Source organism: Neorhizobium sp. PAMB6716 (assembly GCF_058242805.1).
Window position 1 is genome coordinate 3536883 of sequence record NZ_CM177835.1, and the last position, 226589, is coordinate 3763471.

Consider the following 226589-nt stretch of genomic DNA (forward strand, 5'->3'; position numbering starts at 1 on the left):
CCCAACCGGGCTGCCGCCAGAGAAAAGGCCGATGGGGCAGGATAGACGCGGAATTCCTCCGGCGTGAGATGCCGCGCAAGCGTGACGCCGACGCCGAAGAAGAACGGATCGCCAGAGGCCAGCACACAGGTTTTGACGCCACGAAGGGCCAGCACATCCACCATCTGCGCATCGAAAGGCTGCGGCCAGGGGCAGGCCTTGCCGGTGATGGCATCGCGCGCCAGTTCCAGATGCCGCCGCCCGCCGAATACGGTTTCGGCCACTGCAATAGCCTTGCAGGCCTCTTCGCCAAGTCCCACAAGGCCGTCTTCGCCGATTCCGACGATGGACAACCAGGGTGCTTGCGCTAAAAGGGTTTTTTCCTGTTCAGGAGCCATGGCCTTGCACTCCATTCTCATTCTTGGCGGCACCACGGAGGCGCGCCAGCTTGCTGGAAGATTGGCGGCGCTCAACCGTTTCCGGCTGGAACTGTCGCTGGCCGGGCGCACGAAAACGCCAGTCGAGCAGCCGGTTCCGGTACGCACCGGCGGTTTTGGCGGAGCGGAAGGGTTGGCGCACTATCTCGTTGAACACCGGTTCGACCTGATGATCGACGCCACCCATCCGTATGCCGCGCGCATCTCCGCCAATGCCGATATTGCTTCCCGCATGGCGAAAATTCCCCTGTTGGCGCTGCGTCGGCTCGGCTGGAACCGTGAGCCCGGTGATCGTTGGCAGGAGGTGGAGAGCGTTGAACAGGCGGTGGCAAGCCTTGGGAATGCGCCGCGTTCTGCATTTCTGGCGCTCGGCCGGCAGGAACTGCTGCCTTTCGAGGCCGCCCCCCAGCATCACTATCTCGTGCGCAGCGTCGATGCGGTCGAGCCGCCGCTGGACCTTCCCCATGTGCGCTACATCACCGCGCGTGGTCCGTTTGCCGAGGAGGATGAAATGGCGCTGCTGCGCGACAACGGTATCGAGGTGGTCGTCTCGAAGAATTCCGGTGGCGCGGCAAGTTATGGCAAGATCGTTGCAGCACGAAAGCTTGGCCTCGACGTCATCATGATCCGACGCCCGGTTCTGCCGGATGTCTTTTCTTTCCAGACCGTGGAGGCACTTGCCGACCATGTCGCTCAGGCCTTTCCTACAGACCAGCTGCGGGGCGAATAAACCAGCGGTGCCTGCTCGCCGCGGGCAATAACGCGGGTTTCCACGGAGCCGACAATGATGCAGGTCGCCATGTCGGCCATGTCGGCGCGGGCATCGGCCAAAAGTTCGATGCGTATCTTTTCGTCTGGTCTGCCGGCCGCGCGGCCAAAGATTACCGGTACGCTGCCGGGCAGGTGCGCGCGCAAAATGTCAAACGCCTCGCCCAGCTGGTGCGGCCGCGCCTTGCTGACGGGATTGTAGAAGGCCATGACGAAGCCGGCTTCTGCGGCAGCGATCAGCCGCTTTTCGATAACGCTCCACGGTTTCAGGTTGTCGGAGAGCGAGATGGCGCAGAAATCGTGGCCGAGCGGCGCGCCGGCCTTGGCCGCAACCGCCAGCATCGCTGTGACGCCGGGCACCACGGAAAACTCCACCTGCCGAAAGGCGGGCGGTCCGGCTTCGATGGCCTCGCAGACGGCCGCCGCCATGGCAAAAACACCGGGATCGCCGCCCGAGACGACGCAGACTTTTCCGCCGCTGGCGGCAAGTTCAAGCGCTGCTGCCGCGCGCGAAATTTCCTCGCGATTGTCGGAGGCGTGCCGGCGCTGGTGGGGGAGAAGCGTGAGACGCTCGACATAGGGGCCATAACCGAAGAAATCGGTGGCTTCTTCGCAGGCAGCAAGCGCTTCCGGGGTGACTTGAAGCGGGCTTCCCGGCCCAAGGCCAACGACGGTCAGCCGGCCGGTGGGGCTAAGAGGTTCGCTCATGGCCTGCCCTTCCAGCCGGGCACCAGCACCAGCGAAAAATAGGGGGCCGGCAGCAGTTCGTCGCGCTCAACAAGCGGCATCGCGGCACCATTAGCCATCGTGCCGCGCTCCACATAAACGGCGCCTTCCAGCTTGCCGACGCAAGACAGCGCGCGGCGGATTTTTGGCAGGTTGCGGCCAACCTTCATGATCACTGCGCCATCGGTGCCGGCCAGCCGCGCTGCCAGCACCTCTTCGGAAAGCGTGCCGGGCAGCACGCTCAAGATGTCGTCGCCCTGCACCAGCGGCAGGTTGGCCATCGACCAGCAGCCGGACATGGCGGTGACGCCGGGAATGACTTCGGCCGGAAAATGCGGTGCAAGCCGCAGGTGCAGATGCATATAGGAGCCGTAAAACAGCGGATCGCCTTCGCTCAGCACCGCAACGGTGCGCCCGGCCTGCAAATGGAGGGCGATCTGGGCGGCGGATTCGTCGAAAAATCCGTCGATGGCGTTCTTGTAGCTTTCGCTGTCCTTATGCTCTTCCACCGTCACCGGATAGATAAGCGGCAGTTCGATCACATCGGCGCGCATATGGCCATCAACGATGGTGCGTCCGTTGCCGCGCGCACCGCGCTTGGCAAAGAAGGCAACCACATCCGCCGCGTTGAGCGCCTTGACCGCCTTCAGCGTCAACAGGTCCGGGTCACCGGGACCGGTGCCGACGCCGATCAGTTTTCCGCTTGTAATCTCGCTCAAAGCCCGGCCCTCGCCAGCGCATTGACGGCGGCCGCCGTCATGGCCGAGCCACCCATGCGGCCCTTCACGATGGCATAGGGGATGCCGAGCTTATGTTCGGCAAGCGCGTCCTTGCTTTCGGCGGCGCCGACGAAGCCGACGGGCATGCCGATGATGGCGGCAGGACGCGGGCAGCCGCGATCCAGCATTTCCAAGAGGTAAAACAGCGCCGTCGGGGCATTGCCGATCGCAACGATCGCGCCCTCCAGCTGGTCTGCCCAAAGCTCAAGCGCTGCGGCCGAACGGGTGTTGCCGATGCGTTTGGCAATATCAGGCGTCTGCGGGTCACGGAGCGTGCAGATCACCTCGTTCTTGTTGGCAAGTCGCGCGCGTGTCACGCCGTGGGCCACCATCTGCGCATCGCAGAAGATCGGGCGCCCGGCAGAAAGCGCACCCCGTGCGGCCTCGACGAAGGTCGGCGAAAAGCGGAAATGCGCGGCAGCCTCCACCAGGCCACAGGCATGGATCATGCGGATCGCCACCTCAGCCTCATCGGGTGAAAAGGCCGAAAGATCGGCTTCCTCGCGGATGATGGCGAAGGATTTGGCATAGATCGCATCGCCATCGCGAATATAGTCGTAGTCGGTCATCATCTACTTTCAGAAAGCGCCGCCGCAATCACCTGCGGACCAAGGCGGGCCAGACAGTCGCGGCTCGTCTCGGTGGGCTGGCGCTGAAGGCACACCAGCCGGTCAAGTGCGGCAAGGGCTGCGGTTTCCGTGTGCGGGACAAGGGTTTTGAGCGGGGTATCGGCGGTTTTGCCCTCAAAGACAAGATGTGTGCCGGCCTCAGCGCCGACGAATGTCAGCGTGGCAGGGCCCGGATGCGCACAACCCTTGGCGCAGCCGGAAAGATGCAGGCGCACGGAGCCATCAAACAGTGTTGAAGCCTCCCGCGCGGCAAAGCGTCCCGTCTCATGCGTGGCGTAGCGGCCGGAGTTGCAGGACGGTGCGCCGGGGCAGGTGGAAATCTCGGCGAGCGGATCACCGGAGCCGGTGATGAAGCCTGATTTTTCCGCGTGATCGAGCACCTTGATGCAGGCCTGTTGCGGCCCGGTAAGCACCAGCGCATGATCAGGCGCAGGTTTCAGCCAGAGGATGCCGGCGTGCGCGGAAACCTCTGCCAAAGCCGCCAGCCGCGTGGCATCCATCTGCCCGAACGGCAGCGCGATGCGCAGCGCTGAGAGGGGGGGCGAAAGCGGAAAATGGCCGAAGGGTGAGGCATGCGCAGGGTCGGCAGATGCGGTTTCCGGGGTAAGCCCCGAAATCTCCAGCCCCTTAATGTCCGGATGCGTAGGATCGATGTCGCGCCCTCGGGCTTTTGGGCCAAGCCGCGCCAGATGCCGGAGAATGGCTTGCGTTACGTCGGCTGCGTCTTCATCCGCGATCAGCCCCAGCTTGCGGCCTATCTCGGCGGTTCCGCCAAGCGTCAGCAACCAGTGGAGCGCGCCGTTTTGGCGCATGGCCGTCAGCCTGATATCGGCGAGCAGATGGTCGAGCCGGATCGTGCCACCGCCCTCCACCACCACGGAAAGTTTTGGCGCAAGGCGCTCCGCCAGAGGCAGGCCGCGTGCGATGATCGCCTGTCCGAGCGGGCGCGGATCGGCAACTTCGAAAACATCTTCACCGGCAAGCGGCGACCATTCCACGGCAAGCCCTTCGCGCAGCGGCAGCGAAAGATCTCGCACCGCCTCTTCCAGCGCGATGGCCGAGCGGTCATCGAGCCCGCGAATCTGCAGGTTTCCGCGCGCGGTAATATCGAGAATGCCGTTGCCGTGGCGGCGCGAGAGATCGCAGAGGCGGGACAACTGGTCGGGCCGGATGGGCGCTGCCAGCGCCACCCTCGTCAACAGCCCGTCACCGGTCTGCATCGGGGCGGAAAGCGCCGGGCAGGCGCCACGGGCCAGGGGAGAGAGGGGCGCGAGGGAGGAAGGAAGTGTAAGGGAACTGGCCGGTGCCGTCGTCATCGGCGCTGCCTTTCCCGTGCAAAGTTGCGGAGAACATCCAGCTCGCGGTCCACCGAATTGCGGCGCGGCTGCCAGAGGCCGCGGCGGCGCGCCGAGATCAGTCGGTCCGCAATCGCACCTGCAGCTTCCGGGTTCTGGTCGAGCACGAAATCGCGCACCGTCTCGTCGGCCACATAAGCCTCATAGACGGCCTCGATCAGCCCTTGCGGAACCGCTTGCGTGGTTTCGGCAAAACCGACGAGCCGGTCCACGGTCTCGGCAAATTCGGCGGCCCCGCGCGGGCCATGGCGCATCTGGCCGGCGATGAAGCGTGGGTTAACGGCGCGGGCGCGAACTACATGGGTGATCGCTTCCGTGATCGAACGGGCGCGCGGACGCTGGGGGTCGGTGGTGTCGAGCGCGATCACATCGGCCTTGCCGCCGAGTGCTGCAACGGCCGCCGCAAAACCGCCGATGAAGGCGACATCACCGGAGCCATCGAGCAGGTCTCGGCCGGGGTCGTCACCGGTGTGGACGAGAAGGTCTGCGCTCCGCACGCGCTCTTCAAACAGCGCGCCGGCCGGCCGTTCCTCACCATCAGGTCCGCCAAAGGCATGACTGGTCATGGAAAGATAGGCGCGGCCGAGATCCTCGCGGCCGCCCCAGTTGCCTGCGGAGAGCTGTTCCTCGATGCCGGACCCATAGGTGCCGGGTGCAGAGCCGAAGATGCGGGCGGGCGCTGTCCCTTCGGAAGACGCTGTTTCTGCGAGCGGGTTGTCGCCGCCTGCCTCTTCAGTGCGGGCAGCAATCGCGCGCACTGCAGCATCGAGAAGCGCGATGAGGGCTGGAAACATATCGCGAAACAGGCCGGAAATGCGATAGGTCACGTCAACGCGCGGCCGCCCGAGATGCGCCGGCGGCAGAACCTCGATGGCGGTCACACGCCCCGTTGCCGGGTCCTGCACCGGGCGCGCGCCCATCAGCGCCAGCCCCTGCGCCACCTCTTCGCCGCCGCTTCGAAGCGTGGCACTGCCCCAGAGATCGATGACAAGGCTTTTTGGCCAGTCACCGTGGTCCTGCATGTAGCGGCGGATCACCTCGTCGGCGGCAAGTTTTCCAAGTTCGAAGGCCGTCGGCGTCGGCATGGTGCGCGGATCGGAGGCGTAGAGATTGCGTCCCGTCGGCAGCACGTCACGCCGGCCCCGCGCCGGTGCACCGGAAGGGCCGGGGCCGATATGGCGGCCATCCAGCGCATCCATCAGGCTCTGGCGCTCGCGCAAGACACTGGCGGTGCGCGCCGGATCTGTCTCGCGCGCGTCTTCCTGGCCAAAGACATGCTGGCCATCCTTGATGGCAAAATCTTTCAGGTCGCAGAGAAACGCATCGATGCGCGAGAGCGCCGTATCCGGATCGTCGGTGTGTGAAACGCCGGCCTCGCCGGCAAGCCCGGTTTCCTCTGCCGCCTCGATGATCAGTTTTGCCAGACGGTCGCGGCGGCGGCGATCCAGCCCGTCGGCCTGCGCATATTCATCGACCAGCAGTTCCAGCTTCTGCTGCGCTTCCGATAGCCCGGCCGTCGTCAGGATCGGCGGCAGATGGCCAAGGGTTAGCGCTGCGATCCGTCTTTTGGCAACCGCCGCCTCGCCGGGATTGGACACGATGAACGGATAGATCACCGGCAGATGCCCGGTGACGAGTTCGGGAAAGCAGCTTTTCGTCAGCGCCACCGTTTTGCCCGGCAGCCATTCCAGCGTGCCATGCGCGCCGACATGCACGATGGCATGGGCCTTCAGATCGCGCTGCGTCCAGGCTCCGAAGGCGATCAGCGCATGGCGCGGCGGGCGGGCCGGATCGTGATAATCGGTGCGCCTGTCGGCTTCCCGGCCACGATCCGGCGCAAGGGCGACCGTGATATTGCCGAAACGGGCAGCGCGGAAGGAAAATCCATCCGGGGCAAATGCTTCGTCCCCCTGCGGTTCGCCCCAGGTGGCGGTAACGGCATTTTTGGCGTCGTCCGGCAGGGTGGCGAAATAGCGCGCATAATCGTCGCGGGCGAGGTGCTGCGATCCGGTCAGGATCCGGTCCATCAGCGCTTTTGCCGTGTCGGGAATATCCGAAACGCCATATCCTTGCCCGGCTAACTGAATGAGAATTTGCCGCACGCTTTCCGGCACATCAAGGCCAACGGCATAACCGGTACGGCCGGCAGCCCCGGGATAATCCGGCATCAGGATAACGATGCGGCGCTCAGACCGTGGCGTCTGCTGAAGCGCCAGATGCCGGGTGATGCGGTCTGCCACGGCCTCCACGCGGTCCGGCTCCGGGCGATTGGCAAAGCCCGAAAAACCATAGGCCGTATCGCCTTCGCGCTCAGCCTTGAAGGAGAGCACGCCGGCGAGAATGCGGCCATCGAGTTCCGGCAGCACCACATGCATGGCAAGATCCGAGGGTCCGAGCCCGCGCTGGCCCTCGATCCAGGCCTCGCGTTTTGTGGTGGCAATCACCGCTTGGAAAACCGGAACGCCAAGCCGGTCGAACAGGGTTTTTCCGTCCGGCTCCGCGTGGCTGGCAAAAGCCGTCGCGGTGATGATCGCGGCAGGCTCAAGGCGCGACAGCGTCTCTTGGAGGAAAGTCAGCGTGCCCGCATCCTTCAGCCCCGGCACGAAGACGGGAAGCGGCGCAAAGCCGCGGTCGACAAGCGCTTGCGACAGCGCGTCGATGGGCGCGACGTCGCCGGCAAGCAGCATGGAACGGTAAAACAGGAGCGGCAGGATTTTTTTGCCCGCCAACCCCTCCAGCGCGTCTGCAAAGGAGACCACGCCGTGGCCGGGCCGGTAAAAGCCGAGTTTTGGCACAGCCTCAGCCACCGGCCGTACATCTTCTTGACCATCCGCCATGGCCTGAAGGCTCAACGCCAACCGGTCGAGATTGTCAGGCCCGCCCTCGCGGAAAAAGGCGAGGAGGCGGGTGATCTCGTCGGTGGATACGGTGGAGGCAGCCGTCAGGCGGTCGTCGGTTTCGCTGCATTCGCCGGGCAGAAGAATGAGCGGAAGCCCCTTTGCGCGCGCCAGATGCGACAGCTCTTCGACCCCGTAACGCCAGCGATCATAACCGCCGAGCACGCGCACCATCAGCACCCGTGCATGGCGGGCGACCTTGTCGATCCAGAGATCGACGGACATCGGGTGGCGCAGGTCCGAAAGCTGGGCAAGGCGCAGCGAAAGGTCGGCGCGCGAAAGCCTGTCCCAGGCCGAAGCCATGCCGTTCAGGTCGCTGTCGGTAAAGGACAGCACCACCACATCGCCCGGCGTCTGGTTGAGATCGACCGGTTCGATCAGATCGTCGAGCGACGAGGATGTGGTGGCAAGGATGTGCATCAGGCCGCCAATATTTGTCCGATGCGGGCGGCATCGATGCCCTTTTCGCCGATGACGACGAGACGCGAACGACGATCCTCGCCGTCACCCCAGGCGCGGTCGAAATAATGGTTCACGCGCGGGCCGACAGCCTGCACCAGAAGCCGCATCGGTTTGCCCTTTACTTCCACATACCCCTTGATGCGCAGCACCTTTTCGGCCGCCGTCACATCGGCAATGCGCCGGCTGAGGCTTTCGGGATCGGAGATTGCGGAGATATCGAGGACAAAGCTGTCGAAATCGTCGTGCTCGTGGTCCAGTTCATCGTCGTGATGCGTCTTGCGGTTCTCGATGTCGTCCTCGACGGCAAGCCCAAGGCCGATGAACACGGCGGGATCGACCGCGCCCTTTTCCGAATTGACGATGCGCACCGCACGCGGCAGGTGGGCGCTCACATGGGCGCGGGCCTTTTCCAGATCGGCAGGGGAGAGAAGGTCGGCCTTGGTGAGGATCACGAGGTCGGCGCAGGCGATCTGGTCTTCAAACACCTCCTCGACGGGGTCGTCATGGTCGAGCGCGTCGTCGTTCACCCGCTGGGCGGCCAGCGCCTCCATGTCATCGGCCACGCGGCCTTCGGCCAGCGCCAGCCCGTCCACCACGGCGATCACGCCATCCACTGTGACCCGGCTTTTGACGCTCGGCCACTGGAAGGCCTGGATCAGGGGCTTTGGCAGCGCAAGGCCGGAGGTTTCGATGAGGATATGATCCACCTTCGGTTCTATCGCCAGAATGCGGTCGATCGCCGGCACGAAATCGTCAGCCACCGTGCAGCAGATGCAGCCGTTTGCCAGTTCGATGATGTTGTCTTCGGGGCAGTTTTCGATGCCGCAGCTTTTCAGGATCTCGCCATCGATGCCGACATCACCGAACTCGTTGACGATGATGGCAAGCCGCTTGCCCTTGATGTTCTGCAGCGCTTGGGAAAGCAACGTGGTTTTGCCGGCGCCGAGAAAACCGGTGACAACCGTGCAGGGAATGCGGGCGAGGGAAGAGGTCATGGGATCGTCCTTCAAGGCTTCTGGTTCTGGGATTCAACGGAGGGAAACGGCGGAATGCGGGCAATCATGCCGCGTTTCAGGCTGTCCGGGCGGCCCTTCCAGGGCATCAGCCCATCGGCCGAGCCGGCAAGCAGGCGCGCGCCAATGAGAAGATCCTCGCCGCTCTCGGTGGTGAGATCACCGAAAATATAGCTCCAGCCGGTGCTGCTCTGGATGCTGGCGCTGAGACCACGCTTGCAATTGGCAAGGCAGGCGACGCTCTTCACCTCGATGCCGGGTTCGTTATGGTGAGCAAGGTTTTGTGCAAGCACGGCGCCCTCGCGGGGGGCAGCCGGGTCTTGCGTGGCGCTGCGGCAGGTTTCGCAGACATGCACGATAACCGCATGGACGGGGATATCCGCCGTCTCGGGACGCTCGTTTCGTGCTGATAAATCCACTGTCACCCCACCTTTTACCGATGTGCCTGAACGGCCTGCCAAACGATAGCGGGGTGCAGACACGGAAGGCCGCTATCGGCGCCCCATGTCTTTCGAAAACTATCCGTTCCGGAGCACCCCGCCCGGCTGGATCATCTGTCGTCAACGGCAGGTCTCCTGGCTCGCGGATCGTCGCCCGTGCGCCGCCTTCCCGAAGTTGCCTTCAGTGGCCTGATGCGCCGGACTACCCGCTTACAGTTGCGGGGGCAGCCGTGGTTTAGGTTTTTGAAAAACCGCACCACGTTCCCTCTTAGCTTTCCCCGTTGCCGGGAAAAGACCGTTGTCCCTGTCACTATGCGCTTAGCCGCTTGCGTGTCAATGGCGGGACACAAGGCATTGCCGCGGGAAAAGGTTCGACTATAGTCCCGCCTCCCGACGATGCGCCAGGAGAGCCCGATGAAGGAAATCGACGAACGCGAGGCCGAGCGCCACCGCCGCAAGATGGAAAACCGCAAGGCGGTGCAGGATGCGGAAGTGGCGGAAAAGACCCTCGAAAAGGGTCTGCTGATCGTCAATACCGGCCCCGGCAAGGGCAAATCGACGGCTGCCTTCGGACTTGCGTTGCGCATGCTCGGCCATGGTCGCAAGGTGGCGGTTGTCCAGTTCATCAAGGGCGCCTGGGATACGGGCGAGCGCGTGGCGCTGCAGGCGTTTGGCGACCGGATGATCTGGCACACGATGGGTGAGGGTTTTACCTGGGACACGCAGGACCTGAAACGCGACGTGGCGGCTGCCGAACGGGCCTGGGAGAAGGCGCTGGAAATGATGGCCGAGCCTGACGTCGGCCTCCTGATCCTCGACGAGTTGAACATCGCACTGCGTTACGATTACCTCGATCTCGAGCGGGTGATTGCTGATCTCTCAGCTCGCCGCCCCGACCTGCATGTGATCGTCACCGGACGCAATGCCAAGCCGGCGCTGATCGAAGCCGCCGACATGGTGACCGAGATGACGCTCGTAAAACATCACTTCAAGGCCGGCGTGAAGGCGCAAGCCGGGATCGAGTTCTGATGACGCAGCAAAGGCCCGCCAAGGCATTGATGTTCCAGGGCACCGGTTCGGATGTCGGCAAATCGCTCATCGTGGCGGGCCTTGCGCGCGCCTTTACGCTGCGCGGGCTTTGCGTTCTGCCGTTCAAGCCGCAGAACATGTCCAACAATGCGGCGGTGACGGCCGATGGCGGCGAGATCGGCCGGGCGCAGGCGCTGCAGGCGCGCGCGGCGCGCGCGGCGCTTTCAGTCCACATGAACCCGGTGCTTCTGAAACCCCAGAGCGAGGTTGGCGCACAGCTGGTGGTGCAGGGCCGCGTGGAAGGCAATGCCAAGGCTGCCGAATACCAGGAGATCAAGGCCGGCCTGATGCCGCGCGTGCTCGACAGTTTTTCCCGCTTGAAGGGGCAGGCCGATCTGGTGCTGGTGGAGGGGGCGGGCAGCGCATCGGAGGTGAACCTGCGGCGCAATGACATTGCCAATATGGGTTTTGCGCGGGCCGCCGACGTGCCGGTGGTGCTGATCGGTGATATCGACCGCGGCGGCGTGATCGCAAGCCTTGCCGGCACGAAACTGGTGCTGGAGCCGCAAGATGCCGCGATGATCCGCGCCTTTATCGTCAACCGCTTTCGCGGTGACCCGACGCTGTTTGCCGAGGGCATGACGATGATCGAAGGTTTTACCGGCTGGGCCCCCATCGGCCTCCTGCCGCATTTTGCCGAAGCCATCAGACTTCCGGCCGAGGATGCGCTGGCGCTTCAATCCAAGCCGCAAGCAAAGGCCGGCGCAAAAATCCGCATCGCCGTGCCGATCCTGCCGCATGTCTCCAATTTCGATGATCTCGATCCGTTGGATGCCGAACCGCAGGTGGAGCTTTTGCGGGTAAAGCCCGGCGAGGTCCTTCCGGCCGATGCCGATCTCGTGTTGCTTCTCGGCTCGAAAGCCACGATTGCCGACCTGCAGGTGCTGAAGCAGGCGGGCTTCGATATCGATATCGCCGCGCATCGCCGCCGTGGCAAGCCGGTGCTCGGCCTTTGCGGCGGGTATCAGATGCTCGGCAAAACGGTGGCCGATCCCGATGGCATCGAAGGTCCTGCCGGTGCCGTGGAACAGGGGCTTGGGCTTCTCGACGTGCAAACCCGGTTGACCGGGCAAAAACATCTCGTCGCAGTCTCCGGCGAAACGGCCGATGGAAACTCCTTTGCCGGCTATGAAATGCATGTCGGTGAAACGACCGGGCCAGACCGGACGCGATCCTTTGCCCATATCGGCGGCGAACCGGAGGGGGCGCGCTCAGCCGACGGGCTGGTCAGCGGCACCTATATCCACGGCCTGTTTGCCGATGATCGCCAGCGCTCGTCCTGGCTGACGCGGCTTGGCGGCGATGAAACGCGGCTTGATTACGAACAGGGCGTGGAGGACGTGCTCGACCGGCTCGCCGCCCATCTCGAACGGCATCTCGATCTGGATCTCTTGCTCAGCCTCGCACGGTAAAGAGGAGGGCGAGGAGCCCGAAGAGGATGATCAGCAACAGGTCTGCGATACGCGAAAGAGCAAGGGCGCGGCGAATGTCCGCGCTGGTTGCCTCGCGCCGTCCGCCGTCTCCCATCACGTGATCCTCGACCAGAACCCCGCCATAAACGCGGGGGCCTGCAAGACCGAGGCCCAGCGCACCGGCCATCGCCGCCTCCGGCCAGCCGGCATTGGGCGATTTGTGGTGGCGCGCATCACGCCGCACCGCAGCCCAGGCCGCTTTCGCCGACGCGCCCGGCAGAAGGGCGGCGGCTGCAATGAACAGCACCGCTGTCAGGCGCGAGGCCGGCAGGTTGATGAGGTCATCGAACCGGGCCGCCGCCCAGCCATAGGCGCTGTAGCGGGCATTCAGATGGCCGATCATGCTGTCGGCGGTGTTGGTTGCCTTGTAGGCGCATGCCCCAGGAAGCCCGCCGACGCCAAGCCAGAACGCGGGTGCGGTGACGCCATCGGAAAAGTTTTCGGCAAGGCTTTCTATTGCCGCGCGGCAGACGGCGGCCTCGTCCAGCTGGTCGGGATCGCGCCCGACAATCATCGACACGGCCTTGCGGCCCTTTTCGAGTCCGCCGGTTTCCAGCGCATCGGCCACGGCCCGCACATGCTCTTCCAGGCTTTTCTGGGCCAGCAGGCTGGAGGAGAGGAGGGCCGTGACGATGAGGCCGAGCGGCAGCCACGCCAGTGCGCTTTCGAGGAGAAGCGCTGGCAAAACAGCGGCGAAAAGCAGGATGAAAAAAGCAAAAAAGCCGTTGCGCTTGCGCTGCCCGAACGGCAGGTCGAGATCGTTGAACCGCTTTTCCAGCCGGCTGATCAGCGCGCCAATCCAGATGACGGGATGGCCGATGCGATCCACCAGCCATTGCGGATAACCGACAAGCCGTTCAATAAGCAAAGCGAGGAAGGCGAGAGAAAAAGCCATGAATGACAGACAGGATCGACAACAGGGGCGCGACGAGGCGCGGCAGGCAATCGATCACGGCGGCAATCTGGCGCGCGCGGCTCTCATGTTTCCGCAGGCGCCAAAACCGTGGATCGATCTCTCCACCGGCATCAACCCGCACCCTTATGCCTATTCGCCCATCCCCGCCACCGCTTTCTCCCGCCTGCCGGAGCCTGATGATCTGGCGCGGTTGAAGCAGCTTGCCTCGGAAACCTATGGTGCGCCCTCGCCGGATCATCTGGCCGCCGCACCCGGCACGCATATCCTGCTGCCGTTGATCGTGGAGGCCGTATTCGGCGCCCTGTCCGTTGCTGGACGACGGGCCGCGATCCTGTCGCCGACCTATGGCGAACATGCGCGGATGGCGAAGCTTTCCGGTTTTGACACCGCCGATGTGCCGGCGTTCGATGATCTTTTCGACGCGGATCTGGCCGTCGTGGTCAATCCGAACAATCCGGACGGGCGGCTTTTTGGCGCGGACGATCTTCTGGCCCTCGCCCGCCATATGAAGGCAAAGGGCGGGCTTCTGGTGGTGGACGAGGCCTTTATGGAAGTCGTCGAACCGGATGAAAGCGTGGCCGGTGCCGTGCATGAGGGGCTGGTCGTTCTGCGCTCCTTCGGCAAATTTTATGGTCTGGCCGGTGTGCGGCTGGGCTTTGCCGTCGCCCCGGTGGATATCGCGCAAAAACTGTCGGCCCGTCTCGGTCCCTGGGCCATTCCGGGGCCAACCTTGTGCATCGGGCTTCAGGCGCTCGCCGACAAAGACTGGCAACAGGCCATGCGGCAACGGTTACGCGAGGATGCAGCGCGTCTCGATGCGCTTCTGGCGGCGGCTGGCCTTCCCGTTTGCGGTGGCACGAAGCTGTTTCGCTATTTGAGGCATGCCGAAGCATCGGCCATCTTTGCGCATCTCGGTCGGTGCGGCATCCTCGTTCGCAGGTTTGCCGAACGGCCGGATTGCCTGCGGATCGGCCTGCCACAGGTCGGCGAGTGGAAACGACTGGAATCGGCCCTTGACGCGCAAATCTGGCGCGGTTGAAGCCTGTCGGAAAGGTTTGCATTCTGTCGGTACTGGGTTAGGTTTTCACATCATGATCGTCGCAGGCAGGTAATCTTATGTCCATGAACAGCAATCTCCCCCAGATCTTCGAGGCCATCGACAGGAAGAGGGAGGTGTTCACGGAGCTGAGCGACCGGGTCTGGGCAACGCCGGAAACCTGCTACATGGAAGTGCAGTCGGCCGCCGCCCACCGGGAAATGCTGGAGGCGCAGGGTTTTGCGATCACCGAAAACGTCGCCGATATTCCAACGGCGTTGATTGGCGAAGCAGGCGAGGGTGGTCCGGTGATTGCCTTTCTCGGCGAGTTTGATGCGCTGGCGGGCCTCAGCCAGAAGGCGGGCGTCACCCATCACGATCCGCTGACCGCCGGCGCCAACGGCCATGGCTGCGGCCATAATCTTTTAGGCTCCGCCTCGCTTCTGGCAGCAACGGCGCTCAAGGACTGGCTGGAAGCCACAGGCACGCCCGGCCGCGTGCGTTATTACGGTTGCCCGGCCGAAGAAGGTGGTGCTGCCAAGGCTTTCATGGTGCGCGCCGGGGCGTTTTCGGATGTCGATATCGCCATTTGCTGGCACCCTAGCAATTTTGCCGGCGTGCAGCGGGAAACCTCGCTTGCCAATTGCCGCATCGATTTCACCTTCACCGGTCGCGCTTCGCATGCCGCGGCAAGCCCGGAGCTTGGCCGCAGTGCGCTCGATGCTGTCGAACTGATGAGCGTCGGCGTCAATTACCTGCGTGAACACATGCAACAGGATTGCCGTATCCACTACGCCCTGCTGGATGCCGGCGGCATTTCGCCAAACGTCGTGCAGGCCCATGCCAAGGTGCGTTACGTGGTACGCGCGCCGGAACTGGCCGGCCTGTTCTCGTTGATCGAGCGGGTGAAGAAAGTGGCTGAGGGTGCAGCCCTCATGACCGAGACGAAGGTGGAAAGCGCCATTCTGTCGGGCGTCTCGAACCTCATCGTCAACACGCCACTGATGGATGCCATGCAGGATGTCTGGGACAGTGTTGGCGCGCCTGACTTCGATGACGAGGACCAGGCCTTTGCCGAAAAGATCCGCGCGACGCTGACGCCGGAGGATATTTCCTCAAGCTGGGCGCAGGAGCGGCTGGACGAGCGTGACGTGCCGCTCGCCGATTTCATCCTGCCCCGCCACAACGAGGTTCGCCAGATGGGTGGGTCCACGGATGTCGCCGATGTCAGCTGGGTGGTGCCGACCGTGCAGGCCTATGGTCCGTCGCTCGCCATTGGCACGCAGCTTCACACCTGGCAGGTGGTGGCGCAGGGAAAGAGCCCGCTCGCCCACAAGGCCATGGTGACCACAGCCAAGGTGATGGCCGCAACGGGCCTTGCCGCGCTCCAGTCCGAGCAGTTGCGCGATGCGGCGAAAGCCGATCTCAAGCGCCGGCTGAAGGGCCAGGCCTATCGCAGTCCCATTCCGCCGGAAGCCGAACCGCCGGTCGCTGCCATGGGCGGCCGCCGCTAAACCATTTCCGGCATTCGAGCGCCGTAGCTTTTAACGAAGGCATGACACAGGGGATTTTGGTTCTGTCGTGTGGGCTGCCGCTATCGCCTGGAAGACGGTGTCGATGGCACCGGCGCTTGCGACGCCCAAGATTTTTCGCCGGCCCGTTTGGCGGATAGGCGCGTTATCGGCGAAAGTTGTTTGATCAGACAGGGCGGCGTTCACGACCCAACGACCCTTCATGAAGAACAGCCATCGCGGGTGGATTGCACCCGCGATGGAGACGCCTATATCTGGGCGCATGCTTGATCTTCTATCGCCCTACTGGCCGCACATCGTTTTTACCCTGTCGGTCGTGATGGGGGCGACGGCTGCCATCCATGCGGCCATGACCAAGGAAGAGGTGCGCTCGGCCATCGGATGGGTCGGCGTCATCCTCCTGTCGCCGATCATTGGTGCGCTGCTGTATCTCATTGCCGGCATTAACCGCATTCGCCGCAGCGCCATCGGCAACCAGCGCTCCAAGCTGGGAGACGCCTTTCTCGATCACCTCGAATCCTATGACGCGACGGATACCATGGTGGCCTCGCAGTTCGGCCGGCGGTTTCTGGCGATGAAGACGCTGGGCGACCGGGTGACGCGTTATTTTCTCACCACCGGCAACAGCGTCGAGGTGCTGGAGGGCGGCGACGCAGCTTATGGCGCCATGCTGGAAGCCATCGAAAGCGCCCGCCGCAGCGTCATTCTGGAAACCTATATCTTTGATCGCGACCGCATCGGCCGCCGTTTTGCGCAAGCGCTCACCGATGCCGCAAAACGCGGCGTCAGCGTGCGGGTTCTGGTGGATGCCGTCGGCGCCCGTTATTCGGTGCCGAGCGTGCTTGGCCTGCTGCGCGATGGCGGCGTGACGGTCGATGTGTTCAACGGCAATGTGATTGTCGGCCTGCGGCTGCCCTATGCGAACCTGCGCACCCACCGTAAGATCATGGTGGTCGATGGTGCTATCGCCTTTACCGGCGGCATCAATATTCGCGAGGCCTTCTCGCAGGAAATCGCCGGAGACGATCATGCCATGGATACGCATTTCCGCATGACCGGCCCGATCGTTGCCGATCTCCTGTCGGTTGCAGCGGAAGACTGGCGTTTTTCCAATGGTGAAACGCTGTCTGGCCCCGCATGGCAGATCGAGCCGCCCGTGAGCGAGCCGGGAAGCGCCGTTTATGTGCGCGCCGTCGCCTCCGGCCCGGACCGCAGCCTTGAGACGAACCACAAGATGCTGATGGGGGCCTTTTCCGTCGCTCGCTCGTCGATCCGCATCGTCTCGCCCTATTTCCTGCCCGACCGCGAGCTGATTGCCTCGCTTGCCACGGCTGCCCGGCGCGGCGTGGCGGTCGATATCGTCGTGCCCGCTTCCAACAACCTGACGTTGGTCGACCGGGCGATGACCGCGCAGTTCGACCAGATCCTGAAAGGAAATTGCCGGCTCTGGCGCGCCAGCGGCCCGTTCAACCATTCCAAGCTGATGGTCGTGGATGGCCGCTGGGCTTATGTTGGCTCGTCCAACATGGATCCACGCTCGCTGCGCCTCAATTTCGAGGTCGATATGGAAATTTTCGATATCGAGCTGGCAGCCCGACTGGAAGAACGGATCGAACGGATGCTGACGAAAGCTGCACCGGTGACGATGGAAGACTGGCGGGCGCGGCCTTTTCTGGCACGTCTGTTCGACCGTATTCTCTGGCTCGGCTCTCCCTATCTTTGATACCGCCTCTGGAAGCTCCCCGTCCGGGCGCTATACTCGCCTCATGGTCCCCTTGATGAAATCGTCCGCCCGCGCATGAAAAATCCCGGCAATCCCAATCTGCGGGCCAATATTCTTGCCTCGCTTCGCAACCGCAAGCAGCGTGACCAGATGCTTGAGGAAGAGGCCGAGGCGGGCAATGGCGAAAGCCTGCTGGTTGCCTCCTACAATGTCCACAAATGCGTCGGCGTCGATGGCAAGTTCGATCCCGGCCGCATCGCCCATGTCATTCGCGAAATCGGTGCCGACGTGCTGGCCCTGCAGGAGGCCGATACGCGGTTCGGCGAGCGGCGCGGGCTTCTCGATCTCAACTGGATGGAGCGCGAGACGGGGCTGACGCCGGTGCCGCTCTCTGGCGTTTCCAAGGCGCATGGCTGGCACGGCAATGTGCTCTTTTTCCGCGAAGGTGTGGTTCGCGATGTGCATCAGGTGAAACTTCCGGGGCTCGAGCCACGCGGCGCGCTGATCACCGAGCTGGAGATGAAGGACGGCAACGTGCTTCGGGTTATTGCCGCGCATCTTGGCCTGCTCAACCGCTCGCGCCAGCAGCAGGCGCGTATGATCCTTGACGTGATTGGCGCCCGGGATGAACAACCGACCATCCTGATGGGCGATCTCAACGAATGGCGTCTGGGGGATCGTTCTTCGCTAAATTCGCTGTCGGACATCTTTCGCGGCATGCCGGCGGCGGTGCCGAGCTTTCCTTCGCGCCTGCCGGTTCTGGCGCTCGACCGCATCATGAGCAACCGTCCCGGTCTTATCGAGCGGGTGCGCGTGCATGATACGGCACTTGCCCGCATCGCTTCCGATCACCTGCCGATCAAGGCGCGGATCCGCCATCACGTGCCGGCCTGACGGCAGCGATCATTCGGCAGAACCGCGTTCGGCAAGCAGCCGGTCGGCGATTTCGCGTGCAATGGCCAGCGAGGCGGTCAGCCCCGGGCTTTCGATACCGAAAAGATTAACGAGGCCCGCGACCCCATGCGCCTCCGGCCCATCGATGCGGAAATCGGCGGCCGGATCCGCCGGCCCGCTGATCTTCGGGCGGATGCCGGCATAACCGGGCACCAGTTCCCCCGCTGGCATGTCCGGCCAGTAACGGCGTACGGCTGAATCAAAACTTGCCCCCCGCGCCGGATCGACCGCGTAATCGATGGTCTCGACCCATTCGACGTCAGGGCCGAAGCGCGCTTGTCCACCCAGATCCAGCGTCAGGTGAACGCCAAGTCCATGGGCGTGCGGAGCGGGGTAGATCAGGTGGCTGAAGGGTGCGCGTGTTGGCAGCATGAAATAATTGCCCTTGGCATAACGCGTCTCCGGCACAGCATCCGGGGAGAGCCCTTCGATCATCCTTGCAACCTCAGAGGCATGCAGCCCTGCGGCATTGACCAGCAGCGTGGCAGACACCTCCATCGGGTCCATGCCGCCAACGCTGACGATAAAGCCATCCGGCGTGACGCGGGCTGACCTGATCGGCGCGTGGAAGGCGATGAGGACGCCGGCATCCCGTGCGTCGCCCTCCAGCGCCAGCATGTAGCCGTGGCTATCGATGATGCCGGTCGAGGGCGAATGGAGGGCGGCAAGGCAGGAAAGCGCGGGCTCAAGGTTTTGCGCCGCATCGGCTGTCAGCATCTGCAGGTCGTCGCAGCCGTTTGCGGCGCCCTTTTCCGCGAGCGTCTGAAGCAGCGGAATTTCCGCCTCTTCGGTCGCGACGATCAGCTTGCCGCATCGGCGGTGCGCCACGCCGTGCGACTGGCAGAATGCATAAAGCTTGTGCCGGCCCTCGACGCAGAGCCGCGCCTTGAGGCTGTCTTTCGGGTAATAGAGGCCCGCATGGATCACCTCGCTGTTGCGCGACGAGGTGCCGGTGCCGATGGCGCCTTCGGCCTCCAGCAGCAGAACGGAACGGCCAGCCTGCGAAAGTGCGCGTGCCGCTGCAAGCCCGATGACGCCGGCTCCGACGATAATCGCATCCACATCCGCCACGAAACATCTCCTCCGCTTCCTGTCCTCGTTCGGCATATCCCAGGAGTTCGCGTGCTCCAACCGTTACCCGGTGCGGCTGGCGGGAAAGATTTTTCACACCAGCGCGCTCTGGCGCAAGATTATCTCTACCAATCGCGTAGAGTTAAGCTACATTAACGGAATGTGAACAACGATGTTCAAGGGAGAGACGCGCATGAGCCATGTCGATCATCCGGTGCCTTTCCGTCCCCGCATCGAACCTTCCGCCACGTCCGCACTATCTGCCAGCCGAAAGTACCTGATGCGGCATCTGCATGCGGCACTCGTTGCTGCCGCCTTCATTTTCGTTGCCGCCGGCATCCTTGGCCTGTTCAGCTAGGTCAATTCTCTTATCTCCTCTACGGCCCCTTGCGCGCATCCGTGACGTTTCACGGGCCGCAAGGGGCCGTTTTCGTTTGGGCATTCGGCGCCTGCTGCCGGCGACTGCAGCGGCTGCGGCCTCGGCGCTGTGTCGCCGCAAAGGCCGGCCGCGCAGGGTTTTTGGCCGCGCGGGCCCTTGCCCGTGGAATCGCCCTTGAAAGCATCAAAGCTTGATGTCATGGAACCAAATGCAGCGCTTTCGGCTTACATCCGTCAGCGTGCATCGCGTCTTGTCGCGTGGCCCCGCATCAGGCATCGATCTGGTCTTCCAACCGGCTGATTACGTTCAGGTTTCATTCAGACCTGGCGGGATAGAGGCGAGCGGTGATAGTTTTGGAGAAGCATGTGAACAGGTTGTGTCCTTTCGTTCGCGTTTTCGGCCGCCCCGCGCTCCTGCGCCCGGTGCCGTCCTCCCTTCCGTTATTTGCACTCATGAAGCCGAACCGGACCTGAGTTATCGGCGCCAGCCGACCCCGCTCTTTCGCTAAGACAGTGCCACTCAATTCTTAGAAGCCGCCACAATGTCATTTCATAATACGCCTGCCGCGACCCCGCGTGAAACCGAAGGTAAGCAGATCGACCACAACGAGGCGATCCGCGCGACCTATTTCAATGCAGAGGATCTGCGCGCCTGCGGCGAAGCGCTGGCGCGCGACGGAACCCAATCGCTGCCGGGCTTCATGTCCTTCGATTTCCGCGAGCGGCACAAGGAAAACGAAAAGGAAATCCTGCGGGTCTACCGCTCGACGGCCAGGGACGTGGAAGCCGGCGCCACCATTACGCCGGCGGCGGAATGGCTGCTCGACAACCACTACATCGTCGAGGAAGCGATCCAGGAAGTCCGCCGTGACTTTCCGCGCAAGTTCTACAAGCAGTTGCCGACGATGCGGGTGGGTTCCATCGAGATACCGCGTGTGCTGGCGCTCGCCTGGCTCTACGTTGCCCATACTCATAGCAGCCTGTCGCGCGATAACCTGACGGCGATGACCGAAGGGTTCCAGGTCCATCAGTCGCTTGAAATCGGCGAGCTTTGGGCGCTGCCGTCCTTCATGCGCTTTGTGCTGATCGAAAACCTGCGCCGCATCTCCATCCGCGTCGAGCGCTCGCGCCACATGCGCCAGAAGGCGAACGAAGCGGCCGACGAGGTGATCCGTCTCAACGACGAAGCCGCCTGCAGCGATCTTTTTTCCCGCATCCAGCCGCTGACCGGCGACAATACCTTTGCCACGCAGTTCGTCTATCGTCTTCGCAACGCCTCGCAATCGTCAGGTTTTGCCATTTCCTGGCTGGAAGCCCAGCTGGAAAAGGCCGGCACCGACACCGAAGAAGTGATGATGGCGGAACACAACCGCCTCTCCTCCGGCAACGTGACGATGGGCAACATCATCAAGAGCCTGCGCGAGATCGACGATACCGAATGGAGCGTCTGGTTCGAGGAAGTCTGCCTTGTCGACCAGGTTCTGCGCGCGCAGAGCGACTATAACGAGCTGGATTTCGGCTCGCGCAACTCCTACCGCAACCGCATCGAAAAGCTTGCGCGTTATTGCGGCAAGAGCGAAATCGAAGTGGCGCGTGCCGCCATCGCCCTGGCAGACGAAGCCCGCAGTGCGCCGGAGCCCGATCCGCACAAGGCCAATGTCGGCGCCTTCCTCACCGGCATGTACCGTCCGGAACTGGAAAAGGCGGTCGGTTACACGCCGACCATCGGGCAGCGCATCACCCGCACCATCCAGTCGATGAACTGGCTGTCGGTTGCCGTGCCTGTGTTGCTGCTGACCTTCCTTGCGCTTGCCATCGTCGGCGGTTTTCTCGCCCATGCCGGCATGTCCTGGCCGGTCATCGTGCTGTTCCTGCTGATGTTCTCGCTGCCGGCGTCGGAAGGCGCGACAGGCCTTTTCAACACGCTCGTCACCTATGTGGTGAAGCCCTCACGGCTTGTCGGCTACGAGTTCAAGAACGGTATTCCGGAAGACGCCCGCACGCTTGTGGCGGTGCCCTGCATCATCAACAACCGTGATACGGTGGATGAACTGGTGCGCAATCTCGAGGTTCATTACCTCGCGAACCCGCATGGCGAGATCTATTTCGCGCTTTTGAGCGACTGGAAAGACAGCGCCATCGAGCAGACCGATGCGGATCTCGAAGTGCTGGAATATGCCCGTCGCGAGATCACCTTGCTCAGCAACCGTTATGCCTTCGATGGCCGGACGCGGTTTTATCTTCTGCATCGCCGCCGCCTCTACAACCCTTCCGAAGGTGTCTGGATGGGCTGGGAGCGCAAGCGGGGCAAGCTGCACGAGCTGAACCTGTTGCTGCGCGGCGACAAGGATACGACCTATCTTCAGGGCGCCAACACCGTGCCCGAAAACGTACAGTATGTAATGACGCTGGACGCCGATACGCGCCTGATGCGCGATGCGGCCACCAAGCTTGTCGGCAAGCTGCATCACCCGATCAACCGTCCGGTCCACGATCCGAAGTCCGGCCGCGTCATTCACGGTTATGCACTGCTGCAGCCGCGTGTCACGCCGTCACTGACGACGGGCAAGGACGCTTCCGTCTTCCAGCGCGTCTATTCCGTCAGCCGGGGTATCGATCCTTACGTCTTTACCGTCTCCGACGTTTACCAGGATCTGACCGGCGAAGGCTCGTTCACCGGCAAGGGTCTTTATCACGTCGATGCGTTTGAGACCGCCTTGCGCGGCCGCGTCGAAGAAAACGCCGTGTTGAGCCATGACCTTCTGGAAGGCTCGTTTGCCCGCTGCGCCCTCATCACCGATGTGGAACTGGTCGAGGATTTCCCGACCCGCTACGAGGTGGAAGTGTCGCGCCAGCATCGCTGGGCGCGTGGCGACTGGCAGCTGCTGCCCTATATCCTTGATCCGCTGCGTGGCGTCACTGCCCTTGGCCGCTGGAAGATGGTCGACAACCTGCGCCGGTCGCTCACCCCGATCGCCTGGTTCCTCGCCTCCGTGCTCGGCTGGTATTTCATGGATCCGCTCGGCGCATTGATCTGGCAGATCCTGCTGATCTTCTCGCTGTTTGTCGCGCCGACGCTGTCGCTCATCACCGGTATCGTGCCGCGCTCGACCGATATCGTGCCCAGCGCGCATTTCTATTCCGTCTGGTCGGATATCCGCTCGGCCAATGCCCAGGTGGCGCTCCGCATCGTCTTTATCGCCGATTCCGCCTTCCGGATGATCGATGCCATCGTGCGCTCGATCTACCGCCTTTTCGTCAGCCGCAAGCAGATGCTGGAATGGCGCACTGCCGCCAGCATCCAGTCGTCGGCGCAGGGCACGCCGCAGGATTATTACCGCTCCATGTGGCATGCGCCGGTGGCCGCCGTCGTGGCGCTGATGATTGCCGCGCTGCCGGATGACAATGCCTTCCTCGTCGGCATCCCCTTCGTGCTTCTCTGGGTTTTTTCGCCGCTCGTTGCCTGGTATGTCAGTCAGTCGGCGGAAACCGAAGATCGCCTCTTCGTGCCGGAAGCCGTCTCTGTGGAACTGCGCAAGATCTCGCGCCGTACCTGGCGTTATTACGAGGCCTTCGTCACCGAAGACCAGCATTTCCTGCCGCCGGACAACTTTCAGGAAAAGCCCGAGCCGATCGTTGCCAAGCGCACCTCGCCCACCAATATCGGCGTCTACCTGCTCTCCGTCGTCTCGGCGCGTCATTTCGGCTGGATCAGCTTCCAGGATACGCTGGAGCGTATCGAGGACACGGTTGCGACCGTGGAAAAGATGGACAAGTTCCGCGGCCACCTGTTCAACTGGTATCATACCGATAGCCTGCTGACGCTCGGCCCCCGTTATGTCTCGACTGTTGATAGCGGCAACCTTGCCGGCCACCTGATTGCCGTCTCTTCCGCCTGCCGCGAATGGGCGGAAGCACCGTCCGCGCATCTGCAGGCCTCGCTCGATGGCATCGGCGACGTTGCCGGCATCCTGTCGGAAGTGCTGAAGGAACTGCCTGACGATCGCAAGACGGTCCGTCCGCTGCGCCGGCGTCTGGAAGAGCGGATCATCGGCTTTGCCAATGCCTTGGCAGCCGTCAAGCGCGAGCATGAGTTTGCCTCGATCCGCATCATCAACCTTGCGGTTCTCGCGCGTGACATCCAGAAGCTGGCCTCCAACCTCGATCATGAGGTGAGTTCCGCGCAGAGCACGGAAGTCACCCGCTGGGCGGAATCGTTGGTGGGTGCCTGCGAAGCGCATATCGCCGATACCACCTTCGACATGACCAATATCGAGCCGCTGCGCCAGCGCCTGACGCAGCTGCGTGACCGTGCCCGCACGCTCGCCTTCTCGATGGATTTCACCTTCCTTTACCGCAAGGACCGGCGTCTGCTGTCGATCGGTTACCGTGTCGAAAGCAACGACCTCGACGAGGCCTGCTACGACCTTCTGGCGTCTGAGTGCCGCCTGACCAGCCTGTTTGCGATTGCCAAGGGCGATCTGCCGACCGAACACTGGTATCGCCTCGGCCGCCAGGTCGTGCCGATCGGTGCGCGCGGCGCGCTGATCTCCTGGTCGGGCTCGATGTTCGAATACCTGATGCCGCCGCTCGTCATGCAGGAGCGTCAGGGCGGGATTCTGAACCAGACGAACAACCTGATCGTCGAGGAGCAGATGAACCACGGCCGCCGGCTGAACATCCCCTGGGGGATTTCGGAGGCCGCGTTTAATGCCCGCGACCATAACCTCAACTACCAGTACACGAACTTTGGTGTGCCGACGCTTGGCCTGAAGCGCGGTCTCGGCCAGAACGCCGTCATCGCGCCTTATGCCTCGATCCTGGCCAGCCAATACAACCCGCTGGCAGCGCTGGAAAACCTGCAAAAGCTGCGTGCCGTCGGGGCGCTCGGCAAATACGGCTTCCATGATGCCGTCGACTACACGCCGACGCGCGTGCCGGAAGGCAAGAAATGCGCCGTGGTGTTCAACTATTATGCCCACCACCATGGCATGTCGATTGCAGCCATTGCCAACGTCGTCAACAACGGCAAGCTGCGCGAGCTTTTCCACGCCGATCCGGTGGTGGAAGCCGCTGAACTTCTGCTGCAGGAAAAAGCGCCGCGCGAAGTGCCCGTCATGGGCTCCAAGTATGAGCCGGAAACGCCCGGCAAGGGCCAGGCCGATCTGCTGCGCTCGGAAATCCGCACCATTCAGGATCCGGCCAGCCGCGACCGCGAACTGGTCTTCCTGTCGAACGGTCATTATTCCACCATGCTGACGGCAACCGGCACCGGTTACTCGCGCTGGAACGGCATGGCGGTCACCCGCTGGAAGGCCGATCCGGTCGAGGATCGCTGGGGCAATTTCCTCTTCCTGCGCGATACGGCAAGCGGCCAGTGGTGGTCGACCACCGCCGAGCCGCGCCGGGCGGAAGGCGAAAAGGTCAAAACCGTGTTCGGCGATGAAAAGGCCGAATTCGTCAAGACTGTCGGCACGCTCACCAGCACCGTCGAATGCATCGTGGCAACCGAACACGATGCGGAAGGCCGTCGCCTGACGCTTCTGAACACCGGCACCGAAGACCGCTTCATCGAAGTGACGTCCTATCTGGAGCCGGTCATTGCCAACGAGGATGACGACAACGCTCATCCGGTGTTCTCTCGCATGTTCATTCGCACCGAGATCGGCCGTCGCGGCGATGTGATCCGTGCCTGGCGCAACAAGCGCAACCCGAACGAACCGTCCATGCACATCGCGCATCTGGCCGCCGACAATGCCGGCTCGTCGCGCCCGACCGAGTTCGAAACGGACCGTCGCCGCTTTATCGGCCGTGGCCGCACGCTTGCCGAAGCGGCCGCCTTCGATCAGGATGCGACGCTCTCCGGCACGGATGGCTTTACGCTTGATCCGATCCTGTCGTTGCGCCGCGTCGTGCGCGTGCCCGCCGGCAAGAAGGTCAGCGTCATCTTCTGGACGATTGCTGCCCCGAGCCGCGAGGAACTCGACGGTGCCATCGAGCGCTATCGTCACCCGGATGCCTTTGGTTCCGAACTGACGCAGGCCTGGACCCGCGTGCAGGTGCAGATGCGCCATATCGGCATCAGCTCCCAGCAGGCGGCCGCCTTCCAGCATCTCGGCCGTTATCTCGTCTATCCCGACATGTATCTGCGCGCCGATGCGGCAACGGTGGAAGCCGGTCTTGCCTCGCAGCGCCAGCTCTGGGGCCTGTCGATCTCCGGCGACCTGCCGATCTTCACACTGCGCATCAATGACGAAATCGACATGGATGTGGTGAAGGAGGCGCTGTCGGCGCAGGAATACCTGCGCTCGCGCGGTGTCATGGCCGATCTTGCTGTCGTCAATGAAAAGCCTGCCTCCTACGCGCAGGATATGCAGCACGCCATCGATCATATCAGCGAAAGCGTGCGCCGCCTTGGCCAGTCCGATGGGCGCCAGCAGGTGTTTGCGCTTCGCCGCGACCTGATGGACGAGGCAACCTGGGCCGCCCTGATTGCCGCCTCGCGTGTCGTTCTTCACGCTCGCAACGGCAAGATCGAGGATCAGGTGAACCGCGCCGTCTCGCTCTTCTCGTCGCCGCGCGGCGTCGAGGTGGAAACGGATCGCCGCGTGCTTCTGTCTGCCGACAATTTCGGTGCGCCGGTTGCAACGCCTGCCACCGATCTCGACTTCTGGAACGGTTACGGCGGTTTCTCTGGCGATGGCACGGAATATGTCGTGCGTCTTGCCGGTGGCGGCGCCACGCCGCAGCCGTGGATCAACGTGATCTCCAACGAGAATTTCGGCTTCCACATTTCTGCCGAAGGAGCCGGCTTCACCTGGAGCCAGAACTCGCGCGATTACCAGTTGACGCCGTGGTCGAACGATCCGGTCATCAACCGTCCGGGCGAAGCTTTCTATGTCGCCGATCTGGAAAGCCTGCAGGTCTCGACACCGTTTGCCGCGCTCTCACGCCGGCCATCGGTCGCCTTCGAAACCCGCCATGGCCTTGGTTATTCAACCTTTACCGCCAAGGAAGAGGGCCTTTCCCTCACCTTGACGCAAACGGTTGATCGCACGCGCCCGGTGAAGTTCTCGAAGATCACCATTGCCAACACCAGCGACGAGACCCGCCGCCTGCGCGTCTATGGTTATGCCGAATGGATCCTCGGCAACAATCCGCAGCGCACACAGTCCTTCATCTTGAGCGGTCATGACGAGGCAACGGGCGCGCTCTTTGCGACCAACCCCTATAGCATCGATCACCATCGCACGGCCTTCTTCGGTACCGATGTCACGGCGTCTGGCTTCACCACCAGCCGGCGCGAATTCATCGGCCGCTTCGGCTCGATTGCGGCGCCGACGGCGGTTATCACCGCTTCCGGTCTGAACGGTGCGCTGGAGCCGGATGGCGCGCCATGCGCCGCTCTTGCCTGCGATATCGAGCTGGCGCCCGGCGAGGAGAAGGTCGTGACCTTCTTCATGGGGGATTGCGGAACACGCGCAGAGGCAGCAGGGCTTGCCGCGGATGTGAAGGCTTCGTCCTTCGAAACCGTGCTCGAAACCACCAATGGTTTCTGGCAGGACTTTACCGGCCGCCTGAAGATCCAGACGCCGGACAAGGCGCTGGACAATATGGTCAACACCTGGCTGCCCTATCAGGCACTCGGTTGCCGTATCCTGTCGCGCACGGCCTTCTACCAGTCGTCGGGCGCCTTCGGCTTCCGCGACCAGCTGCAGGATACGCTGGCCTTCCTGCTGCACGAGCCGGATCTGGCCCGCCGCCAGATCGTCAATGCCGCAAGCCGCCAGTTCAAGGAAGGCGACGTGCAGCATTGGTGGCTTCCGGGCACGGGTGCCGGCGTGCGTACCACCATCTCCGATGACGTGGTGTGGCTTGCTTATGCCACGCACGAATATATCCACACGACCGGCGATGCCGCCGTGCTGGAAGAGCAACTACCCTTCCTGCAGGGTACGGCACTGACGCCCGGCCAGCACGACGCCTTCTACAAGCCGGAGATCTCCTCGGAGACGGCCTCGCTTTACGAGCATGCCGCCCGTGCGCTGGATCTGGCGATTGTCCGTACCGGCTCCAATGGTCTGCCGCTCATCCTCGGCGGCGACTGGAACGACGGCATGAACCGCGTCGGCGTGGGCGGACGCGGCACCAGCGTCTGGCTCGGCTGGTTCCTCGCCGCCGCACTGCGCCGCTTCCTGCCGTATGCAGAAGCGCGCAACGATGACGGTCGCGTCAGCCGCTGGACGGCGCATCTGGGATCGCTGAAGCAGGCGCTCGAAACCGCCGGCTGGGATGGCACCTACTATCGTCGCGGGTATTTTGACGATGGCGGTCCGCTCGGTGCCAATGGCAACCTCGAATGCGCCATCGATTCGCTTGGCCAGTCGTGGAGCGTGCTCTCCGGCGAAGGTGATCCGGCTCGTCAGGAACAGGCGATGAATGCCGTGATGGAAAAGCTGGTGGACGAGAAGGATGGCATCATCCGCCTCTTCACGCCGGCCTTTGCCAACACGCCGAAGGACCCGGGTTATATCAAGGCCTATCCGCCGGGCGTGCGCGAAAACGGTGGCCAGTATACCCACGCGGCCATCTGGGTCGTGCTGGCGCTCGCCGGCCTGAAGCGCGGTGACGATGCCTGGAAGGCGTTCCAGCTCCTCAACCCGGTCAACCACGCGCTGGATCAGGCTTCTGCCGAAACCTACCGCGTCGAGCCTTATGTGGTGGCCGCAGACGTTTATGGCGTCGGCGACCTCACCGGCCGTGGCGGCTGGACCTGGTATACGGGATCGGCCGGCTGGCTGTACCGCGCCGCCGTCGAAGGCATTCTCGGTATCCGCCGCGAAGGCAACCGCCTGTTCGTTCGCCCTGTTCTGCCAAGCGAATGGACCGGCTTTACCGCCGATCTTCTGCTGGCCGGCAAGAGCCGCCGGATCGTCGTGGAAAAGGCAGTCGGCGAGACGGAAGCCGTGGTCACGGTGGATGGAACGCCTGTTGTCGCAGACGAGGGCATCCTGCTCGCCTGATCCTTGCGGACCGTCAACGAATGCAAGAAGGCCCGGCTCGCTTTTGCAAGTCGGGCCTTCTTGCTTTGATCCTGCGCCGGACCGCAGCGGCGGCGGACTTGCATGGAGACGGAACGTCATTTCGTCGGACACATTTGACCGCATCCCAAGTCGTGTCGGCCGTCCGATGGTTCTGGAGGGCACTGTGCGTGGTGGCGGTGGCACGGTATGGCCGGCATCGGGGATGGCATGGAAGGCGCGCATCCTCTTATCGCCACAAAGCCCGCAGAGACGAATGGACTTCCTCCGCAGCAGGGATCAAAGGGGTTGCCGCGCAGCTATCCCGCTGAAATCCAAGGTATGAAGACCGCCACTTCTCACATGGTCATGAGGATGGACGTCCGTAATCAGTGTCGGCCGTATGGCCTGTTGACCCGCGCGGTGCCGCACAGGTCGGCACCGGACGCAAAAAGACCGGCTACACGTCATGTATAGCCGGTCTGCTGGTGGAATAAACGATGCTCTTGCAGGTGCTTGCGGAAAGGCTTCGGTCCGCGGGCAGGCTGTCAGGCCGGTTGCGGCAGGGCGAGGGTCTCTGCTGTCTTCGTATCATCGGCCAGAATGCCGCTGGTCTTCAGAAGCGAGGCAAAACGGCCGCCCATGGCGCTCAACTCGTCAAAGGTGCCCTTCTCGATGATCCGGCCATGATCGAGGAACAGCACCACATCCGCATCGCGCACGGTCGAAAGACGGTGGGCAATGATGAAGGTCGTGCGGTTCTGGCGCAGCCGGTCGATGGCCTCCTTGACGCGGGCCTCTGTCTCCACGTCGAGCGCGCTGGTGGCTTCGTCGAGCACGAGGATGGGCGCGTTCTTCAGGATGGCGCGGGCAATCGCAATGCGCTGGCGTTCGCCACCGGAAAGGCGGTTGCCGCGTTCGCCGACATGCGTGTCATAACCTGCAAGACGGCTTTCAATGAAGTCGGTCGCGGCGGCCGCTTCGGCAGCAGCCGTCACTTCCGCGTCAGACGCACCTTCGCGGCCAAGCCGGATATTGTCGCTGATCGAGCGGTTCAAGAGGCCGGCGTCCTGGAAGACGGTCGCGATGCAATGGCGCAGCGATTTGCGGGTGACCTTCGCGACATCGGTTCCGTCGATGAGGATTGCACCGGATTGTGGTTCGTAGACGCGCTGCAGAAGGTTGACGAGCGTTGTCTTGCCGGCCCCCGTCGGGCCGACGATCGCCACCGTCTGGCCAGCCTTTGCGGTAAAGGACACGTCGCGAACGCCTTGCGTCGTGCTGGCAAAATCGAAGGAAACGTTACGGAATTCCACTTCGCCACGCACGTCGTGGAGATCGATGGCGCCGGCCGGTTCCTCGCGTTCCTTGACGGAATCTTCCAGGTTGAAGAAATCCTCCAGCTTGGAACGGGCTTCAAAAATCTGCGTGGCGAACTGGCGCATCTGGTCAAGGCGGCCGATCAGAAGATTGGCAAAGCCGATAAAGGCAATCACGTCGCCGACCCGGATCTGTCCATCGCGCACCAGAATGACGCCGATGATGAGGATGATCAGCATCGAGATGGTGGAGGCCATGCGGTTGAGCGCGCTGGCCAGTGCCCACCAGTCCAGCACCGGATACTGAACCGACAGCAGGTTCTCGGTGTAGCTCTTCAGCGCGCGGGTTTCTGCCTCGATACGGTTGTAGCTGTGCAGCACGGTAACATTGCTGATGGAATCGCTCACATGCGAAAACACCGTGTGATAGTGGCCTTCCACGGAGGCCTGGCCTTCCTTGGTCCGGTTCATCACCGTGCGACCGACGATCCAGTAGACAATGCCGAGCACGATCAGCACGCAGCTCAGACGCCAGTCCATGGAAAGCGCTGTGGGCACCAGAAGCACCAGAGCAACGGCGGTTGCCAGGTGCGTGCGCATGAATTCCAGCCAGAGGCCGAACAGCGTTTCGCTGGCGCGCAACAGCGTGTGCAGCGCATTCGACGTGCCGCGCTGGTGATGCCAGGACAGCGGCATGGAAATGATGCGGCCGAAGGCTTCTGTCAGAAGCGTCGCGCGGCGTCCATGCGCCAACCGGTCCGCCTCGCGGGCGACAAGCACATAGGCCACCGTGTTGAACACACCGAAGCCACCCCAGAGGATGAGGATGGGCGTAACGTCGCCACCGCCGGAGATCGCATCGATAATGCGGCCGAACAGGATCGGTTCGGCAATCGTGATGATGGCCAGCACGATATTCGCCACAACGACGAGAGACACCCGGACCCTGCTGGATCCTAAGTATTTCAGCGCTCTCGCATAAACCTGAAACAAGCTCAAAGATATTACCTCGATACTGACTGCATCGATCCTGACATAGCGCATCGGACCTGTATGGAGGGTGAACGACGATGCCACCCTGCCTTGTGGAGCATTATGGCTATCGCCCCCGTGCCACAAGATCCCCCTTGCAATCGCCGCGAGAATAGAGCCCACTATGGAATATCGTCGCCTTACTTCAGTTCATGCTAACAGGAATGCAACAGGGCTGGTGCGGGTAATGGGGGTAAAGTAGTTTAAACAATAATTGACCATGGCTATCCGTGGCAGGGGGTATGAGTGAAGATTCACTCAATTCTGCAAGTTTTGATATTAATAAACGAAATCAAATCGCCTGAAGAACTTACGCGGGAACTTGAAAATCTCCTTTCCGCGTACGGTTTCGACTTTTATGGCGTGTGGTTGCACCACAAGCCGAATGCCGATCTTTCCGATTTCATGCTGGCGGGCCATTGGCCGGAAGGCTGGCGCAAGGCGTATGTCGCCAAGAAATACGGACTGGTCGATCCTGTTCGCCGCATGCTGATGGTGGCCCAGCGTCCTTACCGCTGGCGGGATGCGATCAACAGCTTCAAGAACGATCCCTATCGCAAGCGTATGTTGCGCCTGTTGCAGGATGCCGCGAAATACCGTCTCATAGATGGCTATACTTTCCCGGTCCATGGCCGCAACGGCCTGCTCGGCCACGTCGCGCTGGGGGGCGGGGCGGTCGATCTGTCGCCGGCGGAGGTTTCGCTGTTTGAATCGGCCATGCGCCGGCTGTTCTGGCGTTTTCTCGAACTGCGTGGCACGGCAAGCGAGCTTGAAAAGCTTGCGGTTCTCGACACCGAATTGACAAAACGCCAGATGGAGGTGCTGTCGCTTCTCTCCGATGGCATGACCTCCAACGAGATTGCCAAGGAGTTGCAGATCTCGAGCCATACGGTCGACTGGTATATCAATGTGATCCAGGAAAAATTTGGCGCCAAGAACCGCCAGCATGTTATTGCCACCGCCTTTCGTCTCGGTCTGGTAAGCTGACGGGAAGCTGACAGAATTTTGACCACGGGAAATTGAACTTCCGTGAAAAGGCGGTAATGATCTCTTCGCGGGTGCAGCATGCCCGCGAATGACATTGGGGAGACTGTCTTGAAGATTTCGAAGATTCTTGTTGCGAACCGGTCCGAAATTGCCATCCGCGTGTTTCGCGCCGCCAACGAACTCGGGATCAAGACCGTCGCCATATGGGCGGAGGAGGACAAACTTTCGCTGCATCGCTTCAAGGCGGATGAAAGTTATCAGGTCGGCCGCGGCCCGCATCTTGCCAAGGACATGGGGCCGATTGAAAGCTATCTGTCGATCTCCGAAATCATTCGGGTCGCAAAGCTCTCGGGCGCCGATGCCATCCATCCCGGTTACGGGCTTTTGTCGGAAAGCCCGGAATTCGTCGAGGCCTGCGATGCTGCCGGCCTGATCTTCATCGGCCCGCGCGCTGACACGATGCGCCGGCTGGGCAACAAGGTGGCCGCCCGCAATCTGGCCATTTCCGTCGGTGTTCCCGTCGTTCCCGCCACCGAACCGCTGCCGGACGATATGGCAGAAGTTGCCCGCATGGCCGAAGAAATCGGTTATCCGGTGATGCTGAAGGCCTCCTGGGGCGGCGGCGGGCGCGGCATGCGCGCCATCCGCGATCCGAAAGACCTCGCCAAGGAAGTCGTGGAAGCCAAACGCGAAGCGATGGCCGCCTTCGGCAAGGACGAGGTCTACCTCGAAAAGCTCGTCGAGCGCGCCCGTCACGTGGAAAGCCAGATCCTTGGCGATACCCATGGCAATGTCGTTCATCTCTTCGAGCGCGACTGCTCGATCCAGCGGCGAAACCAGAAGGTGGTCGAGCGCGCGCCGGCACCGTATTTGAGCGAAGCGCAGCGTCAGGAGCTTGCCGGCTATTCGCTGAAGATCGCAGCCGCCACCAGTTATGTCGGCGCCGGCACGGTGGAATACCTGATGGATTCCGACACCGGCAAATTTTACTTCATCGAGGTCAATCCGCGCATCCAGGTGGAGCATACGGTGACGGAAGTCGTCACCGGCATCGATATCGTCAAGGCGCAGATCCACGCACTCGAAGGTTTTGCCATCGGCACGCCGGAATCGGGCGTGCCGGCCCAGGAGAACATTCGCCTCAACGGTCATGCGCTCCAGTGCCGCATCACCACGGAAGATCCCGAGCAGAATTTTATCCCCGATTACGGACGTATCACCGCCTACCGCTCGGCTGCCGGCTTTGGCATCCGGCTCGATGGCGGCACCGCTTATACGGGCGCCATCATTACCCGCTTCTACGATCCGCTGCTGGTCAAGGTCACCGCCTCGGGCGGCACGCCGCAGGAGGCGATCAGCCGCATGGACCGGGCGCTACGCGAATTCCGTATCCGCGGTGTCGCGACCAACCTTACCTTCCTCGAAGCGATCATCGGCCACCCGAGTTTTCGCGATAACACCTATACGACGCGGTTTATCGATACGACGCCCGAGCTTTTCCAGCAGGTGAAGCGCCAAGACCGTGCAACCAAGCTTCTGACCTATCTCGCTGACGTTACGGTCAATGGCCACCCCGAAACCAAGGGCCGGCCGAAGCCGGCAGACAAGGCGCCCAAGCCTGTCGTGCCCTATATCGACGCGCCGATTTCTGACGGCACGAAGCAGAAACTTGATGCCTTGGGGCCGAAGGGTTTTGCCGAATGGATGCGCGCCGAAAAGCGCGTGCTGATGACCGACACCACCATGCGTGACGGCCACCAGTCGCTGCTTGCCACCCGCATGCGCACGCATGACATTGCGAGCATTGCCGGCGTTTATGCCCGCGCGCTGCCGGGCCTGCTGTCGCTCGAATGCTGGGGCGGCGCGACCTTTGACGTCTCCATGCGCTTCCTCACCGAAGATCCGTGGGAGCGGCTGGCGCTGGTGCGCGAAGGCGCGCCGAACCTTCTCCTGCAGATGCTGCTGCGCGGTGCAAACGGCGTCGGCTATACGAACTACCCTGACAACGTCGTCAAATATTTCGTCCGTCAGGCGGCAAAGGGCGGCGTCGATCTGTTCCGCGTCTTCGACTGCCTGAACTGGGTCGACAACATGCGCGTCTCGATGGACGCGGTGCAGGAAGAGAACAAGCTCTGCGAGGCAGCGATCTGCTACACGGGCGATCTCTTGAACAGCGCCCGGCCGAAATACGATCTCAAATATTATACTGATCTCGCCGTCGAACTGGAAAAGGCCGGCGCGCATATCATTGCACTGAAGGACATGGCGGGGCTTTTGAAGCCGGCTGCGGCGCGCGTGCTGTTCAAGGCGCTGCGCGAGGCAACCAGCCTGCCGATCCATTTCCACACGCATGATACGTCGGGCATTTCGGCCGCCACCGTGCTTGCCGCGATCGATGCCGGCGTCGATGCGGTGGATGCGGCGATGGATGCGTTTTCCGGCAACACGTCGCAGCCGTGCCTTGGCTCCATCGTCGAGGCGCTCTCCGGCACCGAGCGCTCATCCGGCCTCGATCCGGCCTGGATCCGCCGCATCTCGTTCTATTGGGAGGCGGTGCGCAACCAGTATGCGGCCTTCGAAAGCGATCTCAAGGGGCCGGCATCGGAAGTTTATCTGCATGAAATGCCGGGTGGCCAGTTCACCAATCTCAAGGAACAGGCCCGTTCGCTCGGGCTGGAGACCCGCTGGCATCAGGTGGCGCAGACCTATGCGGATGTGAACCAGATGTTCGGCGATATCGTCAAGGTGACGCCGTCCTCCAAGGTGGTGGGCGACATGGCGCTGATGATGGTCAGCCAGGACCTGACCGTCGCCGACGTCGAAAACCCCGAGCGCGACATCGCCTTCCCGGATTCGGTCGTCTCCATGCTGAAGGGCGATCTCGGCCAGCCGCCCGGCGGATGGCCGCAGGCGCTGCAGAAAAAGGCGCTGAAGGGCGATGCGCCCTATACCGTGCGCCCCGGCTCGCTGCTGGCCGATGCCGATCTCGATGCTGAACGTAAGGTGATCGAGGACAAGCTCGAACGCCCGGTCAGCGATTTCGAGTTCGCCTCCTACCTGATGTATCCGAAGGTGTTTACGGATTTCGCGCTAGCTTCGGATACCTATGGCCCGGTCTCGGTTCTGCCGACGCCTGCCTATTTCTACGGCATGGGTGATGGCGACGAACTGTTTGCCGATATCGAAAAGGGCAAGACGCTCGTCATCGTCAACCAGGCGGCCAGTGCGCCGGATGCGCAGGGCCTCGTCACGGTCTTCTTCGAGCTGAACGGCCAGCCGCGCCGCATCAAGGTGCCGGATCGGGCCTTTGGTGCCTCCGGTGCGCTTGTGCGCCGCAAGGCGGAAGCGGGTAATGCGGCCCAGCTCGGTGCGCCGATGCCGGGCGTCATTTCCCGCGTCTTCGTCTCTTCCGGCCAGACCGTGAAGGCCGGCGACGTGCTTCTCTCCATCGAGGCGATGAAGATGGAAACCGCGCTGCATGCGGAAAAAGACGGCACGATCACCGAAGTCTTGGTGAAGGCCGGAGACCAGATCGACGCCAAGGACCTTTTGATCGTTTACGCCGCCTGACGGCTGAACAAATGATGGCCGCTCAACCCTCTTGGGTCTGGGCGGCTGTCACGGTTGCGACGAACTGGCGGGTACGTTCCTCGCGCGGATGATCGAACACGTCGCGAGCCTTGCCCGTTTCGATCACCCGGCCGGCTTCGAGAAACACCACATGATCGGCAATACGTGAGGCAAGCCTGAGGTCATGGGTTGCCATCACCATGGTCGTGCCTTCGGCGGCAAGTTTTGCCAGCACCTCCACCACTTCGGCGGCAAGCTCCGGATCGAGTGCCGAGGTCGGTTCGTCGCAGAGAAGAACGCGCGGCGAGGGAGCGAGCGCCCGGGCAATGGCCACGCGCTGCTGCTGACCGCCGGAGAGCGTTGCCGGCCAAGCGTCGGCCTTATGCGCCATGCCGACCTTGGTCAGCAGTTCCATGGCGCGTGTACGGGCCTTTTCTTTCGGCCATTTCAGCACGGTCAACAGGCTTTCCATGACGTTTTCCAGCGCCGTGCGGTGCGGAAACAGCTGGAAATTCTGGAACACCATGCCGGTCTGGCGGCGGATGCGCTGGATATCAGGCCAGCCAACCTTCTTGTCCGGCGCAAACGCAAGCGTGTGCTCGCCCAGCGTCAGAGATCCCTTGCTTGGGATTTCCAGAAGATTGATGCAGCGCAGAAGCGTGCTTTTGCCGCCGCCGGAGGGGCCAACAAGCGCCGTCACACTGCCTTCTGCCATGGTGAGGCTGATATCCTTCAGGATGACGGCTTCGCCAAACCGCTTCTCGATGTGGGAAAGCTCGATCATGAATTGGCCTCCAGCATGCCGCCATAGCGGGCGAAGCGCTTTTCGAGATGTACCTGCAGCGTGGAAAGAACCGTGCTGAGGGCAAGATAGATGAGGGCGGCGAGGATATAGAGGATCAGCGGTTCATAGGTGGTGGCAACGATGCGCTGTGCGGCCTGAAAAAGTTCCGGCACGGTGATGGCAGCGGCAAGCGAAGTGTCCTTGACCAGCGAGATGAAGGTGTTGGAAAGCGGCGGCACGGCCACACGCGAGGCCTGCGGCAGGATCGTGCGGATCATCGCCTGACGCCAGGACATGCCGATGGAATAGGCCGCTTCCCACTGGCCCTTCGGCACCGAGGAGATGACGGCGCGGATGATTTCCGAACTGTAGGCGCCGATATTCAGCGTAAAGCCGATGAGGGCTGCCGGAAACGCATCGAGCAGGATGCCGACGCTCGGCAGGCCGTAGAAGATGACGAACAACTGCACCAGAAGCGGCGTTCCCCGGATCACCCAGACATAAAAGCGCGCCACGGCCACCAGCGGTTTTGCCGCAAAAAGCCGCGTCAGCGCGGTGAGGAGCCCGAGCGCCAGCCCGAAGGCGAAGGAGAGAAGGGTGAGCGGGATGGTGAAGATCAGCCCCGCCCAGAGGAGGGAGGGCAGGGCATCCGCCATCAGTTGCAGCCAGTGCGGCACGGTGGGTGGTCTCCGACAAGGTTCTGGAAAACGGTATAAAGCGAAAAAGGCGGCAGCTCAAAGCTCCGCCTTCTCAGTCATATGGGGCATCGGTTCCCGGTGGGAACGAAGCGGATGGTTATTTCGAGACGTCCTGGCCGAAATACTTGTCGGCAATCGTCTTGTAGGTGCCGTCAGCCTTGATGTCGGAGAGCGCCTTGTTGATGGCCGCCACCAGTTCCGGCTCGCCCTTGCGGATGATGATGCCGGAGAAATCAGCGTTGGCCTGTTCGGCAACCACCTTCACCGGCGCATCCGGCTTCTGCTTCTTGAAGTCCAGGAAGGAGAGGCTGTCGTTGACGGTGGCATCAGCCCGGCGCGTCAGCACCAGCTGGATCGACTGGTCAAAACCGTCGGTGCCGACAAGTTCTGCGCCGGCGCTCTGGGCGATCTTGCCAAAATTGCTCGACAGAGACTGGGCGGCCTTCTTGCCCTTCAGGTCCTCGAAGGATTTGATCTCGTCATTGCCGTCGCGCACGATCAGAACGGCCTTGGAGGCGATGTAGGGATCGGAGAAATCATATTTCTGCTTGCGCGCTTCGGTAATGCCGACCTGGTTGATCACCACGTCGTAACGCTTGGCATCGAGGCCGGCGATCAGGCCGTCCCACTTGCCTTCGATGAACTGCGGCTTGACGCCCAGCTTCTTGGCAACGGCCTCGCCGATTTCCACGTCGAAGCCGACGAGCTTGCCCGAGGGGTCATGGAAGGTGAAGGGCGCATAGGTGCCCTCCGTGCCGATCTTGATCGTGCCGGCAGAGGTGATGGCGGTGAGATTTTCGCCCGCAAGGGCCGGCAGAACGAGGGCTGCCTTAATAAGAGCGGCGGCGGCGAGAGATTTGAACAGCGACATCGGGTGTTTCCTTGGCGTTTTTTGTTGTTGAGGGATCCATCGCAGAAATGGGGCGGAAGGGCAGGAGAGAAAACTGCGTGGAAAGCCGAAAAAGGCGAAAATCTTTCCGCAGGTGGGCATTTCTCGTCGATCTCGCCAAACATGGGCTCTTGCGCAAGGGTCATTTGCCGGGTTATGCACGTTTTAGCGTAATTGTGCATGATTGACGGATGCCATGACCGAGTTGATGTTACCGGAAAGACAGAGCCGCATTCGCCAGCGTCTGGCGCAGGACGGTCGTGTGCTTGCGGCATCCTTGGCGCTCGAATTTTCCGTGTCGGAAGACACGATCCGCCGGGACCTCCGCGAGATGGCGGCTGCCGGATTGTGCGAGCGGGTTTATGGCGGCGCGCTGCCGGTGGGGCTTGCCAATACCAGCCTTCGGCAACGCATGAGTGTTGCCATGGAGCGCAAGCGGGCCTTGGCGGAGGTCGCCATCCGGCAGATTGTGCCCCGCTCCGTCGTGTTCTTTGATGCCGGCAGCACGCATCTGGCGATTGCCGAAGCGCTGCCGGATGATCTGGCGCTGACGGCCGTGACCAATGCCCCGGCGATTGCCATGGCGCTTGCCGAAAAGCCTGAGGTGGACACCATTCTGATCGGGGGGCTCATGGATCGCGTCGCCGGTGGCGCTGTCGGTGCAAGAGCCATCGAGGTCCTGTCCGGCATGCGGTTTGATCTTTGCCTCATCGGCACCTGCGGGATCGATGGAGAGGGTGGCCTTTCCGCCTTCGGTTACGAGGACGCCGCCCTCAAGCAGTTCGCCATCACACGCAGCAGCCGGGTTCTGGTGGCCGCGACCACCGAGAAATTTAGCATGTCTGCACCCTATGCGGTGGCAAGCGCTGCGCAATATCACTGTTTGGTCGTGGAAGAGGATGCCGATCCGGTCAGGCTTCAGATCATACGGGAAGAGGGCTGCGAGATTATCGTGGCCGGGAGAGGAGCGGCGTCAGCCGCTTGAGGAGAGCTTTGACATGAACGATACCCTTGGCGCCGGCACCCATCGCCGCAGCCCTGCCATCACGCGCGAACGGGCAGCCATTGCGCTGATGTTCCTGATGAACGGTTTTCTGGTCGGCGCCTGGGCGCCCAAAATTCCGGAATTTGCTTCTCGCCTGTCGCTCAGCGAAAGCACGCTTGGCCTGATGATCCTCGTCTTCGGCATAGGCTCCATCGTGATGATGCCGGTGGCGGGCATGCAGATCGCCCGGTTCGGTTCGGCTCGGGTTACCCGCATCACCGCCGTCCTCGTTCTGCCGACGTTGATTTTCCTAAGCCTTGTCGGAAGCATGTGGACCGGCGCCATCGCCATATTCCTGTTTGGCGGCCTGATCGGCGCGATGGATGTGGCGATGAACGCCAATGCGGTCGCCGTGGAAAAGAACATGCGCCGCTCCATCATGTCCTCCTGCCATGCCTTCTGGAGCCTGGGTGGCCTCTTCGGCTCGGCAAGCGGCGGCCTTGTCATGGCCTGGCTCGGTGTTCTCGGCCATGCGGGCCTGGTTACGGTCATTGCCGCTCTTTTGGTGTTTGCCGCCTGGCCGCTTCTTCTCGCAGACAAGCCGCATCCGGAAGAGGTGGGCGAGCGGGTGCGCCTGCCGCACTCGGCGCTTCCCTGGCTGATCGGCCTCATCGCGCTGTTTTCGATGATCCCGGAAGGGGCCATTCTGGATTGGGGCGCACTTTACCTGCGCAACGAGCAGGGAGCTTCGGTAGAGCTGTCGGGCCTTGCGTTTGGCGCGTTTTCTCTCACCATGGCGATCATGCGTTTTGGCGGCGATCTGGTGCGGGATCGGTTCGGTGCTGTGCGCACGCTGCGCTTTTGCACGCTGGCCTCCATCATCGGCCTGCTGACGGCAGGCTTTGCCGGAAACGCCACCGTGGTCATCATCGGCTTTGCCATTGCCGGCATCGGCATTTCCAACATGGTGCCGATTGCCTTTTCGGCGGCCGGCAACCTGCCGGGCATGGCGCAGGGCATCGGTCTCTCCGTCGTCACCACCATGGGCTATTCCGGAATTCTGGTGGCGCCGTCACTGATCGGCTTCATTGCCGAGCATGTCGGGCTTGCCGCCATCTTCGCCGGCCTGCCGCTTCTGCATCTGGTGGTGCTGGCGCTATCGCATCTGGCCCGCCATGCGGACAGGCCGGCAGGGGCTGCGGCTGAAAAGTGATGGTGCTTGGGTGTTGACAAGCCCTGTTGCTTGCGCCACCTGAAAGCCATTCCTCCAGAGATGTGAGACCGCGATGCCTGCCGATTATGATCCGAAACCGCGTCGTGCCTCGGTTGCCGTCGATGTCGGCGGTGTGATTGTCGGCGGTGGCGCGCCAGTCGTCGTCCAGTCGATGACCAATACCGATACGGCCGATATCGATGCGACCGTTGCCCAGGTCGCCGCCCTCTACAAGGCCGGCTCCGAGATCGTGCGCATCACCGTCGACCGCGACGAAAGTGCGGCCGCCGTGCCAAAGATCCGCGACCGCCTGCTGCGGCTTGGGCTGGATGTGCCGCTGGTCGGCGATTTCCATTATATCGGCCACCGGCTGCTCGCCGATCATCCGGATTGCGCAGAAGCGCTGGCGAAATATCGCATCAACCCTGGCAATGTCGGCTTCAAGGACAAGAAGGACAAGCAGTTCGCCGATATCGTCGAAATGGCGATCCGTTATGACAAGCCGGTGCGTATCGGCGTCAACTGGGGCTCGCTCGACCAGGACCTGCTGACGACCCTGATGGACCGCAATGCAGCGGCAGGCTCGCCTCTGTCGGCGCGGCAGGTGATGCATGAGGCGATCGTCCAGTCGGCGCTGATTTCGGCTGAACTGGCCGAAAACATCGGCCTGCCGCGCAACCGCATCATTCTCTCGGCCAAGGTCAGCCAGGTGCAGGACCTGATCGCCGTTTATTCCATGCTGTCGGAACGCTCCGACCATGCGCTGCATCTCGGCCTCACCGAAGCCGGCATGGGCTCCAAGGGCATCGTCGCCTCGTCGGCGGCCATGGGTTATGTGCTCCAGCACGGCATCGGCGACACGATCCGCGTCTCGCTGACGCCGGAGCCGAACGGTGACCGCACCCGTGAGGTGCAGGTGGCGCAGGAACTGTTGCAGGTCATGGGCTTTCGCCAGTTCGTTCCGGTCGTTGCGGCCTGTCCGGGCTGTGGGCGCACCACGTCCACCGTGTTCCAGGAACTGGCGCAGAACATCCAGGCTGACATCCGCAAGAACATGCCGGTCTGGCGTGAAAAGTATCCGGGTGTCGAGGCGCTGAATGTTGCCGTCATGGGCTGCATCGTCAACGGTCCCGGCGAAAGCAAACATGCCGATATCGGCATTTCGCTGCCCGGCACCGGTGAGACGCCGGCCGCTCCCGTCTTCATCGACGGCCAGAAGGCGCTGACGCTGCGTGGCCCCAATATTGCCGCCGATTTCGAGGCACTCGTGGCCGACTATATCGAAAAACGCTTCGGCCAGAAAACCGCTGCCGAATAGCAGCGCTTGCCGTCTGTTCCCGTCCTCGTTATTGCCGTAATTCAGGGTAAATGACGAGTGAGACGAGACGGGGTTTGATTCCATGATGAAGAAGCTTGCACTTGTCGCGCTCTGCGCGACATATCTTTCGGCCTGCACGACCACCGATCCCTATACCGGTCAGCAGAAGGTTTCCAATACGGCGGGTGGCGCGGCCATCGGGGCCGGCCTTGGCGCGCTGGCCGGTCTTGCAGTCGGCGGTTCGCCCGTCGGTCGCCGCAATGCCGCGCTGATCGGCGCCGGCGTCGGTGCTCTCGCCGGTGGCGCCATCGGCAATTACATGGACCAGCAGGAATCGGAACTGCGCGCCCAGCTGCAGGGCACCGGCATTTCGGTCACCCGCAACGGCGACCGCATCATTTTGAACATGCCTTCCAATATCACCTTCCCGACCGATCAGGATCAGGTGCTGCCGGGCTTCTATCCGACGCTTGATTCGGTGGCGATCGTTCTCAACAAGTTCAACCGCACCTTCATCGATATCAACGGCCACACGGATTCGACCGGCAGCCTTGCGCATAACCAGCAGCTGTCGGAACGCCGCGCTGCCTCCGTTGCCAATTATATCGGCGGCCGTGGCGTCGATCAGCGCCGCATCTCCACCATGGGCTTTGGCCCTTCGCAGCCGGTTGCTTCCAATGCCACGCCGGATGGACGCGCGCAGAACCGCCGCGTCGAAATCCAGATCGCCCCGATCACGCAAGGGTGATTTCTTCAAGTCGGATGAAATTTCAAAGGGCGTCGCACAAGCGGCGCCCTTTTTGCATTCAAAGACCGCTGGCCAACATCTTGATGCCGGCGGCGCCGAAGAGCAGCGCCATCACCCCTTCGATGCTGCGGCGGGCCTGACGATAGAGGCGGGCAGCGCGTGCTGTCGAAAACAGCATGGCATAGGCCATGAAAACGATGAAGCCGGTCGTCAGGCAGCCACCGACGATGATGGCCACGGCACTGGTCGAAGCCGACGGCGGCAGGCCGAGCGAAATGATCGCCACCCAGGCAAAGATGGCCTTCGGGTTGGTGAGGTGGATGGCATAGCCGGTGAGAAAGGTTCGCAGCACGCTTGCCGGGGCATCGGCTGCATGGACATCGGCCTGTGGCGCATCGCGGCGCAGCGCGCCTCTGGCGGCCTTGTAGGCGAGATAGAGAAGGTAACAGCCGCCCAGCACCTTCAGGACCTGTAGTGCCTCGCCATATTTGGACAGAAGGGCGGAGAGGCCAAGCGCTGCCGCCATGGCCCAGGTGAAGGAGCCGGCGAAAATACCAAGCGCAATCGTCATCCCGGATTTGCGGCCATGGTTGAGCGATGTCGAGATGATGGCAAGGATTGCCGGACCGGGGCTGATCACGGCCACCAGATAGAGCATATAGGCCGCAATCACCTGCGGCAGGTTCAGCATGAGATCCGACATAAAGCCTCCCGGTTGAGGACACCGTCTTACAGTCTGTCCTATAATTCCCCCAGGCGGGCTGCAAATGGCAATTTCTGCTTGTCCGGTGCTCACGTACGTTAAGTACGCTCCGCTCCGGTTCTCGAAATCACCATTTTCGCCGCGCCAGGAGGAATTCTTGAACAGACTTTTAGACCCGGCGTGGCGCCGGGTCATGTGACAAGTTTCGATGGGAAACCATCAGAAATGGTGATGAGACGGGTCGGTCAGTTCTGCCGGTCTGCGACAAAACGTGCGGTGGCACTGAGGATGCCGGCCTTTTCGCCATAGGGAGCGAGAAGCCCGACGGCCTCTTCCACCAGCGCATCCAGCCGCTGTTCGGCCCAGGCGATGCCGTGGCGGGCCACAAGCGTCGCCTTGCCGCGCCCGGCATCCTTGCCGGTGGCCTTGCCCATGGTCGTTGCGTCCGATGTCACATCCAGCACGTCATCGGCCAGCTGGAAGGCAAGGCCGATCACTTCGCCAAAACGGCGCAGGCGCTGGCGATCTTCCGATCCGGCGCCAGCAATCACAGGCCCTGCCTCGCAGGCAAAGCGTAAGAGCGCACCCGTCTTCATCGCCTGCAGCATCACGATGCCGTCTTCGTCCGGAACGGTGGTTTCAGCCTCCAGATCCAGTGCCTGTCCACCGGCCATGCCGCCAATGCCGGCAGCGCGTGACAGCGCCAGCACAAGCTGCACCTTGCGGTCGTCGGGAAGGTCGGTCTCGGGCGCAGCAATGAGATCGAAGGCATAGGTCAGCAGGCTGTCGCCGGCGAGAATGGCGGTGGCCTCGGTAAAGGCCTTGTGAACGGTCGGCTGGCCCCGGCGCAGGTCGTCATCGTCCATCGCCGGCAGGTCGTCGTGGATCAGCGAATAGCTGTGCAGGCATTCGAGAGCAGCGCCGACGCGGGCGGCGGCTTCGGCATTGCCGGAAAACAGCGCCGTTGTTTCCGAAATCAGGAAGGGACGCAACCGCTTGCCGCCGTTCAGCGTGCCGTGGCGCATGGCGGAAACGAGATTATGCGGGCGGGCGATCTCGTCCATCCTGATGTCTGCACCCAGAAGGTCGGACAACAGGCGTTCCGTCTCGGCGGCGCGCTGGCGCAGATAGGTGTCGAAGGCGGCGGGATCGAGCATCGTCATGGCGGTTCATTGGCATGACCGGAGACGGCTGGCAACGGAGTTTTGGTGAAAACCGCTCGGGATTGGCGGCTTGCAACTGGCCTTTGCCGCCGCCAGCCGCTATGTACGGCCTGGAGAGACGAAAACGAGTGGCAGATTTGGACCTCACACCCGAGCGGCAGTCCGAAGAGGAGCAGCCTTTGCCGAAATCGGGCCGCGGCCTTGTGACCCTCGAGCGGGCGAAGATGGTTTTGGTGGCGCTGGGTGCTCTGCTGGTCCTTCCCTACGCGCTGGTCGTCTTTTATGCCCTTCCCTTCATCCACCCCGTGTCCACGCTGATGGTCGCCGACCTGGTCACGTTTCAGGGTTATGACCGCCGCTGGGTGGCGTTCGATGAGATCGCGCCCGTGCTGGTGCAATCGGTGATGATGTCGGAGGACGGTCAGTTCTGCGCGCATGACGGCGTCGATTGGGTGCAGATGCGCGGCGTGGTGCAGGATGCGCTGGATGGCGAGGCAACCCGCGGTGCCAGCACCATTCCCATGCAGGCCGCCAAGAACCTCTTCCTGTGGAATGGCCGCAATGTCATCCGCAAGGTGCTGGAAGTGCCGCTGGCCATGTGGTCGGATCTCGTCTGGTCGAAACGGCGGATGATGGAAATCTATCTGAACGTCGCCGAATGGGGGCCGGGCATCTACGGCATCGAGGCCGCAGCCCGCCATCATTTCGGTGTTTCAGCGTCAAGGCTCAGCCAGCGGCAGGCCAGCCTTCTGGCCGTTGCCCTGCCCAATCCCATCACGCGGGTGGCTTCCAAGCCCGGGCGCGGCATGCAGCGGCTTGCTTCCGTGGTGGAGCGGCGGGCACGCGCCTCCGGCGGATACATCAAATGTCTTTATGACTGACAGCAGCAAATGTCGTTGGCCGCTGACCGTTGCGGCTCCTATGCTGGCGGCAAGATAACAGGCGGAGGCTGCACATGGACGGACTGGTTCTCTATATCGCCAACAAGAATTATTCCTCCTGGTCGTTCCGGCCGTGGATTGCTCTGAAAGCCGCAGGCGTCGCTTTCGAAGAAGTGCTGATCCCCTTCGACGATCATGGCGGCAATCCGGAGTTTCGAAAGTTTTCGCCGACCGGCAAGGTGCCTGTGCTGAAGCACGGCGATCTGCATGTCTGGGAATCGCTTGCCATCATCGAATATGTCGCCGAGCTTTATCCTGATGCCGGCCTCTGGCCACAGGATCCCGCCGACCGGGCCGTGGCGCGGTCGATCTCGATGGAAATGCTGTCGGGCTTCCGGGCGCTACGCGGTGCCTGCCCGATGAATATCCGCCGCCCGAAGCGGGCCATCGCGCTGCCAGAGGGTGTGGCGGATGATGTGGCGCGCATCACCGAGATCTGGAAGACCCTGCGCACGCGCTCCGGCGGCCCCTTCCTGTTCGGCGCGTTTTCTGCCGCCGACGCCATGTTTGCGCCCGTCATCAACCGGCTGGATGTCTATGACATTGCGGTGGACGCGGACACGCAAGCCTATATGGCGGCGATGAAGGCGCATCCGGCGTGGATCGAGTGGCAGCAGGCAGCCCTTGCCGAAACCTGGATCGTTCCGGCAGACGAGGCCTGATCTATCTCAGTATCACGTGCCGTTTCGCCGGTGCCGATTGAGCGGGACTCGGGCGTATTGCCTGTGGTATCAGCCGTGCTGCTGGCGATCATCCGGCGCGGCGTCAAGCTTCTTCGCAAATTTTGCCCGCAGGGACTGGTCAAGGTGGGGATTGCCATGTATAAGCCCGGCAAATTTCCGAGATCAAGACATGTGGAGTTCGGCCTCCTTCGGGCCGCCGAGCATGTTTTGCCTGACAATTTGGAGTAACGAAAATGGCTGTACCGAAGAGAAAAACGAGCCCGTCGAAGCGCGGTATGCGCCGCTCCGCTGACGCGCTCCAGACCCCCACCTACGTCGAAGACAAGAACTCCGGCGAACTGCGTCGTCCGCACCACATCGACCTGAAGACGGGCATGTACCGTGGTCGCCAGGTTCTGACGCCGAAGGAAAGCGCATAATCTCTTCTTGAGATTTTGCTGCAGGAAGGCCGGTTTTCGCCGGCCTTTTTTGTTGCCGAAAATTGGCCGATAATATCCCCTGAATGCAAAAGGGCCGCGGTTTCCCGCAGCCCTTCTGTCGTCTAGCGGCTCAGGATCCCATGCTGTCCAGGCGCGTCTGCAGGGTCCGCAACTGATCCTTCAGCTCATCGAGATCCTTGGCGTCAGGCGCCTTTTTCGGCTCGCGTTCGGCGGTCGCACCCTGCGCGCCGAAGGGCGAAAACATCTGCATGGCCTGGCGGAACAGGTCGGTGTTGCGCCGCACCTGTTCTTCCATCATCTGGATCGGCATCTGCAGGTTCTTGGTGATCGGCGTTTCGCCGAAGGCGCGTGTCATTTGCTCGCGCATCTGTGCCTGCTGGTCGGCAAAGTTCTTCATCGAATGCTCGAGGAAGGTCGGCACCACCATCTGCATCTGGTCGCCGTAATAGGAAATCAGCTGGCGCAGGAAGGAGATCGGCAGCAGCGTATTGCCCGTCTTGGATTCCTGCTCGAAGATGATCTGGGTCAGCACGGAATGCGTGATGTCGTCGCCGCTCTTGGCGTCCTGTACCTGAAAATCCTCGCCCTTCTTCACCATGGTCGCCAGGTCTTCCAGCGTCACATAGGTGCTGGTGCCCGTGTTGTAGAGGCGTCTATTGGCATATTTTTTTATGACAATTTCACCATCAGTCTTCGCCATCATTGCCTCCTGAACCCGTCAATATAGTTTTGTCGGTGTTTCTCTCCCAGGCCAACCTTACGCTCAAACAAAGCCGACTGACAATCGAATTGTGCGATGCGGCAGCCAACCCCGCGTTGCAGAATTTTTGGCGACTACTTAACAAAGCGCATCAAATTGATGATGTCCACCCTTTGACTTATGCGGGAAGCTTTGCCAGTCTCAGGCCAACAACAAGGGAAATCGAGGAGACACCCGCATGAGCCAGCCGTCGATCGTGATTGCATCCGCCGCTCGAACGGCCGTTGGCTCGTTCAACGGCGCCTTTGCCAATGTGGCCGCCCATGAACTCGGCGCTGCCGCGATCAAGGGCGCGCTGGAACGGGCAGGCGTCGATGCGAAGGAAGTGGACGAGGTGATCCTCGGCCAGGTCCTGCCGGCCGGCGAAGGGCAGAACCCGGCCCGTCAGGCTGCCATGAAAGCCGGCACGCCGCAGGAAACCACAGCCTGGGGCATCAACCAGCTTTGCGGCTCGGGTCTGCGTGCGGTTGCCATCGGCATGCAGCAGATCGCGCTGGGTGATGCCAAGATCATCGTCGCCGGCGGTCAGGAATCCATGTCCATGGCACCGCATTGCGCGCATCTGCGCGGCGGCACCAAGATGGGCGACATGAAGATGATCGACACCATGATCAAGGATGGCCTCACGGACGCCTTCTACGGCTATCACATGGGAACGACTGCCGAAAACGTCGCCCGCCAGTGGCAGTTGACGCGCGACGAGCAGGACCAGTTTGCCGTTGCCTCGCAAAACAAGGCGGAAGCCGCGCAGAAGGCCGGCCGTTTTGCCGATGAGATCATTCCCTTCATCATCAAGGGTCGCAAGGGCGATGTAACCGTCGATGCCGACGAATATATCCGTGCCGGCGCCACGCTCGAAAGCATGACCAAACTGCGCCCCGCCTTCGACAAGGAAGGCACCGTGACGGCCGGCAATGCATCCGGCATCAACGACGGTGCGGCTGCAACCGTTCTGATGACGGAGGCCGAAGCGTCTCGTCGCGGCATCACGCCGCTGGTGCGCATCGTCTCCTGGGCAACGGCGGGCGTCGATCCGCAGATCATGGGCACCGGCCCGATCCCGGCCTCGCGCAAGGCGCTGGAAAAAGCCGGCTGGTCAGTTGGTGATCTGGATCTGGTTGAAGCAAACGAGGCCTTTGCCGCGCAGGCCTGCGCCGTCAACAAGGACATGGGCTGGGACCCGTCGATCGTCAACGTGAATGGCGGCGCCATCGCGATCGGTCATCCGATCGGCGCCTCCGGCGCACGCGTTCTGAACACGCTGGTGTTCGAGATGAAGCGTCGCGGCGCAAAGAAGGGTCTCGCCACGCTCTGCATCGGCGGCGGCATGGGCGTTGCGATGTGCGTCGAAGCCATGTGACGGGTCTGGTCATTCCGACCACGAAGAAGGGCCGGATATTTTTAATGAGGGGGGAATTTGCATGACGAGAGTCGCATTGGTGTCCGGTGGCACGCGTGGTATCGGCGCGGCCATCGCCGCGGCCCTGAAGGCTGCAGGTTATGCGGTTGCCGCAAATTATGCCGGCAATGACGAACGTGCCAAAGCCTTCGAGGCGGAGACGGGCATTCCCGTTTTCAAATGGGATGTTTCATCCTACGAGGCCTGCGCCGAGGGGATTGCGCAGGTCGAGGCGTCGCTTGGCCCTATCGACGTGCTGGTCAACAATGCCGGCATTACGCGCGATGCCATGTTCCACAAGATGACGCCCGGCCAGTGGAGCGAGGTGATCAACACCAACCTCACCGGCCTCTTCAACATGACGCATCCGGTGTGGAGCGGCATGCGCGACCGTGGTTTTGGTCGCGTCATCAACATCTCCTCGATCAACGGCCAGAAGGGCCAGATGGGGCAGGCCAATTATTCGGCGGCCAAGGCTGGCGATATCGGCTTTACCAAAGCGCTGGCGCAGGAGGGGGCCGCCAAGAACGTCACCGTCAACGCCATCTGCCCGGGTTATATCGGCACAGAGATGGTTCTGGCTGTTCCCGAGCGTGTGATGAATGAGCGCATCCTGCCGCAGATCCCGGTCGGACGGCTGGGCCAGCCGGAGGAAATTGCGCGTTGCGTGGTGTTCCTCGCGTCCGACGATGCCGGTTTCATCACCGGGGCAACGCTCAGCGCCAATGGTGGGCAATATCTCGCCTGACACGTTTTTGCATGGCGGACTGGTTTGCGTGGGGGACTGGCTCCACGGAGGCAAAACGACAGACAAAACAAAACCGGCGCGGATCTCCGCGCCGGTTTTGCATATGATGGATTGGCAGCCTTTAGCGGCAGCGGGCTTCGTAGTTGCGGCCATAGCGGTCGCGATAGACGCAGTAACCCTGGCGCTTCTGCGATTCGCCGATGGCAGCGCCCACAAGGCCGCCGCCGACGGCACCCACGGCTGCACCACCCCAGCTATTGGTAACGAGGCCGCCGATGACGGCACCGGAGCCGGCGCCAATGGCTGTGCCTCTCTCGGTCGATGTGCAGGATGCGAGCATGCCCATAACGGCTGCGACGGCCAAAATCTTCTTCATGGTGTGGTTCCTTCCCTTATTCGGTTCGACGGTTCTTGAAACTTAGATTCTGCCCATCAGGAGCAGGATGAGCAAAATCACCACGACGAGGCCAAGACCGCCGGATGGCCCATAGCCCCAGCTCCGGCTGTAGCCCCAGTTGGGAAGCGCGCCGAGAAGAAGAAGGACGAGGATAACGAGCAGGATTGTCCCGAGCATGTGGTGGTCTCCGATGCACAAAAGCATTTGATTGTGCGACGAAAACGCGGATCTTCATTTTTTGTTCCATGCGCTGCAAAGCGATCGGACAAACAGAAATCCCGATCCCCGATCCGAAAGGGGAAAACTGCCGCATGCTACGGCGACAGGCGCATGGCCCGGAATGTTAGCGGATGAAACGGCGCGCAGCCCAGACAAGGACGAGGCCCGCAACGGCCAGCAGGCCACCACGCAGGATCCAGGGTGTCTGGTTGATCATGAAGCTTTCAGCCGGATAGGGGAAGAGGCCTGTCCCCTGCGCCATCCACAGGACCCCCATGAGGATCGCGAGAACACCAATCACGGTGAGGAGAAGTCTAAGGACGGCCATCATGGCGAAACTCCGTCTGGTCCTCGCAAAATGGCAGGACTTGCAGCACGCGGCGAACTTTTTGGCGCTGGCTTCAGCCTCAAGCGAATGCCAGCGCTCGACCATCCGTCCGATATGGGCCGCTGTCAAGCAAAGCGACAGGCGGCCACTCAATCCTGGGGTTCGCAATGTCATCCAGACGAACAAAGGATGAATCGGCGCCAGTCGCGATTCGTCGCCGATTCGTTCGCAGCGTGTTCCTGCCCTGAACAACGTCATGGCGCACAAATTGGCGTTTCGCCAAGAATTTCGACCCAAAACGAAGAGTGCGGCGTCTTGTGGCTTGCCTTATCCGCGTGGGATCGCCATGTGTTCGCTGGATGCGCTCCGCCGAGCTGCATCCGGACACGATGCGCGGATAATGCTTTGAATTCCCAGCCCATGATCTTGAGCGGTCGCGGTGTTACCGCGGTCCTCGGCCCGACCAATACCGGCAAGACCCATTACGCCATCGAGCGGATGGTGGCGCATGGTTCCGGTGTGATCGGCCTGCCGCTTCGCCTTCTGGCGCGCGAGGTCTATACGCGCGTGGTGGAAAAGGTCGGTGCAAAACATGTGGCCCTCGTCACCGGCGAGGAAAAGATCTCTCCTCCCAATGCCCGCTTTTCCGTCTGCACCGTGGAAGCCATGCCGCGCGAGACGAAGGCCGCCTTTGTCGCAATCGACGAGGTGCAACTGGCTGGCGATCTGGAACGCGGACATATTTTCACCGACCGCATTCTGCATTTGCGTGGCCGCGAGGAAACGCTGCTTCTTGGCGCCGGCACGATGCGCCCCATCCTCGAAAAGCTGCTGCCCGGCATCACGGTTGTCGAGCGTCCGCGCCTGTCGACATTGTTTTATGCCGGCCAGAAGAAGATCACCCGCCTGCCGCAGCGCACGGCTATCGTCGCCTTTTCGGCAGACGAGGTTTATGCGATCGCGGAACTGATCCGGCGTCAGCGTGGTGGTGCAGCCGTTGTGCTGGGCGCGCTTAGCCCCCGCACCCGCAATGCGCAGGTTGGCCTCTATCAGGCCGGCGATGTGGAATATCTGGTCGCGACCGATGCCATCGGCATGGGCCTCAACCTCGATGTCGATCACGTTGCCTTTGCGCAGGATCGCAAGTTCGACGGTTATCAATTCCGCAATCTGAATGCCGGAGAGATGGGCCAGATCGCCGGCCGCGCCGGCCGTCACCTGAAGGATGGCACGTTTGGCGTGACGGGCCAGGTGCAACCGTTCGACGACGAACTGGTGGAGCGCATCGAGGGCCATCACTTCGACCAGGTAAAGGTGCTGCAGTGGCGCTCCAAGCAGCTGGATTTTTCCTCGCTGCGCGACTTGCGCGCGAGTCTCGATATAGCGCCGGTCATTGCGGGGCTGACCCGCGCACTGCCGGCAACCGATAGTCAGGCGCTGGATTATCTTGCCCGCTACCCGGAAATCCGGGATGCTGCTACAACGCCTGAGCGAGTGGAAAAACTGTGGGAGGCCTGCGCGCTTCCCGATTATCGCCGCATTACACCGGCTCAGCATGCCGATCTGATCTCCACGCTGTTTTCAGATCTGGTGCGCCATGGCACGGTAAACGAAGATTTTATGGCCGAGCAGGTGCAACGCGCCGATCGGACCGATGGGGAAATCGATACGCTTTCTGCGCGTATCGCCCAGATCAGAACTTGGACCTATGTATCCAACCGTCCGGGTTGGCTGGCGCATCCGACACACTGGCAAGAAAAGACGCGAGAAATCGAGGACAGGTTGTCGGACGCGCTACATGAAAGGTTGACGAAACGCTTTGTTGATCGCAGGACATCTGTGCTCATGAAGCGCCTGAGAGAGAATGCGATGCTGGAAGCTGAAATCAGTGTGAATGGGGATGTCTTCGTTGAGGGACACCACGTCGGTCAATTAGCCGGTTTCCGGTTTACGCCCGTCTCCGGGACCGAAGGTCCGGATGCGAAGGCGGTGCAGGGGGCAGCGCAGAAGGCGCTGGCGCTGGAATTCGAGGCGCGCGCTGCGCGTCTTTATGCCTGCGGCAACAGCGACCTCGTCGTCGGGTCCGATGGTACGGTGCGTTGGCTGGGTGACCCCGTCGCTCGTCTCGCCGCGGCCGATCACATCATGCATCCGCGCCTCATTATGCTTGCCGATGAACAGTTGACCGGCAATGCACGTGACCATGTGGCCGCGCGCCTGGAACGCTACGTCAATCATCATATTGCAACGGTGCTGAAGCCGCTCGACGATCTGTCGCGGGCCGAAGACCTGCAGGGGCTTGCCAAGGGCCTTGCTTTCCAGCTGGTCGAAAACCTCGGCGTATTGTTCCGTCGTGATGTGGCAGACGACGTCAAGACGCTCGATCAGGATGCGCGCGCTTCGATGCGCCGTTACGGCATCCGCTTCGGCGCCTATCACATCTTCATGCCGGCACTTCTGAAGCCGGCGCCGGCCGAACTGATCACGCTCCTCTGGGCGTTGAAGAACGATGGCCTCGACAAGCCCGGTTATGGTGACCTCATTCCGGCGCTGGCCGCCGGCCGCACGTCTGTCGTTACCGATCCGACCTTCGAGCGCAATTTCTACAAGCTGGCCGGCTTCCGCTTCCTCGGCAAGCGCGCCGTGCGCGTCGATATTCTCGAGCGCCTCGCCGATCTCATCCGTCCGCTCCTGCAGTGGAAGCCGGGTTCGACCGCGCGTCCCGAAGGCGCTTATGACGGCCGCCGTTTCACCACGACAACCGCCATGCTCTCCATTCTCGGCGCAACGCCTGATGATATGGAAGAAATCCTGAAGGGCCTCGGCTACCGCGCCGATGCCGTGAAGCCGGAAGAGGCGCAGGCCTATCTGGCAAGCCGGCAGCCGGCGACGTCCGCTGCCCCTGAACAGGCTGGCGCCGAACAGACCGGCGCTGACGGAGCCTCCGAAGGCGACGACGCCGATGCCTCAACGGAAGAGGCTGCAGCACCTGCCGAGGCATCCGGGGAGAGCGTCGCTGCCGACCCGGCTGAAACACCCGCTGTTGCCGAAGCTGCTTCCGCAGAAGAGACCGCATCCGCTGACGAAACCGTGACCGCAACCGCCGATGAGGCGCCTGCCGCAGCGGTGGAGACCGCAGCCGAGACTGCCGGTGAACCTGCGGCCGTTGAAGAGGCAAAGCCTGTTCTTCTGTGGCGTCCCGGTGGTGGCCGCAGCGAAAACCAGCGCACCGGCCGTCCGCAGGGTGATCGCCGCCAGGGCAATCGCAACAATGCCAATGCCGGTGAAGCACGCACGGGTGAAGCACGCACCGGCGAAGGTCGTCGCGACAACCGTCGTGGCGGCGGCGAGCGTCCGGAACAGGGCGCACAGCCGAACCGCGACGGTGCGCAGCCGAACCGGGGTGGCGCAAACCGTGGCGACCGCCGTCCGGACGGCAAGGGTGGGGATCGTCCGCCGCGCGGCGACCGTCCCGACCGTCAGGACCGGGGTGATCGCAATGACCGCGGCAAATCGGCGCAGCCCGCCCGGTTTGAGGCGAAGCCACCGCGCAAGGAGAAACCGATCGATCCGGATTCGCCCTTCGCCAAGCTTGCTGCTCTCAAGGAGCAGATGAAGAAGTAGCCATGCCGGAAAAGCCACTTGAAGAGCAGCGTCAGCGCATCGACAAGTGGCTTTTTTTCGCACGACTGACGAAATCCCGCAGCCTTGCGCAGGATCTTGTCGAGGCGGGGCTGGTCGGGGTCAACGGCCATGCCGTTACCCAGCCGGGACGGCCGGTGAAGGCCGGAGACCGCATCGAGATCCGTCTGGAGCGGGGTGACGTGGTGCTGATCGTGCGCGATTTTGCAGAGCGTCGCGGACCTGCCAGTGCCGCCCGTCTGCTTTACGAGGACATCACGCCGCCACAGGCGCCGCTCACCGCATTTGAGCGGGCGCTTCGAAAGCCGCCCGGCGGGAGGTGAGGCAGCAAGCGCCTGGGTCTTGCCCTGCCATTTTCTGCGGCTCTGTCCTATCTGGTCTCGGATGCCTGAGCGATGCTTGCCGAGATTGGATAAACCATCTCTTTTGCCGGCATTTGCGAGATTGTTTATTCTTGCTAAGCCGCATCAAAGCCATTAGTCACAGGAGAAAAGCTGGGGCCGCATGCGAGGGAACGCCACGCGTTTTCGTATGCTTGGCCATGATCCGGCTCCGCCCGGTCGGCAGGCGTCTCCCACCGCTGATGTCGACGAACCGTGATATCACTGGAGTGCCTCATGACGTATGTCGTGACCGACAATTGTATCCGTTGCAAATACACCGACTGCGTCGAAGTGTGCCCGGTCGACTGTTTCTACGAGGGTGAGAACTTCCTGGTCATCCACCCCGACGAATGCATCGACTGCGGCGTCTGTGAGCCGGAATGTCCCGCAGAAGCCATCAAGCCGGATACCGAGCCGGGTCTCGACAAGTGGTTGAAGGTCAATGCCGAATATGCGCAGGTCTGGCCCAACATCACCGTCAAGCGGGACGCGATGGACGAGGCCAAGGAAATGGACGGCGTCGAGAACAAGTTCGAGCAGTATTTCTCGCCGGAACCGGGCAAGGGCGATTGAACTCCGGGCCGCCATTTTTGCGATTGCTTAACGATTAGGCATGGGCGCGACCGTTGCGTCTGTGCATCTGCGAAAGCAAATCATTGATTTCCTCCCATATTTGTGGTAGACATCAAGAACTGTTCCACAAAGTGGCACTCGCGTGCCCAAAAACATCACGAAAGCAACAGAGCACCCGCCGCGGTTCCCGTGACATAACCAGCTTTGGATTTGTCGTCGCCGTCCGCGATCAGGTGTTGTTTTTGTGCGCGTTCGTTGGACCAGTATGGAGTCACCGACGGTTCCCCCGTCTCATCCGGGCCTGACTGACCCGGCCCCGGTCCCGGAAGACCGGGTGCGTAACAGGGAGTTTGTTAAACGAATGACGACCCAGCAGAAAAAATCTTCAGCGCGCCATGGTTTCAAGACCGGTGAAGCGATCGTTTACCCGGCGCATGGAGTGGGCACTATCACGGCCATCGAAGAACAGGAAGTCGCTGGTATGAAGCTCGAACTGTTCGTGATCGATTTCGAGAAGGACAAGATGCGCCTCAAGGTGCCGGTCGCCAAGGCCGTCAGCATCGGCATGCGCAAGCTGTCCGAAACCGACTTCGTCGAGCGTGCCTTGAAGGTTGTCCAGGGCAAGGCCCGCGTCAAGCGTACCATGTGGTCGCGTCGCGCACAGGAATATGATGCCAAGATCAATTCCGGCGACCTGATCTCCATCGCTGAAGTCGTGCGCGATCTTTACCGTGCCGAAAATCAGCCGGAGCAATCCTATTCCGAGCGCCAGCTTTATGAGGCTGCCCTTGATCGCATGGCGCGCGAAATCGCAGCCGTCAACAAGATGTCGGATACGGAATCGGTTCGCCTGATCGAAGCCAACCTCGCCAAGGGGCCGAAGCGCAGCAAGGTTCTCGACGAGGAAGATTCGCACGAAGAAGAAGCCGCCTGAGCGGTTTCATCCTGCACTCACCTGAAAAAGCCCGGCGAAAGCCGGGTTTTTTGTTGGAACTTTTTGACCGTGCACGCGTTCACCCGCCGGTACGGCGAAAAATGCGGCCTCTTGAAGCTGCCTTTGCCGTGTCGAGACAGGGGAAGGGCTGCGCCCTCTCCACCTGAGTTGAACGAGGGGAGCAAAGAGGCATGCCGCTGATGCTGTCCGCCCGACCGGCCTTTTGGCCGCAAGAGGTGGAAGGTTCTGGGGTCCATGCGCCTTTGTCTGGTCAAACAGTTTCATGGAGAGCGCAATGAATGCCATGTCCGCAGACCGCAATATGATCAAGATCGCCATGGCTGCGCCTTATCTGGCGCGCGAGGAAGAGCGCAATCTCGCCGTGCGCTGGAAAGACGGTCAGGACCGGGATGCCCGCAACCAGATCGCGCTTGCCCATATGCGTCTCGTTATCGCCATGGCCTCCAAGTTCCGCGGATTCGGCCTGCCGATGAGTGACCTTGTACAAGAAGGTTATGTAGGGCTGCTGGAAGCGGCGGCAAGGTTTGAACCGTCACGCGATGTGCGATTTTCGACCTATGCCAGCTGGTGGATCCGCGCCTCCATGCAGGACTATATCCTGCGCAACTGGTCGATTGTCCGGGGCGGCACCAGTTCTGCCCAGAAGGCGTTGTTCTTTAACCTGCGCCGGCTGCGCGCCAAGCTTGCGCGCGGCGGCAATACCAAGACTGCCCAGGATATCCATGAGGAGATCGCAACCGCCCTTGGCGTCAGCCTCGCCGACGTGCAGACCATGGATGCCCGCCTGTCCGGCAATGATGCCTCGCTGCAGGCGCCCTCGATTGCCGGCGACAATGACAGTGGCGAAAGGCTCGACATGCTGGAAAGTGCAGAACCGCTGCCGGATGAGCAGGTCTCGTTCATGATTGATGGCGAACGCCGCCTGAAATGGCTGCAGGGGGCCCTCACCAAGCTCAACGACCGCGAAAAGAAGATTATTCGCGCCCGCCGCCTGACCGATGACGGGGCAACGCTGGAAGCGCTCGGTGCCGAACTTGGAATTTCCAAGGAACGCGTGCGCCAGATCGAAAGCCGGGCGATCGAAAAACTGAAATCGGCTTTGGTTACCAACAATCCGCAAATGGCGGAGGCCTGCTGAGGCAGGCCCGTCTCGAACCCTATTCGGAAATGATCTTGACCCGCTGGCCGGGCAGGATCGACGCGCCTGTTGGCAGCGCATTGATCATCTTGAACATATCGAGCTTGCGATCGGTGCCCATCATGCGGGCAGCCATGGTGGTGATATTGTCGCCCGGCTGCACGGTGACGACCCGCACGCGAAGCGGCCGCAATTCGGCAGCCTCCTGCGGCGTCATGCGCCGGAAGGTGCGCCGCATGGTATCGGCGGTTGCCTCAAGCGAGGTGCTGCCCTTCGGCACGGCCGTGAGGAAACGGAACAGCTGCTTGTCGAGCCTGATAACGGTAACGTCGAAATCCCACCGTTCCGCAGAGGCCTTGGCGGTTGCCGCCGGCAGACCGTTGATCGTGGTTTCCCGCACGGTTTCCGGCTGAAGCCCAGCCACCCAGCCACTCGTCAGGTAGTTCGAAAGGCTCTGGTTCGCATCGGTCGCCTGCACGCCATCAAAGCGGATGGCGGTCTCGTCAGGCCCGGTCGCAAGAACCGCTTCCACCTTGTTGTCGATGCGAAAACCTTCCGGCACGTCGAAACGGATGCCAAGGCCCGCATGGAGGAAGGTTTCGTTGCGCACATAGCCCTCTTCCGGGCTGTCACCATAAAGAAGACCGTCTATACCGGTCAGGTAATAGTCGCGGCCCTTGTCGCCCACCGTGCCTTCCTGGCCGAAGGCACGGGCGTGCTGGCGGGCAAGCTCCACGCGCTGCGGAGCGTTTGGATGGCTGGAGAGAAAGTCGAGGCTCTGGTCTGTATCCGGGTCAGCGGATGAATAACGCGCATAGGCAGACATGGAATCGAGAAAACGGGCGGCAGCATAGGGATCATAACCGGCTTCGCCGAGCATGCGCACGCCGATCACGTCTGCCTGTAGTTCCTGCTGGCGGGAGAAGGCGGCAAGCCGCAGTTTGCCGCGTGCCAGCGCCTGTTTGCCGGCCAGATCGCTTGAGAGAACCTCGGCCACCACGCGGCTGGCAATCACTTCGGCTTCCTCGCGCTTCTGGCGCTCGATGCCGTGATTGGCCGTGACATGCGCCATTTCGTGGCTGAGAACGGCGGCCACTTCCGAAGCATCATTGGCAAGCGCCAGCAGGCCGCGCGTCACGTAGAGATAACCGCCGGGCAGCGCAAAGGCGTTGATGGCGGGCGAATTCAGGATGGTGATGCGATAGGACTGGTTGGGATTTTCCGAGACGGCGGTGAGAGCGCCGGCAATACGTGCGACCAGCCGTTCCGTCTTGGCATCGTGATACTGGCCGCCATAACTTGCGACGATGCGCGGATGCTCGCGGGCACCCATCTGGGCGCGCGGATCGTTCTTCTGCACCTCATCGACGATCTGCGGATTGGCCGAGGGTTTGACATTGGCCTGATAGGTCTGGTCGATCACCGACTGGCAGCCCGAGAGAAGCGTTGCTGCGGCAAACAGTGCGGCAAGGGCGCGTATCCCACGCGCCCCCTGGCCTGCACGTTTCCTGCAAGCCGGGTCCAGCGCTGTCATCGTCGTCCGTTCAGTTGGAACCGTCATTCGTCCAAGCCCGCCATCCGGCGCATCGTGCGGCCTTTGCCCCTGCCGCTCTGGTCTGCGTTCGCTGCGGGTGGGGCAATTGCGCGTGATTCTCGTTTTGTCCTCTCTTCAGATAGAACACAAGCGCTCACAGACAATCATTCCAGCCCTCTTTCGCATTGCGGCATCGCACTGCCGCACGTCTAAAATGTGGCGAATTGATTGACGCTTTATGACGGGCTGTCAAATTTGCTGATACGATTGCCGCGTGTATGCCGGACATTCCCGGGGCCGGCCTACGGATGAATAGTGCCGTTTTCCACCGAGAGCACGCAGTCGGCCAACCGCGCCACCTCGTCCCGGTCATGGGTAACGATCAGGATCGTGTTGCGGCTTTCGCGATGCAGGTCCAGCAGCAGGTCTGCCATGGAAAGCCGAAGGGCGGGATCGAGAGCGGCAAACGGCTCATCAAGGAGAAGGAGCGGGCGTTTGCGCACCAGTGCCCGCGCAAAGGCTGCCCTTTGCCGCTCGCCGCCCGAGAGCGTGCCGGGCTTTCGCGTCTCGTATCCGGCAAGGCCTACCCGTTGCAGCGCATCCGACACCGCGCGCCGATCGCCCGGCGAAAGCTTCAGCGCCGGATGAATGCCAAGACCGATATTGGTGAAGAGATCGAGATGGGCAAACAGGTTGTTGTCCTGAAAGACCAGCGATAACGGCCGCTGCCCCGGATGCACCCCAGACATGTCCTTGCCCGACAAAAGCACCCGACCGCTGTCCGGCGTCTCGAAGCCGGCCACGAGATTGAGCAGCGTCGATTTGCCGGATCCAGACGGTCCGGTCACGGCGGTGATGCGTCCCTTTTCGATCCGGCAGTCGAAATGAAAACGGGCCGTTCCGAGCGACAGCCTGACATCGCGAAATTCCACGGCCGCGGAAGATATGTCGCTCGGCGTCATGTCTGCCTCCGGTGGCCGGCGGTGCCAAGGGCAGTGAGGGCCAGGCAGATCACGCCCAGAATCAGCGCCAGACCATCGGCGTCATTCGTCCGGTAGCTGCCAAGCCGGCTATAGACGAGGTAGGGCAGTGTGGTGAGATCCTGCGAGCCGAAGAGGGCGACCGCTCCCAGATCCCCGAGCGACAGCGCCATGGCAAAGGACAACGCCATCATGAGCGGGCGGGCAAGCACCGGCCAGTCGACCAACCGGAAGCGTGAAAAGCCTGAGAGGCCAAGGCTTGCGCCAAGCCGGCCGGTGCTGGCGGCATGGGTCTCAAACGCCGGCGCCAGAACCCGCATGACGAAGGGCAGCGCCATCAGCATGTTGATGGCGGCAATCAGCAGCGGCGCGGCGCGGGTGACATCGGCATGCGGCCGGATCAACAGGAACCAGCCGGTGCCCAGCACCACCGGCGGCACCAGAAGCACCAGCGAAGACATGCCCGAAAGTGCTGCGGAAAAGGCCTTGAGGGGGCGGGGCGGGCGTCTCATATCGGCAATGGCGGCACGCGCGGCGATAATGCCGAGCGATACGAGGATGGAGAGCAGACCGGCCGAGATCGCAATGGCAAGGCTGGTAAATGCCGCCTGCCGGAAGGCCGGCATGGTGACCAGTTTCAACAGGTCGGCCTTCAGCCCCGCAACGACGACGGCACCGAGCGGCAGCACGAGAAACAGCGTCGCCGCGGCAATGATGCCGGCATCGTAAAACCTTGCCAGAAGGCTGCGTCCGTCAAAACGGCGGCTGGCGCGTCCTTCGCCGACGCCTGCGATGTCTGCGGGCGGAAGCCGGCTGATGATGAAGAGCACCACGGCCGTCAGGCCGATCTGCAGGAGCGAAAGGGCAACGGCGCGCGCCGGATTGAAGTCGAAGCGCAGCGACTGATAGATCGCCACTTCCAGCGTGGTCGCCGCCGGCCCGCCGCCCAGCATCAGAACCAGCGTGAAACTGGTGGCGCAGAGCATGAAAACGAGGCCGGCAGCGCCTGGAATGACGCGGGCGAGCGCCGGTCCCTCAATGAAGCGGAAGATGGAGAACGGGCGCATGCCAAGGCTTGCCGAGAGCCGCCAATATTCGCCGGGCAGCCGCTCCAGTCCTGAAAGCATCAGCCGGCAGGCCAGCGGCAGGTTGAAGAATACATGCGCAATCAGGATGCCCGAGAGACCGTAGATGCTGACCGGCTGTTCCACGCCGGCCAATGCCAGCAACCGGTTGAACAGGCCCTGGCGGCCAAAAATGCCGATGAGGCCGAGCGCACCGATCAGAACCGGCAGGCCCATGGGCACGGCCATCAGCCTGACAATCCAGATGCGCAGGAAAAAGGCCGGCCGCCGTGCAAGAGCCAGCGCCACCGGCACGGCGAGAAGAATGGAGAGAAACGTTGACAGACCGGCCTGTAGAAGCGTGAAGCGCAGAAGGCTTGCCGTATAGCCGTCAAAAAACCCGTCTTGCGACGAGGAGGCGGGCGCGGTCGACAGCAAGGCCGTCACCGGCAGCACGACAAAAAGCGCCACGCCGGCAAGGCTTGTCGCGCCTGCCGCCAATGCCTGCCGCCGTTGCGCGTGGCTCAGCATGGATCAGTTCATGCTCATGGCGCCAAGCCATTCGCGGATCCAGGCATCGCGGTTCTTTGCCACGTCCTCAGGGCTCATCAGGAAGGTCTTTGCCGGCTGCACCAGCTTGGAAAACACTGGAGGTGGCGGCTCTGCGGGCTTGGCGGCGGGCATCATCCAGTTGGTGGTTGGAATGATCGCCTGAAAGTCCGGCGACAGGGTGAAAGAGAGGAATTTCTGCGCAAGCTCGGGGTTTTTGGAGGCCTTCAGACGACCGGACACTTCGATCTGGATGTAATGGCCTTCGGAAAACACCGCTGCCTGATAACGCTCCGTCTTTTCCTCCATCATGTGGTAGGCAGGCGAGGTGACATAGGAAAACACCATCGGTGCCTCGCCCTTGGTAAAGAGGCCATAGGCCTCCGACCAGCCCGGTGTGACGGTCAGAATGCGGTTTTTCAGCTTCGCCCAGGCCTCTGGCGCCTGATCGCCATAGACCGACTTGACCCAGAGCAGCAGCCCAAGCCCCGGCGTGGACGTGCGCGGATCCTCGATGGCGATCTTCTGCGACGGATCGCCTTCGACCAGGTCCTTCAGGCTCTTCGGCGGGTTCTTGATCGTGTCAGTGTCATAGACCACGGCGAAATGTCCGTAATCATAGGGCACGAACACATCATCGCAAAAGCCGCCGGGAATGGACGCGGCGCTCGTGTCGATGCCGTGGGCGTCGAACAGGCCGGTGTCCTTGGTTTCCTGGATGAGATTGGTATCGAGACCCAGCGCCACATCCGCCTCGGAAGAGGCGCCCTCAAGCTTGAGGCGCGTCAAAAGCGCCACGCCATCGGCCACGGCGACAAAGTTTACCGTGCAATCGCAGGTCTTTTCGAAGGCGGCCTTGACCTTGGGGCCGGGGCCCCAGTCGGACATGAAGCTTTCATAGGTATAGACGGTCAGCGTCTTTTTCTCCGCAGCCGAAGCGGGCAGCGAAAATCCGAGCGCGGCAATCACCGCAAATGTGGTGGACAGCAATATGCGCATCGGCGCCTCCTTCGTTTGATCAACACAGGGAGAACAGGCGCTGGATGCGAGCCGTCTAATCCCTCCGCCGGTGTTAGCCGGATCAGGTTCCGCGGGTTGACGTTTCCGTCTCTCAGCTATGGCCTTGCAGCCGTTGCACCCCGTTAGAGCAGGCGAAGATTTAGCGGTACGAAAGAGGCTTGGCAAGTCGTGCGCACATCACGACGCATATCGATCAGGCGGCGGCCTGCGGAAACACCTGCAACTCGCGCGGCACCGCTGCAATGCCACCAAGGCGGTTGGCGATGGCATAATCCACCGATTGCTCGACCACATGTGGCATGACGGGTTTGGTCAGCACACCAAGCGCGCGGCCGATGTCGCACCGCAACTGCTCGGGATTGGCCGTCATGAAGATCACGGTCACTCCGTAGCGCTCCGACAGCTCACGGCCGATGGACGGACCGGTCGCGCCATCCGACAAATTGACGTCGACGAGCGCGATATCGATATAGGGTGCATGGGCAAGGGCATGAGCGCGCCCGCTTGCAAATCCGCTGACGGTCAGCCCCATGCCTTCGATTGTATCTGCCATGTCGAGGGCAATCAGAAACTCGTCCTCGACGATCAATACTCTTTGTTTCATGGCTGCATTTGCCAGCCGACGACGCACTACAGATGCCGACATGGGATTTCCCTTTGTTGATCGGTACGCAGGGCTCTCGAACAGTCATGAAAGCCTTGTGATCGATCGAACGTGCCGTTTTGGGAATTGTTCCGGGATCTGACGATATTTCTTGGCGCTAAGACTTTGTTAAACTTAAGAATAGATTAAGCTCAGCCTTCAAGCTCCTCGCGCAGCATTTCAAGTTCCAGCCATTCCTCTTCCATTTTCGCAAGCCTTTCCCGCAGCTTCTCCAATTCCGCGGCGATGCGGTTGAAGGCGGCGGCGTCCTTGGAAAACAGGTTCGGGTCGGCCATGGTCTTTTCGCGGGCGGCAATATCGGTTTCGATCTTCGCCATTTCCTTGGGCAGGTTTTCCAGCGCGAATTTCTGCTTGAAGGACAGTTTTGCCTTGTTCTTCGGCGCATCCGTCGAGGTTTGCGAAGGACCGGCTGCTTCCGTGCGGGCCTTTTCCGCCCGGCGCTTCTCGTCCAGCACGCCCTTGCGCTGCGCCATCATGTCCGTATAGCCGCCGGCATATTCGATCCAGCGTCCATCCGGCGCCTCGGGCGTTGCGGGCGCGATGGTGGAGGTGACCGTGCGGTCGAGGAAGTCACGGTCATGGCTCACAAGAATGACGGTGCCGTTATAGCCGGCAACGATTTCCTGCAGGAGATCCAGCGTCTCGATATCGAGGTCGTTGGTGGGTTCGTCGAGGATCAGAAGGTTCGAGGGCTTTGCCATCATGCGGGCCAGCATCAGGCGCGCGCGCTCGCCGCCGGAGAGGTTCTTGATCGGCGTGCGCATCTGCTCCGGCTGGAACAGGAAATCCTTCATGTAGCCGGCCACGTGGCGCTGTTCGCCGTTCACCAGCAGGCTCTCGCCGCGCCCGTCGGTGAGGTAGTGGCTGAGCGTATCCTCGAGGTTCAGGTCCTCGCGCTTCTGGTCGAGCGTTGCAATCTCCAGATTGGTGCCGAGCTTGATCGTGCCCTCATCCTGCTCCAGTTGGCCGGTCAGCATCTTCAGAAGCGTCGTCTTGCCAGCACCATTGGGGCCGACAAGGCCGATCCGGTCGCCGCGATGGACGCGGATCGAAAACGGCGCCACGATCTGTCGGTCGCCATAACGCTTGGTAATACCTTCGGCCTCGATGACCAGCTTGCCGCTTTCTTTGCCCTCGGTGGCCGATGCCTGAATACTGCCCTGCGGCCCCTTGTGGCCACGGTAATCGGCGCGCAGGCTCTGCAGGTTGCCGAGGCGGCGCATGTTGCGCTTGCGCCTTGCCGTCACGCCATAACGCAGCCAGTGTTCCTCGCGCTCGATCTGCTTGCCGAGCTTGTGCTGCTCAAGCTCTTCCTCTTCCAGCACCTTGTCGCGCCATTCTTCAAAGAAGGCAAAACCGCGCGCAAGGCGCCGCGACAGGCCGCGATCGAGCCAGACGGTGGCGGTGGAGACCTTTTCGAGAAAACGTCGGTCATGCGAGATCACCACAAGCGCGCTTCGCGTTTTCTGCAACTCGCCTTCCAGCCATTCGATGGTGGGAAGATCGAGATGGTTGGTCGGCTCGTCCAGCATCAGGATATCCGGCTCCGGCGCCATCACGCGCGCAAGGGCTGCGCGGCGGGCTTCGCCACCGGAGAGCCGCGCGGGATCCTCCTGGCCGGAAAGGCCAAGATGCTCGAGAAGATAGGTCACCCGGTAGGGATCGTCACCGGGGCCAAGCCCCGCTTCGGCATAGGCTTGAACGGTGGTGTGGCTGCCGAAATCCGGCGCCTGTTCAAGATAGCGGATGGTCGAGGACGGATGGCGAAAAACCTCGCCGGATTGCGCCTCGACAAGGCCTGCGGCAATCTTCATCAGCGTCGACTTGCCCGAGCCGTTGCGCCCGACAAGGCAGATGCGGTCGCCCGGTTCCACCTGAAAATTGGCGCCATTGAGCAGCGGCGCGCCGCCAAAACTCAGATAAATGTCGTCGAGCTTGAGAATCGGGGGTGCCATCTGGTTCCTTAGGCTCCGGTCAGGTCATAGGGGCGGGCCATCAGCAGCGCGCGCCCTTGTCCGAGCGAGATCGAGATCGGGCCCTGCGCAACATTGGATATGGTGCGCGACGAGCCGAATGTCAGGGAAAAATCGGTGAGCGGGTAACGGACGTTGGAAAGGGTCAGTCCCTCGAGGTCGCTGAAGCCGAGCACGGAAAACAGCGAGCCCCTGGGCAGTTCCAGTTCCATCTGGTCACCGCTGATCAGTGGATAGGCTTCTTCCTCGCCGGAGGTCAGCATCACCTCCAGCCCGGCTTCGGCAAGAGACAGACCGTGCAGGGTATGTTGCAACGCATGGTCGGAGCGTTCGCCGCCAAGGGCGCCGACGAGAATTAGTCGCTCAGCACCGCGCGCCAAAGCTTCGGCAACGGCAATTTCGCCATCGGTTGCAGCCTTGGTCGCGGGATAGGAATGGCGCTCCACCTGGCGATAGCTTTCCCGCAGCGCGGCATCGGCGGAATCAAAATCGCCCACCCAAAGCTCCGGCGTGAGGTTCAGCGATTTTGCATGGCGCATGCCGCTATCGGCGGCAATCACGCGGCTGCCGGCGATCAGCGCGCTTAAACGCTCCGTCGCGGTCAGGCTGCCGCCAAGCAGAAGGGTAAAGGTGGATGGGCTCATGGGTCATGCCCTTAGCGCATCTTCCGCCAAAAGCAAAAGCCCTATGATGCACGGACCGCCGCCACGTCATCTGCGCGCGCGTCCTTTAAGGGCTGAAGGCGGGAGGCAAGGCGATGGGGTTTTGCGGTCTTGGGGCCAAGAGGGCGGGGGCAGGCGTGCGTCCACCAAGGCTTGGCGTGCGGGGCGGGCACGCTCGATGCGCTGGCCCGCCGCCGCCCAGTGTCAACGCTTCTTCGGGCTTGCGGCAGCCGCACCCTTCAACTGTGTGGTGAAGGTGGATGTCGGCGCTGCCGAAGGCTTTTCCTTGTCCTTCTTCGGCTTTCTGACTTCGCGGTTCGAACGGACCTGACCTTTGGCCATGGGATGCTTCCTTGTTGCGCAGGCTCATGCGCTGCGGCGGTGGTGATGCGGATGAAAACAGATCATGCAAGAACGCTCGTCCCGGGGTGGGAGGCCTTTTGAAACGGGCCACGGCATCGGGGCGGTCGGGTGACCAGGCAAGCCCGGTCGGGAAGCAGAAGATATAAAATGCTGTCTTTGCCGGTCGCCTCTCCTGTCTCGGTCGGAAAGGCGAAGCATCAAAACTTTGCGCCTGTTAGCGTGTCAGAACTGTGGCTGAACACAAGCACATTTTTTAAACGGCGATCGCGATCTTTGGCCTTTCTTTCTTGCGAAGGCGGCGCCCGCTCTTTACCTCTTGGCGCCAAAGCCGACCTTGGCCGCTAAAGGCTGGCCGAACCGGGAATGAGGTCCATGCAGTTTACCGGAACCGACGACTATATCGCCGACAAGGACCTGATGGTCGCCGTCAATGCTGCCATCCGGCTGGAGCGCCCGCTTCTGGTGAAGGGCGAACCCGGCACCGGCAAGACGGAACTTGCCCGCCAGATCGCGCTTTCGCTTGGCCTGCCGATCATCGAATGGAACGTAAAATCCACCACACGCGCCCAGCAGGGGCTTTACGAATATGACGCCGTCTCGCGCCTGCGCGACAGCCAGCTTGGCGATCCCCGCGTCAACGACATCGCCCATTATATCCGGCGCGGAAAACTGTGGCAGGCTTTTGCCGCCGGCGAAAAGCAGGTGCTGCTGATCGACGAGATCGACAAGGCCGATATCGAGTTTCCAAACGATCTTCTGCAGGAACTCGACCGCATGGAGTTTCATGTCTACGAGACCGGCGAGACGGTGAAAGCAGAGGTTCGCCCCATCGTCATCATCACCTCCAACAACGAGAAGGAACTGCCGGATGCGTTTTTGCGCCGCTGTTTCTTCCACTATATCCGCTTTCCCGATGCCGATACGCTCGCTCGCATCGTTGAGGTGCATTATCCCGGTATCAAACCGTCGCTGCTGCGCGCAGCGCTCACCCGTTTCTATGAAATCCGCGAAATGCCGGGCCTGAAGAAAAAGCCGTCGACATCGGAGGCACTCGACTGGATACGGCTTCTCGTCTCCGACGATATCGATGCCGAGGATCTCGGTGCCGATGTGAAGACGGCATTGCCCAGACTGCATGGTGCGCTGTTGAAGAACGAGCAGGACGTCCATCTTTTCGAGCGCATGGCCTTCATGGCGCGGCGGGAGCGGTAGGACGTTAGAAAGCATGAAATTCCCCGCTGATTGACGGGCAGAGAAGAAACGCCTATTTAAAGTGCCTCTCGTGGTGATTTGGCCGGCCGGCTTGCAGCCACGTTAAATAAGTCGCTAAAGGGCCGTGAGAAGCGTTCAAAGACTTCCCCCGGACCGGTTGCGATTTTCGCCGCCGGTTTTTTTGTTTTGGACGAGTGAAGACCATGCCGATCAAGATCCCCGATACGCTGCCCGCTTTCGAAGCACTGACGCACGAAGGTGTGCGGGTGATGACCGAGACGGCCGCGGTGCGTCAGGATATCCGCCCGCTGCAGATCGGTCTGTTGAACCTCATGCCGAACAAGATCCGCACCGAAGTGCAGATGGCCCGCCTTGTCGGCGCCTCGCCGCTGCAGGTGGAGTTTTCACTGGTGCGTGTGGGTGGCCATAAGGCGAAAAACACCTCGGAAGAACACCTCCTTTCCTTCTACCAGACCTGGGACGAGGTGAAGGACCGCAAGTTTGACGGGTTCATCATCACCGGCGCGCCGGTGGAAATGCTGCCGTATGAGCAGGTGACCTATTGGGACGAGATGCGCCAGATCTTCGACTGGACGGAAACGAATGTTCATTCGACGCTGAATGTCTGCTGGGGTGCGATGGCCGCGATCTATCATTTCCATGGCGTGCCCAAACACGAGCTGAAGGAAAAGGCGTTTGGCGTGTACCGCCACCGCAATCTTTCGCCGTCTTCCGTTTATTTGAGCGGCTTTTCCGATGATTTCCAGGTGCCGGTGTCGCGCTGGACGGAAGTGCGCCGCGCCGACATCCAGACCGTGCCGGGGCTGGAACTGCTGATGGAATCCGACGAGATGGGCGTCTGCCTGGTGCATGAGAAAAAGGGCAACCGGCTCTACATGTTCAACCATGTCGAATATGATTCCACCTCGCTGGCAGAAGAGTATTTTCGCGATGTGAATGCCGGCGTTCCGATCAAAATGCCCTATAACTATTTTCCGCATAACGATGTGGCGCTGACGCCGCTCAACCGCTGGCGCAGCCATGCCCACCTGTTGTTCGGCAACTGGATCAACGAGATGTACCAGACCACGCCTTATGATCTGGAGAATATCGGCAAGCGATAGGGCGGAGACCCGCGGTGTTCATTCCCTTCTTTCTGGCGCTGAAGCAGGCAAGGATTCCCGTGACGCTTCGGGAGTTCCTGGCGCTTCTGGAAGGAATGCAGGCGGGGCTTGCCGAGTTCGATGTCGAGGCCTTCTATTATCTCGCCCGCGCCACGCTGGTGAAAGATGAGCGTTATATCGATCGCTTTGATCAGGTGTTTTCAACCCATTTCAAGGGTGTCGAGGCTGTGTCCGGCCCGGATGCGGTGAAGGCTGAACACCTGCCGGAAGACTGGCTGCGCAAGCTTGCTGAGAAACACCTGACGGCGGAGGAAAAGGCGCTGGTCGAGGCGCTCGGCGGCTTTGATGCTCTGATGAACACGCTAAAAAAGCGTCTGGAAGAACAGGAGGGCCGCCATCAGGGCGGCTCCAAATGGATCGGCACGGCCGGCACCTCACCCTTCGGCGCCTATGGCTATAACCCGGAAGGCGTGCGGATCGGGCAGGAAACCTCGCGCCACCGTAAGGCGGTGAAGGTCTGGGACGCCAGAGAATTTCGCGATTTCGACGATGCCCGCGAGATCGGCACGCGCAACATCAAGGTGGCGTTGAAACGCCTGCGTCGCTGGGTGCGCGAAGGCGCCGACGAGGAGCTGGATCTGGCGAGCACCATCCGCTCCACCGCCGAACACGGCTATCTCGACGTCAAGACCCGGCCGGAGCGGCGCAATGCCGTCAAGCTCCTGATGTTCTTCGATGTCGGCGGGTCGATGGACGATCATGTGCGGGTGGTCGAGGAGCTGTTTTCTGCCGCCCGTGCCGAGTTTCGCCATCTCGAGCATTTCTATTTCCACAATTGCCTTTACGAAAGCGTGTGGCGCGACAACCGCCGTCGCGCAGAGCGCCTGCCCGTCGAGGATGTCCTGCGCAGCTATGGCCCTGACTACAAGGTGATCTTCGTCGGCGATGCCACCATGAGCCCCTATGAGATCAGCCATACGGGCGGCTCTGTCGAGCACTGGAACAAGGAGCCGGGTTCCGTCTGGATGCGCCGGCTGACCGACCATTTTGCCCATGTCGCCTGGATCAATCCGGTGCCGGAGGCCCATTGGGAGCATGTCCAGTCGCTTGTGATGATGCGCTCCATTCTGGAAAACCGCATGTTTCCGCTCACCCTGCAAGGGCTGGAGCAGGCAACGCGCCTGCTGTCGCGCTAAGGTATTTCGAGCATTGCGAAGCTGCCGGAAATGGCGCAGTTTGCGCCCGCACGAGAATGAGGAGCAGGACGGATACCATGACGACACAGGGCGAAATCTTCGGCACCACCCCCAAGGGCGAAACCGTCTACCGGGTCAAGATTTCCGGCGGCGGGCTGACGGCCCATGTGATGACCTGGGGCGCCGTCATCCAGGATCTGCGCCTTGATGGCCATGCAGAACCGCTGGTGCTGGGCTTTGACAATTTTGCCGATTATCCGCTGCATTCCTCCTATTTTGGCGCAACGCCCGGGCGTGTGGCAAACCGCATCGGCCATGGCCACTTCACGCTGGATGGCAAGGAGTACCAGCTGGACCTGAACCAGCAGGGCACCACCCATCTGCATGGCGGCAGCGATGGCCTTGGCAAGACCAACTGGACGATTGTGGCGCACGCAGAAAACAAGGTTATCCTGCAGGTCACCGATCCCGATGGTCGCGGCGGTTATCCCGGCAACTGCACCGTGACCGCCACCTATGAGCTGAAGGACGAGGGTGTTCTGAGCGTTATCTACGAGACGGCGACGGACGCCCCGACGCTTGCCAATCTCTGCCAGCACACCTATTTCAACCTCGATGGCCGCGAAGATATTCTCGGCCATGACATCATGATTGCCGCCGACCATTATCTGGAGCTTGACGAGCAGCAGGTGCCGACCGGCGTTCTGGTGCCGGTCGAGGAAACTGCGATGGACCTGCGCCAGCTCGGGCCGCTTGCCCGCACCGGTGCCGATGGCGCACAGGTGGATTTCGACCACAATTATTGCCTGTCCAGCGAGCGGGTGGAAAAGCGCTCCGTGGCGCTGGTGCGCAGCGTCAATTCCGGTGTGTCGCTCGAAGTGCGCACCACCGAACCCGGCGTGCAGCTTTATTGCGCCTTCAAGCTGGTGCCCTCGGTGCCGGGCCTCTCCGGCAAGCCTTACCAGCCCTATGGGGGCCTCTGCCTGGAAACGCAGATCTGGCCGGATGCCATCAACCACCAGGGTTTCCCGAACGCCGTGCTGCGTCCGGGCGAACTGCTTCGCCAGGAAACCGACTACGTGTTTTCCAAGAGCTGATGGTGTCACCACCGCCCTTTCAAAAAAGGGCGGTGGTGGAATACCGCGGCTCAGGCCTTTGACAGCGCCGGGCTGAACACCATCAGGCTCAAAAGCTCAAACAGAACCTGCGCACCGGCATGAGCCGTATTGGCAGTCGCATCATATTGCGGCGCCACTTCCACCACGTCGGCACCGACGAGATTGATGCCTTTGAGGCCGCGGATCAGTTCCAGCACCTCGCGGGTCGTCAGGCCGCCCACTTCCGGTGTGCCGGTTCCCGGCGCAAACGACGGGTCGAGGCTGTCGATGTCGAAGGACAGATAGGTCGGGCCATCGCCGACGATCGCCTTTGCCTTCTCGATGATGGCGGGCATGCCGAGACCGGTCACCTCCTCGGCGTGGATCACCGTCATGCCGCTCTCATAGGAAAACTCCCAGAGATATTCGGCAGAGCCGCGAATGCCGATCTGGATCGTGCGCGTCGGGTCGAGAACGCCATCCAGAACCGCGTTGCGGAACGGGCCGCCATGGTGGAATTTCGTCTGGTCGAAGGCGCCGCTGGTGTCGCAATGGGCGTCGATATGGATCAGGCCGACCGGCCGGCTCTTGCCCACCGCCTTCAAGATCGGATGGGTGATCGAATGATCGCCGCCGACGGCCAGCGGAAGGACACCCGCCTCAACGATCTGGCCAAAGCGCTTTTCGATGTCGTCATGGCTCATTTCCAGCCGGTAGCGGCTGCGAAACGGCACATCGCCGATATCGGCAACCTTGAGGTCAAACACCGGTGCGCAGCCGAGCACGTGGTTGTAAGGACCGATGCGGTCGATGGTGCGCAGCGCGCGCGGTCCGAAACGGGAGCCCGGCCGGTTGGTCACGCCAAGATCCATCGGCACGCCGGTGATTGCCACCTGCAGATCGCCAAAATCCGGATTGTCTGCCTCGACCGGCTGGTAGGGGGCCGACAGGAACGTCGGCACGCCCGCATAAGGGGCGGCACGCGTGCCATTGCGAAAGATCTTCTCGCCCACCTTGGCAAAGGCCGAATCAAAGATCTCGCCGCTTTCGCTTTCTGCGTATTTGGCGCGCAGGGCGTCCAGTTTGTCCGGGGTCCAAGTCATGGTCTGTCTCTTTCATCAATTGCCGGCATCCACTGCCGGCATCCATTGCCGGAAAGCCTGCGCAAGAATTAAGCGCCGCTTCTGTCTGCCTTCGATTTTGGCATTATCTTCGAAATTGAGCCGCAAAATCAATTGACATTCGTTCCTCGACCACCGTTATTCCGGCAAGTTCACGATAAGGCTACCGCTCCATGTCCCTGCCCGCATTCAATCCGCTTGTGAAATCCATCCAGCCGCCGCCGGTGCCCTCCGTGCAGGCGTGGGCCCGTGCCTATGACGGTTCGCGGGGACCGCTGATCGACCTGTCGCAGGCAGTGCCCGGTTATCCGGCGCATCCCAAAATGCTGGAGCTTCTCGGGCAGACCGCCTCCTCGCTTGCCTATACGGGCTATGGCCCGATCGAGGGGGATGCCGGGCTGCGCGACGCTTATGCCGTCCATTCGGCAGAGGTTTATGGAGCCGGCATTGCGGCCAGCAATGTTCATGTCACATCCGGCTGCAATCAGGCCTTTCTCTGCGCGGTCATGGCGATTGCGGGCGCCGGCGACACGGTGCTGATGACCGAGCCCTATTACTTCAACCACGAGACGACGCTTGCTATGCTCGGCATTCGCAGCCGTTTCGTGGCCTGCCGGGCTGAAGACGGGTTCCTGCCGCAGATTGCTGCGATCGAGGCTGAGCTTCAGCCGGGCGTCAAGGCGCTGGCGCTGGTCTCGCCCAACAACCCCACAGGCGCCGTCTATCCGCCGGCCCTCCTCAAGGCGATATTTGCGCTTTGCCGCAGCCGTGGTGTCTGGCTGATCCTCGATGAAACCTACCGCGATTTCCTGCCGGTCGCCGGTCTTGCGCCGCACGGGCTTTTTGCCGAAGAGGGCTGGCAGGACGGGTTCGTCTCGCTCTACAGTTTTTCAAAGAGCTTTTGCATTCCCGGCCACCGTCTTGGCGCCATCACGGCCAGTCCCGTCTTTATTGCTCAGGTGGCCAAGATCATGGACAACCTGCAGATCTGTGCGCCGCGCGCGGCCCAGGCCGCGGTCGCCGATGCCCTGCCGCTGCTTGCCGACTGGCGCGAGGAAAACCGGCTGGAGATCTTGCGCCGTGCCGATGCCCTGAGGGCGGTGATGGCAAAGCTTCCAGCCTGGCGGCTTGCCGCCGTCGGTGCCTATTTCGCTTTCGTGAAACATCCGTTTTCCGGTGTGCCGTCGGCGCAGGTTGCCGAGGCCCTGGCGCGGCAGGTTGGCGTCTCCTGCATTCCCGGCGGATATTTTGGCGCCGCCCAGGAAAATTACCTGCGCTTTGCCTTTGCCAATGCAGATGCCGCCACCATCGGCCGGCTGGAAGAGCGGCTCGTGGGCTTTAGCCTCTAAGGTCAGGCAAAGACGGCTGCAATCAGGAAGAAGGCACTCTTGATGATGGCGTAGATGACGCCGGCCACCAGGAACAGCGAGACGACGCCAAGGATGGCGCCGCTCGCAATCCACACGCCGTCCTTTTCGAGAATCCCGAAGGCCATCATGCAGAGCGCCACGGCCGGCAGCATGTTGCCAAGCGGAATGGGAAGCGCCAGCACCACGGCAAGGATGAGGCCGAAGCAGCCGATGACCCGTTCGGCACCCGGCGAGGAAAGGCTTCGCCAGCGCGGCTTCAGCATACGCTCGGCCTTGGCGATCCACGGGCTTGCCTTGTCGACCATGCCGGCAAAGTCGGTGCGCAGCATCGAGCGGCTGGCGATGAATTTCGGCAGCCATGGCGCTTTTCCAAGTGCCATCTGGGCGGCAAGGAAAACCAGGGGAATGCCGAGGATGGCGGACGTGCCGGGTGGCGTTGGAATGGTGTTCGGCATGGCAAAGATGAAGATCAGTGCTCCGAAGGCACGGTCCTGCATCAGTGACAGAAGGTCGGCGACGGACACACGCTCGCGTCTCTCGTCATCGGCCATGGTTTTCAAAATGGTGGAAAAGCTTGGCGGTTCTGCGCCATGTCCATGATCAGCGCCTGGGTTATCCTGCGCGTCATGTGGTGGGTCTTGGGGAAGGGCCATCACACGCTCGACAGGCACTGGAGGACGGGAAGTTTCGGAAGCGAGATTGTCATGGAAATGGCCATGCCACAAGAACATGGCCATTTCGTTACGCAAGCAGCTTAAAGCCACGTGAAACCGGGCGGAAAGCCCGAAAGGCTTATTCTTCGCGCTGGCCGGTGAGGCTCAGCAGCAGCTGGAAGATGTTGACGAAGTTGAGATAAAGCGACAGCGCGCCAAACACGGCAAGTTTCTGCTGGCTCTCCTGGTCAAAGTTCTCCGCATACTGCTCCTTGATGTTCTGCGTGTCCCAGGCGGTGAGGCCGATGAACACGACGATGCCGATGAGCGAGATGGCAAACTGCAGCGCGCTGGAGCCGAGGAAGATGTTGACCACAGACGCGATCACCACGCCGATCAGGCCCATCATCAGGAACGAGCCGAACTTCGACAGGTCACGCTTCGTCACGTAGCCATAAAGGCTGGTGGCGCCGAACATGGTGGCCGTGATGAAGAAGGTGCGGGCGATGCTGGCGCCGGTGAAGACGAGGAATACCGAGGCAAGCGACAGGCCCATGACGGCGCAGAAGGCCCAGAAGGTCATCTGTGCCGTGGAGGCCGACATGGTCTGGATCTTGAACGAGAAGAAGAACACGAAGGCGAGCGGGGCAAGCATCACCACCCATTTGAGCGGGCTCGAGAAGATCGGCACATAAAGCGCCGGCGTCGAAGACACGACGAAAGCGACAATGCCGGTGATGACGAGGCCAAGGCCCATGTAATTGTAGACGCGCAGCATGTGCTTGCGCAGCGCCTCATCGAAGACGGCCTGGGATTGGACGGCCGGATTATATCCGAAACGGGGGTTCATCGGGGTCTCCTTTGGGTTGATCAATAAAGGGATTTCGCAAGGCTTTCCGCCTCGCGGCGAAGGTTGGCGGCATTTTCGCCATGCGCCACCAGGGCATAGGCGACATCGCCGATCTGCCAGTAGGAGGCCTTGACGGCATCCTGCGTCAGTTCGGAAACCTGCTGCACGGCAAAACTGCCGGGCCGGACGGCAAACAGCGACAGACGCGTTTTATCGGTGTCGGTCAGTGCCATTTCCACGCTCGGTCCGAAGGCGGAAGGAAAGATCTGCACGTCTTCCACCTGCCAGCCCTTGGGTATCTCGGGCATGACGATGGCGGTTGCCGAGCGGATTTCTGTCGGGTCGTAACGCGGGGCTTCCGGCTGCGAGCGCATGGTGTGGCGCAGCGCAGACGTGCCATGCGCCCGGATGGCTTCCTCCACGAAGGCCGGCGGCGGTACCGAGGCCACCACTTCCGACACGGTGAAGGGGCCGAAATGGCTGCTGAGGCCCCAGCCGGCAGCAACCAGTGTCACAGTGGCAGCAAGCCGCTGGAGGGAATGAAAAATGCGACCGCGCGACAGGGCACCCTGCAGACGGCGCGCCGCCTCGCGGGTTTCCGGCCGGCTGTGGCGATGGCCTTCGGCAAGTGCCAGACGCAACTCGCCCTTGATGGCGAGATCGGCCATCACACGCGCGGCGATGTCAGGGTTTTCGGACAGATAGGCTTCCACCTCGATGCGACGGCCGGCATCCAGCTGGTCGTCCACATAGGCTTCCACATCGGCGGACTGGACCGGGTCAACGGGTTTCATCGCGTCCCCCTTCAATGAGTTTGAGATGGTTGGTGCCGTCTGCCGGACGGCGGCCGTTTTCCTCGAAGGCGCGAAGAGCTGCGCGCGCACGGGAGACGCGTGACATCAGCGTTCCCACGGGAATGCCAAGGGCGTCTGCGGCGTCCTGATAGGAAAGCCCTTCGATCGCCACCAGATGCAGCGCATCGCGCTGTTCCGGCGAGAGCGCAAAGAACGCCTCACGCAACTGCTTCAGCCGGATCGACTGGTCCGGATCGGCGTGATGCACGGTCTCCGACACATCGGCGGCTGCCTTGTGGCGGGTGTCGCTGGAGCGGCGGGCGCGGATGCGGTCGATATGGGTGTTGTGGACGATCGACAGCAGCCAGTTGCGCAGGTTTCCACTCTCGCGGAACGTTGCCTTGCGCTCATAGGCCTTGACCAGCGCATCATGCACCAGATCCTCGGCATCGTCGGGATTGCGCACGAGCGAGCGCGCATAGCGGCGAAGCGTTGCCAGCTGGTTCAGGACATCGAATGGGTGTCTCTTGTCGCTCATGCCCCAGTATACGGAGGCGCCTTGCGATTTATTCCCCGGCGGTACGATTTTTTTTGAACAGGAGGCTGCCGGTTCAGCCGATGGCCGGTCCCGTATAGCGCGCGCGCGGCCGGATCAGCTTGTCGTCCAGCACCTGCTCCAGCGCATGGGCAATCCAGCCGGCGGTGCGGCCGATGGCAAACAGCGCCAGCGCCGATCCTTGCGGCAGGCCAAGGGCACGGCGCACGGCAACCAGGGCGAAGTCGCAGTTCGGCAGCTTGCCGTCCATGTCGCTCATCACTGCCATCAGGTCTGCCTGTGGGGCATTTTCCGGCAGGTGGGGAAGCAGGCCGCGCGCACGCGGATCGCCGTCCGGATAAAGCGGATGGTCAAAGCCTGGCACGCTGTCGCCGCGCCGCAAGCGGCTCTCAATCACGGTGGCGGCATCACCGACACGCTCCACCTCGTCAAACAGCAGTTCCACAAGGCTTGTTGTGCCGCCATGCATCGGGCCGCTCAGCGCCGAAAGGCCGGCATTGAGGCAGGCGCCGAGCGACGCGCCGGTGGAGGCAACGACGCGCACGGCAAAGGCCGATGCGTTCAGTTCGTGATCGGCAAGCAGAACGAGCGCGCGCCGCACGATACCGCGGCCCTTGTCATCCAGCCCCCAAGCATCGGCCAGAAATGCGTCGATCGGGCGGCTGTCCGGCTGCCGGCTGACAGAGGCGCCGGCCACGGTGCGCAGCAGCGCGCAGGCGCCCGGCCAGAGCCGTGCGGGATTGCGCTTCCAGGCCGTTGCCCGCCCGACGGCAACGAAAGGCAGAAGTGACTGGCAGCGCTCCGTCAGGGGTAGGCGCCCTGTCTTTGCCAGAAGCTCGGCGTCGAAGGTCTCGGGGGCGGCTTTTGCTTCGGAAAACGGGTCGTGTTCGCCGCAGTCCCAGAGCAGGCGGGCAACCTCTTCCAGGCTCCCGGTGTCGGCCAGATGAAGCGCATTTCGGCCGCGATAATAAAGCCCGCCATTCTCGATCAGCGTGATGGCCGACGACAGAACCGGCAGCCCCCAGTCGAGCGTCGTCGCCGCCACCTCGCGCGGACGCCGGCCAACCGCCTTGCGCTTCTTCAGCTCGTCCACGTCATGCACGCTGTAAAGCCTGCGGCGCGGATCGTCTCCCGTGCCGCTTGTCTGGATCAGGCCACGGCTGACATAGGCGTAAAGCGTTGGCCGGCTGATCTCGAGTTCGGCAGCGGCCGCTTCGGCGGTGATGAATTTTTCGCGCAGGCTCATCGGCAAGGTTCACATTGATTGGATGAATCAAGATTGACGATATATATGCACTGCAACATCCTCAAGCGGAAATCGACAATAACAATCCGACAAAGAGGAAATGCCATGAGCCACCCCAGCACTCCTGTTCTCGCCGCCGCATCTTCGGCACCCGGTCTTGATGATGTGATTGCCGCTGAAACCCGCCTCAGCCATGTGGATGGTGCCGCCGGCGAATTGATCCTGCGCGGTTATCATCTGCAGGAGATGGCCGACTGGACATTCGAGGCAGCGCTTGAGCTGCTGTGGCGGGATCTGACGCCGGAGATCTGGAGCGCGGCGGATATCAAAAGCGCGCTCGGTGCTGCGCGCGGCCGCGCCTTTGCCCTGATGCAGCCTTTGCTGCCGGCGATCTCCGGCCTTTCGCCGGTGGAGGCGCTGCGGCTTTTTCTCTCTGCGCTGCCCGATGCCGAAGCCATGCCGCATCCGGTTCTGGCTGTTGCTGCCGTTCCGGTCTTTGCCGCGGCTATCGCGCGCGTAGGGCAGGGTCTGCCGCCGGTGGAGCCGGATGCGACGCTTTCCCAGGCGGAAGATTTCCTGCGCATGCTCAAGGGCGCGCCGGCCGAGCCGGATAAGGTGAAAGCGCTCGATACCTATCTGGTGACGGTTGCCGATCATGGCCTGAACGCCTCCACCTTTACCGCGCGCGTCATCGCCTCCACCAAGGCGGGGCTTTTTTCGTCTGTGGTCGGGGCGCTGTGTGCCTTGAAAGGCCCGCTGCATGGCGGCGCGCCGGGGCCGGTTCTCGATATGCTGGATGAGATCGGCGACGCCTCCCGCATCGAAGACTGGCTTGCGGACGCCTTGGCACGCGGCGATCGGCTGATGGGCTTTGGTCACCGCATCTACCGGGTGCGTGATCCGCGGGCCGATGTGCTGAAGGGGGCCGTTTCCAGCTTAAAGGATGGCAATGGCCGTATTCGTTTTGCCGAACAGGTGGAGGCGGCAGCGCTTGCCCTGCTGCAGGAGAAAAAGCCGTTGCGGCCGCTGCAGACCAATGTCGAGTTTTATACAGCGCTCGTTCTGGAGGCGGTCGGTTTTCCGCGCGACAGCTTTACCAATGTCTTTGCCGCCGGCCGCATGGCGGGCTGGACGGCGCATGTGCTGGAACAGGAGCAGACCGGCCGGTTGATTCGCCCGCAGTCGCGTTATGTCGGACCGATGCCCAGGGCGAGTGCCTGATCTCGATGTCTTCCTGATATCTTGTCCGGAACGCGGATGCCAAAACGCATCCGCGACCGGAAGAAATGTTTTGGGATTTTTTGAAACGACCTGCGGTCGAAGAGCGAGGATATATCCTCGATCTGATCATCAATTTTCCTGTGAAAGAAAATTGGAGCGGGCGAAGGGATTCGAACCCTCGACCCCAACCTTGGCAAGGTTGTGCTCTACCCCTGAGCTACGCCCGCTCATCAACCGCTCGACCCGGGGTAGTTCGCTGGGCCGGCGTGTCGCTCGCTTGCGGCGACGGGGGCTATATGGCCCAAGTGATTTTTGAATGCAACAGGGAAATGACGGGAAACGCAAAATTTTTGAATTTTACGTCTAAGTGTCTGATTATAATTGTTTTTTGAAAAATGCGTTTGGTGCGCCCGCTTGGCGGCGACGCAAAAGGCTTGCAGCAGGCGGCTTGAACCGCACAGGAATTGCAGCCACCCGTCTTGTGAGGACAAGCCTCAGCCTCCTATAGTCCAGCCGGCGGCTGAAGACGTCCACCCGCCGCCGCTTGTCCCCCTTCAGAAAGACCGCAGACCCACGCCATGACAGACAGTGCGACTTCCCCGGTGCCGAAGACGGCCGAAGACCTTTTCCGCTTTCTCGATGATCTCGGCATTGCGCACACCACAAAATCGCATGCGCCGGTGTTTACCGTGGCCGAATCGGAAAGCCTGCGAGACGCAATTCCAGGCGGGCATACCAAGAACCTCTTCGTGAAGGACAAGAAGGATCAGTTCTTCGTGCTGACCGTCGAGGAAAATGCAGTGGTCGACCTGAAAAGCGTTCACAAGCTGATCGGGGCATCGAGCCGGGTTTCCTTCGGCAGCCCGGAAAAAATGCTCGAATATCTCGGCGTCATTCCAGGCTCCGTCACCGTGTTCGGCGCCATCAACGATACGGGCGCAAATGTGACCTTCGTGCTGGACGAAGACCTGATGGCGCACGATATCATCAATTGCCATCCGCTTTCCAACGATGCGACGACCTCGATCGGCAGCCGCGATCTCGTTCGCTTTCTTGAGGCGACAGGCCATCAGCCGCTTGTCTTGAAAGTGACCGGCTGACATACGATCTTAGCGGCAAAGCGGCAAAGCGGCACACCAAGGCGCACAGGCAGTTCCGGGAGACATATCCATGAGCACGAACAATCCTTACGGCGGCTCCTACGGGAACCAGATGAGCGGCACGATGAGTTTTGGCGGCCAGCCCTCTGCCGCGGCAGCACCCGCCGGCGGTTTGGTCAAGGATACGACGACGGCGGCCTTTACCAAGGACGTTCTGGAAGAATCCCGCCTGCAGCCGGTTCTCGTGGATTTCTGGGCGCCCTGGTGCGGACCGTGCAAGCAGCTTGCGCCGGCGCTTGAAAAGGTCGTCAACGAAGGGCAGGGCCGGGTCAAGCTCGTCAAGCTCAACATCGATGACCATCCCTCCATTCCCGGCCAGCTCGGCATCCAGTCGATCCCTGCCGTCATCGCCTTCGTCAACGGTCGCCCTGTCGATGGCTTCATGGGCGCCGTGCCCGAAAGTCAGATCCGCCAGTTCATCGACAAGGTTGCCGGTCCTCCCGGCGCCGATCAGGCAGCCGAGCTTGAGGCGGCGCTGGAAGAAGCGCAGGGCCTGTTCGAAGGCGGCGATATCGATGGCGCAGCGCAGCTCTTTGCCGCTGTCCTGCAGGCCGATCCGGAAAATGCCAAGGCCGCGGCCGGCATGATGGAATGCCTGCTGTCGCTCGGCGAAGTGGCCCGCGTCAGCCAGATGCTGGCGTCGCTGCCGGAAGAGCTTTCCTCGCAGGCGCCGGTGCAGGCGGTGGCGCTGAAGCTTGCCCAGATCGAGGAGGCCCGCAAGCTTGGCGATCCCGTGGCGCTCGAGCACGAACTGTCGCTCAACCCGGATCACCACGAAGCGCGCGTAAAACTTGCCAAGATCCGCAATGTCGAGGGAAAACGCGACGAGGCGGCCGAACATCTGCTGCTGATCATGAAGAAGGATCGGACCTTCGATGATGATGGCGCCCGCCGCCAGCTGCTGCAGTTCTTCGAGGCCTGGGGTCCGAAGGATCCGGCAACCATTGCCGCCCGCCGCCGCATGTCGTCCATCCTGTTTTCGTGATCTCTAGGAGCGGTTGAGGCGGATCTGTCGCCCGTCTGAGCCCGTGCGCCTCAACTGGCGCGCCTTGTGAAACCGGTTGCAAGACCACATATGAAACCTTGCACTGCCTTTCGGCAGTGCCGCAGGTGGAGGATGCCCATGCATGTCGGCAATGCGAGATATGTCAAACGTGAGGACTTGCCGCAGACCGTGCCGGTTTTTCCGTTGACAGGTGCGCTGCTCCTGCCGGGTGGCCAGCTGCCGCTCAATGTCTTCGAGCCGCGTTACCTTGCCATGTTCGATGCCGCGATAGCCAGCAATCGGCTGATTGCGATGGTGCAGCCTGCCATGGGCGAGGCGGCAGACAGCCTGCGCCCGGCGCTCGCCACCGTTGGTTGTCTCGGTCGCATCACGTCTTTTGCCGAGACGGGCGATGGGCGCTATGTCGTGTCGCTGAGCGGCGTCTGCCGCGTGCGCCTGGCAGAGGAAGTGGGCGAGGGGCATCCCTTTAGAACGTTTAATGTCATGCCCTTCATGAGCGACCTGTCGGAAGAGGATGACGAGGCGACCGTCAACCGCGAGGAATTGCTGCGCGTCTTTCGCGCCTATCTCGATGCAAACCAGCTTGAAGCGGACTGGGAAAGCGTCGAGCGCGCCGGCAACCGCATGCTGGTCAACTCGCTCTCGATGATGTCGCCGTTCGGGGCGCCGGAAAAGCAGGCACTGCTCGAGGCGCCGGATCTGAAGACGCGGGCCGAGACGCTGGTGGCGATCACCGAAATCCTGCTGGCGCGCGATTTTGGCGATAGCGACACGGTTCTCCAGTAGGGTTTTTTAATGGACGAGAAGCTCGCCAAGGTCGATCCGAAACTGCTGGAACTGCTGGTCTGTCCGCTTGGCAAGACAAGGCTGTCGCTGAACCGCGAGACCAACGAACTGATCTCGGAAAAGGCGCGTCTCGCCTATCCGATCCGTGACGGCATTCCGATTATGCTGATCTCAGAGGCCCGCAAGATCGAGGACTGATGCCCCGATCCTGTGCAGGCTTGGTGGGGGATCTCAGATCGTGTGGCCTTCCAGCAGGCGCGGGCTGTTTTTCGCCTTCGTGCCGGCCGCTTCCCCGATGAAGAAGGATTTCAGTTTCGGCAGGCGTTCTACCACGCCGAGCCCGAAATCGCGGGCAATGCGGATCGGTGCAATGTCGTTGGAAAACAGCCGGTTCAGCACGTCCGTCGTGACGCCCATGCGGAACGTGTCAAAACGCCGCCAGGCCTGATAACGCTCAAGAATGTTGAGGGCGCCGATATCGAGCCCCAGCCGATCGGCCTCGACCACGGTTTCGGCAAGCGCTGCCACATCCTTGAAGCCGAGGTTGAGGCCTTGGCCCGAAATCGGGTGGATTCCGTGGGCGGCATCGCCCGCAAGCGCCAGGCGCGGTGCGACAAAGGCGCGCGACAGGGTGAGCCCCAGCGGAAACGCCTTTTTGCTGCCCACGACCCGGAGCGCTCCGAGCTTGTAGCCGAAGCGACGCTGCAACTCCTCTTCGAAGATCAGGTCGTCGCTGGCCACCAGCCGGTCGGCATCGGCGGTGCGCTCGGTCCAGACGAGCGAGGAGCGGTTGCCCTTCAGCGGCAGGATGGCAAACGGGCCGGAGGGCAGAAAATGTTCTTCCGCGCAGCCCTCATGCGGGCGCTCGTGTTCCACCGTGGTGACGATGCCGGACTGGTCGTAGTCCCAGCGCACCGTCTTGATGCCGGCCATGTCGCGCAGCTTGGAGCGCACCCCGTCGCAGGCGACGACGAGGCGGCTTTCCAGCGTTTCGCCGTTCGACAGGGTGAGCGTTGCCGCGTGCGGGCCGGCGGTAAATCCGGTCGCCGAAACGCCATGGCGGATCGGGATGCCAAGCCGTTCGCAGGCGCCGCGCAGCGCCCGCACCATCGCCACATTGGGCACCATATGGGCAAACGGCTGGCCTTCCTCCACGTCGCCATCGAAGGTGAGGAATACCGGGCGCACCGGATCGGCGGTGCGCGAATCCGTCACGATCATGCGGGTGATGGCTTGAGCATCGACGGCAATTTCATCCCACAGGCCGAGCACGCCGAGCATGCGGCTCGCCGCCGCAATGATGGCCGAGGCCCGCTCATCCTTTTCCCAGACATGGCCGGGCGCCGCCTCGATCACCTCGACGGACAGATGCGGTGCTGCCTGTTTGGTGGCCACTGCCACGGAAAGGCCGACATATCCGCCGCCAACGATCAGCATATCCAGCATCGCTTTGCTCCTGCCGTACTTGAGAATGCACTGCCTGACATATAGATCATCACACCACCGCTTCCTACCGCTGGAGACCGTTAAAAATGCCGCAGGCCCCGGAACACCTCTCCGCCATGGATCAGCTTCTGGAAACGCTGGATCTGGAACGGCTGGAAGAAAACCTGTTTCGCGGCAAAAGCCCGCAGATCGGCTGGCAGCGCGTGTTCGGCGGGCAGGTGATTGCCCAGGCGCTGATGGCCGCGCAGCGCACCACACCGGATGACCGCTTCGTCCACTCCCTGCATGGCTATTTCCTGCTGCCGGGCGATCCCAAGGTGCCGATCGTCTATCAGGTGGAGCGCCTGCGGGACGGGTCCAGTTTCACCACGCGTCGCGTGACCGGCATCCAGCACGGCCGCGCCATCTTCGCCATGTCCGTCTCCTCGCAGATCGAAGAGAGCGGCTACGATCATCAGGCGCAGATGCCGGCGATCAAGCAGCCGGAAGAGCTGATGTCGGAGGCGGAATTCCAAAAGGTGTTTCTGGCCAAGGCGCCCGATATGATCAAGCGTTACTGGGGGCGCAAGCGACCGGTGGAAATCCGTCCGGTCTCGCTCGTGCATTATGTTTCCAACGAAAAGCTGAAGCCGGAGCAGCATATGTGGGTGCGCGCCACCGGCGCGGTGCCGGTTGACCGGCATTACCGGGCCGCGATCCTTGCCTATCTCTCCGACATGACCCTGCTCGACACGTCGCTCTACGCCCATGGCACGACAATCTTCGATCCGGCGATCCAGGCAGCAAGCCTTGACCACGCCATGTGGTTTCATCGCCCGTCAGCACTCGATGACTGGCTGCTCTACACCCAGGACAGTCCGAGTGCATCCGGTGCCCGCGGAATGACCCGTGGCAGCCTTTATACCCGCTCCGGTACGCTGGTGGCCTCGGTTGCCCAGGAAGGTTTGATTCGCAAACGGGCAAGTGCTTAATTATTGAGCATTTTGAATAATTTGCTGCGTAATTGAGCGCCTATTTGGCGTTCAATTGCATCCGGCGTGGGGAATTTATTAATAATCATTTGAAATCAGATACTTAACTTTGTGGCCAGAATCTGGCACGGCGATTGAATGTAGAGGAGCAGTCGCTGTTCACAGATCTGTCAGCGGCCAGGAGAACCGGCTCCGCGCCGAGACAACAAAGGATGGGAAACCACATGAAAATCGTGATGGCCATTATCAAGCCATTCAAGCTGGATGAGGTGCGCGAAGCCCTCACGGCTGTCGGCATTCAGGGCCTGACCGTGACCGAGGTCAAGGGTTACGGGCGCCAGAAGGGGCACACCGAAATCTATCGTGGCACGGAATATGCTGTCAGCTTCCTGCCCAAACTGAAGATCGAAATCGCGGTTGCCTCTGACCTGGTCGAAAAGGCCGTCGAGGCCATCGCCTCTGCCGCAAAGACCGGTCAAATCGGCGACGGCAAGATCTTTGTTTATTCCATCGAGCAGGCCGTGCGCATCCGTACGGGCGAAACCAACACTGAAGCGCTCTAAGACGGCTGATCAGGGGAGTCATCTGCAATGTCATTTTCCAAGTTTTCGTCCATTTCCGGACGCCTGGGTGCCTTGATGGCCGCCCTTCTGGCGCCGGCTGTCGCCTTTGCCCAGGACGCTGCGCCTGTGGTCGCGGCAGCACCGGTGCCGGAAAAGGGCGACACCACCTTCATGTTCATCTGCACGATCCTCGTGCTGTTCATGCTGATGCCAGGTCTTGGCCTGTTTTACGGCGGCCTGGTGCGCGCCAAGAACATGCTCTCCGTTCTGATGCAGTGCACGATCATCGGCGCTGCCGTCATGCTCGTCTGGGTCATCTACGGTTATTCCTTCGCCTTCGGCGGCTCCACCAATGCCTTCTTCGGCGGCACCGCCAAGATGTTCCTGGCCGGCGTCGATACGACCACGACGGCTGCCACCTTCTCCAAGGGCGTCGTCATCCCGGAATATATCTTCGTGATGTTCCAGATGACCTTTGCCGCCATCACGCCGGCGCTCATCGTCGGTGCCTTTGCCGAACGCATCAAGTTCTCGGCAGCGATCCTTTTCTGCGTGCTCTGGGTTACCTTCGTCTATTTCCCGATCGCTCACATGGTCTGGGATGCCAACGGCCTGCTGTTCGGCTGGGGCGCGCTTGATTTTGCCGGCGGCACCGTCGTTCACATCAATGCCGGCGTTGCCGGCCTGATCGGCGCCTACATGCTCGGTAAGCGGACCGGCTACGGCAAGGACATGATGGCTCCGCACTCCATGACCCTCACCCTCGTCGGTGCGGCCATGCTGTGGGTCGGTTGGTTCGGCTTCAATGCCGGTTCCAACCTGGAAGCCTCGGGCGGCGCAATGCTTGCCACCGTCAACACCTTCATCGCCACGGCGGCTGCAATCGTCTCCTGGTCGATCGTTGAAACCTTCACCCGCGGCAAGGCGTCCATGCTGGGCGCTGCTTCCGGCATGGTCGCCGGCCTCGTCGCCATCACGCCTGCTGCCGGCATTGCCGGCCCGATGGGCGCGATTGTCATGGGTCTCCTCGTTTCGCCGCTCTGCTACTTCTTCGTCTCCGTGGTGAAGAACAAGTTCGGCTATGACGATACCGCTGACGTCTTTGGTGTCCACGGCATCGGCGGCCTGTTCGGCGCGATCGCCACGGGCGTCTTCGCCTCTGCCTCGCTCGGTGGCGTCGGTTATGTCGAAGGCGTCACCATGGGGCATCAGGTCATGACGCAGGTCTATGCCGTTCTGGTCACGCTCGCTTGGTGCGGCGTTGGTTCGTTCATCCTCTACAAGCTGGTGGACATCATCGTCGGCCTGCGTGTGACCGTTGAAGCCGAACGCGAAGGTCTCGATCTGGCCTCGCACGGCGAAGCGGCCTACCACTCATAAGGCTGGTGCTCCGGCCTCAGTGCCGAAATGAAATATCGGGGCCCGGAGAAATCCGGGCCTTTTTGTTGCCAAACTGTAATAATACATGTTTCTTAATTCGAATTTCATAATAGATCTGAAGCTATATTTTTACATTGCACTGTAATGTTGCCAGGTGTATTGAGGGTTCGGGAGGCTGCATTGTTGATGTGTTGCTGAATTGGAGACTGCGGGTGACGACGACTGTTCAGTTGATGCACGCAAGAAGTGGTTTAGCGCGTACCGGCTTTTATGGCTTCAGCGGGACCAGTTTATTCCTTGGCGGCCTGCCTGCCATTGCAAGAGGCGATGTGGTCATCGGCATTGGTATCTGCCTGATCGGCGGCGTGTTCGCCTTTTTGGTCGCCCTTGGCCTTGGCCCCCTCGGTCTGCCTCTTGGCTGGCTCGTCGTTGGTGGCGTGTGGGGCAGCGTCTACAACCGGATCTATACGACAAGACTGATTGCAAGGGGATACAGGCTCGCCGATTCCGACGAGCGTAATGCCCGCGCGCAACGCGCCCTTGGCCTGCAGGATACCGTGGCCGTGCAGCGCGCCGGATAGGGCCGTCCTTTACCGGTCTCTCGCAAACCCCTCTTTTTGATGTTTTGGGCCGTATCGCTCGCGGCAATGCCGCTGCGATTTCGAAAGCGGCGTCCTCCACACTCTCAGCGAATTTTCGGTTGATGTGGCTGGACGAAGTGGGCGTGCGTTTCCGTCTGCCTCTGCCTCTGCCTCTGCCTTTGCCTCTCCCTTTCCGGGGCGGGCGGTGGATCTGCGTCCTGCTGCGTGTGGGTGGGACCGGAGTGTGCGGTGTGTCGCTTCGGCAGTCGCGACGCGTCTGGTTAAAGCCACGTTAACCAACTTTGTCTAATCTGCCCTTGCAAGGGAATGTGTGCCGGGTGGCAACGCATGGCGTATGCGCTCTTGCGTCAACGGGAAGTTCGGGCTGAATGAACATGGGCAGAAGCACTTCGACAGCGATGGCGCAGAATTCCACCCGCCATGCGCTGACAGCCTTCGTGGTCAGGCAGGTGCTGGCACTGTCCGGTTTCGCGCTGTTTTTCACGCTGGCGCTCGCCGTGGCATCACTTGCCACATGGAATGTTGCCGATCCGAGCTTTTCCTACGCGACGGACAGTCCGCCGAGCAATATTCTCGGGTTTCCGGGTGCGGTTTTCGCCGACCTGATGCTGCAATTTCTGGGCCTTGCCAGCGTTCCTGCACTTCTGCCGGTCCTTGCCTGGGCGCTTGCGCTGATCTCCGGACGCACGTTGCGCCGCATCCCCGCCCGCTTTGGTGCCTGGCTTGCCGGTACGGTCCTCGCCTCTGCCGCTCTCGGCTGCTTTCCGGCCCCTGAAACCTGGCCAATCCCCAATGGCATCGGCGGCGTCATCGGAGATATGATCCTCAGATTTCCGGCGCTTTTCGTGGGCGCCTATCCGACAGGCATGGCCGCCACCATTCTGGGGGTCGTCTTTGCCCTGCCGACGACCGGTTTCCTGTTGTTTGCCGCGGGCCTTGTCGGCCGCAACGAGCTTGACGAGGATGATGAGGACGAGGCTCCCGCAGCCCCGCGCCGCAAGGCCGCAGACGTTGATGACGAGGATGATGACGGTGGCTTTGCCGGCCTTCTGGCCTTCGGCGCGCTTGCCCATACCTGGTACATCACCCAGGCGCGCCTGCGCCGTCTGCTGCACATCAAGCCTCGCGCCCGCCATGGCGCTTCGGGCTTTGATGAACCTTATGACTTCAACGAGGACGAGTTCGGCAAGTTGAACGAACCGGTGCGCGCCAAGGCTTCGCCTTCCGGCCGCCTCGAACCTTCGCTTGAAAGCCCGATGTCGGACCTGATGGCTGCCCGCCGCCGCATCTCGCCGCCACCGATGTCGGTTGAAGACGAGGAAGACGAGGACGAGGACATGGCCCGCCCCGCCGGCATCCTGCCGGATGATGACGATGAGCCGATGTTCAATTCCCCTCGACGGCCCTCGCATCCGACAGGTGCCCGCGTGGCCGGGCGCGTCGTGCCGGCCGCGGCACCTCCACGCCCCGGCGCTCGCGTCGCCCGCGAAGCGCAGGCCTCGTTCATCGACGACGGCGGCTTCCAGCTGCCCTCCGTGCATCTATTGACCGAACCGCGCCATGCCGTGCGCGACAGCACGCTGTCTGCCGATGCGCTGGAACAGAACGCCCGCATGCTGGAAGGCGTGCTGGAGGACTTTGGCGTGAAGGGCGAGATCATTCATGTGCGCCCCGGCCCGGTCGTGACGCTTTACGAACTGGAGCCGGCGCCGGGCATCAAGTCGTCGCGCGTCATCGGTCTGGCCGATGATATCGCCCGTTCGATGAGCGCCATTGCCGCCCGTGTCGCTGTGGTTCCCGGCCGCAATGCCATCGGCATCGAACTGCCGAACCAGACGCGTGAAACCGTGTTCCTGCGCGAAATGATCGGCAGCACCGATTTCGAAAGCAGCAAGGCAAAACTTGCCATGGCGCTTGGCAAGACCATCGGCGGCGAGCCTGTCATTGCCGATCTTGCAAAGATGCCGCATCTTCTGGTCGCCGGCACCACCGGCTCCGGCAAGTCGGTTGCCATCAACACGATGATCCTGTCGCTGCTTTACCGGCTGTCGCCGGAAAAGTGCCGCCTCATCATGATCGATCCGAAAATGCTGGAACTTTCCGTCTATGACGGCATTCCGCATCTCCTGTCCCCCGTCGTCACCGACCCCAAGAAGGCGGTCGTGGCGTTGAAGTGGACCGTGCGCGAGATGGAGGAACGCTACAAGAAGATGTCGAAGATCGGCGTTCGCAACATCGATGGCTTCAACAGCCGCGTCGAGCAGGCCATCGCCAAGGGCGAGGTGCTGACGCGCACGGTCCAGACCGGCTTTGACCGCCAGACCGGCGAAGCCATGTATGAGACCGAAGAATTCGACCTGAAGCCCATCCCCTATATCGTCGTCATCATCGACGAGATGGCCGACCTGATGATGGTGGCCGGCAAGGATATCGAAGGCGCGGTGCAGCGCCTGGCACAGATGGCGCGTGCGGCCGGCATCCATGTCATCATGGCAACCCAGCGTCCGTCCGTCGATGTCATCACCGGCACGATCAAGGCGAACTTCCCGACCCGCATTTCCTTCCAGGTGACGTCGAAGATCGACAGCCGCACCATTTTAGGCGAGCAGGGTGCCGAACAGCTGCTCGGCATGGGCGATATGCTCTATATGGCCGGCGGCGGGCGTATCCAGCGCGTCCATGGTCCGTTCGTTTCCGATACCGAGGTGGAGGAAATCGTCGCTTACCTGAAGACGCAAGGCGCGCCGCAATATCTCGATGCGATCACCGCCGATGACGACGAAGATGGCGATGGTGGCGGCCCGGCCGGCACGGGCAACCTGTCGGACTCGGACGACCCCTACGATCAGGCGGTGGCGATCGTTCTGCGGGACGGAAAGGCCTCCACCTCCTATATCCAGCGCAGGCTCGGCATCGGCTACAACCGTGCCGCCTCACTCATCGAGCGCATGGAGCAGGAGGGGGTGATCAGCCCCGCTAACCATGCCGGCAAGCGTGAAATCCTTGTACCGACCGAGGCCGATATCATCGAGCGGTAGCGGCAAGGCCACGAAGCCGCCGCGTTTTTCCGCCATGACTGGCCTGAAGGAGATTTGAACCCATGACGACCCGTATGACCGCTTCCGCTGCCCTCAGCCGCCGCCACATGATGCTGGGCCTTGGTGCGCTGGCGGCTGGTGGCCTGGTGGGCGTGCCTGCCTTTGCGCAAGGCTCGGCCACGTCCGATGCTGCCCAGAAGATTGCCGACCACTTTTCCTCGGTCAAGACGATGATGGGCGAGTTCGTGCAGTTTGGCCCGCGCGGCGAACAGACCGGCGGCAAATTCTTCATCGAGCGTCCCGGCAAGCTGCGCTTCAATTTCGAGGATCCCTCGCCGATCCGCGTTATTGCCGATGGCAACAATGTCGTGATCGGCAATCTGAAGCTGAAGACCTGGGATCTTTATCCGCTCTCCAAGACGCCGCTCAGCCTGCTTCTCGCCGACCGCATCGATCTGTCGAACCAGATGGTGCGCGATGTGAAACAGGAATCCGATCTCACCACCATCGTGCTCGGCAACAAGACGGTGTTCGGCGACAGCACGATTACGATGATGTTCGACCCGAAAACCTATGACCTGCGCCAGTGGACGATCACCGACCTGCAGAACAAGGATACGTCGGTGATGATCTACAACGTGCAGAACGGCGTGCGCTTCGACGACAAGGTTTTCACCATCCCCTATAACGAAGTCCATAAGCTGTAAGGCAGGCTTCGGGCGCTGAAGCCCTTGCCCATCCATTGCAAAAAAGCCTAAACCTCGGCGTATCACGTCGAGGTTTTTTCATGCGCTTTTCCATCACCACCTGGAACATCAATTCGGTGCGCCTGCGCCTGCCCATCGTCCAGCAGTTTCTTGCGCGCGAAAAACCCGACATTCTCTGCCTGCAGGAGATCAAGTGCCGGGTGGAAGAGTTTCCGCTCGAGCCGCTGCAGGCCATGGGATACGAGCATATCGTCCTGCATGGCCAGAAGGGCTATCATGGCGTGGCGATCATCTCCAAGGTGCCGCTCGCGGAAGATCACCGGCAGGATTATTGCAAGGTGGGCGATGCCCGCCATATCTCCGCGATTTTCGAGCGCGGCGGTCGCCGCATCCGCCTGCACAATTTCTACGTTCCCGCGGGCGGCGACGAACCGGACCGTGCGATCAACCCGAAATTCGGCCACAAGCTGGATTTCATCGAGGAAATGAAGGTGCTGAAGGCAGATAGCCCTGGCGTCTCCTCCATCCTCGTCGGGGACCTGAACATCGCGCCGCTGGAGCATGATGTCTGGTCGCACAAGCAGATGCTGAAGATCGTCAGCCACACGCCTGTGGAGACCGAAGGTCTGACCGAGGTGATGGAAAAAGGCGGCTGGCTGGACCTGATGCGCCAGCACGTACCCGCCTCCGAAAAACTCTACACCTGGTGGAGTTACCGTGCCAAAGACTGGGAAGCCGCCAACAAGGGCCGCCGCCTCGACCACATCTGGTCCTCGCCCGAGCTTGGGCCGCTGCTCGAAAACATCGAGGTGCTGAAGGAAGCCCGCGGCTGGAACCGCCCATCGGACCATGTCCCGGTGACGGCGACGTTTCGGATGTGAGGGGAAATCGCCGGTCTGCTGCCCGAAGCCTCATGCCAGTGGCGGCCCCACCAGTGCGTTGATGAAGGGAGCTTTGCGGGCAAGATACTCGCTCATCCCGTCGCGGTTTGTTGCCTCCAGATCCAGCTTTAGCTGTTGATATTCTTGCCTTAGAACCGGATCAGATCTGAGGAGGTCGCGGAAACGCAGCAGCCGCCCGATCTCCGAGTGACCCCGATGGCAGACATGCAACTTATGGGTCCGCACGCCATCGACGTCTCGACGATAGAAATGATGCTGGTCGGAAAGATTTGTTCTGCGAACATACCCCAGCGCCTGCAGCCGAGTGTCGCGCAAGATTTCGTCTTGAAGCTTCGATACTTCGACCATGATATCGATTTCAGGCTTTGCAGCCAGGCCAGGCACCGCTGTGCTGCCGACGTGGTAGATTTCGATCAGCTGAGAGTTGAAGCAGGGGGCGATGCGATTCCTCTCGGACAGGAACATCGAGGGCCAACGCGCATCATAATCGGTAATCTTGCTGGTCAGTGCCATGGGCATCTCGGGGAGGTATCGAAACGCATAAACCGGGATCTATTGTAGTGCTCCGCGGCCGGAGACGAAAGCGCATTTTACCGAGAGGCTGGGGAACATCCCTACTCCCGTCGAGTTCCCGAACAGCAGTTGCTTTCGAGGGGAGTATCGATGGATCTGGTTGGCATGTTGTTTCAGGGGTGGTCCGGCATCGCCCGAACACTGATTGTGGGCACGCTGGCCTATGTGGTTCTGGTTCTTTTCCTGCGGATTTCGGGAAAGCGCACGCTTGCCAAGTTGAACGCCTTCGATCTGGTCGTCACAGTCGCGCTCGGCTCCACCCTGTCTGCCATCCTGCTCCAGGAATCGATTGCGCTTGCCGAAGGCGTGACCGCCCTGGCATTGCTGATCGGGTTACAGTACCTGGTCACGGCTCTTTCCGTGCGTGTTCCCGCAGCGGCAAAGGCTGTCCGCTCGGAGCCGACGCTTCTGGTGCGCCAGGGGGCATTCTGCGATCAGGCGATGCATCGGCAGCGAATAACGCAAGATGAGGTTTTGAGCGCCGTGCGGTCGAACGGCCATGGCGATCTGAGCAATGTGCAGGCAGTGGTGTTGGAAAGTGACGGGTCGTTGAGCGTGATCTAAACCGTGCTCGTCACGCAAACCGCTCCTGCATGGCCGCCGCAGCCTTTGCCAGGCCGACCAGATTATCCCTGATCCGCTGCTCCAGAATGCGCGCAACTGCCGGATATTCCTCCAGCAGGCGGTGAAAGAGCGTGCGCGGAATGCGCAGAACTTCGCCATCTTCGGCGGCAATGGCGGTGAACTTGCGCTCTACCATCGTCACCAGCGCCAGTTCCGACAGCATGGTGCCGGGGCCGACGGAGCGGGCGAGATCGGCAATGCCGTCCCGGCCGAGCGTATAGAGATCGAGCCGGCCACGCGCTACCACATAGGCGCATTCGGCCGGTGATTGTTCGCGAAAAAGCTCCTGACCCTTGGCGACGCTGCGGCGTTCCGCCCCGAAGGCGACCAGCCGCAGCTGGTCGTCATCGAGCCCCTGGAACAGGGGAACGCCGGAGAGAAGACGAATATCGTCGCTAAGGGCCATGGTCGCTTTCTTCTGCGAGATTCGTTCAGGGAACGATCTTGTAGCCGCCGTTTTCAGTAACCAGAATTTCGGCGCTGGAGGGATCGCGCTCGATCTTCTGACGAAGACGGTAGACGTGGGTTTCCAGCGTATGGGTGGTCACGCCGGAATTATAGCCCCACACCTCTTCCAGAAGCACGTCGCGCGTCACCACCTTCTGGCCGGCGCGGTAGAGGTAGCGGATGATCGCTGCTTCCTTTTCCGTGAGCCGGATTTTTTTGCCGTCATCAGTGGTGAGCAGCTTTTGGCTGGGCTTGAAGATATAGGGGCCAACGGTGAACGTGGCGTCCTCGCTCTGCTCGTACTGGCGGAGCTGGGCGCGGATGCGGGCCAGAAGCACGGCAAAACGGAACGGCTTGGTGATATAATCATTGGCGCCGGCTTCCAGGCCAAGGATGGTGTCGCTATCGGTGTCATGCCCGGTCAGCATGATGATCGGCGCCTTGAACCCGCCCTTGCGCAGCAGTTTCACCGCCTCGCGCCCGTCCATGTCAGGCAGGCCCACATCCATGATCAACAGGTCGATCTGGCGCGATTTTGCGGTCGCCATTGCCTTGGTGGCGTTGTTTTCCTGCAGCAGTGAAAATTCCTCGTAAAGAGAAAGCTGCTCGACCAGCGTCTCGCGCAGGTCTTCATCGTCATCCACCAGCAGTACGGTGCGGGCTGCCATGCCGTCTTTGCCTTTCATTTGCCCGTCGCGCATCGGCGGCGAGGCTCTTCGAACTAAGGGACATTGTGCTATGAATTTCAAACGAAATCATATCCAAAGCAACATTGTGTGAGACAAATGGGTGGGAAAAAGGCCGGCGGCAAGGGCAATATGATCACGGTTCGCCCCGCACCATCAAATCCTGCTCGCGCTTTCGTGAGTTTTGGCGGCATCACCGTGCCCGCCGCCATCGGTCGCTCCGGGCGAACGGCATTCAAGCGCGAAGGCGATGGTGCAACGCCAATTGCCGCCATGAAGCTGCTTTACGGTTTTGTGCGCGCAGAACACGTAGGCGCCCTGCCGACGGCACTTCCCTTGCGGCGGATCGAGAAAGACATGCTCTGGTGTGATGCGCCCGAACATGCCGCCTATAACCGGCTGGTGCGTGCCCCCTTCAAGCCAAGCCATGAGCGTATGCAGCGCACCGACGGGCTCTATGACGTCTGCCTCGTACTCGACTGGAATATCACCGCGCGACGCCGCCATCGCGGCTCGGCGATCTTCTTCCACCTCATCCGCCCCGGTTACCAGCCAACCGAAGGCTGCATCGCCATCAGCGCCACCGCCATGCGTCGGCTCATCCGGTTCATGCGGCCGGGCATGATGGTGCGCGTCATCTAACATTGTCTCGGGTTTGTCGTACAACCGCAACATGCGGCCTGTAGATTAGAACGGCTCTTAAAAGCACTGTGTTTCTATACTGGAGGTCGTTTGATGAACGAGCAGCTCACCCACAAGCCTTTCCCGACCACGCTTCTGGAAGAGGCAGATGGCGAAGGCCATAATGCCAGCGCCAACCCGACGATGGGCGAAATCATCTCGAAGCGGTTTTCACGGCGCAATTTCCTGCAGGGGTCGCTGGCCGTATCGGCGATTGCGGCGACCGTCAGCCCCGTCGCTCTGATGAGCGCCGATGAGGCGCGCGCCGCCGGCAAATCCGGTTCTGCGTTTAATTTCAACGAAGTGGAAGCCGGCGTCGATGCCACGCACCATGTCGCCGAAGGTTATGACGCCGATGTGCTGCTGCGCTGGGGCGATGCGGTGCTTCCCGGCGCGCCGCAGTTTGATCCGACAAAACAGACGGCAGACGCGCAGTCAAAGCAGTTCGGCTATAACAATGACTATGTCGGTTTCATTCCGCTTGACGGCGCTGCCGATCACGGCCTGCTCGTCGTCAACCACGAATACACCAACCCGCACCTGATGTTCCCCGGCCTCGTGACTGTCGTCGATGGCAAGGTCAAGCAGGGCGCGCTCTCCAAGGAGCAGGTGGACGTGGAGATGATGGCGCATGGCGGCACCATCGTTGAAATCCGCAAGGTTTCCGGCAAATGGCAGGTGGTGGCCGATGGCAAATATAACCGCCGCATCACCTCCAACACGCCGATGCAGATCACCGGTCCGGCCGCCGGTCACGATCGCCTGAAGACGGCTGCCGATCAGACCGGCACAAAGGTGTTCGGCACGCTCAACAACTGTGCCGGCGGCGTGACCCCCTGGGGCACCTATGTGATGGCGGAGGAAAACTTCCACGGCTATTTCCAGGGCAAGCTGCCTGAGGGCCATGCGGAAGCTGCCAATTACAAGCGTTACGGCGTACCGGAAGGCTCCTATGAATGGGGCAATTTCTACGACCGCTTCGATCTTTCCAAGGAGCAGCACGAGCCGAACCGTTTTGGCTGGGTCGTCGAAGTGGATGTCATGGATCCGACCTCCATGCCGAAGAAGCGCACCGCCCTCGGTCGTTTCAAGCATGAAGGCGCCGAATCGATCGTGGCGAAGAGCGGCAAGGTCGTCTTTTATCTCGGTGACGACGAGCGTTTCGATTATGTCTACAAGTTCGTGACGGAAGCCGCCTTCAACCCGAATGACCGCGCTGCCAACATGGACCTGCTGGACAAGGGCACGCTCCATGTGGCGAAGTTCGGCGAAGACGGCACCATGCAGTGGCTTCCGATGGTCTTCGGCCAGGGCCCGCTCACGGCAGAAAATGGCTTCCACACCCAGGCCGACGTGCTGATCGAGACCCGCCGCGCCGGCGATCTCCTCGGCGCCACCAAGATGGACCGCCCGGAAGACATCCAGCCGAACAGTGTCAACGGCAAAGTCTACGTGATGTTGACCAACAACACCAAGCGCAAGGCAGACCAGGTGAATGCCGCCAATCCGCGCGCCGAAAATGCCTTCGGCCACATCATTGAAATCTCCGAAAACGACGGCGATTTCTCGGCAACCGCTGGCAAGTGGGAAGTGCTCCTGAAGTGTGGCGATCCCTCGGTTGCGGCCGTCGGCTCCACCTTCTCGACGGAAACGACGAAGAACGGCTGGTTCGGCATGCCCGATAACTGTGCGGTGGATACTGCCGGCCGTCTCTGGGTCGCAACCGATGGCAACAACAACAAGCAGACCGGCCGCACCGATGGCCTCTGGGCCGTCGATACGGAAGGTGCAGCACGTGCCACGTCGAAGCTGTTCTTCCGCGTGCCTGTTGGCGCTGAAATGTGCGGCCCGTTGTTTGCTCCCGATGACGAAACGGCCTTCGTTGCCGTCCAGCATCCGGGCGATGGCGGCGAGGATTGGTCCGGCCACGGCCGTGCGTCCTATTACGAGGATCTCTCCACCCGCTGGCCCGATTTCAAGCCGGACCTGCCCTGTCGTCCGTCAGTCGTTGCCATCACCAAGAAGGGTGGCGGCAAGATCGCGGTCTGAGATTTCCTGACGCTTTGAAGAGGTGCTCCGCGATCACCCGGTCGCGGAGCCTTTTTCGTTGCGGGGTCAGCGACCGATGGCAATGGTCCCTGCTGCCACGATCAGGCAGGCGACGATGCGCTTGGCGGTGAGCCTCTCGCCCAGAAACAGCCAGCCGATCAGCATGGCAAAGACCACGCTCGTTTCGCGGATGGCGGTGATCGGGCCAGCAGGTCCCAGCGAATAGGCAACAATGATGACGCCATAGGCAAGAAGCACGAAAATGCCGGCCCCTAGCGCCTTCCAGCTTTCCCGCTCCCGGATGTGGATGCGCAGGCGGCCACGCATCGCGGTGTAGGCGATGATGAGGAGAACGCCATAGGTAAACAGCACCCAGGCGGCATAGGCGCGCGGATCGGACACGTGGCGCACGCCGGTGGAATCCACTGTCGCGTAACTTGCGATGATGAGGCCGGTCAGCAGTGCCCAGAGGATGGAGGAGGTAGGCGCCCGCTGGCGACCCAGCGACAGGCTCATGATGCCCACGGCCACCAGTGCAATGCCGATAAGCTGGCTCGTCCCCACGGTCTGCCCCGTCAGCAGAAAACCACCGAGCGTGACCAGCAGCGGCACGGAGCCGCGCACCACCGGATAGACTTGGCCGAGATCGCCGAGCCGATAGGCAAAGACGAGGAACACGCTGTAGGCCACCTGTAAAAGCGAGGAGGCAAGGATATAGGCAAAACCGGTGGGTGTCGGCAGCGGCAGCCAGAGCATGACAGGCAGTGCAAAAACGATGCCGGTGACCCCCATCACCGTGATCGACCACAGCCGGTCGCTGCCCGAGCGCAGGAAGGCGTTCCAGCTGGCATGGAGAATGGCGGCCGACAGGGCAAGCACAATGACGGTGGGGTTCAAGGGTTGGCCACCATCAAGGGTCTGATGGCAATGCGGTGGGGAATGAGGCGCATGGGGAAACCGGTTGGAAAGCTGCAAGGGTAATGACCCCGCGCCCGCAGTCAATCGCGCTTTTCTGTTGGCTGCATCAACGGGATTGATCCGATGAAAAAGCCGCCGGAAGGGTATCCGGCGGCTCGCTGTCAAAAGTTTCGGGCAAAAAGGATTACTTCCACTCGCGGATATCGACGAAGTGGCCGGTCACGGCGGCAGCCGCGGCCATGGCAGGCGACACGAGATGCGTGCGACCCTTGAAACCCTGGCGTCCTTCGAAGTTGCGGTTGGAGGTGGATGCGCAACGCTCGCCCGGCTTCAGGCGGTCGTCGTTCATCGCAAGGCACATCGAGCAGCCCGGCTCGCGCCATTCGAAACCGGCTTCCAGAAAAATCTTGTCGAGGCCCTCGGCTTCCGCCTGTTCCTTGACGATGCCGGAGCCCGGCACGATCATGGCAGACACTGTTGACGCCACCTTGCGGCCTTCGACAACCTTGGCGGCTGCGCGCAGGTCTTCGATGCGGCCATTGGTACAGGAACCGATGAACACGCGATCGACGGCGATGTCGGTGATCTTCGTGCCCGGCTTCAGGCCCATATAGTCCAGCGCACGCCATTTGGAGACGCGCTTGGTTTCTTCGGGAATATCATCCGGGTTGGGCACGACGCCCTGAACGGAGATGACGTCTTCCGGCGAGGAACCCCAGGAGACGATGGGCGGCAGGGCGGCGGCATCGAGCACCACCACGCGGTCGTAATGGGCGCCTTCGTCGGACTGCAGCGTCTTCCAGTATTCAAGTGCCATGTCCCAGGCAGCGCCCTTTGGCGCGCGGGGCTTGTCCTTGATGTATTCGAAGGTCGTCTCATCCGGCGCGATGAGGCCGGCGCGGGCGCCACCTTCGATCGTCATGTTGCAGACGGTCATGCGGCCTTCCATCGAAAGCGCGCGAATGGCTTCGCCGGCAAATTCGATGACATGGCCGGTGCCGCCGGCCGTGCCGATTTCGCCGATGATGGCAAGGATGATGTCCTTGGCGGTGACGCCCGGCGGCAGTTGGCCGTCGACACGCACCAGCATGTTCTTGGCCTTCTTCTGCACCAGCGTCTGGGTGGCAAGCACATGCTCGACTTCCGACGTGCCGATGCCATGCGCCAGCGCGCCGAAAGCGCCATGCGTGGAGGTGTGGCTGTCACCGCAGACGATGGTCATGCCCGGCAGGGTAAAGCCCTGTTCCGGCCCGACAATGTGGACGATGCCCTGGCGCTTGTCCTTTTCGGAATAATATTCGACGCCGAAATCGGCGGCATTCTGCGCCAGTGCCTCGACCTGAACGCGGCTTTCCTCGTTCTTGATGCCGATATGGCGGTCGGGCGTCGTCGGCACGTTATGGTCGACCACGGCCAGCGTCTTTTCCGGCGCGCGGACCTTGCGGCCGGCAAGCCGCAGACCTTCAAAGGCCTGCGGGCTCGTCACCTCATGCACGAGGTGACGATCGATGTAGAGAAGACAGGTGCCGGTTTCGCCGGTGGAAACGACGTGGTCGTCCCAGATCTTGTCATAGAGAGTACGAGGTGCGCTCATGGCTGCCATCCATTTGATGTGGAGAATGCGGGGATTTGAAATCGGCAGCAGGCTGCCGGTTCGACGCGATCAGAGCGTGCGAAGTCGGCCGAAAAGAGCGCCGGAAATGCGCGCGAAAAAACGTGCCGGCAGACGCTTATGGTCCTGCAGCACAAAAACATTCGTCGCGAGGCATCCGAATTTTGATCCCATGAATGAGGATTTATCAGTTTTCCCTTTCCTCGGCAATATCTGCCTCACCGCGGTCGTGCCTCAGTTGGTGGCCCGCAGGCGCCGTTCCACCCGCCGCAGGATCAGTGACAGGCCGATGGTGAGGCCGAGATAGATGTAGGCCAGGATCGAATAGGTCTCGAAGAACCGGAAGGAGCCGGAGGCATAAACCTTGGCCATCTGGGTGATGTCGGCCACGCCTAGCACTGACACCAACGAGGAATCCTTCACCATCGAGACGAAATCGTTCGAAAGCGGTGGAAAGATCACTTTTAGCGCCTGCGGCATCACCACCAGCCGGAAGCGTTGAAAGCGCGACAGGCCAAGCGCCTTGGCCGCCTCGATCTGCCCCGTATCGACGGACTGGATGCCGGCGCGAAAGATTTCCGCGATAAACGAACTGTAGCCGATGGTGAGCGCAATCACGGCCCGGGACAGAAGCGAGAGGTCACGCGTGAGAAGGCTTGGCAGCATGCCTCTTTCGATCAAAGGCGAGGCCAGAAAATTATAGGCCGTCACCAATGCCGGTGCGCCGACAAAAGCCACGTAGAACAAAAGCACCAGGATCGGGATGCCGCGGATTACTTCTACGTAAAAACGCGCGGACTGGCGCAGCAACCGGCTGCTGGAAAGCCCCGCCAGTGCCACGCCGAGACCGAGGGCTGCGGCAAGTGCAAAGCTTAGGAGGGCAACGGCAACGGTTATTCCGATACCCTTGGCGACAATCAGAAAAACCTGCCCGTAGAGGTCGCTGGTGGCAATGACCACGGCAACAGCCGCCATCATCAACCCGAAGACCACCATCCACCAGGGAAAATCCTCCGGTTCTTGCCCGCGTCGTGCGGTGGCCATCCGGGGCTATTGCCCCATCTTGTAGTCGAGGAACCACTTTTTGTTGAGCGCGTCGAATGTGCCGTCAGCCTTCAACGCATCGATGGCAGCATTGACGGGCGCAACCAGATCCGAGCCCTTCTTGAAAATGAATCCAAAATCTTCCGAACCAAGCGGCCCGCCAACGAGCTTCAGCGCGCCGCCGGAGGCATCGACATAACCTTTGCCGGCGGTGCCGTCGGTCAGCACCATGTCGACATCGCCGGTGCGCAGGGCCTGCAAGGTTGCGCCAAAGGTTTCAAACAGCTTTATGCGGGAATTCTGCTCGTTGCCGTCGAGCACCTCGTAGACGGCCGTATAAAAAGGCGTCGTGCCCGGCTGCGCGCCGATCAGCGCGTCTTCCGTTGCACCAAAGCTCTTGGCGTCGGAAAAGCGGGTCTCGTCGGCGCGCACCAGCATGAATTGCTGCGAGCGCATGTAGGGCTCGGAAAAATCGACTTTTTGCCTGCGGTCGTCCTTGATGGTGATGCCGGTCATGCCGATGTCGTATTGCCCGTCGGAAACGGCCTGGATCATCGCATCCCAGGAGGTGTTCTGGTACTCGACCTTGGCGTTCAGCCGTTTGGCGATCTCGTTCATCGCATCATATTCCCAGCCGATGGCCGTTCCCGTCTTCGGATCGACGAACTGCAGCGGCGGATAGGCATTTTCCGTTACCACCACGATGGCGCGGCCCTTGAGGTCCGGCAAATCGGCAGCCGTGGCGGGGGCTGAGAAAAGCGGCAGGAAAGAAAGAGCGCAGAAGGCGGCAAGCGTGGTGCGGCGGGAAATCATCATCGGCTCCTTCAACATGTGGCACAACCGATTGTCACGGAAACGCCGGCAATGGCAAGAGGAATGGCAGGCGGCCTGACCGGGTGCGTGGGCCGGAGAAGACGGGCGGCACTCACAACCTCACTCGATCGTGTTCAGAGCCTTACCAAGCGACAAAACCAAGGAAAAGCTGGCTTTTGGGCGGGTTCTTGCGCCATTTTCAGCCTTTGGTTCCCTTCATGATACCATGGGCGGCAAAACTGCCTCCTTTTGCCGGTGCCGGCCCCTGCCTATCCTTGTTGAACGTTCCCCATCCCTCATGCTGGAAGGTCATTCTTCATGTTCAAGGCAAGCCGTGCGCTGTTTGCACTCCTCCTCGCCGTCGGTCTGTCATGCGCCGCAGTGGCTCGCGCCCAGGAAGCGGTGACCGCCGCGCCGGATGTGGAAGCGCTGTTCACCAGTCCCGATCCAGTGCTTCATGCCAACAAGCAGGTGGCTTTGCACATCATGCGGGATCTTCTGGAGGCCAACCATTGGGACAAGGCTGACCAGTGGCTGACCGAACGTTATATCCAGCACAATCCGAACGTCGTGTCCGGCCGCGCCCCGGTCGTTGAGTTTTTCACGAAGGTCCTAGGCCGCAAGCCATCGCCGCTCCCGGAGAAGATGAAGACGCCGGTGGTGTTCGTCAGCGCCGAAGGCGATCTGGTGACGGTTGCGACGGTGCGCACGGAAAAGGACCCGAAAGATCCGTCAAAAACCTATACCACCACCTGGTATGACACCTGGCGGATCGTGGACGGCAAGGCCGACGAACACTGGGATTCGGCCGTGAAAATGTAATAGCGCCGCCCCACAAGCCTGCCCACCATCAAGGCCGCCTCTGCCGCATCAGGCTCGGGCGGCCTTGTCGCGCCATCTTCACGTCATGATGCTGGGCTTCAACGCCACCTTTGCGCGAGAGGAGGATCATGCCATGCGTCTATTTCTATCCATTTTTGGCCTTGCAGCCGCATCCGTTGCTGCCATGCCGGCCACCGCCGCCGATATCTGCACCATCGTTGCCGATGCCAAGACCGCCGATGTGGTCTTGCGCGAGGGCGATTGTACGGCCCGTGTCACGCCGGCCTCCACCTTCAAGCTGCCGCTCAGTCTGATGGCCTTCGATGCCGGTATCCTGAAGGACGAGCACACGCCGTCGTTTTCCTACCAGAAGGGCGACCCTGATTGGGGTGGCGAAGAATGGAAACAGCCGACGGATGCTGAACGCTGGCTCAAATATTCGGTCGTCTGGTTTTCACAGCGTATCACGCACCGCCTGGGCGCGGAAAAGCTCCACCGCTATGCGGACAGTTTTGGTTACGGCAATGCCGATTTTTCCGGAGACAAGGGTAAGAACAACGGCCTTGAACGCGCCTGGATCGCCTCGTCGCTGAAAATTTCGCCGGACGAGCAGGTGGCGTTCCTCAAAAAATTCGTCAACCGCACGCTTCCCGTCAGCCGCGAGGCCATGGAGATGACGGTAAAGGCGATGGAGCGCTTTGACCTCAAGCACGGCTGGACGGCGCAGGGCAAGACCGGCATGGCCTATCCCCGCCTGGCCGATGGCAGCTTTGACCGGGCGCATCCCTGGGGGTGGTTCGTCGGCTGGGCGCAAAAGGGCGAGCGGACGGTGGTGTTTGCAAAGCTCGTACAGGACGAGCGAAAGCTTGGCGGTTCGGCAAGCGCGCGTGCCCGCGATGCGCTCTTCGAAGCACTGCCGGCTCTTCTTGCCCGCAACTGAGCGCCGTTCAAATTGCCTCAAACAAAAAAGGCGACCCGCGAGGGCCGCCTTTTCGAAAGTCTCAGGCGAGAAGCCTTATTCTGCGGAAGCTTCCGCAGCCTTTGCAGCTTCTGCTGCTTCGGCCTCAGCCTTGGCGGCTGCTTCTGCTGCTGCCTTTTCGGCGGCGAGTGCCTGTGCTGCTGCTACCTTTTCAGCTTCCAGACGTGCCTTTTCCTCGGCAGCGGCGGAGCGCTCGGATTCGTTCAGCTTGCGGGTACGCGTGTTGGTGTTTTCAACGATACGAGCCGACTTGCCGCGACGATCGCGCAGGTAATAAAGCTTGGCGCGACGGACCTTACCGCGGCGAACGACTTCGACGCTGTCGACCATCGGCGAATAAACCGGGAATACGCGCTCGACGCCTTCGCCGTAGGAGATCTTGCGAACGGTGAAGCTCTCGTTGATGCCGCCACCCGAACGGGCGATGCACACGCCTTCATAGGCCTGTACGCGGGTACGGTTGCCTTCGCGAACGGTGACGTTGACGCGCAGCGTGTCGCCCGGGGAAAATTCCGGAAGCTTGCGCTTGGCTTCGATCTTGGCAGCCTGTTCGGCTTCCAGCTGCTGAATGATGTTCATTGGTCAAACCTTCTCTTTTTCTCAAACAGCCAGAGCGCTCGACATCGGTTCCATTGGAGCTTGCCTCCGGATCCGGCCCTTTGGGCGGAGCGTATTCGCCATTCTTTGCTTGCTGGTCGACGGGATGAAAATCCCATGTCCGCGTGCGCCAATATACCAAACTGCAGCGCTTGTCACCCCGGCAGGTGCCGCAAACGCCGGAAAAGATCAGGCCGGGCGCTCTTGATGGCAGGGTTTTCAGGCGCTACTGCACGGTAAACGGGTTTGGGAGGACGCCGGAATGACCCCTATCATGATCGGCCTGCTGTTTGTCGCGGGTTTTCTATCCGGTGCCGTCAACGCCATTGCCGGCGGTGGCACCTTCCTCACATTCGGCGCGCTGACGCTGGCCGGCCTGCCGCCGATTTCGGCCAATGCCACCTCGTCCATCGTGCAGTTTCCAGGTTACGTGACGTCAACGCTTGCCTATCGCCGGGAAATCGCCCGCAACTGGCGCGGGGCGCTTGTGCTGTGCGTCGTTTCCATCATCGGCGGTGCAGCCGGCGCGATCATTCTTCTGGCGCTTGATAACCCGTCGTTTCGCGCATTGGTGCCGTGGCTTCTGGCGAGCGCCACCATCATGTTTGCGGCCGGTCCCTGGCTAAAGCCGAAAACCTCCTCCGAACATCCGATCAACACGCCGGCAAGCTTTTTGGGGCAGTTTGTCACTGCGATTTACGGCGGCTTTTTCGGGGCTGGCATGGGCATCATGATGCTGGCCGTGCTGGGCCTGACGGCCGGCGGCAGCTATCATCATCTGAATGCGCTCAAAAACCTGCTGGCCATGGTCATTGCCGCCGTTGCAATCATCGTTTTTGTCGGCGGGGGCGTCGTCGGCTGGCCGCAGGCGCTGGTCATGCTGCCGGCGGGCGCTGCCGGTGGTTATACCGGCGTATGGCTGGCGCGTCGCGTGCCGCAGATGGTGATGCGGCTCATCGTGGTGGCGGTCGGTGCGGCCCTGACGGTCTATTACTTCGTCAGCGGCTGAGACGGCTTTTCAAGAAGATCCGGTCGGCGCTCCTTCGTCAGGGAAAGCGCCTGTTGATGGCGCCATTTTTCGATGGCGGCGTGATTGCCTGACGTCAGCACATCCGGGATCGGCTGGCCCTCGAACACCTGCGGGCGGGTGTAATGCGGATGCTCGAGCAGGCTCGTCTCGAAGCTCTCATGCGTGCCGGAGGCGGCATTGCCCATGACGCCCGGCAGGATGCGCACTACGGCATCGAGCAGCGTCAGTGCCGCGGGTTCGCCACCGGACAGGATATAGTCGCCGATCGAAACTTCCTCGAGATCGCGCGCCTCGATGACCCGCTGGTCGACCCCTTCGAACCGACCGCAGACGATGACGACGCCATCACCATCGGCGAGTTCCCGCACGCGCGCCTGGGTGAGCGGCCGTCCGCGCGGGCTCATCAGCAGACGCGGGCGCGTATCAGCGGCCACCGAATCAATGGCACGTGCCAGAATATCCGGCTTCAACACCATGCCCGCGCCGCCGCCGGCCGGCGTGTCGTCGACGGTGCGATGTTTGTCCTCGGCAAAATCGCGGATCTGTACCGTGTCGAGCGTCCACTGGCCGCGTTCCATGGCCTTGCCGGACAGTGAATGGCCGAGATGGCCCGGAAACATGTCCGGATAAAGCGTGAGAATGGTGGCGCGAAACGACATGGGGGCGCTTATTCCGGATCGCGGTTCTTGCCCGCGCCCTTTTTGCCGCCGCTTTTCTTGCCACCGGCCGCCTTAGGCGGTTCATCGCCACCCTCGGGATCACCCTCGGCGGCGCGGCGCATCGCCTCGTCTTCGTCCGGTGTGTCGATCAGCCCGGCCGCCATCGGGTCGATGATGATGCGGCCCTTGTCGAGGTCGATTTCCAGAACGGCGGCTTCGGAAAACGGAATGAGCGTCGGGCGTCGGCCGGGGCCCTTCAGTTCCAGCAGGTCGCCAGCGCCGAAATCGAAGACGCCGCTGACCTTGCCATAGCTTTTGCCTTCGCCATCCTCGACGTCGAGACCTTCAAGGTCGGCGTAATAAAATTCGTCGTCGTCCAGTTCATCGTCCGGCAGGTTGTCGCGGTCGATGAACAGTTCAAGACCGTTCAGTTTCTCGGCAGTGTCACGGTCGTTGATGCCGCGGAACCGCACGATGACGACGGTTTTTGCCTCGCGAAGGTCAAGGATCTCGAACACCCGGCCGTCCATGCTGTGCAGGTGGCCGTAATCGCCAAGCGCCAAAGGATCGGCCGTGAAGGTGCGCACACGCACTTCGCCGCGCAAGCCTTGCGGCGCGCCGATGGTCGCCATGAGGATGGGGTTTTCCAGCTTGGCCATGGGGGCTCTCCCTTTGCGGTTCTGGCGTCCTTTTAGAGGGACTTTGCCGCTTTGGAAACAGAGGATGGGGAACAGAGGGTGAGAGAAGCAAAGGATGCAGAAACGGAAGACGGGCGGCATGTCGCCATGCCGCCCGTCCACCAACGCCAGAAGCGTTTCTTATTCTGCAGCGCCTTCGGCAGCAGCAGCTGCTGCGGCATCAGCCTTCTGCTTGCGCTCGGCTGCACGCTCGACAGCGCGCTTGCCCGGCTTTGCCTTTTCCGGGTTGCTGCGGGCAGCGCGTTCGGCCAGGCCTGCTTCTGCCATGAAACGCAGAACGCGATCGGTCGGCTGTGCGCCGTTGTCGATCCAATGCTGCAGGCGCTCGGCGTTCAGCTCGATGCGCTTTTCGTTGTCCTTGGCCAGCATCGGGTTCCACGAACCGACCTTTTCCAGGAAACGGCCATCGCGCGGTGCGCGGGCGTCAGCGATAACGATCTGGTAATAAGGGCGCTTCTTGGAGCCACCACGGGCGAGACGGATCTTCAGGGACATTTCTTTACTCCTTGGGTCTTGGGTTGGCCGTCGTCAGACGGTCTTTTTGGGGTCGCCGTGTTGAGCGGCAATGGCTTCATGGTGCCGGATGACTTCCGTGATGACGAAGTTTAAAAACTTCTCGGCGAAATCCGGGTCCAGATGAGCATCCTTGGCAAGCCTGCGCAGGCGTTCGATCTGGTATTCCTCGCGCGCCGGGTCTGCCGGCGGCAAATCGTAGAGGGCTTTGAGGATGCCCACTTCCTTGGTGCAGCGGAACCGTTCCGCCAGCATGTGGATGAGCGCCGCGTCGATATTGTCGATCGACTGGCGGTATTGGCCGAGCTGTTCCTTCACCTTCGGATCAATCATGGCGTTCCGTCTCACTTCTTCTTCGGAAAACCGGGAAGGCCCGGCATGCCGCCGAGGCCCGGAAGTTTCGGTCCGCCAAGGCCGGGAAGCCCGCCGCCGGGAAGGCCCGGCATGGAACCCGGCTTGATGCCGGCCGCCTGGGCCTGCTTGGCCAGCGCTTCGAGCTGCTGCGGGTCAAGCTTGGAAAGATCAGGCATGCCGCCCATTCCGCCCATGCCGCCACCCATTCCACCGAGGCCCATCTTGCCGGCAAGGCCACCCATCATCTGCTTCATCATGCCGCCTTTGCCTTTGCCGCCCATGGCTTTCATCATGTCGGCCATCTGACGGTGCATCTTCAGCAGCTTGTTGATTTCGGCAGCATCCGTGCCGGAGCCTGCGGCAATGCGCTTCTTGCGGCTGTGCTTCAGCATATCCGGGTTGGCGCGCTCGGCCTTGGTCATCGAGGAGATGATGGCGATCTGGCGGGCAAACATCTTATCGTTCATGCCGGCGGCTGCCAGCTTGTCCTTCATGCCGCCCATGCCGGGCATCAGGCCCATGATGCCGCCCATGCCGCCCATGTTCTGCATCTGGCGCAGCTGGTCGGCAAGGTCGTTCAGGTCGAACTTGCCCTTGGCCATCTTTTCGGCCATGGCGCGCGCCTTGTCGGCGTCGATGTTTTCAGCCGCCTTCTCGACGAGCGAGACGATGTCGCCCATGCCCAGAATGCGGTCGGCGATACGGCGGGGATGAAACTCCTCCAGTTCCGACATCTTTTCGCCGACGCCGATCAGCTTGATCGGCTTGCCGGTGACGGCACGCATCGAAAGGGCAGCACCGCCACGGCCATCGCCGTCCATGCGGGTGAGAACCAGGCCGGTAATGCCAACGCGCTCATCAAAATTGCGCGCGAGATTGACGGCGTCCTGGCCGGTCAGGCTGTCGGCGACCAGCAGGATTTCATGCGGATTGGCGCGGCGCTTGATTTCGGCCATTTCGGCCATCAGCGGTTCGTCGATATGCGTGCGGCCGGCGGTGTCGAGAATGACGACATCATGGCCGCCAAGCTTTGCGGCCTGCACGGCGCGCGCGGCAATTTCCGTCGGCGACTGGCCGGCAATGATCGGCAGTGTATCGATGCCGGTCTGGACGCCAAGCTGGCGCAACTGCTCCTGCGCTGCCGGACGGCGCGTGTCGAGTGAGGCCATCAGGACCTTCTTGCGGTCCCGTTCGGTGAGGCGCTTGGCAATCTTGCCCGATGTGGTGGTCTTGCCCGAGCCCTGAAGGCCGACCATCATGATGACGACGGGGGCCGGCGCATGCAGATCGATCGACACGCCTTCGGCGCCGAGCATCTCGACCAGCTCGTCATGGACGATCTTGACGACCATCTGGCCGGGCTTGATGGATTTCAGAACTTCCGCGCCCACAGCCTTTTCGCGAACGCGATCGACAAAGGCGCGCACGACTTCCAGCGCCACGTCTGCTTCGAGCAGCGCACGGCGAACCTCGCGCAGAGCGGCGGACACATCCGCTTCGCTCAATGCGCCACGGCCGGTCAGTCCACTCAAGATGGAGCCAAGACGGTCCTGGAGGCTTTCGAACATCGTTTCATCCTTCTAGACGTTAACCGGTCACAGACCGGAAACGTCGGGTCTCTTCCACCGAAAAACAAGACGCAAAGCCAAATAGCACCCGAGGGCGCAACGCGCTGTCGGGTGTTGGCCTCCGGGATCTGTTTACACCTGTGTAGGGTCCCGGTCGGCGGCTAAAGTTCTTGAACTTTCAGCAGATCGGGCGGCAATAGCAGCATCGGCCCCGCAAAGTCAAGGCGTTGCGCCATTTCTCAAGGCCTTTGCCGGCCTGGCAAGATCAGAACGTGTGGAGAGGTCTTTCGCGAACGCTCTCGAACGTTCGGTCTGCAATCTTGCCGAATGACGAATATCAAGCCTGCGTGAGCGCGTCTGACGTATGAGCAATAATCAACGGCCCGTTCTTGCCCGGCTTCCGGGGCATGCCTATACATTGCTGATGAAAAGACGCAATTTCCTGAAATGGACAGGTATCGGTGTTCTCTCCCTTCTGGGGGGAGGTCTTGCCGCGGGGAGAGCCATGGCCAACAACCGCTATTATTCCGGTCCACTCTCGGATCATTTCGATGGGACGCGTTTTTTCAATCCGGGCGGTGAGCAGCCAAAAGGGTTTGCCAACCTGCTGCGCTGGAAATTCAACGGCAAGAATATCGCCTGGCCGCCGGCCTATCCGAGCGCCTTTGCGCCGACGGTGCCGGAAAAGCGGTTGTCGGGAAACCGCATGGCCGTCACCATGGTCGGCCATGCCTCCATGCTGATCCAGGTCGCCGGCCTCAATATTCTGACCGATCCGGTCTGGGCAGAGCGGACGAGCCCGGTGAGTTTTGCCGGACCAAAGCGCGTCAACGAACCGGGCATCCGGCTGGAAGACCTGCCGCCGATCGACGTCGTGATCGTCACCCACAACCATTACGACCATCTCGACATCGAAACGCTGAAACGCCTCCATGAAAAGCATCGGCCGCATTTCGTCACGCCGCTCGGCAATGATGCGATTTTTGCCTCGGCGCTGGATGAGCCGCGCATTACTGTGATGGACTGGGGCCATAACGCTTATCTCGGCAAGAATGTCACGCTGCATTGCGAGCCCTGCCACCATTGGTCGGCGCGGGGTGTGGGCGATCGCAGCATGGCGCTGTGGGGCGCGTTCGTCATCGAAACGCTCGCTGGCAAGATCTATCACATCGGCGATACCGGCTTTCATCAGGGTATCAACTATCAGGCGGCTGCCGAAAAACACGGCGGCTTTCGCCTGGCGATCCTGCCCATCGGCGCCTATGAGCCGCGCTGGTTCATGAAGGGCCAGCACCAGAACCCGGCAGAGGCCGTTGCCGGCATGCAGCTTGCCGGTGCCACCCATGCCGTCGGCCACCACTGGGGCACGTTCAAGCTGACCGATGAGGGGATCGAGGAGCCGCTGGCTGCCCTTCGCGATGCGCTGATGGCGGCAAAGATCGAGCCGGAGCGTTTTCGCGCCTTGCGGCCCGGCGAGGTTTTCGAGGTGCCCGAGGCGTAAACACGCGTTCAGCTGGATCGAGGTCCGGCCGAGGTGAAGGATTATGGCGCGGCCTAGTTGTTGCGCTTGCGCCCGGCCATCACGACGGCAGCACCCAAAATGGCGGAAGGTTCGCCCTTGGCTGTCGAGGACTGGATGAGGATTGCGCAGCCATCCTTCTTGGAACGGCCCATGGCCTTGGCTGGCAGCGTGATCTTCAGCGCATTACCGTCCCACATGCCAACCGTCTGCACATCATAGACGCTGTGCCAGTATTCGATCTGGCGACCGCTGTTTTCCCCGCGCATCACCTCGATCTGCTCCTGCTTGGTGAAATAGGCCACCACCACATCGGCGCGACCCTGGCCGGCGCCGATCTCGATTTCGATTTCGTCATTGTTCATGCGGGCGGAAACGGGCACGGAAAGTCCCTGGCCTGCGGAACTGAGGCTGCCGATCTTGCCGTTGATGGCGTCAAGATCCATTCCCTTGACATGCTCGCGCCCATTGATGATGGCCTGTGGCGTGTAGACGCCGCTGCGGCCCATCGAATGAGCATAGCCATATTGCCGCTCGGTATTTTCCTTGGAACTCAGCGTGTCCGTCCAGCCGAGATAATTCCAGTAATCGACGTGGTAGGACAGGGCCACGACATCGCCCTGTTCCACCAGCTTCTTCAGCGCGGCATCGGCGGGGGGGCAGGAGGCGCAGCCCTGCGAGGTGAACAGTTCCACCACACCCTTGGGCGCAACCTGCGCGTCTCCTGCCATGGCAGAACCGCAGGACAAGCCGCCGGCCAGACCACTTGCCAGAAGCACGGCGGCGCGTTTGATCAGCAGCATGATTGGGGCCTTCTCAAGGAGCATTTTGGTGTCTTCGTCGCGCAGCGGGGGTGTGAGCGTTCGGGCAAACCTACTCGCGACACCCATCAACCGGAAGTCACAAGCGGGTGAGACGCCGGGATGCGTGAAACATGCTCATGAAAATGCCGCCGGACAAGGTCCGGCGGCATCTTGGATATCAAAAATTTCAATCAGGCCGCGAGGTCGCGCAGAACCGTCTGCAGAATGCCGCCATTGTTCATGTAGATCACTTCATCGAGCGTATCGATGCGGCAAAGGATCTTGATTTCCTTCACCGAACCGTCCGCATAGGTGATCTTGGCAGTCTTCCACTCGCGCGGCTTGATCTCGCCGTCGAGGCCCTCGATGGTGACGGTTTCGTCGCCCTTGAGGTCCAGGCTCTGCCAGTTCATGCCCTCTTCGAAGACGAAGGGCACGACGCCCATGCCGACGAGGTTGGAGCGGTGGATACGCTCAAACGACTGGGCGATGACGGCGCGAACGCCGAGCAGATTGGTGCCCTTGGCAGCCCAGTCACGCGAGGAACCGTTGCCGTATTCGACGCCGGCGAAGATGACCAGCGGCGTGCCTTCAGCCTTGTACTGCATCGCAGCGTCGTAGATCGACATCTCTTCCTTGGACGGATAATGGACGGTGTAGCCCCCTTCCTTGCCGTTCGGTCCGAGCATGAAGTTGCGGATGCGGATATTGGCAAACGTGCCGCGCATCATCACTTCATGGTTGCCGCGGCGCGTGCCGTACTGGTTGAAGTCGGCAACGCCAACGCCATTTTCCATGAGGTAGGCACCGGCCGGCGATGCCGCCTTGATGGAGCCTGCCGGGGAAATGTGGTCGGTGGTGATCTTGTCGCCGAAGAGACCGAGAACGCGAGCGCCCTCGATGTTCTTGACGCCGGAACCGGACTTGCCCATGCCCACGAAGTAGGGCGGGTTCTGCACATAGGTCGACTTGTCGTCCCAGGCATAAGTCTGGCCGTCGGGGATCTGAACCGCCTGCCAGTTGACATCGCCCTTGAACACGTCGGCGTATTTGCTCTCGTACAGTTCGCGGGTGACGTATTTCAGGATGAATTCCTGGATCTCGTGCGAGGTCGGCCAGATATCCTTGAGGAAGACAGGGTTGCCGTCCTGGTCTTCGCCGAGCGGTTCGGTCGTCAGGTCCTTCTGTACCGTGCCGGCCAGCGCGTAAGCGACGACGAGCGGCGGGGAAGCAAGGTAGTTTGCCTGGACGTCCGGCGAGATGCGGCCTTCGAAATTGCGGTTGCCCGAGAGCACGCCGGCCGTGATCAGGCCCTTGTCGTTGATCGTCTTGGAGATCGGTGCCGGCAGCGGGCCGGAATTGCCGATGCAGGTGGTGCAACCGAAACCGACAAGGTTGAAGCCGAGTGCATCGAGCGAGGTCTGCAGGCCGGATTTTTCCAGATATTCGCCAACGACCTGCGATCCCGGTGCAAGCGAGGTTTTAACCCAGGGGGCAGATTTCAGGCCCTTGGCAACGGCGTTGCGGGCGAGAAGGCCGGCAGCGATCAGCACGCTCGGGTTCGACGTGTTGGTGCAGGACGTAATGGCGGCAATCGCCACATCGCCATGGCCGAGATCGAAATCCGTGCCTTCGACCGCATAACGGCTGTTGAGCTGGCCGGGCTTCTTGTAGTCGTTTTCCAGAGCCGTTGCGAAGTTCGGTGCAATGGTTTCCAGCGGCAGACGGCCTTCCGGACGCTTCGGGCCGGCCATGGACGGTACAACGTCGCCGAGATCCAGTTCCAGCGTGTCGGTGAAGACGAGGTTTTCGCCGTCGCCTTCGCGCCACATGCCCTGCACCTTCGAATAGGCTTCAACGAGCGCGATCCGGTCCGTGGTGCGGCCGGACATGGTGAGGTAGTTGATGGTTTCGCCATCGACCGGGAAGAAGCCGCAGGTCGCGCCGTATTCCGGGCCCATGTTGCCGATGGTGGCGCGGTCGGCAAGCGACATCGAATCAAGGCCGGGGCCGAAGAATTCGACGAACTTGGAAACGACGCCCTTCTTGCGCAGCATCTGCACGACTGTCAGCACGAGGTCGGTCGCGGTGACGCCTTCCTTCACCTTGCCGGTCAGCTTGAAGCCGATGACTTCAGGCAGAAGCATGGAAACCGGCTGGCCGAGCATGGCCGCTTCCGCTTCGATGCCGCCAACGCCCCAGCCGAGAACGCCCAGACCATTGATCATGGTCGTGTGGCTGTCGGTGCCGACGCAGGTATCCGGATAAGCAGTGGTTTCCCCGTCTTCTTCCTTGGTCCAGACGGTCTGGCCGAGGTATTCCAGATTGACCTGGTGACAGATGCCGGTGCCGGGCGGCACAACGCGGAAGTTCTTGAACGCCTGCTGGCCCCACTTCAGGAAGCGGTAACGCTCGCCGTTGCGCTCGTATTCCAGCTCGACGTTCTTCGCAAACGCGGTCGGCGTGCCGAATTCATCAACGATAACTGAGTGGTCGATGACGAGATCGACGGGCACGAGCGGGTTGATCTTTTCCGGATCACCGCCGAGCGCCACCATGGCATCACGCATGGCGGCAAGGTCCACCACGGCGGGAACGCCGGTGAAGTCCTGCATCAGCACGCGGGCCGGGCGATAGGCGATTTCGTTTTCGACCTTGCCCTTGTTGCTGAGCCATGCGGAGACAGCAAGGATATGCTCCTTGGTGACCGTCTGGCCGTCTTCGAAACGCAGCAGGTTTTCCAGCAGAACCTTCATGGAGAAGGGAAGGTTCGATACGCCCGGCAGACCATTGGCTTCCGCCTTCGGCAGGCTGTAATACACATAGTCCTTGCCGTCGACGGTCAGAACCGACCGGCAATTGAAGCTGTCGAGAGACTTTGACACGGATTTAATCCCCGCTGATACTAGAGCCAACACGCGCGTGCGGACGCCTATGCACTTCATGCACATCAGGATGCGGGTGCGACCATTTCCGCTGTCCGCACGAGAAGATTTTGTCTTCAGGTCCGGCGCAAGATGAAAATCACGCCGGTCGCTGGCGTGGTTGCGAAGCTTATAGATACTTTCTAAGAAAGGTTCCAGACGGTGATCGGTCAGATTGCCAGATTTTTTTCATCCCCCGGCCTCAACTGAAGTGAAGGCAGACCTCATGCGGCTCACCGCCGAAAACCTCTCGGCGCATCGCGGCGAGGATCTGATATTCTCGAATATTTCCTTCAACTTAACGAGAGGCGAGGCGCTGGTGCTGACCGGCCGCAACGGGTCTGGAAAATCCACGCTTCTCAGGGTCGTGGCAGGCCTCATCCGCCCGGCTGCGGGACATGTGGAATGGCGTGGCGCAGACGGCCAAAAAGCCGTCAACGCCGCCGAAGCCTGCCATTATCTCGGACATCGCAACGCGATGAAACCGGAACTCACGGTTGCGGAAAATCTTGGCTTCTGGCGTGATTTTTTGCGCGACATGGAGGGAGGCGCCGGCGTCACGATTGCAGAGGCGGCGGACATGGTCGAACTCGGCGCCATCCTGCACCTGCCCTTCGGTTACCTCTCGGCCGGCCAGCAGCGGCGCATGGCCTTTGCCAAGCTTCTTGTCGCATACCGCCCCGTCTGGATCCTCGACGAACCAACGGCTGCCCTCGACACTTCTGCCGAGGCGCTGTTTGCCCGCCTCATCCGCGCCCATCTGGATGGCGGTGGCATCGTGCTCGCGGCGACGCATCAGCCGCTCGATTTCGAAGCGACGCAGCGTCTGGAGATGAAGGGTTTTCAGTATGCGGAGATGGAGGAGGGGATATGATCACTTGGCCTTCGATGGCACCTGGGAGCCCCCCTCTGCGCTGCCGGGCATCTCGCCCACGGGTGGGGAGATTGGCCAGCCAATTGCCCCCCCGATCCGGATCTGCCTCCAGCGTCGTCTTTGCAATACCGGTGGAGCGAGAGATTGCCGCTTGTGATCTCCCCACTTGTGGGGGAGATGCCCGGCAGGGCAGAGGGGGGCTGGCGTTCTCCACCGGTGCGCCATCATGACCGCCCTCCTTCTGCGAGACCTCAAACTGTCCATTCGCGCCGGGGGAGGCGCCCTGATCGGCGTACTGTTCTTCATGACGGTGGTGGCCGTCATTCCCTTCGGCGTCGGGCCGGATCTCAATCTTCTGTCGCGCATCGGCCCGGCCATCGTCTGGATCGGCGCGCTTCTTGCCGCACTTCTCGGGCTTGACCGTCTGTTCCAGACCGAGCGTGAGGATGGTTCGCTGGACCTCCTGTTGATGCAGGAACATCCGCTGGTACTCACCGTGCTGGTCAAGTGCCTGGCGCACTGGCTGGCCAATGTTTTGCCGCTGGTGATTGCCTCGCCGCTGCTCGGCCTGTTCATGAACATGGACGAGGTGGCGATCGGCGCTGTGATGCTGACGCTGCTGGTGGGATCGCCGGCGCTCACCTTCATCGGAGCTGTCGGGGCTGCCGTTGCGGTTACGCTGCCGCGCGGCGGGCTGCTCGTCTCCATCCTGGTGCTGCCGCTCTGCGTGCCGGTGCTGATTTTTGGCGTTTCGGCCTCTTATGCGGCGGTGGAAGATCCCGCACCCTTCCTGCCGCCTTTCATGATCCTTGCCGCCATCACGATGTTTTTTGCGGTTCTCGGGCCGGTCGGCGCCGCACTGGCGTTGCGCAATGCCGGGGATTGACTAGAATCAAATCGGCCCGTTGTGCCCGGCCTTAGAAGAGACCCATGACCGAGAGCCTTGCCATCACCAAATTCAGCGATCTTGCCAACCCGACGCGGTTTCTGGCGCTTGCAGCGCGCATTCTGCCGTGGTTGTCGGCGCTGACGGCGCTGCTCTTTGCCGTCGGGCTCTATCTCGCCTTTTCCACCGAAGGCGATTACCAGCAGGGCGATACGGTGCGCATCATGTATGTGCATGTGCCGGCCGCCTGGCTGTCGATGATGTGTTATTCGGTGATGGCGCTGTCGGCCATCGGCACGCTTGTCTGGCGCCATCCGCTGGCCGATGTCAGCCACAAGGCGGCAGCCCCGCTCGGCGCGGCCTTCACGCTGATCGCGCTGGTGACCGGCTCGCTCTGGGGCAAGCCCATGTGGGGGACGTGGTGGGTGTGGGATGCGCGGCTCACCTCGGTCTTCGTTCTCTTCCTCATGTATCTCGGCATCATCGCGCTCAACCGTGCCATGGACGATCCCTCTCGCGCGGCCCGCGTCAGCGCCGTGCTGATCCTCGTCGGTTTCGTCAATATTCCGATCATCAAGTTTTCCGTCGACTGGTGGAACACGCTGCACCAGCCGGCAAGCGTCATCCGGCTCGGCGGCCCGACCATCGATGGCGAATTCCTGCGCCCGCTGCTGGTGATGGCGGTGGCGTTCACGCTTCTGTTCTTCACGCTGCACATCATGGCGATCCGCAACGAGATCTGGCGCCGGCGCGTTTCGACGCAGCGCCGCATGGCCGCACGCCTTGCCGGCCGGGAGGGCTGATCCATGGGCCACGCATTTTATGTCTACACATCCTACGGGATTTCCGGCTTCGTGACGCTTGCACTTGTGCTCTGGACGGTGATCGACGGGCGCGCGCGCCGACGTGAACTTGCCGAACTGGAGGCATCGGGCCTTCGCCGCCGCTCTGCCGCCCCGTTGGCCGAGACACCCAGATCATGAGCACGGCCACTGAGGACAAGAAGCCGGAAGGCCGCCGCAGTGCCTCCCGTTATCTGCTGGCGCTGATCCCGCTGCTGGTGTTTGCCGGCTTTGCCGCGGTGGCCGGCAAGATGCTCTATGACCAGGATGTCAACGGGCTCGACGTGTCAGCCATCCCGTCAGCACTCATCGGCAAGCAGGCTCCGACGCTTTCGCTGCCGCCGCTCGAGGGCTCGCAGACACCGGCCCTCACGGACGCGGCCATGAAGGGCAAACTCACCCTCGTCAACGTCTTTGCCTCCTGGTGCGTGCCTTGCCGGCAGGAGCATCCGATGCTGAAAGAGCTTGCGGCCGATAGCCGGCTCACCATCGTCGGCATCAACTACAAGGACCGCAATGACAACGCCCTGCGGTTTCTGGGCGAACTCGGCAATCCCTACGATGCAATCGGTGTCGATCCGAACGGCAAGGCCGCCATCGACTGGGGTGTGTATGGCATTCCGGAAAGCTATCTTGTCGGTCCGGATGGCACCATTCTTTACAAGAAGGTTGGCCCCTTCGATGACCGCAGTGTGACCGACGGCCTGATGCCGGCGATTGAAAAGGCGATGGCGGCGTCTCGCTAACGTATCGGATTTTGATACGTTGCCTTGACTACGGAAACGTATCAATTTACGATACTAAAACTCGGTAAAAAATGATCCGCTCGTTCCGGGACAAACTGACGGCATCGATTGATGACGGTTCCGTGCGCAAAGGTTTTCCCTCAGAGCTGGTGCGCAGGACACAGCAGATGCTGGTTCTTCTGGATGCAGCCGTTGCCCTTGACGATCTCAGATCACCGCCGGGGAATCGCCTGGAGAAGCTGTCCGGCGACCGCGAAGGTCAATATTCTCTGCGCATCAACGGCAAGTGGCGGCTCTGCTTCACCTGGGACAATGGCGGCGCTGAAAATGTCGAGGTCGTGGACTATCATTGAAGGCCAGATGGCGATTGGAGTTAGGGTATGTCAGCAAGCAAGGCTCCAGCAATTCACCCGGGGGAGATCCTGCGCGACCTCTATCTGGAGCCGCTGGAAATGACGCCTTATGCGCTGGCGAAAAAGCTGCACGTGCCGCGCACGCGCATCGAAAGGCTGGTGTTGGGCAAGGTTGGCGTCACCGCAGACACAGCACTTCGGCTCGCCAAGTTCTTCCGCACGACGCCGGAACTGTGGCTGAACCTTCAGGCGTCGTATGACATCAAGAAGGAGCGGGCAAACCTTGCAGCCGAACTCGAGCAGATTGTCGAGATCAACGAGGCCGCCTGAGCAGGACGCCTAAAGCGCCCCCTGCCAGGCCCTGATCGCATCGACCGGCCAGACCAGCATCAGCACGTTGAGGGTGAGGTTGTCGCGGATGAGGAAGCCGGTCAGGAGTTCGAAGCTGATGGCAAGCGCGACCGTCAGCCAGATCGGCGCGCGGGAGGCAAACAAGAAGCCGAGTGCCATGAACACGGTGTCCATCGCCGAATTCAAAATGCTGTCACCCTCGTAACCGACCGCCATGGTGGCGGAGCGGTAACGATCGATGATGATCGGTGAGTTTTCCAGCAGCTCCCACGCCGCCTCGATCAGGGTGGCAAGTGCCAGACGCTTGCCAAACGATCCCTTGCGCAGCACGGCCCATCCGAGCAGATAAAACAGGAATCCGTGGATGATGTGGGAGGGCGTATACCAGTCCGACAGGTGCTGGGAATTGCCCGGCGAATTCACGCCCGGTTCGAACAGCTTGATGGTGCCGCAGGAGCAGATCCAGAGCCGCCCCATGAGATGTTCAGAGAGAACCTGCACAAGGAGAATAACAAGGGCGACGATGAACCAGAAATGTTGCGAGCGTGCCGAAGGGGCAGCCGTCGTCGCGCTCATTTGCCGTCCTCGGTCTTCGGCTGCAGCGAATGTTTCATGATCAGCGGCATCTGGGCGAGTGTGAAGATGATGGTGATCGGCATCGTGCCCCAGACCTTGAAATTGACCCAGACGACATCGGAAAAATTGCGCCAGACCACTTCATTGAGCACCGCAAGAAACAGGAAAAAAATGCCCCAGCGCAGCGAAAGCTTGCGCCAGCCTTCATCCGTCAGCTGGAAGGCGGCGTTAAAGACGTAGCCGAGCAGCGATTTTCCGAAAAACAGGCCAACGAGCAGCACCACACCGAACAGCGTGTTGACGATGGTCGGTTTCATCTTGATGAAGGTCTCGTCCTGCAGCCAGATCGACAGGCCGCCGAACACCATGACGACCACGCCCGAGACGAAGGGCATGACCGGCAGGTGCTTGAAGACGATCTTGGAAACGATGAGCGACAGTACGGTGGCCGCCATGAAGAGGCCGGTTGCCACCAGAAGCGGCCCGCCGAGCGCCGACAGTGCCGGGAATTTTCCGATCAGCCATTCGCCGCGCAGATTGGCGAAGAAAAACACCAGCAGCGGCCCGATCTCCAGGATCAGCTTGAGCGTCGGATGCTCCTTTTCCTGGCGGGTCGGCGTCGTATCGCTTTCAAGGCTCTGCATGGGGCTGGGCTTCATCTCTTGTTGGACCTGTCGATGCAAATCCGGTTTCTGTGTCATCAATGCGTCAGGCCGGCAATGGCGCTGGCGAAATCCTCGGCCTCAAAAGGCTCCAGATCCTCTACACCCTCGCCGACGCCGATGAAATAGACCGGCAGCTTGTGCTTGGCGGCGATGGCCACAAGAATGCCGCCGCGCGCGGTGCCATCAAGCTTGGTCATGATCAGGCCGCTGACGCCGGCGACATTGCGAAAGATTTCCACCTGGTTCATGGCGTTCTGGCCGGTGGTGGCGTCCAGCGTTTGCAAGACGGTGTGCGGCGCATCGGGATCAAGCTTGCCGAGCACGCGCACGATCTTTTCCAGTTCCGCCATCAGCTCCGCCTTGTTCTGCAGGCGTCCGGCGGTATCGATGATCAGCACGTCGCATTTCTTTTGGCGCGCCTGCTCGAAAGCGTCATAGGCAAGACCTGCCGCGTCGGCGCCGAGCTTGGTGCCGATGAATTCGGATTTCGTGCGGTCGGCCCAGATCTTCAGCTGCTCGATGGCGGCGGCACGAAACGTGTCGCCAGCCGCCAGCATCACCTTCAGGCCGGAGCCGGAAAGTTTTGCGGCAAGCTTGCCGATCGTCGTCGTCTTGCCGGTGCCGTTGACGCCGACGACCAGAATGACATGCGGCTTGTGGCTGAGATCGAGCGCCAGTGGCTTTGCCACCGGCTTTAAAACCTTGGTGATCTCGGTTGCCATGATGCGCGAGACATCCTCGCCGCTCACATCCTTGCCATAACGTTCCGACGACAGCGTATCGGCAATGCGCATGGCGGTCTCGACGCCGAGATCGGCCTGGATCAGCAGGTCTTCCAGCTCCTCCAGCGTCGCCTCATCCAGCTTGCGCTTGGTGAAGAGCGCGGTGATCTGGCCCGTCAGTTGGGACGAGGTGCGGGAAAGGCCTTCGCGCAGGCGCTGGAACCAGGTGAGTTTTGGACGGGCGACGATTTCCGCCGGGGCTTCCTCGACGCGGGTGGCAAAGCCCTTGGGCAGGATGATTTCAGCGGGCGGCACATCATTGGTGGACGCGTCTGCCGTGGTGCCATCCCCCTCCGCCCTGCCGGGCATCTCCCCCACAAGGGGGGAGATCACGGAGGCATCGTCGAGGCCTGTATTTAATTCCGAATCGATGGCAGGAGTTTCAGCGTCTGACAGGGGACGCGGCGCTAGCCCCAAATCGATCTCCCCCCTTGTGGGGGAGATGCCCGGCAGGGCAGAGGGGGTAGTGTCGCCACCCTCCAGGCCCTCCGCCTCGGCTTCCGCCTGCAGCAGAGACAGCGGCACCATGCCCATGTCGCCCGGAAGCAAATCGGCGCCCGGCAAAAGCGGGGCTTCTTCCTCTTCACCAAGGTCATCACCGGCCGGGCCGCCGGCGGTTTCCATCTCAAGGCCTGCCACCGGATCGACCGGGGAGACGGAAAGGTCTTCGGCGCGGGAATGCGGTTCGGTTTCGGTCTGAAGGGCGGCCTGCTCCTCGGGCGTCAAAGTCTCATTGGCTAAGCCATCGGCCGCCTTGTCTTGCGCCGGCGCCTTGTCCTTGCCGAAGGTAAAAACCTTTTTGATGAAGCCGAGCGCCATGAAAAATCCGTTTCGTCACGCCGCGCGGGCGGCGGCAAGCTGCATGTTCAAGTGTTTGCCGTTATGGCCTGTCAACTCCACCTCTACCAGATCCCGTGGGCGAAGGTTTGGCGCGGCAACAACGGAGAAGTTCTCGGTATGGGCGAAACCGTTCATCTCCACAAGGATGCTCTGGCGGGTTCCAACCATCCGGTCGAGATGCGCAAGGTGAAGCGCGTCTCCGGTAACGCGAAGCCGGGCGGCCCGTTCCTTCACCAGCGCCCGGTCCAACTGCGGCATGCGGGCAGCGGGTGTGCCGGGGCGCGGGCTATAGGGGAAGACGTGGAGGAAGGACAGGCCGCATTCTCTCGCATGGCGAACGGCATTCTCGAACATGTCCTCCGTTTCCGTCGGGAAACCGGCGATCATGTCGGCACCGAATGTCATCTGCGGACGCAGCGCCCGCACTTTTTCGACGAAAGCCAGCGCATCGGCGCTGGAATGCCGGCGCTTCATGCGCTTCAGGATCATGTCATCGCCATGCTGCAGCGACAGATGCAGATGCGGCATGAAACGCGGCTCATCCGCAATCAGGTCGAGCAGATGATCGTCAGCCTCGATACTGTCGATGGAGGACAGCCGCAGGCGCAAAATCTCCGGCACCTGCTTCAACAGGGTTTTGGCCAGAAGCCCGAGCGTCGGCGTGCCCGGAAGGTCGGCGCCAAAACTTGTGGCATCGACGCCGGTGAGAACGATTTCCCGGTAACCGGCTTCCACCAGTTTTCGGGCCTGATCGACGACTGCGCCCATCGGCACCGAGCGGGAATTGCCACGACCATAGGGAATGATGCAGAACGTGCAGCGGTGATCGCAGCCGTTCTGCACCTGGATGAAGGCCCGCACATGGCCATCGATGTGCTTGACCATCTGCGGCGCGGTGGCCTTCACGCTCATGATATCGTTGACGCGCAGCTTTTCTTCCGCTGAAACGCCAAAATCCGGCAGCCCTCGATAGGAAGCGCTTTTCAGCTTTTCCTCGTTGCCGAGAACCGCATCCACTTCCGGCATGGCGCTGAATGTCGCGGCCTCCGTCTGCGCAGCACAGCCGGTGACGATGATGCGGGCATGCGGATTTTCGCGCCGTGCACGTCGAATGGCCTGGCGCGCCTGGCGCACGGCCTCTCCGGTCACGGCGCAGGTATTGACCAATACGGCATTGTTCAACCCCGCCTTTTCAGCCTCGGCGCGCATGACCTCGGATTCGTATGTGTTCAGCCGACAGCCGAAGGTGATGACCTCGACGCCGCTCAACGGATGCCAGCCTCAGGCTCCGCATCGCGCGTGAAACGGCCGGTGACAGGGTCGAGATGGCCAGACCATTCCCATTCGGCAGGCCCGGTCATCACCACATGGTCGTCGCCCCGCCAGTCAATGGTCAGCGTGCCGCGATTGGGGCTGGAGGCAACGGTGATCGACACTGTGCGATCCGTCCGCCCGGTGCGCGCGCCGGATACGCCGGCGGCGCAAGCGGCCGATCCGCAGGCGAGCGTCAGCCCTGCGCCGCGCTCCCAGGTGCGGGTCACCATCTGCGTTGGCGAAAGGACCTGCGCCAGCGTGATATTGGCCTTTTCCGGAAACATCGGATGGTTTTCAAGCAGCGGCCCGAACCGATCGAGATCAAACGTCATCGGGTCCCGATCGACCCAGAATACCGCATGCGGATTGCCCATCGACATCGCCGCGGGCGAATGAAGAACCGGTGCATCGATCGGCCCGATCTGCAATTCAATCCGGCTGGTATCGAAAAACTCTTCCGACAGCGGGATCTTGTCCCATTCAAAGACCGGCTTTCCCATGTCGACGGAAATCGTGCCATCGACATGTTCCTGCGCATTCAGGATGCCGGCAACCGTCTGGAAGGTAAAAGCCTTGCGCCCGCTTTCGGCCGACAGCGCCTGCACCACGCAGCGCGTGCCATTGCCGCAGGCCTGCGCCTTCGTGCCATCGCAATTGAGGATATCGATATAGGCATCCGTGTCCGAAAGTTTCGGATCATGGATTGCCATGATCTGGTCAAAACCCGTTTCTGCCTCAGCGGCAAGCGCGATGGCCGCCTGCGGGGTGACGTGATCTTTGCGGCCGCGCATATCCACAACGAGGATCTTGTTGCCAAGCCCGTTCATCTTTGCAAATTCGACCGTGTTATCCATGACGTCACCCATCCGGCGCATCTTTGCGCCGCTTTCGGCCTATATGGCGGAAAAACGCCCTGATTTAAAGAGGCGGGCGCGATCCGCTAGCCGCCGCGCCGACGCTCAACGCAGGGCGCCATCACGCAGAGCAGTTCAAACAGGATGTTTGCCCCGGCAAGCGCCGTCATGCCGGCCAGATCGAATGGCGGTGCAACCTCCACCACATCGGCGCCCACGATATCGACGCCGGCCAGCAAACGCACCAGCGCCTGCGCCTCGCGGGTGGAAAAACCGCCGATCTCAGGCGTGCCGGTTCCGGGCGCCATCGAGGGGTCGATGCTGTCGATGTCGAAGGTGACATAGGTCGGACCGGTGCCGGCAATGGCACGCGCTTCTTCCATCACGGAGACCGCGCCACGCTCGACGAATTCCTCCATATAGATGATGCGGATGCCCTGGCTTTTGGCCCAGTCATGGTCGGTCGTATCGTAGATCGAGCCGCGAATGCCGATCTGCACCATGCGCTTGGGATCCAGCAGGCCTTCCTCGATGGCGCGGCGGAAGGGCGTGCCGTGGGTGTACCGATTGCCGCCGAAATAGCTGTCATTGGTATCGGTATGGGCATCGAAATGAATGAGGCCGACCGGGCGGGTTTTGGCGACCGCCCGCAGCACCGGCAGCGTCGTCAGGTGATCGCCACCGACGGCAAGCGGTAGCGCGCCGGCTGCCACAATGGCGGCAATGCCGGCTTCGATGCGGGTAAGACCATCCATGAGGTCGATGGGGTTGACCGAGACATCACCGACATCGGCGACATTGGCGATGGAAAACGGCTCGACGCCGGAGACGTGATGCACGCGGCGAATGAGGCTTGACTGGTTGCGCACCTCGCGCGGCCCATGGCGGGCGCCGGCCCGGTTCGTCGTGCCGCCATCCCAGGGAATACCGACCAGCGCAATATCGAGACCATCCGCAGAAGTCACCGCCGGCAGGCGCATGAAGGTGGAGTGGCCGGCAAAACGCGGCACTTCGGCGGCATCGACAGGTTGGTGGAATTGCGCACTCACGGGGGACGGCTCCAATGCAATCAGGATGAAGGCGGGCGAAAGATTGCCCGCCTTCAATGGAGCAGAGGCGGAGGCGGCTGTAAATGCTGCAACGCGACATATGCTGTCTACCGTGTCGAAGCACAGGCGCCGCCCCGCCCGGGCAGCGGGCCGCTAGTCGGCAACAACAGGCATGTAGAGATCGCCGCCTTCGCGATATTTCGCGGCCATCGCCTCCAGCCCCTCCTTCTGCGCCTCGGCCCGGATATCGTGGGAAATGCGCATGGAGCAGAATTTCGGGCCGCACATGGAGCAGAAATGCGCCACCTTGTGCGCCTCCTTCGGCAAGGTCTCGTCATGCATGGAGCGCGCCGTTTCCGGATCGAGCGAGAGGTTGAACTGGTCCTCCCAGCGAAACTCGAAGCGCGCGCGCGACAGCGCATCATCGCGCAATTGCGCTGCCGGATGTCCCTTGGCGAGATCAGCGGCATGGGCTGCGATCTTGTAGGTGATAACGCCGACCTTCACGTCATTGCGGTCGGGAAGGCCCAGATGCTCTTTTGGCGTGACGTAACACAGCATGGCGGTGCCGAACCAGCCGATCATCGCGGCCCCGATGGCAGACGTGATGTGATCGTAACCCGGCGCGATATCGGTGGTCAGCGGTCCCAGCGTATAGAAGGGCGCCTCGCCGCAGGTTTTCAGCTGCTTGTCCATGTTTTCCTTGATCTTGTGCATCGGCACATGGCCCGGGCCTTCGATCATCACCTGGCAGTCCTTTTTCCAGGCGATCTGGGTTAGTTCGCCGAGCGTTTCAAGTTCGGCAAATTGTGCGGCATCATTGGCATCGGCAATCGATCCCGGGCGCAGGCCGTCGCCCAGCGAAAACGACACGTCATAGGCGCGGGCGATGTCGCAGATCTCGTCAAAATGCTCGTAGAGAAAACTCTCCTTGTGATGGTGCAGGCACCACTTGGCCATGATCGAGCCGCCGCGCGAGACGATGCCGGTGACGCGGTTGACGGTTAGATGGATATAGGAAAGCCGCACGCCGGCATGGATGGTGAAATAATCGACGCCCTGTTCGGCCTGTTCGATCAGCGTGTCGCGATAGACCTCCCAGCTCAGGTCCTCGGCAATGCCGCCGACCTTTTCCAGCGCCTGATAGAGCGGCACGGTGCCGATCGGCACGGGCGCATTGCGGATGATCCAGTCGCGGATATTGTGGATGTTGCGCCCGGTCGACAGGTCCATCACCGTATCGGCGCCCCAGCGGATGGCCCAGACCATCTTTTCCACCTCCTCCGCCATGGACGAGGTGACCGCGGAATTGCCGATATTGGCGTTGATCTTGACGAGGAAATTGCGGCCGATCACCATCGGCTCCAGTTCCGGGTGGTTGATATTGGCGGGAATGATCGCGCGACCCGCTGCCACTTCGGCACGCACGAATTCCGGCGTGACATGGTCTGGAATATGGGCGCCATAGCTTTCGCCATCGCGGACCAGCGCTTCCTGTGCTGCCTTGCGGCCAAGGTTTTCCCGGATGGCAACAAATTCCATTTCCGGCGTGATGATGCCGGCGCGGGCATAGGCAAGCTGGGTGACAGCCTTGCCGTCGCGCGCCCGCAGGGGAGCGTGGCGCACGGGAAATTCCGGCGTCAGCCTGTCGCCGCTCACAAAACCGTTGTCGGCTGCACTCACCGGGCGGCCCTCGTAAGCTTCCACATCGCCGCGCGCCAAAAGCCAGTCGTGTCGCGGGCGCGTGAGACCGGCATCGATGGCGATGGTGGCCGATGGATCAGTGTAAGGCCCGGAGGCATCATAGACATGGACCGGCGGTTCCCCGGCTGTCGGGTGTAGTGCGATCTGGCGCAGCGGCACGCGCAGATCGGGATAGAGGTCTCCGGCAAGGTGGATCTTGGTCGAAGCCGGCAGCGGGCCGGTGGTGACTTCGGGGGTGGGAAAAGGTCGGGCAATGTTCATCGTGAGGCTCCAAGGGTTGGAGACCCAGTCATGTCAGCCGGAAAGATGGAGAAACGCCTGCCGCGATCCTGCAAGACAGGATTTGTGGCATCTGCAGCGCGCACCGTCCCTACGCCAGTATGAACTGGATCAGGTTCAACGGGTCACTGCGCTGCTTTTTTAAAAGCCCAGCAGTATCTCAGCCCCTTGGCGGGACCCCCCTGGTGAATGCGAGGGAGTGTCGGCAAAGATCGTCGGCATGTCAACACACAGCCGTAAGGCCTCTATGCCTTCGGGTGCGTGCGGCTCGATCGTTCTTGGGGGAGGAGGGGAGGCCCGGCCGAAGATGTTGGGGGGCTGGGGGTAAGGTCAACACGTCCAGCCGGGCCAAATGGCGCACCGCGCCAACTGTCGAGTGTGAACTTGCGCACCAATTTCGGCAGGGTTTTGTCCGAAATCGGGCAGAAAAGGAGAATTGTCGGGGCAGCGGCAGCGCGAGGTGCTTCTGCCATTTGCGCGCAGTCGGGTTGATTTTTTCGCCGGCTGAGGCACACTGTCATTCCAGTGTTACATGGCGTTGGGAGCATTGATGACCGATCAGCCAGATGTTTACGGACGCGACCGCACCCCTGAAGGGGCCGTGGTCGTTGAACTTAACCAGTACCGCCAGAACAGCGATCCGATCCCCATCACCTTCCACCGGCGTGAGCTGGATGCGATCCTGCGTATCTACGGCCGCATGGTCGGAGAGGGTGAGTGGAAGGATTATGCGATCGATCACCTCAAGGACAAGGCGGTGTTTTCGATCTTCAAGCGTTCGGGCGAAATGCCGCTTTACCGCATCGAGAAGAACCCGAAGCTTGCCGGAAAACAGGGTGCGTTCAGCGTCCTCAACACCCATGGCATGATCCTGAAGCGCGGCCATGAGCTGCCGCAGGTGCTGAAAGTGTTCGACAAGGTGCTGAAGCTCGTCGATTGATTTTTTTCGCGTAGGCAGGGCAGGGTACTGCCCGATGGGAGACTGGTGCTGATCAGCCCTTGAACAGCGTGCCGGGATAAGTCTCGGCGTCCGGATCGCTTGTGTTGCCCTCGCCGAGATCCCGCTGCATGAAGATCGTGTCCAGCCATGCGCCGTGCTTGTAACCGGTGCCTTTCATCGTGCCAACCATGGCAAAACCCAGCGCTGTGTGAAGTGCAACGGATGCCGGGCTTGCGCCGCCGATGACGGCTGCCATCTGGCGAAAGCCGAGCGCTGTCGAGCGCGTGATCAGCTCGGCCAGCAGCGCCTTGCCGACGCCGCGGCCTCGGGCCTCCGGTGCCAGATAGATCGAATCCTCCACCAGCCAGCGATAAGCAGGGCGGGTGCGGAAGGCGGAGGCATAGGCATAACCGAGCAATCTGCCGGCCTCGTCTTCGGCGGCGATATAGGGATAACCCTTTTCGGTCACCGCCTCGAAACGCGCGCGCATTTCAGCCTCGTCGGGAGCCACCAGTTCATAACTTGCCGTGCCGTGCAGCACGCTGTCGCGGTAGATGGAGGTGATGGCGGAAATGTCGGAGAGGGTAACGTCGCGCAGGCGCAAGGACATGAAAACACTGCCGGTTCTGGTAAGACTGAGCGACAGTAAGATGCCGGCTATCGCGTTGCAAGATGCTGGTCTTTCCCCTGCCGGGCAACAAAAAAGGCGGCCCGTGAGAGCCGCCTTCCGATTGTCTGTTGCTGACTGCTTAGTTGTTCCGGTTGCCCAGGAACTGCAGCATGAACATGAACAGGTTGATAAAGTCGAGATAGAGCGTCAGCGCGCCCATGATCGCCTTGCGGCCCATGACGGCTGCATCGTCGCCATCGAAATACATTTCCTTGATCTTCTGCGTGTCATAGGCGGTGAGGCCAGCAAAGATCAGCACGCCGAGCACCGAAACCGCAAAGGACAGGGCCGACGAAGCAAGGAAGATGTTAACGACAGAGGCGATGATCAGGCCGAAGAGACCCATGATCAGGAACGAGCCCATGGCCGTCAGGTCACGCTTCGTGGTGTAGCCGTACAGCGACAGGGCGCCGAAGGAGGCAGCCGTCACGAAGAAGGTCTGCACGATGCTCTGGCCGGTATAGACCAGGAAGATCGAGGACAGCGACAGGCCCATCAGGCCGGCATAGACCCAGAAGGCGGTCTGGGCTGCGGCAACGCTCATCTTGTTGATGCGGTAGCTCAGGAAAAAGACCATTCCGAGCGGCGCCAGCATCACCACCCAGCGCAGGGGGCTGGCATAAAGCGCGGTACCAAGAGCCGTCAGCTGGCCGTTATCGACAGCAAGCTGCCAGGTGCCGAACGAGGCAAGGCCGGTGATCAGAAGACCAAGCGCCATCAGGTTGTAGACCTTCAGCATATAGGTGCGAAGGCCCTGGTCGATCATTTCGGCAGAACCCGCACGTGCCTGGGCAGCGCGGTTCTGGAAGTTATAGTCAGACATATTCGTCCTCTCAAAGCTTCGGTGTTGCTACGGTGTCCGGATGGTATCCATCTCTGGCGCCGCTGCGAAGCTCAGCAAGCCTGTTGTAAATATGCGGACATATGGCTTTTCGTTCAAGTACCCGCCGCCCGATTCGGCAAGGTGACGAAAATTTAATCCGCCCGGCGACGTGCAAGGGCTGTGCCCTTAAAGTTCGCGCAGCACCGGTGCCGCCTTCTGGCCAAGAATCCGCCATGTGCCGGCAAGGCCGATGCCAACCGTCAGCACCAGCGCTGCGATCAGTGTAAAAATGGCAACGTCAGGCAGGAAGGTTGCCGGCAGCTTCATGATGCGGGCCACAACGAACCAGGCCGCACCGCTTCCGGCACACAGCGCAAAGACGGCCGTGGCAAAACCCAGGATCATGTATTCATAAGCAAAGGCGCGCATCAGCATGCGCCGTGTGCCGCCGAGCGTCTTCAGGATCACCGCATCATGGGTTCGCGCCCGGTTGCCGGAAGCAAGTGCCCCCGCCAGCACCAGCACCGAGGCGATAAGGGCAACGGCTGCGGCCGCACGAATGGCGGTTGCGAGCTGTCCCATCAACTGCTCGGCAATGTCGAGTGCATCCTTCACCCGCACGCTGGTAATGGTCGGATAGGCATTGGTGACCGTGCGCAGGATCGCACCCTCTTGCGCCGGCGTGGCGCTGGGGTCGGTCAGCGTCGCAAGCCAGGCATGCGGCGCACCCCGGAACGTATTGGGCGAAAACACCATGACGAAATTGATCGACAGCGAGCGCCACTCGATCTGGCGGAAATTGGCGATGCGCGCTGTAATGTTGCGGCCAAGCACGTTGACCGTCACCGTGTCGCCGATCTTCAGGCCAAGTTCGCCGGCCTCTTCTGCGGAAAAGGACACGAGCGGTTCGCCGCTATAGTTTTCCGGCCACCATTCTCCTTGGGTAATCGTCGCATTGGCCGGCAGTTTTTCGTCATAGGTAATGCCACGGTCGCCGCGCAGCACCCAGCGTCCGCCTGGCGGCACGTTCATCTGGCTGACATCCTGTCCGTTGAAGGAGAGGATGCGTCCACGCAGCATCGGCACCTGGGTGATCTCGCCCTGCGGCGCCTGCTGTTTCAGGATGTTGACGAAACCATCGCGCTCGCTGCCCTGGATGTCGACGAAAAAGAAGTTCGGCGCCTGCTCCATCATCGTGCCCGACAGTTGCCGGCGCAGGTTTCCGTCGATCAGCGCCAGCGTCACGAGAAGTGCAAGACCCAGGCCGAGCGATAGCACCACGGAGGGCGTCAGCGCACCTGGACGGTGGATATTGCCGATGGCAAGCCGGAGCGCCGGCGAATTGACGCGCGGGCTACGGCGGGCAAGGGCGGCAATGCCGGCTGCCACGAAGCGCAGGAGCACGAAGGCGACGGCGACAGCCCCGAGGAAGACCACCGCGATATAACGTTCTTCGGAGGAGAAGATGGCAAGGGCGGCAAGCGCTGCAAGCGCCCCGCCACCGGCCAGCAGATACGGCCAGGAAGGCAGGCCCGTCTGGTCGAAGCTCTGTTCGCGAAAGAGGGCCGTTGCCGGCACGTCGCGGGCATGGCCGAGCGGCAACACGGCAAAGGCAAAGGTTGTGAGGAAGCCGAAAAGTGCTGCAAGGCCCAGCGCTGACGGATAAAACGCCGTTTCCGCCGGCACCGGCAGCACGTCGCGCAGGAAACCCAGCGCCACGAATGGCGCAATCGCCCCGATCACCAGGCCGATCGCGATGCCGACAGCGCCGATCAGCAGGATCTGGAACAGGTAGATGAGCGTGACGACAAAGGCCGGCGCGCCAAGGCATTTGAAGGTGGCGATGGTGGTGCGCTTGGCATCGAGAAAGGCGCGCACCGCATTGGCAACGCCGACACCGCCGACGATGAGGGCGGTCAGCCCGACAAGCGTCAGGAACTGTGAGAAGCGGTCGACATTTTCGGTGAGCGACGGGGCGGCGCGGTCTGCCGTGCGGATGGACCAACCGGCAGAGGGAAACTGTTTGTTGGCAATCGCTGCGAGCCCGGAGCGCGTCGAGGGGCGCTCCAGCTTGATCTTGTAAGCATGTTCGACAAGGCTTCCGGTCTGCACGAGGCCGGAAGCGGCAAGGGCATCGCGGCTCAGCATCAGCCGCGGCGCAAAACCAAATCCTTCCGAAAGCGCGTCCGGCTCTGTCACCAGCGTTGCCGTGATGCGGATGCGGGCCGTGCCCAGCAGCATCTCGTCACCGACTTTTACGCCCAGGCGTTCCAGAAGCAGCGGTGCGGCGATGGCGCCATAGACATTCGCCTCTTCGCTGAGAAGGTCCGGCAGCGGCCGGGCGGGTTCGGTCACCAGCGTACCGTAGAGAGGGTAGGCGCCATCGACGGCCTTGGCCTCGACCAGCGCCTGCTGCGAGCCATCAGGCAGGCGGGCCATGGACCGCAGGCCGGTCGATACGGCAACCTGGCCCAAGCCGTCCAAGAAGGCCCGTTCGTCCGGCGTCGCCTCGCGGTTGTTGAGTTCAAAGCGGACATCGCCGGCCAGCAGCGCCTGTCCTTGCGTTGCAATGGCGCCGGTGATGGCGCGCGAGACGGAATTGACGGCGGCAATGGCGCCGGTGCCAAGCGCGATGCAGGCGAGGAAAATGTAGAAGCCGGAAAGGCCGCCGCGCAGTTCGCGCAGGGCAAGTTTAAGCGCAATCGAGAGGCGGGAAAACGTCACGGCCATCATGCAAAGGCCGCCGCAGGTGAGGCCGACATTGCGCTGTCGGTTGCGATCTCACCGGAGCGGACGCGGATCTGGCGGGTGCAGCGGGCGGCAAGCGCATTGTCATGCGTCACCAGCAGCAGCGTCATGCCGCGCTCGGCCTGTTTGGCAAACAGAAGATCGGCGATCTGGCGTCCGGTCTCGGTGTCGAGATTGCCGGTGGGTTCATCGGCAATCAGCACGGCGGGCGATGGGGCAAGCGCCCGGGCAATCGCCACACGCTGCTGTTCTCCGCCCGACAGCTGGCCGGGGTAATGGGAGAGCCTTTCGCCAAGGCCGACGGCTGTCAGTTCAGCGCGGGCAATGTCAAAGGCGTTTTTCACATTGGCCAGTTCCAGCGGCACGGCCACGTTTTCAAGCGCGGTCATGTTGGCGATGAGGTGGAAGGACTGGAAGACGATGCCGATGTTCTTGCCGCGAAAATCGGCCAGCGCATCTTCGCTCAGCGCATGAAGCGGCGTGTCACGAATGGTGATTTCGCCGCTGTCGAGCCGTTCAAGCCCGGCCAGAACCATCAGCAGCGTCGACTTGCCGGAGCCGGACGGGCCGACGATGCCGACCGCCTCGCCCCTGCGGATATCGAGATCGATGCCCTTCAGCACATGCACGGAGGCGGCCGCATTCCCAAGGGTCAGATCCGCCTTCTTCAATGCGATGATGGTTTCAGTCACGGCAAAGCACCCTATATTGGCGGAAATGAACAGTTACAGATACGTTTGCCGCAGTGCGGCGGACCAGCACAATCTAGGGATGGCCCCATGAAATTCAAAGCGGCACTGCTTCACGTGATTGTCATCGCCGGCCTTGCCCTTGCCGGCTCAGTACAGGCAAAAACCCTCCAGCTCGTCGGCTTCGGTGACAGCCTGATGGCCGGCTACCAGTTGCCGCCGTCGGAAAGCTACACGGCGCAGCTGGAAAAGGCGCTGAAGGCCAAGGGGCATGACGTCGCAATCGCCAATGCCGGGGTTTCCGGCGACACGACGGCGGCCGGCCTGTCGCGCGTCGACTGGTCGGTTCCCGATGGCACCGATGGCGTCATCCTCGAACTAGGTGCCAATGATGCCCTGCGCGGTATTGCGCCGGCCGAGACGGAAAAGAATCTTGATGCGATCATCACCCGCCTGAAAGCACGCAACATTCCCGTGCTGCTGGCCGGCATGATTGCCCCGCCGAACATGGGCGGCGCTTATGGCGATCGCTATAACGGCATCTATACAAGGCTGGCGTCAAAGCACGGAATTCCGCTTTATCCGTTCTTCCTCGACGGTGTTGTGACGCAGCAGGGCTTGCAACTGGAAGACGGTATGCACCCGAATGCCAAGGGCGTTCAGGTGATGGTGGAGCGCTCGCTGCCTGCAGTGGAAAGTTTCCTTTCAGCAATCAAGCCTGTGAATTGATTGCTGCATAGCGAAAAACAATGCTTGCGCCGAGCGGCTTTGCATGTTCCGCTACCGGTATTCGCTATGAGATTCGAGGAGGTTCGCTATGCCGAGACTTTTCACCGCCCTCGAAATCCCGCGTAATGCTGCCATGAGCCTGTCTTTGCTGCGTGGTGGTCTGCCTGGTGCACGCTGGATCGATGTCGAGAATTATCACATCACGTTGCGCTTTATCGGCGACGTCGACGGGCGAACCGCCGACGAGATCGTCAACCGTCTCGATCGTATCGACCGGGAAGAATTCCAGATCAGCCTCAGCGGCATCGGCGCCTTCGGGTCAAAGAAGCCGCATTCGGTCTGGGCCGGCGTGTCTGCCTCGCCGGAACTGAATGCGCTGCAGGGCGAAATAGAGCGCATCTGCCAGCGCATCGGCCTGCCACCGGATCCTCGCAAGTTCACACCGCATGTCACGCTTGCCCGCCTGCGCTCGGCGCGGGTGGAGGATGTGGTGCATTACCTTTCCGGACGCGGCAATTTTCACACGCTTCCCTTCATGGTCGGGCGCTTCGTGCTGATGTCCTCGAAGGAATCGGTCGGCGGTGGCCCCTATCTGACCGAAGAGATCTTTCCGCTGCAGGAAAGCCGCTCTTCCTATGCCGCCCATGATTATCAGTCGGAAAAGACGCTCTACTGAGGGTTTGCGATGCGCGACGGAAAGCTGGATCCGGCCGCGATTGCCGCGAGCCTCTCGACATTGGAGGGATGGGTGCTTGCGCCCGGCGGAGACGCCATTCTTCGGGATTTCACCTTCCGCAATTTCCGCGAGGCTTTTGGATTCATGACAGAATGCGCGTTGTGTGCGGAAAAACTCGATCATCATCCGGAATGGAAAAATGTCTACGCGACCGTATCGGTGCGGCTGACGACCCATGACTGCGGCGGGCTGAGTGAGCGCGATTTCAAGCTGGCACGCATGTTCGACAAGGCCGCTGCGCACCGCAATTGACGCGACCGTGATTGAACTCGACTGGCTGCAGGCCCATATGGTCTTGGTTCGCAACCGAGAGGGAGGCCGCCATGGACGACGTCAAGATCGGAGAAATCCTTGCGCCGGGCGATGAAGAAACCCAGGCAAAGCAGGAAAAGCGTATCCGTGCCAAATTCTGGCCGACGTTGAAGCGTGCCGTCCGTTATGTGCCGTTCAGCCGAGATCTGGTGGCGGCCTATTATTGCGCGATGGACCCGAAGACGCCGCTTCGGGTGCGCGGCGTGCTGCTGGCGGCGCTTGGCTATTTTGTTCTGCCGATCGATCTGGTGCCCGACATGTTCCTGATGGTCGGCTTTACCGACGATGTGGCGGTTCTGGCGGCCGCTTTCCGGATGGTTCAGGCCTATATCAACGACAGCCATTACGAGGCGGCCGACCGCGCGCTTTCCCATGAGGATCTCGGCAGCACCGGAGCAGAACCTGCCGCCGGCTGACGGCCAGGTGGTTCTTGTTTGGAGCCGGCCCAACTCTTGCCCGAATTCTCGGTTCATTGACTTTTCAGACTGAAGAACCGCAGGCCTATATCCTGCCGCCTTGACAGGGCGCAGCCTGCGTTTCGCCGTCAGCAAGCCTCTTCAGATACACTATCCATCCCCGTTGACGATTTGGTAACCGAAATTAAGTCAAAGTCGAACGGATCTCGACCATATCAGGCCTTTCGCCGCCCGGTCGGCCGTTGAATGAGAAAACTGGCAGGACACAATGTTTGTAAGACAGATCGCCATCGCGTCGACCCTTCTGCTCGCCAGCGCAGCGTTTGCGTCCGCGCAGGCACCCGCTCCGACCCGTATCGAGCAGTTCAAGAACTGGGGCGCCTATTCCTACAAGTCCGGCAACAGCACTGTTTGCTACGTGCTGTCAGTGCCCACCACGAAGGAGCCCGCCAGCGTCGATCACGGCGATGTCTTCTTCATCATCTCCCAGCGCCCCGGCCAGAACATTTCCTACGAGCCGCAGGCGATGATGGGTTATACGCTGAAGGCGGACTCGAAGGTCAACGTGACCATCGACAAGAAGAATTTCGTCATGTTCGTCAAGGACAAGGCCGCCTGGGTGGAAAATGCCGCCGAAGAGCCGGCGCTTGTGGCGGCCATGAAGACGGGTTCCAGCATGACGGTCAAGGCAACATCGCTGCGCGGCACCGCCACCAACTATTCCTATTCGCTGGCCGGCATCTCGCAGGCGCTGAAGAAGATCGAAACCTGCAAGTAAGCCTTTCCGGCTGCAAGAAACGAACGAAGGCTGGCCGCAGGGCCGGCCTTTTTGCGTCAGGTGGTGACGCGCGCCGCTTTTGATGATACATGGCCCGCCAAGATGTGGCCGATGCCTTGCGCATGGCGGGCCGCATACGCATTTCACACGAAGAGATCATGGATCTGCCCCCGGTGCCGACGCGCCGCGATGCGCAGCCGTTCGAATGGGATCATGAGCATGTCTGTTTCCGAAGCCATCGTCATGGCAGACAGCGTAAAGCAGCCTTTGGTGGCGCGTCCGGAGCTGATGTCTGAAAAGCCGTCGCTGATCGGCCTCACGCGCGAGGAGATGGCCAAGGCGTTGATGGAAAAAGGCGTCACCGCAAAGCAGGTGCGCATGCGCGTCAGTCAGCTTTGGCACTGGCTTTATATTCGCGGTGTCTCCGATTTCGATGCCATGACCAATGTGGCGAAAGACATGCGCGAGATGCTGAAAAAGCATTTCACCATCGCCCGGCCCGAGATCGTCGAGGAGCAGGTGTCCAATGATGGCACCCGCAAATGGCTGTTGCGTTTTCCGCCGCGCGGCGCCGGCCGCCCCGTCGAGATCGAAACCGTCTATATTCCGGAAGAAGGTCGCGGCACGCTGTGCATCTCAAGCCAGGTCGGCTGTTCGCTCACCTGTTCCTTCTGCCACACCGGCACGCAGCGGCTGGTGCGCAACCTGACGGCGGAAGAAATTCTGGCGCAGCTTCTTCTGGCGCGGGATCGGCTGGGCGATTTCCCCGGTGCCGATACGCCGCCCGGCGCTTTCGTGCCGACGGGGGACCGCAAGGTCACCAATGTCGTGATGATGGGCATGGGCGAGCCGCTCTACAATTTCGAAAGCGTCAAGACCGCGCTGCTGATCGCAACCGACGGCGATGGCCTGTCCTTGTCCAGGCGTCGCGTTACGCTTTCCACCTCCGGCGTCGTGCCGGAAATCTTCCGCACCGGTGATGAGATCGGCGTGATGCTGGCGATTTCGCTGCATGCGGTGCGCGATGAGTTGCGCGACATGCTGGTGCCGATCAACAAAAAATATCCGCTGAAGGACCTGATCGAAGCCTGCCGGAATTATCCGGGGCTTTCCAATGCACGCCGCATCACCTTCGAATATGTGATGCTGAAGGATGTGAACGACAGCCTGGAAGACGCCAAGGAACTGATCAAGCTGTTGAAGGGCGTGCCGGCCAAGATCAACCTCATACCCTTCAACCCGTGGCCGGGCACCAATTACCAGTGCTCCGACTGGGCAACGATCGAGAAATTCGCCGATTTCATCAATCAGGCAGGCTATGCCTCGCCGATCCGTACGCCGCGCGGACGCGACATTCTGGCGGCCTGCGGCCAGCTGAAATCGGAATCGGAACGCATGCGCAAGACGGAACGTCTGGCCTTCGAGGCGATGATGATCGCCGGCCATGGCGAAGACGACGATTGATTGTTGATGACGGCGTGGCGGGTATGACGGCCCGCGGCCGTCACTTCGCCTGCGTCATCAGGATCTTGACGGCAAAGATCGAAAAGATGCCGGCAAAGCTGTAGTCGATGCCGCGCAGCACCTTTCTGTTGTTCTGCAGCCAGCCTGACAGAAAGGCTGCGCCGTAGATGATGCCGATGCCAATCGGCAGCGACAGAATGATCGACCATATTCCCAGAAACATCAGCTTGCCCGTGACATGCGGATCGTCTGCCGTGACGAACTGCGGCAGGAAAGTCATGAAGAAGATGATGACCTTCGGGTTGAGGAGGTTCACCCAAAGCCCGTTGACGAACGCGCCGGTGCGCGACGCCTGTGCGGCACCATCGGCCTTCACCACGAAATTGGAGCCATGTCGGATCGCCTGCACGGCGAGCCACAGGAGATAGGCCGCGCCGCCCGTCTTCAGCATGGTGAAGGCGGCGGGGGAGGCAATGATCAGTGCGGAAATGCCAAACGCCACCAGGATCGTGTGGATGGCGATGCCGAAGCTGGTGCCGGCAAGCACCATCAGGGCGGTTGCGCGCCCGTCGCGCAGCGAGCGGCTGATCCACAGCGTCATGTCAGGACCGGGTGTCAGCGCCAGCGCAAGGATCGCCACGCTGAAGGCGAGGATGATGGCAAGGCTTGGGATGAAGTCCATGACGGGCACCGAGGATGGAGAAAGCCGGACGAGGCGGATCACTCCTCCTTATCCGGCTTCGTGGTGCTTGCCAATCAGTGGCCCTGTTCGAGATGCGCCTTGAAGGCGTCCGCATAATCCTTGTGCCAGCGTGACAGCGGCGGGCGGTTTTCGATGATGTCGCCGGCGGCCCAGGCAATGCGCTTTTCGTCGAGCGCCCGGTCCACGTCATTGTCGGGGCAGAGGATGTAGAAATCGCCTCGCCCAAGGCTTTCCAGCATGAAATCCACCGTCTGCTCCGGTGTCCAGGCAGCATCCGGCTTTTCGGTGCGGCCATTGGCGGTGAGCCCGGTATAGACAAAACCGGGAATCAGCAGGTGTGCTGTCACATTGGCGCCTTCGGTGTTGCGCAGATCATGCTGCAGCGCCTCGGTGAAGGCTTTCACGCCAGCCTTTGCGACATTATAGGCGGGATCGCCGGGCGGCGTGGTGATGCCCTGCTTGGAGCCGGTGTTGATGATGAGGGCCGGATCACGATGGGCGACCATGCCGGGGCCAAAGGTGCGCGTGCCGTTGATCACGCCCATCAGGTTGACGGCAAGCACGCTCTCCCAGTTCACCTGCGGGCCAAACAGCGCGCTACCCGGCTGGATGCCGGCATTGTTCATCAGCACATGGACGCGTCCGAACCGCTGGATGACGGCGCGCTCCAGCGCTTCCAGCTCATCGAGGCGGGAGACATCTGCGCCAATTGCCACTACATCAGCCTCGCCGTTTTCGGAAAGGGCTGCCACATCGATGGCCGCCTGCGCCAGCCGGTCACCTTCGAGATCGACAAGAACCACGCAAAGACCTTGGCGGGCAAAAGCCTTTGCCGCTGCAAGGCCGATGCCGGAGGCGGCGCCGGTAACGACGGCTACATGGCCCTTTGCCAGTGCCGGGTGCTGAAGGATCATGGCCGAACTCCTCGATGCGTTTCTTCTAACGACGTGCGGCATATGGTATCGTGGCCCTATGTCGTCAACACGACGCGGCAATATGAGGACAAGGCATGGGCAGGGTTGCAACGATCACCGTCGATGAGGAACTGGCGCAGTTCATCAGCCACAAGGTCAGCGCCGGCGACTACGCCTCGGAATCCGATGTGGTTGCCGCAGCGCTTGAGCTGTTGCGCGAGCAGGAGGAGGAAGGCCTTGCTGCCATCCGCGCCGCAATAGACGAAGGGGAGGCGTCGGGCGAACCGCAGCCTTTTGATCCGGAACGGTTTCTCGAGCGAATGCATCGCAAATATGGCGCCTGACCCGCCCACCTATCGTCTCTCGCCCAAGGCCGAGAGAGACTTGGAAGACATCTGGCGTTTCAGCTTTCAAAAATGGTCCCGAGCGCAAGCCGATGCCTACTACGGAAATCTGATCGAGGCTTTCGAGAGCCTGGCAAAAGGCGATCGCAAAGGTCGACCTATCAATGGCATAAAGCTTGGGTATCTGAGCCTTGCCTGCGGTTCCCATTTCATCATTCATGTTGAGCGTGGGCGCAGGATCGAAATCATCCGCATCCTCCACCGCCGCATGAATATCGGCCGCCATCTCTGACATTTTGGCGCCGGCCCCGCCCTTGCGTCGCGCGGTAAACTCGCTAAAAGTGCCGCCATTCAAGATCTCAGGCGGGTTTTCGGCCCGCCCTTCCAGACGGAACTCATTGCCATGGCTCTCCCCAAAGACGTGAAGAAAGTCGTTCTCGCCTATTCCGGCGGTCTCGACACCTCGATCATCCTGAAATGGCTTCAGACCGAACTCGGCGCCGAAGTCGTCACCTTCACCGCCGATCTCGGCCAGGGCGAAGAGCTGGAGCCGGCGCGCAAGAAGGCCGAAATGCTCGGCATCAAGGAAATCTTCATCGAGGACGTGCGCGAGGAATTCGTGCGCGATTTCGTCTTCCCGATGTTCCGCGCCAACGCTGTCTATGAAGGCGTCTACCTGCTCGGCACGTCGATTGCCCGTCCGCTGATCTCCAAGCACCTGATCGATATCGCCAAGAAGACCGGCGCCGATGCGATTGCTCATGGCGCGACCGGCAAGGGCAATGACCAGGTTCGTTTCGAACTCTCGGCCTATGCGCTGAACCCGGATATCAAGATCATCGCGCCGTGGCGCGACTGGGCCTTCAAGAGCCGCACCGACCTTCTGGCCTTTGCCGAAGAAAACCAGATCCCCGTCGCCAAGGACAAGAAGGGCGAGGCGCCGTTCTCCGTTGACGCCAACCTTCTGCATTCCTCGTCTGAGGGCAAGGTTCTCGAAGATCCGTCCGTCGAGGCACCGGAATATGTGCATATGCGCACGATTTCCCCGGAAGCTGCTCCGGACAAGGCGACCATCATCAAGGTCGGTTTTGAAAAAGGCGATGCCGTCTCCATCAACGGCGTGCGCATGAGCCCGGCAACGCTGCTGGCCGAGCTGAACACCTATGGCCGCGACAACGGCATCGGCCGTCTCGATCTCGTCGAAAACCGTTTTGTCGGCATGAAGTCGCGCGGCGTCTATGAGACCCCCGGCGGCACCATTCTGCTCACCGCCCACCGCGCCATTGAATCGATCACGCTCGACCGGGGTGCCGCCCACCTGAAGGATGAGCTGATGCCGCGTTATGCGGAGCTTATCTATTATGGCTTCTGGTTCTCGCCGGAGCGCGAAATGCTGCAGGCGATGATCGACAAGAGCCAGGAGCATGTGGAAGGCGAAGTGACGCTGAAGCTCTACAAGGGCAATGTCATGGTCATCGGCCGCGAATCCTCGAAGTCGCTCTATTCCGACCAGCTCGTCACCTTTGAAGACGATCAGGGCGCCTATGACCAGAAGGATGCGGCCGGCTTCATCAAGCTCAATGCCCTTCGCCTGCGCACGCTCGCCAAGCGCAATCTCGGCAAGTAATCCTATCTTCTGACGACATCAGACCCGTCTGCTTCGGCAGGCGGGTTTTTTCGTGGCCGTTTCAGGCGCGCCGCGCCAGCCAATGCAGCCAGATGAAGCCTGCCACGGCCGACAGCTCCATGATCGGGATGATCGTGCCGAAGGCGGTCAGCGGATCGCCGATGCCAGCGGCTGCAATGCCACCAATAAAACCCGCCGTCATCTGGATGAAGCCGGTCATGGCCGAGGCTGAGCCTGCGATATGCGGGAAGGGCGCCATGCTGACGGTGATCACATGCGGTGTTAGGAAGGCAAGGCCGAAGGTGCAGATGGCAACCGGGCCCATGATCGACAGGAAGAACGGTGGCACGAAAGCGACCGAAAGCGCCATGATAATTCCGCCGATGCCGCACAGACTGATGCCGGTCAGTGCCGCCCGCGGACCGCCAAGGCGCTTGACGACAAGTTTCAGGGTGAGCGAGCCGAGCAGGTAAAAGCCGGATTGCATCAGCATGCCCACACCAAACTGCGTCGGCGAAAGGCCCACCTTGTTGATCAGCACGAAGGGCAGCATGGTCGCCTGCGCATAAAGCGCGCCGACGGTGCCGGCGAGAACCACGCAGGCGGCGAGGAACTGCAGGTTGCCGGCCACCTCGCCATAGGCGCTGAGAAGCCGGGCCGGCTGCAGCCGGGCAAGATCCGGCTTCACGGTTTCACGCAGGAAGATGAGGGTGCAAAGCCCGGCAAGGATGCCGAAGCCAACCATCAGCAGAAAGACCGCATGCCAGTTGAAGGCGGCAAGCGTCAGCCCGCCAAGCGTCGGCCCCATGGCGGGGCCAACCGCCAGGAATATGCCGATCGTGTTGAGGATGCGGGCCGCCTCCGGACCGACGAAGAGATCGCGCACGATGGCCCGTCCGACCACGACACCGACGGAGGCCCCGATGCCCTGGATGAGGCGCGCCGCCAGAATGAATTCCACCGAGGGCGCAAGCACGGCAAGCGTCGAGCCTGCCAGATAGATGGCGAGGAAAATCAGCGTTGCGGCCTTGCGGCCCAGCGCATCTGACAGCGGCCCCGCCACCAGCTGCGCCAGTGCAAAACCGGCAAAGAACATCGACAGGCTGAGCTTGATGGCCGCTTCCGTCGTGCCAAACGCGCGCACAAGCTCCGGCATGGCTGGTGTATAGATCGCCATCGAGATCGGCCCGAGCGTCGTCAGGAGAGCGCCGAGAAAGGTGGTGCGGCGCTCGCTCATGCGGTGGGCGGCGGCGGGCTTCGGATGCATTACAGACACTCGGGAGCCTCTGGGAGAGGGGTGGCGTCCGCCTGCAGGTTGGCGTTAATGCGATCAAGTGTCCGGCAGAGCGCAGCTGCTTCTTCTGGCGCCATGCCGGCAGTTGCCATGTCGATCACGGCGTCCAGTTCCGTGCGGATGGCGAGGATCAACGGGCCGGAGGCCGGTGTCAGCGTCACGCGCTTGGCGCGCCGGTCACTCGGGTCCGGCTGGCGTTCGATCAGGCCAAGGCCCTGCAGCTTATCGAGAAAGGTGCAGACCGTCATCGGCTCGATCCCCATGCGGGCGGCGATGTCCAGCTGGCGGCAATCTTTCAGGGCATGGATGTTGAGAAGGGTGCGGGCTTCGGCGGGCGTCACGCCCAGCCCTGCTTCGGCAATGCGGCGTTCGAACGCGCCGCGCAGAAGGCGCGCGCCATCGGTCAAAAGAAAACCTAATCTGTGAATGTCCGCGTCTGGAGCCATGATGCCTTGACCGTTGCTAAGGCACCCTTACTATCTTTCCCGGGCGAGGCAACCGGAAACGGATCAGGCGTCGATGAAATCGAGCACCGATGAGAAGGTCAGCGCCTTGTCTTCGTCGCCGAGGACCTGCGCCAACTCGTGCTGGTGGCGGAAATAATCCTGGAAGTCGAACTCCGTATCGTCGGTCACGCCGGAGAGATCGAGAACGCGGCCGGCGGAATCGACGGCCTCGATTGGCAATTCCTGGGCAAGAGCGATGTAGACGTCTTGTTCTATGGTGCCGGAAATATATCTCTGCAAGGCAAGTTCACGCAGAAGACGTGGAGAGATGGCGGAGAAGTCTATGTCACGCGAGGCAGCACCGGGCCGTTCGAATACGCGCTGCGTTTCCGGCCTCGGGATAAACTGCTGTTTGTCTTGTCTGGTATTGAAACCCTGCTCTTGTTGAAGCAAGCTTCCGGACCAGTTGTAGGAAGTGATTTCCACGGACACTATCCACGCTCATCGGATATGGTTGCAGAAAATAACGAATGGTTGCAGGGCGTCAATTATTAATAATCAGCTAATACTTCTTGTAGTTGAGCGATGGGCACCTTCATAGACCCGCCATCTTCCCCTGCTGGAATGGTGCTTTCTGAAAAATGATCGAGGATAATGAGATGACAGTGCATATGACGATCAATCCGGCGCTCGTGACGTGGAACGGGGTTCACAACCTGCCGCTGTTCGAAGCGGTGCGGGACGAGGATTTTGCGGCCGGCTTCGATGCGGCGCTTGCACTGCATGATACTGAAATCAAAGAGATTTCTGAAAACTCGCAAGCACCTGATTTTGACAACACCATCGTGGCGCTGGAAATCGCCGGCGATGAACTGTCGCGTATTTCCGCATTGTTCTGGAACAAGGCCGGCGCCCACACCAATGACGTGATCCAGTCCCTGGAACGCGACATCGCGCCAAAGATGTCTCGTCATTACTCGCGCATCGCGATGAATGTGGCGCTCTTTGCTCGCGTTGATGCCCTGTGGCAGGCGCGCGATACGCTGGGGCTCACGGTTGAGCAGACGCGCGTGCTGGAACGGCACTGGAAGGGTTTTGTGCGCGCTGGCGCAAAACTTTCCACGGATCAGCAGGAACGACTGGCCAAGATCAACGAGACGCTGGCAAGCCTTGGCGCCCAGTTCGGCCAGAATGTGCTGTCGGATGAAAAGGCCTGGTCGCTGATCCTGACGGCTGACGAAGACCTCGAAGGCCTGCCGGCTTTCCTGCGGGACGCGATGGCTTCTGCCGCGCGCGACCGGGGCGAGGCCGAAGGCGCCTATGCCGTCACCCTGTCACGCTCGATCATCGAACCGTTCCTGACCTTTTCCAGCCGTCGCGACCTGCGCGAGCAGGCGTTCCAGGCCTGGGTGAAGCGCGGTGACAATGGCGGCGCGACCGATAACATCGCCATCGTGCGCGAAACGCTGTCGCTGCGCGCCGAAAAGGCAAAGCTTCTCGGTTATGACAGCTTTGCGGCCTACAAGCTCGATGACACGATGGCAAAGACACCGTCGGCGGTGAACGATCTGCTGATGAGAGTGTGGACGAAGGCCCGCGCCAAGGCTTTGGAAGAGGAAGGAAGCCTTGCCGGCCTGATTGCCGAAGAAGGCGCCAATCATTCGGTCGCCCCCTGGGACTGGCGTTATTATGCCGAAAAGCTGCGCGAGCGGATGTTCGACTTCTCCGAATCCGAACTGAAGCCTTATCTCCAGCTCGAAAAGATCATCGAGGCCTGCTTTGATGTGGCAAACCGCCTGTTCGGCGTCACGATTGCCGAATTGAAGGGTGTCGCCGCCTATCATCCGGATGTGCGCGTGTTCGAAGTGCGCGATGGCGATGGCACGCTGAAAGCGATGTTCCTCGGCGATTATTTTGCGCGCTCCTCCAAGCGCTCCGGCGCCTGGATGAGTTCGTTCCAGAGCCAGCACAAGCTGACGCTGAAGAACGGCGCGGAAGGCGAGCTGCCAATCATCTACAATGTCTGCAACTTTGCAAAACCTGCTGCTGGCAAACCGGCGCTCCTGTCGCTCGATGATGCCCGTACGCTGTTTCACGAATTCGGCCACGGGCTGCATGGCATGCTGTCGGATGTGACCTACCCCTCGGTTGCCGGCACCGGCGTCTCGCGCGATTTCGTCGAACTGCCCTCGCAGCTTTACGAACACTGGCTGACGGTGCCGGAAATCCTGACGAAATACGCGGTGCATTATCAGACCGGCGAACCCATGCCGAAGGCGCTGCTCGACAAGGTTCTGGCCGCCCGCACCTTCAATGCCGGGTTCAATACGGTGGAATTCACCTCGTCGGCGCTGGTCGACATGGCGTTTCACACCCGCGCTGAACCGGTGGACGATCCGATGGCGGTGCAGGCCGATGTGCTCGCGGGCATCGGCATGCCGTCCTCCATCGTCATGCGTCACGCCACGCCGCATTTCCAGCACGTGTTTTCAGGTGATGGTTATTCGGCCGGCTATTATTCCTACATGTGGTCAGAGGTGCTCGATGCCGACGCCTTTGCCGCCTTCGAGGAAAGCGGCAATGCGTTCGATCCGGTCATGGCCCGCAAGCTGAAGAACAACATCTATTCGGTCGGCGGCTCCATCGATCCGGGGCAAGCCTATACCGCCTTCCGCGGCAAGCTGCCCGATCCGGCGGCCATGCTGAAGAAAAAGGGTCTTGGCATGGTAACCGAGCTTTCCGGCGGGGATGCGTAAGGCTCTCTCCATCTGACTGTGTGCCAGCCATTCCGTTCCGGCATGGCTGGCATCAAAACAACTGTCGTGTCGACCATGGTTCTGTCGCATAAGCTTCATGCGACTCTCCTACGGGGAGATCTTCTCCCGCGGAGGTTCCCATGGCTGCCATCATCAGCGCTGAAGGCGTCGGCAAGGTCTTTCAACAGCGCGTGTCGCAGCCGGGTATTCTCGGCGTCATCCGCAGCTTTGTGGCGCCGGTGACACGGCCCGTGCATGCGGTCGCCGATATCACCTTCTCCATCGCAGCCGGTGAAGCCGTCGGTTATCTCGGGCCGAACGGTGCCGGCAAATCCACAATGATCAAGATGCTGACGGGCATCCTGACGCCGAGCGCCGGCGAGGTCACCGTGCTCGGGCGAAAGCCGCAGCAGGAGCGCGTTGCCAACGCGCGCGATATCGGGGTGGTCTTCGGCCAGCGCACGCAGCTCTGGTGGGACCTGCCGCTCTCAGATAGTTTCGAGCTGCACCGTAGGCTTTACCGGGTGCCGGATGCGTTGTTTTCCAAGAACCGTGCGGCGCTCAGCGACATGATGGAGCTTTCCTCCTTCATCGAGCGGCCTGTGCGTCACTTAAGCCTTGGCCAGCGCATGCGCGCCGAAATCGCCATGGCGCTGATGCATGATCCGAAAATCCTGTTTCTCGACGAGCCCACAATTGGGCTCGATGTGGTCGCCAAGGACGTGGTGCGAAAATTTCTGTCGCGCATCAACCGCGAGCGCGGCACCACGATCATTCTCACCACCCATGACCTGCAGGATATCGAGGAAATCTGCCCGCGGCTGATCATGGTGGATGAGGGCAGGCTGCTGTTTGATGGCACGCTTCCGGCTTTGCGAAAATCCTTTGGCGCAAGGCGACGGTTGACGCTGGAATTTTCAGGCGATCCGGGTGAGGTGCGGCTTGTCGGTGCAAAGCCATCCGGCGGCGAAGGGTTGCTGCGCGAATTTCTGCTCGAAGACGATGGCCGCTCGCTGGTGCAATTGCTCGCAGCGCTCGAGGCATCCAGCGATGTGCGCGATGTGCGCCTGCATGAGCCGAGCATCGAGGAGGTCATCCGCACGCATTATCAGGCAAAGGCGTCGGCCCCGGCGCCGGTGACTGGCAGACCAGCGGTGCCGGCATGAGCGCCTTCCTTGCCCTGGTTTCCGCGTCCTTTCGCCGGGAAGCCCATCATCGATCGCAAATGATGATGCGCATCGTCGGTACGCTCATCGAGATCCTCGCCCGCATTTCCATCTGGCATGCGGTCTATGCCGGACGCGGCGCGGTGGACGGCATCTCCATCGGCCAGATGATTGCCTATGCGCTGATCGGCGGCACGCTGTTGTCGAGTTGGGATGCCACGATGATCGTGCGCGATATCGGCACCACGATCCGCACAGGTGCCATCGGCTCGTCGCTGCTGCGCCCGGCAAGCTACCCGATGATGCTGATGGCGGAACAGCTGGGCACGCGCCTGTTTGACTGGCTGTTCATATCCGTGCCGGTGATTGTCATCATGGGACTGGTCTACGGCCTGCAGCCGCCGGCAAGCCTGCCGCATGCCCTGCTTTTTGTCGGCTATCTCGCCGTCTCCGTCGTCATCGTCATGCTGACGGCCATGCTTGTCGGGCTTTTTTCCTTCTGGGTGTTTGATGCCCATTCGCTGGAATGGTTCATGCGCGGCATTCTGGCGGTGCTCTCTGGCGGGCTGGTGCCAATCTGGTTTTTTCCCGGCGGCCTTGCGGAGGTTGCCCGGGCACTGCCGTTTTCCTGGATCACCTATCATCCGATGGCGGTCTATCTCGGGCAGCACGATCTTTTCTGGTCGGTACAGCATCTGCTGATCGGGCTTGGCTGGGTGGCCGCGCTGGCGCTGGCTGTCACGGTCGTCTGGTTGCGGGCCTGCCGTCAGGTCGTGGTACAGGGAGGCTGAACCATGCGCGAGACCCTGTCCCTTCTGTTCTATCTCGTTCGTCTCAGGGTGCGCACGCGCCTGGAATTTCGTGCGAGCCTTGTCATTGCCTGGACGGCGCAGGGCTTTGGTTATGCCGGCGTCTTCACCTCCATCTGGATCATTCTCACCCGGTTTGAGAATATCGGCGGCTGGAGCTGGCCGCAGATGGCGCTGTTCCTCGGCTTCCATACGCTTGGTTATGCGCTGGGTGCCTGCTTTACCCTGGTGCAACTGCGCGGCATGGAGGAGATCGTGCGCGGCGGCGAGTTCGACATGCTGCTGGTGCGGCCGATCAACCCCTGGGCCTATCTCGTTTTCTCCGGCTTCAACATCGAATATGGCGGGCATATCCTGCTCGGTCTCGGCCTCATCGTCTGGGCCTTGCCACAGGTGGGCATCGTCTGGAGCCTGCCGTCCGCACTCATGCTGTTTGGCGGGCTGGTGAGTTCCGCCCTCATCACGGCATCCTGCATCACCGTGGTCAGCGCCTGTGCGCTGGTTCTGCAGCGGGCGCGTTATTTGTTCGGCCTCTATTTCGATTTCTGGGAACTGTCGCGGTATCCGGCGAGCATCTTTGCACCCGTGTTCCAGCTGGCGCTGCTTACCGTCATTCCGCTCGGCTACATGGCCTATGTGCCGGTGTCGGTGCTGCTCGGGCGGCCGGTGCCGTATCTGGGAGCACTCGCCCCCTTCGCCTCGCTTGGCGCCGGCCCGCTTGCGGTTCTCGCAGCCGCCGCGTTCTGGCGCTTCTGCCTCAGGCGTTACCAGGGCGGTGGCGGTTGAACAGCTGCGTCTTCTGCATCATGTCCGTTGGCAGTTGCTGCTTTATTCTCTCAGGCTGTTTCGGTAGCGTATGCGTGTTCGATTCGCGAAAAGGCTGCAGCGCATGAAGAGACTGAACATTGGGGCTGGTTCCAAGCGGCGTGACGGTTTTCTCAGCGTCGATGTTCGCGGCGTACCCGAGGTCGATATCGTCTCTACCGCGTGGGATCTGGAGGAGGTCGAAGCATCTTCGATTGCCGAAATCTACACCCGCCATATGCTCGAGCATCTCGATCCCAATGATGGGCGCAAGTCGATCCGGCGCTGGTTTGAAATCCTGGCGCCCGGCGGGCGTGTCAACATCGTCGTGCCGGATCTGGAATTTCATGCACGCCAGCTGCTTGGCGCTGCCAAAAGCCATTTCGATGATCAGATGGCCCATGCCTATGCCGGCTTCTTCGGCTGGCGTGACGAGGGGCGCGGCGGCAACCGCGAGGATGCCCACCGCTGGGGCTATACCGAACATACGCTGGCAGCGCTTCTTTCGGAATACGGTTTCACCAGCGTTGCGCGACAGCTTTCCGGTCCTGACAGCGAGCCCTGGCACCTGAACATGGTGGCGCTGAAGCCGGGGCAAATGCCCGAATTGATGCCTGAAGTGGCACATCCATTGGTCTGATGCGCGTGTCTTGACGCCGTCCCCCTTTCGCATCTGCGAAAAACAGGGTATGGGGGCGCCAACGAAAATTGGCGCGGTCTGTTGGATCATGTGCGCCACAGCCCAGAGAACCCAATATGAAGATTCGCAATATCGCGATCATCGCGCACGTTGACCATGGGAAAACGACCCTTGTTGACGAACTCCTGAAGCAGTCCGGCTCGTTCCGTGAAAACCAGCGCGTTGCAGAACGCGTGATGGACAGTAACGACCTCGAAAAGGAACGCGGCATTACCATTCTTGCCAAGGCAACTTCGGTGGAATGGAAGGGCGTTCGCGTCAACATCGTCGACACCCCCGGCCACGCCGACTTCGGCGGCGAAGTCGAACGTATTCTGTCGATGGTGGATGGCGCCATCGTTCTCGTCGACAGCTCCGAAGGCCCGATGCCGCAGACCAAGTTCGTGGTCGGCAAGGCGCTGAAGGTTGGTCTTCGCCCGATCGTCGCGATCAACAAGATCGACCGTCCCGATGGCCGGCATGAAGAAGTCATCAACGAAGTGTTCGACCTCTTCGCAAGCCTTGACGCAACCGACGAACAGCTCGACTTCCCGATCCTCTACGGTTCGGGTCGCGATGGCTGGATGAACATTGCGCCTGAAGGCCCGAAGGATCAGGGTCTCGCCCCGCTCCTCGATCTCGTTCTGCAGCATGTTCCGGAGCCGAGCGTCGGCGACGAAGACGGCGCCTTCCGCATGATCGGCACGCTTCTGGAAGCCAACCCCTTCCTCGGCCGCGTCATCACCGGCCGTATCCATTCCGGCTCGATCAAGCCGAACCAGCCCGTCAAGGTTCTGGGCCAGGATGGCAAGCTGATCGAAAACGGCCGTATCTCCAAGATCCTCGCTTTCCGCGGCATCGAGCGTACCGCCATCGATGAAGCCCATGCCGGCGACATCGTGGCGATTGCCGGTCTCTCCAAGGGCACCGTTGCTGACACGTTCTGCGATCCGTCCGTGACCGAAGCGCTGGAAGCCCAGCCGATCGATCCGCCGACGGTGACCATGTCCTTCCTCGTCAACGACTCACCGCTTGCCGGCACCGAAGGCGACAAGGTCACGAGCCGCGTCATCCGCGACCGCCTGTTCAAGGAAGCCGAAGGCAACGTTGCGCTGAAGATCGAAGAAGCCGAAGGCAAGGATTCGTTCTTCGTTTCCGGTCGTGGCGAATTGCAGCTGGCCGTTCTCATCGAGACGATGCGTCGCGAAGGGTTCGAGCTTGCCGTTTCGCGTCCGCGCGTCGTCATGCACAAGGACGAAAACGGCACCCTGATGGAGCCGATCGAAGAAGTCGTCATCGACGTTGATGAAGAACATTCCGGCGTCGTCGTGCAGAAGATGTCCGAGCGCAAGGCTGAAATGACCGAACTGCGCCCCTCCGGCGGCAACCGCGTTCGTCTGGTGTTCTTCGCACCGACCCGCGGCCTGATCGGTTACCAGTCGGAACTTCTGACCGACACGCGCGGCACGGCGATCATGAACCGCCTGTTCCACGATTATCAGCCCTTCAAGGGCGAAATCGGCGGCCGTTCCAACGGCGTGCTTCTGTCCAACCAGTCCGGTGAAGCCGTGGCCTACGCCATGTTCAACCTGGAAGATCGCGGCCCGATGATCATCGAGCCCGGCGAAAAGGTCTATATGGGCATGATCGTCGGCATCCACACGCGTGACAACGATCTGGAAGTCAACGTTCTGAAGGGCAAGCAGCTGACGAACATCCGTTCGGCCGGCAAGGACGAAGCCGTTCGCCTGACCCCGCCGATCCGCATGACGCTCGACCGCGCTCTCTCCTGGATCCAGGACGACGAGCTGATGGAAGTCACGCCGAAGTCGATCCGTCTTCGCAAGATGTATCTCGACCCGAATGATCGCAAGCGTTTCGGCAAAGCCCGCGTCGCCTGATTTCAAAGGCCGTTTTATCGTTTCAAAAGCCCCGGCAAAACCGGGGCTTTTTTGTGTGCGTCTGTTGCCCCGCGGGCTTGTTCAGAAGTTTAAAAAAGCGTTAACTTGGGCATGACCGGTCGCCACGCAGACGGTGCGCGCCGGGCATACCGCTCCACGAGCGGTTCATCGGCGGCGAGACCAGAGTGTTGTCATGAAGACAGTGTCCATCGACGTGCGGCGTGCCACGGCAGAAGATGCCCGCGAGGTTTCCGAAGTTCATCGTCTCGCCTGGCGTCAGGCCTATGCAGGGCTCATCCCGCACAAGCCGCTGACCGAAATGCTGGAGCGGCGGGGAGAGGCCTGGTGGCGCCGGGCAGCCAAGGGGCCGGCCACGTTGCTGGTGCTGGATGTGGAGGGCACGATCGCCGGTTATGCCACGATGGGGCTCAACCGGGCACGGGCGCTGCCGCAGGAGGGTGAAATCTATGAAATCTACCTACGCCCGGAATTCCAGGGCATCGGTCTTGGCCGGCGGCTGTTTAACGAAACGCGCCGCCTTTTGAAATCGCTCGGCTGCAGCGGCCTTGTGGTCTGGTGCCTCGAAGACAGCGAACATGCCACGCGTTTTTTCCGCCGTCATGGCGGTTTGGATCTGGCTGAGGGCATGGAGGATTTTGCCGGCGCGCAACTGCGCAAGATCGGCTTTGTCTGGCCCTGATCACATCGATCGACAGGTGCCTGCCGCAGAGTGATCGTGCAGGTGAAGATGCTGATGTTCCCGCCCTCAGGTATGTTGCAATGCACCGGTTTTCCCAGTATCGAGACGGGTACAAACAACGCTCTTGGGGAGAAACATGCGTATCGATGCGATCAAGATCGGCAAGAACCCGCCGGACGACGTAAACGTTATCGTTGAAGTTCCGGTCGGCGGTCATCCGATCAAGTACGAGATGGACAAGGATGCCGGCGCGCTGATCGTCGACCGTTTCCTCTATACGCCGATGACCTACCCCGGCAATTACGGCTTTGTGCCGCACACGCTGTCGGAAGATGGCGATCCGGTCGACGTCCTCATCTGCAACACCCGTCCGCTGGTTCCCGGCTGCGTGATCAACGTGCGCCCGATCGGCGTGATGATCATGGAAGACGATGGCGGCAAGGACGAGAAGATCCTCGCGGTGCCGGCGCCGAAGCTGACCCAGCGTTACGACAAGATCAACAATTTCACCGATCTGCCTGATATCACGCTGAAGCAGATCGAGCACTTCTTCACCCATTACAAGGATCTGGAGCCCGGCAAGTGGGTGAAGATCGAGGGTTGGCAGGATGTGACCGTGGCCAAGCGCCTGATCGTCGAGGCCATTGAGCGTTACAACGCCCAGAAATAAAAAGCTTTGCGCTGCATGCCCTCAGGCGGGCGTCAGCGCATCCAGCTTCTTCATCAGATCCTCCGGTTCGCCCTCGAGCCGGAGGATTTTTTTGCGCGCCGTGTCGCCGGAAATGAGTGAGATCGAGGATTTTGGCACGCGCAGTTTGCCAGCCAGAAGTTTGACCAGCGCCTTGTTGGCCTTGCCGTCTTCAGGAACGGCAGTGACGCGGGCCTTCAGCCAGCATTCGCCGTCCGCCGCCATCTCGATGCCTTCGAGCGCATCACGCGATGCGTTCGGTGTCAGGCGAACGGCAAGCCGCACATGGTCGGGAAAGGGCGTATAGGCCCGGATCAAACCAGTGCCGGAACGATCGTGGTCCACATCAGCGAGCGGATAAAGAAGATGATCAGCAGGAGGATGATCGGGGAAATGTCGATGCCGCCGAGATTGGGCATGACGCGGCGGATCGGGCGAAGCGCCGGCTCCGTCAGGTTGTACAGCATCGTGCCGATCGAATTGACGAAGCTGTTGCTCGAATTGATGACGTTGAAGGCGTACAGCCAGGAGAAGATGGCGCTGGCAATGAGCACCCAGGTATAAAGGTTCAAAGCCAGATCGATGGTCTGAAACAGCGCGATCATCCATAACTCCATATCTTTGGTTGACAGACATGTAGACATTGGCGACTTAGGCGACAAGTGCCGTTTCAAGGCCTATGGCGAATCATGTTTAACGAGCGGCCGCCTGCCACGGGCGGCACGTCGAAAGCGTTTCCGATGTCCCTGCCTGCCGCTGATGACCGTTTTGCCGCATTCCGGCACTCCTCCTACAGGCGCTTTTTCTTCTCACGGTTTCTTGCAGCCTTTGCCACGCAGATCGTCAGCGTCTCCGTGGGATGGCAGATGTATGATGTCACCGGCAATGCGCTTTATCTCGGACTGATCGGCCTTTTCCAGTTCCTGCCGTCGCTGTTGCTGATCCTGGTCACCGGTTCGGTTGCCGACCGTTATAATCGCCGCGCCATCGTGGCGGCCTGCCTGCTTCTAGGTGGCCTTTGCACGGCAGCGCTTCTTTTCCTCACGCTGACGCACAGTTTTTCGCCCTGGCCGGTGTTCGGTATCCTCGTCGTCTTCGGCATCGAGCGCGCCTTCATGGGGCCGGCGGTGCAGTCGCTTGCTCCGAACCTTGTGCCGGAAAAGGACCTGCCGAACGCCATTGCCTGGAATTCCTCCTCCTGGCAGACGGCTTCGATCCTTGGCCCGGTGGCCGGTGGCCTGCTTTATGGCGCAAGTGCGGTTGCGGCCTATTCCACGGCCCTGGTGTTCATGCTGGGCGCCATGGTGCTGATCATCAGCATCCCCAAGCCCGCCCAGCGCACAGCCGCCTCCAAGGCCGTCAGCTGGACCACGATCCTTGCCGGCTTCCGTTTCATCTCCACCGAAAAAGTGGTGCTGGGTGCCATCTCGCTGGACCTGTTTGCAGTCCTGCTCGGCGGCGCTGTTGCGCTGATGCCGATCTTTGCCCGTGACGTGCTGGACCTTGGCCCCTGGGGGCTCGGCCTCCTGCGTTCGGCACCGGGCGTTGGCGCTATCGTGGTGGCCGTGCTGCTGGCGGCCTACCCGATCCGCAAGCATGCGGGCCTTGCCATGTTCGGTGGCGTTGCCCTTTTCGGCGTCGCAACGGTCGTCTTCGGAATGTCGCAGACGGTGTGGTTATCGATTGCTGCGCTGATGCTGATGGGCGCATCCGATATGATCTCGGTCTATGTCCGCGAAAGCCTGATCATGTTGTGGACGCCAGATGAAGTGCGCGGACGCGTCAACGCCGTCAACATGGTCTTTGTCGGCGCGTCCAACGAGCTTGGCGAATTCCGCGCCGGCACCATGGCGCATGTGGTGGGGGCCGTGCCGGCCGTCGTCATTGGCGGTATTGGAACACTTGCCGTTTCCGTCATCTGGGCGCTCAGCTTTCCAAAATTGCGCAAGATCGACAATCTCGACGCACCGTCCAATCCCTGATCTCAACCGGTTGCGGTTGCATCCAGCTTCGGGCGCGTGGTGGCGCGCGCGGCTTGTTTGACGCTGTCATGCTGGAACACCATGTCGAGAAAATCGGACAGCCAGGCCTTCAGCGGCGCATCGAAAATCATCCGTCCCTCCAGATGCTCACGTCCCTGCTGGGCGTTGGGCATGACGAAACGCGAGGCGCCGCGCACCACCCAGCTGTGCATCATGGCGCGCGTCAGTTCCGCATGAAACTGCACACCCCAGGCATTGTCGCCGTAGCGGATGGCCTGATGCGGATAGGCATCGCCTTCCGCCAGAAGCTGCACGCCGCGCGGCACGTCAAAACCTTCGCGATGAAAATGGTAGACCATTTTTGGCCAGTGCATCAGAAGCCGGCCGTGTTCGGTGGCGCGCAGCGGATACCAGCCGATTTCGGTAAGGCCATTGCCTTCGGCTGCAACCTTGCCGCCAAGGTTTTTGACCATCATCTGGGCGCCGAGACAGATGCCGAGGTAAGGTTTGTTTTCCCGGAGCGGCACCGAAATCCAGTCGATCTCGGCCTTCACGAAGGCTTCCGGATCGTTGGCGCTCATCGGTCCACCGAAAATCACGGCACCGGCATGATGCGCCAGCGTATCCGGCAACGGGTCACCGAGTACGGGGCGGCGGATATCGAGAGCATAACCCTTATCCAGCAGCATCTGGCCCACGCGTCCGGGTGAGGAGCGTTCCTGATGCAGCACGATCAGGATCGGCTGCCGGTCGTTGGACGTCTTGGCGGTTGATCCATTTAGGCGGGTCTGTCTTGCGTCTTGGCTCGGAGGTATCATCAGCATCCGGTCTTCCTCAGTCTCCTCCCTGATCCCCTCCACCGTCAACGCCAACCGTGCGCGCCGCAACCTTCTGGCGCTCCAGCACCCTGTCCCTTGCCGAGACGCCGAGAAGATCCGCTATCCTCCAGATCACGTGATCTTCCATCTCGCTGCGTTCGCCATCGGCATAAACGAGGTCCCAGAGGACCCCGACCAGGTTGACGCAGTCCTCGGGACTGAGATGACGCTTAAGATCGGAGGTAAAACGATAATAGTCAACTGCTTCCGAGCCTGCCGTGCGGCCAGCCTCGATCAGGCTTGCCAGATGAGTGCTGTCGAGCTGATAGCGGTCACGCAACAGCACTTTCAGCTTCGACTTTTCCGCCTCCGACACTCGCCCGTCCGCTTCCATCACCTGGAAGCATAGGGCAGCAAAGGCAACGCGCGGATCATCGGGCGCAAATTCGTCATTGATCCGGTCGTCGGTCAGCGACTGGAAGAAATCCTGGATTCGATCAAACATAAGCATACTCAAAAAATGCGCAGACGCGTGGGTGGTTCCGGCTGCGCATTCTGATCCTTCACGCCCGGATCATCTGGCGGGCGCCCGTTGAACGGATCAGGTGTCTGTTCCGCGGCAATAACCTTACCGTCGCCTTCCGGTTTTGGCGTGACGGAAGATGCCGGCGCAGGTTTTGGTTTTTCAGGCATGTTCACCACGGTAAGCGGCGGCGGTTCCGCCGTTGCCGGGGTGTCCGCGACGATATCGGCGGGCTTTGCTGCGGCAACCGGCGCGGCTTTCGGCGAAGGCGTGATGTCGCGCACCGGCGGCAGGCTGGCAATCGCGGTTTCGGCGGCAAGCGTGCCTTCCTCCACAGGGCCTTCCAACTGGCCGAAGGGCTGCTTCCATTCGAAAGCATCCAGACGACCGGTAACCGGTGACATCGGCAGCCAGCGTTCGGACACGAAACCGTCGGCCACCCAGGCGGCATTCCTTGGCGCGCGCAACGCCTGCGCCATCCAGTGGCGGATGCGGCCCTGATCGCCGGTCTCGTTTTCCTCGATATCCGCCAACAGCAGATAGGCGCTCTCGCGTGGACCCATGCGCAGCGCTGCTTCCGCCTTGTCGCGTGCCTTCCTGAAATCCTTCGTGTCGAGGGCGGCCTCGGCGACAGCCAGAAGCGATTCCGGATTGTTGGGTTTCAGCGCCTCCAGCTTTTCGGCGCGCTTCAGGCGGTCGCTGGCGCTATCGCCGCTTCGAGCACGCACATAGGCTTCCGCCACCTGCGGGTGCGGCGTGATCTTCCAGAGGCTTTCCAGCACAGAAGCGGCCTTGCGCAGGTTGTCCTCGCGCATATGGGCCTTGGCCGCGATGATACCGGCGGGAACGAGATCCTTGGCAAGCTTGAGGGCCGCCGTCGCATCATCGCGGGCGCCTTTCGGATCGCCTTCCAGACGCTCGGTGGCACGCGCGGTCAAGAGCACAGCCTTCCAGCGGTCAGCCTGTTTTTTATCGATGACATTGGCGATCTTCTGCTGGTCGAGAAGCCGGATGGCGTCTTCCCAGCGGCCCTCCTGACAGCGATATTCCAGCGTTGCCTCGGCAGCCCAGGGCAGGTAGGGCGCGTGCTCCACCGCCGTTTCGGCATATTGGCGGGCCGCCTCGTTGGCGCCGAGCCGGCGGGCTTCCATATAAAGGCCGCGCAGGCCGAGTTCCCGGGTTTCCGGATCCTCTGCCATCTTTTCGAATTTTTCGCGGGCTTCCTCGTAACGGCCTTCGATCAGTGCGGTCTGCGCTTCCAGAAGCTGGATCAGCGGTTCCTGATCAGCGCGCAGAAGGCCACGGGCACGCGCGCTCATCTTGCGGGCGAGCAGCGCATTGCCGGAGCCGGCAGCGATCATGCCGGTCGACAGCGCCTGATAACCGCGATCCCGCTTGCGGGCACGAAAATAACGGCGCATCGAATGCGGTGAGGTCCAGATGGTCTGGATCAGCCACCAGACGAACATCACGGCAAAGATAAGCGCAACGATGGCTGTTGCCGCCACCATGATGCTGGTTTCGATCAGCTGGTTCTGCCAGGTGATGGAGATGAGGCCGGGACGTTCGGCAAGCCAGGAAAAGCTCCAGCCAAGACCCAGCGTGACGACGGCGAAGATGAACAGACGGATCATGCAGGGGTTCTCCTCAACCAGCCGTGCCGGTGCTTGTCATGGCGCGGGTCAGGGTGCCGCTTGCAAGTTCGTCGACCTTGATGCGTGCATCAAGGGCGCGCTTGAAATCCTGCGAGGCCTGCTTGGCGGTTTCCGGAAGCGCATTCCATTCAGAAACGGCCGCCTGCAGATTACCGGTCTTCACCCGCTCCTCCATCCGCGCCACCACGGCCTCCGGCGTATCACCGGCGACATCGCCCACCGGGCGCACCTTGACGACGCGCATGGCGCTGGACAGGAGCCGGCTTGCAATGCCTTCGCCTTCTGCCGGCTGATGCAGGGCATCCATCATGGCGTCGGTTGCAGCAGGCAGGCGGCGCGCCAGATCGGCCCGCGTCGGCACACCATCACCGGCATAGGCACGCAGGCCCTCGACCGCGGGATCATCGGAGGCAACATCGGCAAAGGTCTGGAGTTCAGCGGCAAAGGAACCGCCGCGCTCGGTTGCGGCTTTCAGCGCGGCCGCTGCAAGGGCACGCGCGATCGCCTGTTCGGGGCCGGGTCTGTTCAGCCGTGTTTCGATGCCGGAAAGGCGCTGGCCAAGATCGGCGGCGGCGGCATCGTCGTTCTTTGTCGAGGAGCGCAAGGCTTCGATGTCCGATTGCAGCGACGAAAGACGCTCGGTCACCTCCGGTGCGGTGCCATTGTTGCCGATCGAGGTTTCGAGCGCGCTCACACGGGCGGCAAGATCACCATCGCTGCTCGCAGCCGGCGTATTGCGCAAGCTTGCCACCTGCTGGCGCAGATCGGCAATCTCGGCCGAGACATCGCCGCTGCCGTTCGATCGGGCAGGGCCGGGCAGATAACCGGCATATTGCATGCTGCCGGCAAGCAGCAGGGCGACAAGACCGCCTATGATGCCGGAAGCGGCAAGGCTTGCCCCTGAGGCGCCGCGCGCCGAAGGCGTCACGGCTGTCGAAGCGCCTGAGGCAGGACGCGAAGACGAAGCGCCGGGCGTTGTGCCGGAAGAAGATGAGGGTGCGCTGGAGAAAGCCGAAGCGGCCGGCTTGCCGCTGGGTGGCACCGCAGTTGCGCCGGCCGCGCTGGCGGATTTGTGCGACGACAGTTCAGGCTTTGCGTCCGCCGCACTGGTCTTAAAAGCGTCGGTCTTAAAAGCCTCTGCCTTGGCTGTATCAGCCTTGGCCGCATCCGGTGTGCTGGTATCCGGCTTCCCGGTCGGATCGGCTTTTTCCGCAGCAAGCGGCGCGCTTGCACTGGCAGCGGCAGGCGGCGTGTCCTTTGCCGTGCGTGGCGCAAGGTTTTCGGGAGACGCTGAGGCGGCGACATTGCCATCGGCCGGCGCACTCTGGGCCGGCGCGTCCTGGGTGACAGGCGTTGCGGGCTTTTCACCGAATGGAGTGCCGGACATGCCGGTGTCATCGCTGCGCACAGGCTCGGCCATGGCAGAAGGATCCGCCCGATCGACAGCCTTGTCGGCCGAAAGATCCAGGGTGACCGGGGTCTTTCCCGAACGGGAGCGGCGTGGCGGCTTGTCGGAAACCATGGCAACCTCATTTTGCGACTGTCTCTGTTGAAACTAGTCAGCCGGAAGGAGGATGGAAAGAGGCGTGGGCTATTTTGGTTCCAAGCTTCGACCAAAGAAAAACCGCGTCAGCCGAGAAGCGCCAGGAGATCCGCCTCGGAAGGGGTCGGCGAAACCACCGTTTGCACGGCAAAATCATCCGGAATGGCAGCGGCGATTGCCGCGCTCAGGCAAAAGACGCGCATGCCGTAAAACGCCTGCCTGCGTTCCCGCACCGCCGGATGCGCAAAGAAAAGTTGCGCCGCCTCGCGCGAGTAAAGCAGAAGGCAATCCGGCATGGGGGAGAGAAGCGCGACCTCTTGCCTGCTCCACTGTCGCGCCACCATGGCATAACATTCCGCAACGTCGCAGCCGATCCCTTGCCGCTGCAGCCCGTCTTCAAAACCGGGTGAGCGCGGCGTGCCCGCCAGATAAAGCAGGGACTTCAGGTCGGCAGTGCCGATCAGCCCGGCCAGGTCCGCCCCGGTTCCGCCACCGGCTGTCACATGGCGAAAACCTGCGATGCGGGCCGCTTCGGCACTTGCTTCGCCCACGGTGAAAACCGGCGTGTCGAGATGCGGTGCAAGATCAATGCCTTTCAGCGCGCGAATGGCTTCGGCGCTGGTGAAGACGATGGCCTGGTGTGGCCGGGCCAGCGCATTCTGCGCGACTTCGGCCCGGTGTTCGGCGCGCGTGAGCGGCAGCAGCAGTACATCGTGACCGAGCGCAGCAAGTCTTGTCGCCGTGCGGCGGGCGCTGTCTGCTGGCCGGGTCACGATCACCCGCATGGCATCAGGTCCAGTCGGCGAAGAAATCGGGGCCGGCGGCGGTGCGCACCAGTGTGCCCGCCTGAGCGCCAAGCTTGCCCGCCTCGCTGCGCAGACCCTCCATCTCCACCGCATGTTCGCGGCTTCCGTCGGGCGTCAGGATGAGGCCGGAAAATTTCAGATGCTCGCCCTCGCAGATCGCATAACCGGCAATCGGGGTGCGGCATGAGCCATCGAGCGCTGCCAGAAACGCCCGCTCGCAGGAGACGGCATCCCATGTCGGCCGGTCGTTGATCGCCTCCAGCAGATCGAGCACGCGCTGGTCGCCGATGCGGCTTTCGATGCAGATCGCCCCTTGCGCCGGTGCCGGGGGAAAATCTGCCGGGTCCATCAGTTCGGTTGCCACATCGGGCATGGAAAGGCGGTTGAGGCCGGCAAGCGCCAGAAGGGTTGCATCCACCTGGCCCTCTTCCAGCTTGCGCAGCCGCGTTTCCACAAGGCCGCGGAAGGTGATGACGGAAATATCCGGCCGGCGACGGCGGATGAGCGCCTGCCGTCGAAGCGACGAGGAGCCGACGACGGCGCCATCCGGTAGTGCCATCAGGCTGGGCGCCGTGCGGCCGATAAAGGCATCGCGAAAATCCTCGCGCGGGAGATAGGCGGAAAGTTCAAGGCCTGCCGGCAGCGCCGTTGGCATGTCCTTGGAGGAATGCACGGCAAAATCCAGCTCGCCGATCAAAAGCTGCGCCTCCAGTTCCTCGGTGAACAGGCCCTTGCCGCCGACTTCCGACAGCGCCCTATCGGTAATGCGGTCACCCTTGGTGGAGAGCACGACGATCTCGAACATTTCTTCCGGCAGGCCATGCGCCGCCATCAGCCGGGCGCGTGTTTCGGAGGCCTGGGCCAGCGCCAGCGGGCTGCCGCGCGTGCCGATCCGGAAAGGTTTTGTTTGCATCTCATGTCATCCATTGTTACGCGATAGCTTCGTAACCGGCTTTGACCGGCATCGCAATTCGCCCGCATTGTTTCAGTCACCATGACACCCATCCTGCGCATCCTCGGCATCGAAACCAGCTGCGACGAAACCGCCGCATCCATCGTGGTTCGCCATGCCGATGGACGTGGCGAGATCGTCTCCGACGTCGTTTTGTCGCAGCTCGAAGAACACAGCGCCTTTGGCGGCGTCGTGCCGGAAATCGCCGCCCGTGCCCATGTGGAAGCGCTTGACGGCCTGATCGAGGAAGCCTTGTCGCGCGCAGGCGTGGGTTTGCGGGATATCGATGCGGTGGCAGCCACCGCCGGCCCCGGCCTCATCGGCGGCCTTCTGGTCGGCCTGATGACCGGCAAGGCGATTGCGCGCGCGGCGGATAAGCCGCTTTATGCCATCAATCATCTGGAAGGCCATGCGCTGACGGCACGACTGACCGATGGGCTGTCTTTTCCCTACCTGATGCTGCTCGTCTCCGGTGGCCACACCCAGCTGGTGCTGGTGAAGGGTGTCGGCGATTACGAGCGTTTCGGCACCACCATTGATGATGCGCTGGGCGAGGCCTTCGACAAGACGGCAAAGCTGCTCGGCCTGCCTTATCCCGGCGGCCCGGCGGTCGAAAAGGCAGCCAAGGCCGGTGATCCCAACCGCTTTTCCCTGCCGCGTCCGCTGGTTGGCGAAGCGCGTCTCGACTTTTCCTTTTCCGGGCTGAAGACGGCGGTACGCCAGGCGGCAACTGCCATCCAGCCGCTCACCGATCAGGATATCGCCGATATCTGCGCGTCTTTCCAGCACGCCATTTCGCGCACGCTGAAAGACCGCATCGGCCGTGGCCTTGCCCGTTTCAAGGAGCGTTATCCCACGCTTGCCGAACCGGCGCTGGTGGTGGCCGGTGGTGTTGCGGCCAATCAGGTGATCCGCGCTACGCTTCAGGAACTTTGTGACGCCAACCGGTTTCGTTTCATCGCGCCGCCACTTCAGCTCTGTACGGATAATGCCGCCATGATTGCCTGGGCAGGGCTGGAGCGCATGGCAGCCGGCCTGCCGGATGACCCCATTTCCACCGCGCCGCGCTCCCGCTGGCCGCTGGATGCGGGGGCGGCAGCGCTGATCGGATCAGGAAAACGCGGAGCAAAAGCATGAGCGAACGGGAAAATATCGTCGTTATCGGCGCCGGCGCCTTCGGCACGGCGCTTGCCACCGTCATGGCGCTGGAAGGCAAGGCGAACGTCACCCTTATCGGGCGCGATACCGCGCTGATGGCGGATCTGCGCAATGACCGGGTGCATGATGCAGCCCTTCCCGGCGTGCCGCTTCCCGATGCTTTGCAGTTTTCGGCAGAACCCGATGCGCTGGGAGAGGCCGGCATCGTGCTGTTTGCCATGCCCTCGCAGGCCCATGCCGATGCCGCGCGCCATTACGGCCCCTATCTCGGTTCTGAAGCCGTTGTCGTCACCTGCGCCAAGGGCATCGAGCGCTCGTCCGGCCGGTTGCTGAGCGATGTGCTGGAGCAGGAACTGCCGCATCATCCGGTGGCGGTGCTCTCCGGCCCCGGTTTTGCCGCCGATATCGCCCGCGGGCTTCCGACAGCCATGTCGCTTGCGGCAGACGATATGGAGCTTGCCGAGCGGCTGGCGCATGCGATCTCCGGCCGCACCTTTCGCCTTTATGCCTCAAGCGACCGCATCGGCGTGCAGCTGGGCGGAGCGCTGAAGAATGTGCTGGCGATTGCCTGCGGTGTGGTGGAGGGAGCAGGTCTGGGCGAATCCGCCCGCGCTGCGCTGATCGCCCGCGGTCTTGCCGAAATGTCGCGGCTGGTCTCTGCCATGGGCGGCGAGGCCGACACGGTGCGCGGCCTGTCCGGTCTTGGTGATCTGGTGCTGACGGCCACCAGCCATCAGTCCCGTAATCTGCGTTTCGGCATTTCGCTCGGCCAAGGCGCTGCGGCGGATATGTCGGGCGGCGCGCTGGTCGAAGGCGCCTTTACCGCCGGCATCGCCGCAAGCCTGTCGTCGCGTCACTCCGTCGAACTGCCGATCACCCAGGCCGTTGCTGCCATCATGGAAGGGCGGCTTGATGTCCGCACCGCCATGGAACAGCTGATGAGCCGGCCCATCACCACCGAATAACCCTCAGACAGGAGACTGATGTCATGGCTCTTTTTGCCTTCGTCTGCGCCGACAAGCCCGGCCACCTGAACGTTCGCATGGACACCCGCCCGGAACACGTCGAGCATCTCAATGCCCTGAACGAAAAGGGCATCCTGAAAATGGCCGGTCCCTTCCTGGATGGCGACGGCAAGCCGAACGGCAGCCTTGTCATCGTCGAGACCGACACGATTGAAGAAGCCCGCGCGCTTGCCGATGCCGATCCTTATGCCAAGGCCGGCCTCTTCCAGTCCGTCGAGGTAAAACCCTTCAACTGGGTCTTCAACAAGCCGGAGGCTTGAGGCGCAATGGCCTACTGGCTTTATAAATCCGAGCCGTTCAAATGGTCCTGGGAGATGCAGAAGGCCAAGGGGGCGGTCGGTGAGGAATGGACCGGCGTGCGCAATTATCTGGCGCGCAACAACATGCGGGCCATGAAGATCGGCGACAAGGGCTTCTTCTACCACTCCAACGAGGGGCTGGAAGTGGTCGGCATCGCGGAGGTTTGCGCGCTGTCGCATCCGGATTCGACGGCGGAAGGCGATCTTCGCTGGGATTGCGTTGATATCCGCGCCGTCTGCGACATGCCGAAACCGGTGTCGCTGAAGGACGTGAAGGCCAATCCGAAGCTGGAAAAGATGGCGCTCGTCACTTCCATGCGGTTGTCCGTGCAGCCGGTGACGGAAGAGGAATATTTCGAGGTCTGCCGCATGGGCGGGCTTAAAAATCCTCCGCTCTCGCCGTCCGAATAGGGGCCTCTCCTGAAAACCGATCCGCGCGCCTTCATTCTTGCCAATACGCGGGTCACAGCGCCGCCGCATGTGCCGGAAATCCGTCTGCATCTGGCCGACGAGGCGCATGATCTCTGGCTGAAGACGGAAGAGGAACTGGAGGCCATCGGCCTGCCGCCGCCCTTCTGGGCTTTTGCCTGGGCGGGCGGGCAGGGCGTTGCCCGCCATGTGCTCGATCATCCGCATCTGGTGGCCGGCAAATCTGTTCTGGATTTTGCGACTGGCTCCGGCCTCGTGGCAATCGCGGCAAAGCTTGCCGGCGCAGACACTGTGCTGGCCACCGATATCGATCCGTGGGCGGCAGCGGCCGTGGCGCTGAATGCTGCGGAAAACGAGGTGGCGCTCGCCTTCACTGGAGAGAACCTGGTGGGCGGGCCTGTCGACGCGGAGATAATCCTGGCCGGCGACGTGTTTTATGACCGCGATTTTGCAGCAGTCCTCATTCCCTGGTTCAGCCGTCTGGCAGACGCGGGCAAACAGGTGATCGTCGGTGATCCCGGCCGCAGCTATCTTCCCAAGGACCGGCTTTTCCCGCTTGCCACCTATCAGGTGCCGGTGACGCGGGCGCTGGAGGATAGCGACGTGAAGAAAACCACTGTCTGGCGTTTTACCTGAAAACGCCTTGTCACCGACCGCCGCGGATCACGCAGACGCCGGCTTCATAGGCGCAGGCGTTTCGGGCATCTTCCGGCATGCCGACAGAGATGATCCTTGCCCGCGGCGCAACATGCTTTTCGCGCGCACGATCTTTTGCATCGACAGTGCTTGCGAAATAGATGCCGTTTTCCCTGACCCGCAAAGCCGACACGGAACCGGCAAACGTACCGAGGCCGGCAATGACCGACGGAAGTCCATTGCCGCCCACTTGATCGCGATCATGGCGGCGATCAGGTTTGTGCAAGCTGTGCTTACGGTGAAAATCCTTGCGGTGCGATTCGTGACACATAGGACCACCGTTTTCGCTCCAGGCGACGGTCTGCGTGGAAAGAAGGACGGCTGCGGCGACCATGCCGGCCTTGAACACATGCGCCATCATGGCGGGCTCCCGATTTCGAGACTTCACCGGACGTTAACACATTCCGTATCCAATGGATCCTAACATCGTGAAAAGCTGATATAAATTCACGTGTGTGGACGAATCCGGGTCATGATGGACCCGGCCATCGCGCGGCTCGACCGGCCCCAATCGATTAAATTTAAAATCCTTCTTGATTTGGCTTGTGGTCTTGTCGCCCGACGATTAAATCACCCCATGATGCAATGCACATTTCTTCGGCATCGTGCATTGCCGGACGCGCTCCCGCGTGAATGCGCACCGAACGCCGCGAGGATATGATGGCGAATGTGACAAAGAATCGGCCCTTGTCGCCGCATCTGCAAATTTATCGTTTCATCCCCACCATGGCCATGTCGATCGTGCACCGCATTACCGGCGCTGCACTGTATTTCGGCACGGTTCTGGTGGCGGCCTGGTTGATTGCAGCAGCGTCCGGCGAAGAATACTTCAACCAGGTGAACTGGTTCTTCGGCTCCATCGTAGGACAGATTATCCTGTTCGGTTACACATGGGCCATGCTGCACCACCTGATCGGCGGTCTGCGTCATATCATGTGGGACCTTGGATACGGCTTCGAGAAGGAATTCTCCACGATGCTTGCCAAGGCCAATCTGGTTGCGTCCATCGTGCTGACCGTCCTTCTCTGGGCCGTCGTGCTGATCATTCGCTGAGGAGATTGTTGATGGATATGCGCACTCCCCTCGGCAAGGTCCGGGGCCTCGGTTCCGCCAAGAGCGGCACGGAGCACTTCTGGAAGGTCCGCACCACGTCTGTGGCGCTGGTTCCGCTCCTGCTGTTTTATCTCGGCTTCCTGGTCATGTATGCCGGCCGGCCGTATGCGGATGTGGTTTCGGCCCTGTCGAACCCGTTCATCGCCACGATCAATGCCCTGACCATCATCGCCAGCATCGTCCACATGCGGCTTGGCATGGAAGAGATCATTCAGGACTACATTCATTCGGAAAAGATGAAGGTGCTGGTCCTGATCCTCAACTCGTTTTTCTCGCTTCTTGTGGGTGGCCTCTGTCTTTTCGCCGCCTTGAAGATCGCATTCTGAGGTTAAATCCGTCATGGCATCGATCACTCCCATCGCGCAGACCGGCAAGGCCTATACCTATGTCGACCACTCCTATGACGTCATCGTCGTGGGAGCTGGCGGCGCTGGTCTCCGCGCCACGCTTGGCATGGCCGAGCAGGGCTTCAAGACGGCCTGCATTACCAAGGTTTTCCCCACCCGCAGCCACACGGTTGCGGCCCAGGGCGGCATTGCCGCATCGCTGAAGAACATGACGCCGGATAGCTGGCAGTGGCACCTTTACGATACCGTGAAGGGTTCTGACTGGCTGGGCGACGTGGATGCCATGCAATACATGGTCATGGAAGCGCCGAAGGCCGTCTATGAGCTTGAACATTACGGCGTGCCCTTCTCCCGTAATGAAGAAGGCAAGATCTACCAGCGCCCGTTCGGCGGCCACATGCAGAATTTTGGCGCCGGCCCGCCGGTTCAGCGCACCTGCGCTGCCGCAGACCGCACAGGCCACGCTATCCTGCACACGCTGTATGGCCAGTCGTTGAAGCACAACGCTGAATTCTTTATCGAATATTTCGCGCTCGACCTCATCATGTCCGATGACGGCCGCTGCACCGGCGTTGTCGCCTGGAACCTTGATGACGGCACGATCCATCGCTTTGCAGCGAAAATGGTGGTGCTGGCAACGGGCGGTTACGGCCGCGCCTACTTCTCGGCAACGTCCGCCCACACCTGCACCGGCGACGGTGGCGGCATGGTGGCACGCGCAGGGCTTCCGCTGCAGGACATGGAATTCGTCCAGTTCCACCCGACCGGCATCTACGGCTCTGGCTGTCTGATTACCGAAGGTGCGCGCGGCGAAGGCGGTTACCTCGTCAATTCCGAAGGCGAGCGTTTCATGGAGCGTTATGCGCCCTCGGCCAAGGATCTGGCCTCGCGTGACGTCGTGTCGCGCTGCATGACGATGGAAATCCGTGAAGGCCGCGGCGTCGGCAAGAACAAGGACCACATCTTCCTGCATCTCGACCATCTTGATCCGGCCGTGCTGCATGAGCGTCTTCCGGGCATTTCGGAAAGCGCCAAGATCTTTGCCGGTGTCGACGTGACGCGCGAACCGATCCCGGTCCTGCCGACGGTTCACTACAACATGGGCGGCATTCCCACCAACTACTGGGGCGAAGTGCTGAACGCAGACGCCAACAACCCTGAACGCCTGCTGCCCGGCCTGATGGCCGTTGGCGAAGCCGGCTGCGCATCGGTTCATGGTGCAAACCGCCTCGGCTCCAACTCGCTGATCGACCTCGTGGTCTTCGGCCGTGCTGCCGCCATCCGCGCCGGTCAGGTCATCGACCGCGTTTCGCCGGTGCCGGCGCTCAACACGGCTGCCTGCGACAAGATCATGGACCGTTTCGACGGTCTGCGCCATGCGGCCGGAGGCACTCCGACGGCTGTGCTGCGCGACAAGATGCAGCGCGCCATGCAGGAAGATGCCGCCGTGTTCCGCACGCAGGAATCGCTGGAAAGCGGTTGCCAGCGCCTGTCGGCCATCTGGAGTGAAATGAAGGATCTGAAGGTCACCGACCGTTCGATGATCTGGAATTCCGATCTCGTGGAAACGCTGGAACTGCAGAACCTGATGGCCAATGCCATCACCACGGTCTACAGCGCCGAGGCCCGCAAGGAGAGCCGCGGCAGCCATGCACGTGAGGATTACACCGATGGCGCATTTGCCGGCCGTGACGATGTGACCTGGCGCAAGCATTCGCTGGCCTGGGTTGGCGAGAACGGCGACGTGAAGCTGGATTACCGTCCTGTTCACACCGACCTCATCGCAGAAGGCATCGATCCGGTTAAGATCGAGCCCAAGGCACGCGTGTACTGACCGATGATCCTGGCGGCTTCCCTTCCCAGCACGGTGAAAAACCTCCCAGAGGGGAAGCCTCTTGGTATTTTTGCGATCAATCTCGATCGTTCGCCGGATCGTTGGCAACAGATCGAGGCAGGTTTTGGGGCATTGCCCTGGCCGCTTCATCGCGTTGCCGGCGTCGATGCCCGAAAGGATCCGCAGGCGGTGCTTGCAGTGCGCGGCACCGCGCTGAAATTTCCGCCGGATGCCGTGGGCTGGAATGCCCATCGCAACCGATTGTTCATGCTGACGGAAGAGGCCTGCCTTGCCGGTCACGTCATGGCCTGGCGGCAGTTTCTGGCGACCGACTTTGCCCATGCGCTGGTATTGGAGGACGATGCGGCACCGCAGCCGGGGTTCCAGACGGTGGTGAACGATCTGCTGGCACTGGGCTTCGATGCCGATATCGTCAAGCTGGAAGGAATTCCGCGGCCCGGAGGGCGCAAGGTCTTGTCCGTGGCGATGGTTGGAACACACCGGCTCGTGCGGTCGCTGCGCCCCTGCTCGGGTGCTGCCGCCTATATCGTGACGCGCCGTGCCGCGGAACGGCTGCTGGCGCGGATCGGGACTTCGTGCATTCCGGCGGATGATTTTCTCTGGGCGCCGTCCTGGCACGGGCTGAAGATTGCAGATCTTGCACCCTGGCCTGTGATGCAGTCGGGCGCTGCAAGCGTGATTGCGACGGCTAGGGCGCAAAAGCAGTCAAAGTGGCCGGCGCCGTTCGGCCGCGGTATGGCGGTATCCGTGCGACGGGTGGCCGAGCGTATGTCTCTTCTGTGGGCGGCGACGGATGGCCGTCCTCACGCACTTTTGACTGCAACCGTGGCGCAATGGGCGCCGGATGTTTATAACCTGGTTAACAGAACGGCGGCTGACGCCGAGGATCAAAGGTCCAGCAATGGTTGAACTCGCTCTCCCGAAGAACTCCACGATGACCGAAGGCAAGGTCTGGCCGAAGCCGGCCGGTGCCGCCAATGTCCGGGAATTCCGCATCTACCGCTGGAACCCGGATGACGGTCAGAACCCGCGCATCGATACCTATTACATCGATATCGACAATTGCGGGCCGATGGTTCTCGATGGCCTGCTCTACATCAAGAACAATATCGACCCGACGCTGACGCTGCGCCGCTCCTGTCGCGAGGGCATCTGTGGCTCCTGCGCCATGAACATCGATGGCTCCAACACGCTTGCCTGCACCAAGGGCATGGACGACGTGAAGGGCACCGTGAAGGTTTATCCGCTGCCGCATATGCCTGTCGTGAAGGACCTGGTGCCTGATCTCACCAACTTTTATGCCCAGCACCGCTCCATCGAGCCCTGGCTGAAGACGGTTTCTCCGCCGCCCGCCACCGAATGGAAGCAGAGCCACGAAGACCGCATGAAGCTCGACGGTCTCTACGAGTGCATTCTGTGCGCCTGCTGCTCCACCTCCTGTCCCAGCTACTGGTGGAACGGTGACCGTTATCTCGGTCCGGCCGTTCTGCTGCAGGCCTATCGCTGGCTGATCGACAGCCGCGACGAGTCCAAGGGCGAGCGCCTCGACAACCTGGAAGATCCCTTCCGGCTCTATCGCTGCCACACGATCATGAACTGCGCCCAGACCTGCCCCAAGGGCCTCAATCCCGCCAAGGCGATTGCCGAAATCAAGAAGATGATGGTCGAGCGCCGCGTCTGATACGGCTTTTTGCGGTCTTGACCTCGCGCAGATGTGTTCCATCTGCGTGGGCTCAAGGCTGAATAGGCATGGTTAACGGGCGGGGCGGCTTGATTTGACCTGTCCTTTGGCGATAATTCAGCCCTCCAGTCCAATAGCGGGATGGGCGTTGAGCGGTTTTAGGAGCTTTGTGATGCAGTTCAGATATGTGGTGACCGGTGCTGTGGTTGCTCTTGCCTTGGCCGGCTGCCAGCGTACTTCCTATAATCCCTATAGCTCTCTGCCTGCTCCCACCAATCCAGCGCCCTTGCAGGCCCAGCCGGTGCCCTCCGTGCAATCGGGCTCGCTCGATGCCCCCGGCGGCTCGCAGTTTCCGGCAGCCCCGCAGGACAACATGGCCTCGCTGCCGCCGGGTGGTGCAGCCGGTGGTGCAGCACCGGCAACGGCGCTCGACGTCACCAAGGAATCGATGGTCGGCAACTGGCGCGTCAACGCATCCGGTGCAACCTGCGACATGTTCCTGACGCTCACCAACCTTGGCAGCGGCGCGCGCGGCGGCACACGTGGCTGCACCGGCGAACTGACGACGATGGGGTCCTGGGAAGTCAGCGGCAAGAACGTTCTCTTCAAGAACCGCAATGGCGACGTGATCGCCCGCGCCTACAAGAGTGCCGACAACCGTTTTGATGGCACGACCAATTCCGGCCAGCCGCTTAGCCTCAGCCGTTAAGCCGACACGCCGGGAGCGCCGTCTCCCGGCACACAGGGCGCTTCATGGAATCTTTTCCCGATTACAATCACAGCGTTGGCGAAACGCTGAAGTCCATGGCCGCCGCCGGCACCCTGCAGCTTGATCCGGCCCAGATGGCGGTCGCTGCCCGTCTCGACCGCATTCTTTCGGCGCTGCGTGACAAGGCGCCCGCCAAAAAATCGAGTGCGCTCGGCTGGCTGTTTGGCCGCAAAAGCAAACGCACGGAGGCCGATATCCGCGGCCTCTACGTGCATGGCTCCGTCGGGCGCGGCAAGACCATGCTGATGGACATGTTTTTCGAAAAAGTGCCGGTTGCCGCCAAGCGCCGCTGCCATTTTCACGAATTCATGGCGGATGTTCATGCCCGCATCCATGCCCATCGCCAGAAGCTGAAGGCAGGCGAAACCCGCCAGGCCGACCCCGTGCCGCCGGTCGCCGCCGCCCTTTTTGCCGAAGCGGAACTGTTGTGCTTCGACGAATTTTCCGTCACCGACATCACCGATGCAATGATCCTCGGGCGCCTGTTTACCGAGTTGTTTTCTTTGGGCTGCGTGCTGATCGCCACCTCCAACGTCGCGCCGGATGATCTTTATCGCGAAGGCCTCAACCGCAGCCTGTTCCTGCCGTTCATCGACCTGCTGAAAACCAATGTCGACGTGGTGACGCTCGATTCCCCGACCGATTACCGCATGGAAAAGCTCGCCAGCCTGCCCGTCTACCTGTCGCCGCTCGATGGGCGCAACAAGGCGGCGATGGAAGCGACGTGGCGCCAGGTGATCGATGGCGGCAAGGCGGAACCGGCGGAGGTCGCAAGACCGGGTCGCAGCATCCATATCCCTTGCGCCCATGGGCGCGCAGCGCGGTTCACCTTTGCCGATCTGTGCGACGCGCCGCTGGGGGCTGCCGATTATCTTGCCATTACCGAGCACTATGACATGATCTTTGTCGAGGACGTGCCGGTTCTGGGGCCAGAAAAGCGCAACCAGACGAAACGCTTCATCAATCTTGTTGATGCACTCTATGATCGCAGCATCCGCCTGTTCATCACGGCGGCCGCGATGCCTGACGCACTTCTGACAGAAAAGCGTGGTACCGAAGGTTTTGAGTTCGATCGGACGATTTCGCGCCTGTTTGAGATGCGCAGCCCGGATTATCTGGCGCTGCACCATGAAAAGCATGGCAAAGCTTAACACTTTTGCGACACATTGTATTACGTTTACGTAAGAATTTTATCTTCTAACCGATTGAAATTATTCGGTCCAAAAGAATCGATTGCCATTTTTTTCCATAAGAGCTATGCGAAAGGCCGATATCGGTCGACAGCTTTCATGCCGGCCGTGCATCCGAATGGAGAGGAAGCTTTCGATGGCTCGCAAGAAGATCGCACTTATTGGTTCCGGCATGATCGGTGGCACGCTGGCGCACTTGGCCAGCCTGAAGGAGCTGGGCGACATCGTCCTCTTCGACATTGCTGACGGTGTGCCGCAGGGCAAGGGTCTGGATATCGCCCAGTCCGGCCCGGTCGAAGGTTTTAACGCCAAGCTGTCGGGTGCCAGCGATTATGCCGCCATTGAAGGCGCAGACGTCTGCATCGTCACCGCCGGTGTTGCCCGCAAGCCGGGCATGAGCCGCGACGATCTTCTCGGCATCAACCTCAAGGTCATGGAACAGGTCGGCGCCGGCATTGCAAAATATGCCCCGAACGCTTTCGTGATCTGCATCACCAACCCGCTCGACGCCATGGTCTGGGCGCTGCAGAAGTTCTCCGGCCTGCCGAAGAACATGGTCGTCGGCATGGCCGGCGTTCTCGACAGCGGCCGTTTCCGCCTGTTCCTGTCGGAAGAATTCAATGTATCGGTTCAGGACGTCACCGCCTTCGTTCTCGGTGGTCACGGCGACACCATGGTGCCGCTCGCCCGTTACTCCACCATCGGCGGCATTCCGCTGACAGACCTCGTCAAGATGGGCTGGATCACCGAGGAGCGCCTCGAGCAGATCATCCAGCGCACCCGTGACGGCGGCGCTGAAATCGTCGGCCTCCTGAAGACCGGCTCGGCCTATTACGCACCGGCCGCTTCCGCCATCGAGATGGCTGAATCCTTCCTCAAGGACAAGAAGCGCGTTCTGCCCTGCGCGGCCTACCTGTCTGGCCAGTACGGCGTCAACGACATGTATGTCGGCGTTCCCACCATCATCGGTGCCGGCGGCATCGAGCGCATCATCGAAATCGATCTCAACAGCGAAGAGCAGGCGGCTTTCCAGAAGTCCGTCGGCGCCGTTGCCGGCCTCTGCGAAGCCTGCACTGCCATTGCACCCGCTCTCAAGTAATCGCCCAACGGCCTAGAGACCTAAGGACCAGACGATGAACATTCATGAATATCAGGCCAAGGCTCTTCTGAAGAGCTATGGCGCACCGGTTGCCGAAGGTGTGGCGATCTTTTCCGCAGAAGAAGCCGAAGCTGCCGCAAAGCAGCTTCCCGGCCCGCTTTATGTGGTGAAAAGCCAGATCCACGCTGGCGGCCGTGGCAAGGGCAAGTTCAAGGAACTCGGCCCCGACGCCAAGGGCGGCGTTCGCCTGGCTTTCTCGATCGATGAAGCCAAGAGCCATGCCAAGGAAATGTTTGGCAACACGCTGGTAACCGCCCAGACGGGCGATGCCGGCAAGCAGGTCAACCGCCTCTACATCGAAGACGGCGCCGACATTTCGCGCGAACTCTATTGCTCGCTGCTGGTCGACCGTTCGGTCGGCAAGGTTGCCTTCGTGGTTTCGACGGAAGGTGGCATGGACATCGAGGCTGTCGCCCACGACACGCCGGAAAAGATCCACACCATCGCCATCGACTCGGAAACTGGCGTTACGGCTGAAAACATCGCTGCCATCTCCACGGCGCTCGAACTTTCGGGTGCTGCTGCAGAAGATGCCAAGTCGCTGTTCCCGATCCTCTACAAGGCCTTCAGCGAAAAGGACATGGCTCTCCTCGAGATCAACCCGCTGATCGTCATGAAGAATGACCATCTGCGCGTTCTCGACGCCAAGGTCTCCTTCGACGGCAACGCCATGTTCCGCCATGACGACGTCAAGGCGCTGCGCGACGAATCTGAAGAAGACGCCAAGGAAATCGAAGCCTCCAAGTGGGACCTCGCTTACGTGGCGCTCGACGGCAACATCGGCTGCATGGTGAACGGCGCTGGCCTTGCCATGGCAACCATGGACATCATCAAGCTCTACGGCAAAGAGCCGGCAAACTTCTGCGACGTCGGCGGTGGCGCCGGCAAGGAGAAGGTCGCGGCTGCCTTCAAGATCATCACGGCTGACCCGAAGGTCGAGGGCATCCTCGTCAACATCTTCGGCGGCATCATGAAGTGCGACGTCATTGCAGAAGGCGTCGTTGCCGCTGTGCAGGAAGTCGGCCTCAAGGTTCCGCTGGTCGTTCGTCTCGAAGGCACCAATGTCGAGCTTGGCAAGAAGATCCTCAACGAATCGGGCCTGGCGATCACGGCTGCCGACGACCTGGACGATGCTGCCAAGAAGATCGTCGCGGCGATCAACGCCTAATCTGAAGGACCGGAAACAATGTCTATTCTCGTCAATAAAGACACCAAGGTCCTCGTTCAGGGCCTGACCGGCAAGACCGGCACCTTCCACACCGAACAGGCGCTTGCTTATTACGGCACGCAGATGGTCGGCGGTATTCACCCGAAGAAGGGTGGCGAAACCTGGACCGGCTCCAAGGGCGAAAGCCTGCCGATCTTTGCCTCCGTTGCAGAAGCCCGCGAGAAGACCGGCGCTGACGCCTCGGTCATCTACGTTCCGCCGGCAGGTGCAGCTGACGCCATCATCGAGGCGATCGACGCTGAAGTGCCGTTCATCACCTGCATCACCGAAGGCATTCCGGTCATGGACATGGTGCGGGTCAAGGCCCGCCTCGAAAAGTCCAAGTCGCGCCTGCTCGGCCCCAACTGCCCGGGCATCCTGACACCGGAAGAATGCAAGATCGGCATCATGCCGGGCTCCATCTTCCGCAAGGGTTCGGTCGGCATCGTTTCGCGTTCGGGCACGCTCACCTATGAAGCCGTGTTCCAGACGTCCAACGAGGGCCTTGGCCAGACCACGGCTGTCGGCATCGGCGGCGACCCGGTCAAGGGCACGGAATTCATCGACGTGCTCGAAATGTTCCTCGCCGACGACGCCACCCAGTCGATCATCATGATCGGCGAAATCGGCGGCGCTGCCGAAGAGGAAGCTGCACAGTTCCTCATCGACGAAGCCAAGAAGGGCCGCAAGAAGCCGATGGCAGGCTTCATCGCTGGCCGCACTGCACCGAAGGGCCGCACCATGGGCCATGCCGGTGCTGTCGTGTCCGGCGGCAAGGGTGACGCGGAATCCAAGATCGAAGCCATGGAAGCGGCTGGTATCAAGGTTTCGCCATCGCCTGCACGCCTCGGCAAGACGCTGGTTGAAGTCCTCAAGGGCTGAACCACATAAGCGTTACGATGATAAGCTTCGGGCAGGCGAGCCGTGAAAGGGTCGCCTGCTTCGGTCGCAAGGGATAGGTTTCCCCGGCGCACCACAGACATTGAAAGCGACGGTCGGCGCTTCAAGTTCCGGCACCCAAACACGTCAGGAGGCGGGCGTCAAAGCCCGCATGAACATCATGGCACGGCAAGAAGCCAACGAGCAGTTTCTCATCACTTCGTTCCTCGACGGCGCGAATGCCAGCTATATCGAGCAGCTTTATGCCCGGTATGAAGAGGATCCGAATTCCGTCGGTCCCGAATGGCAGTCCTTTTTCAAGGCGCTGGCTGATAACCCGGAAGACGTGAAGAAGGCCGCCCAGGGCGCCTCCTGGCAGCGCAAGAACTGGCCCATTCCGGCCAATGGCGATCTCGTCTCGGCACTCGACGGCAACTGGCCCGTCGTGGAAAAGGCCATCGAGAAGAAGGTTCAGGCGAAGGCCGAAGCCACAGCCGTCTCCGCCGGCAAGCCGCTCGATCCGGCCGAAGTGCTGCGCGCCACCCGCGACAGCGTTCGCGCCATCATGATGATCCGTGCCTACCGCATGCGCGGCCACCTGCATGCCAAGCTCGATCCGCTCGGCCTTGCAGCCCCGGTCGAGGACTATAACGAACTGTCGCCCTCGGCTTATGGTTTCACCGAGGCCGATTACGACCGCAAGATCTTCATCGACAACGTGCTGGGGCTGGAATACGCCACCATCCGCGAAATGCTCGACATTCTCGAGCGCACCTATTGCTCGACGCTCGGCGTCGAATTCATGCATATCTCCAATCCGGAAGAAAAAGCCTGGATCCAGGAGCGCATCGAAGGCCCCGGCAAGGGCGTCGAATTCACGCCGAACGGCAAGAAGGCGATCCTGCAGAAGCTGGTGGAATCGGAAGGTTTCGAGCAGTTCATCGACGTCAAGTACAAGGGCACCAAGCGCTTTGGTCTCGACGGCGGCGAATCGCTGATCCCGGCGCTCGAACAGATCATCAAGCGCGGCGGCCAGGACGGTCTGGAAGAAGTGGTTCTCGGCATGGCCCATCGCGGCCGCCTGAACGTTCTCACAAACGTCATGCACAAGCCGCACCGCGCCGTGTTCCACGAGTTCAAGGGCGGTTCGTTCAAGCCTGATGAAGTCGAAGGCTCGGGCGACGTGAAGTACCATCTCGGTGCCTCCTCCGACCGCGAATTCGACGGCAACAAGGTTCACCTGTCGCTGACGGCAAACCCGTCGCACCTGGAAATCGTCAACCCCGTCGTCATGGGCAAGGCACGCGCCAAGCAGGACATGCTGGCAAAGTCCTGGGATGGCGATGTCATTCCGCTGAAGGAACGCGCCAAGGTTCTGCCGCTTCTGCTGCACGGCGATGCCGCCTTTGCCGGCCAGGGTGTGACGGCTGAAATTCTCGGCCTGTCTGGTCTGCGCGGTCACCGCGTTGCCGGCACGCTGCATTTCATCATCAACAACCAGATCGGTTTCACCACCAATCCGGCCTATTCGCGCTCGTCGCCCTATCCGTCGGATGTGGCCAAGATGATCGAAGCGCCGATCTTCCACGTCAACGGCGATGATCCGGAAGCGGTTGTTTATGCGGCCAAGATCGCCACCGAATTCCGCATGAAGTTCCACAAGCCGGTGGTCGTGGACATGTTCTGCTACCGCCGCTTCGGCCATAACGAAGGCGATGAGCCGGCGTTCACGCAGCCGAAGATGTACAAGGTCATCCGCGCCCACCAGACGGTGACGGAAATCTATGCGGCCCGCCTGATTGCCGAAGGCCTGATCTCCGACGGCGAATTCCAGAAGATGAAGGCCGACTGGCGCGCTCATCTGGAGCAGGAATTCGAAGCCGGCCAGAGCTACAAGCCGAACAAGGCTGACTGGCTGGATGGTCAGTGGTCCGGTCTGCGGTCGGCAGACAATGCCGACGAACAGCGTCGCGGCAAGACTGCCGTGCCGATGAAGTCCTTAAAGGAAATCGGCCGCAAGCTGTCGACCATCCCGGAAGGTTTCAACGCGCACCGCACCATCAAGCGCTTCATGGATAACCGTGCGCAGATGGTGGAAACCGGCGAGGGCATCGACTGGGCCATGGCGGAAGCCTTTGCCTTCGGGTCGCTTGCACTCGATGGCCACAAGGTTCGCCTGTCCGGCCAGGATTGCGAACGCGGCACGTTCAGCCAACGTCACTCGGTTCTCTACGATCAGGATACGGAAGAGCGTTATATCCCGCTTGCCAACCTGTCGCCGACCCAGGCTCGTTACGAAGTCATCAACTCGATGCTGTCGGAAGAAGCCGTGCTCGGTTTCGAATATGGTTATTCGCTGGCCCGCCCGAATGCGCTGACCCTCTGGGAAGCCCAGTTCGGTGATTTCGCCAACGGTGCGCAGGTGGTGTTTGACCAGTTCATCTCGTCGGGTGAACGCAAGTGGCTTCGCATGTCCGGCCTCGTCTGCCTTCTGCCGCATGGTTATGAAGGTCAGGGTCCGGAACATTCGTCCGCCCGCCTCGAGCGCTGGCTGCAGATGTGCGCCGAAGACAATATGCAGGTGGCCAACGTTACGACGCCGGCCAACTACTTCCACATCCTGCGCCGCCAGATGAAGCGTGACTTCCGCAAGCCGCTGATCCTGATGACGCCGAAGTCGCTGCTGCGCCACAAGCGCGCCACCTCCACGCTTGCCGAAATGGCCGGCGAAAGCTCATTCCACCGCCTGCTGTGGGATGATGCCGAAGTCATCAAGGACGGCCCGATCAAGCTCCAGAAGGATGCCAAGATCCGTCGCGTCGTGATGTGCTCCGGCAAGGTTTATTACGACCTCTTGGAAGAGCGCGAAAAGCGCGGCATCGATGATGTCTACCTGCTGCGTCTGGAACAGCTTTATCCGTTCCCGGCCAAGGCCCTGATCAACGAGCTGAGCCGCTTCCGCCATGCGGAAATGGTGTGGTGCCAGGAAGAGCCCAAGAACATGGGTTCGTGGTCCTTCATCGATCCGTACCTCGAATGGGTGCTGGCGCATATCGATGCCAAATACCAGCGCGTACGCTACACCGGCCGCCCGGCGGCTGCTTCTCCGGCAACGGGCCTGATGTCGAAGCATCTGGCGCAGCTCGAAGCCTTCCTCGAAGACGCGCTCGGCGGCTGATTTCAGCCGCCCCGTCTGAAGTTCAACGACATCGGTTAAAAAACGGAAACAGATCATGGCCACCGAAATTCGCGTCCCCACCCTCGGCGAATCCGTCAGCGAGGCAACTGTCGGCACCTGGTTCAAGAAGGTCGGTGACACGGTCAAGGCCGATGAGCCGATCGTTGAACTGGAAACCGACAAGGTTACCGTCGAAGTCCCGGCTCCAGCCTCGGGCGTTCTGACGGAAATCATCATTGCCGCCGGCGAAACGGTCGGGCTGAACGCGCTGCTCGGCCAGATCGCCGAAGGCGCTGCCGGTTCCGCCGGTGCATCGGCGGCGGCTCCTGCTGCAACGCCGGCTCCGGCTGCTGCCCCTGCCGCCCCGGCGCCAGCTGCGGCTCCTGCCTCTGCCGGCACCTCCATGCCGGCCGCTCCTGCCGCTGCAAAGCTTGCAGCCGACAACAACATCGCAACGGGTGATGTTGATGGTTCCGGCAAGCGTGGCCAGGTGCTGAAGGGCGACGTGATCGCTGCCATCGCCAAGGGCCCCGCTGCTGCAGCGCCGGCCCCGGTTCCGGCTGCCCCGCGCGCTCCCTCCACCACGGAAGATGCCGGCCGCGAAGAGCGCGTGAAGATGACGCGCCTGCGCCAGACCATTGCCAAGCGCCTGAAGGATGCCCAGAACACGGCCGCCATGCTGACCACCTACAACGAGGTGGACATGTCTGCAGTGATGGACCTGCGCAACCGCTACAAGGACGTGTTCGAAAAGAAGCATGGCGTGAAGCTCGGCTTCATGGGCTTCTTCACCAAGGCCGTGACCCACGCCCTGAAGGAACTGCCGGCCGTTAACGCCGAAATCGACGGCACCGACATCATCTACAAGAACTATTGTCACGTCGGCATGGCCGTCGGCACCGACAAGGGCCTCGTCGTTCCGGTTATCCGCGATGCCGACCAGCGCTCGATCGCCGGTGTCGAAAAGGAACTCGGACGTCTTGCCAAGGCAGCGCGCGACGGTTCGCTCGGCATGGCCGACATGCAGGGCGGCACCTTCACCATCACCAATGGTGGCGTGTACGGTTCGCTGATGTCTTCGCCGATCCTCAATGCTCCGCAGTCGGGCATTCTCGGCATGCACAAGATCCAGGATCGTCCGATGGTTGTCGGCGGCCAGATCGTCATCCGTCCGATGATGTATCTTGCTCTGTCCTATGACCACCGTATCGTCGACGGCAAGGAAGCAGTCACCTTCCTCGTGCGCGTCAAGGAAAGCCTGGAAGATCCGGAACGTCTGGTTCTCGATCTCTGATAACCAAACAAGGAGGACGAGATGGATACGATGGTGCAGCATGCGACGCCCTACATGGCGCTTCTGGTGCTCAGTGTCGTGCTTCTCGTCTTCCACGTCATGCTGCAGGGTTTCCTTGCAACGCGTGAACTGGGGTCCGGTTGGAACGCCGGTCCTCGCGATGATGGCCAGAAGCCGAAATCCGCGCTTGCCGGTCGGGCTGAACGTGCATCCCTCAACTACCGTGAAACCTACCCGGCCTTTGTCGGTCTCGTGCTGGCGCTTGCCTTTTACGGCGATGTGAGCGGCTGGGGCCTCTTCGGCGGCTGGCTGTGGTTTGTGTGCCGTCTTGCCTATATTCCGCTTTACCTTGCCGGCATCCCCTACATCCGTTCGCTGGTCTGGCTGGGATCGCTGCTGGGTCTTCTCGTGATGATCATCGGGTTGATGGTATGATGCACCAGTATGGTCTCGAACTTGCCTCGCTGATGGCGATCTTTTCCTTCGCCATCATCTCGCCGGGCGCCGATCTCGCCATGGTCATGCGCCAGTCCATGGTTCATGGGCGTCGTCAGGCAATCATCACCAGTTTCGGCATCGGCAGTGCGCTGATGTTTCATGTCACCTATACGATCCTTGGCCTGGGGTTGATCATCTCCCAGTCGATCACGCTGTTCAACATCGTCAAATGGTGTGGTGTTGCCTACCTCCTTTATATCGGTGTGAAGGCCCTGCGCGCCGGCAAGGCCGACCTGTCGGTCAAGCTTGACGGGACCGTTGCGGATGACCGCGGTCAGTCGGGTCTGCGCGCCTACGGTCTCGGCTTTGCCGCCAATGCGCTCAACCCGAAACCTGTGTTTTTCTTCCTGTCGATTTTCTCCACCGCCGTCAGCGCCCAGACGCCGATCCTGGTGAAGTTCAGCTATGGCATGGTGATGGCAAGCTGCCTGATCGCATGGTTCGTCGGGGTGAGCGTCTTTCTCACCACGCCGCGCATGCGGGCGGCTTTTGCGCGAGCAAGTCAGTGGATAGATCGGGCCAGCGGCCTGGTCTTCATTGCGCTTGGCTTGAAGCTGGCCGTGCAGAAGGCCTCGTAAGGAAAAACGCGATGTCGATGGATCAACAACCAGTTCTGCTCGTGACCGGCGCCAGCCGCGGCATCGGCGCAGCGGTGGCCATAAAGGCCGCCGAGGCCGGCTGGGCTGTTGTCATCAACTATCTTTCGAATGCCGCAGCGGCCGAGGCGGTGGCAAAAACGATCAGCAATGCCGGTGGCATCGCGCGCATTGTCCAGGGCGATACCGGCACGGAAGAGGGCATCGCCGCCATCTTCGCATCCGTTGATCGAGAATTCGGCCGCATCGACGGCCTCGTCAACAATGCCGGCGTTGTCGATCAGACGGCCCGCGTGGACGAGATGTCGCGCGAGCGGCTGGACCGGATGTTTGCGATCAATGTCATCGGCAAGATCCGCTGCGCGTCGGAAGCGGTCAAGCGCATGTCCACCCGCCACGGCGGCAAGGGCGGCGCCATCGTCAACATCTCCTCCATGGCAGCCGTTCTCGGCAGCGGTGGGCAATATGTGGATTATGCCGCGGCCAAGGGCGCCGTTGATACGTTCACCATCGGCCTGTCGCGCGAAGTGGCAACCGAAGGTGTTCGCGTCAACGCGGTGCGGCCCGGCATTATCGATACGGATATTCACGCCTCCGGTGGCCTGCCGGATCGTGCAAGAGACCTGGCACCCTCGGTGCCGATGCAACGCGCCGGCACGGCCGAGGAAGTGGCGGAGGCGGTTCTTTACCTTCTGTCGCCGCAGGCTTCCTACGTGACGGGCGCAATCATGAATGTGAGCGGCGGCAGATAGTCGCGCAAGAACGAAGGATTTCGACAATGGCATATGATCTGATCGTAATCGGCACCGGCCCCGGCGGCTATGTCTGCGCCATCAAGGCAGCACAGCTCGGCATGAAGGTGGCCGTGGTCGAAAAGCGCTCCACCTTCGGCGGCACCTGCCTCAATGTCGGCTGCATCCCTTCCAAGGCGCTGCTGCACGCTTCGGAAGTTTTTGCACACGCCAAGCACGGCATGGAAGAGCTGGGCGTCGAGGTGTCCGGCACCACGCTCAACCTTGAAAAGATGATGGGCCACAAGGACGCGACCGTAAAGTCGAACGTCGATGGTGTTGCCTTCCTCTTCAAGAAGAACAAGATCGAAAGCTTCATCGGCACCGGCAAGATCGTCTCCGCAGGCAAGGTATCCGTCACGGCTGAAGACGGCGCTGTGCAGGAGCTGGAAACGAAGAACATCGTGATTGCCACCGGCTCTGACGTTGCCGGCATTCCGGGCGTCCCCGTCGAGATCGACGAGAAGGTCATCGTCTCCTCCACCGGCGGCATCGCGCTGGACAAGGTGCCCGGCCACATGGTTGTCGTCGGCGGCGGCGTTATCGGCCTCGAACTCGGCTCGGTCTGGTCGCGCCTCGGCGCCAAGGTGACGGTTGTCGAGTATCTCGACAGCATCCTCGGCGGCATGGATGGCGAAGTGTCCAAGCAGTTCCAGCGCATTCTTGGCAAGCAGGGCGTGGAATTTAACCTCGGCGCCAAGGTGACCGGCGTTGAAAAAACGGAAACCGGCGCCAAGGTCACGTTCGAGCCCGTCAAGGGCGGTGATGTCAAGACGATCGACGCCGATGTTGTGCTGGTCGCCACCGGCCGCAAGCCTTACACGGCAGGCCTTGGTCTGGAAGAAGCCGGCGTCGTGCTCGACAATCGCGGCCGCGTCGAAATCGACCACCACTATGCCACCAATGTTGCCGGCATCTATGCCATTGGCGACGTGGTGAAGGGCCCGATGCTCGCCCACAAGGCGGAAGACGAAGGCGTGGCGCTGGCTGAAATCCTCGCCGGCCAGCACGGCCATGTGAACTATGACGTCATCCCAGGCGTCGTCTACACCCAGCCGGAAGTCGCCTCCGTCGGCAAGACGGAAGAAGAACTGAAGGCGGCAGGCGTTTCCTACAAGGCCGGCAAGTTCCCCTTCACCGCAAACGGTCGCGCCCGCGCCATGCAGGCAACCGACGGCTTCGTGAAGGTTCTCGCCGACAAGGACACCGACCGCGTACTCGGCGTCCACATCATCGGCTTCGGCGCCGGCGAAATGATCCACGAAGCAGCCGTGCTGATGGAGTTCGGCGGCTCGTCGGAAGACCTCGGCCGTACCTGCCACGCGCATCCGACGATGTCGGAAGCGGTCAAGGAAGCAGCACTCGCCACCTTCTTCAAGCCGATCCACATGTGATCGGTCGCCAAAATCCGGCTATGAAAAGCCGCCATCCGGTTTTCGGGTGGCGGCTTTTTTGTGTGTGACCGCATGCCGCATCAAGCCGCGCCGATTGTGTGCGCCGACCGGTTGCTCGGGCTCTATGATTTGCAGATGTCCCAGTCCGTGCCCCATCTTCACACGCTCATTTCCTGTCTGCCCAGCTTGCCGCATCCAGCTTTGCCACAGGCGGACTGGGCGGATTGTTACAGCCTGCGCGTCAAAACCATCGGCAGGCTTCAGGCAGCGGACGTGGCGCATCTGGCGCTTGACCGGTTTCCGCCCTGGGCACGGTTTCTGCTCTGGCTTCGAAACGCAATCGTTGCCCCCTTCGGCCTGCAATCCACCCGCGATGTCGCCTCGAACCATACCGAGGTGATCGGATTTTTCCCCATCATCAGCCAATCGGATGGACGGATCGTGGTTGGTCTTGACGATAGCCATCTGGATTTTCGGCTGGTGATTGATGTCCTTGACCAAGGTGAGGGGGAGGCCTTGGTTTCGCTCACCACTCTGGTCTATCGAAAGGTCCTGTTGGGGCGCATCTACATCGCTGCCATCACGCCGTTTCACCGGCTGATCGTTAAGGCGTCGCTGCGCCAGGTGGGGCGGTGTCTGGAGGCGAAGCGTCGCTGAGGGGCGCCTCGCACTGCCGCAGGCGGTGCCTGGCCTCTCTCGCGGCCACGCCACATGTGATTGGTCAATTCCTCGGTTAAATTCTCGACAGGAGAACACACGCTGCTTGCGTCCCGGGTGCAGGCTCTTACTGTGGGTCATTCTTAACCCATTGAAAAGGTGATGAAATGTCTCCGCTTTCTTACTCGGTGCCGCAACGTATCCTGCATTGGGGCATGGCGTTGCTGATCTTGTTCAACCTGTTGTTCACCGATGGCATGGAGCAATGGAACAGGCTCGTGCGACGCGGCGAGACGGTCACGCCGGATGATCTCGCCTCGGCCAACATCCATGCCTATGTCGGCATCGCCATCTTGGTTCTGGCCGTCGTGCGTCTTGGCCTGCGCTTCGTGCAGGGCGTGCCGGCCGCGTCCGAAGTCGAGCCCCCGCCATTGCGGCTCCTGGCCCACATCACCCACGGGCTCCTCTATGCGCTGCTGTTTGCCATGCCGCTTGCCGGCATCGGGGCGTATTATTTTGGCAATGCGACAGCCGGCTTCGTGCATGCGGATGTCTTGAAGATCCTGCTCTGGCTCCTGCTCGGCGCCCATGTCGCGGGCGCGCTTGTCCACCAGTTCATCTGGAAAACCAATGTTCTCGCCCGCATGACACGCGGCGTGTGAGGAGCAGCGTCAGTTTACTGCCGTCACTGTAAAACCGTCGGCGCGCAGAAGGGAGACCAGTCCTTCCTCTCCGACCAGATGCAAGGCTCCGACGGCCATGAAGACGCCGCCCTCATCCAGAAGGGGACGGGCGCGTTCGGCCATCGTGTGGTTGCGTTGCGTGACGATCCGCTCTTCAAACTCTGCATACCCCTCGCCGTCGGCGCCATCCGGCGAAACCGCCTTCAACATGGGCATGGTGCGGCCGATGTCGCCCGACAGGTAAAGATCGGTCATTGTCACCATCACGTCATCCATCCTGTCGCCAAGCGCCAGCATTTCCATCAGCGACTTCAGATGAAACTCCGTCGGGATGGAGGCCATGGCGGACAATTGTTCCTCCATGGTTTCGAGCCCCTTTACCGGCTTTCCGGCGCGTATGGCATCTTCGGCCAACTGCTTGTCAAGAAAGGAAGCGCCCTTTGCCTTGCGTGCCAATTCGCAGGCCGGAAGTGCGATAAAGCTGGACAGCATCCACGGCTGCATGCGCGACACCGCGCCAAGCGGTATGCCGCGCGCCTTCAGCGCCGCATCCAGCCTTGCCGTATCGGCGGGCGACAGAAAGCTCTGGATGGTCTTGCCATCCATCAACATCGTCAGCTGCGGTTTTGTCATCAGACGGGCTATGGCCTTCTGCTCGTCAAGGATCTCGTCGGATTCGATGACGATCACCCTGGCACCGGCCTTCGCCTCCATCGCCCCCTTCGGAAGCGCCAGAACCCTGGGGTCGGTCACATGCATGGTGCCAAGGAGGTAGGAGGCTTTCAGCCCCGGTTTTTCGATCTTCCAGAACAGGCCCTTGCCGTTCTGCACGGCATCGCCTTCTGCCACGATCCGGCGGTAGGTGGCCGGATCCGTGTCGCGCATCTGCGCCAAGATATCTGTACCCCGGCAGATCGGCTCCTGCGCCCTTGCGGCCGGCGCAAAAGCCAGTATCGCCAGAAACGACAGGAACACCAAGCCATGCAGGCAGGCGAGCAGCCACTGCACTACATCTGCTGCAGCGGTGAAGCGGCGTGACAGGAAGGAGAGGGCGGGCAGAGGCATTGGTCAGGTTCCTTCATGTCGATGCCTATCCTTTACGAGGAGCTGGCGTGACACTGGTCTTGGCTGGCATGGCGAAGCGGTCAGGCACGTGGATGGGCGCGGTCATAAACCTCGAGCAGGCGCGCCTGATCGACGCCGGTATAGACCTGCGTGGTGGAAAGGCTGGCATGGCCGAGCAGTTCCTGGATCGAGCGCAGGTCACCGCCACCGGACAGGAGATGCGTGGCAAAGGAATGGCGAAGCGCATGCGGCGTGGCGCTATCGGGCAGCCCGAGCGCGCCCCGCAGTTTTTGCATCTCGCGCTGAATGATGCCGGGGTTGAGTTTTCCGCCGCGCGCGCCGCGAAACAGCGGCTGATCGCTGGAAAGCGCGTAGGGGCAGAGCTTGCGATAGGTCTCGATCACCTGCGGCACGATGGGCAACAGCGGCACCATCCGCGTCTTGCCGCCCTTGCCCGTCACCCGAAGCGATGTCGCGCCTTCGGGAATGTCGGCAGGCGTCAGGTCCAGCGCTTCGGAAATGCGAAGGCCGCAGCCATAAAGAAGCGTCAGCACGGCGGCATCGCGCGCGGCGATCCACGGCTCTTCGTTGAGTTGCGCCTCGGCGCTCACCACATCCAGCGCCTGACGATCGGAGAGCGGTTTCGGCAGCGATTTCGGCTGCCGCGGTGCGCGGATCGCACCGGCTGCTGCCGCATTCACCAGCCCCTTGCGCTCGAGGTGCCGCAGGAAAGAGCGAAGGCCGGCGAGATGCCGGCCGAGCGAGCGCGCACCCGATCCCTCGCGCCGGCGTTTGGCCAGGAACGACCGCAGATCGGCCGTTCGCAGCGTATGGATGTCGGAAATTGTGGCCGGTCCGCCGAGATGACCTGTGAGAAAGGCAAGGAACTGACGTGTGTCCCGTTCATAGGCTTCCAATGTATTGGCGGCCAATCGTCGTTCGGTTTCAAGGCTTTGCAGCCATTGACGCCGCATTTCCAGAAGCTCTGGGCTCGCCAGGATCAGGATCTCGTTCACAGCGTATCCGTTGATTTTGACAGGATGCGATCCACATTGCGCATGGAGCGTTACCAATTCACTAAGGCTTCTCGATGTCACAGTTCGATCATCAAGGGCTGCGATAAAATGCATGTGTTCTTCAGGGAGTGCCTATGCAACCTCGTCATTCCACGTCTGCCCTGGGGCAGTTTGCCGAAGCGATCGCTCTCGTGTCGCAAGGCCAGCCCGGTCATATCGTGGACACTCTGATTGCCGAGCGCGGTACCCGCCTCGTCCGGCATCCACTCTGGCCGGTCATGCGGCCTTTCCTCTACAGCCTCTTGCGCTACAGCCGCGCCATCCGTTTTGCCAACGATATCGAAAGCCTGTCCGGCTTCCAGTCGTTTGAATATCTGAGCAGAATGCTGCATCTGGATATCCGCGTCCACAATGGCGAGCGGATACCGTCCTCGGGCGGCTTCATTCTGGTCAGCAACCACCCGACCGGTATTGCCGATGGCGTCGCCGTCTTCGATCTTCTCAAAGACCGCCGGCCGGACATGATGTTTTTTGCCAATCGCGATGCGGTGCGGGTCAATCCGCGGTTTTCCGAGATGATCATCCCGGTCGAATGGCGCGAGGAGCACAAGACGAAGCTCAAGGCCCGCGAAACGCTGAAACTCACCAATCATGCGGTGGAAGAGGGCAAGGTCACGGTGCTGTTTCCCTCCGGGCGCATTGCCTATTGGGACAATGGCCGTCTCAACGAGCGCCCGTGGAAGATGTCGGCCGTCAGCCTTGCGCGCAAATACAACCTGCCGATCCTGCCGATGCATATGAAGGCGCGCAATTCCGGCCTGTTCTACTGGTTTGCCAAATGGTCCACCGAACTGCGCGACATGACGGTGTTCTACGAGCTTTTGAACAAGAAGGGCGATCTCTTCGATTTCACCATCGGCCAGATGATCCAGCCGGATGAACTGGAGGGGGATCCGGTCGAAGTGACGAAGGCGCTGGAGCGACATTCCGTGTTCGAACTCGCCGCCAATCCGGACGCCCGCTTCGTTTCGCCGGGGCAGGTCGTCGTCGCGGCCTGATTTCGGTTCCCTTTTGTTCCGCGCCGAGGCATGGTCCCGCGCCATGGGAAAAGATTCGTCCGATCTCTTCGGCGCCCTCTTTGATGCGCAGAAGGTGAACCGTGTTGTGCCGGTTCTGGTGCCCTTGCCGGTGCCGGAAGCCTATAGCTATGCCGTGCCTGAAGGCATGGCGGTGGAGCCGGGTTCCGTGGTGCAGGTACCGCTTGGCCCCCGACAGGTCATCGGCGTGGTCTGGGATGGCACCGATGACGTGCGGCTCGATCCGAAGAAGCTGCGGCCGATCACGCTTGCCTTCGATTGCCCGCCGCTGACGCGCGAAATGCGCGCCTTCATCGACTGGGTTTCTGCCTACACCCTGTCGCCGCCGGGGCTTGTGGCGCGCATGGCCGTCAGGGCGCCGGCAGCGCTCGATCCCGAACCCATGGTGGAGGCTCTGCGCTACCGGGGCGGTGAGCCGGAACGGTTGACGCCGGCGCGCGCCCGCGTGCTGGACCTGACCCGCGATGAAATGCCATGGACACGTAGCGGCCTTGCCCATGCGGCGGGCGTTTCCGCAAGCGTCATCGACGGGCTGGTGAAGCAGGGCCTGTTCGACACCGTGTTTTTACCGCCGCCGCCGGTGGTGGCGCTGCCGGATCCCGATTACGTCGAACCGCGCATCGAAGGTCCGCAAAAGCAGGCCGCCTCGGAAGTCGTCGAGAACATGCAGGCCGGCGGTTTTTCCGCCTCCCTCATCGATGGCGTTACGGGGTCAGGCAAGACGGAGGTGTATTTCGAGGCGATTGCCGAGGCGCTGCGCAAGGGCCGTCAGGTGCTGATCCTGTTGCCGGAAATCGCGTTGACCGCGAGTTTTCTTGAACGTTTCCAGGACCGGTTTGGTGCAAAGCCTGCCGACTGGCATTCGGATCTGTCGCCGCGCCTGCGCGAAAAAGTCTGGCGGGGCGTGGTGACGGGGGAGGTGCGCGTTGTCGCCGGCGCCCGCTCGGCGCTGTTTCTGCCGTTTGAGGAACTTGGCCTCATCGTGGTCGATGAAGAGCATGATCCCGCCTACAAGCAGGAGGACCGGGTCTTTTACAATGCCCGCGACATGGCGGTCGTGCGCGGGCGCATCGGCGATTTCCCGGTGGTTCTGGTCTCTGCGACGCCTTCAGTCGAAAGCCAGGTCAACGGCCAGAGCGGCCGCTATCACATGGTGCATCTGCCGACCCGCTTCGGTGAAGCGGCGATGCCGGACCTTCATCTGGTCGATATGCGCCGGCATCCACCGGACCGTGGCGGCTTCCTGTCGCCTGTCTTGCTGCGGGCGGTGAAGAAGACCGTCGAAAATGGCCATCAGGCGCTGCTTTTCCTCAACCGTCGTGGTTATGCGCCGCTGACGCTGTGTCGCGTCTGCGGTCATCGTTTCCAATGCCCGCAGTGCTCAAGCTGGCTGGTGGAACATCGCTTCAAGGGGCAGATCCAGTGCCACCAGTGTGGTTATGCGGAAAAGACGCCGGAAGCCTGCCCGGAATGCGGCACGTTCGATCATCTCGTCGCCTGCGGCCCGGGTGTGGAGCGGATTGCCGAAGAGGTGGAAAAGCATTTCCCCGATGCCCGCACCATCGTCATGTCCTCGGACCTTCTGGGCGGCGTCAAGCGGCTGAGGCTGGAGCTGGAGGCCATTGCCAAGGGCGAGGCGGATATCGTCATCGGCACGCAGCTGGTGGCCAAGGGCCATAACTTTCCGCTGATGACGCTGGTCGGCATTGTCGACGCTGATCTCGGCCTTGCCAATGGTGATCCAAGGGCTGCCGAACGCACCTTTCAGCTGCTCAGCCAGGTGACCGGCCGTGCCGGGCGTACCGGCTTGAAAAGCCACGGACTTTTGCAAACCTACCAGCCGCAGCATCCGGTGATGCAGGCCATCGTTTCCGGCGATCCTTCCGCCTTTTATGAGCGCGAGATCGGCGAGCGCGAAAAGGCGCTTTTGCCGCCTTTCGGGCGTCTTGCCTCCATCATCGTATCGGCCGATGCAAGAGCCGATGCGGAAGGCCACGCACGGGGCCTGCGGGCCGCAGCTCCCAAGGTTTCAGGCATTGCCGTTCTGGGGCCGGCTGAAGCGCCGCTGGCGCTGGTGCGCGGCCGCCACCGGTTCCGTCTTCTGGTTCACGGCCGGCGCAACAGCGACATGCAGGCCTATCTGCGCCAGATGCTGGCCAATGGCCCGAAAGTGCGCGGCAGCGTGCATGTGCAGCTCGATATCGACCCGCAGAGTTTTCTCTGACCGGGACCGACCTTTGAAAAATGACCGCCCGCTGGTATGGCGACCGACCTTTCAAGAGAATATCCGAATCAGGAGCCCAGAATGGAACTCTACTTCCCGACCGAACTGCCAGAGCAGCTTGCATTTTTGGGCGCGGCGCTCTCGGCGCTGGCCGGCCTGTTCATCCTGGTCCTGCCGGCCGCTGCACTCAGGCTCTCCGGTTTTGCCATCGGCGAGGTCACGCCGGAAGGGTATGGCGCGGTGCGCTCCACCGGCGGCCTCTATCTCGGGCTTGGTGTGATCGCGATCTTTCTGGCGCAGGACTGGACCTATCTGGCGCTCGGCGTGTCTGCTGCCATGGGTGCTTTCGGGCGGCTGGTTTCGATGATCGCTGACCGTGGTTTGACGCTTCGTAGCACCGGCCTTCTGCTGCTTCAGGTTGTGGTTTCGGTGCTGCCGCTCGGCTATGTGCTGGGTTACTTCTAGACCCGTAAAATGGGCAAGGCAGGGTGTATTGAAGACAATCGCACGCAAGTTGACATAAAATCGGTTCAAGCCCTTGCAGAGAAGGCTCTTTCCGCCGTCACGCGTGTTGCGAGTCCCAACGTCCTATGCTAGACGAACCCCGAATTTCGGAAAAAGGCTGGAGGGCTCCTCCGGTCGAAATGAGAAAAAGAAGCAAATTCAAGCGTTTGTCTGAACTCCGAAAACAGGCCGGACACTTGGATGATAATCAGGGAAATTGTGCCCGTGGCAGACACATCCCAGCAGACTTCCGGCATGGCTTATCGCTACGCCAGCTCGCTGTTCGAGCTTGCGCTGGAGACCGGCTCGGTCGAGCAGGTGCGCTCAGATCTTGACCGTTTTCAGGCAATGATCGAGGAAAGTGATGACCTGAAAAGGTTGATGGCAAGCCCGGTCTTTTCGGCTGAAGAGCAGAGCCGTGCGGTCTCGGCGCTCGCTGCAAAGGCTGGCATCCAGGGTCTCGTTGCAAACTTTCTGAAGGTCGTTGCGGGCAACCGCCGGCTTTTCGCACTGCCGGGCATCATTCGCTCGTTCCGTGCCATCTTTGCTCGCCATCGCGGCGAGGTTACTGCCGAAGTCGTTTCGGCCCATGCGCTGTCTCAGGCGCAGGAACAAGAACTTAAGTCGGCGCTGAAGGGCGTGAGCGGCAAGGACGTCCTCTTGGACGTGACTGTCGACCCTTCGATCCTCGGTGGCCTGATCGTCAAGATCGGCTCGCGTCAGATCGATACGTCTCTTCGCACCAAACTTTCCACCCTTAAGCTTGCACTGAAAGAGGTTGGCTGATGGACATCCGCGCCGCGGAAATTTCCGCAATTCTGAAAGATCAAATCAAGAACTTCGGCCAGGAGGCTGAGGTCTCCGAAGTTGGTCAGGTTCTGTCCGTCGGTGACGGTATTGCCCGCGTCTACGGTCTCGACAACGTCCAGGCGGGCGAAATGGTCGAGTTCCCCGGTGGCATCCGCGGTATGGCGCTGAACCTCGAATCCGACAATGTCGGCGTGGTTATCTTCGGCTCCGACCGTGACATCAAGGAAGGCGACGTCGTCAAGCGCACCGGCGCCATCGTTGAAGTCCCGGTTGGTCCGGAACTGCTCGGCCGCGTCGTTGACGCGCTCGGCAACCCGATCGACGGCAAGGGCCCGATCAACACGTCGCGCCGTTCGCGCGTCGACGTCAAGGCTCCCGGCATCATTCCGCGCAAGGGCGTGCATGAGCCGATGTCCACGGGCATCAAGGCAATCGACGCCCTGATCCCGGTTGGCCGCGGCCAGCGCGAGCTTGTGATCGGTGACCGCCAGACCGGCAAGACCGCCATCATTCTCGACACCTTCCTCAATCAGAAGCCGATCCACGACAATGGCCCTGACAGCGACAAGCTGTTCTGCGTCTACGTTGCTATCGGCCAGAAGCGCTCCACCGTTGCCCAGTTCGTCAAGGTTCTGGAAGAGCGCGGCGCCCTGCAGTACTCGATCGTCGTTGCGGCAACCGCATCCGATCCGGCCCCGATGCAGTATCTGGCTCCGTTTGCCGGTTGCGCCATGGGCGAATATTTCCGCGACAACGGCCAGCACGCGCTGATCGCGTATGACGACCTGTCCAAGCAGGCCGTTGCCTATCGCCAGATGTCGCTTCTGCTGCGCCGCCCGCCGGGCCGCGAAGCCTATCCGGGCGACGTTTTCTATCTGCATTCGCGTCTTCTCGAGCGCGCCGCCAAGATGGGCGACGCTGCCGGTGCTGGTTCGCTGACGGCTCTGCCTGTTATCGAAACCCAGGGCAACGACGTGTCGGCCTTCATTCCGACCAACGTGATCTCGATCACCGACGGCCAGATCTTCCTCGAAACCGACCTGTTCTACCAGGGCATCCGCCCGGCCGTGAACGTGGGTCTCTCGGTTTCGCGCGTTGGTTCGGCTGCCCAGATCAAGGCCATGAAGCAGGTTGCCGGCTCCATCAAGGGTGAGCTTGCGCAGTATCGCGAAATGGCGGCCTTCGCACAGTTCGGCTCCGACCTCGATGCCTCGACGCAGCGCCTCCTGAACCGCGGCGCACGCCTGACTGAACTCCTGAAGCAGCCGCAGTTCTCGCCGCTGAAGACGGAAGAGCAGGTTGCTGTGATCTTCGCTGGCGTCAACGGTTACCTGGACAAGATCCCGGTTGCCCAGGTCGGCAAGTTCGAGCAGGGCATGCTCAGCTATCTTCGCAACGACGGCAAGGCCGTGCTGGATGCCATCCGCACGGAAAAGCAGGTATCCGACGATACCCGCGCCAAGCTGAAGGCTGCGCTGGAGACCTTCTCGAAGTCTTTCGCCTGAACGGAAAAGCTCAAGGACCGATAACGGATGCCTTCACTTAAGGATCTGAAGAACCGGATCGCCTCCGTCAAGGCGACGCAGAAGATCACCAAGGCGATGAAAATGGTCGCCGCGGCGAAGCTGCGCCGTGCGCAGGAGGCAGCGGAAGCCGCTCGCCCCTACGCAGAACGGATGGATCGCGTTCTGGCCGGCCTCAGTGCCGTCTACAAGGACAGCCCGGAGGCTCCCCTCCTGCTGTCCGGCACGGGTCGTGACAAGACGCACCTTCTCATCGTCGCAACGGGCGAACGCGGACTGGCCGGGGGCTTCAACTCCTCCATCGTCCGCCTTGCCCGCGACCATGCGCTGAAGCTTCTGGCCGAAGGCAAGACCGTCAAGATCCTGACCGTCGGCCGTAAGGGCAACGACGTTCTGCGCCGCACCTTCCGCGAGAACATCATCGATTACGTGACGTTCCGCGAAGTCAAGCAGCTTGGCTTTGCCAATGCCAGCGACGTTGCGCAGCGTGTCCTGTCTCTCTACGAGGCTGGCGAGTTCGACATCGCAACACTGTTCTATGCGCGGTTTGCCTCGGTGATCTCGCAGGTCGCAACGGCCCAGCAGATCATTCCGGCGAAGTTTGCCGAAACGGAAGTGCCGGCAACTGCCGCACTTTACGAATATGAGCCGAGCGAACAGGAAATCCTGGAAGACCTTCTGCCGCGCAATGTCGCGGTACAGATCTTCCGCGCATTGCTGGAAAACAACGCTTCCTTCTACGGCGCGCAGATGTCCGCAATGGACAGCGCAACGCGCAATGCCGGTGACATGATCAACAAGTTGACGCTGTCCTACAACCGCCAGCGTCAGGCGCAGATCACGAAGGAACTTATCGAAATCATTTCGGGCGCTGAAGCGCTCTGAATGCCCAAGAAAGAAGGGTAAGACAACATGGCTAGAGCAGCGACCCTGAATACCTCCACGACGTCCACGAGCACGTCCGTCGGCCGCGTTACGCAGGTCATCGGCGCCGTGGTTGACGTCGCCTTCGACGGCGAACTGCCCTCGATCCTGAACGCGCTGGAAACCGACAACAACGGCAACCGCCTCGTTCTCGAAGTGGCCCAGCATCTCGGCGAAAGCGTCGTGCGCACCATTGCCATGGACTCGACCGAAGGTCTGGTTCGCGGTCAGAAGGTGGTCAACACCGGCGCGCCGATCTCGGTTCCGGTTGGGGACGCAACGCTTGGCCGCATCATCAACGTCATCGGCGAGCCGGTGGACGAACTCGGCCCGATCCCGACGGAAGCCCGTCGCGGCATCCACCAGCCGGCTCCGGAATATGTCGATCAGGCAACGGAATCGCAGATCCTCGTCACCGGCATCAAGGTCGTCGACCTGCTCGCACCTTACGCAAAGGGCGGCAAGATCGGCCTGTTCGGCGGCGCCGGCGTTGGCAAGACGGTTCTCATCATGGAACTGATCAACAACGTGGCAAAGGCGCACGGCGGTTACTCCGTGTTTGCAGGCGTGGGTGAACGGACCCGCGAAGGCAACGACCTCTATCACGAAATGATCGAGTCCAAGGTCAACGTCGATCCGCATGAAAACGGTGGTTCGGCTGCCGGTTCCAAGTGCGCCCTCGTGTACGGCCAGATGAACGAGCCTCCGGGTGCCCGTGCTCGCGTCGCTCTGACGGGTCTGACGATTGCTGAAGACTTCCGCGACAAGGGCCAGGACGTTCTGTTCTTCGTCGACAACATCTTCCGCTTCACGCAGGCCGGTTCTGAAGTGTCGGCACTTCTCGGCCGTATCCCGTCGGCCGTTGGTTATCAGCCGACGCTTGCCACCGACATGGGTGCCCTGCAGGAACGCATCACCACCACCCACAAGGGTTCGATCACCTCGGTTCAGGCCATTTACGTGCCCGCCGACGACTTGACCGACCCGGCTCCGGCAACCTCGTTCGCCCACTTGGACGCAACGACGGTTCTGTCGCGTTCGATCGCGGAAAAGGGTATCTACCCGGCCGTTGACCCGCTCGACTCCACCTCGCGCATGCTCGACCCGATGGTTATCGGTGAAGAACATTACGAAGTGGCCCGTAAGGTTCAGTCGACGCTGCAGCGCTACAAGTCGCTTCAGGACATCATCGCCATCCTCGGCATGGATGAACTGTCGGAAGAAGACAAGCAGACGGTTGCCCGCGCCCGCAAGATCGAGCGCTTCCTGTCGCAGCCCTTCCACGTGGCTGAAATCTTCACCGGTTCGCCGGGCAAGCTGGTTTCGCTGGAAGACACGATCAAGGGCTTCAAGGGCCTGGTCAACGGCGATTACGACCACCTGCCGGAAGCTGCTTTCTACATGGTTGGCTCCATCGAGGAAGCCATGGAAAAGGCAAAGAAGCTGGCTGCTGCCGCTTAATCATGATCGACAGGACGGCGGGCTCCCGCGCGCCGTTCCTTACCGCATAACGCCTTGAAGAAGTGGACCGTCATGGCCGACGCTTTCAAATTTGAACTGGTTTCGCCCGAGCGTCTGCTCGTTTCCGAACAGGTGACGGAAGTTATCATTCCGGCAACGCTGGGTGAAATGACCGTGCTTGCCAAGCATGCCCCGACCATGACGACGATCAAGGCCGGCGTTGTGACGGTGAAGGCCGCTTCGGGTCAGGTTCACAAATACGTGGTCTTCGGCGGTTTTGCCGATATCACGCCAACCGGCTGCACGCTCCTGGCCGAATCCGCCGTGCCGCAGGCCGAAGCCGACCGCAGCCTGTTCGAAAGCCGCATCGAGGCGCTTCGCGCCGATATATCCGGTGCGCCGACCGACGAACATCGCACGCGCTTCGAGCACATGCTGGCCGACATGACCCACCTGCACAACAAGGTTCATCCGAACTGATCGCAGGTTGCGTGTTTCGAACTTCCAAGGCGGCCTCCACGGCCGCCTTTTTCGTATGTCCAAACGATAGACCTGGTCCACATGACATTGCGCCCGCTCGCGCGGCAGGCAACTGTTTCATGCGGCATCCGAGGCAGGGTCTATGCCGGCGGACCGGAGGGACTGTAGCCCGTTTCCGGTGAGGGGATGGCGGAAAGAAGGTGCTGGTGCAATTGCAGCGCAGAGGGCGCGAGCGCCCGGTAGCGCGGCATGCCGAGATAATAGCCATACCCCGTTTCCAGCCGATCACTGCCCAGCGTTACCAACGCTCCGGAATTCAGTTCCTCGCCAATCAGTCCAAGGCTTCCGAGCGTAACGCCTTCGCCGCGCACGGCGGCATCCACGGCCATGGAATAGGTCGAGAACGAGAGACGCGGCTTTACCCGCATGGGCGCTGGTTGGCCGAGCCGGGCAAACCATTGCCGAAACGAGATCCAGTTGGCGTTGAAACGCTCGTAGTCAATGAGATCGAGCGTTGCGATGTCGCAGGTGGACAGGTGTAGCGGGTCAATTGCGCGTCGGGAAAGATAGTCGGGCGCTGCAACGGGCATCAGCACTTCGGGCATCAGCAGCGTCAGGTTCCAGCGCGGATGATCACCATTCGCGTAGAGGATGACGAGGTCATTGGCTTCCGACGCCAGTTCCAGCGGCGCATCCGTGGAGAGCAGGCGCACGGAGAGCGCAGGGCTTGCATGGGAAAACTCCCTCAGCCTTTTTGCCAGCCACAGATGGGAAACAGACCCGCTGGCGGAAATCGAGATGATCTCGCTTGCGCCGCCCCGGAACGGCTCAAGGCTTTCATCGAGATAGTCCAGCGTCGCGCGCACCCGTTGCGCCAGCCGCTGCCCGTGCGGCGTCAGCGCCAGATTGCGGCCGCGTCTCGTAAAGAGCTGGGCGCCAAGCTGGTCCTCCAGCCCCTGTATGCGGCGGCTGACGGCGGCCTGAGTGACATGCAGTTCGCGTCCGGCGCTTGAAAAATTCATATGGCGGCAGGCGGCATCGAAGACGCGAAAGGCTTCCAGCGGAATTTTGTCCAGCATCGACGCTCCATGATCTGAAGTCATCAATATGCCCGATATTTCCCAGGATTTGAAGAACTGACCTTGTGATGCAGAGTGCCGTGATTGAAACGGGACGATCTTGCGGATGCGCTTCTCAACCTCCTCCATCCCCGACATTCATTTTGGCCCCGGCAGTGTCGGGGAGGTGGCCGGGCTTGCAAAGGCGTTCGGCGGCGTCGCGCGGGCGGTCCTCGTTCTGGACGGGTTTCTGGCTTCCAGCGGACTTGCCGAGGGGCTAACGGCGGATCTTGCCGCCGTTGGCATTCGCGCGCGAATCTTTGCGCAGTTTTCTGGCGAGCCCAAGCTATCGCATCTGCGGGCAGCGATTGCTGCTGCCGAGGGCTGCCAGCTGGTGATCGGGATCGGCGGCGGTTCCGCCCTCGATATTGCCAAGATTACGGCGTGCTGCGCGGCCTCGGGCAAGGACCCTTTGCATTACGCGCTGGCCGCCAATCCCTTGCCTCAGAAACCGTTGAAGAAGATCCTCGTGCCGACCACCGCCGGCACCGGGTCGGAAACCTCCGCCACCACGATTTTCACCGGTGAGCTGGGCAAAAAACTCTGGATCTGGGGACCACAGACCAAGGCGGATCAGGTGATCCTCGATCCGCAGCTGACCCTGACGCTGCCGCCGCCGTTGACGGCGTGGTGCGGCATGGATGCCTTCATCCATGCCTTCGAAGCCTCCACGAACCGCAACGCTCATGCCGGCGCCGCCCTCTATGCCCACCAGGCCATGCGTTTGATCCTCGAAGGGCTGGTGTCTGCGGTGCAGGAGCCCGTCAATCTGCCGGCGCGCGAAAAGCTGCTGCTCGGCTCCTGTTATGCCGGCATCGCCATCGACAATTGCGGAACGGCCATCGCCCACAACATCAGCCATGCGCTTGCCGCACTGGCGCCGATCCATCATGGCCTCGCGACGGCGCTTGCCTTTGAGGCAACGCTGCCGTGGCTCGTCGAGGCAGACACCCTGAACCTCAAGGCCGCGGCTGCAGCCTGTGGGTTGGCGGAGCCGCGCGACCTGCCGGCCTTCGTGTCGGACCTGATGGATCGCTGCGGCATCGAGCGGGCGCTTCCGCCCGCCTTTGCCGGGTTTATGGCCGCCGATCTTGCCGCCGAGATGAAGGCGCCGGAAAATCAGCCGATGCGGCGTGCCACCATCCGCGAGGTGGCCGATACCGATATTGACCGCTTTGCCGAAGCCGTGATGGCTCTTCGAAGGACACAGTGATGACCAGGACCCGCCCCGATTGGGAAGCCCTTGACGCCCGAACGACACCGGAAGGGCGCCACTTCATCGACGGTGGCTTTCGCCCCGCCATGTCCGGCAGAACCTTTACCCGGGTTCGTCCGATGGACGGCCGGGAGGGCGCAAGCCTTGCGCGCGGCGACCACCGCGATATCGACCTGGCGGTCCAGGCGGCACGCACAGCCTTTGCAAGTGGCATCTGGCGCCGCAAGGATCCCGGCGAAAAGAAGAAGATCATGCTCGCCTGGGCCGACCTCATTCGCAAAAACGGCGAGGAACTGGCGCTTCTTGAAACGCTGGATGTGGGCAAGCCGGTGCTGGCCTCCCTGAATGTCGATGTTCGCCTCTGCGCCGATGGCATCCAGTTTTACGCGGAAATGATCGACAAGCTCTATGACGAGATCGCGCCGGCAGGGCCGATGTCGCGGGCCCTGGTGCGCAAGGTGCCACTCGGCGTGATCGGCGCCATCACGCCCTGGAATTATCCGATGATCATCGATGCCTGGAAGATCGGACCGGCGATTGCGGCGGGAAATTCCGTCGTGCTGAAACCGGCCGAACAATCCTCGCTGTCAGCGCTCCGGCTTGCGGAACTGGCAGTGGAGGCTGGACTGCCAGCCGGCGTGTTCAATGTCGTCACGGGCTTTGGCGAAGAGACGGGCAAGCCGCTTGCCTGCCACATGGATGTGGACATGATCGCCTTTACCGGCTCGACGGAAGTCGGCAAGCTGATCATGACCTATGCCGCGCAGTCCAATGTCAAGCGCGTGGCGCTGGAACTCGGCGGCAAGTCGCCACTGGTGGTGTTCGCCGATGCGGATCTGGATCTTGCCGCTTCTGCCGCCGCCTGGGGCTGTTTTTACAATTCCGGCGAAACCTGCCATGCCGCAACGCGCCTCATCGTCGAGCGCTCTGTGGAAGCAGACCTGATCGAGCGCATCCGCGAGGTCACGCGGCGCGAAATCGCTCTAGCCCATCCCTTCGATCCATCGGCCCAGATCGGCGCGCTGATCGAGGAGGCGCATATGGACAAGGTGCTGGCAATGATTGCTGCCGGCGAGAAGGAGGGCGCTTCCCGCGTCTTCGGGGCCGAGCGGGCGCTGTCGGACACCGGCGGTTATTATGTGTCTCCCGGCGTCTTGAAGGGCGTGACGAATGACATGACGATCGCCCGTGAAGAGATTTTCGGGCCGGTCCTGTGCTCGATCTCCTTCGAGACGGAGGAGGAAGCGCTCGCCATTGCCAACGACACGATCTATGGCTTGGCGGGCGCTGTGTTTACCCGCGACATGAACCGCGCCCACCGGTTTTCCGAGGCGCTTCATGCCGGCACGGTGTGGATCAACACCTATGACATGGCCAGTTTCTCCACCCCTTTCGGCGGCTTCAAGCAGTCGGGCTTCGGGCGGGACCGGTCTGTGCATGCCATCGACAAATATTGCGATTTCAAGACGATCTGGCAGCAGTTCGGCTGAGGAGAGGCGCGCAATGAAGATCGCATCCATCGAGATCAGCCATCATCGCCTGCCGCTCGATCCCCCGTTCAAGGCAAGCTGGGACGGGCGTCCGCGCCATCATTTCGACGCCACCATCGTGCGGGTGCGCGATACGGACGGTCGCGAGGGGATTGGCTCCGGCGACCTGATGAAGGGGTTCGAGGGCCACGAGGACCTGTTCATCGGCCAGGATCCGCGTCATCTGGAGCGGCACTACGAGGTGCTGTCGCATATCAACTTCCACTATGGCCGCTGCTGGCCGCTTGATCTGGCGCTGTGGGATCTGTCGGGCAAGATCATCGGCGAGCCGGTCTGGCGTATGCTCGGCGGGCGGGCGGACCGGGTGCGGCTTTACGCATCCTCCGGCGTGCTGCGCGATCCCTCGGCCATGGCGGATCAGGCGGAACATTATCTGGCGCAAGGTTTTCCCGCCATGAAGGTGCGGTTCAGCGCATCCTCCGGCGGACGCGAAAACTGGCGGGATGATGTGAAGGCGCTGGAAGCCATTCGCGCCCGTGTCGGCCAGCGGCTGGAGCTGATGGTTGACTGCAATCAGGGTTGGCGCATGCCCTGGGACACCACGCTTGCCTGGACATTTAAGGATGCGCTTGCCGTGGCGCGGGAGCTGGAAAAGCTCGACATCTACTGGATGGAGGAGCCGCTGCACCGGGCCGACGTCAAGGGCATGCGGATGCTGAAGGAGGCCACATCCGTGCGCCTCGCCGGCGGCGAGATGACCCGGGAACTCACCGACTTTCGCCAGTTGATCGAGGAGCGCGCGCTCGACGTCATCCAGCCGGATGTGGCGCTGGTTGGCGGCATTACCGGCTGTCGGCGTCTGGTCTATCAGGCGCGAGAGGCCGGCATCACCTTCACCCCCCACAGCTGGACCAATGGCATCGGCGTGTTAGCCAATGCGCATCTGACGGCGGGCGTCGGCGATGCGCCGTTTCTCGAATATCCCTATGACGAACCGGAGTGGAGCGAAGCCCGCCGCGATTTTCCGATGGCAGAACCGCTCCATCACCGCGACGGCTGGCTGGAACTGGGAGATACGCCCGGTCTCGGCATCCTATTGGACGAGGAGCGGCTTGCCGCGACGCGTATCGGATAGGATCACGGTCACGATCGGCCTGCTTGTGCGTTAAATCAATTCCAGCCTGCCATGCAGCCGCTAGGGTGCGCTGGCAATGAACAGGAGTTGCGCATGAAAGTCGGGATTATCGGCGCCGGCATGGTCGGCAGCACGGCAGGTTATGCGCTGGCCCTGACGGGCACGGCAAGCGAAGTGGTGCTGGTGGATATGAACCGGGCGCTGGCATTGGCGCAGGCGGAAGATATTGCCCATGCCACGCCGTTTCATTCGGCCACCAAGGTCAGCGCCGGCGGTTATGATGCGCTTGAAGGGGCAGGCGTCGTCATTCTGGCCGCCGGTGTCAGCCAGAAGCCCGGTGAAGACCGGCTTTCGCTGCTGGAGCGCAATGCCGAGGTGTTTCGTAGCATTGTCGGCGAGGTGCTCTCGGTTGCCCCGCAGGCAATCCTGCTCATTGCCTCCAACCCCGTCGATATCATGACCGATATTGCCACGCGCCTCTCCGGCCTTGCGCCTTGCCGCGTCATCGGTTCCGGCACTATTCTGGATACGGCGCGGTTTCGCACGCTGCTCGGGCGCCATCTCGACATTTCCTCGCAATCGGTGCATGCCTATGTGCTGGGTGAGCATGGTGACAGCGAAGTGCTGACCTGGTCGAATGCGCTGGCCGGTTCCGTCTCGGTCGCCTCGTTTGCGCAGCAGGTGGGCAAGCCGCTGACCGGGGCCATCCGTGCAGACATCGACGATAATGTGCGCAATGCCGCCTATCGGATCATCGAGGGCAAGGGTGCCACCTATTACGGCATCGGTGCCGGCTTGCAGCGGATCGTCAAGGCGATCGCGCTGGATCAGCGGGCGGTGCTTTCGGTGTCGATGGTAACACCTGAAGTGGAAGGCATTGCGAACGTGGCGCTTTCGCTTCCGCGCGTCATTGGCGCGTCGGGCGTGCTGGCGGATCTTTTCCCGGATCTCGATGACGGGGAACACAAGGCTCTTGCCCGCAGCGCCGGCATCATCAAGGAAAAGACCGGCTCGATCCGTCTCTGATCCTCATCCGTGGCGTAGCCGCTCCGTCGAAAGTTCGTAGCGCAGGCCTGCCGGGTCATAGTCGAGCTTTGCCGTTCCGCCAAAATCATGGGGAACGACACGCTCCATCAGCGTCGTGCCAAAACCCCGGCGCGAGGGCGGTGCAACGGGCGGGCCACCGGTTTCGCGCCATGTGAGGTGGAAGGGGCCTTGGCCATCGCCTTTCCAGCCAATCGCCACCTTGCCGCCATCCGCGCGAAGCGCGCCGTATTTCATCGCATTGGTCGCCAGTTCGTTGATGGCGAGTGACAGCGAAAGCGCCTGTTTTTCCGTCAGAACCACCGCGGGGCCAGACATCCCGATGCGGTCTACGGCTGTTCTGTGGGCGGAAAGGCCGATATCCAGAACCTGGTGCACGGGCACATCACCCTTTGCCGTCTCGGTCAGCAGGGCATGGGCGCTTGCGATGGCTGAAATCCGCTGCAGAAGCAGCGGACGGATTTCCTCGAGAGGCCGCTCCGCCCGCAATGTCTGGCTGACGATCGAATTCACGGTCGCAAACATGTTCTTCATCCGGTGCTGCAGCTCCGAATTCATCAGGCGGGTTTGCCGCTCGATTGCGACCCGATCGGTTGTTTCGACCACAGTGTCCAGCATGCCCGCAATCTGTCCTTCATCGTCGCGCAAGGGGCTGTAGCAGAAGGTGAAATAGGCGTCTTCCGGATACCCTTTGCGCGAAATCGTCAGCGGAAAGTCCTCGATATAGGTTGCCTCTCCCCCCTGGGCGGCAGCGGCAATCGGACCAATCGTGTCCCAGGCTTCCGACCAGACATCCGAAAAGGGCCGTCCCATCGCTTCCGGTTTCTCACCAAGGATGGCGCGAAAAGGGTCGTTGTAGATTGTGATCAGCTGCGGCCCCCAGGCAATGGCTGCCGGAAATGCCGAGCTGAGAATGGAGGCAACGATGGTGCGCAGCGAAATCGGCCAGGCATGAAGGGGGCCAAGCGGCGTGGATGCCCAGTCGATGCTGCGCACCAGTTCGCCCGAGCGGCCGCCGCCTTGCAGGAATGAGAATATGTCGTCTGCCGCCACGCTGCCTTCCACCATTGCCCTTAATTGTAAGTCTGAGACGTTCTGCGCCTACTGCTGCATCTAGGGCGCCGCTTTGCGGAGGCAACTTCACCGACGACGCTTTGATCACTCAGCCACTTCGACCTCACGAGACCGGTTGACCTTTTCCTCTGCACTTGACCACAACAGGGATGCAGAGGCGGAAAGACGTCCGGAGGACCCATGATCGACAAGCTCGAATTCTTCATTGCCCTTGCCGGTGCCTCGCATTTTGGCCGGGCGGCGGAGGAGTGCGGAATATCCCAACCGACGCTGTCGGCCGCCATCCGGCAGCTGGAAGACCAGCTGGGCGTCGTGCTTGTGGTGCGCGGCTCGCGTTTCCAGGGGTTGACGCCGGAGGGGCAGCGCGTGCTGGAATGGGCGCGCCGGATCGTTGGCGATACCCGCACCATGCGCGAGGAAATGCGGGCCGCCCGCAAGGGACTTGCCGGCCATATCCGCGTTGCCGTCATACCGACCGCCCTTGCCATGGTGCCGAAATTGACCGAGCCGTTTCAGGCGCGCCACCCGGCGGTCACCTTTTCCATTACTTCGCGCACCTCGCTGCAGGTGCTGAGCCAACTTGAAAACCTCGAGATCGACGCCGGAATCACCTATCTCGACAATGAACCGCTCGGCCGCGTAACCACCGTGCCGCTCTATTCGGAACGGTATCACCTCATTGCAGCCGCAGGCACACCGCTTGCCGACCGGGACGTGGTGACATGGCAGGAGGTTTCCAACCTTCGGCTTTGCCTATTGACGCCGGATATGCAGAACCGCCGCATCATCAACAAACACATGGCAGAAGCCGGCGTGGTGGCCAAGCCGACGCTGGAATCCAATTCGATGATTGTCTTGTTTTCCCATATCCGCACCGGACAATGGGCCTCGATCATGCCCCGTAACGTGGCGGAATCCTTCGGTTTTCCCGAGCAGATCCGGATGATTCCGATTTCCGAACCCGATGCCGAACATCTGGTCGGACTGGTCGCAACGCATCGGGAACCGCACACGCCGCTGGTTTCCGCGCTGCTGCATGAAGCGCGATCCCGCGCTGCAGCATCTGCCTTTGATAGAAATTTCCTATCAATCAACGGAATGCCGTTATTGACCTGAGCCTGTAGCGTTAGTCATCCTTCACTAAAGGCAAGACTGGTGGCTGTGCCGCGGACGACTTGATCTTCGAATATGTGCTTCGAAATGTGCCAAGTTCAGACTCCGCATCACTGCTCTGGCTGTGCTGGCACGTCGGTTTGGGAGGACTGGCTGATGAACATGCGTGCGGTCGCAACGGATGAGGCGACCCGGATTTCCGCCATCATCGAGGACTGTCGGCAGCTGGAAGGGCCGATGTTGCCGATCCTGCACAAGGTGCAGGCGGAATTCGGCTTTATTCCGGAAAGCGCCAAGCAGGTGATTGCGCAGGCGCTGAACCTGTCGCGGGCCGAAGTGCATGGCGTTGTGTCCTTCTATCATGATTTTCGCAGTCACCCGGCCGGCCGCCACACGCTGAAACTCTGTCGCGCCGAGGCCTGTCAGGCCATGGGCAGCGAAGATCTGGCGGAGGGTGTCAAAGCTCGCCTCGGCATCGACTGGCATGAGACGACGCCTGATGGCGCGGTGACGCTGGAACCGGTCTTCTGTCTTGGCCTCTGCGCCTGCGCCCCGGCGGCCATGCTGGATGGCGAGGTTTATGGAAGGCTCGACGAACACTGTCTTTCCGACATGGTGACGGAGGCGCGCCGATGAGCGTGACCGTTTTCGTGCCGCGCGATGCGGCAGCCCTAGCCGTTGGTGCCGATCGTGTCGCTTCTGCCATCATCACCGAAGCGCACGCCCGCAATCTCGACGTCCATGTGGTGCGCAATGGTTCGCGTGGTCTGCTGTGGCTGGAAGTGCTGGTGGAGGTGCGCACCGATCATGGCCGCGTGGCCTACGGGCCGGTCAAACCCTCCGACGTACCCTCGCTCTTCGAGGCGGATTTCCTGTCCGGTGGCAACCATAAGCTGGCGCATGGGCTCACGAAAGAGATCCCGTTCCTGAAAGGTCAGACACGGCTTACGTTTGCGCGCTGCGGTGTGACAGATCCGCTGTCTCTGGAGGATTACCGCCATTACCAGGGCCTGAAGGGGCTGGAAAAGGCTGTCGCGATTTCGCCGGCCGAGATTGTGGCTGAGGTCACGGCGAGTGGCCTGCGCGGTCGCGGCGGTGCCGGCTTTCCCACAGGCATCAAGTGGAAGACGGTCGCGGACGCGCGCGGCGATCAGAAATACATCGTCTGCAATGCCGATGAGGGCGACAGTGGCACGTTTGCAGACCGCATGATCATGGAAGGCGATCCCTTCGTGCTGATCGAGGGCATGGCGATTGCCGGCATCGCGGTCGGTGCGACGAAGGGCTATATCTACACCCGTTCCGAATATCCGCATGCCATCCGGACCATGGAAGAGGCAATCGCCATTGCAAGGGCTGCCGGTATTCTCGGGCCGTCCGTGTTGGGTTCGCCTTACGCCTTCGATATGGAAGTGCGCGAAGGCGCCGGCGCTTATGTCTGCGGCGAGGAAACCTCGCTTCTCAACAGCCTTGAAGGAAAGCGCGGCATCGTCCGGGCAAAGCCGCCGCTTCCGGCTCTGGAAGGCCTGTTCGGCAAGCCAACGGTCGTCAACAACGTCATGTCGCTTGCGTCCATCCCGATCATCCTCGACCGCGGCGCTTCTTTTTACCGCGATTTTGGCGTCGGGCGCTCGCATGGCACCATCCCGATCCAGCTTGCGGGCAATATCCGCCATGGCGGTCTTTACGAGACCGCCTTCGGGTTGACGCTTGGCGAACTGGTGAACGAGATCGGCGGCGGCACGCTGACCGGGCGTCCGGTGAAGGCGGTGCAGGTGGGCGGTCCGCTCGGCGCCTATTTCCCGCCCTCGCTGTTTTCCACCAGCTTCGACTACGAATCCTTCACGGCCGCCGGCGGCCTGATCGGCCATGCCGGCGTGGTTGTTTTCGATGAGGCCGCGGACATGCTGAAGCAGGCGCGGTTTGCTATGGAATTCTGCGCCATCGAAAGCTGTGGCAAATGTACGCCGTGCCGGATTGGCTCCACACGGGGTGTCGAGGTGGTCGATAAGATTGCCAAGGGCATCGAGCCGGAAAAGAACAAGGTGCTGCTGGAAGACCTCTGCAACACGATGAAATTTGGCTCGCTCTGCGCGCTGGGTGGTTTCACGCCTTATCCGGTGATGAGTGCGCTGACGCATTTTCCAGAGGATTTTGCGCCGGTGCCGGTGCGGGAGGCTGCGGAATGAGCTTCAAAGAAAGTCCCCTCCCGCTCGCTTTGCTCGCCGCCCTCCCCACAAGGGGGAGGGCTCAGCGCGCGGCACCGTCCCGTCCAACGCAAGCGAAGACTGTGACCTTACCGTTACTGCCTCGCTCGTTATGTCCTTTGGAGCAGGCGGCTGCCACGAGTCGTCTCCCCCCTTGTGGGGGAGATGGCCGGCAGGCCAGAGAGGGTCTTTCGTCCTGCGTCCATGCCGAGTTCGCACAGGAGACAGTCTGATGCCCCTCGTTCCTGAAATCGATTACGGTACACCCGCCTCGAAATCCACCGAACTGGTAACGCTCACCATCGATGGCCGCGCGATTACCGTGCCCCAAGGCACTTCGATCATGCGCGCCTCGATGGAAGCCGGCATTCAGGTGCCAAAGCTCTGCGCCACCGATATGGTGGACGCCTTCGGATCCTGCCGGCTCTGTCTGATCGAGGTGGAGGGCCGCAACGGCACCCCCGCCTCCTGCACCACGCCGGTGGCGCCGGGCCTTGTCGTCCACACCCAGACGGAGCGACTGAAGCAGATCCGCAAGGGCGTGATGGAGCTATATATCTCCGACCACCCGCTCGACTGCCTGACCTGCGCTGCCAATGGCGATTGCGAGCTTCAGGACATGGCCGGAGCCGTCGGCCTTCGAGATGTGCGTTATGGTTATGACGGCGAAAACCATGTGAAGGCACGTTCAGTCGAGGGCGGCATGAATGCCCAGTGGCTGCCGAAGGATGAGAGCAATCCGTATTTCACCTACGACCCCTCAAAATGCATCGTCTGTTCGCGTTGCGTGCGCGCCTGCGAGGAAGTGCAGGGCACGTTTGCGTTGACCATCGAGGGTCGCGGTTTTGACAGCCGCGTCTCGCCCGGCGCGCATGAAGCCTTCCTCTCATCGGAATGCGTTTCCTGTGGCGCCTGCGTGCAGGCCTGCCCGACGGCGACGCTCACCGAAAAATCGGTGATCGAGATCGGCCAGCCTGAGCATTCGATGGTCACCACCTGCGCCTATTGCGGCGTTGGCTGTTCGTTCAAGGCGGAAATGCGCGGCGAAGAACTGGTGCGCATGGTGCCGTGGAAGGATGGGCAGGCCAATCGCGGCCATTCCTGCGTCAAGGGTCGGTTCGCCTACGGTTACGCAAGCCATACGGACCGCATCCTCAACCCGATGATCCGCGAGAAGATTTCCGATCCCTGGCGCGAGGTTACCTGGGAAGAGGCCTATGCGCATGTCGCCTCGGAATTTCGCCGCATCCAGTATCAGTATGGCCGGGAATCTATCGGTGGCATCACCTCGTCGCGCTGCACCAACGAGGAAACCTTCCTCGTGCAGAAGCTGATCCGCGCCGGTTTCGGCAATAACAATGTCGATACCTGCGCCCGCGTCTGCCATTCGCCCACCGGTTATGGCCTCGGCCAGGCGTTCGGCACGTCGGCCGGCACGCAGAATTTCGACTCGGTCGAACATTCCGACGTGGTTCTGGTCATCGGTGCCAATCCGACCGACGGTCACCCAGTCTTCGGCTCGCGGTTGAAGAAGCGGCTGCGCAAGGGCGCCAAGCTGATCGTGATTGATCCGCGCCGCATCGATCTGGTACGCACTCCGCATGTGGAAGCCTCCTTCCATCTGCCGCTGAAGCCCGGCACCAATGTTGCGGTTCTGACAGCGCTGGCCCATGTCATCGTTACCGAGGGCCTGTTTGATGAGGCCTTCATCCGCGAGCGTTGCGACTGGTCCGAATTCGAGGACTGGGCTGCATTTGTGGCCGAGCCTGAGCATTCGCCGGAAGAAACCGAAAAGTTCACCGGTGTACCGCCAGAAGATCTGCGCGGTGCCGCTCGCCTGTTTGCCAAGGGCGGCAATGGCGCGATCTATTACGGCCTCGGTGTGACCGAACACAGCCAGGGCTCGACCACGGTCATGGCGATTGCCAATCTGGCGATGGCTACCGGCAATATCGGCCGTCCCGGCGTCGGCGTGAACCCGTTGCGCGGTCAGAACAATGTCCAGGGCTCCTGCGACATGGGGTCTTTCCCGCACGAACTTCCCGGCTATCGCCACATCTCGGACGATGCGACGCGCGAGACCTTTGAAAAGCTCTGGGGCGTGACACTGAACAACGAGCCGGGTCTTCGTATCCCGAACATGCTGGATGCCGCCGTCGATGGCACGTTTAAGGGCATCTACATTCAGGGTGAGGATATCCTGCAGTCCGACCCCGATACCAAGCATGTTTCGGCGGGCCTTGCCGCCATGGAATGTGTCGTGGTTCACGATCTCTTCCTCAACGAGACGGCAAACTATGCCCATGTCTTCCTGCCGGGTTCGACCTTCCTGGAAAAGGACGGCACGTTTACCAATGCCGAGCGCCGCATCAACCGCGTGCGCAAGGTGATGACGCCGAAGAACGGTTATGCGGATTGGGAAGTGACCCAGAAGCTGGCGCAGGCCATGGGGCTCAACTGGGCCTATACGCATCCTTCTCAGATCATGGACGAGATTGCCGCCTCGACCCCAAGTTTTGCCGGCGTCTCCTACGATTATCTTGAAAAGATGGGTTCGGTGCAGTGGCCGTGTAACGAGAAGTTTCCTGTGGGATCGCCGATCATGCATGTCGATGGCTTCGTGCGCGGAAAGGGCAAGTTCATTCGCACGGAATACGTGGCAACCGACGAGCGCACCGGCCCGCGCTTTCCGCTGCTTCTCACCACCGGCCGCATTCTCTCCCAGTACAATGTCGGCGCCCAGACGCGGCGCACGGAAAATGTGGTCTGGCACGAGGAGGACCGGCTGGAACTCCACCCGCACGATGCCGAACAGCGCGGCATCAAGGATGGCGATTGGGTGAAGCTTGCGAGCCGCGCCGGTGAAACGACGCTTCGGGCGCTGATCACCGATCGCGTCGCGCCGGGCGTCGTCTACACCACCTTCCATCACCCGAACACGCAGGCCAACGTCATCACCACCGACTTTTCCGACTGGGCGACCAACTGCCCGGAATACAAGGTAACGGCGGTGCAGATCTCGCCCTCGAACGGGCCGACCGAATGGCAGGAGGATTACGAGGAACTGTCGCGTCGGTCGCGGCGGATTGCAGCCAAGCTGGAAGCGGCGGAATGATACCCACCACCCGCACGGTTGCTGAAATCCAGTCGCGCGATGGACGCACCGTCACCGGCAGCCGGGTGGTGCCGGAAGAGGTGCCGATCGCTTTTTCGTTCGGCGGCTCCACCCATGCAGTGATGATGGCGACGCCGGCGGATCTTGAAGATTTTGCCGTTGGTTTCTCCATGGCCGAGGGCATCATTCGCGCGGCGAGCGAAATCCTGTCCATCGAACCGGTCGAGGCCGGCGACGGCATCGATGTACAGGTGACGTTGAAGGACGCAACCGCCGAAGCGCTGACCCTTCGCCGTCGGCGCATGGCAGGTCCCGTCGGGTGTGGGCTTTGCGGCATCGAATCCATCGAGCAGGCCACCCGCACGGTGCCGCGGATCTCAGACGATGGTTTTCAAGTGTCGCCAGACGAGCTTTCAACCGCCATGGACCTGATGGGCCAGGCACAGCAGCTGAACCGAGAAACGCGAGCCGTGCATGGTGCCGGCTTTTATGTGCCGGGCGAAGGATTGGTTGCGATGCGCGAGGATGTCGGGCGCCACAATGCCCTCGACAAGCTGGTGGGCGCCGTTCTTCTCGGGGGCTGGGCGCCGGCCGAGGGCGTGGTGGTCGTCACGAGCCGTCTGTCGGTGGAAATGGTGCAGAAGGCGGCGATCCTTGGCAGCCCGCTGCTTGCCGCAATTTCCGCGCCGACGGCCCTTGCCATCCGCACCGCCGAAGAAGCCGGCATGACGCTCGTGGGCATCGTGCGCGGCAATGACTATGAAATCTTCACCCATGCCGACCGCTTGACCGCAAAGGGAGGTGCCACCCATGTCGCTCAATCACACGGATGAAAAGCTTGTCCGCATGGCAAACCAGATTGCGACCTTCTTTGCCTCGCAGCCGCAGGACGTGCGGGTGGAGGGCGTGGCGACCCACATCAACAAGTTCTGGGAGAAGCGCATGCGACGTCGCTTCTTCGAGTTGATCGATGCCGGCACCGGCGGTTTTCTGCCGCTGGTCATCCTGGCATCGGCCCGCATCAAGCGCCCGGACGAGAGCAATGATTGCGCTGTCGGCCTGGGCGCCGATGCGGCCGAAGGCGCACCGGGAGGCAAGGGGACGGCCGCCGGGGAATCGCTTTCAGAGCCGAGCGTGCCGGAAAGCACCGCTTGAACGACACGATGGGCGCCGGACCGGATCGGCCGGCGCAATGTCAATTTTTTATGTCTGACATTCCATAGGGAGGTATTGTCAATGGCAGTAGCAGGCGTGACGGGGGGAAGTATGGCGGGTGTCGGCTTCCTGGATAGAGAGCGAATCATTGCAAAACCGGGTTTCAACCGCTGGCTTGTGCCACCGGCAGCGCTGGCCATTCATCTGTGCATCGGCATGGCCTATGGCTTCAGCGTCTTCTGGCTGCCGCTCAGCCGCGCCATTCCGAACGCGGATCCAAGCTGCTCGGGGCTGACGCTGGGAGGCGCGCTGTTTACGACTGCCTGCAACTGGCGCGTGGCGGATCTTGGCTGGATCTATACGCTGTTCTTCGTCCTCCTCGGCTGCTCCGCGGCCATCTGGGGTGGCTGGCTGGAGCGCGTCGGGCCGCGCAAGGCGGGCTTCGTGTCTGCCTGCTGCTGGTGCGGCGGTATTCTCGTTGCAGCGCTCGGCGTGATGTTCCACCAGCTCTGGCTGATGTGGCTCGGTGCCGGTGTGATCGGCGGTATTGGTCTTGGCCTTGGTTATATCTCGCCTGTGTCCACCCTCATCAAATGGTTTCCGGACCGGCGCGGCATGGCAACCGGCATGGCCATCATGGGGTTTGGCGGTGGCGCGATGATTGGCGCACCGCTCGCCAACATCCTGATGAACACGTTCAAGACCGATATGTCCGTGGGTGTGTGGCAGACTTTTGTGGTCATGGCGCTCGTCTATTTCGTCTTCATGATGGGCGGTGCTTTCGGTTATCGCATTCCCCCCGCCGGCTGGCGCCCGGAAGGCTGGACGCCGCCGGCTGCCAAAAGCAGCATGATAACCACTCGGCACGTTCATCTGAAGAATGCACACAAGACGCCGCAGTTCTGGCTGATCTGGGCCGTACTTTGCCTTAACGTATCCGCCGGCATCGGTGTTATCGGCGTCGCCTCGCCCATGCTGCAGGAAATTTTTGCAGGCTCTCTGATCGGCCTGCCGGATCTCACCTTCTCGCAGCTTGATGTCGCCCAGAAAGCACAGATTGCGGCAATTGCCGCCGGCTTTACCGGGCTTTTGTCGCTGTTCAACATTGGCGGCCGCTTCTTCTGGGCATCCATGTCCGACAAGATTGGCCGCAAGAACACCTACTTCTGCTTCTTCATCCTCGGCATCGTGCTTTATGCACTGGCACCGACGCTGGCTGGTCTCGGCTCCAAGGCTCTGTTCGTTCTGGCCTTCGGCATCATCCTGTCGATGTATGGCGGAGGCTTTGCCACGATCCCCGCATACCTTGCGGATATCTTCGGCACGCAGTTCGTCGGCGCCATTCATGGCCGGCTACTGACGGCCTGGGCAACAGCTGGCATCGTCGGCCCTGTTGTCGTCAACTATATCCGCGAAGCCCAGATTGCGGCGGGTGTTGCGCCGGGGCCGGCTCTTTACACCGGCACGATGTATATCCTCGCCGGCATGCTGGCGCTGGGGCTCGTGGCCAATGCCCTCGTCAGGCCGCTCGCCGACAAGTGGTTCATGTCGGATGCGGAAGTGGCAGCCCTTCAGGCGAAGACAGCTGCGGCCAATGCCGGCCCGACCGGTTCCTTCGGCATTGGCAAGGGTGGCTTTGATGCCAAAGCCGCCATGGCCTGGGCTGTTGTCGGTATTCCCCTTCTCTGGGGCGTCTGGGTTACGCTGAAGAACAGCCTGGCGATCTTCGGATAAGCAGCTTTGTAAACAGAAAAGAGGGAAGGCGGCCTTGCGGGTCGCCTTTCGTCGTTTTGGGCGACTTGCGAGAGGATCAGTTCAGCCAGAGATGGATGAGGGCTGCCTCCGGCGTCTCGCCACCACCGTTTTCAATGCCGGTCGCCCAAAGACCGGCGCCGGCTGCGTAAGCGCCGGGTTCCAGCCCGCCTGCCTCGCACTGGCTGACGGCGCGGATGCGTTTGCCTTCTGTGACGGCCTCTGCAAGGGCTGCCATGATAGCCGGATCGTTCATTGCCGTTCCCGAACCGAAGACCCGGAGCACGGCGCCATCAAGCACGTTGAGTGCTGCCGTAAGAAGCTCTGCCGGCATGCCTGGCGTCAGCGTCAAAACGGCAAGGCGGCGCGTATCGAACCGGCGCGAGAGCGGCGCATTTGGGGCATCCTGTCGCTGGGCACGAAAGGCATCCATTGCGTGGCTGTCATGTTTTACCAGCCCTGCTGCGGCTAAAAGTTTGCCGGCAAAGGCGAGATCGACGCCGATACCGCCGGCAAGGGCAGCCTTGATGGCCAGCGAAAGATTTTCGTCCGCATCGCCTTCTTCGCCAAGCGGGATCATTGAGCCGCAGAGGATGATGCGGCGTGCCTCACCCGCCAGCGCCTGGGACAAGGCCGCACCGGTAAACGCCATGGTATCGGTGCCATGGGTGATGATCACCGGAAGGTCAGGATGGGCGCGGATGGCATCCAGCATCTCGTTCCAGTGGCGCGGACCGACATCGGCACTATCGAGAAGAGGCGTGAAAACATGGGTCGAAAGTGTGGTCTTAGGCGGCAACCGTTCGGCAACGGCCGTCTCCACAAGCCCCTGCTGCGGTTGAAGTCCGTCCGGCCCCTGCGCCATGCCGATCGTTCCGCCGGTGTGGATGAGGAGCAGGCGCATGAGATGTCCTTCAGTATTCAAGGGGGTGCCCGTCTGGTAGTCCAGCCGCTTGCCAAGATCAAGAAGCGTAGAGCCGTGGCGACGAAAGCAGGCACGCAAAAAGGGCAGCGGCGGTCTCCCGCGCTGCCCTTGGAAATGTGTTGTCTGCCCGAAAGATCAGATCAGGCCGCCATGTCTTCGAGATCGCTGCCCTTGAACATTTTCGACAGGTTCAGGAAGCAGATCATGCCGTTTTCATTGGCAATGATGCCTTCGGAAAACGACTTGTCGAAGGAGGCCGAAACCTCCGGCACCGGCTGCACCTGATCCGACGGGATCGTCAGGATGTCCGAAACGCGGTCGACCAGCATGCCGATGACCATGTTGTGTACTTCGGCCACGACGATGGCCGAACGCTCGTTGGCAACCGTGCTCTTCATGCCCAGCTTGTAGGCGAGATCGATGATCGGAATGACCGAGCCGCGCAGGTTCATCACGCCGATGACATCGGACGGTGCATGCGGGATTGGCGTGGACGGTGCCCAGCCGCGAATTTCACGGATCGTGGTCGTCTTCACGCAAAATTCCTGATCGTGAAGGCGAAACGCGATGATCTCAAGCATCTCGCCGCTGTAGCTTGTAGAGTTGATCGTCGTAGCCATCAAAATTCTTCCCAACTTTCCGATGCCTGGGCGGCGGCTGCGCCACCGGTACTGGAGCGTGCAACCTTGGCCATGAGTGAGCGAGCCGGAGATGCCACAGGGCGTGCATCGGGTCGCGCAACACTTACCTTAGAGGAAGATTGTTTCCCAAAGCTGAATTTTGAAATGAGAGTTCTGAGAGAATCCGCCTCGCGCGCCAGGCTGTGGCTGGCGGCGGAGGATTCTTCCACCATGGCCGCATTCTGCTGCGTATTCTGGTCCATCAGGTTGATGGCCTTGTTGATTTCCTTCAGGCCGGTGGCCTGCTCGCGGCTGGCCTCGACGATGGCAGCGATATTGCCGTTGATATCGTCGACCTCGCCGATAATCGATTGCAGGGCCTTGCCGGTCTCATCGACAAGGGACACACCCTTTGCCACCTGCTGGCTTGACGTGTTGATCAGCGCCTTGATTTCCTTGGCAGCCTTTGCCGAGCGCTGCGCGAGTTCCCGCACCTCCTGCGCCACGACGGCAAAACCCTTGCCGGCTTCACCGGCACGTGCGGCCTCGACGCCGGCATTCAGCGCCAGAAGGTTGGTCTGGAAGGCAATGTCGTCGATAACCCCGATGATCGACGAAATTTCGCCGGAGGAGTTTTCGATCTGGCCCATGGCGGAAATGGCATTGCTAACCACCTCGCCGGAATGCGTGGCCCCGGCAGTCGTGCGGCCGACCAGTTGTCCGGCCTCTTCGGCACGTTTTGCGCTGGTCGCGACCGTCTGCGTGATCTCATCCAGCGCGGCTGCCGTCTGTTCAACGGCGGCTGCCTGCTGTTCGGTACGTTGGGCCAAGCTGTTGGAGGCCTGGCGGATCTGTTCGGAGCCGGATGCAATCGCTTCGGCATTCTCGCCAACGATCTGCATGGCCTGCCGCAGCTTTTCCATTGATTCGTTGAAGTCGGTACGGATCTTCTCAAGGCTTGGAATAAACGGCTGGGTGATGCGGTGGGTCAGATCGCCACGAGACAAGGCCGTCAGTCCGTCGGCAATATCATCCACGGCACGCACGCGTTCGGTAATATCGGTGGCAAACTTCACCACCTTGAACACGCGTCCGTCAGCATCGAAGATCGGGTTGTAGGAGGCCTGGATCCAGACGGCCTTGCCGCCCTTGCCGATGCGCTTGAATTCGGCAGCAACCGCTTCGCCGCCAGCAAGTTTCTTCCAGAACGTGGCGTATTCCGGGCTGTCGCGAAAACCCTGCTCGACGAACATATTATGATGCCGTCCCTGAACTTCGTTCGGACTATAACCCATGCAATTCAGGAAATTTTCGTTGGCAGTGATGATGTCGCCCTTCGGGGTGAACTCGATGACCGCCTGAATCTTCGAGATCGCCGCGATCTTGCCGGCATCTTCGGCTGCTTTCAGCTTTGCCGCCGTAATGTCTGTGGCAATCTTCACCACCTTCACGATTTTTCCGCGCACGCTGACGGGGTTGTAGGAGGCTTGGATCCAGACATCGCTACCGTTCTTGCTGATGCGCTTGTATTCGGCGGCCTGGAACTCACCTCGCGCAAGTTTTGCCCAGAAGAGCTTGTAGTCCTCCGACCGGGTATAGGCGGGATCGCAGAACATCGCGTGCTGCTTTCCCTTGATCTCGGCAAGCGTATACCCAAGCGCGCGGCAGAAGTTTTCGTTGGCGGTGAGGATACGGCCGCTGAGATCGAACTCGATCAAGGCCTGAGAGCGGCCGATCGCAGTAAGCAAGTTGCTGGCGTCGCTGGTCGGCAGGAAACTGAGGGTCACGGACTTACCTTTGTGCAATCGAAGGGCAATGGTGCTCCTGCATCAGTTCCTGTCAGCTGCATGAGCAATTGCGCATCAAGGTAGCGGCCATGCATTAAAAATGCGTCAAATCTAATAGTTGGATGAATAAAGATGCAAATGTTTGCATCGCCTTGCGGTGGGGCTGCAGACATGAAGCAGACGGAAGATTTTGGGGAAACTGCTGTTGCCAATATCGAGAGCGGATCTTGAGGCCGTGTTCGGTCTTGACGTCAATGCGGCAGACTGTCTTGACCTGCGCTGCGCTTCTTCAATATTCCCGTTCGTAGAAAATGCCCGCCGAACCGCCCTCGCTGCCAGCGGAACCCTTGAGCTTCACACCCCGCCCCACATCGAGATTGATAGAAGCCTTGGCGCCGCCGCTGCTACCGCCCTGCTCCAGCTGGAAATAGGTGCGGTTGTTGAGATAACGGCCGACGGATACGCTTGTCTGGCCGCTTTCATCCGTGTTGATGTCGATATCGTCGACGCCAAGCCCGCTGCGCAACGTCTGCAGCAGCGAGTTCGAACCGCCGCCGGCAAGCTGCGTCACCGCGTCCGCCAACTGCGCGATCTGCAGGGCAGACAGGCGTGACATCGACTGGCCAAAAATCAGCCGCGCCAGAACCTCGTCCTGCGGCAGCGACGGCGATGCCCCGAAGACAATATCCGGGTTGTTGGCAGGGCCTGTTACCGTGATGTTGATGGTGGTCTGATCGGATGAGGTGCTGGCAACAAGGTCGAGGATGGGCACCAGGCTGCCGCCGAAGGTGATCTTGCCGGTGGTAAAATCCAGCCGCTTGGTGAGGATGACGATGCGGCCACGCCGCATTTCAAAGCCGCCGGTCACCACAGGGTCGGCGGCCGAGCCACGAATGGTGAGCGAGCCGCCAAGTTCCGCATCGATACCACGTCCGCGCACGAAAATGTTGTTGCGGGCAGTCAGTGTCAGGTCGAGAGCAATGCCAGTGCTGGTCTGCGTGCCGCCCTTCGGCTGAAGGCTTTCCAGGAGGGCGCGCACGTCATCGGGTGCATTGCGATGCTCGACGTTAAGTTCGGCAAGCGAAGCCGGCAGACTTGCGGGGACCGTGATGTTGGCCTTCAGGAGCGTGACGTTGCCGGCAAGCTTGGGACCTTGCAACAGGGGACCGGACAGGTTGAGCGCGCCGTTGACCGTTGCCGTCACCAGGTTGCCATCGACATAGGTGGCATTGTCGAGGGCGATATCGAGGTCGGCTGCAAATCCGTCTCTCAGACCGACAGAGCCGCTGACGGTCACTGTGCCGCCTGATGACAGCGTGCCGGAAAGGCGCGAGATCGTGGCCCGGTCGCGGTTGAACTCGACGGAGCCGGCCAGGCCGTTCACGGCAAGGTTGCGCCGGACATCGATAAGCCGTGCGCCGGAGGTGGACGCCGTGCCGGTAACTGCGGGTGCCGATGCCGTTCCGCCAACGGTCACGTTGAGGTTCGCACCGCCTTCCAGCACAAAACCCTGGCCTGACAGTTGCGCGGCGAGAAGGGCAAACGGCACGTCTCCCTGCACACGTACATCGAGGGGCCTGTCTCCCGCCAGTCCGACGCTGCCGCTGCCGCGCAGGGCAAGGCCGCTGGCACCACCCAGCTGCGTCTCGAAGGCAAGGCGGTTGTTTTCATATGTGCCGTTTGCGGCAATGCGGAAAGGCGGCACGCCGGCGCTCGTTGTCTGGGCAAGTGATGCATCGGCCCAGGCAAGATCAAAGCGCGCGCCATTGGCGCTGCCACCGGGCAGGGCGGAAACCTTGCCCGAGATCGTGCCGGTGGCGCCAAGCCCGGGAACGAAGGCATTGGCAAGGCTTGCCGGAACCGATGTGAGGTTTGCATTGAGATTGAGGATCGGTCCCGCTTCGCCGCCGAGCACGACAGCACCATCAGCCGAAATCGAAAGGCCACCAGGACCCGTCAACCGTGTTTCGCCAAGGGTCAGGCGTCCGCCGTCAAAACTGCCGGCAGCCTTCAGGGTCAGGTTCGAAATGCCGGCATCGCCCTGGCGGCGGATCACGCCGTCGGCCCATTGCAGATCGTACTTTACCGCGGGGGCCGAAACGGTGCCGCCGATGGCAGCCGTGCCGGACAATGTGCCGCCGGCATCGATGTCAGGTACGAAGCCGCTGATCAGGCTGGCCGGCAGTGATGCAACGGTTGCCGAGAGATCGAGCGGCTTGTCTCCCGCGAGCCCGACCGTGCCCTTGGCGGAGGCGGAAAGTCCCGATGGACCGGAAAGCCCTGCCTCATCCAGTGTCAGCGTGTTGTTGGCAAATGTACCGCGCGCGTCGACCTGAAGTCCGGCAAGGGCGGCGCTGCGGGTCTGGCGCGTCTGCGCATCCTGCCATTTCAGATCAAACTGCGTGGCGGGCGCCTCCGGCGAGCCGGTGGACGAAACGGTTCCAGAGATGATGCCGCCTGCATCGAGATCCGGCATGAAGGCATTGGCAAGATTGGCGGGAAGGGCGCGGATATCGGCATTGAGATCGAGCGCCGGCGCCTGCGGCCCGGTCAGGATCACCCGGCCGGATGCGGTGAGCGACAGGCCGGAGGGATCGCTCAGTTGGGTCTGTTCCAGCGTCAGAACGCCGTTCTCGAACCGGCCGAGCGCGCGAAGATCAAGTGCCTTCACGCCAGCCGCACGGCTCTCGCTGGTGGCGATATCAGCCACCGTCACGTCATAGGTCGCAACCGGGGCCGAAAACGTGCCGCTTGCCGAAAACGTGCCACTGGCGCTGCCGCTTGCGGCAAGGCCCGGGCGCGCAAGGTTTGCAAGTGCGGCCGGCAGGGCAGAAAATTGCGCCGAAAGCGCTATGGCGCCTTCGCCGGCAAGTCCGACGGTGCCGTTCGCATGGGCGCTCAGGCCGTTGTCGCCGGTCAGACGCGCATCGGCAAGGGTGACCACCTGATCGGCAAAACGGCCACGAGCGGTGACATTGAGCGGTCCGACATTGGCGGCGCGGGTGGCTTCGGCAGATGCGGAGGCAAGCTGAAGGTCGAAATCGGCTTGCGGCGCGGCAAGTGTGCCGGCGGCCGTCACGGTGCCGGACAATGCGCCTTGCGCCTTCAGATCCGGACGCACTGCATTGATCAGCCCCGCCGGCACCGCGGCAAGCGTGGAGCGCAGCGTGATCGGTCGCTCGCCGTCAAGGCCGAGCGTGCCGCTTGCGTTGACGGAAAGCCCCTGCGTGCCGGAAATGGTGAGTTTGCCAATGCTGAGGACGCGGTTCTCGAAGCGTCCGTTCAACCGACCGATGAGGTCACCAAGGCCGGCACTGCGGGTTTCGGCGGTCGAGGCGCCTGTGAGCAAGAGATTGAACTCAGCCACCGGTTCGCTGACCGTGCCGGTCACCCGGCCGCTGCCCTTCACCGTGCCCCTGGTGGCCAGTTGCGGGCGAAAACTGTTGGCCAGTTCTGCCGGCAGCGACGCGATATCGGCCTGCAGGACGATACGGCGCGGTTCGCTGATCGCAATCGTTCCGCTGGCGGAGACATCAAGCCCGTCCTGACCCTCGATACCCGCCCGCTCGATCGTCACGGTGCCGTTTTCGAAGCGCCCGCGCGCCGAGAGCGAAAGCGGCTGGATGCTGCGCGTGCGGGTCTCGGCAAGTTCGGCATCCTCCCAGTTCAAGCTGTAGCGAACAACGGGTGCAGCCGAAGTGCCGCTGATGGTTGCTGCCCCCCCGATGTGGCCCGACGCGCCGAGATTGGCAGCAAAGCCGTTGGCAAGCTGCGCCGGAACGTCGCTCGCCCTGATCGCAATGTTCAACTGCTGTCCGGCGCTTCCGTCGACCAGGACAGTCCCGTCGCCGGCTGCAAGGTTCAGGCCACCGATCTCGGCGCGTCCGGAAGCAAACCGGATCGTGTTGGGTTCCCGCAGATGAAGATCGATCCCGGCCAGATTTGCGGAAAAGCGGTCGATGGCAATGCGCATGGCATTGTCGTTGCTGCGGTCCACGTGTCCGGCAAGGGAGAGCGGGGCTCCGCCATAACGGGCAGCAAGATCGATGCCGGTGTTGGAGCCTGCCTGGGCAAGTGTGAGGGTCACATCATCAGCCATCTGCGTGCCGAGCGAAACGCGCGAGGCGCGAAGGGTGCCATTTGCAGCAAGCGCCTTCAGGTCGCTGCTGGTCACCGAGATCGCAGGATTTGCCAGTGTCACGCCCTGCGTGGCGATGGACTGCCCGGATGCGTTCAGCGTGGCCGCTGCCACGCCGTTCGAACTGGAGAGGTCGAGCGTGCCGGTAAGGTCGCCGCTTGCCTGTTGTCCGGCAAACGTGGTCAACAACCCGATATCCGGCAGCGCAAAGTCCAGCCTGCCCGACGGCAGGTAGTCGGGCGAAAGTGCAAGGGAGCCGCTCACCCGGTTGGCCCCGGCTTCCAGCAACATGCCGGGAAGCGAAACCACGCCATCCTTCTGGTGGACCTGCGTTTTCAGGTTGACCGGCTTTCCGTCCACCCGGCCGCCTGCCTGCAGGGTTCCGTTCGGCTCGTCTCCGGTGACTGTGCCATCAAACGACAGGATGATGCCCTCGAACAGATGGCCGCTGAACCGCGCTTCGGCCGCATTGATGGCGGCTTTGGCGCCCAGCGCCTCCAGCGGTCCAGACAGCTTGACGTCATAACCGGCCGCACCCTTGGCATCGGGACGCAACTTGGCAAGATCCGGCACGCGTCCGGCCAGATGGGCGTCCAGCTTGCCGTCCTGCAGCAGCACATTGCCGTGGCCTTCCAGAACGCTGGATTTGACGACCAGGTTTTCGAGGCTCATGCGCCCGCCGATCACGCCATCGATATAACCCTCGAAGCCGATCATGCCGTCGAGATACTGTTCCGCCACCTCCGGCAGGCCGTTCGGGTTGAGCGACATGCGCAGATTTCCGGTGACGGACTGCTGCGACAGATTATAGGCGCCGCTGATCGTGCCGGAAATATTGGCACTTTCGAAGGTCGAGGCATCAAGCCCGATGGCCGGCAGGGCAAGCCTTATGGGGGCATCGAGCCGAATGGGTCCGTCGATCAAGCGGTCGAGATCGGGATTGGCGAAATTGGCCTCTGCTGCCGAAATGCGGGTGCGCACGCTGCCGGCCCATTGCCGCAGGTTGAGGTCTTCGCTTTCGGCCTGCAGGCGAACCTGGGTAAAGCGCGCGTCCGCGGTGGACAAGGATTTCAGAGCCGCCGTGGCATTAAAACGGGAGGATTCGGCAGGCCCCGTCAGGGTGAAATTCAGGTTGTCGAGGGCAAACCGCAACGGTTCGTCGTCCAGCGGCCATTCCATGGCCACGGCGCCGTTGGTGGCGGTTGCGCTGCCGGTCAGGCTGTTGTCGCCGGAGGGATCGAGTGCGCCGGAGGCGGCAACCCGCATCGCGCCCGTCGTCAACTCGCTCTTGCTGATCTCGATGCGGCCATTCGGGCTGATAACGGCACCGACATTGATGTCGGTGCGCCCGGCAAACAGGGGACGCAGCGTGGGTGGCAGCAGTTCGGCCAGTTGCCCGCCGCCAGACATCTGCAGCTGGTGGCGGCCTTGCGCCGTCAGCGTGTGCTGGCCGTCCATGCTGATGACCGGCTCGCCGTTGACCGTGCCGCGCAGCTGCCCGGTCCAGTTCGACAGCGGTCCCTGGCCATCCAGCGCCAGCGCCAGCGCGGGTGCGCCGGGCAGATGCAGCAGGCGCGCCAGAAGCCCACCTTGCGGTTCTGCCACCAGCGCCTGCAGCTTCAGCTCGTTCTGGCCCGGTGCGAAGACGAGATCTGCCTTGGCAATGGCGTTCGGCGCATCCTTGCGGTTGGCCGACAGTTTCAGTGCCACGCGCTCGCCCGTCGCATTGGCTGAGCCTTCGGCGGCAATCTGGAAGCTGCGCCCGGTGACTTCAGGAGCAAGGGTGATGTCGGGCAGGCTGATCCGGTCGATATCGATGGAGACGGGCAAGGAGAAGCCGCCGCCGGTGTTTTGCGTCGTCTGCTGGCGTACCGGCTTGACCGGCACCGGAGGACGGGAAACCTCAACGCCGCCGATGGCGATGCTCTGGGCGTGGAATGTGCGTTTCAGAAGCGACAGCGGCGACCAGTCGACATTGATGTCACGCGCCTGCGCATAAACGCCCTTTGCGTCCGATACCGTCAGCCGGTCGATTTCAAGATGTCCGGTAAGCAGGCCACGGGGCGGGGAAATGGTGATTTTCTGGCCCGGCGACGACAGGAGTGAGGAGGCAAACTGCCCCGTCAGGCGATGGCCGGCGGGCACGAAGCCAAGGAACGCCACGAAGCCCAGCGCAAGCACGAGCAGAAGCGCCGCAGCAATCAGCACTGCGCGCAGTATTCCGGCCGTCTTGCGGGACGATGATCTCATCGACGCGGGTTCATCCTTGGCTTCCTTCGGGACGTGCTTATCCTGAACTTCCTGTTTGCGCGACATCAGAATGACTGCCCGATGCCCGCATAGATACCGTATTGACTGCCGCCGTCATAGCGGTTCAGCGGCAGCGCCACATCCAGTCGCAACGGGCCGAACGGCGTTGCATAACGCAAGCCGATACCGGCGCCCATGCGGATATCGGAGAAATCGGGCACGATTTCGGTCGCGACGCTGCCGACGTCAAAAAACGGAACTATTCCAACCTTTTCGTTCACCTTCACTCGAGCCTCGAACGATGCGAGCGCATAGGAACGTCCGCCCAGTGCCTCGTTGTCGCTGTTATAGGGAGAGATTTCACGAAACGCGTAGCCACGTACGGAACCGCCACCGCCGGCAAAAAAGCGGCGCGTCGTTGGAATGTCGACGAGACTGTCTGCGCCGATCACCGAGCCGCCGGCCACGCGTGCGGCCAGCACCAGTCGGTCGCTGTCGCCAAGGCCGAGATAACCCGAGAGCGAGCCCTCGAAAGACGAAAAGATCGTTCCGCCATAGGCCTCGTAGCTCGGCGTCGCACTGGCAGTCAGCCGGTAGCCTTCCGTGGGTTCCAGCTTGTTGTTGCGACCATCGCGCTCGAAGGTGAAAGGAGCCGAAAACGTCAGGTAGGTGTTGCGGCCAAAGGCGTCCTCAGCCTCGGTCCACGCCACTTCCCCGCCGCCGCTCACCGTGTCGCGGTCGTTCAGCTCGTAGGATAATTTGGCAAGGGCTGTCACCGAATTGGCAGTATAGGCGTCGGGCGTCTCGCGTTTGGCAACAAGGCTCGTGTCAAACGTGATGCGCGGCAGGTAGGCGCCCGGTTTGGTGAAATAGATGCCGGCCGTGTAGTCGAAGGTCGTGTAATCGGTGGTGGCGCCGATGCCCGAAACATTGGCTTCGATACGTAGCTGCTCGGCCTCGCCAAACAGGTTGCGGTGCCCCCAGTAGCCGGACAATCCGGCGCCATCGATGGAAGAATATTCGGCGCCCGCGCCAAAATATCGGAATTTGCCCTCGGAGACCTCGATGGTGAGGGGAAGCGAGCCATCCGGCGCAAGCGTATCGGATTCGCGAACCGTGACGCTTGCCAGCGCGCTCAACGTGCGCAGACGCTCTGCGGCCTTGCGCAGTTGGTCCGGCGAATAATCCTGACGTTCATCGAGACGCGAATAACGGCGAATGAAATCGGAGGAAACGGCGCGTGCGCCCTTGACGGTGACGGTGCCGAGCGGGGCGACGGGGCCGCTGCTGGCGCTCATGGTGACGGCAACGGTATTGGTGGCATGGTCGGCAATCACTTCACGCGCGGTCAGCTTTGCCAGGGGCCGCCCTTGCGCCTTCAGGTCTCGCACGATGCGCTCGCTGGCCTTGATGAGGTGCAGCGAACCGGCAGGTCCACCGGGCGTCAGGTCATAGGTTTCCGGATCAAGGCCTGCCGCATCGTCTGTCAGCGAAACGCTGCCAAGGGTAAACACGGGGCCGGGCTCCACGGTCACGGTCACCGGAACCGGCTGGCTGTGGTCGAAGGTCGGCGTGGGCGGCAGCTTGTCCAGATCGGTGCCGGCGATGGAAATGCGCACCACGCCGCCGTAACGGGCTTCTTCGTAAAGCACGGCCACCAGGCGTTCGCGGTCTTCGCGCGCCTTGATGACGAGGCCGAGGTCACCGGAGACGGGCTGCTTTTCATCATTGACCAGCGCCGTTGCCGTTTCCAGCCGGTCCTTCAGGTCGCCTTCTGCCGTGGTGGTGTTGATGGTTGCAGCATACGTGACGGGGTCGATGACATCAGTCCTGTCATCGTCACTTTCGAACAGGGTCAGCCCGAAAATCTTGAATGCTAAGGCATCCGGCGCGAATCCCGGCCATGCCACAATCATCGCTGCCAGGAAAGCTGCGACGCCGGCCTTTCGAGACGCAGTGGTGCTGCGTGGCCTCGGCATGTCGTTACACGTACTCAGTTTGGCGTTCCCACCCTGCAGGCGTCATCGCCCGTTCAACATTCTGCTAATTTAACCGCAAATTCAATCAGTGGGTACTGATTTTATGTCACATCCTCTACGACAAAGCCCCGGGCATGGACCCGGGGCCTGAATTTTCGCCGTGTTCCGGCGCTTAAGCGATCAGCGCGGGCAACGGTCCACATAACGGTTGCCGTAGCGGTCACGATAGTAGCACTGACCCGGCTGTTCGGAAACCGAACCGATCACCGCGCCCGAAACACCGCCGATGGCAGCACCGACGGCTGCACCGCGAACATTGCCGGTTGCCAGGCCGCCGATGATGGCCCCCGTGCCAGCACCGATGCCGGCACCCTTTTCCGTCTGCGTGCAGCCAGCCACCGACAGGCCGACCAAAAGAAGCACAAAAGCCTTTTTCATTACTCTCTCCACGTTGTCACAAGCGCTGATCGTTCCGAAGCTCGTCGTCGTCCTCCCGGCCAGCTGCGTCAAACCGCTGCACGGGAGAATAAGATTCAAAATCTGGAAGTCCAGACGCACATTTCAGCTTTCTTTTAACAAAGTGGCAATCTCATGCTCCCCGAAAGGGATGCCCCCGAAAAGTATCGGTTGATCGCCCGTCGAAAAAGGCAAATGATGCATCAACGTGTTTGAGGAGACACGTCAGTGCTTGAGGAGGCGCGGGAGGAATCATGACGAAAGTGACGTTGACGGTAAACGGCCGGACGATGTCGGGCGAGTGCGACGATCGCACGCTGCTCGTGCATTTCATCCGCGAGAAACTGGGGCTGACGGGCACGCATGTCGGCTGTGATACGACACAGTGCGGCGCCTGCGTGGTGCATCTGGATGGCCGCTCGGTCAAGAGCTGTTCCATCCTTGCGGTCCAGGCCGCCGGCTCCACCGTCACCACCATCGAAGGCATTGCCGGCCAGGGCGAACTGCACCCGGTGCAGGCGGCTTTCAACACCCATCACGGCCTGCAATGCGGCTTCTGCACGCCCGGCATGGTGATGACCGCCGTCGACATGATCGCCCGCCATGGCGGTGATCTTGACGAACACACGGTTCGCCATGAGCTGGACGGCAATATCTGTCGGTGCACCGGCTATCACAACATCGTCAAGGCGGTGCTGGCAGCCAATGAAGAGATGCAGGGCGCCGCGCGCCAGGCAGCAGAATAATCCGGAGCGGATAGCAGGGAGCCCATGGTTCGGCCGCACAGCGGTCCGTTCGTGTCGTTCTGCTCCACTGACTATTCGCCACTCGCTATTCGCTCGTTTCGGGAGGAGACGATAATGGGAATGGAAGGCATTGGTGCGCGCGTCGCCCGCAAGGAAGACAAGCGGTTTTTGACCGGCAAGGGTCGTTACACCGACGACATGGTTGTGCCCGGCATGAAGTTCGCAGCCTTTGTGCGCAGCCCGCACGCGCATGCGAAAATCAGCGGCATCGACATCGAGGGTGCGAGGGCCATGCCCGGCGTCATCGATGTGCTGGAAGGCCGGCAATTGCAGGCGGATGGTATCGGTAATCTCATCTGCGGCTGGATGATCCATTCCAAGGATGGCACGCCGATGAAGATGGGCGCCTGGCGTCCGCTCGCGATCGATACCGTGCGTTATGTCGGTGATGCGGTCGCCATCGTTGTGGCCGATAGTGCCGCCGAAGCCCGCGATGCGGCAGAAGCCGTCATCGTTGATTACGAGGAGCTTCCGGCCGTCACCAGCGCGGTGGCCGCCCTTGAGGCCGGCGCTCCGCAGATCCATCCGGAAGCGCCCGGCAATCTGATCTTCGACTGGCAGATTGGTGATGGCGCGGCAACGGATGCGGCGATTGCTGCTGCCGCCCATGTCACCGAAATCGAGATCCTCAACAATCGCCTGTCACCGAACCCGATGGAGCCACGGGCTACGCTTGGCATCTATGACGCGGCGGAAGACCATTTCACCTGCTACACGACCAGCCAGAACCCGCATGTGGCGCGCCTCGTGATGAGCGCCTTTTATAATGTCGCGCCGGAAAACAAGCTGAGGGTGATCGCACCCGATGTCGGCGGCGGTTTCGGTTCGAAGATCTATATCTACCCGGAAGAGATCGTCTGTCTCTGGGCGTCCAAGAAAACCGGCGTGCCGGTCAAATGGACGTCGGATCGCACGGAAGCCTTCCTCACCGACGCCCATGGCCGCGACCACGTGTCGAAGGTCAAGATGGCGTTCGATGCCGATCACCGCATCATCGGCCTGAAGGTGGATACGATCGCCAATCTCGGCGCCTATATGTCGCTCTTCTCGTCAGCCGTGCCGACTTACCTCTATGCGACGCTTCTATCGGGCCAATATGCCATTCCGGCGATCCATGCGAATGTGCGCACGGTCTATACGACCACCGTTCCCGTCGATGCCTATCGCGGGGCAGGGCGGCCGGAAGCGACCTATCTTCTGGAGCGCACCATGGAAGTGGCGGCGCGTGAACTGGGTCTTTCGCCGGCCGAACTTCGGCGGAAAAACTTCATCCGCAGCTTCCCCTACCAGACGCCTGTCATCATGAATTATGACGCGGGCGATTATGATGCTTCGCTCGATGCGGCCATGCAGGCGGCCGATTGGGATGGTTTCCCTGCCCGGCGTGCTGAGGCGGCAGGCCGCGGCATGAAACGCGGCATCGGCATGAGCTGTTATATCGAGGCCTGTGGCATTGCGCCGTCTCAGGCTGTCGGCTCCCTCGGCGCCGGTGTCGGCCTCTGGGAATCAGCGGAGGTGCGGGTCAACGCCGTCGGCACGATCGAGGTGCTCACCGGCTCGCACAGCCACGGCCAGGGTCATGAAACCACCTTTGCCCAGCTGATTGCCGATCGTTTGGGCGTGCCGATTGCCAGCGTCAACATCGTCCATGGCGACACCGACAAGGTGCAGATGGGCATGGGCACCTATGGCTCGCGCTCCGGTGCCGTCGGCATGTCGGCGGTGGTGAAGGCGCTCGACAAGGTGGAGATGAAGGCAAAGAAGATCGCCGCCCACCTGATGGAGGCGGATGAAAGCGACATCGTCATTGAAAACGGCGATGTGAAGGTGGCCGGCACGGATAAGAGCCTGCCGTGGTTTCAAGTCGCGCTTGCCGCCTATACCGCCCATAACCTGCCCTCGGGCATGGAGCCGGGACTGAAGGAAACCGCCTTCTACGATCCCTCCAACTTCACCTTCCCGGCCGGCTGTTACATCGCCGAGGTCGAGATCGATCCGGAAACCGGCAAGACGGAGATCGTGCAATTCGTCGCGGCCGACGATTTCGGCAACATCATCAACCCGATGATTGTCGAGGGCCAGGTGCATGGCGGGTTGGCGCAGGGAATCGGTCAGGCGCTTCTGGAAGAGGTGCGGTACGATGAACAGAACGGCCAGCTTCTGACGGCAAGCTACATGGATTACGCCATGCCGCGCGCCGATGATCTTCCGTCCTTCACGCTGTCGCACCAGAACACCCCGTGCCCTGGAAATCCGCTCGGCATCAAGGGTTGCGGCGAAGCGGGTGCCATCGGTTCGCCGCCGGCGCTCATCAATGCCATCACCGATGCCATCGGCATCAACCACCTGCACATGCCCGCCACGCCGCTCAAGGTGTGGAGCGCATTGCAGGCCGGCCACTGAGATAAGGGGAGAGCACGACCATGTATGCCACCAGCTACCACCGCGCTTCCTCTGTCGATGAAGCGGTCAACCTGCGCTCCTCGCATGACGAGGGGCGCTATATCTCCGGCGGCATGACGCTGATTGCCACGATGAAGCAGCGGCTTGCCGCCCCTTCTGACCTGATCGACCTGCGTCACATCGAGGCCCTGAAGGGCATCAGTGTCACGGGTCGCACTGTGCGCATTGGCGGCGCGACGCCACATGCGGATGTTGCCGCTTCCGCTTCTATTCGCTCCGTCTGTCCGGCCATTTGTGAACTGGCGGGCATGATTGGCGATCCGCATGTGCGCCATATGGGCACGATCGGCGGTTCGATTGCCAACAATGACCCGGCTGCCGACTATCCGGCCGCCATGCTGGCGCTCGGGGCGACAATCATCACCGACCGCCGGGAGGTTCCGGCCGAGGAGTTTTTCACCGGCCTGTTTGAGACGGCGCTTGAAGAGGGGGAGATGGTGACCGCCGTTTCCTTTGAGGCACCGGAAAAAGCAGGCTACGCCAAATTTCGCAACCCGGCCTCGCGTTATGCCATTGCCGGCGTCTTCGTGGCGAAATCGGCCGGTGGTGTGCGCGTCGGTGTGACGGGGGCGGGATCGAGCGGCGTGTTTCGCGCCGGCGCGATCGAAGCGGCGCTGGAGGCCAATTGGTCGCCCGAATCACCCAAGGCGGTGTCTGTCGACCCGGCTGATCTGATGTCGGACATGCATGCGAGCGCCGAATACCGCGCCAATCTGGTGCGGGTCATGGCGAAACGAGCGGTCATCGCGGCCGGTTGAGTTCCAAGGCGAGCAACTCGGGCGGCTTCGGCCGCCCATTTTTTTCAGCACCCTTGATGCAAATCAACTTTCTCTTATGGGTCCTATCGTAAATTCAAATTGGAATAATTCAAAAAACTGGTCCAATTGCCGCAGGTGGGGCGGAATCGCACCCGTTGGGGTTGACGCAAAAGCGCCAAGGACCGAAAAACGATGCCAGATTCTGGAGTGTGAGAATGGATTTCGAGGCATTTTTCAAGGGCGAGCTGGACAGCCTTCATCAGGAAGGCCGCTATCGCGTGTTCGCAGACCTCGAAAGACATCGTGGAGAATTTCCGCGTGCCACCCGGCATACGCCGGAAGGAAAGCGGGAAGTCACCGTCTGGTGTTCGAATGACTATCTCGGCATGGGCCAGCATCCGGCCGTGATCGATGCCATGAAAGAGGCCATCGATCACTGTGGCGCGGGTGCGGGAGGCACCCGGAATATTTCTGGCACGACGCATTACCATGTTCTTCTCGAGCAGGAACTTGCCGATCTCCATGGCAAGGAAGCCGGCCTGATCTTCAATTCCGGCTACATGTCCAACTGGGCAACGCTTGGTACGCTCGGCCAGAAGATCCCGGGCCTCATCATCTTTTCCGATGCGCTGAACCATGCCTCAATGATCGAAGGCATTCGCCACGGCAAGTGCGAACGCGTTATCTGGAAGCACAATGATCTGAACGATCTCGAAGCGAAGCTGAAGGCTGCCGATCCGAAGGCGCCGAAGATGATCGCGTTCGAGAGCGTCTATTCCATGGATGGCGATATCGCGCCGATCCGCGAGATTTGCGATCTGGCCGACCAGTACGGCGCCATGACCTATCTCGATGAAGTGCATGCGGTTGGCATGTATGGCCCGCGCGGTGGCGGCATTGCCGAACGCGAAGGCCTGATGGATCGCATCACCATCATCGAAGGCACGCTCGGCAAGGCTTTTGGCGTGATGGGCGGTTATATCGCCGCGTCCCATGCGGTGTGCGATTTCGTCCGTTCCTTTGCCTCGGGCTTCATCTTCACAACGGCTCTGCCGCCGGCGCTGGCCGCCGGTGCTGTTGCCTCCATCCGCCACCTGAAGGCAAGCCCGTTTGAACGCGCCCGCCATCAGGACCGCGTGCGCAAGCTGCGCGCGTCGCTCGATGCCCGCGGCATTCCGCACATGCCCAACCCGAGCCATATCGTGCCCGTGATGGTCGGCGATGCCGCCAAGTGCAAGTGGATCTCGGATCTGCTGCTCGATCACTCCGATGTCTACGTGCAGCCGATCAACTACCCGACGGTACCGCGCAAGACGGAACGCCTGCGCATCACCCCGACGCCTTTGCACTCGGATGCGGATATCGAACATCTGGTCGGTGCCCTGCACCAGCTCTGGTCGCGTTGCGCGCTGGCACGCGCGGTCGCCTGATACCGGCATTCTCTGCTTGAACTCGAGGGACGGATCATGGAGACATGATCCGTCCTTTGTTTTTGTTCGGGAGTGTCGGCCGTGTCCATGGATCGTGTGAATGTTCTTCTCGACCAGGCAACGGCCAGCGGCCGCATCACCGGTGCCGTGGTTCTGATCTTTCGCGACGGCATGCCTGTTCTGGAGCGCGCGGTTGGTTATCGGGATCGCGAGGCCGGCGTGCCGGTGAGCCTCGATACCATCTTCCGTTATGCCTCGGTCACCAAGCCCATTGTTGCGGCCACCGCCCTTGCCATGGTCGAGCGTGGCCTGCTGACGCTGGATGATGCGGTGGCAGATCATTTGCCCTGGTTTTTGCCGCTTAATCCGGATGGTACGCCGGCCGATCTTCGTGTTCGCCACCTCATTACCCACACATCGGGCCTTACCTATGATGCGAGCCTGGAACGGCTTGTCGCTGATCGCGCCGTCAATCAGGGCCTCAGCGATACCAGCCTGACGCTGGAGCAGAATTTTTCAAGGCTGAGTGGCGAAAGGCTCGCTTTCCGCCCCGGCGAACAATGGGCCTATTCCACCAGCATTGATGTCTTGGGCGCCGTGCTGGAGCGGGTG

Annotated in this window: 208 protein-coding genes, 1 tRNA gene and 4 riboswitches (2 of these 213 cut by a window edge); of the genes, 123 read left to right on the forward strand and 86 right to left on the reverse strand. The window is 61.5% G+C overall.

The genetic code is table 11. The features are described from left to right. Positions 1 to 377, reverse strand: partial view of a precorrin-6y C5,15-methyltransferase (decarboxylating) subunit CbiE gene (cbiE, locus tag AC4CWH_RS17125; protein ID WP_491319658.1) — the 5' end (the start) only. Its footprint begins 877 nt before the window's first position; only the first 377 of its 1254 coding nucleotides appear in the window; its start codon is at positions 375 to 377; the stop codon falls past the left edge of the window. Between cbiE and AC4CWH_RS17130 the strand changes: the two genes are divergently transcribed. After that, positions 376 to 1146 carry a cobalt-precorrin-6A reductase gene (locus tag AC4CWH_RS17130; protein ID WP_491319659.1) on the forward strand — a complete coding sequence of 257 codons (771 nt, stop codon included), beginning with the start codon at positions 376 to 378 and terminating at the stop codon, positions 1144 to 1146. The genes cbiE and AC4CWH_RS17130 overlap by 2 nt on opposite strands. On the opposite strand, the gene AC4CWH_RS17135 is transcribed toward AC4CWH_RS17130, so the two are convergent. From AC4CWH_RS17135 to AC4CWH_RS17165, 7 genes are read right to left on the reverse strand one after another with little or no spacing between them, the layout of a single operon-like run. Then, positions 1110 to 1892, reverse strand: a complete 783-nt coding sequence (locus AC4CWH_RS17135; RefSeq protein ID WP_491319660.1) for a precorrin-3B C(17)-methyltransferase — start codon at positions 1890 to 1892, stop codon at positions 1110 to 1112. The two genes, AC4CWH_RS17130 and AC4CWH_RS17135, sit on opposite strands and share 37 nt — an antisense overlap. Continuing rightward, entirely contained in the window at positions 1889 to 2629 is a 741-nt protein-coding gene (locus tag AC4CWH_RS17140) for a precorrin-2 C(20)-methyltransferase (RefSeq protein ID WP_491319661.1), read from the reverse strand. The genes AC4CWH_RS17135 and AC4CWH_RS17140 overlap by 4 nt, the downstream gene beginning before the upstream one ends. Beyond that, complete coding sequence (locus AC4CWH_RS17145; RefSeq protein ID WP_491319662.1) at positions 2626 to 3258, reverse strand: precorrin-8X methylmutase; 633 nt, start codon at positions 3256 to 3258, stop codon at positions 2626 to 2628. The genes AC4CWH_RS17140 and AC4CWH_RS17145 overlap by 4 nt, the downstream gene beginning before the upstream one ends. After that, positions 3258 to 4634 (reverse strand): precorrin-3B synthase, encoded by a 1377-nt coding sequence (gene cobG / locus AC4CWH_RS17150; RefSeq protein WP_491319663.1) that lies wholly within the window; start codon positions 4632 to 4634, stop codon positions 3258 to 3260. Before cobG ends, AC4CWH_RS17145 begins: the two co-directional genes overlap by 1 nt. Then, complete coding sequence (gene cobN, locus AC4CWH_RS17155; RefSeq protein WP_491319664.1) at positions 4631 to 7990, reverse strand: cobaltochelatase subunit CobN; 3360 nt, start codon at positions 7988 to 7990, stop codon at positions 4631 to 4633. The genes cobG and cobN overlap by 4 nt, the downstream gene beginning before the upstream one ends. After that, positions 7990 to 9027: a cobalamin biosynthesis protein CobW gene (cobW, locus tag AC4CWH_RS17160; RefSeq protein WP_491319665.1), complete on the reverse strand. Its 1038-nt coding sequence runs from the start codon at positions 9025 to 9027 to the stop codon at positions 7990 to 7992. Before cobW ends, cobN begins: the two co-directional genes overlap by 1 nt. Before the next feature lie 11 nt (positions 9028 to 9038). Beyond that, positions 9039 to 9464 carry a DUF1636 family protein gene (locus AC4CWH_RS17165; protein ID WP_491319666.1) on the reverse strand — a complete coding sequence of 142 codons (426 nt, stop codon included), beginning with the start codon at positions 9462 to 9464 and terminating at the stop codon, positions 9039 to 9041. 129 nt (positions 9465 to 9593) lie between these two features. Further along, a riboswitch (cobalamin riboswitch) is annotated at positions 9594 to 9800 on the reverse strand. 99 nt (positions 9801 to 9899) lie between these two features. On the opposite strand from AC4CWH_RS17165, the gene cobO reads away from it, so the two are divergent. Then, a complete protein-coding gene (gene cobO, locus AC4CWH_RS17170; RefSeq protein WP_491319667.1) occupies positions 9900 to 10514 on the forward strand; it encodes a cob(I)yrinic acid a,c-diamide adenosyltransferase in 615 nt (204 codons plus the stop codon). Further along, positions 10514 to 11986, forward strand: a complete 1473-nt coding sequence (locus tag AC4CWH_RS17175; RefSeq protein ID WP_491319668.1) for a cobyric acid synthase — start codon at positions 10514 to 10516, stop codon at positions 11984 to 11986. The genes cobO and AC4CWH_RS17175 overlap by 1 nt, the downstream gene beginning before the upstream one ends. Here the strand turns inward: AC4CWH_RS17175 and cbiB are convergent. Continuing rightward, positions 11970 to 12941, reverse strand: a complete 972-nt coding sequence (cbiB, locus tag AC4CWH_RS17180; RefSeq protein ID WP_491319669.1) for an adenosylcobinamide-phosphate synthase CbiB — start codon at positions 12939 to 12941, stop codon at positions 11970 to 11972. The two genes, AC4CWH_RS17175 and cbiB, sit on opposite strands and share 17 nt — an antisense overlap. Between cbiB and cobD the strand changes: the two genes are divergently transcribed. From cobD to AC4CWH_RS17200, 4 genes are all read left to right on the forward strand, one after another. Continuing rightward, positions 12940 to 14001, forward strand: coding sequence for a threonine-phosphate decarboxylase CobD (gene cobD, locus AC4CWH_RS17185; RefSeq protein WP_491319670.1), 1062 nt, complete (start codon positions 12940 to 12942; stop codon positions 13999 to 14001). The two genes, cbiB and cobD, sit on opposite strands and share 2 nt — an antisense overlap. A gap of 83 nt (positions 14002 to 14084) precedes the next feature. After that, positions 14085 to 15512: a M20 family metallopeptidase gene (locus AC4CWH_RS17190; RefSeq protein WP_491319671.1), complete on the forward strand. Its 1428-nt coding sequence runs from the start codon at positions 14085 to 14087 to the stop codon at positions 15510 to 15512. 280 nt (positions 15513 to 15792) lie between these two features. Then, entirely contained in the window at positions 15793 to 17253 is a 1461-nt protein-coding gene (gene cls, locus AC4CWH_RS17195) for a cardiolipin synthase (RefSeq protein WP_491321457.1), read from the forward strand. A gap of 75 nt (positions 17254 to 17328) precedes the next feature. Continuing rightward, positions 17329 to 18147, forward strand: a complete 819-nt coding sequence (locus AC4CWH_RS17200; protein ID WP_491319672.1) for an endonuclease/exonuclease/phosphatase family protein — start codon at positions 17329 to 17331, stop codon at positions 18145 to 18147. A 9-nt stretch (positions 18148 to 18156) separates the two neighbouring features. Here the strand turns inward: AC4CWH_RS17200 and AC4CWH_RS17205 are convergent, their stop codons facing one another. After that, on the reverse strand, positions 18157 to 19278 hold the full coding sequence (locus tag AC4CWH_RS17205) for an NAD(P)/FAD-dependent oxidoreductase (protein WP_491319673.1): 1122 nt from the start codon (positions 19276 to 19278) through the stop codon (positions 18157 to 18159). Between the two features lie 193 nt (positions 19279 to 19471). On the opposite strand from AC4CWH_RS17205, the gene AC4CWH_RS17210 reads away from it, so the two are divergent. Both AC4CWH_RS17210 and AC4CWH_RS17215 read left to right on the forward strand, forming a co-directional pair. Then, positions 19472 to 19636, forward strand: a complete 165-nt coding sequence (locus tag AC4CWH_RS17210) for a hypothetical protein (protein ID WP_491283281.1) — start codon at positions 19472 to 19474, stop codon at positions 19634 to 19636. Between the two features lie 562 nt (positions 19637 to 20198). Continuing rightward, positions 20199 to 28679, forward strand: coding sequence for a glycoside hydrolase family 94 protein (locus tag AC4CWH_RS17215; protein ID WP_491319674.1), 8481 nt, complete (start codon positions 20199 to 20201; stop codon positions 28677 to 28679). A gap of 545 nt (positions 28680 to 29224) precedes the next feature. Here AC4CWH_RS17215 and AC4CWH_RS17220 read toward each other — a convergent pair. Beyond that, positions 29225 to 31039 carry a glucan ABC transporter ATP-binding protein/ permease gene (locus AC4CWH_RS17220; protein WP_491319675.1) on the reverse strand — a complete coding sequence of 605 codons (1815 nt, stop codon included), beginning with the start codon at positions 31037 to 31039 and terminating at the stop codon, positions 29225 to 29227. 234 nt (positions 31040 to 31273) lie between these two features. On the opposite strand from AC4CWH_RS17220, the gene AC4CWH_RS17225 reads away from it, so the two are divergent. Then, complete coding sequence (locus AC4CWH_RS17225) at positions 31274 to 32014, forward strand: helix-turn-helix transcriptional regulator (protein WP_491283284.1); 741 nt, start codon at positions 31274 to 31276, stop codon at positions 32012 to 32014. Positions 32015 to 32122: 108 nt separating this feature from the next. After that, on the forward strand, positions 32123 to 35584 hold the full coding sequence (gene pyc / locus AC4CWH_RS17230; protein ID WP_491319676.1) for a pyruvate carboxylase: 3462 nt from the start codon (positions 32123 to 32125) through the stop codon (positions 35582 to 35584). Positions 35585 to 35606: 22 nt separating this feature from the next. Here pyc and AC4CWH_RS17235 read toward each other — a convergent pair whose 3' ends face one another. The 3 genes from AC4CWH_RS17235 to AC4CWH_RS17245 all read right to left on the reverse strand — a co-directional run bounded on the left by AC4CWH_RS17235 (position 35607) and on the right by AC4CWH_RS17245 (position 37937). Continuing rightward, positions 35607 to 36368: an amino acid ABC transporter ATP-binding protein gene (locus tag AC4CWH_RS17235; protein WP_491319677.1), complete on the reverse strand. Its 762-nt coding sequence runs from the start codon at positions 36366 to 36368 to the stop codon at positions 35607 to 35609. Then, a complete protein-coding gene (locus AC4CWH_RS17240; protein ID WP_491319678.1) occupies positions 36365 to 37045 on the reverse strand; it encodes an amino acid ABC transporter permease in 681 nt (226 codons plus the stop codon). Before AC4CWH_RS17240 ends, AC4CWH_RS17235 begins: the two co-directional genes overlap by 4 nt. A gap of 118 nt (positions 37046 to 37163) precedes the next feature. Continuing rightward, positions 37164 to 37937, reverse strand: coding sequence for an amino acid ABC transporter substrate-binding protein (locus tag AC4CWH_RS17245; RefSeq protein ID WP_491319679.1), 774 nt, complete (start codon positions 37935 to 37937; stop codon positions 37164 to 37166). Between the two features lie 214 nt (positions 37938 to 38151). On the opposite strand from AC4CWH_RS17245, the gene AC4CWH_RS17250 reads away from it, so the two are divergent. The 4 genes from AC4CWH_RS17250 to AC4CWH_RS17265 all read left to right on the forward strand — a co-directional run bounded on the left by AC4CWH_RS17250 (position 38152) and on the right by AC4CWH_RS17265 (position 42219). Beyond that, a complete protein-coding gene (locus tag AC4CWH_RS17250) occupies positions 38152 to 38940 on the forward strand; it encodes a DeoR/GlpR family DNA-binding transcription regulator (protein WP_491319680.1) in 789 nt (262 codons plus the stop codon). Between the two features lie 13 nt (positions 38941 to 38953). Then, positions 38954 to 40153: an MFS transporter gene (locus AC4CWH_RS17255; RefSeq protein ID WP_491319681.1), complete on the forward strand. Its 1200-nt coding sequence runs from the start codon at positions 38954 to 38956 to the stop codon at positions 40151 to 40153. Positions 40154 to 40226: 73 nt separating this feature from the next. After that, positions 40227 to 41471, forward strand: coding sequence for a flavodoxin-dependent (E)-4-hydroxy-3-methylbut-2-enyl-diphosphate synthase (ispG, locus tag AC4CWH_RS17260; RefSeq protein WP_491319682.1), 1245 nt, complete (start codon positions 40227 to 40229; stop codon positions 41469 to 41471). 82 nt (positions 41472 to 41553) lie between these two features. Beyond that, positions 41554 to 42219, forward strand: coding sequence for a YiaD family glycine zipper/OmpA-like lipoprotein (locus AC4CWH_RS17265; protein ID WP_491283292.1), 666 nt, complete (start codon positions 41554 to 41556; stop codon positions 42217 to 42219). 58 nt (positions 42220 to 42277) lie between these two features. Here AC4CWH_RS17265 and AC4CWH_RS17270 read toward each other — a convergent pair whose 3' ends face one another. Next, complete coding sequence (locus tag AC4CWH_RS17270) at positions 42278 to 42922, reverse strand: LysE family translocator (RefSeq protein WP_491319683.1); 645 nt, start codon at positions 42920 to 42922, stop codon at positions 42278 to 42280. Between the two features lie 245 nt (positions 42923 to 43167). After that, positions 43168 to 44079 (reverse strand): polyprenyl synthetase family protein, encoded by a 912-nt coding sequence (locus AC4CWH_RS17275; protein WP_491321458.1) that lies wholly within the window; start codon positions 44077 to 44079, stop codon positions 43168 to 43170. Positions 44080 to 44309: 230 nt separating this feature from the next. Here AC4CWH_RS17275 and mtgA point away from each other — a divergent pair, with 230 nt between their 5' ends. From mtgA to rpmF, 3 genes are all read left to right on the forward strand, one after another. Continuing rightward, positions 44310 to 44966 (forward strand): monofunctional biosynthetic peptidoglycan transglycosylase, encoded by a 657-nt coding sequence (gene mtgA / locus AC4CWH_RS17280; protein ID WP_491321459.1) that lies wholly within the window; start codon positions 44310 to 44312, stop codon positions 44964 to 44966. 74 nt (positions 44967 to 45040) lie between these two features. Further along, complete coding sequence (locus AC4CWH_RS17285; protein ID WP_491319684.1) at positions 45041 to 45688, forward strand: glutathione S-transferase family protein; 648 nt, start codon at positions 45041 to 45043, stop codon at positions 45686 to 45688. A gap of 254 nt (positions 45689 to 45942) precedes the next feature. After that, positions 45943 to 46128 carry a 50S ribosomal protein L32 gene (rpmF, locus tag AC4CWH_RS17290; protein ID WP_137129286.1) on the forward strand — a complete coding sequence of 62 codons (186 nt, stop codon included), beginning with the start codon at positions 45943 to 45945 and terminating at the stop codon, positions 46126 to 46128. 130 nt (positions 46129 to 46258) lie between these two features. On the opposite strand, the gene phaR is transcribed toward rpmF, so the two are convergent. Then, positions 46259 to 46849 carry a polyhydroxyalkanoate synthesis repressor PhaR gene (phaR, locus tag AC4CWH_RS17295; protein WP_491283295.1) on the reverse strand — a complete coding sequence of 197 codons (591 nt, stop codon included), beginning with the start codon at positions 46847 to 46849 and terminating at the stop codon, positions 46259 to 46261. Between the two features lie 238 nt (positions 46850 to 47087). Between phaR and AC4CWH_RS17300 the strand changes: the two genes are divergently transcribed. Continuing rightward, positions 47088 to 48269 carry an acetyl-CoA C-acetyltransferase gene (locus tag AC4CWH_RS17300; RefSeq protein ID WP_491283296.1) on the forward strand — a complete coding sequence of 394 codons (1182 nt, stop codon included), beginning with the start codon at positions 47088 to 47090 and terminating at the stop codon, positions 48267 to 48269. 61 nt (positions 48270 to 48330) lie between these two features. Beyond that, a complete protein-coding gene (gene phbB, locus AC4CWH_RS17305; RefSeq protein WP_491319685.1) occupies positions 48331 to 49056 on the forward strand; it encodes an acetoacetyl-CoA reductase in 726 nt (241 codons plus the stop codon). A 121-nt stretch (positions 49057 to 49177) separates the two neighbouring features. Here phbB and AC4CWH_RS17310 read toward each other — a convergent pair whose 3' ends face one another. From AC4CWH_RS17310 to AC4CWH_RS17320, 3 genes are all read right to left on the reverse strand, one after another. Further along, positions 49178 to 49432, reverse strand: coding sequence for a YMGG-like glycine zipper-containing protein (locus AC4CWH_RS17310; RefSeq protein ID WP_491283298.1), 255 nt, complete (start codon positions 49430 to 49432; stop codon positions 49178 to 49180). Between the two features lie 42 nt (positions 49433 to 49474). After that, positions 49475 to 49630: a DUF3309 family protein gene (locus AC4CWH_RS17315; RefSeq protein ID WP_491283299.1), complete on the reverse strand. Its 156-nt coding sequence runs from the start codon at positions 49628 to 49630 to the stop codon at positions 49475 to 49477. 166 nt (positions 49631 to 49796) lie between these two features. Further along, positions 49797 to 50003 (reverse strand): hypothetical protein, encoded by a 207-nt coding sequence (locus tag AC4CWH_RS17320; protein WP_491283300.1) that lies wholly within the window; start codon positions 50001 to 50003, stop codon positions 49797 to 49799. Here AC4CWH_RS17320 and AC4CWH_RS17325 point away from each other — a divergent pair. From AC4CWH_RS17325 to AC4CWH_RS17350, 6 genes are all read left to right on the forward strand, one after another. Next, positions 50002 to 50193, forward strand: a complete 192-nt coding sequence (locus AC4CWH_RS17325) for a hypothetical protein (RefSeq protein ID WP_491319686.1) — start codon at positions 50002 to 50004, stop codon at positions 50191 to 50193. The two genes, AC4CWH_RS17320 and AC4CWH_RS17325, sit on opposite strands and share 2 nt — an antisense overlap. Positions 50194 to 50420: 227 nt before the next feature. Then, complete coding sequence (locus AC4CWH_RS17330; RefSeq protein ID WP_491321460.1) at positions 50421 to 53624, forward strand: helicase-related protein; 3204 nt, start codon at positions 50421 to 50423, stop codon at positions 53622 to 53624. A 2-nt stretch (positions 53625 to 53626) separates the two neighbouring features. Next, entirely contained in the window at positions 53627 to 53965 is a 339-nt protein-coding gene (locus AC4CWH_RS17335) for an RNA-binding S4 domain-containing protein (protein ID WP_491319687.1), read from the forward strand. A gap of 294 nt (positions 53966 to 54259) precedes the next feature. Next, entirely contained in the window at positions 54260 to 54598 is a 339-nt protein-coding gene (gene fdxA, locus AC4CWH_RS17340; RefSeq protein ID WP_491283302.1) for a ferredoxin FdxA, read from the forward strand. Between the two features lie 361 nt (positions 54599 to 54959). Continuing rightward, a complete protein-coding gene (locus AC4CWH_RS17345; protein WP_491283303.1) occupies positions 54960 to 55532 on the forward strand; it encodes a CarD family transcriptional regulator in 573 nt (190 codons plus the stop codon). Positions 55533 to 55827: 295 nt separating this feature from the next. Further along, a complete protein-coding gene (locus AC4CWH_RS17350; RefSeq protein WP_491319688.1) occupies positions 55828 to 56691 on the forward strand; it encodes an RNA polymerase factor sigma-32 in 864 nt (287 codons plus the stop codon). Between the two features lie 19 nt (positions 56692 to 56710). On the opposite strand, the gene AC4CWH_RS17355 is transcribed toward AC4CWH_RS17350, so the two are convergent. The 8 genes from AC4CWH_RS17355 to AC4CWH_RS17390 all read right to left on the reverse strand — a co-directional run bounded on the left by AC4CWH_RS17355 (position 56711) and on the right by AC4CWH_RS17390 (position 65479). Then, the gene (locus AC4CWH_RS17355; RefSeq protein ID WP_491319689.1) at positions 56711 to 58252 is read right to left on the reverse strand and encodes a M48 family metalloprotease; all 1542 of its coding nucleotides are present in this window, start codon (positions 58250 to 58252) and stop codon (positions 56711 to 56713) included. A 275-nt stretch (positions 58253 to 58527) separates the two neighbouring features. Continuing rightward, positions 58528 to 59187, reverse strand: coding sequence for a thiamine ABC transporter ATP-binding protein (locus AC4CWH_RS17360; protein WP_491319690.1), 660 nt, complete (start codon positions 59185 to 59187; stop codon positions 58528 to 58530). Next, entirely contained in the window at positions 59184 to 60800 is a 1617-nt protein-coding gene (locus AC4CWH_RS17365; RefSeq protein ID WP_491319691.1) for a thiamine/thiamine pyrophosphate ABC transporter permease ThiP, read from the reverse strand. Before AC4CWH_RS17365 ends, AC4CWH_RS17360 begins: the two co-directional genes overlap by 4 nt. 3 nt (positions 60801 to 60803) lie before the next feature. After that, positions 60804 to 61817 carry a thiamine ABC transporter substrate binding subunit gene (gene thiB, locus AC4CWH_RS17370; RefSeq protein WP_491319692.1) on the reverse strand — a complete coding sequence of 338 codons (1014 nt, stop codon included), beginning with the start codon at positions 61815 to 61817 and terminating at the stop codon, positions 60804 to 60806. 42 nt (positions 61818 to 61859) lie between these two features. Further along, positions 61860 to 61970: riboswitch (TPP riboswitch) on the reverse strand. A gap of 61 nt (positions 61971 to 62031) precedes the next feature. Further along, a complete protein-coding gene (locus AC4CWH_RS17375; protein ID WP_491283309.1) occupies positions 62032 to 62484 on the reverse strand; it encodes a response regulator in 453 nt (150 codons plus the stop codon). Positions 62485 to 62633: 149 nt separating this feature from the next. Beyond that, entirely contained in the window at positions 62634 to 64457 is a 1824-nt protein-coding gene (locus AC4CWH_RS17380) for an ABC-F family ATP-binding cassette domain-containing protein (RefSeq protein ID WP_491319693.1), read from the reverse strand. Positions 64458 to 64465: 8 nt separating this feature from the next. Then, positions 64466 to 65119: a thiamine diphosphokinase gene (locus tag AC4CWH_RS17385; RefSeq protein WP_491319694.1), complete on the reverse strand. Its 654-nt coding sequence runs from the start codon at positions 65117 to 65119 to the stop codon at positions 64466 to 64468. 222 nt (positions 65120 to 65341) lie between these two features. Beyond that, on the reverse strand, positions 65342 to 65479 hold the full coding sequence (locus AC4CWH_RS17390; protein ID WP_491283312.1) for a hypothetical protein: 138 nt from the start codon (positions 65477 to 65479) through the stop codon (positions 65342 to 65344). A 393-nt stretch (positions 65480 to 65872) separates the two neighbouring features. Here AC4CWH_RS17390 and AC4CWH_RS17395 point away from each other — a divergent pair, with 393 nt between their 5' ends. The 4 genes from AC4CWH_RS17395 (at position 65873) to AC4CWH_RS17410 (ending at position 70129) form a co-directional block, all read left to right on the forward strand. Continuing rightward, positions 65873 to 66712, forward strand: coding sequence for an AAA family ATPase (locus AC4CWH_RS17395; RefSeq protein WP_491319695.1), 840 nt, complete (start codon positions 65873 to 65875; stop codon positions 66710 to 66712). 60 nt (positions 66713 to 66772) lie between these two features. Then, a riboswitch (SAM riboswitch) is annotated at positions 66773 to 66850 on the forward strand. 65 nt (positions 66851 to 66915) lie between these two features. Then, a complete protein-coding gene (metA, locus tag AC4CWH_RS17400) occupies positions 66916 to 67836 on the forward strand; it encodes a homoserine O-acetyltransferase MetA (protein WP_491283314.1) in 921 nt (306 codons plus the stop codon). A gap of 14 nt (positions 67837 to 67850) precedes the next feature. Next, positions 67851 to 69032 (forward strand): vWA domain-containing protein, encoded by a 1182-nt coding sequence (locus AC4CWH_RS17405; RefSeq protein ID WP_491319696.1) that lies wholly within the window; start codon positions 67851 to 67853, stop codon positions 69030 to 69032. A 77-nt stretch (positions 69033 to 69109) separates the two neighbouring features. After that, positions 69110 to 70129 carry an aldose epimerase family protein gene (locus tag AC4CWH_RS17410; RefSeq protein WP_491319697.1) on the forward strand — a complete coding sequence of 340 codons (1020 nt, stop codon included), beginning with the start codon at positions 69110 to 69112 and terminating at the stop codon, positions 70127 to 70129. 50 nt (positions 70130 to 70179) lie between these two features. Here AC4CWH_RS17410 and speB (AC4CWH_RS17415) read toward each other — a convergent pair whose 3' ends face one another. Next, the gene (gene speB / locus AC4CWH_RS17415; RefSeq protein WP_491319698.1) at positions 70180 to 71232 is read right to left on the reverse strand and encodes an agmatinase; all 1053 of its coding nucleotides are present in this window, start codon (positions 71230 to 71232) and stop codon (positions 70180 to 70182) included. 197 nt (positions 71233 to 71429) lie between these two features. Between speB (AC4CWH_RS17415) and AC4CWH_RS17420 the strand changes: the two genes are divergently transcribed. Beyond that, positions 71430 to 72599 (forward strand): aminotransferase, encoded by a 1170-nt coding sequence (locus AC4CWH_RS17420; RefSeq protein ID WP_491321461.1) that lies wholly within the window; start codon positions 71430 to 71432, stop codon positions 72597 to 72599. Positions 72600 to 72601: 2 nt separating this feature from the next. On the opposite strand, the gene AC4CWH_RS17425 is transcribed toward AC4CWH_RS17420, so the two are convergent. The 5 genes from AC4CWH_RS17425 to AC4CWH_RS17445 form a co-directional block, all read right to left on the reverse strand. Then, complete coding sequence (locus AC4CWH_RS17425; RefSeq protein ID WP_491319699.1) at positions 72602 to 73273, reverse strand: exopolysaccharide biosynthesis protein; 672 nt, start codon at positions 73271 to 73273, stop codon at positions 72602 to 72604. A gap of 139 nt (positions 73274 to 73412) precedes the next feature. Then, on the reverse strand, positions 73413 to 74123 hold the full coding sequence (locus tag AC4CWH_RS17430) for a Bax inhibitor-1/YccA family protein (protein ID WP_491283319.1): 711 nt from the start codon (positions 74121 to 74123) through the stop codon (positions 73413 to 73415). Positions 74124 to 74143: 20 nt separating this feature from the next. Beyond that, on the reverse strand, positions 74144 to 74917 hold the full coding sequence (locus AC4CWH_RS17435) for an anti-sigma factor family protein (RefSeq protein ID WP_491319700.1): 774 nt from the start codon (positions 74915 to 74917) through the stop codon (positions 74144 to 74146). After that, positions 74904 to 75455: a sigma-70 family RNA polymerase sigma factor gene (locus AC4CWH_RS17440; protein WP_491319701.1), complete on the reverse strand. Its 552-nt coding sequence runs from the start codon at positions 75453 to 75455 to the stop codon at positions 74904 to 74906. Before AC4CWH_RS17440 ends, AC4CWH_RS17435 begins: the two co-directional genes overlap by 14 nt. Before the next feature lie 73 nt (positions 75456 to 75528). Then, positions 75529 to 76719: a citrate synthase gene (locus tag AC4CWH_RS17445; protein WP_491319702.1), complete on the reverse strand. Its 1191-nt coding sequence runs from the start codon at positions 76717 to 76719 to the stop codon at positions 75529 to 75531. 105 nt (positions 76720 to 76824) lie between these two features. Between AC4CWH_RS17445 and AC4CWH_RS17450 the strand changes: the two genes are divergently transcribed. Beyond that, entirely contained in the window at positions 76825 to 77940 is a 1116-nt protein-coding gene (locus AC4CWH_RS17450; protein ID WP_491319703.1) for a citrate synthase/methylcitrate synthase, read from the forward strand. 152 nt (positions 77941 to 78092) lie between these two features. On the opposite strand, the gene AC4CWH_RS17455 is transcribed toward AC4CWH_RS17450, so the two are convergent. Then, positions 78093 to 78167: transfer RNA gene (locus AC4CWH_RS17455), tRNA-Gly, on the reverse strand. A 351-nt stretch (positions 78168 to 78518) separates the two neighbouring features. On the opposite strand from AC4CWH_RS17455, the gene AC4CWH_RS17460 reads away from it, so the two are divergent. The 4 genes from AC4CWH_RS17460 (at position 78519) to AC4CWH_RS17475 (ending at position 81090) form a co-directional block, all read left to right on the forward strand. Beyond that, a complete protein-coding gene (locus AC4CWH_RS17460) occupies positions 78519 to 79040 on the forward strand; it encodes a prolyl-tRNA synthetase associated domain-containing protein (RefSeq protein ID WP_491319704.1) in 522 nt (173 codons plus the stop codon). Between the two features lie 70 nt (positions 79041 to 79110). Next, positions 79111 to 80085: a thioredoxin gene (gene trxA, locus AC4CWH_RS17465; protein WP_491319705.1), complete on the forward strand. Its 975-nt coding sequence runs from the start codon at positions 79111 to 79113 to the stop codon at positions 80083 to 80085. A gap of 138 nt (positions 80086 to 80223) precedes the next feature. After that, complete coding sequence (locus tag AC4CWH_RS17470; protein ID WP_491319706.1) at positions 80224 to 80892, forward strand: LON peptidase substrate-binding domain-containing protein; 669 nt, start codon at positions 80224 to 80226, stop codon at positions 80890 to 80892. 9 nt (positions 80893 to 80901) lie between these two features. Continuing rightward, positions 80902 to 81090 (forward strand): Trm112 family protein, encoded by a 189-nt coding sequence (locus AC4CWH_RS17475; protein WP_210105927.1) that lies wholly within the window; start codon positions 80902 to 80904, stop codon positions 81088 to 81090. Positions 81091 to 81123: 33 nt separating this feature from the next. Here AC4CWH_RS17475 and AC4CWH_RS17480 read toward each other — a convergent pair whose 3' ends face one another. Continuing rightward, complete coding sequence (locus tag AC4CWH_RS17480) at positions 81124 to 82338, reverse strand: ubiquinone biosynthesis hydroxylase (RefSeq protein ID WP_491319707.1); 1215 nt, start codon at positions 82336 to 82338, stop codon at positions 81124 to 81126. Positions 82339 to 82424: 86 nt separating this feature from the next. On the opposite strand from AC4CWH_RS17480, the gene tesB reads away from it, so the two are divergent. From tesB to AC4CWH_RS17515, 7 genes are all read left to right on the forward strand, one after another. Further along, the gene (tesB, locus tag AC4CWH_RS17485) at positions 82425 to 83309 is read left to right on the forward strand and encodes an acyl-CoA thioesterase II (RefSeq protein ID WP_491319708.1); all 885 of its coding nucleotides are present in this window, start codon (positions 82425 to 82427) and stop codon (positions 83307 to 83309) included. 212 nt (positions 83310 to 83521) lie between these two features. Further along, a complete protein-coding gene (locus tag AC4CWH_RS17490) occupies positions 83522 to 83872 on the forward strand; it encodes a P-II family nitrogen regulator (RefSeq protein ID WP_185969881.1) in 351 nt (116 codons plus the stop codon). A gap of 27 nt (positions 83873 to 83899) precedes the next feature. After that, complete coding sequence (locus AC4CWH_RS17495; protein ID WP_491319709.1) at positions 83900 to 85252, forward strand: ammonium transporter; 1353 nt, start codon at positions 83900 to 83902, stop codon at positions 85250 to 85252. A gap of 212 nt (positions 85253 to 85464) precedes the next feature. Then, positions 85465 to 85833: a hypothetical protein gene (locus tag AC4CWH_RS17500; protein WP_491319710.1), complete on the forward strand. Its 369-nt coding sequence runs from the start codon at positions 85465 to 85467 to the stop codon at positions 85831 to 85833. Positions 85834 to 86228: 395 nt separating this feature from the next. After that, a complete protein-coding gene (locus tag AC4CWH_RS17505) occupies positions 86229 to 88892 on the forward strand; it encodes a DNA translocase FtsK (RefSeq protein WP_491321462.1) in 2664 nt (887 codons plus the stop codon). A gap of 107 nt (positions 88893 to 88999) precedes the next feature. Beyond that, entirely contained in the window at positions 89000 to 89599 is a 600-nt protein-coding gene (locus AC4CWH_RS17510) for an outer membrane lipoprotein carrier protein LolA (protein ID WP_491321463.1), read from the forward strand. A gap of 80 nt (positions 89600 to 89679) precedes the next feature. Continuing rightward, entirely contained in the window at positions 89680 to 90480 is an 801-nt protein-coding gene (locus AC4CWH_RS17515) for an exodeoxyribonuclease III (RefSeq protein WP_491319711.1), read from the forward strand. Positions 90481 to 90510: 30 nt separating this feature from the next. Here AC4CWH_RS17515 and AC4CWH_RS17520 read toward each other — a convergent pair whose 3' ends face one another. Further along, positions 90511 to 91014: a GrpB family protein gene (locus AC4CWH_RS17520; RefSeq protein ID WP_491319712.1), complete on the reverse strand. Its 504-nt coding sequence runs from the start codon at positions 91012 to 91014 to the stop codon at positions 90511 to 90513. 165 nt (positions 91015 to 91179) lie between these two features. Between AC4CWH_RS17520 and AC4CWH_RS17525 the strand changes: the two genes are divergently transcribed. After that, positions 91180 to 91638, forward strand: coding sequence for a DUF421 domain-containing protein (locus tag AC4CWH_RS17525; protein WP_491321464.1), 459 nt, complete (start codon positions 91180 to 91182; stop codon positions 91636 to 91638). 10 nt (positions 91639 to 91648) lie between these two features. Here AC4CWH_RS17525 and AC4CWH_RS17530 read toward each other — a convergent pair whose 3' ends face one another. Both AC4CWH_RS17530 and AC4CWH_RS17535 read right to left on the reverse strand, forming a co-directional pair. After that, entirely contained in the window at positions 91649 to 92104 is a 456-nt protein-coding gene (locus AC4CWH_RS17530) for a cyclic nucleotide-binding domain-containing protein (protein ID WP_491319713.1), read from the reverse strand. A 25-nt stretch (positions 92105 to 92129) separates the two neighbouring features. After that, positions 92130 to 92813 carry a response regulator transcription factor gene (locus AC4CWH_RS17535; RefSeq protein ID WP_491285138.1) on the reverse strand — a complete coding sequence of 228 codons (684 nt, stop codon included), beginning with the start codon at positions 92811 to 92813 and terminating at the stop codon, positions 92130 to 92132. 117 nt (positions 92814 to 92930) lie between these two features. Here AC4CWH_RS17535 and AC4CWH_RS17540 point away from each other — a divergent pair, with 117 nt between their 5' ends. Then, positions 92931 to 93473, forward strand: coding sequence for a L,D-transpeptidase family protein (locus AC4CWH_RS17540; protein WP_491319714.1), 543 nt, complete (start codon positions 92931 to 92933; stop codon positions 93471 to 93473). Between the two features lie 93 nt (positions 93474 to 93566). Continuing rightward, positions 93567 to 95561: a PhoX family protein gene (locus tag AC4CWH_RS17545; RefSeq protein ID WP_491319715.1), complete on the forward strand. Its 1995-nt coding sequence runs from the start codon at positions 93567 to 93569 to the stop codon at positions 95559 to 95561. Between the two features lie 66 nt (positions 95562 to 95627). Here AC4CWH_RS17545 and AC4CWH_RS17550 read toward each other — a convergent pair whose 3' ends face one another. From AC4CWH_RS17550 to AC4CWH_RS17565, 4 genes are all read right to left on the reverse strand, one after another. After that, the gene (locus AC4CWH_RS17550; RefSeq protein WP_491319716.1) at positions 95628 to 96458 is read right to left on the reverse strand and encodes an EamA family transporter; all 831 of its coding nucleotides are present in this window, start codon (positions 96456 to 96458) and stop codon (positions 95628 to 95630) included. Positions 96459 to 96663: 205 nt separating this feature from the next. Then, entirely contained in the window at positions 96664 to 98073 is a 1410-nt protein-coding gene (gene leuC, locus AC4CWH_RS17555; protein WP_491283337.1) for a 3-isopropylmalate dehydratase large subunit, read from the reverse strand. A 252-nt stretch (positions 98074 to 98325) separates the two neighbouring features. Further along, positions 98326 to 99135, reverse strand: a complete 810-nt coding sequence (locus AC4CWH_RS17560; protein WP_491319717.1) for an amino acid ABC transporter permease — start codon at positions 99133 to 99135, stop codon at positions 98326 to 98328. Positions 99136 to 99141: 6 nt separating this feature from the next. Beyond that, on the reverse strand, positions 99142 to 99948 hold the full coding sequence (locus AC4CWH_RS17565) for a transporter substrate-binding domain-containing protein (RefSeq protein ID WP_491321465.1): 807 nt from the start codon (positions 99946 to 99948) through the stop codon (positions 99142 to 99144). 318 nt (positions 99949 to 100266) lie between these two features. Here AC4CWH_RS17565 and AC4CWH_RS17570 point away from each other — a divergent pair, with 318 nt between their 5' ends. Next, a complete protein-coding gene (locus AC4CWH_RS17570; protein WP_491319718.1) occupies positions 100267 to 100770 on the forward strand; it encodes a nuclear transport factor 2 family protein in 504 nt (167 codons plus the stop codon). Between the two features lie 133 nt (positions 100771 to 100903). After that, positions 100904 to 101710, forward strand: coding sequence for a class D beta-lactamase (blaOXA, locus tag AC4CWH_RS17575; protein ID WP_491319719.1), 807 nt, complete (start codon positions 100904 to 100906; stop codon positions 101708 to 101710). 75 nt (positions 101711 to 101785) lie between these two features. Here the strand turns inward: blaOXA and rplS are convergent, their stop codons facing one another. Beyond that, a complete protein-coding gene (gene rplS, locus AC4CWH_RS17580; protein ID WP_491283341.1) occupies positions 101786 to 102328 on the reverse strand; it encodes a 50S ribosomal protein L19 in 543 nt (180 codons plus the stop codon). Between the two features lie 280 nt (positions 102329 to 102608). On the opposite strand from rplS, the gene AC4CWH_RS17585 reads away from it, so the two are divergent. After that, the gene (locus AC4CWH_RS17585) at positions 102609 to 103355 is read left to right on the forward strand and encodes a sulfite exporter TauE/SafE family protein (protein ID WP_491319720.1); all 747 of its coding nucleotides are present in this window, start codon (positions 102609 to 102611) and stop codon (positions 103353 to 103355) included. On the opposite strand, the gene trmD is transcribed toward AC4CWH_RS17585, so the two are convergent. From trmD to ffh, 5 genes are all read right to left on the reverse strand, one after another. Then, a complete protein-coding gene (trmD, locus tag AC4CWH_RS17590) occupies positions 103337 to 104035 on the reverse strand; it encodes a tRNA (guanosine(37)-N1)-methyltransferase TrmD (RefSeq protein WP_491319721.1) in 699 nt (232 codons plus the stop codon). The two genes, AC4CWH_RS17585 and trmD, sit on opposite strands and share 19 nt — an antisense overlap. 8 nt (positions 104036 to 104043) lie before the next feature. Further along, positions 104044 to 104694, reverse strand: a complete 651-nt coding sequence (gene rimM / locus AC4CWH_RS17595; RefSeq protein ID WP_491319722.1) for a ribosome maturation factor RimM — start codon at positions 104692 to 104694, stop codon at positions 104044 to 104046. A 159-nt stretch (positions 104695 to 104853) separates the two neighbouring features. Next, complete coding sequence (rpsP, locus tag AC4CWH_RS17600) at positions 104854 to 105228, reverse strand: 30S ribosomal protein S16 (RefSeq protein WP_491283345.1); 375 nt, start codon at positions 105226 to 105228, stop codon at positions 104854 to 104856. A 33-nt stretch (positions 105229 to 105261) separates the two neighbouring features. Then, positions 105262 to 105579, reverse strand: coding sequence for a chorismate mutase (locus AC4CWH_RS17605; protein WP_491319723.1), 318 nt, complete (start codon positions 105577 to 105579; stop codon positions 105262 to 105264). Between the two features lie 11 nt (positions 105580 to 105590). After that, complete coding sequence (gene ffh / locus AC4CWH_RS17610; RefSeq protein ID WP_491283347.1) at positions 105591 to 107168, reverse strand: signal recognition particle protein; 1578 nt, start codon at positions 107166 to 107168, stop codon at positions 105591 to 105593. A 424-nt stretch (positions 107169 to 107592) separates the two neighbouring features. Here ffh and AC4CWH_RS17615 point away from each other — a divergent pair, with 424 nt between their 5' ends. Then, complete coding sequence (locus AC4CWH_RS17615) at positions 107593 to 108669, forward strand: MBL fold metallo-hydrolase (RefSeq protein ID WP_491319724.1); 1077 nt, start codon at positions 107593 to 107595, stop codon at positions 108667 to 108669. Positions 108670 to 108722: 53 nt separating this feature from the next. Here the strand turns inward: AC4CWH_RS17615 and AC4CWH_RS17620 are convergent, their stop codons facing one another. Then, positions 108723 to 109418 (reverse strand): DUF1223 domain-containing protein, encoded by a 696-nt coding sequence (locus tag AC4CWH_RS17620; protein WP_491285140.1) that lies wholly within the window; start codon positions 109416 to 109418, stop codon positions 108723 to 108725. Between the two features lie 263 nt (positions 109419 to 109681). Further along, positions 109682 to 112375, reverse strand: a complete 2694-nt coding sequence (acnA, locus tag AC4CWH_RS17625) for an aconitate hydratase AcnA (protein WP_491319725.1) — start codon at positions 112373 to 112375, stop codon at positions 109682 to 109684. Positions 112376 to 112640: 265 nt separating this feature from the next. Between acnA and ccmA the strand changes: the two genes are divergently transcribed. The 7 genes from ccmA (at position 112641) to AC4CWH_RS17660 (ending at position 116445) form a co-directional block, all read left to right on the forward strand. Next, a complete protein-coding gene (ccmA, locus tag AC4CWH_RS17630; protein WP_491319726.1) occupies positions 112641 to 113288 on the forward strand; it encodes a heme ABC exporter ATP-binding protein CcmA in 648 nt (215 codons plus the stop codon). A 226-nt stretch (positions 113289 to 113514) separates the two neighbouring features. Then, positions 113515 to 114174, forward strand: coding sequence for a heme exporter protein CcmB (gene ccmB / locus AC4CWH_RS17635; protein WP_491283351.1), 660 nt, complete (start codon positions 113515 to 113517; stop codon positions 114172 to 114174). Positions 114175 to 114218: 44 nt separating this feature from the next. Continuing rightward, positions 114219 to 114977 (forward strand): heme ABC transporter permease, encoded by a 759-nt coding sequence (locus AC4CWH_RS17640; protein WP_491319727.1) that lies wholly within the window; start codon positions 114219 to 114221, stop codon positions 114975 to 114977. Between the two features lie 3 nt (positions 114978 to 114980). Beyond that, positions 114981 to 115157 carry a heme exporter protein CcmD gene (gene ccmD / locus AC4CWH_RS17645; protein ID WP_491319728.1) on the forward strand — a complete coding sequence of 59 codons (177 nt, stop codon included), beginning with the start codon at positions 114981 to 114983 and terminating at the stop codon, positions 115155 to 115157. Beyond that, positions 115154 to 115762, forward strand: a complete 609-nt coding sequence (locus AC4CWH_RS17650; RefSeq protein WP_491319729.1) for a DsbE family thiol:disulfide interchange protein — start codon at positions 115154 to 115156, stop codon at positions 115760 to 115762. Before ccmD ends, AC4CWH_RS17650 begins: the two co-directional genes overlap by 4 nt. A gap of 71 nt (positions 115763 to 115833) precedes the next feature. Next, positions 115834 to 116115: a type II toxin-antitoxin system RelE/ParE family toxin gene (locus AC4CWH_RS17655; protein WP_491319730.1), complete on the forward strand. Its 282-nt coding sequence runs from the start codon at positions 115834 to 115836 to the stop codon at positions 116113 to 116115. 27 nt (positions 116116 to 116142) lie between these two features. After that, entirely contained in the window at positions 116143 to 116445 is a 303-nt protein-coding gene (locus AC4CWH_RS17660; RefSeq protein ID WP_491319731.1) for a HigA family addiction module antitoxin, read from the forward strand. Between the two features lie 9 nt (positions 116446 to 116454). Here AC4CWH_RS17660 and AC4CWH_RS17665 read toward each other — a convergent pair whose 3' ends face one another. From AC4CWH_RS17665 to thiC, 7 genes are all read right to left on the reverse strand, one after another. Continuing rightward, positions 116455 to 117042 carry a DUF2585 domain-containing protein gene (locus AC4CWH_RS17665; RefSeq protein WP_491319732.1) on the reverse strand — a complete coding sequence of 196 codons (588 nt, stop codon included), beginning with the start codon at positions 117040 to 117042 and terminating at the stop codon, positions 116455 to 116457. Continuing rightward, positions 117039 to 117686 carry a septation protein A gene (locus tag AC4CWH_RS17670; protein WP_491319733.1) on the reverse strand — a complete coding sequence of 216 codons (648 nt, stop codon included), beginning with the start codon at positions 117684 to 117686 and terminating at the stop codon, positions 117039 to 117041. The genes AC4CWH_RS17665 and AC4CWH_RS17670 overlap by 4 nt, the downstream gene beginning before the upstream one ends. Before the next feature lie 56 nt (positions 117687 to 117742). Beyond that, a complete protein-coding gene (ftsY, locus tag AC4CWH_RS17675) occupies positions 117743 to 119308 on the reverse strand; it encodes a signal recognition particle-docking protein FtsY (protein ID WP_491319734.1) in 1566 nt (521 codons plus the stop codon). 15 nt (positions 119309 to 119323) lie between these two features. Beyond that, a complete protein-coding gene (mtaB, locus tag AC4CWH_RS17680; RefSeq protein WP_491319735.1) occupies positions 119324 to 120598 on the reverse strand; it encodes a tRNA (N(6)-L-threonylcarbamoyladenosine(37)-C(2))-methylthiotransferase MtaB in 1275 nt (424 codons plus the stop codon). Then, positions 120595 to 121497 (reverse strand): diaminopimelate epimerase, encoded by a 903-nt coding sequence (gene dapF / locus AC4CWH_RS17685; protein WP_491319736.1) that lies wholly within the window; start codon positions 121495 to 121497, stop codon positions 120595 to 120597. Before dapF ends, mtaB begins: the two co-directional genes overlap by 4 nt. Positions 121498 to 121583: 86 nt before the next feature. Continuing rightward, positions 121584 to 122546: an agmatinase gene (gene speB, locus AC4CWH_RS17690; RefSeq protein WP_491319737.1), complete on the reverse strand. Its 963-nt coding sequence runs from the start codon at positions 122544 to 122546 to the stop codon at positions 121584 to 121586. A 153-nt stretch (positions 122547 to 122699) separates the two neighbouring features. Then, entirely contained in the window at positions 122700 to 124511 is a 1812-nt protein-coding gene (gene thiC / locus AC4CWH_RS17695) for a phosphomethylpyrimidine synthase ThiC (protein WP_491319738.1), read from the reverse strand. A gap of 88 nt (positions 124512 to 124599) precedes the next feature. Beyond that, positions 124600 to 124723, reverse strand: a riboswitch (TPP riboswitch). Positions 124724 to 125079: 356 nt separating this feature from the next. On the opposite strand from thiC, the gene AC4CWH_RS17700 reads away from it, so the two are divergent. Continuing rightward, positions 125080 to 125469: a DUF2794 domain-containing protein gene (locus AC4CWH_RS17700; protein WP_491319739.1), complete on the forward strand. Its 390-nt coding sequence runs from the start codon at positions 125080 to 125082 to the stop codon at positions 125467 to 125469. Between the two features lie 52 nt (positions 125470 to 125521). Here AC4CWH_RS17700 and AC4CWH_RS17705 read toward each other — a convergent pair whose 3' ends face one another. From AC4CWH_RS17705 to AC4CWH_RS17720, 4 genes are all read right to left on the reverse strand, one after another. Beyond that, entirely contained in the window at positions 125522 to 126079 is a 558-nt protein-coding gene (locus AC4CWH_RS17705; protein WP_491319740.1) for a GNAT family N-acetyltransferase, read from the reverse strand. Positions 126080 to 126218: 139 nt separating this feature from the next. Further along, a complete protein-coding gene (locus tag AC4CWH_RS17710; protein ID WP_491319741.1) occupies positions 126219 to 126962 on the reverse strand; it encodes a Bax inhibitor-1/YccA family protein in 744 nt (247 codons plus the stop codon). A 186-nt stretch (positions 126963 to 127148) separates the two neighbouring features. Continuing rightward, positions 127149 to 129692, reverse strand: coding sequence for an ABC transporter permease (locus AC4CWH_RS17715; protein ID WP_491321466.1), 2544 nt, complete (start codon positions 129690 to 129692; stop codon positions 127149 to 127151). Next, entirely contained in the window at positions 129692 to 130402 is a 711-nt protein-coding gene (locus AC4CWH_RS17720; RefSeq protein WP_491319742.1) for an ABC transporter ATP-binding protein, read from the reverse strand. Before AC4CWH_RS17720 ends, AC4CWH_RS17715 begins: the two co-directional genes overlap by 1 nt. Positions 130403 to 130489: 87 nt before the next feature. On the opposite strand from AC4CWH_RS17720, the gene AC4CWH_RS17725 reads away from it, so the two are divergent. The 6 genes from AC4CWH_RS17725 (at position 130490) to rlmN (ending at position 134834) form a co-directional block, all read left to right on the forward strand. Beyond that, complete coding sequence (locus AC4CWH_RS17725) at positions 130490 to 131128, forward strand: arylesterase (RefSeq protein ID WP_491319743.1); 639 nt, start codon at positions 130490 to 130492, stop codon at positions 131126 to 131128. Positions 131129 to 131216: 88 nt separating this feature from the next. Continuing rightward, positions 131217 to 131804: an RNA 2',3'-cyclic phosphodiesterase gene (gene thpR, locus AC4CWH_RS17730; protein ID WP_491283368.1), complete on the forward strand. Its 588-nt coding sequence runs from the start codon at positions 131217 to 131219 to the stop codon at positions 131802 to 131804. Between the two features lie 9 nt (positions 131805 to 131813). Further along, positions 131814 to 132116 (forward strand): 4a-hydroxytetrahydrobiopterin dehydratase, encoded by a 303-nt coding sequence (locus tag AC4CWH_RS17735; protein WP_491319744.1) that lies wholly within the window; start codon positions 131814 to 131816, stop codon positions 132114 to 132116. Between the two features lie 71 nt (positions 132117 to 132187). After that, positions 132188 to 132592 (forward strand): YkvA family protein, encoded by a 405-nt coding sequence (locus tag AC4CWH_RS17740; protein ID WP_491283370.1) that lies wholly within the window; start codon positions 132188 to 132190, stop codon positions 132590 to 132592. A gap of 268 nt (positions 132593 to 132860) precedes the next feature. Continuing rightward, positions 132861 to 133370 carry an invasion associated locus B family protein gene (locus AC4CWH_RS17745; protein WP_491283371.1) on the forward strand — a complete coding sequence of 170 codons (510 nt, stop codon included), beginning with the start codon at positions 132861 to 132863 and terminating at the stop codon, positions 133368 to 133370. Positions 133371 to 133589: 219 nt separating this feature from the next. Then, entirely contained in the window at positions 133590 to 134834 is a 1245-nt protein-coding gene (gene rlmN, locus AC4CWH_RS17750) for a dual-specificity RNA methyltransferase RlmN (RefSeq protein ID WP_491283372.1), read from the forward strand. Positions 134835 to 134874: 40 nt separating this feature from the next. On the opposite strand, the gene AC4CWH_RS17755 is transcribed toward rlmN, so the two are convergent. Both AC4CWH_RS17755 and AC4CWH_RS17760 read right to left on the reverse strand, forming a co-directional pair. Continuing rightward, positions 134875 to 135516: a LysE family translocator gene (locus tag AC4CWH_RS17755; RefSeq protein WP_491321467.1), complete on the reverse strand. Its 642-nt coding sequence runs from the start codon at positions 135514 to 135516 to the stop codon at positions 134875 to 134877. A 74-nt stretch (positions 135517 to 135590) separates the two neighbouring features. Then, entirely contained in the window at positions 135591 to 136451 is an 861-nt protein-coding gene (locus tag AC4CWH_RS17760) for an SDR family NAD(P)-dependent oxidoreductase (protein ID WP_491319745.1), read from the reverse strand. Between the two features lie 95 nt (positions 136452 to 136546). Between AC4CWH_RS17760 and AC4CWH_RS17765 the strand changes: the two genes are divergently transcribed. From AC4CWH_RS17765 to AC4CWH_RS17775, 3 genes are all read left to right on the forward strand, one after another. Continuing rightward, positions 136547 to 136795: a type II toxin-antitoxin system ParD family antitoxin gene (locus AC4CWH_RS17765; protein WP_491319746.1), complete on the forward strand. Its 249-nt coding sequence runs from the start codon at positions 136547 to 136549 to the stop codon at positions 136793 to 136795. After that, positions 136785 to 137087, forward strand: a complete 303-nt coding sequence (locus AC4CWH_RS17770; RefSeq protein WP_491319747.1) for a type II toxin-antitoxin system RelE/ParE family toxin — start codon at positions 136785 to 136787, stop codon at positions 137085 to 137087. Before AC4CWH_RS17765 ends, AC4CWH_RS17770 begins: the two co-directional genes overlap by 11 nt. Positions 137088 to 137198: 111 nt before the next feature. Further along, positions 137199 to 138422: an argininosuccinate synthase gene (locus AC4CWH_RS17775; RefSeq protein WP_491319748.1), complete on the forward strand. Its 1224-nt coding sequence runs from the start codon at positions 137199 to 137201 to the stop codon at positions 138420 to 138422. Between the two features lie 61 nt (positions 138423 to 138483). On the opposite strand, the gene AC4CWH_RS17780 is transcribed toward AC4CWH_RS17775, so the two are convergent. The 3 genes from AC4CWH_RS17780 to AC4CWH_RS17790 form a co-directional block, all read right to left on the reverse strand. Next, positions 138484 to 139689: a multidrug effflux MFS transporter gene (locus AC4CWH_RS17780; RefSeq protein WP_491321468.1), complete on the reverse strand. Its 1206-nt coding sequence runs from the start codon at positions 139687 to 139689 to the stop codon at positions 138484 to 138486. After that, on the reverse strand, positions 139689 to 140162 hold the full coding sequence (locus tag AC4CWH_RS17785) for a MarR family winged helix-turn-helix transcriptional regulator (protein WP_491319749.1): 474 nt from the start codon (positions 140160 to 140162) through the stop codon (positions 139689 to 139691). The genes AC4CWH_RS17780 and AC4CWH_RS17785 overlap by 1 nt, the downstream gene beginning before the upstream one ends. Before the next feature lie 63 nt (positions 140163 to 140225). Next, positions 140226 to 140648 (reverse strand): hypothetical protein, encoded by a 423-nt coding sequence (locus AC4CWH_RS17790; protein WP_491319750.1) that lies wholly within the window; start codon positions 140646 to 140648, stop codon positions 140226 to 140228. 173 nt (positions 140649 to 140821) lie between these two features. Here AC4CWH_RS17790 and AC4CWH_RS17795 point away from each other — a divergent pair, with 173 nt between their 5' ends. The 8 genes from AC4CWH_RS17795 (at position 140822) to ppa (ending at position 149647) form a co-directional block, all read left to right on the forward strand. Beyond that, a complete protein-coding gene (locus AC4CWH_RS17795) occupies positions 140822 to 142918 on the forward strand; it encodes a M3 family metallopeptidase (RefSeq protein ID WP_491319751.1) in 2097 nt (698 codons plus the stop codon). Positions 142919 to 143058: 140 nt separating this feature from the next. Next, the gene (locus AC4CWH_RS17800) at positions 143059 to 144084 is read left to right on the forward strand and encodes an ABC transporter ATP-binding protein (protein ID WP_491319752.1); all 1026 of its coding nucleotides are present in this window, start codon (positions 143059 to 143061) and stop codon (positions 144082 to 144084) included. Further along, entirely contained in the window at positions 144081 to 144875 is a 795-nt protein-coding gene (locus AC4CWH_RS17805) for an ABC transporter permease (protein WP_491319753.1), read from the forward strand. The genes AC4CWH_RS17800 and AC4CWH_RS17805 overlap by 4 nt, the downstream gene beginning before the upstream one ends. A 3-nt stretch (positions 144876 to 144878) precedes the next feature. Further along, a complete protein-coding gene (locus tag AC4CWH_RS17810; RefSeq protein ID WP_491319754.1) occupies positions 144879 to 145679 on the forward strand; it encodes an ABC transporter permease in 801 nt (266 codons plus the stop codon). Between the two features lie 103 nt (positions 145680 to 145782). Next, on the forward strand, positions 145783 to 146337 hold the full coding sequence (locus AC4CWH_RS17815) for a class I SAM-dependent methyltransferase (protein WP_491319755.1): 555 nt from the start codon (positions 145783 to 145785) through the stop codon (positions 146335 to 146337). A 116-nt stretch (positions 146338 to 146453) separates the two neighbouring features. Further along, positions 146454 to 148277: a translational GTPase TypA gene (typA, locus tag AC4CWH_RS17820; protein WP_491319756.1), complete on the forward strand. Its 1824-nt coding sequence runs from the start codon at positions 146454 to 146456 to the stop codon at positions 148275 to 148277. A 193-nt stretch (positions 148278 to 148470) separates the two neighbouring features. Then, positions 148471 to 148977 (forward strand): GNAT family N-acetyltransferase, encoded by a 507-nt coding sequence (locus AC4CWH_RS17825; RefSeq protein WP_491283386.1) that lies wholly within the window; start codon positions 148471 to 148473, stop codon positions 148975 to 148977. A gap of 136 nt (positions 148978 to 149113) precedes the next feature. Continuing rightward, the gene (ppa, locus tag AC4CWH_RS17830) at positions 149114 to 149647 is read left to right on the forward strand and encodes an inorganic diphosphatase (protein WP_491283387.1); all 534 of its coding nucleotides are present in this window, start codon (positions 149114 to 149116) and stop codon (positions 149645 to 149647) included. Between the two features lie 21 nt (positions 149648 to 149668). Here the strand turns inward: ppa and AC4CWH_RS17835 are convergent, their stop codons facing one another. After that, entirely contained in the window at positions 149669 to 149983 is a 315-nt protein-coding gene (locus AC4CWH_RS17835) for a DUF167 domain-containing protein (protein ID WP_491319757.1), read from the reverse strand. Then, positions 149980 to 150270: a YggT family protein gene (locus AC4CWH_RS17840; RefSeq protein WP_491283389.1), complete on the reverse strand. Its 291-nt coding sequence runs from the start codon at positions 150268 to 150270 to the stop codon at positions 149980 to 149982. The genes AC4CWH_RS17835 and AC4CWH_RS17840 overlap by 4 nt, the downstream gene beginning before the upstream one ends. A 135-nt stretch (positions 150271 to 150405) precedes the next feature. On the opposite strand from AC4CWH_RS17840, the gene AC4CWH_RS17845 reads away from it, so the two are divergent. Beyond that, the gene (locus AC4CWH_RS17845; protein WP_491319758.1) at positions 150406 to 151647 is read left to right on the forward strand and encodes an MFS transporter; all 1242 of its coding nucleotides are present in this window, start codon (positions 150406 to 150408) and stop codon (positions 151645 to 151647) included. A gap of 2 nt (positions 151648 to 151649) precedes the next feature. Here AC4CWH_RS17845 and AC4CWH_RS17850 read toward each other — a convergent pair whose 3' ends face one another. The 6 genes from AC4CWH_RS17850 to hemC form a co-directional block, all read right to left on the reverse strand. Further along, on the reverse strand, positions 151650 to 152465 hold the full coding sequence (locus tag AC4CWH_RS17850; RefSeq protein ID WP_491321469.1) for a glutamine amidotransferase: 816 nt from the start codon (positions 152463 to 152465) through the stop codon (positions 151650 to 151652). Positions 152466 to 152481: 16 nt separating this feature from the next. After that, complete coding sequence (locus AC4CWH_RS17855; protein ID WP_491319759.1) at positions 152482 to 152970, reverse strand: tellurite resistance TerB family protein; 489 nt, start codon at positions 152968 to 152970, stop codon at positions 152482 to 152484. Positions 152971 to 152978: 8 nt separating this feature from the next. After that, complete coding sequence (locus AC4CWH_RS17860) at positions 152979 to 154622, reverse strand: heme biosynthesis protein HemY (protein ID WP_491319760.1); 1644 nt, start codon at positions 154620 to 154622, stop codon at positions 152979 to 152981. A 13-nt stretch (positions 154623 to 154635) separates the two neighbouring features. Continuing rightward, the gene (locus AC4CWH_RS17865) at positions 154636 to 156165 is read right to left on the reverse strand and encodes a COG4223 family protein (protein ID WP_491319761.1); all 1530 of its coding nucleotides are present in this window, start codon (positions 156163 to 156165) and stop codon (positions 154636 to 154638) included. 107 nt (positions 156166 to 156272) lie between these two features. After that, the gene (locus AC4CWH_RS17870; protein ID WP_491319762.1) at positions 156273 to 156971 is read right to left on the reverse strand and encodes a uroporphyrinogen-III synthase; all 699 of its coding nucleotides are present in this window, start codon (positions 156969 to 156971) and stop codon (positions 156273 to 156275) included. Between the two features lie 4 nt (positions 156972 to 156975). Continuing rightward, positions 156976 to 157905, reverse strand: coding sequence for a hydroxymethylbilane synthase (hemC, locus tag AC4CWH_RS17875; protein ID WP_491283395.1), 930 nt, complete (start codon positions 157903 to 157905; stop codon positions 156976 to 156978). A gap of 81 nt (positions 157906 to 157986) precedes the next feature. On the opposite strand from hemC, the gene tsaD reads away from it, so the two are divergent. Genes tsaD through AC4CWH_RS17900 form a run of 5 tightly spaced genes read left to right on the forward strand, consistent with a single transcriptional unit; the run spans position 157987 to position 161491 of the window. Further along, complete coding sequence (gene tsaD, locus AC4CWH_RS17880; protein WP_491319763.1) at positions 157987 to 159081, forward strand: tRNA (adenosine(37)-N6)-threonylcarbamoyltransferase complex transferase subunit TsaD; 1095 nt, start codon at positions 157987 to 157989, stop codon at positions 159079 to 159081. Then, complete coding sequence (locus AC4CWH_RS17885) at positions 159078 to 160067, forward strand: NAD(P)H-dependent glycerol-3-phosphate dehydrogenase (protein ID WP_491319764.1); 990 nt, start codon at positions 159078 to 159080, stop codon at positions 160065 to 160067. Before tsaD ends, AC4CWH_RS17885 begins: the two co-directional genes overlap by 4 nt. Before the next feature lie 23 nt (positions 160068 to 160090). After that, positions 160091 to 160387 (forward strand): YciI-like protein, encoded by a 297-nt coding sequence (locus AC4CWH_RS17890; protein ID WP_491319765.1) that lies wholly within the window; start codon positions 160091 to 160093, stop codon positions 160385 to 160387. 6 nt (positions 160388 to 160393) lie between these two features. Next, positions 160394 to 160837, forward strand: a complete 444-nt coding sequence (locus AC4CWH_RS17895) for an EVE domain-containing protein (protein ID WP_491319766.1) — start codon at positions 160394 to 160396, stop codon at positions 160835 to 160837. Positions 160838 to 160846: 9 nt separating this feature from the next. Further along, positions 160847 to 161491, forward strand: a complete 645-nt coding sequence (locus AC4CWH_RS17900; protein ID WP_491321470.1) for a class I SAM-dependent methyltransferase — start codon at positions 160847 to 160849, stop codon at positions 161489 to 161491. A 10-nt stretch (positions 161492 to 161501) separates the two neighbouring features. On the opposite strand, the gene AC4CWH_RS17905 is transcribed toward AC4CWH_RS17900, so the two are convergent. Further along, a complete protein-coding gene (locus AC4CWH_RS17905) occupies positions 161502 to 161912 on the reverse strand; it encodes a hypothetical protein (protein WP_491319767.1) in 411 nt (136 codons plus the stop codon). A gap of 299 nt (positions 161913 to 162211) precedes the next feature. Between AC4CWH_RS17905 and sdhC the strand changes: the two genes are divergently transcribed. From sdhC to AC4CWH_RS17995, 18 genes are all read left to right on the forward strand, one after another. Then, positions 162212 to 162604 carry a succinate dehydrogenase, cytochrome b556 subunit gene (sdhC, locus tag AC4CWH_RS17910; protein WP_491319768.1) on the forward strand — a complete coding sequence of 131 codons (393 nt, stop codon included), beginning with the start codon at positions 162212 to 162214 and terminating at the stop codon, positions 162602 to 162604. 11 nt (positions 162605 to 162615) lie between these two features. After that, entirely contained in the window at positions 162616 to 162990 is a 375-nt protein-coding gene (gene sdhD / locus AC4CWH_RS17915) for a succinate dehydrogenase, hydrophobic membrane anchor protein (RefSeq protein ID WP_491283402.1), read from the forward strand. A 13-nt stretch (positions 162991 to 163003) separates the two neighbouring features. After that, positions 163004 to 164845, forward strand: coding sequence for a succinate dehydrogenase flavoprotein subunit (sdhA, locus tag AC4CWH_RS17920; RefSeq protein ID WP_491283403.1), 1842 nt, complete (start codon positions 163004 to 163006; stop codon positions 164843 to 164845). Positions 164846 to 164848: 3 nt separating this feature from the next. Next, the gene (locus AC4CWH_RS17925; protein ID WP_491283404.1) at positions 164849 to 165775 is read left to right on the forward strand and encodes a glycosyltransferase family 25 protein; all 927 of its coding nucleotides are present in this window, start codon (positions 164849 to 164851) and stop codon (positions 165773 to 165775) included. Further along, positions 165768 to 166547 (forward strand): succinate dehydrogenase iron-sulfur subunit, encoded by a 780-nt coding sequence (locus AC4CWH_RS17930; protein WP_491283405.1) that lies wholly within the window; start codon positions 165768 to 165770, stop codon positions 166545 to 166547. The genes AC4CWH_RS17925 and AC4CWH_RS17930 overlap by 8 nt, the downstream gene beginning before the upstream one ends. A 172-nt stretch (positions 166548 to 166719) precedes the next feature. Continuing rightward, on the forward strand, positions 166720 to 167256 hold the full coding sequence (locus AC4CWH_RS17935) for a protease inhibitor Inh/omp19 family protein (RefSeq protein ID WP_491319769.1): 537 nt from the start codon (positions 166720 to 166722) through the stop codon (positions 167254 to 167256). A 44-nt stretch (positions 167257 to 167300) separates the two neighbouring features. Further along, positions 167301 to 168467 (forward strand): cell division protein ZapE, encoded by a 1167-nt coding sequence (zapE, locus tag AC4CWH_RS17940; protein ID WP_491319770.1) that lies wholly within the window; start codon positions 167301 to 167303, stop codon positions 168465 to 168467. 175 nt (positions 168468 to 168642) lie between these two features. Continuing rightward, positions 168643 to 169605: a malate dehydrogenase gene (gene mdh / locus AC4CWH_RS17945; protein ID WP_491319771.1), complete on the forward strand. Its 963-nt coding sequence runs from the start codon at positions 168643 to 168645 to the stop codon at positions 169603 to 169605. A gap of 34 nt (positions 169606 to 169639) precedes the next feature. Then, complete coding sequence (gene sucC, locus AC4CWH_RS17950; protein WP_491319772.1) at positions 169640 to 170833, forward strand: ADP-forming succinate--CoA ligase subunit beta; 1194 nt, start codon at positions 169640 to 169642, stop codon at positions 170831 to 170833. An 18-nt stretch (positions 170834 to 170851) separates the two neighbouring features. Beyond that, a complete protein-coding gene (gene sucD, locus AC4CWH_RS17955) occupies positions 170852 to 171754 on the forward strand; it encodes a succinate--CoA ligase subunit alpha (RefSeq protein WP_491283410.1) in 903 nt (300 codons plus the stop codon). Positions 171755 to 171932: 178 nt separating this feature from the next. Continuing rightward, positions 171933 to 174929, forward strand: a complete 2997-nt coding sequence (locus tag AC4CWH_RS17960; protein WP_491283411.1) for a 2-oxoglutarate dehydrogenase E1 component — start codon at positions 171933 to 171935, stop codon at positions 174927 to 174929. Positions 174930 to 174984: 55 nt separating this feature from the next. Next, complete coding sequence (gene odhB, locus AC4CWH_RS17965) at positions 174985 to 176223, forward strand: 2-oxoglutarate dehydrogenase complex dihydrolipoyllysine-residue succinyltransferase (RefSeq protein WP_491319773.1); 1239 nt, start codon at positions 174985 to 174987, stop codon at positions 176221 to 176223. A gap of 21 nt (positions 176224 to 176244) precedes the next feature. Further along, entirely contained in the window at positions 176245 to 176658 is a 414-nt protein-coding gene (locus AC4CWH_RS17970; protein WP_491319774.1) for an MAPEG family protein, read from the forward strand. Next, a complete protein-coding gene (locus AC4CWH_RS17975; RefSeq protein ID WP_491321471.1) occupies positions 176658 to 177299 on the forward strand; it encodes a LysE family translocator in 642 nt (213 codons plus the stop codon). The genes AC4CWH_RS17970 and AC4CWH_RS17975 overlap by 1 nt, the downstream gene beginning before the upstream one ends. A 17-nt stretch (positions 177300 to 177316) precedes the next feature. Next, positions 177317 to 178069: an SDR family oxidoreductase gene (locus AC4CWH_RS17980; RefSeq protein ID WP_491321472.1), complete on the forward strand. Its 753-nt coding sequence runs from the start codon at positions 177317 to 177319 to the stop codon at positions 178067 to 178069. Positions 178070 to 178095: 26 nt separating this feature from the next. Continuing rightward, positions 178096 to 179502, forward strand: coding sequence for a dihydrolipoyl dehydrogenase (gene lpdA, locus AC4CWH_RS17985; protein WP_491319775.1), 1407 nt, complete (start codon positions 178096 to 178098; stop codon positions 179500 to 179502). Between the two features lie 135 nt (positions 179503 to 179637). Beyond that, positions 179638 to 180159 carry a DUF2867 domain-containing protein gene (locus tag AC4CWH_RS17990; RefSeq protein WP_491319776.1) on the forward strand — a complete coding sequence of 174 codons (522 nt, stop codon included), beginning with the start codon at positions 179638 to 179640 and terminating at the stop codon, positions 180157 to 180159. Between the two features lie 167 nt (positions 180160 to 180326). Continuing rightward, entirely contained in the window at positions 180327 to 180821 is a 495-nt protein-coding gene (locus AC4CWH_RS17995; RefSeq protein ID WP_491319777.1) for a cytochrome b, read from the forward strand. 9 nt (positions 180822 to 180830) lie between these two features. Here the strand turns inward: AC4CWH_RS17995 and AC4CWH_RS18000 are convergent, their stop codons facing one another. Together AC4CWH_RS18000 and AC4CWH_RS18005 are read right to left on the reverse strand one after the other, a co-directional pair. Continuing rightward, the gene (locus AC4CWH_RS18000) at positions 180831 to 181907 is read right to left on the reverse strand and encodes a TraB/GumN family protein (RefSeq protein ID WP_491319778.1); all 1077 of its coding nucleotides are present in this window, start codon (positions 181905 to 181907) and stop codon (positions 180831 to 180833) included. Positions 181908 to 181987: 80 nt separating this feature from the next. Continuing rightward, positions 181988 to 182923 carry a tyrosine recombinase XerC gene (locus AC4CWH_RS18005; protein ID WP_491319779.1) on the reverse strand — a complete coding sequence of 312 codons (936 nt, stop codon included), beginning with the start codon at positions 182921 to 182923 and terminating at the stop codon, positions 181988 to 181990. Positions 182924 to 183057: 134 nt separating this feature from the next. On the opposite strand from AC4CWH_RS18005, the gene AC4CWH_RS18010 reads away from it, so the two are divergent. The 8 genes from AC4CWH_RS18010 to AC4CWH_RS18045 all read left to right on the forward strand — a co-directional run bounded on the left by AC4CWH_RS18010 (position 183058) and on the right by AC4CWH_RS18045 (position 191946). Next, a complete protein-coding gene (locus AC4CWH_RS18010; protein WP_491319780.1) occupies positions 183058 to 183981 on the forward strand; it encodes a GNAT family N-acetyltransferase in 924 nt (307 codons plus the stop codon). 43 nt (positions 183982 to 184024) lie between these two features. Continuing rightward, positions 184025 to 186244, forward strand: a complete 2220-nt coding sequence (locus AC4CWH_RS18015) for a primosomal protein N' (RefSeq protein ID WP_491319781.1) — start codon at positions 184025 to 184027, stop codon at positions 186242 to 186244. An 81-nt stretch (positions 186245 to 186325) separates the two neighbouring features. Beyond that, positions 186326 to 186709 carry an AGROH133_08824 family phage infection protein gene (locus AC4CWH_RS18020; RefSeq protein ID WP_491319782.1) on the forward strand — a complete coding sequence of 128 codons (384 nt, stop codon included), beginning with the start codon at positions 186326 to 186328 and terminating at the stop codon, positions 186707 to 186709. A 258-nt stretch (positions 186710 to 186967) separates the two neighbouring features. Next, entirely contained in the window at positions 186968 to 187534 is a 567-nt protein-coding gene (locus AC4CWH_RS18025) for a F0F1 ATP synthase subunit delta (protein ID WP_491321473.1), read from the forward strand. Further along, complete coding sequence (gene atpA, locus AC4CWH_RS18030) at positions 187534 to 189063, forward strand: F0F1 ATP synthase subunit alpha (protein WP_491283424.1); 1530 nt, start codon at positions 187534 to 187536, stop codon at positions 189061 to 189063. The genes AC4CWH_RS18025 and atpA overlap by 1 nt, the downstream gene beginning before the upstream one ends. A 27-nt stretch (positions 189064 to 189090) precedes the next feature. Further along, positions 189091 to 189966: a F0F1 ATP synthase subunit gamma gene (locus AC4CWH_RS18035; RefSeq protein ID WP_491283425.1), complete on the forward strand. Its 876-nt coding sequence runs from the start codon at positions 189091 to 189093 to the stop codon at positions 189964 to 189966. A gap of 27 nt (positions 189967 to 189993) precedes the next feature. After that, positions 189994 to 191466 carry a F0F1 ATP synthase subunit beta gene (gene atpD, locus AC4CWH_RS18040; protein ID WP_491283426.1) on the forward strand — a complete coding sequence of 491 codons (1473 nt, stop codon included), beginning with the start codon at positions 189994 to 189996 and terminating at the stop codon, positions 191464 to 191466. A gap of 72 nt (positions 191467 to 191538) precedes the next feature. Further along, entirely contained in the window at positions 191539 to 191946 is a 408-nt protein-coding gene (locus AC4CWH_RS18045) for a F0F1 ATP synthase subunit epsilon (protein WP_491283427.1), read from the forward strand. Positions 191947 to 192086: 140 nt separating this feature from the next. Here AC4CWH_RS18045 and AC4CWH_RS18050 read toward each other — a convergent pair whose 3' ends face one another. Then, positions 192087 to 193025, reverse strand: coding sequence for a LysR substrate-binding domain-containing protein (locus AC4CWH_RS18050; RefSeq protein ID WP_491319783.1), 939 nt, complete (start codon positions 193023 to 193025; stop codon positions 192087 to 192089). Positions 193026 to 193131: 106 nt separating this feature from the next. Here AC4CWH_RS18050 and AC4CWH_RS18055 point away from each other — a divergent pair, with 106 nt between their 5' ends. From AC4CWH_RS18055 to AC4CWH_RS18070, 4 genes are all read left to right on the forward strand, one after another. Beyond that, positions 193132 to 194277 (forward strand): iron-containing alcohol dehydrogenase, encoded by a 1146-nt coding sequence (locus tag AC4CWH_RS18055; protein WP_491319784.1) that lies wholly within the window; start codon positions 193132 to 193134, stop codon positions 194275 to 194277. Beyond that, complete coding sequence (locus tag AC4CWH_RS18060; RefSeq protein ID WP_491319785.1) at positions 194277 to 195770, forward strand: aldehyde dehydrogenase; 1494 nt, start codon at positions 194277 to 194279, stop codon at positions 195768 to 195770. The genes AC4CWH_RS18055 and AC4CWH_RS18060 overlap by 1 nt, the downstream gene beginning before the upstream one ends. Positions 195771 to 195783: 13 nt before the next feature. Next, positions 195784 to 196905 carry a mandelate racemase/muconate lactonizing enzyme family protein gene (locus tag AC4CWH_RS18065; protein WP_491319786.1) on the forward strand — a complete coding sequence of 374 codons (1122 nt, stop codon included), beginning with the start codon at positions 195784 to 195786 and terminating at the stop codon, positions 196903 to 196905. A 93-nt stretch (positions 196906 to 196998) separates the two neighbouring features. Next, positions 196999 to 197931 carry an L-lactate dehydrogenase gene (locus AC4CWH_RS18070; protein WP_491319787.1) on the forward strand — a complete coding sequence of 311 codons (933 nt, stop codon included), beginning with the start codon at positions 196999 to 197001 and terminating at the stop codon, positions 197929 to 197931. A gap of 3 nt (positions 197932 to 197934) precedes the next feature. On the opposite strand, the gene AC4CWH_RS18075 is transcribed toward AC4CWH_RS18070, so the two are convergent. After that, entirely contained in the window at positions 197935 to 199002 is a 1068-nt protein-coding gene (locus AC4CWH_RS18075) for an HWE histidine kinase domain-containing protein (RefSeq protein WP_491319788.1), read from the reverse strand. A gap of 201 nt (positions 199003 to 199203) precedes the next feature. On the opposite strand from AC4CWH_RS18075, the gene AC4CWH_RS18080 reads away from it, so the two are divergent. From AC4CWH_RS18080 to AC4CWH_RS18110, 7 genes are all read left to right on the forward strand, one after another. Further along, positions 199204 to 200139: a LysR family transcriptional regulator gene (locus AC4CWH_RS18080; RefSeq protein ID WP_491319789.1), complete on the forward strand. Its 936-nt coding sequence runs from the start codon at positions 199204 to 199206 to the stop codon at positions 200137 to 200139. Between the two features lie 153 nt (positions 200140 to 200292). Further along, on the forward strand, positions 200293 to 200772 hold the full coding sequence (locus tag AC4CWH_RS18085; protein WP_491319790.1) for a formate dehydrogenase subunit gamma: 480 nt from the start codon (positions 200293 to 200295) through the stop codon (positions 200770 to 200772). After that, entirely contained in the window at positions 200769 to 202325 is a 1557-nt protein-coding gene (locus tag AC4CWH_RS18090) for a formate dehydrogenase beta subunit (protein WP_491319791.1), read from the forward strand. The genes AC4CWH_RS18085 and AC4CWH_RS18090 overlap by 4 nt, the downstream gene beginning before the upstream one ends. Positions 202326 to 202575: 250 nt before the next feature. After that, the gene (fdhF, locus tag AC4CWH_RS18095) at positions 202576 to 205458 is read left to right on the forward strand and encodes a formate dehydrogenase subunit alpha (protein WP_491319792.1); all 2883 of its coding nucleotides are present in this window, start codon (positions 202576 to 202578) and stop codon (positions 205456 to 205458) included. After that, on the forward strand, positions 205455 to 206291 hold the full coding sequence (fdhD, locus tag AC4CWH_RS18100; RefSeq protein ID WP_491319793.1) for a formate dehydrogenase accessory sulfurtransferase FdhD: 837 nt from the start codon (positions 205455 to 205457) through the stop codon (positions 206289 to 206291). Before fdhF ends, fdhD begins: the two co-directional genes overlap by 4 nt. Then, positions 206269 to 206613 (forward strand): formate dehydrogenase subunit delta, encoded by a 345-nt coding sequence (locus AC4CWH_RS18105; RefSeq protein WP_491319794.1) that lies wholly within the window; start codon positions 206269 to 206271, stop codon positions 206611 to 206613. Before fdhD ends, AC4CWH_RS18105 begins: the two co-directional genes overlap by 23 nt. Before the next feature lie 81 nt (positions 206614 to 206694). Next, entirely contained in the window at positions 206695 to 208347 is a 1653-nt protein-coding gene (locus tag AC4CWH_RS18110) for an OFA family MFS transporter (protein WP_491283440.1), read from the forward strand. Positions 208348 to 208423: 76 nt separating this feature from the next. Here AC4CWH_RS18110 and AC4CWH_RS18115 read toward each other — a convergent pair whose 3' ends face one another. From AC4CWH_RS18115 to AC4CWH_RS18140, 6 genes are all read right to left on the reverse strand, one after another. Further along, complete coding sequence (locus AC4CWH_RS18115) at positions 208424 to 209269, reverse strand: asparaginase domain-containing protein (protein ID WP_491319795.1); 846 nt, start codon at positions 209267 to 209269, stop codon at positions 208424 to 208426. Positions 209270 to 209430: 161 nt separating this feature from the next. Then, entirely contained in the window at positions 209431 to 209910 is a 480-nt protein-coding gene (locus tag AC4CWH_RS18120; protein ID WP_491283442.1) for a chemotaxis protein CheW, read from the reverse strand. Then, positions 209910 to 211697 (reverse strand): methyl-accepting chemotaxis protein, encoded by a 1788-nt coding sequence (locus AC4CWH_RS18125; RefSeq protein WP_491319796.1) that lies wholly within the window; start codon positions 211695 to 211697, stop codon positions 209910 to 209912. The genes AC4CWH_RS18120 and AC4CWH_RS18125 overlap by 1 nt, the downstream gene beginning before the upstream one ends. A 289-nt stretch (positions 211698 to 211986) precedes the next feature. Next, entirely contained in the window at positions 211987 to 218085 is a 6099-nt protein-coding gene (locus tag AC4CWH_RS18130; protein ID WP_491319797.1) for a translocation/assembly module TamB domain-containing protein, read from the reverse strand. A 65-nt stretch (positions 218086 to 218150) separates the two neighbouring features. Continuing rightward, positions 218151 to 220064: an autotransporter assembly complex protein TamA gene (locus AC4CWH_RS18135; protein ID WP_491319798.1), complete on the reverse strand. Its 1914-nt coding sequence runs from the start codon at positions 220062 to 220064 to the stop codon at positions 218151 to 218153. A gap of 180 nt (positions 220065 to 220244) precedes the next feature. Continuing rightward, the gene (locus tag AC4CWH_RS18140; protein ID WP_491283447.1) at positions 220245 to 220502 is read right to left on the reverse strand and encodes a YMGG-like glycine zipper-containing protein; all 258 of its coding nucleotides are present in this window, start codon (positions 220500 to 220502) and stop codon (positions 220245 to 220247) included. A 272-nt stretch (positions 220503 to 220774) separates the two neighbouring features. Between AC4CWH_RS18140 and AC4CWH_RS18145 the strand changes: the two genes are divergently transcribed. From AC4CWH_RS18145 to AC4CWH_RS18165, 5 genes are all read left to right on the forward strand, one after another. After that, a complete protein-coding gene (locus tag AC4CWH_RS18145) occupies positions 220775 to 221266 on the forward strand; it encodes a (2Fe-2S)-binding protein (protein ID WP_491319799.1) in 492 nt (163 codons plus the stop codon). A gap of 114 nt (positions 221267 to 221380) precedes the next feature. Then, on the forward strand, positions 221381 to 223729 hold the full coding sequence (locus AC4CWH_RS18150) for a xanthine dehydrogenase family protein molybdopterin-binding subunit (protein WP_491319800.1): 2349 nt from the start codon (positions 221381 to 221383) through the stop codon (positions 223727 to 223729). A 20-nt stretch (positions 223730 to 223749) separates the two neighbouring features. Next, on the forward strand, positions 223750 to 224547 hold the full coding sequence (locus AC4CWH_RS18155) for an FAD binding domain-containing protein (protein WP_491319801.1): 798 nt from the start codon (positions 223750 to 223752) through the stop codon (positions 224545 to 224547). 215 nt (positions 224548 to 224762) lie between these two features. Continuing rightward, positions 224763 to 225977 (forward strand): 5-aminolevulinate synthase, encoded by a 1215-nt coding sequence (hemA, locus tag AC4CWH_RS18160; RefSeq protein ID WP_491283451.1) that lies wholly within the window; start codon positions 224763 to 224765, stop codon positions 225975 to 225977. 87 nt (positions 225978 to 226064) lie between these two features. Then, positions 226065 to 226589, forward strand: the 5' end (the start) of a protein-coding gene (locus AC4CWH_RS18165) for a serine hydrolase domain-containing protein (protein WP_491321474.1). It continues 606 nt past the right edge of the window; only the first 525 of its 1131 coding nucleotides appear in the window; its start codon is at positions 226065 to 226067; its stop codon lies off the right edge, out of view.

Coding starts and splice junctions, on each gene's coding strand:
- AC4CWH_RS17130 (WP_491319659.1), top strand. CDS start 376: ATGGCCTTGCACTCCATTCTCATTCTTGGCGGCACCACGGAGGCGCGC.
- AC4CWH_RS17135 (WP_491319660.1), bottom strand. CDS start 1,892: ATGAGCGAACCTCTTAGCCCCACCGGCCGGCTGACCGTCGTTGGCCTT.
- AC4CWH_RS17145 (WP_491319662.1), bottom strand. CDS start 3,258: ATGACCGACTACGACTATATTCGCGATGGCGATGCGATCTATGCCAAA.
- cobG (WP_491319663.1), bottom strand. CDS start 4,634: ATGACGACGGCACCGGCCAGTTCCCTTACACTTCCTTCCTCCCTCGCG.
- cobN (WP_491319664.1), bottom strand. CDS start 7,990: ATGCACATCCTTGCCACCACATCCTCGTCGCTCGACGATCTGATCGAA.
- cobW (WP_491319665.1), bottom strand. CDS start 9,027: ATGACCTCTTCCCTCGCCCGCATTCCCTGCACGGTTGTCACCGGTTTT.
- cobO (WP_491319667.1), top strand. CDS start 9,900: ATGAAGGAAATCGACGAACGCGAGGCCGAGCGCCACCGCCGCAAGATG.
- AC4CWH_RS17175 (WP_491319668.1), top strand. CDS start 10,514: ATGACGCAGCAAAGGCCCGCCAAGGCATTGATGTTCCAGGGCACCGGT.
- cobD (WP_491319670.1), top strand. CDS start 12,940: ATGAATGACAGACAGGATCGACAACAGGGGCGCGACGAGGCGCGGCAG.
- cbiB (WP_491319669.1), bottom strand. CDS start 12,941: ATGGCTTTTTCTCTCGCCTTCCTCGCTTTGCTTATTGAACGGCTTGTC.
- AC4CWH_RS17190 (WP_491319671.1), top strand. CDS start 14,085: ATGAACAGCAATCTCCCCCAGATCTTCGAGGCCATCGACAGGAAGAGG.
- cls (WP_491321457.1), top strand. CDS start 15,793: ATGCTTGATCTTCTATCGCCCTACTGGCCGCACATCGTTTTTACCCTG.
- AC4CWH_RS17200 (WP_491319672.1), top strand. CDS start 17,329: ATGAAAAATCCCGGCAATCCCAATCTGCGGGCCAATATTCTTGCCTCG.
- AC4CWH_RS17210 (WP_491283281.1), top strand. CDS start 19,472: ATGAGCCATGTCGATCATCCGGTGCCTTTCCGTCCCCGCATCGAACCT.
- AC4CWH_RS17215 (WP_491319674.1), top strand. CDS start 20,199: ATGTCATTTCATAATACGCCTGCCGCGACCCCGCGTGAAACCGAAGGT.
- AC4CWH_RS17220 (WP_491319675.1), bottom strand. CDS start 31,039: ATGCGCTATGTCAGGATCGATGCAGTCAGTATCGAGGTAATATCTTTG.
- AC4CWH_RS17235 (WP_491319677.1), bottom strand. CDS start 36,368: ATGATCGAGCTTTCCCACATCGAGAAGCGGTTTGGCGAAGCCGTCATC.
- AC4CWH_RS17245 (WP_491319679.1), bottom strand. CDS start 37,937: ATGTCGCTGTTCAAATCTCTCGCCGCCGCCGCTCTTATTAAGGCAGCC.
- AC4CWH_RS17250 (WP_491319680.1), top strand. CDS start 38,152: ATGACCGAGTTGATGTTACCGGAAAGACAGAGCCGCATTCGCCAGCGT.
- AC4CWH_RS17255 (WP_491319681.1), top strand. CDS start 38,954: ATGAACGATACCCTTGGCGCCGGCACCCATCGCCGCAGCCCTGCCATC.
- ispG (WP_491319682.1), top strand. CDS start 40,227: ATGCCTGCCGATTATGATCCGAAACCGCGTCGTGCCTCGGTTGCCGTC.
- AC4CWH_RS17265 (WP_491283292.1), top strand. CDS start 41,554: ATGATGAAGAAGCTTGCACTTGTCGCGCTCTGCGCGACATATCTTTCG.
- AC4CWH_RS17270 (WP_491319683.1), bottom strand. CDS start 42,922: ATGTCGGATCTCATGCTGAACCTGCCGCAGGTGATTGCGGCCTATATG.
- AC4CWH_RS17275 (WP_491321458.1), bottom strand. CDS start 44,079: ATGCTCGATCCCGCCGCCTTCGACACCTATCTGCGCCAGCGCGCCGCC.
- mtgA (WP_491321459.1), top strand. CDS start 44,310: ATGGTTTTGGTGGCGCTGGGTGCTCTGCTGGTCCTTCCCTACGCGCTG.
- AC4CWH_RS17285 (WP_491319684.1), top strand. CDS start 45,041: ATGGACGGACTGGTTCTCTATATCGCCAACAAGAATTATTCCTCCTGG.
- rpmF (WP_137129286.1), top strand. CDS start 45,943: ATGGCTGTACCGAAGAGAAAAACGAGCCCGTCGAAGCGCGGTATGCGC.
- phaR (WP_491283295.1), bottom strand. CDS start 46,849: ATGGCGAAGACTGATGGTGAAATTGTCATAAAAAAATATGCCAATAGA.
- AC4CWH_RS17300 (WP_491283296.1), top strand. CDS start 47,088: ATGAGCCAGCCGTCGATCGTGATTGCATCCGCCGCTCGAACGGCCGTT.
- phbB (WP_491319685.1), top strand. CDS start 48,331: ATGACGAGAGTCGCATTGGTGTCCGGTGGCACGCGTGGTATCGGCGCG.
- AC4CWH_RS17310 (WP_491283298.1), bottom strand. CDS start 49,432: ATGAAGAAGATTTTGGCCGTCGCAGCCGTTATGGGCATGCTCGCATCC.
- AC4CWH_RS17315 (WP_491283299.1), bottom strand. CDS start 49,630: ATGCTCGGGACAATCCTGCTCGTTATCCTCGTCCTTCTTCTTCTCGGC.
- AC4CWH_RS17325 (WP_491319686.1), top strand. CDS start 50,002: ATGGCGAAACTCCGTCTGGTCCTCGCAAAATGGCAGGACTTGCAGCAC.
- AC4CWH_RS17320 (WP_491283300.1), bottom strand. CDS start 50,003: ATGATGGCCGTCCTTAGACTTCTCCTCACCGTGATTGGTGTTCTCGCG.
- AC4CWH_RS17330 (WP_491321460.1), top strand. CDS start 50,421: ATGATCTTGAGCGGTCGCGGTGTTACCGCGGTCCTCGGCCCGACCAAT.
- AC4CWH_RS17335 (WP_491319687.1), top strand. CDS start 53,627: ATGCCGGAAAAGCCACTTGAAGAGCAGCGTCAGCGCATCGACAAGTGG.
- fdxA (WP_491283302.1), top strand. CDS start 54,260: ATGACGTATGTCGTGACCGACAATTGTATCCGTTGCAAATACACCGAC.
- AC4CWH_RS17345 (WP_491283303.1), top strand. CDS start 54,960: ATGACGACCCAGCAGAAAAAATCTTCAGCGCGCCATGGTTTCAAGACC.
- AC4CWH_RS17350 (WP_491319688.1), top strand. CDS start 55,828: ATGAATGCCATGTCCGCAGACCGCAATATGATCAAGATCGCCATGGCT.
- AC4CWH_RS17355 (WP_491319689.1), bottom strand. CDS start 58,252: ATGACGGTTCCAACTGAACGGACGACGATGACAGCGCTGGACCCGGCT.
- AC4CWH_RS17360 (WP_491319690.1), bottom strand. CDS start 59,187: ATGACGCCGAGCGACATATCTTCCGCGGCCGTGGAATTTCGCGATGTC.
- AC4CWH_RS17365 (WP_491319691.1), bottom strand. CDS start 60,800: ATGCTGAGCCACGCGCAACGGCGGCAGGCATTGGCGGCAGGCGCGACA.
- thiB (WP_491319692.1), bottom strand. CDS start 61,817: ATGCGCATATTGCTGTCCACCACATTTGCGGTGATTGCCGCGCTCGGA.
- AC4CWH_RS17375 (WP_491283309.1), bottom strand. CDS start 62,484: ATGTCGGCATCTGTAGTGCGTCGTCGGCTGGCAAATGCAGCCATGAAA.
- AC4CWH_RS17380 (WP_491319693.1), bottom strand. CDS start 64,457: ATGGCACCCCCGATTCTCAAGCTCGACGACATTTATCTGAGTTTTGGC.
- AC4CWH_RS17385 (WP_491319694.1), bottom strand. CDS start 65,119: ATGAGCCCATCCACCTTTACCCTTCTGCTTGGCGGCAGCCTGACCGCG.
- AC4CWH_RS17390 (WP_491283312.1), bottom strand. CDS start 65,479: ATGGCCAAAGGTCAGGTCCGTTCGAACCGCGAAGTCAGAAAGCCGAAG.
- AC4CWH_RS17395 (WP_491319695.1), top strand. CDS start 65,873: ATGCAGTTTACCGGAACCGACGACTATATCGCCGACAAGGACCTGATG.
- metA (WP_491283314.1), top strand. CDS start 66,916: ATGCCGATCAAGATCCCCGATACGCTGCCCGCTTTCGAAGCACTGACG.
- AC4CWH_RS17410 (WP_491319697.1), top strand. CDS start 69,110: ATGACGACACAGGGCGAAATCTTCGGCACCACCCCCAAGGGCGAAACC.
- speB (WP_491319698.1), bottom strand. CDS start 71,232: ATGACTTGGACCCCGGACAAACTGGACGCCCTGCGCGCCAAATACGCA.
- AC4CWH_RS17425 (WP_491319699.1), bottom strand. CDS start 73,273: ATGGCCCTTCCCCAAGACCCACCACATGACGCGCAGGATAACCCAGGC.
- AC4CWH_RS17430 (WP_491283319.1), bottom strand. CDS start 74,123: ATGAACCCCCGTTTCGGATATAATCCGGCCGTCCAATCCCAGGCCGTC.
- AC4CWH_RS17435 (WP_491319700.1), bottom strand. CDS start 74,917: ATGAAACCCGTTGACCCGGTCCAGTCCGCCGATGTGGAAGCCTATGTG.
- AC4CWH_RS17440 (WP_491319701.1), bottom strand. CDS start 75,455: ATGAGCGACAAGAGACACCCATTCGATGTCCTGAACCAGCTGGCAACG.
- AC4CWH_RS17445 (WP_491319702.1), bottom strand. CDS start 76,719: ATGAGCCTGCGCGAAAAATTCATCACCGCCGAAGCGGCCGCTGCCGAA.
- AC4CWH_RS17450 (WP_491319703.1), top strand. CDS start 76,825: ATGAGCCACCCCAGCACTCCTGTTCTCGCCGCCGCATCTTCGGCACCC.
- AC4CWH_RS17460 (WP_491319704.1), top strand. CDS start 78,519: ATGACAGACAGTGCGACTTCCCCGGTGCCGAAGACGGCCGAAGACCTT.
- trxA (WP_491319705.1), top strand. CDS start 79,111: ATGAGCACGAACAATCCTTACGGCGGCTCCTACGGGAACCAGATGAGC.
- AC4CWH_RS17470 (WP_491319706.1), top strand. CDS start 80,224: ATGCATGTCGGCAATGCGAGATATGTCAAACGTGAGGACTTGCCGCAG.
- AC4CWH_RS17475 (WP_210105927.1), top strand. CDS start 80,902: ATGGACGAGAAGCTCGCCAAGGTCGATCCGAAACTGCTGGAACTGCTG.
- AC4CWH_RS17480 (WP_491319707.1), bottom strand. CDS start 82,338: ATGCTGGATATGCTGATCGTTGGCGGCGGATATGTCGGCCTTTCCGTG.
- tesB (WP_491319708.1), top strand. CDS start 82,425: ATGCCGCAGGCCCCGGAACACCTCTCCGCCATGGATCAGCTTCTGGAA.
- AC4CWH_RS17490 (WP_185969881.1), top strand. CDS start 83,522: ATGGGAAACCACATGAAAATCGTGATGGCCATTATCAAGCCATTCAAG.
- AC4CWH_RS17495 (WP_491319709.1), top strand. CDS start 83,900: ATGTCATTTTCCAAGTTTTCGTCCATTTCCGGACGCCTGGGTGCCTTG.
- AC4CWH_RS17505 (WP_491321462.1), top strand. CDS start 86,229: ATGGGCAGAAGCACTTCGACAGCGATGGCGCAGAATTCCACCCGCCAT.
- AC4CWH_RS17510 (WP_491321463.1), top strand. CDS start 89,000: ATGATGCTGGGCCTTGGTGCGCTGGCGGCTGGTGGCCTGGTGGGCGTG.
- AC4CWH_RS17515 (WP_491319711.1), top strand. CDS start 89,680: ATGCGCTTTTCCATCACCACCTGGAACATCAATTCGGTGCGCCTGCGC.
- AC4CWH_RS17520 (WP_491319712.1), bottom strand. CDS start 91,014: ATGGCACTGACCAGCAAGATTACCGATTATGATGCGCGTTGGCCCTCG.
- AC4CWH_RS17525 (WP_491321464.1), top strand. CDS start 91,180: ATGTTGTTTCAGGGGTGGTCCGGCATCGCCCGAACACTGATTGTGGGC.
- AC4CWH_RS17530 (WP_491319713.1), bottom strand. CDS start 92,104: ATGGCCCTTAGCGACGATATTCGTCTTCTCTCCGGCGTTCCCCTGTTC.
- AC4CWH_RS17535 (WP_491285138.1), bottom strand. CDS start 92,813: ATGGCAGCCCGCACCGTACTGCTGGTGGATGACGATGAAGACCTGCGC.
- AC4CWH_RS17540 (WP_491319714.1), top strand. CDS start 92,931: ATGGGTGGGAAAAAGGCCGGCGGCAAGGGCAATATGATCACGGTTCGC.
- AC4CWH_RS17545 (WP_491319715.1), top strand. CDS start 93,567: ATGAACGAGCAGCTCACCCACAAGCCTTTCCCGACCACGCTTCTGGAA.
- leuC (WP_491283337.1), bottom strand. CDS start 98,073: ATGAGCGCACCTCGTACTCTCTATGACAAGATCTGGGACGACCACGTC.
- AC4CWH_RS17560 (WP_491319717.1), bottom strand. CDS start 99,135: ATGGCCACCGCACGACGCGGGCAAGAACCGGAGGATTTTCCCTGGTGG.
- AC4CWH_RS17565 (WP_491321465.1), bottom strand. CDS start 99,948: ATGATTTCCCGCCGCACCACGCTTGCCGCCTTCTGCGCTCTTTCTTTC.
- AC4CWH_RS17570 (WP_491319718.1), top strand. CDS start 100,267: ATGTTCAAGGCAAGCCGTGCGCTGTTTGCACTCCTCCTCGCCGTCGGT.
- blaOXA (WP_491319719.1), top strand. CDS start 100,904: ATGCGTCTATTTCTATCCATTTTTGGCCTTGCAGCCGCATCCGTTGCT.
- rplS (WP_491283341.1), bottom strand. CDS start 102,328: ATGAACATCATTCAGCAGCTGGAAGCCGAACAGGCTGCCAAGATCGAA.
- AC4CWH_RS17585 (WP_491319720.1), top strand. CDS start 102,609: ATGACCCCTATCATGATCGGCCTGCTGTTTGTCGCGGGTTTTCTATCC.
- trmD (WP_491319721.1), bottom strand. CDS start 104,035: ATGTCGTTTCGCGCCACCATTCTCACGCTTTATCCGGACATGTTTCCG.
- rimM (WP_491319722.1), bottom strand. CDS start 104,694: ATGGCCAAGCTGGAAAACCCCATCCTCATGGCGACCATCGGCGCGCCG.
- rpsP (WP_491283345.1), bottom strand. CDS start 105,228: ATGTCCCTGAAGATCCGTCTCGCCCGTGGTGGCTCCAAGAAGCGCCCT.
- AC4CWH_RS17605 (WP_491319723.1), bottom strand. CDS start 105,579: ATGATTGATCCGAAGGTGAAGGAACAGCTCGGCCAATACCGCCAGTCG.
- ffh (WP_491283347.1), bottom strand. CDS start 107,168: ATGTTCGAAAGCCTCCAGGACCGTCTTGGCTCCATCTTGAGTGGACTG.
- AC4CWH_RS17615 (WP_491319724.1), top strand. CDS start 107,593: ATGAAAAGACGCAATTTCCTGAAATGGACAGGTATCGGTGTTCTCTCC.
- AC4CWH_RS17620 (WP_491285140.1), bottom strand. CDS start 109,418: ATGGCAGGAGACGCGCAGGTTGCGCCCAAGGGTGTGGTGGAACTGTTC.
- ccmA (WP_491319726.1), top strand. CDS start 112,641: ATGCGGCTCACCGCCGAAAACCTCTCGGCGCATCGCGGCGAGGATCTG.
- ccmB (WP_491283351.1), top strand. CDS start 113,515: ATGACCGCCCTCCTTCTGCGAGACCTCAAACTGTCCATTCGCGCCGGG.
- AC4CWH_RS17640 (WP_491319727.1), top strand. CDS start 114,219: ATGACCGAGAGCCTTGCCATCACCAAATTCAGCGATCTTGCCAACCCG.
- ccmD (WP_491319728.1), top strand. CDS start 114,981: ATGGGCCACGCATTTTATGTCTACACATCCTACGGGATTTCCGGCTTC.
- AC4CWH_RS17650 (WP_491319729.1), top strand. CDS start 115,154: ATGAGCACGGCCACTGAGGACAAGAAGCCGGAAGGCCGCCGCAGTGCC.
- AC4CWH_RS17655 (WP_491319730.1), top strand. CDS start 115,834: ATGATCCGCTCGTTCCGGGACAAACTGACGGCATCGATTGATGACGGT.
- AC4CWH_RS17660 (WP_491319731.1), top strand. CDS start 116,143: ATGTCAGCAAGCAAGGCTCCAGCAATTCACCCGGGGGAGATCCTGCGC.
- AC4CWH_RS17665 (WP_491319732.1), bottom strand. CDS start 117,042: ATGAGCGCGACGACGGCTGCCCCTTCGGCACGCTCGCAACATTTCTGG.
- AC4CWH_RS17670 (WP_491319733.1), bottom strand. CDS start 117,686: ATGCAGAGCCTTGAAAGCGATACGACGCCGACCCGCCAGGAAAAGGAG.
- ftsY (WP_491319734.1), bottom strand. CDS start 119,308: ATGGCGCTCGGCTTCATCAAAAAGGTTTTTACCTTCGGCAAGGACAAG.
- dapF (WP_491319736.1), bottom strand. CDS start 121,497: ATGGATAACACGGTCGAATTTGCAAAGATGAACGGGCTTGGCAACAAG.
- thiC (WP_491319738.1), bottom strand. CDS start 124,511: ATGAACATTGCCCGACCTTTTCCCACCCCCGAAGTCACCACCGGCCCG.
- AC4CWH_RS17700 (WP_491319739.1), top strand. CDS start 125,080: ATGACCGATCAGCCAGATGTTTACGGACGCGACCGCACCCCTGAAGGG.
- AC4CWH_RS17705 (WP_491319740.1), bottom strand. CDS start 126,079: ATGTCCTTGCGCCTGCGCGACGTTACCCTCTCCGACATTTCCGCCATC.
- AC4CWH_RS17710 (WP_491319741.1), bottom strand. CDS start 126,962: ATGTCTGACTATAACTTCCAGAACCGCGCTGCCCAGGCACGTGCGGGT.
- AC4CWH_RS17715 (WP_491321466.1), bottom strand. CDS start 129,692: ATGGCCGTGACGTTTTCCCGCCTCTCGATTGCGCTTAAACTTGCCCTG.
- AC4CWH_RS17725 (WP_491319743.1), top strand. CDS start 130,490: ATGAAATTCAAAGCGGCACTGCTTCACGTGATTGTCATCGCCGGCCTT.
- thpR (WP_491283368.1), top strand. CDS start 131,217: ATGCCGAGACTTTTCACCGCCCTCGAAATCCCGCGTAATGCTGCCATG.
- AC4CWH_RS17735 (WP_491319744.1), top strand. CDS start 131,814: ATGCGCGACGGAAAGCTGGATCCGGCCGCGATTGCCGCGAGCCTCTCG.
- AC4CWH_RS17740 (WP_491283370.1), top strand. CDS start 132,188: ATGGACGACGTCAAGATCGGAGAAATCCTTGCGCCGGGCGATGAAGAA.
- AC4CWH_RS17745 (WP_491283371.1), top strand. CDS start 132,861: ATGTTTGTAAGACAGATCGCCATCGCGTCGACCCTTCTGCTCGCCAGC.
- rlmN (WP_491283372.1), top strand. CDS start 133,590: ATGTCTGTTTCCGAAGCCATCGTCATGGCAGACAGCGTAAAGCAGCCT.
- AC4CWH_RS17755 (WP_491321467.1), bottom strand. CDS start 135,516: ATGGACTTCATCCCAAGCCTTGCCATCATCCTCGCCTTCAGCGTGGCG.
- AC4CWH_RS17760 (WP_491319745.1), bottom strand. CDS start 136,451: ATGATCCTTCAGCACCCGGCACTGGCAAAGGGCCATGTAGCCGTCGTT.
- AC4CWH_RS17765 (WP_491319746.1), top strand. CDS start 136,547: ATGGGCAGGGTTGCAACGATCACCGTCGATGAGGAACTGGCGCAGTTC.
- AC4CWH_RS17770 (WP_491319747.1), top strand. CDS start 136,785: ATGGCGCCTGACCCGCCCACCTATCGTCTCTCGCCCAAGGCCGAGAGA.
- AC4CWH_RS17775 (WP_491319748.1), top strand. CDS start 137,199: ATGGCTCTCCCCAAAGACGTGAAGAAAGTCGTTCTCGCCTATTCCGGC.
- AC4CWH_RS17780 (WP_491321468.1), bottom strand. CDS start 139,689: ATGCATCCGAAGCCCGCCGCCGCCCACCGCATGAGCGAGCGCCGCACC.
- AC4CWH_RS17785 (WP_491319749.1), bottom strand. CDS start 140,162: ATGGCTCCAGACGCGGACATTCACAGATTAGGTTTTCTTTTGACCGAT.
- AC4CWH_RS17795 (WP_491319751.1), top strand. CDS start 140,822: ATGACAGTGCATATGACGATCAATCCGGCGCTCGTGACGTGGAACGGG.
- AC4CWH_RS17800 (WP_491319752.1), top strand. CDS start 143,059: ATGGCTGCCATCATCAGCGCTGAAGGCGTCGGCAAGGTCTTTCAACAG.
- AC4CWH_RS17805 (WP_491319753.1), top strand. CDS start 144,081: ATGAGCGCCTTCCTTGCCCTGGTTTCCGCGTCCTTTCGCCGGGAAGCC.
- AC4CWH_RS17810 (WP_491319754.1), top strand. CDS start 144,879: ATGCGCGAGACCCTGTCCCTTCTGTTCTATCTCGTTCGTCTCAGGGTG.
- AC4CWH_RS17815 (WP_491319755.1), top strand. CDS start 145,783: ATGAAGAGACTGAACATTGGGGCTGGTTCCAAGCGGCGTGACGGTTTT.
- typA (WP_491319756.1), top strand. CDS start 146,454: ATGAAGATTCGCAATATCGCGATCATCGCGCACGTTGACCATGGGAAA.
- AC4CWH_RS17825 (WP_491283386.1), top strand. CDS start 148,471: ATGAAGACAGTGTCCATCGACGTGCGGCGTGCCACGGCAGAAGATGCC.
- ppa (WP_491283387.1), top strand. CDS start 149,114: ATGCGTATCGATGCGATCAAGATCGGCAAGAACCCGCCGGACGACGTA.
- AC4CWH_RS17840 (WP_491283389.1), bottom strand. CDS start 150,270: ATGATCGCGCTGTTTCAGACCATCGATCTGGCTTTGAACCTTTATACC.
- AC4CWH_RS17845 (WP_491319758.1), top strand. CDS start 150,406: ATGTCCCTGCCTGCCGCTGATGACCGTTTTGCCGCATTCCGGCACTCC.
- AC4CWH_RS17850 (WP_491321469.1), bottom strand. CDS start 152,465: ATGATACCTCCGAGCCAAGACGCAAGACAGACCCGCCTAAATGGATCA.
- AC4CWH_RS17855 (WP_491319759.1), bottom strand. CDS start 152,970: ATGTTTGATCGAATCCAGGATTTCTTCCAGTCGCTGACCGACGACCGG.
- AC4CWH_RS17860 (WP_491319760.1), bottom strand. CDS start 154,622: ATGATCCGTCTGTTCATCTTCGCCGTCGTCACGCTGGGTCTTGGCTGG.
- AC4CWH_RS17865 (WP_491319761.1), bottom strand. CDS start 156,165: ATGGTTTCCGACAAGCCGCCACGCCGCTCCCGTTCGGGAAAGACCCCG.
- AC4CWH_RS17870 (WP_491319762.1), bottom strand. CDS start 156,971: ATGCGGGTGATCGTGACCCGGCCAGCAGACAGCGCCCGCCGCACGGCG.
- hemC (WP_491283395.1), bottom strand. CDS start 157,905: ATGCAAACAAAACCTTTCCGGATCGGCACGCGCGGCAGCCCGCTGGCG.
- tsaD (WP_491319763.1), top strand. CDS start 157,987: ATGACACCCATCCTGCGCATCCTCGGCATCGAAACCAGCTGCGACGAA.
- AC4CWH_RS17885 (WP_491319764.1), top strand. CDS start 159,078: ATGAGCGAACGGGAAAATATCGTCGTTATCGGCGCCGGCGCCTTCGGC.
- AC4CWH_RS17890 (WP_491319765.1), top strand. CDS start 160,091: ATGGCTCTTTTTGCCTTCGTCTGCGCCGACAAGCCCGGCCACCTGAAC.
- AC4CWH_RS17895 (WP_491319766.1), top strand. CDS start 160,394: ATGGCCTACTGGCTTTATAAATCCGAGCCGTTCAAATGGTCCTGGGAG.
- AC4CWH_RS17905 (WP_491319767.1), bottom strand. CDS start 161,912: ATGATGGCGCATGTGTTCAAGGCCGGCATGGTCGCCGCAGCCGTCCTT.
- sdhC (WP_491319768.1), top strand. CDS start 162,212: ATGGCGAATGTGACAAAGAATCGGCCCTTGTCGCCGCATCTGCAAATT.
- sdhD (WP_491283402.1), top strand. CDS start 162,616: ATGGATATGCGCACTCCCCTCGGCAAGGTCCGGGGCCTCGGTTCCGCC.
- sdhA (WP_491283403.1), top strand. CDS start 163,004: ATGGCATCGATCACTCCCATCGCGCAGACCGGCAAGGCCTATACCTAT.
- AC4CWH_RS17925 (WP_491283404.1), top strand. CDS start 164,849: ATGATCCTGGCGGCTTCCCTTCCCAGCACGGTGAAAAACCTCCCAGAG.
- AC4CWH_RS17930 (WP_491283405.1), top strand. CDS start 165,768: ATGGTTGAACTCGCTCTCCCGAAGAACTCCACGATGACCGAAGGCAAG.
- AC4CWH_RS17935 (WP_491319769.1), top strand. CDS start 166,720: ATGCAGTTCAGATATGTGGTGACCGGTGCTGTGGTTGCTCTTGCCTTG.
- zapE (WP_491319770.1), top strand. CDS start 167,301: ATGGAATCTTTTCCCGATTACAATCACAGCGTTGGCGAAACGCTGAAG.
- mdh (WP_491319771.1), top strand. CDS start 168,643: ATGGCTCGCAAGAAGATCGCACTTATTGGTTCCGGCATGATCGGTGGC.
- sucC (WP_491319772.1), top strand. CDS start 169,640: ATGAACATTCATGAATATCAGGCCAAGGCTCTTCTGAAGAGCTATGGC.
- sucD (WP_491283410.1), top strand. CDS start 170,852: ATGTCTATTCTCGTCAATAAAGACACCAAGGTCCTCGTTCAGGGCCTG.
- AC4CWH_RS17960 (WP_491283411.1), top strand. CDS start 171,933: ATGGCACGGCAAGAAGCCAACGAGCAGTTTCTCATCACTTCGTTCCTC.
- odhB (WP_491319773.1), top strand. CDS start 174,985: ATGGCCACCGAAATTCGCGTCCCCACCCTCGGCGAATCCGTCAGCGAG.
- AC4CWH_RS17970 (WP_491319774.1), top strand. CDS start 176,245: ATGGATACGATGGTGCAGCATGCGACGCCCTACATGGCGCTTCTGGTG.
- AC4CWH_RS17975 (WP_491321471.1), top strand. CDS start 176,658: ATGCACCAGTATGGTCTCGAACTTGCCTCGCTGATGGCGATCTTTTCC.
- AC4CWH_RS17980 (WP_491321472.1), top strand. CDS start 177,317: ATGGATCAACAACCAGTTCTGCTCGTGACCGGCGCCAGCCGCGGCATC.
- lpdA (WP_491319775.1), top strand. CDS start 178,096: ATGGCATATGATCTGATCGTAATCGGCACCGGCCCCGGCGGCTATGTC.
- AC4CWH_RS17990 (WP_491319776.1), top strand. CDS start 179,638: ATGTCCCAGTCCGTGCCCCATCTTCACACGCTCATTTCCTGTCTGCCC.
- AC4CWH_RS17995 (WP_491319777.1), top strand. CDS start 180,327: ATGTCTCCGCTTTCTTACTCGGTGCCGCAACGTATCCTGCATTGGGGC.
- AC4CWH_RS18000 (WP_491319778.1), bottom strand. CDS start 181,907: ATGCCTCTGCCCGCCCTCTCCTTCCTGTCACGCCGCTTCACCGCTGCA.
- AC4CWH_RS18010 (WP_491319780.1), top strand. CDS start 183,058: ATGCAACCTCGTCATTCCACGTCTGCCCTGGGGCAGTTTGCCGAAGCG.
- AC4CWH_RS18015 (WP_491319781.1), top strand. CDS start 184,025: ATGGGAAAAGATTCGTCCGATCTCTTCGGCGCCCTCTTTGATGCGCAG.
- AC4CWH_RS18020 (WP_491319782.1), top strand. CDS start 186,326: ATGGAACTCTACTTCCCGACCGAACTGCCAGAGCAGCTTGCATTTTTG.
- atpA (WP_491283424.1), top strand. CDS start 187,534: ATGGACATCCGCGCCGCGGAAATTTCCGCAATTCTGAAAGATCAAATC.
- AC4CWH_RS18035 (WP_491283425.1), top strand. CDS start 189,091: ATGCCTTCACTTAAGGATCTGAAGAACCGGATCGCCTCCGTCAAGGCG.
- atpD (WP_491283426.1), top strand. CDS start 189,994: ATGGCTAGAGCAGCGACCCTGAATACCTCCACGACGTCCACGAGCACG.
- AC4CWH_RS18045 (WP_491283427.1), top strand. CDS start 191,539: ATGGCCGACGCTTTCAAATTTGAACTGGTTTCGCCCGAGCGTCTGCTC.
- AC4CWH_RS18050 (WP_491319783.1), bottom strand. CDS start 193,025: ATGCTGGACAAAATTCCGCTGGAAGCCTTTCGCGTCTTCGATGCCGCC.
- AC4CWH_RS18055 (WP_491319784.1), top strand. CDS start 193,132: ATGCGCTTCTCAACCTCCTCCATCCCCGACATTCATTTTGGCCCCGGC.
- AC4CWH_RS18060 (WP_491319785.1), top strand. CDS start 194,277: ATGACCAGGACCCGCCCCGATTGGGAAGCCCTTGACGCCCGAACGACA.
- AC4CWH_RS18065 (WP_491319786.1), top strand. CDS start 195,784: ATGAAGATCGCATCCATCGAGATCAGCCATCATCGCCTGCCGCTCGAT.
- AC4CWH_RS18070 (WP_491319787.1), top strand. CDS start 196,999: ATGAAAGTCGGGATTATCGGCGCCGGCATGGTCGGCAGCACGGCAGGT.
- AC4CWH_RS18080 (WP_491319789.1), top strand. CDS start 199,204: ATGATCGACAAGCTCGAATTCTTCATTGCCCTTGCCGGTGCCTCGCAT.
- AC4CWH_RS18085 (WP_491319790.1), top strand. CDS start 200,293: ATGAACATGCGTGCGGTCGCAACGGATGAGGCGACCCGGATTTCCGCC.
- AC4CWH_RS18090 (WP_491319791.1), top strand. CDS start 200,769: ATGAGCGTGACCGTTTTCGTGCCGCGCGATGCGGCAGCCCTAGCCGTT.
- fdhF (WP_491319792.1), top strand. CDS start 202,576: ATGCCCCTCGTTCCTGAAATCGATTACGGTACACCCGCCTCGAAATCC.
- fdhD (WP_491319793.1), top strand. CDS start 205,455: ATGATACCCACCACCCGCACGGTTGCTGAAATCCAGTCGCGCGATGGA.
- AC4CWH_RS18105 (WP_491319794.1), top strand. CDS start 206,269: ATGTCGCTCAATCACACGGATGAAAAGCTTGTCCGCATGGCAAACCAG.
- AC4CWH_RS18110 (WP_491283440.1), top strand. CDS start 206,695: ATGGCAGTAGCAGGCGTGACGGGGGGAAGTATGGCGGGTGTCGGCTTC.
- AC4CWH_RS18115 (WP_491319795.1), bottom strand. CDS start 209,269: ATGCGCCTGCTCCTCATCCACACCGGCGGAACGATCGGCATGGCGCAG.
- AC4CWH_RS18120 (WP_491283442.1), bottom strand. CDS start 209,910: ATGGCTACGACGATCAACTCTACAAGCTACAGCGGCGAGATGCTTGAG.
- AC4CWH_RS18130 (WP_491319797.1), bottom strand. CDS start 218,085: ATGAGATCATCGTCCCGCAAGACGGCCGGAATACTGCGCGCAGTGCTG.
- AC4CWH_RS18135 (WP_491319798.1), bottom strand. CDS start 220,064: ATGCCGAGGCCACGCAGCACCACTGCGTCTCGAAAGGCCGGCGTCGCA.
- AC4CWH_RS18140 (WP_491283447.1), bottom strand. CDS start 220,502: ATGAAAAAGGCTTTTGTGCTTCTTTTGGTCGGCCTGTCGGTGGCTGGC.
- AC4CWH_RS18145 (WP_491319799.1), top strand. CDS start 220,775: ATGACGAAAGTGACGTTGACGGTAAACGGCCGGACGATGTCGGGCGAG.
- AC4CWH_RS18150 (WP_491319800.1), top strand. CDS start 221,381: ATGGGAATGGAAGGCATTGGTGCGCGCGTCGCCCGCAAGGAAGACAAG.
- AC4CWH_RS18155 (WP_491319801.1), top strand. CDS start 223,750: ATGTATGCCACCAGCTACCACCGCGCTTCCTCTGTCGATGAAGCGGTC.
- hemA (WP_491283451.1), top strand. CDS start 224,763: ATGGATTTCGAGGCATTTTTCAAGGGCGAGCTGGACAGCCTTCATCAG.